This is a genomic window from Stieleria mannarensis, assembly GCF_014154935.1.
GTDB classification, from domain to species: Bacteria; Planctomycetota; Planctomycetia; order Pirellulales; family Pirellulaceae; genus Stieleria; species Stieleria mannarensis.
The window spans coordinates 57,672-231,348 of the sequence record NZ_JACEHH010000008.1; the positions used below are offsets into that span (position 1 = coordinate 57,672).

At 59.9% G+C, this 173,677-nt stretch carries 113 protein-coding genes; 67 read left to right on the top strand and 46 right to left on the bottom strand.

Annotation, left to right across the window (positions count from 1 at the left end; translation table 11 throughout):
* The first annotated feature begins 6 nt into the window (after nucleotides 1-6).
* Complete coding sequence (locus tag H1B37_RS07485) at nucleotides 7-819, top strand: hypothetical protein (RefSeq protein ID WP_182866018.1); 813 nt, start codon at nucleotides 7-9, stop codon at nucleotides 817-819.
* A gap of 105 nt (nucleotides 820-924) precedes the next feature.
* Here H1B37_RS07485 and H1B37_RS07490 read toward each other — a convergent pair whose 3' ends face one another.
* Together H1B37_RS07490 and H1B37_RS07495 are read right to left on the bottom strand one after the other, a co-directional pair.
* Nucleotides 925-2,517 (bottom strand): sulfatase family protein, encoded by a 1,593-nt coding sequence (locus H1B37_RS07490; RefSeq protein ID WP_182866019.1) that lies wholly within the window; start codon nucleotides 2,515-2,517, stop codon nucleotides 925-927.
* Nucleotide 2,518: 1 nt separating this feature from the next.
* On the bottom strand, nucleotides 2,519-3,073 hold the full coding sequence (locus tag H1B37_RS07495) for a Uma2 family endonuclease (protein WP_182866020.1): 555 nt from the start codon (nucleotides 3,071-3,073) through the stop codon (nucleotides 2,519-2,521).
* A gap of 134 nt (nucleotides 3,074-3,207) precedes the next feature.
* On the opposite strand from H1B37_RS07495, the gene H1B37_RS07500 reads away from it, so the two are divergent.
* The gene (locus H1B37_RS07500; RefSeq protein ID WP_182866021.1) at nucleotides 3,208-3,840 is read left to right on the top strand and encodes a hypothetical protein; all 633 of its coding nucleotides are present in this window, start codon (nucleotides 3,208-3,210) and stop codon (nucleotides 3,838-3,840) included.
* A gap of 94 nt (nucleotides 3,841-3,934) precedes the next feature.
* A complete protein-coding gene (locus H1B37_RS07505; protein ID WP_182866022.1) occupies nucleotides 3,935-4,276 on the top strand; it encodes a hypothetical protein in 342 nt (113 codons plus the stop codon).
* Nucleotides 4,277-4,342: 66 nt separating this feature from the next.
* Here H1B37_RS07505 and H1B37_RS33695 read toward each other — a convergent pair whose 3' ends face one another.
* The 3 genes from H1B37_RS33695 to H1B37_RS07515 all read right to left on the bottom strand — a co-directional run bounded on the left by H1B37_RS33695 (nucleotide 4,343) and on the right by H1B37_RS07515 (nucleotide 7,294).
* Complete coding sequence (locus H1B37_RS33695; RefSeq protein ID WP_286177509.1) at nucleotides 4,343-4,471, bottom strand: hypothetical protein; 129 nt, start codon at nucleotides 4,469-4,471, stop codon at nucleotides 4,343-4,345.
* Nucleotides 4,472-5,075: 604 nt separating this feature from the next.
* The gene (locus H1B37_RS07510) at nucleotides 5,076-6,797 is read right to left on the bottom strand and encodes a hypothetical protein (RefSeq protein ID WP_182866023.1); all 1,722 of its coding nucleotides are present in this window, start codon (nucleotides 6,795-6,797) and stop codon (nucleotides 5,076-5,078) included.
* 83 nt (nucleotides 6,798-6,880) lie between these two features.
* Nucleotides 6,881-7,294: a hypothetical protein gene (locus tag H1B37_RS07515; protein ID WP_182866024.1), complete on the bottom strand. Its 414-nt coding sequence runs from the start codon at nucleotides 7,292-7,294 to the stop codon at nucleotides 6,881-6,883.
* Between the two features lie 501 nt (nucleotides 7,295-7,795).
* On the opposite strand from H1B37_RS07515, the gene H1B37_RS07520 reads away from it, so the two are divergent.
* Together H1B37_RS07520 and H1B37_RS07525 are read left to right on the top strand one after the other, a co-directional pair.
* On the top strand, nucleotides 7,796-10,321 hold the full coding sequence (locus tag H1B37_RS07520) for a U32 family peptidase (protein WP_220498093.1): 2,526 nt from the start codon (nucleotides 7,796-7,798) through the stop codon (nucleotides 10,319-10,321).
* A gap of 246 nt (nucleotides 10,322-10,567) precedes the next feature.
* Nucleotides 10,568-11,590 (top strand): potassium channel family protein, encoded by a 1,023-nt coding sequence (locus H1B37_RS07525; protein ID WP_182866026.1) that lies wholly within the window; start codon nucleotides 10,568-10,570, stop codon nucleotides 11,588-11,590.
* A gap of 181 nt (nucleotides 11,591-11,771) precedes the next feature.
* On the opposite strand, the gene H1B37_RS07530 is transcribed toward H1B37_RS07525, so the two are convergent.
* Nucleotides 11,772-12,281 (bottom strand): response regulator, encoded by a 510-nt coding sequence (locus tag H1B37_RS07530; protein ID WP_220498094.1) that lies wholly within the window; start codon nucleotides 12,279-12,281, stop codon nucleotides 11,772-11,774.
* Nucleotides 12,282-12,525: 244 nt separating this feature from the next.
* Between H1B37_RS07530 and H1B37_RS07535 the strand changes: the two genes are divergently transcribed.
* Nucleotides 12,526-13,815 (top strand): OmpP1/FadL family transporter, encoded by a 1,290-nt coding sequence (locus tag H1B37_RS07535; protein ID WP_182866028.1) that lies wholly within the window; start codon nucleotides 12,526-12,528, stop codon nucleotides 13,813-13,815.
* 39 nt (nucleotides 13,816-13,854) lie between these two features.
* On the opposite strand, the gene H1B37_RS07540 is transcribed toward H1B37_RS07535, so the two are convergent.
* Nucleotides 13,855-19,764: an ATP-binding protein gene (locus tag H1B37_RS07540; RefSeq protein WP_182866029.1), complete on the bottom strand. Its 5,910-nt coding sequence runs from the start codon at nucleotides 19,762-19,764 to the stop codon at nucleotides 13,855-13,857.
* 194 nt (nucleotides 19,765-19,958) lie between these two features.
* Here H1B37_RS07540 and H1B37_RS07545 point away from each other — a divergent pair, with 194 nt between their 5' ends.
* The gene (locus H1B37_RS07545; protein ID WP_220498095.1) at nucleotides 19,959-21,410 is read left to right on the top strand and encodes an SAM-dependent methyltransferase; all 1,452 of its coding nucleotides are present in this window, start codon (nucleotides 19,959-19,961) and stop codon (nucleotides 21,408-21,410) included.
* Nucleotides 21,411-21,443: 33 nt separating this feature from the next.
* On the opposite strand, the gene H1B37_RS07550 is transcribed toward H1B37_RS07545, so the two are convergent.
* Both H1B37_RS07550 and H1B37_RS07555 read right to left on the bottom strand, forming a co-directional pair.
* On the bottom strand, nucleotides 21,444-23,024 hold the full coding sequence (locus H1B37_RS07550; protein WP_286177510.1) for an NfeD family protein: 1,581 nt from the start codon (nucleotides 23,022-23,024) through the stop codon (nucleotides 21,444-21,446).
* Between the two features lie 112 nt (nucleotides 23,025-23,136).
* Nucleotides 23,137-23,694 carry a hypothetical protein gene (locus tag H1B37_RS07555; RefSeq protein ID WP_182866030.1) on the bottom strand — a complete coding sequence of 186 codons (558 nt, stop codon included), beginning with the start codon at nucleotides 23,692-23,694 and terminating at the stop codon, nucleotides 23,137-23,139.
* 869 nt (nucleotides 23,695-24,563) lie between these two features.
* Between H1B37_RS07555 and H1B37_RS07560 the strand changes: the two genes are divergently transcribed.
* The 12 genes from H1B37_RS07560 to H1B37_RS07615 all read left to right on the top strand — a co-directional run bounded on the left by H1B37_RS07560 (nucleotide 24,564) and on the right by H1B37_RS07615 (nucleotide 54,670).
* A complete protein-coding gene (locus H1B37_RS07560) occupies nucleotides 24,564-25,583 on the top strand; it encodes a glutamine synthetase beta-grasp domain-containing protein (protein WP_182866031.1) in 1,020 nt (339 codons plus the stop codon).
* A 374-nt stretch (nucleotides 25,584-25,957) separates the two neighbouring features.
* Nucleotides 25,958-30,292 carry a PVC-type heme-binding CxxCH protein gene (locus H1B37_RS07565; RefSeq protein WP_182866032.1) on the top strand — a complete coding sequence of 1,445 codons (4,335 nt, stop codon included), beginning with the start codon at nucleotides 25,958-25,960 and terminating at the stop codon, nucleotides 30,290-30,292.
* A gap of 553 nt (nucleotides 30,293-30,845) precedes the next feature.
* On the top strand, nucleotides 30,846-31,433 hold the full coding sequence (locus tag H1B37_RS07570) for a peptide chain release factor family protein (RefSeq protein ID WP_286177511.1): 588 nt from the start codon (nucleotides 30,846-30,848) through the stop codon (nucleotides 31,431-31,433).
* The gene (locus H1B37_RS07575; protein ID WP_182866033.1) at nucleotides 31,433-33,193 is read left to right on the top strand and encodes an FMN-binding protein; all 1,761 of its coding nucleotides are present in this window, start codon (nucleotides 31,433-31,435) and stop codon (nucleotides 33,191-33,193) included. Before H1B37_RS07570 ends, H1B37_RS07575 begins: the two co-directional genes overlap by 1 nt.
* Nucleotides 33,194-33,306: 113 nt before the next feature.
* Nucleotides 33,307-34,236: a hypothetical protein gene (locus H1B37_RS07580; protein WP_182866034.1), complete on the top strand. Its 930-nt coding sequence runs from the start codon at nucleotides 33,307-33,309 to the stop codon at nucleotides 34,234-34,236.
* Nucleotides 34,237-34,507: 271 nt separating this feature from the next.
* Nucleotides 34,508-34,930 (top strand): GntR family transcriptional regulator, encoded by a 423-nt coding sequence (locus H1B37_RS07585; RefSeq protein WP_182866035.1) that lies wholly within the window; start codon nucleotides 34,508-34,510, stop codon nucleotides 34,928-34,930.
* A 38-nt stretch (nucleotides 34,931-34,968) separates the two neighbouring features.
* Nucleotides 34,969-35,913, top strand: coding sequence for an ABC transporter ATP-binding protein (locus H1B37_RS07590; RefSeq protein ID WP_182866036.1), 945 nt, complete (start codon nucleotides 34,969-34,971; stop codon nucleotides 35,911-35,913).
* A gap of 146 nt (nucleotides 35,914-36,059) precedes the next feature.
* Nucleotides 36,060-38,444 (top strand): hypothetical protein, encoded by a 2,385-nt coding sequence (locus tag H1B37_RS07595; RefSeq protein WP_182866037.1) that lies wholly within the window; start codon nucleotides 36,060-36,062, stop codon nucleotides 38,442-38,444.
* Nucleotides 38,445-38,457: 13 nt separating this feature from the next.
* Nucleotides 38,458-40,920, top strand: coding sequence for an ABC transporter permease (locus H1B37_RS07600; protein ID WP_182866038.1), 2,463 nt, complete (start codon nucleotides 38,458-38,460; stop codon nucleotides 40,918-40,920).
* 239 nt (nucleotides 40,921-41,159) lie between these two features.
* A complete protein-coding gene (locus H1B37_RS07605; RefSeq protein ID WP_182866039.1) occupies nucleotides 41,160-41,882 on the top strand; it encodes a peroxiredoxin family protein in 723 nt (240 codons plus the stop codon).
* Nucleotides 41,883-42,270: 388 nt separating this feature from the next.
* On the top strand, nucleotides 42,271-51,975 hold the full coding sequence (locus H1B37_RS07610) for a tetratricopeptide repeat protein (RefSeq protein WP_182866040.1): 9,705 nt from the start codon (nucleotides 42,271-42,273) through the stop codon (nucleotides 51,973-51,975).
* Nucleotides 51,976-52,213: 238 nt separating this feature from the next.
* Nucleotides 52,214-54,670 (top strand): PVC-type heme-binding CxxCH protein, encoded by a 2,457-nt coding sequence (locus H1B37_RS07615; protein WP_182866041.1) that lies wholly within the window; start codon nucleotides 52,214-52,216, stop codon nucleotides 54,668-54,670.
* A 458-nt stretch (nucleotides 54,671-55,128) separates the two neighbouring features.
* Here H1B37_RS07615 and H1B37_RS07620 read toward each other — a convergent pair whose 3' ends face one another.
* Nucleotides 55,129-61,518 (bottom strand): hypothetical protein, encoded by a 6,390-nt coding sequence (locus H1B37_RS07620; RefSeq protein ID WP_182866042.1) that lies wholly within the window; start codon nucleotides 61,516-61,518, stop codon nucleotides 55,129-55,131.
* Nucleotides 61,519-62,049: 531 nt separating this feature from the next.
* Nucleotides 62,050-62,502 carry a ferritin-like domain-containing protein gene (locus tag H1B37_RS07625; protein ID WP_182866043.1) on the bottom strand — a complete coding sequence of 151 codons (453 nt, stop codon included), beginning with the start codon at nucleotides 62,500-62,502 and terminating at the stop codon, nucleotides 62,050-62,052.
* 478 nt (nucleotides 62,503-62,980) lie between these two features.
* Here H1B37_RS07625 and cutA point away from each other — a divergent pair, with 478 nt between their 5' ends.
* Entirely contained in the window at nucleotides 62,981-63,307 is a 327-nt protein-coding gene (cutA, locus tag H1B37_RS07630) for a divalent-cation tolerance protein CutA (protein ID WP_182866044.1), read from the top strand.
* Between the two features lie 113 nt (nucleotides 63,308-63,420).
* Here the strand turns inward: cutA and H1B37_RS07635 are convergent, their stop codons facing one another.
* Entirely contained in the window at nucleotides 63,421-66,549 is a 3,129-nt protein-coding gene (locus H1B37_RS07635) for an LPS-assembly protein LptD (RefSeq protein WP_182866045.1), read from the bottom strand.
* Nucleotides 66,550-67,283: 734 nt separating this feature from the next.
* Between H1B37_RS07635 and H1B37_RS07640 the strand changes: the two genes are divergently transcribed.
* From H1B37_RS07640 to H1B37_RS07650, 3 genes are all read left to right on the top strand, one after another.
* Nucleotides 67,284-67,610, top strand: a complete 327-nt coding sequence (locus H1B37_RS07640; RefSeq protein WP_182866046.1) for a hypothetical protein — start codon at nucleotides 67,284-67,286, stop codon at nucleotides 67,608-67,610.
* A gap of 315 nt (nucleotides 67,611-67,925) precedes the next feature.
* Nucleotides 67,926-68,735, top strand: a complete 810-nt coding sequence (locus H1B37_RS07645) for a Hint domain-containing protein (protein WP_182866122.1) — start codon at nucleotides 67,926-67,928, stop codon at nucleotides 68,733-68,735.
* Between the two features lie 68 nt (nucleotides 68,736-68,803).
* Nucleotides 68,804-69,133, top strand: a complete 330-nt coding sequence (locus H1B37_RS07650; protein WP_182866047.1) for a hypothetical protein — start codon at nucleotides 68,804-68,806, stop codon at nucleotides 69,131-69,133.
* Nucleotides 69,134-69,549: 416 nt separating this feature from the next.
* Here H1B37_RS07650 and H1B37_RS07655 read toward each other — a convergent pair whose 3' ends face one another.
* Nucleotides 69,550-71,076 (bottom strand): BON domain-containing protein, encoded by a 1,527-nt coding sequence (locus H1B37_RS07655; RefSeq protein WP_182866048.1) that lies wholly within the window; start codon nucleotides 71,074-71,076, stop codon nucleotides 69,550-69,552.
* Between the two features lie 184 nt (nucleotides 71,077-71,260).
* The gene (locus H1B37_RS07660) at nucleotides 71,261-71,434 is read right to left on the bottom strand and encodes a hypothetical protein (protein ID WP_182866129.1); all 174 of its coding nucleotides are present in this window, start codon (nucleotides 71,432-71,434) and stop codon (nucleotides 71,261-71,263) included.
* Between the two features lie 436 nt (nucleotides 71,435-71,870).
* Here H1B37_RS07660 and H1B37_RS07665 point away from each other — a divergent pair, with 436 nt between their 5' ends.
* Complete coding sequence (locus tag H1B37_RS07665) at nucleotides 71,871-72,623, top strand: PRC-barrel domain-containing protein (RefSeq protein ID WP_182866049.1); 753 nt, start codon at nucleotides 71,871-71,873, stop codon at nucleotides 72,621-72,623.
* A 174-nt stretch (nucleotides 72,624-72,797) separates the two neighbouring features.
* On the opposite strand, the gene H1B37_RS07670 is transcribed toward H1B37_RS07665, so the two are convergent.
* Complete coding sequence (locus tag H1B37_RS07670) at nucleotides 72,798-73,790, bottom strand: MDR family oxidoreductase (RefSeq protein WP_182866050.1); 993 nt, start codon at nucleotides 73,788-73,790, stop codon at nucleotides 72,798-72,800.
* Nucleotides 73,791-73,841: 51 nt separating this feature from the next.
* Nucleotides 73,842-74,249, bottom strand: a complete 408-nt coding sequence (gene mntR / locus H1B37_RS07675; protein ID WP_182866051.1) for a manganese-binding transcriptional regulator MntR — start codon at nucleotides 74,247-74,249, stop codon at nucleotides 73,842-73,844.
* A gap of 389 nt (nucleotides 74,250-74,638) precedes the next feature.
* On the opposite strand from mntR, the gene H1B37_RS07680 reads away from it, so the two are divergent.
* Nucleotides 74,639-75,685 carry a DUF1559 family PulG-like putative transporter gene (locus H1B37_RS07680; protein ID WP_436298243.1) on the top strand — a complete coding sequence of 349 codons (1,047 nt, stop codon included), beginning with the start codon at nucleotides 74,639-74,641 and terminating at the stop codon, nucleotides 75,683-75,685.
* A complete protein-coding gene (locus H1B37_RS07685; RefSeq protein WP_182866052.1) occupies nucleotides 75,685-76,023 on the top strand; it encodes a hypothetical protein in 339 nt (112 codons plus the stop codon). The genes H1B37_RS07680 and H1B37_RS07685 overlap by 1 nt, the downstream gene beginning before the upstream one ends.
* A gap of 93 nt (nucleotides 76,024-76,116) precedes the next feature.
* Here the strand turns inward: H1B37_RS07685 and H1B37_RS07690 are convergent, their stop codons facing one another.
* Entirely contained in the window at nucleotides 76,117-78,117 is a 2,001-nt protein-coding gene (locus H1B37_RS07690) for a hypothetical protein (RefSeq protein ID WP_182866053.1), read from the bottom strand.
* A 551-nt stretch (nucleotides 78,118-78,668) separates the two neighbouring features.
* Between H1B37_RS07690 and H1B37_RS07695 the strand changes: the two genes are divergently transcribed.
* The gene (locus H1B37_RS07695) at nucleotides 78,669-80,063 is read left to right on the top strand and encodes an ammonium transporter (RefSeq protein WP_353620801.1); all 1,395 of its coding nucleotides are present in this window, start codon (nucleotides 78,669-78,671) and stop codon (nucleotides 80,061-80,063) included.
* Here the strand turns inward: H1B37_RS07695 and H1B37_RS07700 are convergent.
* Complete coding sequence (locus H1B37_RS07700; protein ID WP_286177513.1) at nucleotides 80,026-81,435, bottom strand: MFS transporter; 1,410 nt, start codon at nucleotides 81,433-81,435, stop codon at nucleotides 80,026-80,028. The two genes, H1B37_RS07695 and H1B37_RS07700, sit on opposite strands and share 38 nt — an antisense overlap.
* A gap of 297 nt (nucleotides 81,436-81,732) precedes the next feature.
* Between H1B37_RS07700 and H1B37_RS07705 the strand changes: the two genes are divergently transcribed.
* Entirely contained in the window at nucleotides 81,733-82,410 is a 678-nt protein-coding gene (locus H1B37_RS07705) for an HAD family hydrolase (RefSeq protein ID WP_182866055.1), read from the top strand.
* A gap of 87 nt (nucleotides 82,411-82,497) precedes the next feature.
* On the opposite strand, the gene H1B37_RS07710 is transcribed toward H1B37_RS07705, so the two are convergent.
* A complete protein-coding gene (locus tag H1B37_RS07710; RefSeq protein ID WP_182866056.1) occupies nucleotides 82,498-83,253 on the bottom strand; it encodes a class I SAM-dependent methyltransferase in 756 nt (251 codons plus the stop codon).
* 109 nt (nucleotides 83,254-83,362) lie between these two features.
* Between H1B37_RS07710 and H1B37_RS07715 the strand changes: the two genes are divergently transcribed.
* On the top strand, nucleotides 83,363-84,808 hold the full coding sequence (locus H1B37_RS07715; protein WP_182866057.1) for a sodium:calcium antiporter: 1,446 nt from the start codon (nucleotides 83,363-83,365) through the stop codon (nucleotides 84,806-84,808).
* 144 nt (nucleotides 84,809-84,952) lie between these two features.
* Here the strand turns inward: H1B37_RS07715 and H1B37_RS07720 are convergent, their stop codons facing one another.
* The 6 genes from H1B37_RS07720 to H1B37_RS07745 form a co-directional block, all read right to left on the bottom strand.
* Nucleotides 84,953-85,273 carry a DciA family protein gene (locus H1B37_RS07720; RefSeq protein ID WP_182866058.1) on the bottom strand — a complete coding sequence of 107 codons (321 nt, stop codon included), beginning with the start codon at nucleotides 85,271-85,273 and terminating at the stop codon, nucleotides 84,953-84,955.
* A 45-nt stretch (nucleotides 85,274-85,318) separates the two neighbouring features.
* On the bottom strand, nucleotides 85,319-86,305 hold the full coding sequence (gene tal, locus H1B37_RS07725; RefSeq protein ID WP_182866059.1) for a transaldolase: 987 nt from the start codon (nucleotides 86,303-86,305) through the stop codon (nucleotides 85,319-85,321).
* A gap of 113 nt (nucleotides 86,306-86,418) precedes the next feature.
* Complete coding sequence (dnaN, locus tag H1B37_RS07730) at nucleotides 86,419-87,537, bottom strand: DNA polymerase III subunit beta (RefSeq protein WP_182866060.1); 1,119 nt, start codon at nucleotides 87,535-87,537, stop codon at nucleotides 86,419-86,421.
* Between the two features lie 1,378 nt (nucleotides 87,538-88,915).
* Nucleotides 88,916-90,025: a helix-turn-helix domain-containing protein gene (locus H1B37_RS07735; RefSeq protein ID WP_182866061.1), complete on the bottom strand. Its 1,110-nt coding sequence runs from the start codon at nucleotides 90,023-90,025 to the stop codon at nucleotides 88,916-88,918.
* A gap of 100 nt (nucleotides 90,026-90,125) precedes the next feature.
* Nucleotides 90,126-91,271, bottom strand: coding sequence for a cysteine desulfurase family protein (locus H1B37_RS07740; RefSeq protein ID WP_182866062.1), 1,146 nt, complete (start codon nucleotides 91,269-91,271; stop codon nucleotides 90,126-90,128).
* Nucleotides 91,272-91,919, bottom strand: coding sequence for a hypothetical protein (locus H1B37_RS07745; RefSeq protein WP_182866063.1), 648 nt, complete (start codon nucleotides 91,917-91,919; stop codon nucleotides 91,272-91,274). It abuts the gene before it with no gap.
* A 392-nt stretch (nucleotides 91,920-92,311) separates the two neighbouring features.
* Here H1B37_RS07745 and scpB point away from each other — a divergent pair, with 392 nt between their 5' ends.
* Together scpB and H1B37_RS07755 are read left to right on the top strand one after the other, a co-directional pair.
* Nucleotides 92,312-92,863, top strand: a complete 552-nt coding sequence (scpB, locus tag H1B37_RS07750; RefSeq protein ID WP_182866125.1) for an SMC-Scp complex subunit ScpB — start codon at nucleotides 92,312-92,314, stop codon at nucleotides 92,861-92,863.
* A gap of 30 nt (nucleotides 92,864-92,893) precedes the next feature.
* Nucleotides 92,894-93,319 carry a hypothetical protein gene (locus H1B37_RS07755; RefSeq protein ID WP_182866064.1) on the top strand — a complete coding sequence of 142 codons (426 nt, stop codon included), beginning with the start codon at nucleotides 92,894-92,896 and terminating at the stop codon, nucleotides 93,317-93,319.
* A gap of 6 nt (nucleotides 93,320-93,325) precedes the next feature.
* Here H1B37_RS07755 and hemA read toward each other — a convergent pair whose 3' ends face one another.
* The 3 genes from hemA to H1B37_RS07770 form a co-directional block, all read right to left on the bottom strand.
* Nucleotides 93,326-94,603 (bottom strand): glutamyl-tRNA reductase, encoded by a 1,278-nt coding sequence (gene hemA / locus H1B37_RS07760; RefSeq protein WP_182866065.1) that lies wholly within the window; start codon nucleotides 94,601-94,603, stop codon nucleotides 93,326-93,328.
* On the bottom strand, nucleotides 94,603-95,439 hold the full coding sequence (locus tag H1B37_RS07765) for a cytochrome C assembly protein (RefSeq protein WP_182866066.1): 837 nt from the start codon (nucleotides 95,437-95,439) through the stop codon (nucleotides 94,603-94,605). Before H1B37_RS07765 ends, hemA begins: the two co-directional genes overlap by 1 nt.
* Nucleotides 95,440-95,540: 101 nt before the next feature.
* A complete protein-coding gene (locus H1B37_RS07770) occupies nucleotides 95,541-98,195 on the bottom strand; it encodes a ComEC/Rec2 family competence protein (protein WP_182866067.1) in 2,655 nt (884 codons plus the stop codon).
* Between the two features lie 251 nt (nucleotides 98,196-98,446).
* Here H1B37_RS07770 and H1B37_RS07775 point away from each other — a divergent pair, with 251 nt between their 5' ends.
* Nucleotides 98,447-100,585, top strand: a complete 2,139-nt coding sequence (locus tag H1B37_RS07775) for a prolyl oligopeptidase family serine peptidase (protein WP_182866068.1) — start codon at nucleotides 98,447-98,449, stop codon at nucleotides 100,583-100,585.
* A 211-nt stretch (nucleotides 100,586-100,796) separates the two neighbouring features.
* The gene (locus H1B37_RS07780) at nucleotides 100,797-102,482 is read left to right on the top strand and encodes a glycosyltransferase family 8 protein (RefSeq protein ID WP_182866069.1); all 1,686 of its coding nucleotides are present in this window, start codon (nucleotides 100,797-100,799) and stop codon (nucleotides 102,480-102,482) included.
* Between the two features lie 171 nt (nucleotides 102,483-102,653).
* Here the strand turns inward: H1B37_RS07780 and H1B37_RS07785 are convergent, their stop codons facing one another.
* The 3 genes from H1B37_RS07785 to H1B37_RS07795 all read right to left on the bottom strand — a co-directional run bounded on the left by H1B37_RS07785 (nucleotide 102,654) and on the right by H1B37_RS07795 (nucleotide 107,111).
* The gene (locus tag H1B37_RS07785) at nucleotides 102,654-103,619 is read right to left on the bottom strand and encodes a hypothetical protein (RefSeq protein WP_182866070.1); all 966 of its coding nucleotides are present in this window, start codon (nucleotides 103,617-103,619) and stop codon (nucleotides 102,654-102,656) included.
* Nucleotides 103,620-103,701: 82 nt separating this feature from the next.
* Nucleotides 103,702-106,494: a serine/threonine-protein kinase gene (locus H1B37_RS07790; RefSeq protein ID WP_182866071.1), complete on the bottom strand. Its 2,793-nt coding sequence runs from the start codon at nucleotides 106,492-106,494 to the stop codon at nucleotides 103,702-103,704.
* Entirely contained in the window at nucleotides 106,491-107,111 is a 621-nt protein-coding gene (locus tag H1B37_RS07795; protein ID WP_182866072.1) for an RNA polymerase sigma factor, read from the bottom strand. Before H1B37_RS07795 ends, H1B37_RS07790 begins: the two co-directional genes overlap by 4 nt.
* Before the next feature lie 175 nt (nucleotides 107,112-107,286).
* Here H1B37_RS07795 and H1B37_RS07800 point away from each other — a divergent pair, with 175 nt between their 5' ends.
* The 3 genes from H1B37_RS07800 to H1B37_RS07810 all read left to right on the top strand — a co-directional run bounded on the left by H1B37_RS07800 (nucleotide 107,287) and on the right by H1B37_RS07810 (nucleotide 111,222).
* Nucleotides 107,287-108,198, top strand: a complete 912-nt coding sequence (locus tag H1B37_RS07800) for a hypothetical protein (protein WP_182866073.1) — start codon at nucleotides 107,287-107,289, stop codon at nucleotides 108,196-108,198.
* Between the two features lie 211 nt (nucleotides 108,199-108,409).
* The gene (locus H1B37_RS07805; RefSeq protein WP_353620802.1) at nucleotides 108,410-109,852 is read left to right on the top strand and encodes a sulfatase family protein; all 1,443 of its coding nucleotides are present in this window, start codon (nucleotides 108,410-108,412) and stop codon (nucleotides 109,850-109,852) included.
* A gap of 29 nt (nucleotides 109,853-109,881) precedes the next feature.
* Nucleotides 109,882-111,222, top strand: coding sequence for an enolase C-terminal domain-like protein (locus H1B37_RS07810; RefSeq protein ID WP_182866075.1), 1,341 nt, complete (start codon nucleotides 109,882-109,884; stop codon nucleotides 111,220-111,222).
* 262 nt (nucleotides 111,223-111,484) lie between these two features.
* Here the strand turns inward: H1B37_RS07810 and H1B37_RS07815 are convergent, their stop codons facing one another.
* From H1B37_RS07815 to H1B37_RS07845, 7 genes are all read right to left on the bottom strand, one after another.
* Nucleotides 111,485-112,453: an exopolyphosphatase gene (locus tag H1B37_RS07815; protein ID WP_182866076.1), complete on the bottom strand. Its 969-nt coding sequence runs from the start codon at nucleotides 112,451-112,453 to the stop codon at nucleotides 111,485-111,487.
* Nucleotides 112,454-112,915: 462 nt separating this feature from the next.
* Nucleotides 112,916-118,144 carry a PAS domain S-box protein gene (locus H1B37_RS07820; RefSeq protein WP_182866077.1) on the bottom strand — a complete coding sequence of 1,743 codons (5,229 nt, stop codon included), beginning with the start codon at nucleotides 118,142-118,144 and terminating at the stop codon, nucleotides 112,916-112,918.
* A gap of 314 nt (nucleotides 118,145-118,458) precedes the next feature.
* Entirely contained in the window at nucleotides 118,459-120,315 is a 1,857-nt protein-coding gene (locus tag H1B37_RS07825) for a heavy metal translocating P-type ATPase (protein ID WP_286177521.1), read from the bottom strand.
* 230 nt (nucleotides 120,316-120,545) lie between these two features.
* A complete protein-coding gene (gene corA / locus H1B37_RS07830; RefSeq protein ID WP_182866079.1) occupies nucleotides 120,546-121,646 on the bottom strand; it encodes a magnesium/cobalt transporter CorA in 1,101 nt (366 codons plus the stop codon).
* Nucleotides 121,647-121,670: 24 nt separating this feature from the next.
* Nucleotides 121,671-123,902 (bottom strand): ABC transporter permease, encoded by a 2,232-nt coding sequence (locus H1B37_RS07835; RefSeq protein WP_182866080.1) that lies wholly within the window; start codon nucleotides 123,900-123,902, stop codon nucleotides 121,671-121,673.
* Nucleotides 123,899-125,050: an HlyD family secretion protein gene (locus H1B37_RS07840; RefSeq protein ID WP_182866081.1), complete on the bottom strand. Its 1,152-nt coding sequence runs from the start codon at nucleotides 125,048-125,050 to the stop codon at nucleotides 123,899-123,901. Before H1B37_RS07840 ends, H1B37_RS07835 begins: the two co-directional genes overlap by 4 nt.
* Nucleotides 125,051-125,206: 156 nt before the next feature.
* Nucleotides 125,207-125,992, bottom strand: a complete 786-nt coding sequence (locus H1B37_RS07845; RefSeq protein WP_286177514.1) for a hypothetical protein — start codon at nucleotides 125,990-125,992, stop codon at nucleotides 125,207-125,209.
* A gap of 156 nt (nucleotides 125,993-126,148) precedes the next feature.
* On the opposite strand from H1B37_RS07845, the gene H1B37_RS07850 reads away from it, so the two are divergent.
* The 5 genes from H1B37_RS07850 (at nucleotide 126,149) to H1B37_RS07875 (ending at nucleotide 133,220) form a co-directional block, all read left to right on the top strand.
* Nucleotides 126,149-127,555 (top strand): sulfatase, encoded by a 1,407-nt coding sequence (locus H1B37_RS07850; RefSeq protein ID WP_182866082.1) that lies wholly within the window; start codon nucleotides 126,149-126,151, stop codon nucleotides 127,553-127,555.
* Nucleotides 127,556-127,677: 122 nt separating this feature from the next.
* Complete coding sequence (locus tag H1B37_RS07855; protein WP_182866083.1) at nucleotides 127,678-128,424, top strand: SGNH/GDSL hydrolase family protein; 747 nt, start codon at nucleotides 127,678-127,680, stop codon at nucleotides 128,422-128,424.
* 179 nt (nucleotides 128,425-128,603) lie between these two features.
* The gene (locus H1B37_RS07860; protein WP_182866084.1) at nucleotides 128,604-129,215 is read left to right on the top strand and encodes an FG-GAP repeat domain-containing protein; all 612 of its coding nucleotides are present in this window, start codon (nucleotides 128,604-128,606) and stop codon (nucleotides 129,213-129,215) included.
* A complete protein-coding gene (locus H1B37_RS33700; protein WP_353620800.1) occupies nucleotides 129,212-131,785 on the top strand; it encodes a sulfatase-like hydrolase/transferase in 2,574 nt (857 codons plus the stop codon). Before H1B37_RS07860 ends, H1B37_RS33700 begins: the two co-directional genes overlap by 4 nt.
* A gap of 34 nt (nucleotides 131,786-131,819) precedes the next feature.
* Complete coding sequence (locus tag H1B37_RS07875; RefSeq protein WP_182866085.1) at nucleotides 131,820-133,220, top strand: exo-alpha-sialidase; 1,401 nt, start codon at nucleotides 131,820-131,822, stop codon at nucleotides 133,218-133,220.
* 1,124 nt (nucleotides 133,221-134,344) lie between these two features.
* Here H1B37_RS07875 and H1B37_RS07880 read toward each other — a convergent pair.
* Nucleotides 134,345-136,885, bottom strand: coding sequence for a sodium-translocating pyrophosphatase (locus H1B37_RS07880; RefSeq protein ID WP_220498097.1), 2,541 nt, complete (start codon nucleotides 136,883-136,885; stop codon nucleotides 134,345-134,347).
* Nucleotides 136,886-137,312: 427 nt separating this feature from the next.
* A complete protein-coding gene (locus H1B37_RS07885) occupies nucleotides 137,313-138,434 on the bottom strand; it encodes an App1 family protein (RefSeq protein ID WP_182866086.1) in 1,122 nt (373 codons plus the stop codon).
* Between the two features lie 301 nt (nucleotides 138,435-138,735).
* Between H1B37_RS07885 and H1B37_RS07890 the strand changes: the two genes are divergently transcribed.
* The gene (locus H1B37_RS07890; RefSeq protein ID WP_436298244.1) at nucleotides 138,736-140,058 is read left to right on the top strand and encodes an outer membrane protein assembly factor BamB family protein; all 1,323 of its coding nucleotides are present in this window, start codon (nucleotides 138,736-138,738) and stop codon (nucleotides 140,056-140,058) included.
* A 102-nt stretch (nucleotides 140,059-140,160) separates the two neighbouring features.
* On the opposite strand, the gene H1B37_RS07895 is transcribed toward H1B37_RS07890, so the two are convergent.
* The 3 genes from H1B37_RS07895 to H1B37_RS07905 form a co-directional block, all read right to left on the bottom strand.
* Nucleotides 140,161-140,646 carry a CBS domain-containing protein gene (locus tag H1B37_RS07895; RefSeq protein WP_182866088.1) on the bottom strand — a complete coding sequence of 162 codons (486 nt, stop codon included), beginning with the start codon at nucleotides 140,644-140,646 and terminating at the stop codon, nucleotides 140,161-140,163.
* 4 nt (nucleotides 140,647-140,650) lie between these two features.
* Nucleotides 140,651-141,121 (bottom strand): CBS domain-containing protein, encoded by a 471-nt coding sequence (locus tag H1B37_RS07900; protein ID WP_182866089.1) that lies wholly within the window; start codon nucleotides 141,119-141,121, stop codon nucleotides 140,651-140,653.
* A gap of 128 nt (nucleotides 141,122-141,249) precedes the next feature.
* On the bottom strand, nucleotides 141,250-142,557 hold the full coding sequence (locus H1B37_RS07905) for an NAD(P)/FAD-dependent oxidoreductase (protein ID WP_182866090.1): 1,308 nt from the start codon (nucleotides 142,555-142,557) through the stop codon (nucleotides 141,250-141,252).
* 413 nt (nucleotides 142,558-142,970) lie between these two features.
* On the opposite strand from H1B37_RS07905, the gene H1B37_RS07910 reads away from it, so the two are divergent.
* Together H1B37_RS07910 and H1B37_RS07915 are read left to right on the top strand one after the other, a co-directional pair.
* Entirely contained in the window at nucleotides 142,971-143,243 is a 273-nt protein-coding gene (locus tag H1B37_RS07910; protein WP_182866091.1) for a hypothetical protein, read from the top strand.
* A complete protein-coding gene (locus H1B37_RS07915; RefSeq protein ID WP_182866092.1) occupies nucleotides 143,243-143,590 on the top strand; it encodes a cupin domain-containing protein in 348 nt (115 codons plus the stop codon). Before H1B37_RS07910 ends, H1B37_RS07915 begins: the two co-directional genes overlap by 1 nt.
* A gap of 178 nt (nucleotides 143,591-143,768) precedes the next feature.
* Here the strand turns inward: H1B37_RS07915 and H1B37_RS07920 are convergent, their stop codons facing one another.
* Both H1B37_RS07920 and H1B37_RS07925 read right to left on the bottom strand, forming a co-directional pair.
* Nucleotides 143,769-144,788, bottom strand: coding sequence for an agmatine deiminase family protein (locus H1B37_RS07920; RefSeq protein ID WP_182866093.1), 1,020 nt, complete (start codon nucleotides 144,786-144,788; stop codon nucleotides 143,769-143,771).
* Nucleotides 144,789-144,797: 9 nt separating this feature from the next.
* A complete protein-coding gene (locus H1B37_RS07925) occupies nucleotides 144,798-145,079 on the bottom strand; it encodes a hypothetical protein (protein ID WP_095742342.1) in 282 nt (93 codons plus the stop codon).
* Between the two features lie 775 nt (nucleotides 145,080-145,854).
* Here H1B37_RS07925 and hpf point away from each other — a divergent pair.
* From hpf to H1B37_RS07960, 7 genes are all read left to right on the top strand, one after another.
* Complete coding sequence (gene hpf, locus H1B37_RS07930) at nucleotides 145,855-146,193, top strand: ribosome hibernation-promoting factor, HPF/YfiA family (protein WP_182866094.1); 339 nt, start codon at nucleotides 145,855-145,857, stop codon at nucleotides 146,191-146,193.
* Nucleotides 146,194-146,257: 64 nt separating this feature from the next.
* Nucleotides 146,258-146,737: a PTS sugar transporter subunit IIA gene (locus H1B37_RS07935; RefSeq protein ID WP_147871733.1), complete on the top strand. Its 480-nt coding sequence runs from the start codon at nucleotides 146,258-146,260 to the stop codon at nucleotides 146,735-146,737.
* An 81-nt stretch (nucleotides 146,738-146,818) separates the two neighbouring features.
* A complete protein-coding gene (locus tag H1B37_RS07940) occupies nucleotides 146,819-147,166 on the top strand; it encodes an HPr family phosphocarrier protein (protein WP_182866095.1) in 348 nt (115 codons plus the stop codon).
* A 353-nt stretch (nucleotides 147,167-147,519) separates the two neighbouring features.
* Complete coding sequence (gene ptsP, locus H1B37_RS07945; protein WP_182866096.1) at nucleotides 147,520-149,265, top strand: phosphoenolpyruvate--protein phosphotransferase; 1,746 nt, start codon at nucleotides 147,520-147,522, stop codon at nucleotides 149,263-149,265.
* Nucleotides 149,266-149,278: 13 nt separating this feature from the next.
* Nucleotides 149,279-150,085, top strand: a complete 807-nt coding sequence (locus H1B37_RS07950; RefSeq protein ID WP_182866097.1) for a TIGR03936 family radical SAM-associated protein — start codon at nucleotides 149,279-149,281, stop codon at nucleotides 150,083-150,085.
* Nucleotides 150,086-151,690: an Rne/Rng family ribonuclease gene (locus H1B37_RS07955; RefSeq protein ID WP_182866098.1), complete on the top strand. Its 1,605-nt coding sequence runs from the start codon at nucleotides 150,086-150,088 to the stop codon at nucleotides 151,688-151,690.
* Nucleotides 151,691-152,169: 479 nt separating this feature from the next.
* A complete protein-coding gene (locus H1B37_RS07960; RefSeq protein ID WP_182866099.1) occupies nucleotides 152,170-153,141 on the top strand; it encodes a DUF6807 domain-containing protein in 972 nt (323 codons plus the stop codon).
* Between the two features lie 330 nt (nucleotides 153,142-153,471).
* On the opposite strand, the gene metG is transcribed toward H1B37_RS07960, so the two are convergent.
* A complete protein-coding gene (gene metG / locus H1B37_RS07965; RefSeq protein ID WP_182866100.1) occupies nucleotides 153,472-155,517 on the bottom strand; it encodes a methionine--tRNA ligase in 2,046 nt (681 codons plus the stop codon).
* Between the two features lie 264 nt (nucleotides 155,518-155,781).
* Here metG and H1B37_RS07970 point away from each other — a divergent pair, with 264 nt between their 5' ends.
* The 16 genes from H1B37_RS07970 (at nucleotide 155,782) to H1B37_RS08045 (ending at nucleotide 173,274) form a co-directional block, all read left to right on the top strand.
* A complete protein-coding gene (locus H1B37_RS07970; protein WP_182866101.1) occupies nucleotides 155,782-157,110 on the top strand; it encodes a trypsin-like peptidase domain-containing protein in 1,329 nt (442 codons plus the stop codon).
* 565 nt (nucleotides 157,111-157,675) lie between these two features.
* Nucleotides 157,676-158,650: a DUF1573 domain-containing protein gene (locus H1B37_RS07975; RefSeq protein ID WP_182866102.1), complete on the top strand. Its 975-nt coding sequence runs from the start codon at nucleotides 157,676-157,678 to the stop codon at nucleotides 158,648-158,650.
* Between the two features lie 97 nt (nucleotides 158,651-158,747).
* A complete protein-coding gene (locus H1B37_RS07980) occupies nucleotides 158,748-159,578 on the top strand; it encodes a hypothetical protein (protein WP_182866103.1) in 831 nt (276 codons plus the stop codon).
* 877 nt (nucleotides 159,579-160,455) lie between these two features.
* On the top strand, nucleotides 160,456-162,996 hold the full coding sequence (locus H1B37_RS07985; RefSeq protein ID WP_182866104.1) for a secretin N-terminal domain-containing protein: 2,541 nt from the start codon (nucleotides 160,456-160,458) through the stop codon (nucleotides 162,994-162,996).
* Nucleotides 162,997-163,171: 175 nt separating this feature from the next.
* Nucleotides 163,172-163,444: a hypothetical protein gene (locus H1B37_RS07990; protein ID WP_182866105.1), complete on the top strand. Its 273-nt coding sequence runs from the start codon at nucleotides 163,172-163,174 to the stop codon at nucleotides 163,442-163,444.
* Nucleotides 163,441-165,093 carry a GspE/PulE family protein gene (locus tag H1B37_RS07995; protein WP_182866106.1) on the top strand — a complete coding sequence of 551 codons (1,653 nt, stop codon included), beginning with the start codon at nucleotides 163,441-163,443 and terminating at the stop codon, nucleotides 165,091-165,093. The genes H1B37_RS07990 and H1B37_RS07995 overlap by 4 nt, the downstream gene beginning before the upstream one ends.
* 5 nt (nucleotides 165,094-165,098) lie before the next feature.
* Nucleotides 165,099-166,304, top strand: coding sequence for a type II secretion system F family protein (locus H1B37_RS08000; protein WP_182866107.1), 1,206 nt, complete (start codon nucleotides 165,099-165,101; stop codon nucleotides 166,302-166,304).
* A 37-nt stretch (nucleotides 166,305-166,341) separates the two neighbouring features.
* A complete protein-coding gene (gspG, locus tag H1B37_RS33705; protein WP_182866108.1) occupies nucleotides 166,342-166,914 on the top strand; it encodes a type II secretion system major pseudopilin GspG in 573 nt (190 codons plus the stop codon).
* Nucleotides 166,915-166,925: 11 nt separating this feature from the next.
* The gene (locus H1B37_RS08010; protein WP_286177523.1) at nucleotides 166,926-167,549 is read left to right on the top strand and encodes a type II secretion system protein; all 624 of its coding nucleotides are present in this window, start codon (nucleotides 166,926-166,928) and stop codon (nucleotides 167,547-167,549) included.
* Nucleotides 167,546-167,923: a type II secretion system protein gene (locus H1B37_RS08015; protein WP_182866110.1), complete on the top strand. Its 378-nt coding sequence runs from the start codon at nucleotides 167,546-167,548 to the stop codon at nucleotides 167,921-167,923. Before H1B37_RS08010 ends, H1B37_RS08015 begins: the two co-directional genes overlap by 4 nt.
* On the top strand, nucleotides 167,923-168,528 hold the full coding sequence (locus tag H1B37_RS08020; RefSeq protein WP_286177524.1) for a PulJ/GspJ family protein: 606 nt from the start codon (nucleotides 167,923-167,925) through the stop codon (nucleotides 168,526-168,528). Before H1B37_RS08015 ends, H1B37_RS08020 begins: the two co-directional genes overlap by 1 nt.
* Nucleotides 168,518-169,474 carry a hypothetical protein gene (locus tag H1B37_RS08025; protein ID WP_182866112.1) on the top strand — a complete coding sequence of 319 codons (957 nt, stop codon included), beginning with the start codon at nucleotides 168,518-168,520 and terminating at the stop codon, nucleotides 169,472-169,474. Before H1B37_RS08020 ends, H1B37_RS08025 begins: the two co-directional genes overlap by 11 nt.
* Before the next feature lie 52 nt (nucleotides 169,475-169,526).
* The gene (locus H1B37_RS08030; protein ID WP_182866113.1) at nucleotides 169,527-170,126 is read left to right on the top strand and encodes a hypothetical protein; all 600 of its coding nucleotides are present in this window, start codon (nucleotides 169,527-169,529) and stop codon (nucleotides 170,124-170,126) included.
* The gene (gene gspL, locus H1B37_RS08035) at nucleotides 170,123-171,592 is read left to right on the top strand and encodes a type II secretion system protein GspL (RefSeq protein WP_182866114.1); all 1,470 of its coding nucleotides are present in this window, start codon (nucleotides 170,123-170,125) and stop codon (nucleotides 171,590-171,592) included. The genes H1B37_RS08030 and gspL overlap by 4 nt, the downstream gene beginning before the upstream one ends.
* On the top strand, nucleotides 171,589-172,110 hold the full coding sequence (locus tag H1B37_RS08040; protein ID WP_182866115.1) for a hypothetical protein: 522 nt from the start codon (nucleotides 171,589-171,591) through the stop codon (nucleotides 172,108-172,110). Before gspL ends, H1B37_RS08040 begins: the two co-directional genes overlap by 4 nt.
* 198 nt (nucleotides 172,111-172,308) lie before the next feature.
* Complete coding sequence (locus H1B37_RS08045; protein ID WP_182866116.1) at nucleotides 172,309-173,274, top strand: tetratricopeptide repeat protein; 966 nt, start codon at nucleotides 172,309-172,311, stop codon at nucleotides 173,272-173,274.
* The last annotated feature ends 403 nt before the right edge of the window (nucleotides 173,275-173,677 follow it).

Consider the following 173,677-nt stretch of genomic DNA (forward strand, 5'->3'; position numbering starts at 1 on the left):
ACTCGCTTGAACGACAAGACGAAAGCGCGGCCGGTTTCGGTCGACGATCTGCAAGATCTGTACGGCGAATTGCGCGGCAGTCGATCGGCGCCGGCGATCATGGACGCGCGGGCGCATTTCCTGGAACGCCAATGGGCGGATTCGCACACCAAGCTCAACGAGGCGTACGAAAAGTACCGTGAGAGCCGTCAACGGATCCTGCGTCAGGATCCGGAGAAGGAAGTCGACGCCAAAGCCAAGGATCGTGAGCGGCAGGTCCGACGGCTGAAGCGCAAACAGGACAAGGCGCGCGAGATCATCGAGAAGTTCGAACTTTACCTGCCACAGATTGAGCGGTTGGCGGAAAAGGAACGCGAAAAACAGGAACGAAAAGCGGCCGAGGTGGACGCGGACGCCGGCAAATCTGGCACCGCCGAATCGGATACCGAAAAAGACCAGTTGGGTCCCCGTGCGGCAGACAATCGCCAGACGATCACCAAAGACTCCATCGAAGAAGCGTTCCTGAAACAGTTTTCCGAACTGATCGGTGACCGCCAACTTGACTTTATCAGCAGCCGCTACGATTTTCGACCACTCGAGGCGCCCGAGGATGTCCAAGCCGACGCCGTTTATCTGCTCCGCAAGGGCGATCGATGCTTGATGGTGCATGCCGAGGTGGTTGCCGGCAGCACCGACCCCGACAGCGCTGATTCGGACGAAGGGATCAAGCTGTTGTGCATCGACATCGCCAAGGCCACCAATCGCGTCGAACTCTCACCCAAGGCCATGGTCCGCTTGAGTCAAAAACGAAAGCTGGTGTTGCTGTTGGCCAAGGGTTAACCGGTTCGGGCACAAGCGTTGGTGTCTAGCCTTGAGGCGATTTTCCGTCGCTGCAAAGCAGCGAGGACAGGCGGCTAAAACCCAATACCAGCGTTCACCGCCCGATCAGTCGGTAAACGGCGATCGTTCAAACACCACATCGTCGCCAACCCGCGGGTCGCCGGTCCGTTCCAGTTCCGTCATCAGCCGGGTGTGTAACGCTTGGCGGACCGCGTCGTGTTTGACATCGGACGCCAAATTCTGCATGCAATGCGGATCGGCCTGGATGTCGTACAGTTCAAACCGTGGACGCCGACCGACCGCATAGTCAAACGATTGGGGATCTTCGTCGCGGTGCAGCACCACCCAGGCCTTCGTCGGGCTCGCATCCAGGTCGCCAAAGGCACTGAAAGTGTTTTCACGCAATTTTTCCAGTGAGGGCATCGGGCCGTCTGACCTGCCGAATCCCGCTGCGTCGCCCATCGGCCACCGATCGGGCGTGAAATTGATGATGTACAAGTACTGATCGGTGCGGATCGCGCGTTGCGGGTAGGGCTTGTTGCCGGCACGTGCTTTGGCGACGTGCCGCTCGCGACCGGTGAAGACGGCGTCGCGGGCGGGATCGACTTGGCCGTCTTGTTCACTTTCCAGGATGCTCAATAACGATCTCGCGGTCATGACGTCTGGGATCGATTCTCCGGCGGCTTGCAAGAACGTCGGCGCCAGGTCGGGCAGCGAGACGAAATCGTCGACGACGCGTCCGGGCGTTTTAATTCCGCCGGGCCAATGGATCGCCAGCGGAACACTGGTTCCCAAATCGTACAGGTTGCATTTGCCACGCGTGACGCCAGGGATTCCATGGTCGCCGCTGACCACCAAGATCGTGTTGTCGAGTTGTCCGACGCGGCGCAATTCTTCAACGATCACGCCCAACGACGCGTCAAATGCTTGAGCTTCGCCCAGGTAATCGGCAACGTCTTGGCGAACCACGTCGACGTCCGGCAGGTAGGGCGGCAGCTTGCCTTTCAGGTCGTCCGGATCGATTCCCCACAACGCGTTCCCACTGCCAGCGATCCATTTGCGGTGACAATTGGTCGGCCCGAACCAATAACAAAACGGCGCCTCGCCATCGACCGCTTGGTCACCATCGGCGTCCAAAAACGAACGCACGTTCTGACGGACCTCTTCTAGCAGCCGCGCCTTGCCGGCTTGGTGGTCTTCGGCTTTCATCGCGTTTTGCGAGAACCCATTGAATCGGCGACCGTGACGATTGAACGAGGTCCGCTTGCCACCATGCGGTGCATCGGCGGGGGAACCCGGGGACCAGACTTTATAGGTGTGACCGATCCGGTAGCCGGCTCGTTCCAGGATCAGCGGGTAGGCGGGATTGGAAAAGTCCCAGATCGCACCCTGCAGGATCGACGCCCGGCCGCAACGCCAAAAGTGCTGGCCCGATAGCAACGAACTGCGGCACGGGGTGCACGACGGTGCGCTGACATAGGCCCGAGTGAACAGCACCCCGTCGGCGGCCAGTCGATCAAAGTTGGGCGTGGAGATCACGTCGCTCGGGCCGCCGGGCTCAAGTGTCGCGTAGACGCTGGCGTATTTGCCCCAATCATCGGCAAACGCCATCACGATGTTCGGTCGATCGGCCGCGAAACAGGACAGCGCGAAACACTGGACGGCCACCGCTAGTGCGAAACTCAAAATTCGATCCATGTCAGTCCTTAAGAAACAGTTCTGAAAGCGAGAGCGCGAGCGACGGAAAGAACGCTGGGGTCACGGTGGAATGTTCGTCGTACCGGTCGACACTTTGATAGCTGCCGTTAACTGGATCAGTATGTCGATGGAGCGTTCGGCCAGCGACATCAATGACCCAGTATTCCCGGATTCCGCTTCGGGCGTACAGCTGAGACTTTTCACCGAGGTCGTACGTTAAACTGGAGTCTGCGACTTCGACCAATAGAAAGACATCGTCAGCTGTCGGCCGACTGCGACCGTAACGCTTGGGAGCGAGCAGCGTAAAGTCTGGCTCCGGCACGCTGTTGCCGACCAGCAACCCGGACTGACAGCGAATTCGACATTCATCTTTCGCTGCAAGACTGGCCGCCCAGCCGAGCAAGAATTCAATGTAATCATCATGCACCGGCCCGGCGGGACTCATTTCTCGCAGCTCTCCTCCGATGAATTCGATCTTGCGCTTCAGGCAGGTAAACGCACCTCGAGCAATCATCTGCTCGTATTCGGGGACGGTGAGTTTCAACGTGGTGCTCATTTTGGATTCCTTGACGACGGTGCCCATTGTAACATCGGTAGAGTCGTCCGTATCGATCCGATCTTACGATTAACCCTCCGCAATTCGTGTGGAGATCGACCGCGAGTCAATGTTAGTGGAGCGAGTGATTCACCATGCCATGGCCAACCACCGCTGGACTGCGAAATCTGACGGGCGCCGAAGCGGACTTGGTCCGGGGGGCGATCGGGATGATGGTCGATGCCCATGTCGCCCAGCTTCGCGGCGAGGCGCCGCAGCACGAATACGGTGTGGACTGGTTTGACCAATGGGACGCCGGTCAGAGGCTGTGGTTGATCGAGCGGGTCACCGCGGCGCTGCTCGGCGATGAAACCATCGCCCCGTCGGCGGCGATGTTTGACGCCACGGCCGATGCCATCTTTTATGAAATCATTGACCTGGTGCAGATGGAAATCAATGAAGGCGGCGTCGGCGATTCGGAGCGATCGTGGCGTCAAAGCGTGATCGACGCATACACCAGCCAAGCCAACCGCCCAGCGACGATCGATCCGGCCAGCGTGGATCATGACCGCTGGCAAACCCTGATCACCCAAATCGCCGACGCGATCCTAGGCATTCGGCTCTATCAGCGTGCCGAAGCCTTCCGCGACGCGGACTACAAGGCGACGCAAACCTTCCTCCGCGAGCGAGGTTTACCCGAAGACTATCTGACCCGCCTGCCACCCTTGCGGACAACCACCCAAACCCAACGCTCCATCGATCGCATCCAGACCTACGTGTTCGTCTAAAATGGCGCCCGCGCGCCCTAAAGGGGACGGGGGTTGTTTTTCGCACTTGGAACCGATTGATTGCCGTTCAAGAGATGATGGGAGAACATGTCTGATGAAATTCCTACCGATCGCAGTGTTATTCGCATTGCTCGGCTCATGCTCGCCGCAAGCCAGCAATGACTATGATGCAGCCTACCAAAAGCAGCTCGATGATTACGATCGCCAGACCGAACAAACACAGCAGCAACTGGATCAAACGCAGGACATGCAAGATGAGACAGAGCGTCAATTAGCGCGTTCGAAAACTCAAGCCGATCGTTACGATGCCCTGCTGGACCGCTGGGAGCAACAGGCTGACCGACACGACAAGCTTCTCGATCTCCTCGAAAGCATTTCGTCCCAGAACAACTCTGGTGACGCGGCCGGCAAAGGAGAGCCTTCGGATGAGGAGTAAATCGTTCCTGGAGAGAAACGCTTCGGATTCTCTAATTTTCGCGCCACGACGTTCTGAAGATCTATCCTAGTAGTCTACCGCGGCTTCATTTTCGCTTGGGCTGGACAGTTGCTGTTCGGCGTACGCCAAGCTGGGAGGGCAGATCGACCCTTGGAGCGCATCGGCAACCCGAAAACTGAGTTGCGGCCGACTCATCGTGTTTTTCTTCTACAGTGAATCTCGTGTGGAACACTCATGCGCTCGCACTCGTTTTGAGCACTGCGACACTGATACTTATTGCCTCATTGGCACTGGCTCGTCGCGATACGTTTGATGAGCTACGGGCAGTTTTCGATCAGCGGCTTTTGCGAGGCGTCGGATCCAAACGCCCTTTCAAATTCCGACTCGGCACTCTGTTATGGGTTGCCACGTATGTTGCTGTTGTAGGTACTGCTGTTTTTGCTATCGATCACAAACCTCAACTCTTATTGATCGTTCCAGTGCTCACCGTTGGATTTCTTTTGGCGCCATTGGCAGCAACGACCTTTTCTGAACCGAATCGACGGAGAATTCAACCTCCGCGTCACTTTCCTGCTCCATCGAACCAGAAACCGACTGGTGACGTGGAATCGCGGGACGAACCGATGTAGCGGATGGTCGGTTCGATGAGAGAATCGCAGACGGTATGGCGCCGACGGGACAATAATCGGAGGGGAAACGCAACTCCTGCTGATGCCCCGACCCTGCTCGGGTGGCGAAAGCCTTGGCGGCTTCCGCTACGATGATGCCCCGCCACCAAAGACCGAATTGCGGCGGGGTATTAACCCGTTTCAAGTCGCTCGGCTTCGTAACGTTCGACTTGATCGCGAACTCGTTTTGAATGCCGCTGGAGGTCTGATGGAGTTTTCACCCAGCTGCCGTAGGGCAATTCCTCGGCGGGCACGCCCATTCGATGGAGGGCCACGAGCCATTGGAGACGATCCTTGGACGAATTGGTCAGTGGCGACCGCAGCTCGGTCATTAAGGTTGTGATGCGCGGAATGGCCTCCGACGCGTCCGGGCCCAATCGCTTGAAGGCTTCACGAACGCCGCGAACGACCCGCCGTCGTTCATGCCACGGTTTTTCTAACACGCCATCGAGAGTCGCCATCAGGATGGGAACGACGATGGTTCCTTGATCGGCCAGGCGTTCCAAAAAGGGCGCCGCTTCGGGGACGGAATCGGCTCGTTCCCAGATCGCTCGCTCGTTGTTGCTCGGCTGGGCGAACGTCCCATCGGGCATGTCGACCAATGCGGCCACATACCATGTTCGGGCTTTCGGGTCATCGGCCGCCAAAAAACGTTTGGTCAAACCGTGGCGTAATGCGGTCAGGTCGGTCTTGCTCCGCAGCGCCGTTTGCAGCAGCTCGTAGGGATCAGCAATTCGTTCCTCCAGCAATATCTTCGCGATCGTGTCGACTTGCGCTTTGTCTGCGTCGTATCGAAACAGGCTCAACCACATCGGGGCCATCAACAGTTGTGCTGCGGTCGCGTTCGGGTCGTCCAGCGTTTGAATCAGTGATCGTTCCATCCGAGCGACCGCGTCCGGCGCCGGATCCGGTTTCGGAATCCCGGTGCTGCGTAGCAGTTCAACATCGGGATCGAAGTCAAAGTACCGTGTCTGGTTGGAATAGGTGGAACCGCCGATGGTGAATCTGGCATTCGTGAATGCACCTTCGAACCCAAAGTAGAAGAAGGGTGATGGCACACGGTGTTTCACCAGTGAGCGTCGGGCCTTGACCGTTCCATGGCTGTCGCAGATCTCCAAACGTTTGATGCGAGGCTCGCCAGGTTGTCGAACGTCCTGGTAAACCACTCGCCAATCGATCCGATCGGTCCCCAGCGGCGTGTCCTCTCGCAAGGTCTCTCCTTGTGCGATGCGCAACGCCCAATCGGCTTGCAACGCCCGCCCCAAACGCTTGCGTGCTTCAAAGGCCCCAGCCCCATGTGGCCGAGACAATTTGCCGAATGCGTCAAGGATCTTTTGCGGTTGATCCGGCCGAACCAGCGTTCCAAATTCGTCGGCACCGCATCGGTATGTTTTCGCGTTGTCACCGCTGATTTTGGTGACGCTTTGGACGCCCGGCAGATCCAGTAAGATCGTGCAACGATGATCACACGACATTTCTTTACTCGCTGGACCACGCTCGGGAGGAAAATCGACGAGCACGTTTCCCGACAGTCGGATCGCCGGTGTTGCGACGATGTCGGGGATCGCGGCCTGTTGAAAACGACGAAGTTCCGTCATTCGCCAGGGCAACATCACCAGAAAACCGAGGGCGATCGCCAAGCCGAACGCGATCGCCGTTGATCCGATCCGAGACGACATCGGCACAAAGGGCCGAATCAAAAACGTGGCGAGCAGATAGACGAACACCGTCGGTATGACCGTCAGAATCAGCCCCGGAAGGATCAAGAAGAAATAGCCCAGGACGACCAGGTCGGGAGCCGCCAAGACGATCGCCGAGAGAACGCCGAGTGGGATCAACAGGTATTTCAACATCGCTGTCGTTTCGTTTTCGCGTTCTCGAAGGGTTGGTGGCACGTCGAAACGATAGCTCGCGTTGCCGGATCGGAACGCGAAAATCAGCGGCAGCGGCGGTGCAACCCGAACAGCAGGATGCCGCCGATGACGCTGCTGATCGATTCTGCGGCGGTCCACCAGATCGGCATCCCGGATTGCAAATCGATCAGCCCTTGCAACAGACCGAACGCGACGATGCCGACGGCCAGATATCCGATGAATTCGCGGAATCGTGAAATCCGATAGGAAACCACGATCAGGGCGATCCCGACGGCCCCGTACAGCAGCGACAGGTGGCGGGCCAAGTAGAACGCCAACGGTGTTTCGGGGAAGGGTTCCAGTTGCAATCGCGCGGTGATGTCGACGATCCAGGACTGGGGCATCACAGCGGCGACGAACGCCAATTGCGAGACGACGCCGACGAGCCACAGGTACCAGGTCAGCCAGGAGGTGGGGTACTTTGCGGATTGGGACATGGCGGAACGGGTGGCGTGTGACTGGGGAGGGAGATCAGGGGGAATCGAAAAAGCCCACCGATGGCAGCGCGAACCCACGGATGTTATCGCAGTCGGGGATCCGCGGGTTCGCGCATGCAAGTCACCCTCCCTGCCGAGGTCGTGCGGTTTTTCAAATTAACCCTCCTGGCAGGAGGGTCGAGCGCAGCGAGGGGAGGTCGAAAGGTGTATCGCTAGACAAGCTTTTGACCGCCGGTCGTGTCAAATCGCGGATCAACCCTCCCCGCGTCGTCGCTTACTCCTCCGCGACCCTCCCAAGGGGAGGGTGAAGTCGTAAACGCCTGTTAAATCAGAGGTTAAAAACCGCACGACCTCTGCCACGGAGGGTGAATTTGAAGAACCGCGGGAAGGGGCGGTCGGCTCGCATCCCCGGTGATTTGGCCGCCCAACTGCCGCACTTGCCCCTACGCTTTCGCGGCGGCCTGCGCCATACTTTGGTTTATGGATCCAACGTCTCCCCCGATGTCTTCCCAATTACTCGCCCCTCCCGAACTACTCGCCCCGGCGGGGGACTGGGACTGCGCGCGGGCGGCGATCGAAAACGGTGCCGACGCGATTTATTTTGGCTTGGATTGCGGGTTCAACGCCCGCCACCGGGCCAAAAATTTTCACCTGGACGATCTGCCCGAATTGATGAAGCTGCTCCGCAGCCGGGGTGTGCGGGGCTACACGACGATGAACACGCTGGTGTTTCCGTCGGAATTGCCGCGGCTGGTGCGGGTGATCGAGCGGATCGCCGAAAGCGGTGTCGACGCGGTGCTGGTCCAGGATTTCGGCGTCGCCCGATTGGTCCGCGAGATCTGCGGCGAACTGGAGATCCACGCCAGCACGCAGATGAGTCTGACCAGTGCCGAGACGATTGCGGTGGCGTCGGAGTTGGGGATCACGCGGGCGGTGCTGGCTCGCGAATTGTCGGTCGCCGAAATCAGCAAGATCGCCGCGGCGACCGAGATGCCGCTGGAAGTCTTCATCCACGGGGCGTTGTGCGTGGCCTATTCCGGCCAGTGTTTGACCAGCGAGTCGCTCGGCGGGCGAAGTGCCAATCGCGGGCAATGTGCCCAAGCGTGCCGGTTGCCCTACGAAGTGATCTGTGACGGCAAGGACGTCGATCTGGATGACGTGCGTTACTTGCTAAGCCCCCAGGATTTGGCCGGGTACGAATCGATCGTCGCGTTGATGCAAGCCGGCGTCGCGTCGCTGAAGATCGAAGGCCGTTTGAAGACGCCCGAATACGTCGCCAATCTGACGAACCACTATCGGCGGTCGATCGACCAGGCCGCCGCCGAGGGGCGGGTCACCGTCAGCGAACAGGCGAAGCAGGAGATGGAGCTGTCGTTTTCGCGCGGCTTCACGCCGGGATGGTTGGAAGGAAACGACCACAAACGGTTGGTCCCCGGACGTCACAGCGCCAAACGCGGGATCTTGTTGGGGCAGGTGGGGCGAATCGATGGCGACCGGATCCGCACACGATTGGCGGCCGACGTTTCGCTGGGTGACGGTCTGGGCATCGAGTCGACCCAAACCGACGGCAGCGACCAAGCGATGCTGGGTGGGCGAGTCTATTCGTTGCACACCGACGACGGCGAAAAACGGAAAACGGTTCGCGCCGGAAAGACGGCGTGGATCGGATTCGGACGGGGTGAGATCGATTGGTCGATCATCGCCGAAGGGGCTTCGGTATTCAAGAACGACGACCCCAAATTGAATCGGCGATTGCGGGCGTCGTTCAATGTTGCCGATCCGGTGACGCGGCGCGACCTCGACTTCTCCGTCGTCGCAGCGACCGGCAAGCCGTTGCAAGTCACCGCAACACTCATCGGGGCGGCCGCGTTGTCCGAAACGGCTCAATCCGACGTTCCACTGGAACGGGCGAACAAGCATCCCGCAAGCGAATCCATGCTTGCCGAAAAACTGTCGCGCCTGGGCGCGACGGCCTTCCGGATGCGAACGCTCAATGCCGTGATCGAGGGGGACCCGATGGTGCCGGCCAGCATGATCAACGAGCTGCGACGGCGGGTGACCGAGCGACTGGCGCGGCGGATGGAAGAACCTCCCGCGCGGTCGATCCGCGTGGCCGATGGCGAAGCGCTGCTGGCACCGATTCGTGCCGACGAATCACTTGCGTCATCGCCCAAGATCTCCATCCTGTGCCGGACGCTGGAACAGGTCACCGCGGCCACTCGGGCGGCTGTCGATTTGATTTACGTCGACTTTCACGACGTCCGGCAATACGCGGCGGTGAAGGAGATCGTCGCGGCGGAGTCGATCCCGTTCGGCATCGCGTCGGTGCGGATGCAGAAGCCCGCCGAGATGGGATTGTTGCGGGTGTTGTCACGTCACAAACCCGACTTCATTCTGGCGCGGAATCTGGCGGCACTCGAGTACTTTCGGGAGACGCCGATCCCGACGATCGCCGATTTTTCGTTGAACGTTGCCAATCATCGATCGGCCGAGTGGGTCCGCTCCTTGGGGGCGTGCCGGGTGACAGCGTCGTATGATTTGAATTGTGATCAACTGGCCGACCTGATCGAATCGGTGCCGTCGCAGTGGATGGAGGTGGTGCTGCATCAACACATTCCGATGTTCCACATGGAGCATTGTGTGTTCTGTTCGGTGCTTTCGCCGGGGACGAACAAGACCAACTGTGGCCGGCCCTGTGACGACCACGTGGTGCAATTGCGTGACCGGGTCGGGGCCGAGCACACGCTACAGGCCGACGTCGCGTGTCGCAACACGCTTTACAATGCGACACCGCAAAGCGGCGCGGAAACGGCCGCCAAGTTGCTCGACCACGGGGTTCGTTGGTTCCGATTGGAGATGCTGGAGGAATCGCCGCGGCAGCTGATCAAGACGGTTTCGCTGTACCGTGACCTGTTGCGTGGCGACTTGACCGCCGAGCAGGTGTGGAAGACGCTCGGCGCGACCAACCGGATGGGGGTGACACGTGGGACCCTGGAATCCAAGCGGAATCCGCTGGCGGTTTTGTGAGCGGCAAGTTAAGTGGGTCGCGGCGGCGGAGAGTGTGTATCCTAATGGTCTACCGCAGCTTCGTTTTCGTTTGGTCTGGACAGTCGCCGTCCTCTCCGAGGTCGGCGCGGGGCAAAGCTTCGCTTTCTCGATCCGCCGAGTTCGGAGAACACGGCGACCCTCGGAACGCATCGTCAACCCGCAGATCGAGTGGCGATCGTCGCCGATGGCTGGAAAGTCCCGCATCGACCGATTGTCAATTTGCCCATGAACTCGCCCTTCACCAAGATTCGTCGCGGCGCTTCGGCGCTTGTCGTGATCGTCTTCTTGGCCGTGGTGGGCTATCGTCTGGTCGCCGGATACGATTGGCTGGAAGCCTGTTGGATGGTGGTGATCACGATTTCGACGGTCGGTTACAGCGAACAAAGTGGTCAAGACTGGACGACGCAGCTGTTGTCCATCGCCGTCATTTTGCTGGGCACGACGGCGGCGGCATACACTTTTACCGGAATGATCCAGTTGACCCTTCAAGGCGAATTAGATCACGCGTTCGGACGTCGACGAATGGAAAAAGAACTTTCACGTTTGAAGAACCACACGATCATTTGTGGATTTGGCAAGACCGGGCCGGTGTTGGCAAAGGATCTGCAACAGCGACGGTACAAGTTTGTGATTTTGGAGATCGACCCGGTTCATTATCAGCTTGCGATCGATCAGGGTTATTTGGCGATCAACGCCGACGCGACCGACGAAGAAACGTTGAAGGAGGCCCGGATCACCGAGGCCAGTGCGATCGTCGTCGCGTTACCGACCGATGCGCAGAACGTGTTCATCACGCTGTCGGCGCGGAATCTGTGTCCGGGGATCCGCATCGTCGCCCAAGCCGACCAGGAAAGCAGTTCCCGAAAGCTCCGCCAGGCCGGCGCGAACGAAGTCGTGATGGGACACCAGATGGTCGCCGAGTACCTGTCGCGTCTGGTCACGCGGCCGACGGCGGCACAGTTCTTTTCGTCGCTGAACGAGCCCGAGTTCAAGGAGTTGATCCTGGACGAGTTGTTCATCCCCAACGGCAGCTCGATTGAAAATCAGTCGATCGCCCAGTTGCGTGTCCGCGACCGGCACCAATTGCTGGTCGTGGCGGTCAAAACCCGAGACGAATCGTTAGATTTCAATCCCGCCGGCGATCGCGTGTTTCAGTGCGGCGAGACGATTCTGGTGATGGGAAAACAGGACGCCGTCGTGGCGTTTCAAAAGAGTTACGCCCTGGTCGACCACAACGTGGGGCTGTAGGTCCTCGGCGTGCTTCGTCGAAACCAAGCGATTAACTGGACAGTGCCACGTTGATGTCGCTACGCTCGATGCGAGCGTGGAAAGCGCCGGGGAGCCACCTTCTGGCGAAGGTAGCGACGTTGGTAAGAGAGTTTCACGGAATCGAAACCTGATGCGTGCGCCTTCGGCAGCAGAACCGAGATCAAAGGATGCGGCCGCCCAGACCGCGGAGCTCGTTGTATTTTTCGTTGGCCGGCTTGCAGCGCTGCTGCCGTTGGTTCAGCGAGGAAACGTCGGATTCCAGTTTGCGGCCGAGCGCGTGTTCGACGCGTTTGACCAGCACGCCCGGTTGCAGGGGCTTGGTCAGCACTTCGTCGGCGCCCAATTCCAGCGCGCGACGATGGATGTCTTCTGAATCGCTTGCCGTCACCACGATCAACGGCACCGTGTTTAGATTCGGATCGGCGCGGGCGATTTGAATCAGGTAATTCCCGCTGACGTCTGGCATCGAGATGTCCAACAGGACCAGGTCGGGGTTTTCCTGCTTCATCCGTTGGACGGCATCGATCGAATCACTGATCCCGACGACGTTCCAAAACCCGGCCACATTCAGGTGGGCCGTGATCACGTCGATGATGATCTGTTCATCGTCGATGACCAGAATTTTGCTGTTTACGATTTGTTGTCGGCCGTCGAACATCAGATTGTCCACTGATCGGGGTTCAGTGCATCCCATCGCATCGGGATGCCACTGAGATTCTTTGGGGCATGTTGTCGCGATCGTTGCCACGACGCTGTAGCTAAAATTACGTCAGGGCAATGCGGAGACACCCCGTGACGCGCGAGGGAATTCCCTCCATCACGACCTTTGTTCACGTCCGGCCGAGCGACAGCCCGAATAACCCCTACTATGGGATCTGAGATAGGCCATTGCGCAGGATGACGCAGGACGCACGATGAAGAAGCGATTAAAACGGACAGCGACGATGACGGCGGCGATGACGACGCTCGCCAGCTGGGTCATGTGTTCGGTCGCGTTGGCCGACGGAACGATTCGAGATGGCATCTCGGCCCGCAGCATCGGACGCGGCGGGGCCAACATCGCGATGAGCGACAACGCACACGTGATGCTGGACAACCCGGCGGGCCTGGTGCGAAACGATGCCGATTGCTTGTTTGAGATCGGCGGTCACTTGTTGCTGACCGATTTGGAATACGACGACGGTGACAATCCGCGTGTCGGCGACATCGACAACCCGTTTCCGATCGGCGAGGTCGCGATCGCCAAGAAGATGGATGATTACGTCACGATCGGATTCGGCGCGTTTTCTCACGCCGGTTTCTCCGCCGAATACATGATGAACGGCCCGGCTCCGTTCTCCGGCCGTCAGCACTACAAGTCCATCGGGGCGCTGGCGCGGTTGCTGCCCACACTGTCGCTGAAACTGACCGATCGGCTTTCGGTCGGCACCACGCTGGGGGCGGCGATCAATCACATCGAGTTGGAAGGACCGTACACGCTGCAAGGCCCCAACGCGTTTGCCGGGACCCCGACCCGGATGGATTTGCAGGGCACCGGCGCGGGGCTGAGTTGGTCGGTCGGGATGCAATACGATTTGAACCCGTCGACCACCGTCGGGGTCAGCTATCAACACGAAACCACGATGGAGCTGGACGGCACGACGGTGGTCGAGATCCCGGGGATGGGGGCCGCCAGATACGATTCGATGTTGGATGTCAAATGGCCGCGTTCGCTGGGAGTCGGGTTGGCCCACCGCCGCAGCGAGCGTTGCACGTTGTTGTTTGACGCGATCTGGTACGACTGGTCGAGCGCCTACAACCAGTTTGATCTTTCGCTGCAAGACCCCGACAACGCGGTGTTCCAGTTTGTCGCCCCGACGCTGTTGGAATCGTTTCCGCTGGATTGGCGTGACACGGTGTCGTTGCGATTCGGGATCGAGCGAAAATTTGCCGCCGATAAAGTGTTTCGCGTCGGATACGCGTTCCACCGCAATCCGATCCCCGATTCCACGGTGACGCCCTACATTCAGACGATCTTGGAACACGCCCTTTCGTTCGGCTACGGATGCCAGTGGCGCGGCATGGCGATCGACGCGGCGTATCAGTGGTCGTTCGGGCCCAGCCAATCAGTGGACCAGAGCGGTTTCATGGGCGGCGATTTTGATGACAGTTGGAATTCCGTCAACGCGCACCAATTTTCGCTCAGTCTGCAGCGGGCGCGATAGGGCTCTGTCAGCGTTCTATTTTCGGGTTGCGATTGTTGGCTAGGAAGCGCCGTCGACCGATTGCGACTGGGGCAACTCGTCGCCGCATTCGTCGACCAGCATGCCGACGTAGGACTCGATCGCGTCCAATCGCTCGGTCAAGGCGTCGGTATCGGATGCTTTGGCAGCTTGCTCACAGGATTTGGCCAGGTCGGTCAAGGTGTTCAAGCCCACGGTGCCGCCGGAGCCTTTGATCCAATGCAGCTTTCGCGCCACTTCGCCGTAATCGGCACACTCATAGGCGTTCTTGATGGCCGGCATTTGAAAGTGGACTTTGGCGACCAGATCGATGGCGAATTGTCGTAACCAATCGCTAGGCAGGTGTGACGGACGGGATTCGTTGTCGGACAATGCGGCGGGCGTGGGTTGGGTGGAAACGGGTTGATCGGAAGTCGATTGTGGAGCGGTCGCCGGTTCGGATTTGGCGTCGTGCGCGGCGATCGAATCGGCACACCAACGGCGAACCGTTTCCAACAACGCGTCCAAGTCGATGGGTTTGGAAACGTAGTCTCGGCAGCCGACTTGACGGCATTTGTTGTCGTCGCCGACCATCGAATTGGCGGTCATGGCGACGATCGGGATTTGTAATCCGGCGCTGCACAGTTGTTGCGTCGCGGAGTAACCGTCCAGCACGGGCATCTGCATGTCCATCAAAACCAAATCGATCTGGTGATGGTCGATGTGTCCGTCGGCATCGACGAAGAAATCGACCGCTTGCTGGCCATCGGCGACGCTTTGGACCTCGGCTCCGGCACTGGTCAGCAAACGGCGGATCAAGTCACGGTTGGTCTCGGCATCATCGACCACCAAGACCCGTGCGCCGCTCAAATCCACTCGCTGCCACTGGGCTTCATTGCGGCCGGTTGCCAGCTCGATCACTTCGGAATCGCCCAACAGCCGATCGCCGGGCCGGGTATCCGCGGCGATCCGCACGGTGAAGGTGCTGCCGACGCCCGGAATGCTTTCCACGTCCAGTCCGCCGCCGAGTGATTCGGCCAGGCGTTTACTGATCGACAGTCCCAAACCGGTCCCGCCATACTTCCGCGTGGTGGAGGTGTCGGCTTGGGCAAACGGGTCAAAAATCTTTTGCAGTTGTTCGGCGTCCATCCCGATCCCGCTATCGCGAATCGCAATATGCAGTTGGTCGGGCAATCCGGTCGTGTCATTGATGTGGGACGACAATCGCACGGTGACGCCGCCGCGGTCGGTGAACTTGATGGCGTTGCCGATCAAGTTGGTCACGATTTGCCGCAGCCGAGTCGGGTCGCTGGTGATCGTTTCGGGGATCTCGGATTCCGAATCGATCCCCAGCGTGATGTTTTTCTGGGCCGCCTTGCCTTGCAGTGACTTGATGACTTCGCCGATGACTTTCGCCGGCACGCAGCTGATCTGTTCGACTTCGATCTTGTCGGCTTCGATTTTCGACAGATCCAGAATGTCGTTGAGCAGATGCAGCAAGTGGCTACCGTTGCCGTGGATGGTTTCCAGGTGTTGGCGTTGTTCGTCGGGATCCGAGGCGATGCCGCGAAGCATCAATTCGGTATAGCCCAACACGGCGGTGATGGGGGTGCGGATTTCGTGACTCATCCGCGCCAGGAAATCACTTTTGGCACGATTGGCCTGCTCGGCAACGTCTTTCGCCTCGCGGAGGTGGACTTGGGTTGCCCGCAATCGGTCGGCGGCCCGCTCGATTTCTTCGTTCCGCAGTTGCAACGTTTCGGTTCGCTGGGCGACCTTGCGTTCGAGGGTTTGGTTCAGCTCTTGCAGTTGGGTGAAGCCGTCGGCTTTTTCGAACGCGGCCCCGGCGGCGGAGGACAGGTAGGTTGCGATTCGCAATTCGTCGTCGCCGAACATGCCCATCATGTAGGAGTTGGCGATGTACAGGTAGGAATTGATTTTGCCGTGAACGTAGATCGGGCAACACAGGAACGTCCCATAGTTGTGATGGGGGTCGCTATGGTTGGCCCGGATGTCACAGACATCGCTTCGTTCGTATTCACAGACGATCGCCGATTCGGCCTGTTCCGCCTGGCTGACGATGTCGGGGTCGTACACGGTGTTGGGCGGAATGGTGGTCGCTTCGCCGCCGTCGTCGCCGGCCGGTTGGATCAGCAGGACCCGGTCGCCGCGGAGCAGTTTGGAGGCGGCGGCGATGATCTCGTTGCGGATGGCATCGATTTCGGTACCCACGGCGATGCGGCGTCCGGCATCGAGCAGCGAATCGAATCGATCGACCAGGGAAAGCGAACTGCCTTCGTCGACCGCGCCGACGGAGGTTTTCAGTTGCAGCAGGTCTTCGGATGCTTCGCGGACCAGCACCTCGTCCACTTCCCAACCGGCCTCTTCGGCAAGCTGGGCGTGCAGCAGCGTGGTCTGGATCGCTTCCAGCCGAGCGCCCTGTTGGTCGGCGATCCGCAATGAGGCTTGAAAATGCCGCAGGGCACGGCGTGTTTGGCCTTTGAGCGCGCAGACCGCGGCGTATTCACGCAGCGCGTGGGGCAATTCGTTGGTGTAGCGTTTGGCCAGCCGGACGGCCGTTTTGGCGGCCGATTCGAGCTCGCGAATTTTTTTCCGCCGCATCGCCTTGGTGCGTGCCGGTTCGGTTTCCAGCAGGCGTCGCAGGGCGGTCGTGCGCCAGGCATAGCAGGGGCTGATGTAGGCGTTGACGACCGACGCGTCCTCGGCGATCTGGACCGCTTCGTTGAAAGCGTTGACGGCTTCGGCGAACCCGTGTTGGTAATAGTGATAGACGCCGTAGGCGAGTTTGACTTCGCAGATTCGTTGGGCGTCGTCGACGTTCCGCTTGAGTTCGATCTGCAGCACGTCCAGGGGAATGTTCCCCAGTGCGGCCCGTGCCCAGACTTCGACGATGTTTCCGGTGGCTTGGAAATCGCTGCGGCGAACCGCCGATCGGTAGTTGATTCGCGTTTGGTCGAGCGCTTCGCGCAGGTTGCCTTGGCGATACAGCGACGCGGCATACTGGTAACGCGCGATGTGGACTTCCCAAAAATCGCCGGTGCGTTCGAGGATCGAGACGGCTTGGCTGGCTTCGCTGATGCAGCGCTCGTAATTGCTGAACGAGTAATGCAGGATGCTGATAAAGTTGCGCGATTGGCCCTGTCCCCAAACGTCCTGCAGTTCTTTGCGAATGTCCAGCGACCGCATGGCGTAGGCGATTCCGCGTCGATACCATCCCAGCAGCGTCATCGCCGGGGCGTGTTCGCTGTAGGCGTGGGCCAGTGCGGCCGAGGGTCGATAACGTTCGCCGCGATTCATGCCGCTCAGGTGCGCCCAAAGCGTGTAGTACTTGTCGCGTGTGTACCAGTAGCCACGGGCGATGTTGCTGTACAACCGCAACCGCAGTTGTTCGGTGGGATCGGGTGAAGCGGATCGACGACGGACCCAAAACGGCATCGCCGTGTGGGCGGCTTGCACCGCGATTTCCCGCAACAGGTTGACCCACAGTTGCAAACGGTTTCGGCAAACGGGTTGTCCCAAACGCGCGAGTGCCGATTCGAAGAATTCCACCGCCTGGACCTTGTCACCGCGTTTGAAGGCCAATTCGCCTTGGCGTGTTGCCACGACGGCAACGTCCATTTCCGTGGTCGCACTCTCCGATGCCGCGGCCAGCCATCGTTCGGCTTCGTCGTACTCGCCTTGCAGCATCAACACTTCGCTCATCATCGACTCGACCTGATGCCGGGTCGCATCGTCGGTGACGTGAAAGGCCCGGGTGGCGATCTGCAACTGCCGCCGCGCGCTGGCGAGCGAAAATTCTTGGCGAGCTTTGGCGGCGGCGGTGAGCGCGTAGGGCAGCGCCTCGCGGTGCATGCCGGCGGCATCAAAGTGATAAGCCAGGTCGTAGATTCGATCCGGCCGGGTCTTGGCAAAGTACTGGCCGATCTGACCATGCATTTGCCGTTTGACGTCGCTTTGCAGGTGCTCCAGAACGGTCTCGCGGATCTTGTCGTGGGCGAACGCGTAGCTGCCGTCGGGCTTGCTCCACAACATCCGATGGCGGCGGATGTCGGCCAGCAGCGAGAAACTTTCCGAAAGCTCGATTTGCGACAGTTCGACGACGGCATCGAGCGTGAATTCGCTGCCGATCACGGCGGCGGCGTCCAAGAAGTGGCGTGCCTTGGGCGGCAGGTTGTCCAGTCGGCCCGCCAAGACTTCGCCCGCCGCGGCGGTGGTTTGGAAGTGTTCCAGCCGATCGTGGTCGAGCACCCAATGGTCTTTTTCAGAAACCAGCACGTCGGATTCGACCATCCCACGCAAGATGGCCGCCGCCATGAAGGGGCTGCCCTCGGCAAAGTCCTGGACGACCTTGATCGCTTCGTCGGGGAGCGCGCCGGCCATCGATTCACTCAACCGACGAATGCTGTCGACATCCAGCGGCCCCAGATCCAATTGGTGGTCCAGTTGGGTGGCTTCGCGGACGCGTGTCGACTGGCCTTCGTCGGTGCGGGTGGACAGCAACAGCAGTTGGAAGGGCGCGGTGGATCGTGAGACGCGTTGCAGGATGCGAACGGATTGGTCATCCATCCACTGACAATCGTCCAACGAAATCATCACCGGGCAGTCGCCCGAACCGAGTTGGGTCAGCAGCGCGGCAAACGCTGCGATCACCCGGCCTTGGCCGAGTTCGTCGGGACCCGACAGCGTGCGGCCGGTCCATCCGAACACGTCTGCCAGGGAAGGCATGGCCGTGGTCACTTCTTCGCGATAGTCCGAGATCGCGTCTTGAAGTCGTTCGCACGTGGCGGGATTGGATCGACAGAACTGGGCGACCTGATTGACGACCTGGACCCATGGCGCGTTGGGCTCTGCGGCGGCCAGATGGACCGATTCGCCTTGGAAAACGAGAAAGCCGTGGCGTGTGGCCAGACGCGTGATCTCTTGGTTCAGCCGGCTTTTTCCCATCCCCGAAACGCAGGAAATCAATACCTGACGCCAACTGCCCGCGGCGACCTCGGTCAGGTTTTGTTGCAAGGTCTGCAGTTGCGGTTCCCGTCCGACAAAGGCGGCGTCGACCAGATCGGTGCGGGCGTCGCTGCGGCCGATCACCACCGGCGATGCCGAATCGCCGTCAAGGATCATTTGCAAAATCGCCGAGGCGTCGGCCAGTGCGGCGGCGGCGGATTGGTAACGCTCACGCGGCTCCTTTTGTGTCAATCGCTCGATCATCGAGACCAATTGGGGCGGCGTATCACCGGGGAAGCGATCGACATCCAGGTTCAGCGTCGAGTGCTGCAACAAGATTTCGCCGACCGTTGACGCGTCGCACATCGGTTTGCCGGCGAGGGCCGAATAAAGGATCAAACCGAGCGAGTACAGGTCCGATGCGGGGCCGATGTCATGTCGAACGATTCCCGCCAACTCGGGCGAGGCGTAACGCACAGTTTCGATCCCGATCGGGCTGTCGACGGCGGCCAAGTTGGCCCGCCACACCGGCCCGTATCCCGCCAGGACCGCTTCGCCTGAGGGGCTGAGGATCACGTGCGAGGGTCGCCAGTCGCGATGGACGCAACCCTGTTCGTGAATCTTCGTCAGTGCCTTCAACAGGTCACACGCCAACCGCAACGTCGACTTGGGTGACATCGCCGACTGTGCGATCAACCGCGACAAACTGATCCCATCACGGTAGCGATAAACCAACCGGATGCGGTCGTCATCGATGTCATAGGAGACCATCGAGTGATAGGTCTGGCAGTCGATTTCGCTCAGCAATCGGGCTTCATTCTGAAAACGTATCCGCAAGCCTTCTTTGAACATCGCCGTCGGAAGATCGCGAATCACGAGACGATCATCGCTTTGCTGGTCCTGGACCAGCCAACAGTTCACACCGGCCACATCCGGCAACTCACGCAGAGTGCGGTAGCGGTATTGGGTGGACTGGGAGGCCTGCATTAGAGTCGCTCAATCAGGTGCATGGACAGAATGATCTATCCAACAGTAGGTCTGCACTGGTTTACCGAAGCGCCATCTTCCGAGAGGGTTTACCCTCGCCGCGTGCCCGAAAAGTGGCCTTTGTCTTGAGCGTTAAATTCAAACCTCCATAGTGGGTGCTTCATCTCTCTTTACACGCCACCCAGGGGCTACTAATGGCTGTGATTGAAACTGAACATGAAGTCAGTTGGGAAAAAGACTATGCCGAACGCATCAATCCCGAACTGATGAACAAATTGCTGCACCGCGCCGTTCCGGTGCTCGAGTGGACGGGTTGGAAGATCACCCGGGTCGGTCCGGGGTTCTGCGAATCGATGCTGCCACTGGTCGTCGAGACGACCAATCAACACGGCACCCACCAGGCGGCCCTGATTTCGCTTTCGGCCGATTATACCGGTGGCATGGCGTTGACGACGCTGTTGACCGGAACGCCGTTGACGGGGATTCATCGCGGACGTCCGGACGAGTCCGCGTCGTTGTGGTTGGTCGGGATGGACGTGAAGTACGAAAACCCGAGCACGAGCCACTTGCGCGCCGTCAGCCGTGTCGATCCGAAAACCGCGCGGCGAATCCAATCACGCTACTTCTCCGGTCGCGTCGTGTTGGCCACCATCGAGGTCGAATTTTGGTCCGAAGACGATGAACGCGTCGCCGTCGCGGTGATGCGCTACTTCGCCCAAGCGACGCAAAAGTTGCTGGAACATCGAAGCGGCGGCGAGCAGTCGCCGATGACCAAATTGAATCTGAAAACCTCCGCGCGAATCATCGCCGGTTTGAGAGCGATGGGGGGGCCGGCCGCATCGCAGACGACGACCGACGCACAAGGACGGCAATTGCGAATCGACGGCCCGCACGATCATGATCGGGTCGCCGCGGGGACGCACGGGTTGTTGCAGGCCAAGCGACTGCAAAAGGTGCTGCCGCAACTCGGCGCGATGGTCGGGGCACGCACCCGGCATTGCGATCAGGTGCTGCGATCGATCGACGGCATCGAACAGATCGTGATGGTCGGAGCAGGGTTGGACATGCGGCCGATCCGCCGCGCCGCAGAGCTTCGAGGTGCAACGGTGTTCGAATTGGATCTGCCCGTGATGTTGGCCGAGCGGCAGCGCGTGATCGAGCAACTGGAACACCAGTCCGACGCCGTCGCCGACGCACCGGAACGCCACCAGATCGCCGCGGACTTCCTGCAGGACGACGTGGGGGAGTTGCTGCAACAACACTTCGCGTTCTCCGAAACCGCGCTGACGTTGTTCATCTATGAAGGCTGTTCGATGTACTTCGACGAACAGCAGAACCAACGTTTGCTGCGATCGATCCGCAGACGCATCAAGCACCCCCAGAGCGTGCTGTGGATGGACTGCGTCACACCGGCGGTCATCAACGAAGGCACCGACGACCCGAACATCCACGAATTCGTCGATCGGATGGAGATGATCGGAGAGCGATTCGTGTACGGGCCGGCCGAACCGAGGGCGTTTCTGCGCAGTTGTGGATTCGTTTGCAGCAGCGACGTCACGGCACAGCAATTCTTGGACAGCGACGATCCGACGCTCGGCGAGTATCGCTTCGTGACGGCGCGCCAGGACGTGGTGGATCTGGACTGACCGGGTCGAATCGGACGATCCTACGTGGCGACTTTAAACGGGGCGCACGACAATTCGTGTGCCCTGTTTGGCGATCACTTTTACGCTCGTCCCGCCGTCGACAAAGTCGCCTTCGGTGACCACGTCGACGGTGTAGTCCTCGATGTTCATTTTCCCGCCCGGGCGGAGCGGGCCTGCGGCGATTCCGACATCACCCAGCGAAACGCGTTGCCAGCCCGGCAGCAGGGCGGCGGTGTCGGCGTCGGCCGGTCCGGCCGGTCCGGCCTGGGCACCCACGACGGCCACTTGGGGTTTGAGCGTCAACCGCCCCAGCCCCGGGATGTCGCCGATGTAGTTGGCCAACACGAGCATGGCCACCATGAAGCCGGCAAAGGCGCCCAGGACCGTGGCGATGTCCCAGCCCAGACCGGCCAGTTCGTCGGCGCTGCCGGGGACGACGAAACGACGCGACGCCATCACCAGCGACCCCAGCATCAATCCCAGCCCGCCCACGCCGGCGACGCCGAAACCGGGAATCACAAAGATCTCCATGCCGATGAAGATCAACCCCAGCACAAACAGGGTCACTTCCAACCAGCCGGCGGTCCCGCCAAGGAATCGGCTCCAGAAAAACAGCCCGAAGCACAGCACCGAGGTCAATCCGCCGATGCCGACGCCGGGGGCGCCCAGCTCGATCACCAGCGCGACCATGCCGATCACCAACAACAGGAACGTCACGAAGCCGGAGTTGAGGATCATGATGGCGGTGTCGGTGCCGGTCCGCTCCATCACCGGGATCGGGGTTTTCACACCCAACACTTCGGCCAGTTCGGCTTCATTTTCGACCGTCCGATCGGCCATGCCCAACTCGACCGCGCGGGCACCGTTGACGGTAAAAAACATTTCCTTGCCGGCTTCGCGGATCGGTTTTCCCAGCTCCCACTCGTCGGCGTTTTCCATCGACTCCCATTCCTTGTCGCTGATGTAACGCACCGTTGCGTCGGTCTTGTGGACGGCGCGAAAGACGACCATGTCCTTGTCGGTCATCTTCTCGGCCAGCGCCAACGGGCGGCCGGTCGCACGGGCGGTGTCGCGGACTTTCTGGGCCAGCACGCTGCGGCTTTTGGCTTCGGTGTAGCGGAATGCCCCATCGGCCCCCATCACGATCTCACCGGCGTCGCCCATCCGCGCGCCCGGCAACATGATGATTTTGTCACAGGCCAACGAAATCAGGGCGGCACCGCTGATCGCGTCCTTTTGAATGAACGCAACCGTTTCGACGTCTTTGGCGTCGGAGATCATGTCCATCAATTCGAACGTCACGTAGACCAGCCCGCCGGGGCTGTGAATATCCAAGATGATTACGTCCACGTCCGAATCGACCGCCTCGGCGAACTTGCGCTTCAGCAAGGCGCCGCTGAGCGGATTGATGTCTTCGTGCAGCGGGATGATGACCGCGGTTCGGTCGGCCGGTTTCGCCACGTTTTCCGCGGCGTCCGTGTCGGTGACGGCGTCCGTGTCGGCAACGGCATCGGGGCCGCTGCGGACCCATGGGGCCGGCACCAAGCACAGGACCATTGCGATCCAGAGTGGAAGAATCGAACGTGGAGCGGAAGTCGGGCTGGGACGAACCATGGCAGAAATCAGACCATCGGGAAACGGAGCGGAGCCGGGATTCTATTGTAGGCTCAAAACAGCCCGTCCAGTGGCGATGGATTTCGGCCGTGATCGGCTCCCGACTGGCCCGTCACTCCTGAGACGATTCGGCGCCTTGCTCAGCACCGACTTCGACACTTGGGACTTCCCCGTTGACCGATTCCAGCTCTTCCAGGCCCTCCAGTTCGGCATCAAAGCCGTCCAAGGTTTCGGCGAACGCGTCCAATTCGAACTCTTCGCCGCTGTCCATCACCAGCGTCACGGTGACTTCCTGGGTTTGATTGTTGGTGCGATGGATGATTTTGCCGTTTCCTTTGTCGCCCTGGACCTCGAACACCATCGCCGTGATCGTTTCATCCTTGGTCGATTCCTTCATCGCGTCGCGCAAGTTCATCTGGCTGCTTTGGATCGTGCCGATGTTTTCCATCACGACCGGATCATCGGCGTATTCCTCCACCGCCACTTCGGCCAGCACGCCCGCGGCCTGGTCCCAGGCGAAATACATCACGCCACAGCAGAGGATGGTTCCGAACAGAAAAACGCCGCCGATGATCCCCAGCACCCACAGCCAGGTGTTGCTGCTCTTGCGGGCAGGTTGACCGAATTGATCGGGGGCGGTTTCGAAAGGATTGCGTGGAGCTTGTGACATGTGAAAAACCGTCGCGACGGGGTGGGGGTGAATCTGAACCGTTGCCAATGACCCGATCGTGTCATTTCGGCATGGAGATATCGGTGTCGCGAACCATTAGAACGGCACCCCGCGCGGACCGGTAGTGCGTTCGACCGGCAGCACCTGTCGGCACGCGGGCCGTGCATCCAGGGCCGTGCACCCGGGACCGTGTCGCCGCAGTGCATCGGTGCACGAGTCGGCGAAAAGGATCAAAAAGCATCCCCCATCGACCGCATCAAACTTTCTTCACCGCTTCGCCACATCTAGGGGGCCGGTCTGAAGGGGGGGGCTATCGAGCGGGAAATATGGCGGTGCACAGGGGTCAGCGCAGGTTCAGCCGCCACTGGGAACGATCGGCGGCGGAATCGTCACCTTCGCACGGCTGGTGGCCTGCTCAATCAACCCTCGTCGCGAGCGTTCGAGGCGGGAAATCGGCTTCGGATCCCCGCGAAAGTATGACTTACGGGGTGACGACTTGACTCTTTCGTGGTAGAAGAATCTGGTTATCGTATGTCTCTGTGGGTCGGCGGTCGTGTCAACGAGGTTGCATCGCCGCTGATTAGTCCAGGAGGACACCGGAGAACACCAGGAGCACGGTTCTTGCGGTAATCCGATCGAAAGATCGGGGCTGGTCGTTGCTCAGAGGCGGTTGACACCACACTTGCAACTGGGCTGGCCGGATGGCCGAGTGTGTGGGCGGCGGATCCAGCGGATCCGGCCCCATGCGTGAATCCATCTCGGATGCGTTAGGTAGACGTAGACATTGTTGTAACATGAAGACACCCCGCCCCGGCGGCGCGTGTCTTCCCAGGTCCACTCGTTTGATTCACCTAGGGAGAATCTCATTTATGACCAAGTGCAAGTTGGAATACATCTGGCTGGATGGCTATCAGCCGACGCAAAGCCTGAGAAGCAAGACCAAGATCATCACCGATTTCAGCGGAAACGTCGAAGACGCGCCGATGTGGTCCTTTGACGGTTCGTCTACCGAACAGGCTCCCGGTGGTGCATCGGATTGTCTGCTCAAACCCGTCAAAGTCGTTCCCGATCCGGGCCGCATGGGCACCGGGTATCTGGTGATGTGCGAAGTGCTCAACGCCGACGGCACGCCGCACCGCACCAATGGCCGTGCGACCATCGACGATGACGACAACGATTTCTGGTTCGGTTTCGAACAGGAATACACGCTCTGGGATCCCGGCACCAACCGACCGCTCGGTTTCCCCGCCGAAGGCTATCCCGGACCGCAAGGCCCGTACTACTGCAGCGTCGGAAACGGCAAAGCCGTCGGCCGCGAAATCATCGAAGAGCATCTCGAAATGTGCTTGGAAGCCGGCTTGAACGTCGAAGGCATCAACGCCGAAGTGATGATGGGCCAGTGGGAATTCCAAGTCTTCTCCAAGGGTGCCAAGGACGCCGGCGACCAAGTTTGGTTGGGCCGCTACATCCTGGATCGCGTCGCGGAAAACCACGGCGTCGGCATCAACTACCACTGCAAACCCGTCCCCGGTGACTGGAACGGCAGCGGGATGCACGCAAACTTCTCCAACAGCACGCTGCGAACCTGCGGCAGCCAAGAAGTTTACGAAGCGATCTGCCAAGCCTTTGAACCGCGGATCAAAGAGCACATCGACGTCTACGGTGCCGACAACGAACAACGTTTGACCGGTCTGCACGAAACGCAGTCGATCGACAAGTTCAGCTATGGTGTTTCCGACCGCGGTGCGTCGATTCGAATCCCGATCGGCACGGTCGAAAACGGTTGGAAAGGTTGGTTGGAAGACCGACGTCCGGCCTCCAACGCCGACCCGTACATGGTCGCCAGCGCGATCATCGCAACGGTCAAAACGGCCGCGGTTCCCGCCTAGTTTGACGCCCCCTGCGGGTCATCGATCCGCGTTTGAAACGAAACCCGAGCCCGGTTGCGGTTGATCCGCGATCGGGTTTTTTGTTGGAGTTGGGGATCGCTGTGCGACGTCCGTTTCTGGAGCGTCGTCGCGCTAAAGCCCCACGTTCGACAGCCCGGAAGCGCCATCGCACTTCCAGAAAGCTGCGTCGCCGCGAACGGGAATCGCCGAAAGGCGAGACACCAGCGCTAGAGACCAACCTGCGGCGGAAAAAGGGTGTCGGACGATCCGACCGATCGACTGATGGTTCGGCCCCGCTGGCCAGCTACAATGTCCGTCCCCGCCTTTCCTTGGTCTTGCCCGTTTTCCGCTCCATCCCACCACGGACCGACTTGATGAATTCGTCTGGCACTCGCCTGCTGCCCCTCTCCGCGCTCCGATTTCTGTTCCTGTCACTCGCTGTGATCATGGCCGACGGCACGGCCCGTGCCGCCGATCCGCTGCAACTCCGCGACGGCGACCGAGTCGTCCTGATCGGCGACGGGCTGATCGAGCAAGAACAGTATTTCGGCTGGATCGAGGTGATGATGACCACCGCGTTTCCCGAGGCCGACGTCACCTACCGAAACCTCGGTTGGAACGGTGACACGCCGGCGGGTGACTCGCGCTACGGGCTCAGTCTGGTCCAAGCCGGTCACGAGCCCGCCGGGGAAGGATGGCGGCAACTGGAAAAGCAACTCGAACTGACCCGCCCCACCGTCGCCGTGTTGGGCTACGGGATGGCAAACGCATTGGAGACGTCGACGCAGACCACCGATGCGGCCAAAGTCCAATCGATGGTCAAGTTCACCGAAGATCTTCAGCGACTGGCCGAGCGGATCCGGCAAATCGATCCCAAGTGCCGGTTGGTGTTCCTGTCACCGATTTCACCGGTCGGCCCCTCCGTCGTCACCTCCGAAATGGTCAACTCCTACGGAAAGCTGATCGCGCAAGTTTGCGACAAGACCGGTGGTCACGATGTCGATTTGACCGGTGTCGCTGCCAGCGCTCACTTGCGGAAGGATCCCGTGCACCTGAACAGTGACGGCTACAAAGCCGCCGCGGTTGCCATCGGGGAATCGCTTGGAATCGATCGCGGGGCTTGGCAAGACAGCCCGCAAACGGAGGCCTTGCGGCATGTGGTCTTGGAAAAGAATCGGCTGTGGTTCCACCGTTCGCGGCCGGCCAACATGGCGTACGTGTTCGGATTCCGCAAACACGAACAGGGGCAAAACGCCGTCGAAATTCCACAGTTCGACCCGCTGATCGAACAGGAAGAAGCCAAAATCGCGTCGCTAAGACAATTGACGGCCGAGGGCGGTCAAGAGCCCGCGCCGCGATTGGAATCCAAGTACGCGGAATTCACGCCCCAACCGACGCCCGACTTTGTCGTCGCCGACGGCCTGGAGGTTTCATTGTGGGCCGAAAACCCGATGTTGAACAAACCGATCCACATGAACTTTGACCCGCAAGGTCGGCTGTGGATCGCCAGCAGCGAAGCCTATCCGATGATCGAAGTCGGACAGGCGATGCCCGACAAGGTTTTGGTGTTGGAAGATTCCAACCACGATGGCACCGCGGACAAGTCGACCGTGTTCGCCGACGGGTTGTTGATTCCCACCGGGATCGCTCCGGGCGACGGAGGGGTCTACGTGGCTCAAAGCACCGATTTGTTGTTTCTGGAAGATACCGACGGGGACGGCAAAGCCGATCGCCGCGAACGCGTGCTCAGCGGATTCGGTACCGAGGACACGCACCATAACTTGCACACGTTGTTGTTCGGCCCCGACGGGCGTTTGTACATGAACCAGTCGGTGTACACCCGCACGGACGCCGAGACGCCGCACGGCGTGGTTCGATTGAAAGCCGGCGGCGGATTTCGATTCGACACCCGGCACCGGCGGATGGACGTCTTCTTTCGCGGCCTGTGGAACCCCTGGGGACACCAGTTCGACGCCCTGGGCAACTCGTTCATGAGCGATGGAGCAGGCTTTGCCGGCATCGCGTACGTGTTTCCCGGCGCAAGGTTCAATCCCACACCGGGCACGCGACAGAAACTGGATTTGATCAGCCCCGGCAACTACCCCAAGTTCTGTGGCGGTGAAATCGTCTACGGTGAAAGCTTCCCCGAGGACTGGCAGGGATCGTTGGTGACCTGTGACTTTCGGGCCAATCGCGTGACACGGTTCTCGCTGTCGGAGACTGAATCGGGTTTTGTGACGACCCAGGAAGCGGACCTGATCCGCACCAGCGCCAGCACGTTCCGCCCGATCGATATCAAACAAGGTCCCGACGGGGCGCTGTACATCGCCGACTGGTCCAACCCGATCATCAACCACGGCGAAGTCGATTTCCGCGATCCGCGGCGCGACCGCTGGCACGGCCGCATTTGGCGAGTCACAGCCAAGGGGCATCCGCTGCGTAAGCCGGTCGATCTGACCGAACAGAAAACCGAAACGCTGATCGAGAATCTGTATTCAGGTGATCGCTACCTGACCGATCAGTCCCGCCGCGTCTTGATCGAACGCGGTGAGGAGACGGCGACCAAGCTGGATCGGGTTTGGAGTTCGGCGAAGGCACGCACGGACCGGTTGGCCGCGGCGCGTCTGGCGGCCGCGGTCGGCGAGCCGAATTCGAAATGGTTGCAAACCCTGTTGGACGATCCCAATGGCGGTGTTCGTGCCGCCGCCACTCGGATTCTGGCCGACTGGTCCGATCCGACCGACCCGCGGGCGAGCGTCCCTCGCGATCAAGCGATGGCGTGGTTTGCCGACCGCATCGCCGATCCGCACCCGCGCGCTCGTCTGGAGGCGATCCGGGGCTTGGCAAAACTTGGCGGCGTCGATGCGATTCGGCTCTCCCTGCGGGCGCTCGACCAGCCCACCGATCGCTTCATCCAACACGCCCTGTTCTTGAACGTCGATGAAAACACCGCAGCGCTGATCAAGGACCTACGCGATCCGGTCTGGAGTGCGGCAGAGTATCAAAAGCAACTCGAATTCGTGCTGACCAGCGTCCAGCCGGCCCAAGCGACCGAGTTCTTGGCGGGCTACCTGGCCGACAACAACCTGCCACGCGATGGTTCGGGACCCTGGATCGGTCTGATCGCCAAAGCGGGCAGCGCTAAAGAACTCACAATCCTGTACCAACACGCGATCGGGGACAAACTGAACGACGCCACGACCGCCGAAGCACTCACGGCACTCCAAAATGCGAAACGGCTTCGACGTCTGACACCGAAGTTCCAGGGTCAACCGGCCGATGACCTGAAGCCGCTGGTGTCCAGTTCCGACGCGGCGGTCCAAGCGGCGGCGATCGAACTGTGCGGCACCTGGCAACTCCGCAAACTGATCCCCACGTTGACAGAGCTTGCCGCCGACGAGCAACTGGACCTGTCGACCCGCAGCAAAGCCGTTGGCGCCCTGCGATCCTGTGGCGGCGAGGCGGCAATCCGAGCGCTTGTGTCACTGCTGAGCGACGATGCGACGTTCGAATTCAAGGCGGCGTTGGTCGCGGCGCTCGCCGGGACTGACGGCAAACGAGCCGTCCAGCCGTTCTATGACACGCTGGCTGGCGTTGAAGACGAGGCATCGGCGCTCACCTTGTGGCGGGCGATGCTGTCGGCCAAAGACGGTGAAGCGTTACTGGTCGGTACGCTACCTGCCGACGGAGTTTCCGAAGTCGCCGCCCGCGCCGGTGTTCGTGCCGCCCGAGAAGGCGGACGCAACGCCCAAGCGCTGATCGATGCATTGATGCCGATGAGCGGGTTGACGATGACCGCCGACAAGTGGACGCCCGAGCGGAGTGCCCAACTGCGCAAGCTGGTGGCGACCAAGGGCGACCCGGCACGCGGCGAGATGATTTATCGCCGCAGCAGTCTGCAGTGCGCCAGCTGTCATGCGATCGGCGGTGTGGGCGGAAAGGTCGGTCCCGACATGACCAGCTTGGGTGCCAGCGCCCCGGTCGACTACATCATCGAGTCGATGTTTGATCCCAATGCCAAGATCAAAGAGAACTACCATGCGGTGACCGTGCTGACCGAAGACGGTCAGGTTTATTCCGGGATCGAATCGGGCAGCACGGACGAGGAAATGGTGCTGCGAGACGCGACCAACAAACAGGTCCGGATTCCCGAAGCGGAAATCCTGCAGGTCAAACCCGGCAAGTCGCTGATGCCCGCCGGGTTGCTCGATCGCGTGTCGCTACAAGATCAACTGGATTTGATCCGTTTTCTGACCATGCTTGGAAAACCGGGCGAGTACGACGCCAGCCGACAAACGGTCGCGCGGGTGTTGGAGGTGTTCGCCGGGTCACACCGGATCGAACAGCAGGGCAACCAGGGGATCGTGTCCGGAGAACGGACCGAGGGTTGGAAACCGCTGCAGGCGCGGGTCAGCGGGAAGATCGAAAAGGCGACGCTGGAAGCCTTGACCGCCCAGCCCCGGCACACGTCGCTGGTCAACATCTATCTGCGGACGCAAGTCGAAGTCGGCTCGGACACGGCCGCCGAATTCTCGATCGACAACATCGACCGGGCCAACGTCTGGGTGGACGGGCAAGCGGCCGGGACGATCGACGATCCGATCAAACTGTCCCCCGGCAAACACACCGTGTTGTTTCAGATCGACGGTCGAGGCCTACCCGAATCGATCACGATCCGCAGCGAACAAGTGACGTTCATCAGCGAATGATGTGCATGGCCGTTGGCCAATTTCGCTCCGTTTGAATCCACCTCGATCCGCCCGGATCGTCTCGGCCAACGGCCGTCAACATCCATAGCCTAGGGCAACGCCCTAGGAATCGGAAACGCAACCGGTCGGTTTGGCCAACGGCCATAGACAATCCGCCGCCGACCGACGGTGTTGTGTATGGCCGTTGGCCAATGTGTCCGCGTGTGCGCCGGGGTCCTGGGGCGGTGCCCCAGGCTATGGGTATGCATGGCCGTTGGCCAATTCCGCCTCATTTGAATCAACCTCGATCCTCCCGGATCGTCTCGGCCAACGGCCGTCAACATCCGTAGCCTAGGGCAACGCCCTAGGAACCTGGAACGCAACGAACCGGTTTGGCCAACGGCCATGGACAATCGGCCGCCGACACACGGTGTTGTGTTTGGCCGTTGGTGTGCGCGCCTCTCTCTCGCTGCGTCGCAGCGAATGGGAATCGCCTAAAGGCTAGACACCAACGGGCGCGTAAATTCTCTATACTGTTCGGGCTCTTGTTTTTACCTCCTTCATCGACCTTGTGATGTCATCCAAACCCACCGCGATCGTTCCCGATGCAACATCGCGGATGGAGTGTCGGGTGATCGATCCGCCGCATCCGGCGGTGATCGACGGCGGTCGGTTGCTGGAGGCCTGTGAGCTGCGGACGCAGCGGCGGAGCGGTCCGGGCGGTCAGCACCGCAACAAAACCAGCTCCGGCGCGTTCCTGACCCACCGGGCGACGGGAATCGTTGGCGAAGCGACCGAGCGGCGCAGCCAGGCACAAAACCGTGACGTGGCACTGCTGCGATTGCGTTACCTGTTGGCGATTGAGATTCGCACGCCCAGCCCGCTCGATCCGAGCGCTTGGAATGCCGAACGACATGAGGACACGATCCGCCGCCGCTATGCAAACCATTCGCTGCGGCTGAACGACGCCAATGACGACAAGCCGGCCGTGTTGGCGTTGGTGCTGAATGACCTGTGGGTGGCCGGGGGACAGCCCAGTTTGCTCGCGCCGGAGTGGTCGGTGTCGACCAGCAAGATCGTTTCGTTGATTCGGTCCTACGGCCCGGCGCTTGCTTGGACCAATCGGGTCCGCAGCCATCACGAACGGTTACCGCTGCACTGATGAAACGCTCCGGGTCCTTTCGCGCCATCGTTGTGCACAGTGTTCGCGCCGGTGTCGTCGCCGCGCTATTGCTGATGATTCCCTCGCCGCGCCGCGACATGCCGGAACCAACCGACGCAACGTCACCGCCAGGCCTGGAGGCGATCCGTCCGTTTTTACCGGCGGCAAGCGTGATCGATGATGCCAAGGATACCAACGGATTCTGGACCGTCCACGACGCCGATGGGACCGCGATTGGACGCGTCGCCAGGACCTTGCCCGCGGCATCCAAAATCATCGGCTACCGTGGGCCCAGCGAAGCGATGATCGTGGTCGATGGGGAACTGAACATCGTCGCTGTCGATCTGATCGACAGCGCGGACACCGAAGAACATGTCGCCGCGGTCGAGAACGACGCCGCGTTTTTCAAACAGTTTTCCGACTGGACCTGGGCCGGCCCACCGCCGGGGAAAAACGTCGATGCCGTCTCCGGCGCAACGCTGACTTCACTGGCCCTGGCCAAGGGAGTGCTCCGCCGGATCGGCGGCGAGGTGTCTTCGTTGGTGTTCCCCGATGAATTGACGATCGAAGAATTGCAAGACTGGTTTCCGGAAACGTCATCGCTTCACAGCGAAGCGGACGTCGTGGTTGTCCTGGATGCAAACGGCAACCAGCTCGGCCGACTGATTCGCACCGGTCCGCTTTCCGATTCGATCATCGGATACCAAGGGCCGACGGAATTGTTGATCAATGTCGATCCGACCGATCCGACCGAGGGCACCGAGACGCGACCATTGATCGTGACCGACATCAAGCTCCGGTCCTCGTTCGACAACCAGCCCTACGTCCGCTACTGCAAGACCGAATTCGGTTTCTGGGCGCTGTTCAAGGGCAAGACGGTCGCCGAACTGGCGGCGATGGATTTGCAAGAAGAACGGGTCGAAGGAGTGTCCGGTGCGACGATGACCAGCATGGCAATCGCCGAAACCCTGGTCGCCTCGGCCGATCGATTCCTGGTGAACCAACAACGGCGGGCCGAATCGGATGCAACAAGGCGATCGACTTGGAATCGCTGGGCCGCGTGGCTCTCCGGCGGCGGCGAGATTCGAATCACGCCGGCGGAGATCGGATGCGTGATCGTGTTGTGCTTGATCCCGCTGTTTCGTATGCGTGGCTGGTTTCGCGGGTCGCGGATTCGGAACGCTTGGCTGATTGCCGTGATCGCGGTGATCGGACTGTGGTCGGGAAATCTGATTTCGTTGGCCTTGATCAGCGGTTGGAGCGGCGGCGGGATCGCTTGGCGATTGGCACCGGCACTAGCCGCAATCGCGGTCGTGGCATTTGTCGCGCCGGTCGGTTGGAAGTCCAACCCCTATTGCAACCACCTCTGTCCGCACGGGGCGTTTCAGCAATTGATTCGGCCGCATCACAAAAGCAAGCGATTTTGGAAACCGCCGGCCAAGCTGATCGCGGTGCTGAAGTACATTCCGGGGACGATGCTGGTTGTGGCGTACCTCACGCTGCTGCGTTTCCCCGCGGTCGATTTGTCGTCGTGGGAGCCCTTCCATGCGTATCTTTTCTCCATCGCGCCCTGGACGGCACTGGCCTTGGCCGGTTTGACACTGGTGTTGTCGGCGCTGGTGCCGATGGGATATTGCCGACTGGGTTGCCCCACCGGGCGATTGCTCGATTACCTGCGCCGCAGTGCCGGCAGCGATCGCGCGCAGTTCGCCGACGGCGTCGCGATCGGGTTGTTGATCGTCGCGATCCTCGTCAGATAAGAATCCAGCAATCGCCAGAGAGGGCCCGCGGCGTGCGAAAGTCTTGGCGACATCCGCTACGATCAAATCCGTCACTTAAACAATCGACACCCGCCCGATGTTAGACTGCGGCGATGAGTTCGTTCCAACAAACCTGTCCGTCATGCAACGCGTCGCTGGAGTTGCCGATCGAAGCCGATGGCAAGGCGGCGGTCTGTCCGGCCTGCCAAACCCAGTTCACCGCTGCGGCGCCGTCGATGGCCGAGTCGGTGCCAAAGCCGTCTCCCGAACACCGCTATCAAAGCATCACGATCGAACGCATCTGGACCGACACCCAGTCGGTGCTTTCGGAACGACGTCGTCCGCTATTCGTGCCGTTTCTAATCCCATCGGTCCTGGTGTTGTTGGGATTGATCGTTCCGCTGGCGCACCTGAATGATCTGGCGAACACGAACCGACCGCTGGCGTTGATGTGGATCGCCATCGGATCGCCCTGGTTTTTGCTGTTGATCGTGTATTCGGTCTGGTTTGCAATGAATCTGGCAGCGGACGTTTGCGACGCCCAGCCTGACGAGAACGGTGACGTGCCCCCAAGGCATCGGTCGTGGCTCGTTCCGAGCATTGCGGTGTTGGCGGCACTGTTGGTCACATTGGCGATCGGCATGCTGTTCGGTGCAGTGATCATCGGCTTGGCGGTCGTGATGATCAATGCGGCCAGCGGCGTTCAGGCGACCGAGATCCGTCTGTTGACGACGATCGGGGTTTTCCTGGCAAGTGTTCTGGCGCTGACCTTCACGGCGATGCGACTGTGGCCGGTGGTGCCGCTGGCGATGCAGGGTCGTTGCGGGGGAGCGGTCATTCGCGAGTCGCTCGAGATGACCAAGGTGAATCCGATGACGTCGTTCTTCCTGGTCGTGGTGATGTTTGTGGTGATGGGTGTCGGGTTCAGCCTGTTCGGGATCGGGTTGCCGCTAGTAATGCCGTTTGCCGCCTTGATTTGTGTCGTCGCGTTTCGATCGATCGCCGGACGCCGGATCCCGGCGCTGGATGGGGAACAGGCGTAGCGGAAGTGGGATCGGCTTCCAGCCTGTCGATACGCCGGCCTGACTGGCTAGCATCCCGTCTGGCCTTTAGATTCGGGTGAACGGTAGTGGACGACGCGAGGAGTCCCCGCAGCTGGCAATCCGCAAGGACTCGTCGCCTCGTCCAGCACCCGACAACCGTGCAACGGGGACAACCAGCAGCCTCTCCCACGAATTCCCTTGACACCCCTCCCGAGCCGCTGTACCATGACACAGGTACACCGAAGGCCGCTTTCAGATGGGGATGGCTTGGATGTTCTTTTCGATTGACGCCGATGGCGATATTCCGATCTACGAACAAATCGTTCGTCAGGTCAAACTGGCCGTCGCCGACGGGATTTTGGTCGGCGGCCAGATGGTCCCCAGCGTCCGCCAGCTGGCCAGTGACTTGGCGATCAATTCCAACACGATCGCGCGTGCCTATCAGGAGCTGCAGTCCGATCACGTGTTGGAACCGTTGCGGGGCCGCGGCATGGTGGTCCGTCGCGATGCGATCAAGCGTTGCACCAAGGCACGAAACTCTTTGGTCGCCGAAAGTGTCCGGCGAGCTCTGGCCGACGCTCTGGCCGGTGGCATGACGACCGCGGAACTGCGTGAATTGTTCGAAGCGGAATTGGATCGACAATCCGCGAGAATTGAAAAAGCGAAACACGTCTCCGGCAACGGCAACGCCTGATCCTCCTCCACTTGTCTTCTATCGGGAAGCATTTTGACATGAACGCCGTCATCTCGTTACAAAACATCAGCAAATCGTTCGGCCGCAATCGGGCGCTCGTCGACGTCAGTTTGGAGATTCCCAAGGGCGTCGTCTTTGCATTGCTCGGTGAAAACGGCGCCGGAAAGACGACGATGATTCGGATCTTGACCGGATCGTTGAAGCCCGACAGCGGATCGGCGTCGGTGTTGGGATTGTCGTGTTTAAAGGACGGCCAAAAGATCCGCCAACAAACCGGTTATGTCTCCGACGCTCCGGCGATGTACGAATGGATGACGGCCGATGAGATCGGTTGGTTCACGTCGGCGTTTTACGACGATGAGTTTCCGACGCGATATGCGGAAACGTTGATGGGATTCGATGTGCCGCCGGGCATCAAGTTGAAAAACATGAGCAAGGGCCAGCGGGCAAAGGTCGCACTCGCGCTGGCGACGTCTCACGATCCGGAGTTATTGATCCTCGATGAACCGACCAGCGGACTTGACCCGATGGTTCGTCGTCAATTCTTGGAATCGATGGTCGATCGGGCTTCGTTGGGCCGCACGGTGTTGCTTTCCAGTCACCAGATCAACGAGGTCGAGCGGGTGGCGGACTGGATCGGCATCCTGCATCAAGGTGATTTGAAACTCGTTCAGCCCCTGGATGCTCTTCGCGATGCGACGCGGGTCGTCACCGCGACGATGGAACACGGTGATGCCGCCGTCGTGATGCCGCGTGGCGAAGTGTTGACCGAAGCGAGAAACGGGCGGCAGATGCGTTGGATCGTCCGAGACTTGGCCGAGGACTGGCGCAGCGATTACGGCGACGATTCCGGCGTGATCAAAGTCGACGAGCAGACGCCGACGTTGGAAGAAATTTTTGTGGCGGTCTGCGACACCAACGCGGTCCGGCCGACCCAGCAGCGAGAAATGACCCAACCAGAGCCGGGTGTGCCGGCGGTGTGAAGGGGGAGACATGATTCAGCAACCGTTGGTGTCCAGCCTTTAGGCGATTCTCGATCGCTGCGACGCAGGGACAGTGAGCGGCTTAAACCTGTACACCAACACTTCTGGCCGAGCCATTCGAACCATCGCCAACTTGGAACCAACCGATGAACCAGAAAGTGATGCAGCGATTGATGTGGAAAGACGCGCGAACGCTGGCGCCGTTGGCGATCGCGACGGTGATGGCGATCATCGGATTCAACGCGCTGTGGTGGTTGATCGCCGACGCAGTGATGGATCTGCACCATGAAACGCGACTGGGCCTGTCGCGAATGATTTGGATCGTGCTGCCGAATCTGCTGGCCTTCGGTGCACCGGCACTGTTGGTCGGCAGCGAAGAGGAGAGTGGATCGCTGGCGTGGCTGCGGACGTTGCCGGCCAGTTGGCGTGGGGTTGCGACCAGCAAGTTGCTGGTCGCCTTGGCGGCACTGATGGCCGTCTGGGTGCTGGGCAGTTTTCTGTATTGGATGCAATGGGTGATTCTTCCCGAGCACGTGATCACATGGGCCGAGAACACACGCAACGTGCCGGATTGGTCTGCCGTCGGTGTCGTTCCCAATTTGGTGTTCAGTCTGGCATTGCTGCTGACCGGTTTTATAATGGCGTATTGGTTTCGTTCACCGATCAACGCACTGTTGGCGGTGTTGCCGGCGATGGTGGTGTTTGCGTTCGCGTTTGTCGGCGTCCAGGAATACCTGCTGGAAACGACAGGGCAGGGGCGTCCGCGAGGGCAAGCGATTTCGACGCTGCAGTTTTGGTCAGTGCTGACGCTGCCGATCGTTGTGGCGATCGGTTTGCTCGTTGCACTTCATCAGCGGATGGCCAAGCGGCGGCTGGCCGGTCCCGATGAATCGTTCGGCCGGCGGATCAAGCAGCGTGTTTCCGGCGACGCCTTTCGACCACCCAGCACCGTGCCGACCTCGTGGTACGGGGTCTCGTTGATTCATCGGCGGCCGACCAAAACGCGGGCGCTGTTGTGGCAGGCATCGCGGCAGAACGTTTGGATTCTTTCGATCATGACGCTGGTCGGTGCACTCGGCATTGCGGCCGCCGTCTGGGGTCGAAGCGCCGGACAAGAACTGGCCAGCCTGGTGGCCGCGGTGGCCTTGTTCGGGATCGCCGGTTCGACGTTTTACGGCGATTCGGTCCGCCGCCGCTGTGTGTTTCTGGCCGACCGGGGTGTTTCCCACACTTTAGTCTGGCGGACGCGTTTGATGCCGACGTCGATCGCGACCGGATTGGTTTTCCTGGCGATGCTGGCAAGCCAGTCGTTGTGCCATTTGCTGTACAACGACGGGCTGCGATTCGAAGAGTTTTTTTTGTGCACGACGCTGATGTTGGTCGGCTACGCGCTGTGCCAATTGGTTTCACAGTGGGCGCCGCGACCGGTGTTCGCCTTTCTGGCCGCGCCCGTTTTCGCGGTGTTGGCGTTCCTGCTGTTTTACCCACTCTTTGACGGCTACCGCGAAGGCGCTTTGTGGGCCGCGCTGGTGTCGATCCCGGTGTTTTTGTTCGCCTCGTGGCGGCTGACACCGCGTTGGTTGTCTGGATCATTGGGGCAAGACTACACCGCGCGATTCGTCGGTTACTTCGCGCTGTCATTGGTCTTGCCCTACCTGCTGGTTCTGGGGACGCGAATTGCGACGATCCCGGCCGAACAAACGCAGTGGCGGACGCGGATGTTGGCCTACCAATTCCCGCCACGACCGGCGGGCGATGAACCCGTCGAGATCCTTCCCGCAGCCGATCCGAATGAGGACGTGTTTTGGAACAGTCACCTTCGCGTCGAATTGCTGCAGTCGCCCAAGAGTGATCGGTTCGACGAACGAATGACGCAGGAATTGGAATCGGAGAGGGCGGTCGGAGAATTCGTTTCGTTCGACGAATTGGTCGCCCGTGTTCCTTATTGGCCCGCACCGTACACCGCCGGAGCAGACGCGGGTTCACTTGGCCGTTACGGCGCCGATCAACTTGACGTCGAATTGCGTGTCGCCCGGGTGTTGTTGAAGTGGTCACGGATGGTGCGTGAGGAGGCCCGCTACCGCCAAGTTGCATTCGAGCGGATGAGTGAAATCACAGAATATGCCGAATGGTGTGCCGCTGACATTCTAAACCGGCATCTCGACGAACGCGGCATGACGCCAGAAATCAAGGAACTGGCCGGATTGTTTCCGGATGATGCGTTGGTGTTGGAATCGCGCCGGAACTGTCTGATTCGGGCTTGGCAAGACATCGCAACCGACGGCAACAATTCAGCGCTACCGCGAACCGCGTTGATTCGATCGATCGAAAAGTTACGCCGCGAACGCTTTGTCGACCAAATCGTCAGGCTTGCCGAACAGCATTGGAAATCCGGATCGATGGCCGCAGTTTGGGAGATTCCAAACTTTACGTATTCGGCGCAGCAAGCGTCTTTGTACAAAGAGATGCGTCCGCTGTACTGGTGGCAAACCCGCGAGTCGATCAACCGTTTGAAGAATCGCGTCCGATGAGTGGAGCACGACGATGAACCAAAGAATCCTGCAGCGAATGATTTGGAAGGACGCGCGAGCGGTGCGGACGTTGGCGATCGCCACGCCGGCGATGATCGTGGGCTTTTTCCTAATGTTGGGGTTGTTCACCGGATTCGCGCATGTCGGAACCGAGCGGATGGGGTTGGCCTATGCGATCTGGATGCTGCTGCCGATGTTGATCGCCTGTGGCGCCCCGGCGGTGTTGATCGGTGGGGAAGAAGAGAGCGGCTCGCTGGCTTGGTTGCAAACCCTTCCCGCCAGTTGGAAGACGATTGCGGCGAGCAAGTTGTTGGTCACAAGCGTTTGTTTGTTGCTGGCGTGGATCGTCGCGACGGGTTGTTTTTTGACCTATTGGTCTGCGCTCAGCGACCATTGGATCAACCGGATTCGCCTGCAGGGCGGCCTGCCCGAACCGTTTTGGATTCACTGCGCCTGCGCGGTGGCTCTGAGCATCGCGGTGATGTTGTCCAGCTTTACGACGGCCTATTGGTTTCGCTCTCCGATCACCGCGTTGGTGGTGTTGGTGCCGCTGGTGATGGCAGCGATTTGGGCGGTCGTCTACGCATCGATCATCCTCCTGCCCGCGGCACAGTTTCGCGGTCCACCGCAGCGTGTGATCGAGGAGAACGCCGGGACGTTTGCCCTGTTGGTTGTGGTGGCGTTGCTGGTGCTCGCCGGGCTCAGTCTGCTGGCCGCATGGCGACGATTGACTTGGCCGGAATCTCGCCGTGCAGGGCGAGCGCTCGCAGAATCGCCGACGGGCGCGTTTCGGCCTCCCCCGGATGTAACGTCGTCAAAACTTGCTGGGGCGATGGTGTTCGGCCGGCCACGGCCACTGTTCGCGCTGTTGTGGTTGCAGGTGCGACCGATCCGTTGGCAGCTCGTCGTGCTGACGATGGTGGCGATCACCGGTGCTTTATTCACCGCGTTGCCGAATAACGAGTTCGTGGTGGTCGGCTATTCGATTTCCATCCTGCCGTTGTTCATGATCGCCGCGCTGACGTTCTACAGCGATTCGGTTCGCCAACGATGTGTGTTTTTGTATGACCGCGGAATCTCCCCGACGAAGGTCTGGTTGACGCGCGTCTGGCCGACACTGTGTGCCACGATGATTGTCTTGGCGATCATGGTGGCGGCGGGGATTTATCACGATGCGACGGACGTCGACCGCGCGCTGGCGAGGAGTTGGGACAATCGGTTGGTGATCACCGCGATGGTCGTCATTGCGGGGTTTGCCCTGACGCAATTGGTTTCACAGTGGTCGCCACGTCCGACGTTGGCGTTTTTTGCCGGCCCCGTGTTTGTCCAGCTGGCGGCGTTCGTGCTGGCCGGTTTGCTGATGTTTTACACGCGAGCTTCTGCCGTGTTGCTTTTGTCGTCGGCAATTCTGATGCTGGCATCATGGCGACTGACGTCGAAATGGATGGCCGGAGAGAAAGGGAAGGCGTACGTGGTGCCGATGATCGGATTTATCGCCGCCGCGTTGTTTTTGCCCTACGTGGTGGTGCTGGGGGCACGGCACGTGACGACCCCGGCCCCACGCGTCGCGTGGCGACAACAGATGGTTTCCATCGAACTGCCTACGATGGACTCGACCGCCGAAAAGGTTGCGATTCTGGACCCGGCCTTCGTGCGCCGGCTTCAAACCTTGGCCCTGAAGCCGACCGTGAGTCCCGAGGGGCGCGAAGATCGGATCGCAAAGGAATTGTCAGCGGCGAGCATCGGGCAACACCTTTCGTTCAAGGAAATCCTGCAGATCGTCAAGGTGGAACCCGATCACCCACTTCATCGACATCACGACTTCGTTCGAGTGGAACCCGCGGCCTATTTGAAGCCTCAAGTGTATCCGGCTGCGCCGCGGTTTGCTGACGCCCGCGAGAAACAGTTTGCTGCGGTCCGGGTGTTGTTGAAGTGGTCGCGTTTGACGCGGGAACAAGCCGTCGGCGGGGGAGCGAATTTCAATGTCTTGATGGGTGTCGCTGAGATGGCCGACCTGATTGCGGCGCGGGTGATCAAGGCTTACGTCGATCGGGACGGCGCGACGCCGGAACTGATGGAATTAATTCAATTCGTTCCGGAGCAGGAGCTTATCAAACAGTCACGCCGCAACAGTCTGATCCGCAGTTGGCGTCAGTATCAGTCGAAATCGCTGGGTGAAAAGTTTGCCGGCGAGTACAGTCACAAGCCGACGCAGTGGTGGTTGGCGGTCGAACGGGCACGGGCCGACCGATACGTCGACGAGCTATGCAAGTACATGTTGGATCAATGGGACCGTGGCGAGAGTTTTCGGTACGACGGGTTGGCCGAGATCCAGAGACTGGAACGTGAGGCGTATCTGGTCAGCGGCCAAGCGGTGTCCAACTATTTCCGAGACCCGAGATTGAGTGAACGGATCAAGATCGCCGTTGATGTCGATGCGTCGATAGATCAATTGCGTCGGCTAGCGGTCGATTGACAACTCGCTCGGCGTCGCCGGTCCGCAACGATCGTCATGGCCAAAGGGCGTGGCCATCCATCGCCTATGAACCATGCCCGAAATGACTAGAAAATCGCGTCCTCTCCGAGGTCGGCTTCGGGCTAAGCTTCGCTGTCTCGATCCGCCGAGTTCGGAGAACACGGCGACCCACGGCGAATTAACCGTGACGTACGCTTGACGAACCTTCTTGTACGCTCACCTGAATGGAAACTCGATCGATGGTTCGTTTGATCAAATCGGTTTTGACGATTGTCGTTGGCACAGTTCTGTTGATCCCGATCGGCTTGGCAGCGCTCAAGGCGACCGGCAACTTGCCCCGACCGCTCGTCGACCGCGCGATCAATCAATTGCCGGTCGAATTGACGTCGGCTGTCGGTTTGCGGTCGGCCGATCCGGTGGTCGTCGGCGATTGGCCTCCGGTGCGTGGCAACAAATTCCCCGATTTGATCCTGGCCGACCAGACCGGCCAAACCGTGCAGCTGTCCGATTTCTCGGGCAAAGTCATCTTGGTCGAATACGTGGCGATTCCATGCGAGGGTTGTCAGGCGTTTTCCGGCGGTAAACAACACGGCGCGTTCGGCAGCTTTCGGGTTCAACCGGGACTGGAGTCGATCGAACATTACGCGCAAGAATACGCCGGGGTCACCCTCGGCAGCGAGGACGTGGTGTTCGTGCAAGTCTTGCTGTACGGAAAATCCGTCTCGGCCCCGACCCAGTCCGAAGTCGCCGACTGGGCCGTACACTTTCATCTCGATCGCGATGCCAACCAGATCGTGCTCCGAGGCGATCCGTCGATGCTCAGCCAAAAGACGTATGAGATGATCCCCGGGTTTCATCTGATCGATCGCGACTTTGTCCTGCGATCCGATTCCTGCGGTCACCATCCCCAAGACGATCTGTACAAAGATCTCTTGCCGATGCTGCGGACGCTGGCCAGATAAGATGAAGCGTTCATCGATAGCGGCAATCATGGCGCCGCATTCTAGACATTGCATCTGGTTTTTTGAAGCAATCGCGGTTTGAGTCTTCGAAATCGCTTGCGGAGCGCACCTCGAGCCCAGCATACTAGTGCTTCGTCAATCCTACGGAATTGGGATTGCGCAACCGTTGGTGTCTTGCCTTGAGGCGATTTCCCCTCGCTGCTCCGCAGCGACAGGGGCGGCTAAAGCCTGGACACCAGCGCTGATTGTTGACGAAACACTCGTTCCGACTCGTCTGCTGTTTCCATTCATGGAGATCTTCGTGACACGTCCATTGTCCATGACCGCGCGTTCGAATCGTTTCCTCCGCCCCCACATGTTGTGCTGGCTCGTCGCCCTTTTGACTGCGATGCCTTCGATCCAAGATCCATCGACTCGGGCGTTGTACGCCCAAGAGGCGGACCCGATCAGTGATCGCGAGCGGGTCAACGCGGAACGCTACCTGCAAGTCTTGCTGCGCCGGCCACGCCCCGGTGTCGCGCTGGATCGTGTCTACGGGTACCACGTTCAAAACGATTCCTTGGACGACCTGGAACAACAGCTGTCCGATCCCCAGGCGGACGATGCTGGTCAGCGGCAAATGGTTTGGGGGCTGGTTCAATTGCAACGCGGTCGGTCGGCCGAGGCGGCACAGATTCTGGCGGCAGCGGAATCAAAACTCCCCGACGATGCCGCCTGCAGTTTCTATCTCGGACGCGCCCTTCTGGCGGTCGGCCAAACCGAGCAGGCCGCCGCCGCGATGGAGCGGGCGATCGATCGCGGGCCGTCACGTACCGAAGCGTTGCCGATGTTCACCGAGCTGGGCCGGATCTACAGTCGCGCCGGAGAACGTGAAAAGTCACTCGCCGTTTGGACTCGGCTGGAACAGCTGTTTCCCGGCGATACCCGAGTCGGTGGCCAGATCGCGCGGACACTTGCCGAAGAAGGCAATCATGAAGAAGCCCTGCGACGCTATGAACAACTTGCAAAGGCATCGCGAAAACCCGACGAACAGATCGCGATGGCGGTTCAGGCGGCCGAAATGCGACGGCACCTCGGCAAACCGGACGAGGCGACGGCGCTCTTGGAAAAAATCCTGTCGCGATTGAACCCCGGCAGTTGGCTGCACACCGATGTTCGCAACCGGATCGAAGCCGGCTTTCTGAAGTCGGGTGACTACGACGCGCTGGCAAACTACTACAAACAACAACTCGCCGAGCGGCCCGATGATTTGGCCCTGCAAACCCGACTGGCACGGATCCTGATCACGGCGGGCCGTCTGTCCGAAGCGAAAACGTTGTTGGTTGCGGCAATCGAGCGGGCACCGGAGGACACCGATGCCCGCACGACGCTGATCGACGTCTTGATCAATCAGAACGAGGTTGCCGAAGCGGCCGAGCAGTTCGCCGAACTTGCCAAACGCGACGCGGACAACCCCGACCATCTGGTCCGTTGGGGACAAGTGTTGTTGGAGGACACCGAGACGCCGCTTCAGCAGCGGCGCGACGCGGCCGCCGAGGTCTGGTCGCGATTGGCCGCCGCCCGCAGCGACGACGCCGTGACGCTGTCGCAAGTCGCCGACCTGATGCGCGGCATCGACCGCAGCGAAGACGCGATCGCGCTGTATCGCCAATCCATCGAAGTGGATCCCACGTCTCCCCAATACCGAGAGTACTTGGGCGAATACCTGCATTCGCTGGACCGGAAAGACGAAGCCATCGAGGTCTGGAATTCGATCGCCAGTGATGACCGCCGCGGACGCGAGTCGTTGGTCCGATTGGCCGAAGTGCTGGGGACATTCAAGCTGTCCGACCTGGCACTGGACGCTTGGGACCAAGCCGCACAGTTCGACCTGACCTTTGCCCAAGAGCTGCGCTACGCGGCAAAGCTGGCCGATGCCAAACAATACGACAAAGCCCTGAAGAGACTGGATGCGGCCGAAACGATCGCTGAATCGCCGGACGAGCAAGAGCAGTTGCTGAAAGACCGGATCGCCGTGTACCAATCCTCGGGAACGTTGGAACAGCAAATCCGAGAACTAACCGATCAACCCGAATCGGTCGATTCGTTGCGGACGTTGGCGTTGATGCACGGCGCGGCCGGCAATCTGGTCAACGCGGAACGTTCGATTCAACGAGCCCTGGAGATGGAACCGGACAACACCGACGTGTTGCTGGTCGCCGCCGACTTGGCCGAGCGTCAGAACCGTCTGGGCGATGCCGCGGATCTGTTCGAACAACTGGCCACCGCGGACAGCCGGTTCCGCACCAATTACTTGCAACGCGTCGCCGGATTGCAAGTCCGTCTGGGCCAGACGGACGAAGCGATTCACACCTGTGAGGCCGTCATCGACGCCAATCCGGCCAGCCCCGAATCGTATCAGTTCTATGCCCGAACCGCGTTCGGCATCAACCGCGATGAAGAAGCGATCACCGCCCTCCGCCGCGCGATGACGGTCGCACCGCGAGACAACGCACCGCGACGAATGTTGGCCGCCCATTTCGCCGACCAATATCGCACCGACGAAGCGATCGAGTTGTTTTGGCAGGCGTTCAACTATGAACCCAAGATCGACGACAAGATCAACGTGATCCGCTCCCTCGCCCCGCTGTACGATCGCAAAACCGACCTGCAGACGTTGATCGGGCGGATCGAGGAGATCAATCGCAAGGATGGAAACACTCGAACGACCAGCTTGATGATCGCGGCGGCCCACGAATCGGTCCAAGACTTTGGTGCGGCGATCAGCGCGATCGATCAATTACTGGCCGTCCAGCCGCGCGACGTGACCTTATTGGAAACGATGGTCCGCTTGGCCGATGCGGCCGATGAAGTGGAACAGGCGGCGGAATACCAGCGGCGAATCACCGAACTGGCCGGCACACCCGAGAATCGATTCAAACTGATCCAGTATCAACTGGAAACCGGCATGATCGATGTGGCCCAGGCCCTGTCCCAACGGCTGTCGTTCCTGTCCGATCCGTCGCGCCTGGGTGCCATGATCCGTTCGGCAGCCCGACGCGGAGATACCAAAACGGCACGCGCGATCTGTGAAGAAGCGCTTCGATCCGACGACAGCTTGTGGGACATCAAACTTGTCCTCGCACAGTTGTTGTTGATGGATGGGAGCGACGACGAGACGGATGCGAACCGGACCCGTGCGGTCGAACTGGCCCAGCAGATTCGAACATCCGATTTCCCCATCGACGCTCCGGCACCGACACGACGCAAGCAACCCACCCGACCGTCGACGACGAATCGACGACCGCCGGGTTATCAATCCAACCCGATGTATTGGAGCCAATCGTCTTACCAGTTGGCTCGGACGCTGCGGATCGGCCGATACGCCAATGCGTCCTACTCCTATTCCACCACGACGACAACGATCGAGCCGACGTCGTTCGGACATGCCCGCGTGATCGCCGCGTCGTTGATCTTGATGAACGAAGCGATCGACAAACTCGGTGACGACGCAACCGAGGCGGTGCAGGCGAAGCTGGACTCCGAGTTTGCGGTCGCCGATTGGGACAGTGTCACCGACCCGCTGGAGATCTGGGAGCGGTTCGCGCTGACCAATGTGATGTCGCTGGTCAGCAATCAGCCATCAGCAAGTCCGTTCGGCCCCACACCGTCCAATTTGTCCGGAGCGGCCAAAGCAAAAGCAGAGGCCAGGCGCGAACAACAGATGAAGATGATGTGGCGGCTGGCAGAACTCGATCCCACCTATGGAATGACGCCGCTGTTGCAGTTCCTTTCCCAGCGAATGATGGCCGAAGCGATGCCGGCCCAACAGCAACCCGACATGACGCCGTTGACCGAGGAAGAACTTGAGATTCTGGCGTCGATCAACCAGCGCGTGCAAGCGTCGGGACTGTCATCTGCCCTGTTGATGGGAATGCCACCCGGCGCCGCGGAAATGATGTTCCAGGCGATTCTGGGTCACGAGTTCCGTTTAGCCGGCCAAGAAGAGAAAGCGGCACAATTCGCGCCCGAGCCGCCGGGTGAGGATGCCAGCTACGACGAGGTTGTCGCCGCGATTCAATTCTATCTGCGTCTGGGAAAACCGGAGCAGGCCGACGGATTGGTCAAGCAACTGTTGCCGGCCGCACGACGCGAAAAAGCCAAGGCACCGGTCCAGGGATTCAGCCCCATCACCCAGGTCATGATGGGAGGCGGCCAAGATGCCAAAGCGTTTGCCGAGCGGCACGAAAAGGCGATGGTCGACGCCGTGATCGCAAGCTGGTCCAAGTCGACACTCAATACATCCGGTCGTTCGACGTCACTCGGCGATGGCTACGTCAACACCTACACCCAGATCGGTGGCGGGTTTCGCTCGGTCCGTGTTCGCGGCCCGTTGTCGCCTCGCTTGCTGGATTCCAACTTGGCGCAGCAGGTTTTGGCATATTCCTCTCAGGATGCCGCAGCGACAACCGTCAGTCCCCAGCCCGCCTCGCCGACGCTGTCCACGGACCTGATCCAACATCTTCAAACACCACTCAGCGACGCACCACCGGAAGAACAGAAGACGCGCGGGGTCGTCGCCGCGTACGCCCATTGGTGGGCCGATCGCCCGGAAAAGTGTTACGAGGTGTTGGTCGAACTGTGCAAGCAGTTTCCCAGCGACGTCGACTTGCAGATCGAGCGTGCCCGACTGGCCAGCGAACTGAAGCAACCTCGATTGGCACTCGAAACGCTAGATTCCTTCAGCCCGTTGGACAGTCGAATGTTGGTCCGCAAGGAAATGGCGGCGATGAATTTGGCCGCCGAGATCGGGGACACCGAACGGGCCAAAGTCGCCGCCGAGCGTCTGTTCGGTATGCGGCTGGATGTGCAGATGCAACTCGCCCTGGCCGATCAGCTGAAACGATTGGGCCTGAACGACCAGGCCGCCGCGATGCTCGCTCGCACACGAAGCGGCCGCGTCCGTGATGAGAACACCGAACTGCAAATTGCACGTGCGTTTCTCTCGGCCGGGGACAAAGAGGCGGCGGCCGAGGTCGCTTACTCGCTGATGCGACGTCTCGCTTCGGGCCGCTCCCAAAACAGCAACCAATCGTACTATCAACAACAAGCGGTTTCGGTGTTGCAGTCCGCGGGCCGCTTGGAACCGCTGATCGAGCGCGCGAAGCGGCGCGTCGAATCCTCCCCCAAGGCGATTCGTCCCAAGCAGGAATTGGCCGAATTGTACACCGCCGCGGGGCGGGCCGACGAAGCGAACCAAGTCTGGGAAAACCTGTCCGAGGATGTGCCAGTCAGCGCGCCTCAAATGATCGCCCGCGCCGACGCCTTGGTCAAAGCCAAAAAGAACAAGGAAGCCGTCGAGTTGTACTTGGACGCGTTCGAGAAAGACCCCAGTCGGTTCAGCAACGACTATTACAAGATGACCAACGCGGTGCGCTCGGCGGGTGAAGAAGTGATCGACCAAATGTACCGTCGGTTGATGAAGTTCCCGGTGCAAAGCATCCCGACGTACCGCATGGATGAATTGGCCAGGTTGGGATCCCGCGACGAGCTGAGTGATGCCAAACGGGACTTCATCGCGCACCTGTTGAAATCTCCCGCCGCCCAGACCCAGGTCTACAACATCGTCCGCAATTTGCCGGAGGAACAACGCAAGCAGATTCCGGAATATCGCGAGGCAATTTTAAATGCCGTTTGCAGCAACGACGCGTTTTCGGCCAACTCGCAACTGTGGGCCGTCAACAGTCGCAGCAGTGGCGGCTTTGCGATCGGACCGCTCGCCGACACCTTGGCGACGATCCAGAGTGACGCCGACGCAAACCAACAATTCCGCCAAGCGGCTACCGAGGCGCTCGAGAACGAGTCGCTTAAAAAAGGCGCGACGTTCCTGTTGGCATTGGTCGACACCGGCAAACCGGAACGCGTCTCTGAAAGCCTGGCGACGATGCGGGAATGCATCCGGCGCGACGAGGACGATCAATCCAAGACGCCGACGGTCTGTTCCGGGCTGTTGTGGCAAGCCGGACAGGTCTTGGAAAACGTCGACGGTGTGCCGGCCGACTTCCTGGTCGACGTTTACCAAGAGGCCAAGCAATCGAGCAATTCCTCGAGCAGCAGTCCGCAGTACACACTGGATTCTCGATTGATCGAAACCTTCAAGAAAGCCGAGCGATTCGACGAGGCCCGCGAGCTGCTACTGAAACTTTTCCGAGTCACCGATTTTTCAAGCCAAAATCAATACAACCCGGGCTACGGAGACTATCAGCAGTTGGAATGGTATCAGTGGGTTGCCGAGCAATTGGTCGCGTGTCAGGCGCCGATCGATGCATTGACCGTCTATCATGCCGGATTGTCCAAGCCGGAGCGTTTTGAAAGTGCAAAGCGGTGGGGCGGCAGCCGCAACCGAAAGGAAGCGTTTGAAAATGGGGCGGGTTTGGCGGCCGAAAAGATCACCCCCGAAGTCGCGGCGAACCATCTGATCCTTCAGATCGACGCCTGGGAAAAGGATCTGGATTCGAACCCCGTCGAGTTGATGGAAGCCTCATCCGACGCGATCGCGGGCTCGGAGGCACCGTCGAGTTTGGCCCTTGCGATTCGCGTCGCCGTTTCGAGTGACGATTCGCGAGACGCCGCCCGTTCGTTTGCCGAGCGCGTAGGCAAGCTGGCGGAACATCACGCCGATTCATGGCAATTCGCGGCGCTACAATTGATGACGGCGTGTTACCTGGGCGATAAATCCACTGCGGAATTTGCCAAAACCATGTTCGAACGATTGCCGGCCGAATCCGAACTCGTCGGCAAGGGCAACCAGGCCATCGACCGCGTCAAGGCCACCGCGTTGTTCGATTTGTATCCGGTCGCCCGGGCGGCCAGCCGATCAAAACGGGATACGGATCACGCGATCGGCGAACGATTGGTCCGTTACATCGGCAAGGTGGCTGAATCGGCCAACGATTCGTCGATCACCCTGGCACTCGCGGAAATCAGCGGCGACGCGTCTGAATCGCTCTCCCGGATCTTGGATTTGATCGCCGCCCAATCGGACGCGAACGCGCCGCTGTCGCAATCGTTGGCGGAACACTGTTTGCAGGTCGCCAAGGACGCGGCCAAAGCGGGCGAGATCGACACCTCGCTGCGGGCGTTGCGATTGGCGCTGCAGAACGGGCCGCCGCTGAGACAACTTTCCGGCGGCGGCGGCGATGCGTTCGCGATCACGTCGTCACGTAACCAACCGGCTTACACCGGTCGCGAGCAACAGACCGAAATGGATCTGTTGGCCCAACGCGTCTCCACGGTGACCGACGCATTGTCACACGCGATCAGCATTTCATTGGAGTTCAAAAAAGGTTCGTACCGGAATGACCGCGAGGCAAAGATCGATCGCCAGGCGATCGGCAAAATCGCCGACGCCTATTTGGCCATCCTCGTCCCCACCAGCCGAGCCGAGGCGGTGTTTGACTATTCCCAACGGATCGCGTCGACGTCCTATGATCCCTTCCGATCCGACGGCGACATCGTCGTCAGCTCGGCGTCGATGGCGCTGGCGACCGCGGCGGCGCTGTCCGGCCGCACCGACGACGTCGCCGCGACACTTGAGAAACGGTTGGAATCGGACCAGAAAAACGTCGAACTGTCGATCGCGATGGTTCAACTCGCGTTTGCCGCCGAGCAACCGAAACGGCTTGCCGCGTCGCTGGACCGTTTGATCGCGGCCCTCGACGAACCCTTGCCGCCACTGGGGCAACGCTCCGCAAACGCCGGACCGGTCACCTCGATCACCAGCCAGATGGCCAATGCATCACGAGAAAAATCCGATGTGATCGATCGGGTGATGCAAGCGGTCTGGCCGATCATGGCGTCGGAGTTCCTCCAATTGGACGCACCTTCCGACGACGCCGATTTCGCGACGGTCGTGACAAAGCTCGGTGAGCTGATCAGCCGCACCGATGCGTTGATCAATTCGGACAGCTACACCGCCAACCGCCACCGCTTCATCCGCCGACAGCTTGCCCTAGGACATGTCGCGATCGCCAAGGCCAGCGGTGACGGTGAAGTCATCGACGACTACATCCGATCCGAACTGGAGACGATTGAGACACAGAACTACCCGAGTGGTGCCGACATCCAGGACTACAAACGCCGCAGCCTGGAACGATTGACCGTCCAGTTGATCGATGACGGGTTGATCGAACACCTCGCCCCCGTCTTCCGACAGGCCATCACGGACCATCTGAACACGCAGCGAAAATATTCCAATCGATTCGAATCCCACGTCTGTCTGGCGATTTCACAACTGCCCGTCGATAAACGCATCCAACTGCTGAAGAAGCTGACGTTCGGTGCCGACGATGAAGATTCCATCGTGTCTTTCGACGCCTTGGTCAGCTATGAGATCCCGCCGCCGATCGTCCGCCGACAACACCCGATGCTCGATGCGGTCTTGAATCTGCAAACGAGCACGGACAGTTTTCCGGTCGTCAATTCGTTGGTGATGTTGATCGATGCCGCGGTGGCAACGCAAAATGCCACGTCGCTGCTGGAACAATTCCAGCGAAATCGAAAAGCCGCCGGCGATGAAGCGGATATGGCGGCGGCGCTGTTGACACTGGCGATCGCCAAAGCCAACCGTGGCGACTCGGCATCGGTCATTGCCGAGATCACGCCGACGTTGCAAGCGGTCGGCGATCGCTTGGCCAAGAATCTGCCGAAACAGAACGACAAAACGCTTCGGTTTCCGGCGTTGGAAACACACTTGGTCGTCCGTGCATTCGAAGCCGGATTGCCCGTCGCGATCGCCGAACCGATGCTCCGCCACATCAAGACCTACGCGATCCGCGGACAACGCAATTTCATCACTTCCGCGGTCGCTTCCGCAAGGGCGGCGATGGGCGTCGGACGAGCCGCCCATGCAGCGACCGAATCACCGCTGGAACATTTTATTGTCGTTCCGATCTCCGCACGCTATCGCGGTGACAACGTGTTGTTGCCGCCGATGTACACGATCAAACCCGACGGCTGGATCAGCGGGACCAGCGGGTACGAGCAAACGTACCTGATGTTCAAGTATCCGCTCAGTGGTTCGTTCACCTTCTCCGCGGAAATTCAAGACGGCGGCTGGGGCGAAGCGGACCTTGCCTACGGCGGCGTGATTTACCAAGCCAATGGGTGGCAACAAACCGCGAAGGTCTATGGAATGGGCAACCGCGGCAATGTTGAATTCAAGGTCGACTCGATTCGCCAAGGCAAGCTGAACGTCGAATCCGTTTCGGTTTCCCCCGACGCCGTTGAAGGGCTGTGCAACGGCCAGTCCTACGTCAACGATACCGTGACGACGTCGTATCCGTTTGTTTCGGTCCATCACCACAAGTACCGCACGACCCAATTCCGTAACGTTCGCTTTTCTGGTTCTCCCACGATCCCCGACGAAGTCAACTTGATCGATCCGACCATGCGGGGCTGGGGCGTTCTGACGCGCGGGAAATCGATCCCCAAGATGTTGCTGCCGATCGGACCGAAACAAAAACGTGAGGGCATCCTAAAATTCCGCGAAAAGATGGAAGCAGATTTGGCCAAGGGTCCTTTGGTCGGCGGTTGGAGTGTCCGCGAAGGGAAACTGCATTACCGCGGCGAACCGGCGAGCAGTCGCAACTATGACCCCGCCAGCCACATCGAGTACTTGCGTCCGATCCAAGATCGTGAATCGATCGAAATTGAGTTCTTTTGGAAGTCGGGTCAAACCGAGTTTTGGCCGACGATCGGTCGCACCGTGTTGCAACTGTCGCCGGAAGGAACCACGCCCGACTGGATCATCGCCAACGGCGATTTGGCATCGGTCGGGTTCATCAGCGCGACGGACCTGGATCCGCCCTACGAACCGATCGCCGCTGAAAACGTGCCCGAGGAGGATGCCTGGAACAGCTTGCGGATGTCACGTGACGGTGACCACTTGGCTCTGACCCTGAACGACAAACCGTTGACATCGATTCCCGTCCAAGGGCACGAGCGACCGGGCGTGTATCGTCCCGAAAGCCGCGACCTGGACGTCCGCAAGATTCGGTTGACCGGCGACTGGCCCGATGCAGTTCCGAAGGCGTTGATGGCGAGTCCCGAATGACGCAGCTTCGTTTTCGGGTTCGTGTGGAGAGTCGCCGTCCTCTCCGAGGTCGGCGCGGGGCAAAGCTTCGCTTTTTGGGTTGCCGAGTTCGGAGAACACGGCGACCCTCGGAACACATCGTCAAGCACGAACGCTGAACTTCGGTTGACTAAGCGTGTCATCCCATGCACCGTCATTGCGGGCTGGTAGAATGTGCGCTGGCTGACCACGCCCCCGTTCGACCACCCCCGGCTCTCCGATGACTCGCTTCCTGGCATTGCTTTTGTTCGCGTCGACGGCGGTTGCCGTCGAGCCGCCGCGTCTGCTGGATTCCGACCTGCAAATCGAATTGATCGCCTCGGAACCGGAACTCGTGACGCCGACCGGTTGCTGTTTCGATGACGACGGTAGCTTGCTGGTGATCGAGTGCCACACACACTTTCCGCCGGAGGACTACGCGGGGCCGAAAACCGATCGGATTTATCGGTTCGATGATCGCGACGGCGATGGGGTGCTGGATCGGCAATCGTTGTTCTACGAAGGCGGCACGGCGTCGATGAACATCGTCAATCTCGGCGACGGGTCGTTCGCCGTCGCCACACGTAGCGATGTCGTCCGTTTGCGAGACAGCGACGGCGATGGCGTTGCCGACCAACGCGACGTGCTGCTGTCGCACAACACCGCGGCGAACTATCCCCACAACGGACTTTCCGGTCTCGCGCTCGCCGCGGACGGTTGGCTGTATGTCGGCCAAGGCGAAAACTTTGGCGAACCCTATGAACTGGTCGGCACCGACGGGTCCAAACAAATCGGGGGCGGGGAAGGCGGAAACGTCTTTCGTTGCCGCGTCGACGGCAGCGACGTCCAGCGCGTCGCGACCGGATTCTGGAATCCCTTCGGATTGTGCTTCGATTCCTCGCATCGGTTGTGGGGCGTCGGCAATGATCCCGATGCGATGCCGCCGAACCGTTTGATGCACATCGTCCCCGGCGGTGATTACGGGTTCCAATTCCGCTTCGGCCGGGCCGGCGTTCATCCGCTGCAAGCCTGGGATGGCGAGTTTCCTGGAACGTTGCCGATGACGGCGGGCACCGGCGAAGCGGCCTGCGCGGTCGTCCCCCACGGAGCCGACCTGTGGGTGACCAGTTGGGGCGACAACCGGATCGAACGCCACCGGCCGGTCGAGCGTGGGGCGACGTGGGGGACGACCGCTGACGTCGTGGTCCAAGGCGACGCCAGTTTTCGTCCCGTCGCCATGGCGGTCGCCGGTGATGATTCCCTCTACGTCACCGATTGGGTCGATCGCAGCTATCCGGTGCACGGCAAAGGGCGTTTGTGGCGAGTGTCGCGCAAGTCCGACACGGCGAACACCGACGCCGATCTACCGAAATTGACGGCCACGGAAAAACAAGCCGAGCGGCTTCGCAGCGATGATACCCCGGCGGTCGATGCCAGAATCCAGACGCTCGATAGCCCCGATCCGTTTCTCAGCCAAGCCGCGATGTTCGGACTGGTGCAAACGAATCAGTTGTCGTCCATCGAACGCGCACGGGCCGCGACGGCGGAGCAACGTGTGGGATTGTTGACCGCATGGCGTTGGCAGGAATTGGTCGCCCCGGAAAATCTGTCCGCCGACGAGCGTCGCGGCTGGATCCAATGGGGTTTGCAAGACGATTCCGAATCGGTCCGATTGGCGGCGATCCGCTGGGCGACCGAACGCGATTGCAAGGACCAACTTGCGGCGATCCGAAGCCAGCTGCAACGCCCCGACGTGTCGCCGCGATTGTTTTCCGCCGTGATCGCTTCGATCGCTTATCTGGAAACCGGTTCTACGTCGGGCCGAAGCCGCGATCCGGCGATCGAAAAACTGATGGTCCAGTTCGCGGGGAATCCCGATCACGCCCCGGCCCTGCGCGCGATGGCCATCCGACGGATCCCCGCCGATGCCAAGGTCCCCACCGACCAGCAGCTTCGCCAGTGGGTCGATGACCAACGCGAGCGTGACTTTGCGATGGAAGTCGTTCGATTGTTGGCTGCTCGTGGCGGCAAGACCGCCCTGGATCAACTCGCCGGGATCGCCGGTGAGGAACGATTCGATTTGGAAACCCGCGCCGATGCGTTGGCGGCACTCTCGCGCAACGCCGGTTCCTATGCCGCGTTGATCAATCGGTCCTCATTACCGAAACAGCCGGCGACGTTACGCACCGAGGCGAGACGCATGTTGAAACGAAATTGGGCGACCGACCCGAGTCGCCCGCACAAAGACGATCTTGAGGCCTGGATGCGATTGGTTGGCGAAGGAGGCAACGTCGATGCGGGGCGGCGGGTGTTTTTTCGCACGACTTGTGTGAACTGTCACCGACACAGCGGGCGCGGCGCCCAGACCGGTCCCGACTTGAGCACGCTATCGGGCAACATGACCCGGCAACGCGTGCTCGATTCGATCCTGCATCCCGGCAAGGAGGTCGGGCCGCTGTATGTGCCTTGGCAAGTCCTGACGACCGATGGAAACGTGTTGACGGGATTGAAATTGGATCGCGCCGGTGCGGGCAACAGCATGCGGTTCCAAGGCGCCGACGGCGAGATCTTTGAGGTCCCTTTGGCCGACGTCGAACAACAGGAACCGATCGATCAATCGATCATGCCGACCGGTTTGGAAAGCACGATGGGCATCGACGAACTCCGCGACCTGATCGCGTTTTTGACGCAGGAGTGAGGTTGTTTTCCGCCCGATGAGCGTGGAAGAAGAGTCGGCCAAAGGCCGTTTTCCAATGTACGATGGCCCTTCCGGGCCGTCGTCCGCTGGACTCCCCGCGACGACCCGGGAGGATCGGCCCGAACAGCCCGGCCCAGCAAAGCGGTGCCAACGGCACGCGCATTGGCCAACGGCCATGCATACCCATAGCCTGGGGCAACGCCCCAGGAACCCGACGCATACGTCAACGCATTGGCCAACGGCCATGCACAACACCGTTGGACGACGACACGGTTGTCCATGGCCGTTGGCCAAACCGATTCGTTGCGTTCCCCATTCCTAGGGCGTTGCCCTAGGCTACGGATGTTGGCGGCCGTTGGCGAAACGGTCTGGCGGGACCGTCAAGCTTCGGAGCCTCCTTTCTCGCACGCAGGATGGTCCTTCCGGAACGTCGTACTTGGATCCGAGGGGACACCAACCTAAGGCGCCGCGACGTCGTGCAGGGTAGCGCCCTTGTCGTCGCTGAGCACCAGGATGGCGTAGCGCTTTGCGCCTTTGGCGTCGGCAGCGCTGATGCTGGTGTAATCGAACCGCCCGCGGCCGTCGGTGTATCCGTCTTTGTAGAAGCGAACGCTACCGTCACCGTAGCGGGCGTAGACCTTCACGTACGCTCCGACGACCGGACGATGGGAAGTCGCGTCGGTGGTTTGCAACTGTCCGAAGGCGTCGCTGACATAAGTCGTCAGCTCGCCGCCGTAGTACAGCGTCGTGTTGCGTGAGGCTCCGACGTTGGCTTCGACCAACAGCGTCTTGCTGCGCAAATCAGCGGGGATCGGGTAGCGTGTCGTGCCGGTCTTGGACTGCATTGTCAGCGTGTCCGCCCGGGTCGGTCGAACCATCGCGATGCGTTGCAAATCGTTACGGGCAAATGGGGCGTTGCTGAACAACAACTCCAGATCGACGCCGTACAAGTTGATGTCGATCTGATCGGCATTGCGATGGTCGATCCGGATCGTGTCGTCTTCCACACGCACGATGACTTCGGGGACTGCCGCGGACGCTTGGCTGTTGGCACGTTCTCGATCGGCGATCGCCAGGTCGGCAGCCTTGGGCGAAACCCCGGTATCATCGATCGCCTTGGCGGGGCCGGCGGAGACGAGTTGTCCGGAATCCATCAGCTCGTATCGCTGCAGAACGTGCAGCGCCATTTGGGCGAAGCGATCGTTCCAACGCGGCACCGGATGGGTTTCATGGCGACCGGCAATTTCCAGGGCTCGCTCATAGTCGCCCTGGTGCAGCGCCAGATAACCCGCCAAGTAATCGTACTGCAACTGGCTGGCGACCCGCTCGCGGTCGAGCGTGTTGAACGACTTCATCGCTTCCTCGATCCGATTCTGCAGCAACAGGAAATAGGTCAGCGGCATCTTTTCGACGTCCGCGATTTCAGCTTGGAACCCCAACCGTCGCACGAATTGTTGGTAGTGGCTCAGGAATTTCGGGTTCAAAATCTCGTCGACTTCGCCCAGTCGATGAATTCGGGCGCGAACCAACGGGGCGTATTCCAAGTGTTCATAGGCGCCCTGTTGGATCGAATCGACCGACAACAGCGTCGACTCCAGCGACGGGCCGACACGTGAGATCAGATCTTGTCGCAGTGACAGGAATCGTCGCATGGCGTCCCGGTCGTCGTGCTGGAACCCATAGGCCCAGACGGCGGCCTCGGGTAGCCGGGCGTCCTTCATCACACCGACGACGGTTTCATAGACATCGCGGTCTCGCATCCGGTGCAACACGTGGGTCCAATCCAATTCGTGCAGGTTGGCTTCGTCGAGAAACGATTTGATTTCAGCGGCCGAACCGTCCCGCGCGAGCGATTGCCAGGTCACGGTGTCGTCGTTCCACTCTTCGGCGACGCGGAATGTTTTCTCCGATCCACGGGCCAGCAACGTCTCGCCTTGCGACACGGTGGCCGGATAGTGGACGAACTCGCCCGGGGCGGGAAAGTAGAACTTGTAGTCGATCGACGAGACGGCAAACGGAGCCAGTTTGATCGTCTTGCTGTCGGTCACTTGGCTGCCGGCCAGCGGGATGCTGCCGGCAGGGATTTGCCAGAACAGTTCCACGATCTTTTCGGTCGCCGTCGGGTTGGAGACGACCACCTGTCCCTGATAGGCCTCGCCGCTGACAAACTGATCGGGTTCGTGGAACGGTTCGTCGGAGCGGCGATCTTGATCGACTCGTTGGAACAATTGACCGATCAAGACACCCGCGCCGTCTTCCTGTGGTTTCAAACTTCGCAATCGTTTGGTGACCAACGCCACCGCGTGTTCCGGTCGATAAACCGTCTCGGGCTTGGAGGGCAATGAGATCTCACCGGACTCCAGTGGCAAGCCGCACATCGCCAACGCGATCAACGCGGAATGTCGATTTGTCGCGCACTCGAGCAGGTGTTTTGAAACATTGGGAACAGATGTTTCATCCTCCCACTCGCTGTGGGCCAGTTCGTTCCAAAATGCGTTGATCGGGATCAAATCGATCGGCAACGGGCCGTCGACGACGCGGACTCGGTCGAAATGGCTTTCGGCCCACTGCTTGGTGCTGTCGAGTTCCTGGTAGAGCGCGAAATCCGCACTGAGTCCAAGTGCGCGTCCCCGAAACATCTCGGCCCGCTGCGGTGCAGCCTTTTGCATCCGTCCGAGTTGTCGCGCCACAGTGGCGCGATCCCCCATTTCGAGCTTCTTTCCCGCGGAGCCTCCGTATCCACCCATGCCACCACCCATCCCGCCGGCCATGTCCATGTCCATGTACAGACCATCGTCGGCTGCTCCGAAGGGATCGGCCTTCGCTTCCATCACGACCGCCCCTTCGGCAAACTCCGCCGCGCCGGTCACAGACATTCGGCTCGATCGCAGGGCACTTTCGATCAACCGGCGGCTCGCCCCGTGGTCTTCCTCCAACAAGGCGACCGATTCAAACAAATCGCGGCGAATCGACGACCGCAGCGCCGGGACTCGGATGGCCAACAACGCTCGTTCGGCGGCGCTTAGACGTTGGTATCTCCAAAGTGTCGCGTAATCGGACAGATCGTCGCCGAGCAGCCAGTGATCGATGAACTGTTTCTCTTTCTTGTTGCTCAAGTAGGGCTTGATCACAGCATTGAAGAACTCACGATCATGCATCCGCAAGAACAGGTGCAGTTCGTGGCAGGCCAGTTCGCTGTAGTGTTTTAGTTTTTCTTCGGTGCTGAGCGTGTGCCAACGACCGAGCACTTGGAACTCGTCCAGACGTTCGTCGCCGACCAGGGTTCGATACAGCGTCATCAAGGATTCGACGTTGCCGTAGACCTGGACCTGGGCCGATCCGAGTTGGGCCAAGTCCAGCGGGTCGTCGGCCGAGACGATCGAAACGGTACGTTGGAAGGAAAGGGATTGGTCCAATGGCAACGAATCGGCCAACCGAAGGTCTTCGGTTTCGGCGTCCGGCAACGGTGCCGTGAGGGTTCGACGCAAAACGGTCGCCGGATCGGCAACGATGACTTGCACGATCGGCATCCCGTCGATCAGCTCGGCCGGGACGGTGACGCGGCCATCGGCATCGGGGATCAAGTTTGCGGCGACGACGCCGCTGTCGGACAAAAAGTCGTAATCGGGAGCGGCATCGGCGCCGGTTTGACGACTCATTTCACTTTCGGGCGCACGCATCATGCTGTCCGTTGGCGGCGCCGCCGATGCCGTTGGGGCCTGTCCCCCGCGGGCACGTTGGCTTTCGTTGGCCGTCGTTTCGGTTTCCCAAGGATTCAGCAACACACTGGGCTGGGGCAGCATCACGCCGGGGTATTTTGCCGCGTATTGGCGACGCAACACATACTCATATTCGTCACCCAACCGCAGGTCGCTGACGTAGCCACAGCGACCGAGCGACAATTGTCGCCCCCGCAGCGAGGGCATCCCCAAATGCAGATCATCCAGCGGCGAATGACGATCGAAGTAGCGTGACGCCACGACGTGCACGCGGGCCAGGTTCGTGTTCCCGGCCAAGGAAACGCTCACACTGCCGTCGTCGTTTCGTTTGACGTCGTCGATGGAGATCGGCACGGCGACACTCCGTTCGCGATGACGGATTTGACCGACCAACACGTGATCGATGGTTTTCCCGTCGACAACGGCGATCTGTGTTTCGTTGCCACTGCGACGGTCGATCAGCCGCAAGTCTCCCGCCGGCAATTTCGACGCGACCAGAAACCCATTTTCAATTCGCAATTGATCGGAATGGTCGGCGTGATTCTGGCCGTCTCGGGTGGCCAGCAACCGGAATTGATCAACCGCGGCACCATCGACCAAGGGCAATCGCAGGTCGTCTTCGGTGGACAGGTGCAGCGCAGCCGGCCAAATCTGTTGATCGAGCGACAAATCGAATCGATGTTGGGTTTGGCCCGCGATTCCGTACTGCAATTGCCGGACACCGGCCAAGCGCCCCAATTGAATCTGGCCACGATCGTCGCTTTGCAGGTAACGACTGGGTCGGACGTCGCCGATGTCGACGGCAAATTCCAACTGCACCGTGGCACCGGCGACCGCTTCTCCGCTGCGGCCACGCGTTTCAATCACGTAGTTGTCGCCGTTGCGAGTCAGGAAGGCATCAACCGTGTGGATCGTCCGGCGGATCCCCGCGATTTGGACCGAGTGACTGGTGCGGAGCTCTCGGTGTCGGCGGTCGGACAGACCGACGACATGGCCGGACAATTCAAAATCGATCTGCGCGACCCGAGACGGGACGCGAAAATCCAGCTGCAACTCCTTCGCTTGATCCAATTCCAGGCCGTTGAACTGTTTGCTCGTTTCGATGCCGTCCAGATCGGTGGCCACGATCCGTAGCGTTGCCTCCTTCAAGATCGCCGGGTCGACCGGCGCCGTGCCCAACTGCAACCGGGGTCGGACCAGCAGCGTCGCGGTGCGGCCGGACTGAAGCAGCGTCTGGTCGACAAAGAAGCCGGCCGCCAAGGAATAGCTTTCTTCCTGCTGTTGAAACTTGATCGCTTTGGCGATCTTACCGTCGCTGACGATCGCCTTGCGCGGTTTTGCTTGATTGACCATCGGCAACAACACACGACCGGATTGGTCGGCGGCAAACTCTTGGTTCCCCAGGAAAATCTTTGCCGTGGGGATCGGGGTGCGGTTTTCATCCAGCACCGTGATCTGGATCCCGTTGGCGTCCTCGGCGCGAACCGTTTGCAGGTCACCGCGGCGAATCAGCGTTCGGGCGCGAAGCCCTTTGCCGACCAGGTCGACGATCCAGACGCCACGGCCGCTGGCTTCGGCGATGGGAATCGTTTCACGATGTCGCTCGATCGCCGGTCGGTCGTACTGGATCGTCTTTTCATGCGTCGCGATCAACCCATCCAGTTCGACGTCGGTGTCCAAACGGCCTTCGTTGGTGCGGTGGAACGCCAACGAATTCATTTCGTAGATGCGGACGACCAGCTTGTCGATATTCTTGACGTCGACGATCAACTCGGTGGGTTGTTGCGAGTCGTAATAGATGGGATTGGTCGGCGCGAAGCTGAGCTGGATCTTGTCTCGCAGCTCGCGACGCTCACCGGCCGAAAGCATGTCGTAATAGGGTTGCGGATTGGCCACGCCGGCCATCAATTTCGTGCGGGCAAACACACGTCGCAGAAAATCGGGTTGGAGGTAGCGTTCGTACGCGCGGGTGTGTTTTGCGTCACGCAGAAAATGTTCCAGGTAGGTTTCGACCAACAGTTGTTCGTTGCCGATCGGCGGCAGGATCGCGATCTGGGAAAAGTCTTCGTTCAGGTTAGCACGTGATCCCGACCGGGCGAGCAAAGGGCTGATCAACGGACTTTGACGCGGCAGTTGCAGGTAACGCTGAAACAGTTCGGTGTCCCAAACGCCGGCCGCCAGATTGGATTCCAGAAGTCGATAGGCGGCCGATGCCTTGAGCGAGTTGTACGACGCGGGAAGCGTTTGCACGTAGGCTTCCAAACGTACCAGGTACGCGCGCCGCAGGTCCGGTTGTTGGCTGATGTCGACGTCCGCATCCGGTCGCAGCATCCGCAGCTTGGCATGGACGAAGGCGTTGTCGTCGGCGACCGACGGCACCGATCGCCCGACGTTGTCCAGCTCACCTTGGGTGAGGAATCGGTGGGCCGAGAGATCGCCGAAGCGTTGGTCGCGGGCCGAGCGGGATTTCAGTTCCGCGATCACCAACTGGTCCAGCCCCTTCAAGTACGATCCGTCGACACGTTTCAAAAAATCATGCAGCGAAACCTGGGTCTGGTTCGCGTTGCCGGCCAGATACCAGTCCGCGGCGATCTGCATGCCGATCGGAGACAGCCGGACGTTGTCGCGAAGCGAATCTTTGACCAACTGCGGTGAATCAATAAAGTTGTCACCCAACTCGCTGGGGTAGCGGCGGCTGCCCTTTTTCGCCGGCGGGGCGTGGTAAAGTTGAATGCCCAGGCGTTTGACGAAGTAATCGATCGTTTGCTGGGGCGTGCGATCATACGTCAATAAACGTTGACGATCGGTCATCGAATGCATCAGTGCCGTCATCGCTCCATTGCGACTGGCCGACCACTGGTTCAGCATCACTTCGGCACGATCCAGCTGGGACGTGTTTTGGTAGTGCAAACAGTGATAGAAGAAGTAATCGTCGCTGCCGGGAATCAATTCTGCCAGAATCGCCTCGCGGTCCTCGGCCAGGGCAAAACGTTCCATCAATCCGATCGGTGCGGCCATGACAGTTGTGGGGATTAGCCCGGCCAGAACCACGCTGGTGGCCACCCACAGGGTGAGGGAACGCATGACGGCGGGGCGAGGCGAAAACTGGATTTGATCGTTCAGCATCATGACAGATCACCGGTGGGTGACGAAGAGGGACCGAATGCTCGATTCGTAGCACAAAAAAGCAGACGAGCGACGACGAGGCCGCCTGACGGTTTAACGTAGCCGCTGAGAAGGACGAAGGGCGTGCGGATTTCTTAGGAGAATCAGAGAATTTTCGGTCAAATAAAGCGATTCGACCGGTCCGGCGACGCCTGGCCGGCGGCCCTTGTTTGATGAGCCGACTGCGGAAAATGGCAGAATGATCCGGGGCAGAATGATCCGGGGCAGAATGATGAGGTGCGTGTGGGCGAATGCCAAAACGGCTGCTCCCGAATGTAAATCACGGCCCACGTGATCCATGGCATGACGAACATGCCCTACCCGTCAGGGGTCGGGCATAAGCGTTGGTGTCTAGCCTTTAGGCGATTCCCGGACGCTGCTTCGCAGCGAGAGTCGGCGGCTAAAGCCTGCGCACCAGCGCTTAGGCCCGTGCTATTAACCCCCGACCCTTTTTCGCGCCGAATCGCCACGGCCTCATGGTTTTCAGACGGACGACTAGGCCGTTTTGCTGTCGACGCTGGCGGCGACGCTGGTGTCGCTGTTTCGCAGCAATTTGGTGAACTCGTCGACACCCTCTTGTTCTTCTTCCAAGATGTTTTCCAGGAAGATCACCAGCGGGCGATTGCCCTCGGCCATTTCCAACGCCTTGGTGTACATCTCCACGGCTTTCGATTCGAATTCCAAGCTGTTCTGCAGGATCTCCTGCAAGTCACGCGTCTGCTTGATCTCGTTGCGCGTCGCGGCGGGCACGCCGCCGAGTGCGACGATCTTGTCGCCGACCAGTTTGGCGTGGCCGAACGATTCTTCGGCATTGTCCATGAACGTCTTGGCATACACTTCGCGCCACACCCCTTCCACGATGAAACTCGCTTGAGAGTACTGGGCGACACCCGTCCATTCGTGCTTGAGACATTCATTCAGTTGGGCGATGACGGCTTCGTTGTCCATTTGTATTTCTCCAGTTGGGGATTGTTGTCCGTTGAATCATTCACCATAGCGCTCCAGTCGGCTCGCAGGCAACCGATATTTGAGGCAACGTGAGCTGATTTTTCGAAACTCGTTCCCCGCCGACGCCTTGTTGAGAACCGTTCGAGACAGCTTGCCGACCAGCCGGCATTCTGTTGAAATCCTTTCTCAAAAAGCCGCCCCAAAATCCCCGCGGCAAGCGTCGCGGCCTGTTGATTTAATCAGCCGCACGGCACTAGCCGCGGTTCTTGGCGTCACAAAACCGGGGCTAGCGCCCATCGGCTGATCGTTTGCATGTTCATTTCGATTCAATCAACAGGCCGGTGAGCGAGCGGCCATGCACCATGCCGAAACGAACACGCGCCACTGGCTCACGCCACGTGCTGGCATCACCATCCCGGCGGGAAGCATGAGCGACCGCCCCATGACCTCCCCAACCCCATCCGCAAGTGACATAGCAATGCCTCAACCCTCCGAACTCCGGGTGTGTTTGACCACCGTTGCCGATCAGCAACAAGCGCGCACGATCGCCCAAGCACTGCTGGAACGTCGCGTCGCCGCCTGCGTGCAAATCGATGGCCCGATCGAAAGTCATTACTGTTGGGACGGACGCGTGTGTTGCGAACCGGAATACCGTTTGGTGATCAAGACCGCCGCCGGACAACAGGAGCGACTCAAACAGACACTGCGCGAGCTGCACCCCTACGACGTCCCCCAAATCGTGATCCTTCAAAGCATCGACGTCGACCCAGACTACGCATCGTGGGTCAACGACCAGACCTCGTAAGTCGGCCGGGGATAGGCATCCAGCGGTGTCACTGGGGTTGTCAATTGGATCAGTGACGGATTGGACCGTAGCGGCAGTCGCCAAGACTTTCGCAAGCCGCGGGCCCGCTCTACTTACTCCAACCCTTCGATCCCCGGCGGTGGGATCAGACCGCCGCCGATGTTGCCCAGGTTGCGGGCAAAGAAGCGGGGTTCGATCAGGAATCCGACGCCCACGTTGTCTCGTCCCGTGTCGACGTTGACATTGACCCGCAACAACATCGATTCGCCGATGCGTGTCAACCCGTACGATTGCCCGACCGAACCGGTGTTGCCGAAGTCATAGGTCATGCCGCCGGAGAAGATCCATTTTTCGTTCATGCGGTAATCGTACGTCGTGCGGAGCACCGTGCTGCTGATCGGGCCTTCCAGTGACAGCAGCCCGATGTAGGTGTCACTGACACCCGGCCGGCTGGTCCGCAAGCCCGCGCTGATCGATCGCAATCCGCCGTCGAAAAAGTCGATGTAGCCGTCGCTTAAGATCGAATAACGGTCGCCGAGGTGATAGCGAAAATCATACGTCGTCGGACCGACCGATTCTCCAAAGTTGTCTCGATCGGACTTGGGGAACAAGATCGTGTCAAAGTCCAACTGCATCACATCGACGATTCGTTCGCGACCCGGCAATCCCCGTTTGGTTTGGAAACGTTGGTGCAGCCCCAGACGCAATTGTTGCAGGTCGTCGGCGATCACGTCGCTGGGGCTGGCCACGCCGCGTTGGATCCCATGACGAAAGGCGTAGGTTCTGGGATCAAACTGACTGGGCAAACTGCCGCCGAAGGTCGTGCCGATAAAGCGCCGGCGAAACTGTTCCTGGGCGTTATCGTCCAGGCGATCGTAAAGCGGCAATTCGTCCAGATCGGTATTGCTGTCGGCGTACCAGTATTCGGCCGTCCAATCCAGCTTGTGGGCCAGCCCGCGCATGTTCAGCAAGCTGCTTTGGATGGTCGGATCGATGCGGACCATCGGCAAATTGAATTGCAGTCCCGCTTGGCCGAGCAATCGCGTCAGCGACTCGCCGTCGGCCGCTTCCCCGTAGTGGGCGGCTTCGAAGGAGGCGACAGGGCGGAAATGGAACGGACCCAGCGGCACACCGATCGAAAGTTCTTGCCGCGTCGATGCGACCAACCCGTCCGCGGCGACTTCACCGGGCAACGGAAAGTAGTTGGCCGCTTCGGCCGGATCGGTCGGTGCGTCGGCAACATTCAACTTTGAGTACGACGCGTGATTGTGCATCTGCCACGTCAACCGCTCCTGCAAAAACGTGCCGCCGAACAGGTAATGATTCAGCGCCGGCAGCCGTTCGGTTTCCTGAAAGAAATCGTTCACCTGGGCATTGGCGGACAAATCGAACAGCTGATTGTGGTGGTACTTGCGAAGCCGCAACCCGGTGACATGGTCGGGGTCATTGTCCCATTCATTCTCCAGGTACTGTTCCAGAAAGTTGCGATCGCTCAACCAACCCGATTGCGCGATGAATTCATAGTCGTTGGCCAATTGTTGGCGATGCCGCAGCAACGCCCGACCTCGGTTTTTCGTTTCCGGCTGCAACGACAACCGGTCTCGTCCCAGGCGGTCTTCCCCGCTGTCGTAAATGCCCCAAACGTCCAACACACCGCGGGTGCGGCCGGGAATGCTGAACAACCCCGGAAGATCGTATTCCAGATGGGTGCCAAACGCGGGTCCACGATCGCTCAAGTAATCCGTGGAGATTTCCCAGTCGACGCCCTTGGGCACGTTGTCGATCCCGAACAGCTGGAACACGTCCCAGTCCAACATGACCTGGGCGCCGAAGTTGCTGTCGTTATTGATCTTGATGTCGGTGACATAAAACACCGGGCGTTCCAGGCTGGTCGAAAACTGTGGCCAGTAAAAAATAGGAATGCCGCCCAGGAACACAAAGCTATTGTTGCTGCGAACAAACGGGTCTTTGTCGGCGACCAACATCCCGGTGCGCGGATCGATCAGCGTGCGGGTCCGTTCAAAGAACTCCAATTGCTCACTCTGCAACCAGTACCGCGGCACGCCCATCCGGCTGCTGGTCACGGCGGCATCGAAGGCGCGGTAGTTTCCGCGTGCGACCTGCTGCAAGACTTCGGCTTTCAAACGCACCACGCCCTGGTATTCCGGCACCGTGGTGATCGCTTCGGCATCCAACACCATCCCGGTTTCACGGGTGACGTTGTAAAACATCGAATCGGCGTAAATCACATTGTCGCCCTGGCGGAACACAATGTCGCCTTCGAGATACAGTTCGCCCTCGGCGGCCGAGAGGTCGGCGGTTCCATCGAAAACGTGTGACAGGTTCGGCAGCCAGCCCACGACGCGGTCGGCGGAAATGGTCACCGTACCGAAATTCATGAACCGGCCGTCGTCGAATTGGGCCGACACATCGCGAACGCGGATCGTCACGCCGCCCCGCGCCAGGATGACTTGTTCGTTCGTTTCAGGACGCAGGACACTGTCGATGATCGGCGGATGCGACGCGCCTCGGGCATCGATTTCGACACTCTTGCTGCCACCGCCAAAAAAGAACTGAGTTCCACCGGTGGTCGCTCCGTCCTCGAAAACCGTCGGCGGCGGCGAGTCGGTCGCCAACGGTAGCCCGCCCGATGGAGCCATGGGCTGTAGGGGAGCCAGATTGTTGGTCGGCGGTGCCAGGGTGGGGGCGAGCGATGGCGAGGGGATCGACGAAGGTCCATCGGTCACGCTCGCGTCGGGGACCGGCTGGGTGAATTGAACCTGGCCCACCCCATCGGCTGTTTGCGATGCCGCGGAGGAAGTTGGCGTCGGCCCGACCGCCTCGATCGAATCGGACGGCAGAAACTCCAGCAGGAAGGGACGTTGATCCGGTTTGCCGCGGTAGTGGGGAGCCTGGACCGAGGGGTCGTCGGTGGTCGTCCACGTCGCCGTCCGCGGTGTCGGGTCGACGCTGCCATCGCTGCGACGACGGCCCTCGATGACCAGCCGATTTCGGACGCGGCCGTGCGGACCATCGGACACGATCAACACGCGATCGGCCCGAAACTCCTGAGACTGGTGACGCAGGACACAGTCACCTTCCAACAGCGACGCCTCCGCGCCGTCGATCTGCCAACGGTAAATCGTATTTCCGCTGGCCGAAATCGAAGCGGCCGGCTGTTGGGCGGCTGACGGTTCGATGCAGGAACAGGTTGCGATCAGCCAGATCGCCGCCAAATGCAAGCAAAACTTTGGTCCACGCGCAGGCCCCCCGGGTGATCGCCCGGAGTGTTTCCGGGCGGTCGTTGGAGGCGAATCGGCGATGGCTTCCGTGCCGGCCAAATTGCGTGTCGGGATCGGGTGCGATGAAGGGTTTTTCAGACCGGCGCGTACGTTCACCGGTCGTCGATCGCGCGATCCTACGAAGTCACGGGGATCCGTCACAAGCGGAACCTGGGGAAACCGCCCTGCCAGCGGGAAGCGTCAGCGAGCGGCCCTTGCCAGCGGGACGCGTCAGCGAGCGCCCCCTGCCAGCGGGACGCATCACGGCCTGTCGATTTACTCCGATCCCACGTGGGATTAGCCGTTTCGCGCGAGCGTACGGGCATTGAAACAGCAATCGTTTGCACCGGCGTCCGGAGGCTCGCGCCATACGGCTGATTCATTCAACACGCCGGTCAGCGAGCGCCCCCTGCCAGCGGGACGCATCACGGCCTGTTGATTGTCTGCGGTTTCGGCGGTGGGGTCCGGGGTATTGCCGGGGGAACGGAGCCCGATTCTCGAGGCCGGCTTTGCTACACCACCGCTGGGGCAAGACCAGCTGAATCTTTTTCCTGAAAATCTTGACGCGGTGTTCCCGCATGACGATCGAGCCCGATTGTTCGATGACCTTCTGCGACCCCTCGACTGGACCGATTGGGAGACCGCTCCCGATCTCACTTAAGGGCAACCGCCATTTCATCCCCGAGCGATCGCCGGTGCCTTGCTGTCTTCCCGATCCGGATCGTAACTCCTGGTCCAAGATTGACCTGACGATCACCCGCGACGACGGCGTGGTGGTCGACGTCCAGCTGCTGCGGCCTGACCAGTGGATCCTGGAGAACAACGTCTTCGTCGGATCGGCCATCCCGATCCACGTCCAAGAACTCGACGTCCACGGCACAGCCACCGTCAACGCCCTCTCGGCCTGTCCCGAGCTGGCCTTGGGACGTCTCGATTGTATTACTGATGGATTCAGTTGCTTTTGTTCCGTGCGTCATCAAAGAACACGACGCTCGGTTCGCCAACGGCGATGGACAGCTTAGCCTGGGGTGAGACCGGATGAGCCCCAGCGAATCCGGACGTAACCCCAGGTCCACGCACACCAAGAAACCTCCCCCTTTCGGTCGGCCGGCGGCTTTGCCGCCGGCCGACCGATAGGGGGAACGGGTGGGCTCTCTTTCTTTCCTGGGGTTGCGGTCACTCCGCTGCGCTCGTTCCCTGACCCCAGGCTATGGATGTGTATGCCCTTTGGGCAAGTGCTGCGGAATGAATTCCGCAGCATCGTAAACCAGCCTTCCGGCGAACAAAGAAGATCGATGATTACCACCGATCGGTACTAACCCAAAAGTCGCTCAGGAATTCAATCGACGTCCTTCGGCGACGGTGAATGCGTCACCGGCCGCTTCGTCACCCGGCAGGTCGCCGAGACTGTCCGCATCACTTTAGCCGATGGCACGCAGCTCGAAGGCACCCCGGTCCACCCGATCTGGAGTGTCGACCGCGGCGACTTCATCGCGCTGAGCGAACTGGCTGTTGGCGAACGTCTGCAAACCGCTGGCGGCCCGCTGGCGATCGCGTCGATCGAAACCCGATGCGTTCCGGTTCCAGTCTACAACTTCGAAGTCCGCGGCCAACACGTGTACCAGGTCACCGATGTTGGTATCCTGGTGCGCAATGCCGCGAATTGCATATATGGCGCGGTGAGAAGATTGTCGTCCGCTCTTGACTCTACGAATAAAACCGTCAAAGAATTTCAGATGATCAAGACACTGGCCTACGAAGACCGCAGTGTGGGGCGACCGAAGCAACTTGTTGTCGAATCTCCGAACTCAGACGCGATCGCAAGCGCGATTGAGTCACTTGATGGCGTCAGGAACACAATGGTGGTCCTCCAATCGACCAGCGAAGAGACATTGACGATCGGCGGCGGCAACGGCGGGCTTTGTGTCATCGATTTTTCTACCGCAAATGAGCAGTTTTTGACATTGCGTCATCAGCGGGCGAGTGACCGAGAACGAGAAATCGTTTCGGGCGGACAGTTGGCACCCTTTCGAGAAACCTATCTCATGCCCTTATCCGTAGCCATCGAAGTCGCGTCGAATTGGTCTGGTGGAACACCCGTCGAACCCGAGGGGTGTCAATGGGCAAACTCAAGTGAAGTCTGTTGACGGGAAACTTGGATTGTGTGTTGGAGCCCATGATGAGCTTCGCCAACAAAGAAGTGAGGTGATTGAGCATGCATTGGTTTTGCCACGATGTTGGTACCGGGTATTTGGTCGATCCCGCGGAACCCGCCGAGGGAGACAAAGTAGAGATTCTTGAAACTTGGGAGCGATTGACGTTTCTTCCAAAATCGTTTTTCGGTTTGGTCAACGATGACGGACAGACATTTCAATTCCGGCGAGAGCTTGACGGCAGAATGCTTTTCGACATCCCGGACGAGTCGATGGGCGGTTCATGGCAATCGTTCGGAACGCTTGAGGAAGCACGTGATTCGATGCTCCAGTTCCTCGACTCTGGACAGCTTCCAGACCGGGAAGGGATGACGTTTCAAAGCTGGCACTAGACCACAAGGTCGGAGTAGTTTCTTGCGCCGGGAAGTGTCACGGCCCGTTGATTTAATTCGATCGCACGTGGGATCAGCCGTTTCGCGCAAGCGTACGGGCGATCAATACCAAGAAAATACACCGTCGCCCGTAGGCTCGCGCCACACGGCTGATTAAATCCACAGACCGACCCGGCCACTCGCATACGCGTCGTGATGGCATCACCACTCGACCAGTGACTCCCGGCACCTGCTGGCATCGTAACCCGGCCACTGGCTTACGCCACGTGCTGGCATCACCCGGCCACTGGCTTACGCGACGTGCTGGCGTCACCGGGCCGCTGGCTTACGCGACGTGCTGGCGTCACCGGGCCACTCGCTTACGCGTCGTGCTGGCAGTGCTAACCGCCGCTGGTTTTTTCCAGGTGCTGGCAACATCAGCGGGGCACGTAGATCCGCGATGCACCGTGCGGCGGGTGCATGCGAACGTTTAGCAGGTTGTGTGGATCGCGTGCGCCGGCTTCGATCGCCAAATTCATCGCGGTTTGCCATTGCCGCCACGTGTCCACTTCACCGGTCAAAATGGCGACCCCGTCGGCGACTTCTACCTCGATTTCGTTGGAGGTGTCAAAGAGTGCGAACTTGAGTTTCCGTTCCAAATCCTTCCGGATTTCCTTGTCGGCCTTCGGTTTCCATTGGTCGTCGATCGCCAGGGCGTTGTTCACGTGAACCACCCCCGGAACGCCGTCGACGATCCATTCGGCCAACTCTTTCTCGAACCGACTTTCCACCAATCCGTACAAACTGACGTGGGCCGCCTGAGAGTGGATGCGGAAATCCCGTCGATCCAGATTCGGACTCCGCGCCAAAGCAGCTTGGCTTAGTCGGATGATTTCGGCATCGGAGGGCACGTCACCGTCAAATCGCACCTCCAACTCATTGGTCACCCGCATCACACCGACGATCCCCATCGCCAGCCGCTCCGCCTTCTCCTTGACCCTCAGTCGTCCGACCGCACCTTGCAATGTGACCACCCCCGATTCGACTTTGGGGGTGATTTTGTCGGCATAGGGGAACACGATCGGATCATTCGAAAACGCACGGGTCAACGATCCCTGGATGGTTTGGTCGGTCACGGTGGCGTAGCGATCGGCACGCCGCGTCGGGTCCAGTCGATCCGGATCGATCGCGACCTGATCGGCACTGACTCCTTTGACGCCCCAGATCTCCGCGGCTTCGATCAAATTGGCTTTTTGTGCCGCCGATCCGACGGTGCCGGTAAGCTTGACCATGGCGTCTTCGACGTCGACGCGGATTTGCACGTCGTCGAAATACACCGAGTTGACGATCAGGGCTTGAATCTCGTCGCGCAATTCATCATCGGTCCGCGGTTTGGTCAGAGCGACGGTCAGTTGATTCTGGACGTCCACCACTCCGCGCACCCCCGCGGCCGCAGTCTCCGCGAGTCGTTTCTCGGCAAGCGAATCAACTTTCCCGGTCATCGCGACACGCCCGTTTTCGACATTCACGACGATCTCGGGACGATCCAGACTGTCGTTGACCCGCAATCGCATCAACACGTCCTCGCGGATTTCATCATCACTGCGGGAGGTTGGCTCAACATAAATTTGGTTGATCACGCCTTGAACCGATCGCGTGCGTTTGGCGATCTCGCCCGCACGGCGTTTCTCCATCAAACTGGACACCGTTCCGCTGAGCGTCACCATCGAGTCGTCCACTTCGACGGTGATGCGGTCGGCCGCCAGCGACTCCGCATCGTCAAGATCCGCCTTGATCGCGGATTCTAACTCCCCGGGATCAAACACCGGCCGCTCGTTCGCTGACGCGCCGCGTTCGGCAGCTGACAGCGATGGCGGGCCGAAAAAGGGAGGACCGGACATCCACGTCATGGACGCAGCGGCCGAAAACGAGAGAGTGATAAACGCGAGCGATCGACAATTCATGGCGAATACATTGTTGGAACGAGTTGGGTCGGACAGTCGTCGACCATTTCAAGGTCGGCGTGGGGCTAAGCTTCGCTTGTCTTGAGCGCCGAGTTCGGAGAACACGGCGACTCTCCGAACGCATCGTCAGGCCGAAAATGAAATTGCGTTCGGTGGAGCGGTTGGTCTTGTGTGGAACTCCAAGTCAGGAGGGCATTCCGGCCGGCAACGCCGTCACCTTCTTCAGCGGCTGGTTACAACATGTGAATTCGACGGTCGGTGTTTCGCAGTTGCACGGCTGGGTGATATGAATCTCCAAATCACATGTTTGACATCGATACATGTCACCGGTTTTCGGCGGTTCTTCTTTGATGGGCATCTTGGATCTCCACAGAAACAATCTTGGATGGTGAGGCCCGTGACGTTCACCACGAACCGCCACAGACGGCTATCGAGTGACGCACTTCTCGTACCGTAACGGCTTCCCCCTACCGCATCAGGGCTTGGATTCAGGCGTTCGGCACCAACAAGCATCAGCGAGGACGGCGTGTTGACCGATTGAATCAACGTCCTACTTCACTGGCATTTCCACGTGAAGCCGACGACCTGTCAGTTCATCCGTCCAACTGGTCCCTCAGCGACCATGCTGGCGAAACTTAGCGCAAACATTGCTCGCCGCGTGAGGTGTCTGTCGCGGTCAAACGCTGATCGGACAGGTCGGAATGCGAATTGCGACAGACTTTCTCTGCCGCTCGCATGCCCGACCTGGATGTGTCGGCGAGCCTTTTTAGAGTTTGTTTGACAGGAGACCCAACATGTTGATCGCATTTGATTCAATTCGCGGAACGAAACTCGCCGGGACCGACGATGAAGTCGGCACGATCCAGGACCTCTTGATCGACACCGATGATTGGCTGACCCGGCACATCGTCGTCGATACTGGAAAATGGCTGCCCGATCGTCGCGTGCTGTTGCCGCCGAGCATCCTGGGCCGGTGTGATTGGCAGCAACGGGCGATCGCCATCGACCTTTCGCAGCAGCAAGTCAAAGACAGCCCTCACGTCGACTCGCGAAAACCGGTGTCACGTCAAATGGAAGCCGAACTGTTCAAGCACTACGACGTGCCGGCCTACTGGGGACCGGCGGGAGTCTCGTTGGCTACCGGGACGGCAATGAGCATGCCACTCTCGGCGCACGTGCCCGTTGGGGAACAACAGGCAATCGAAGAGGAACTACCGCCACTACGCAGCGGCAAAGAAATCCTCAACTACTCCATCGAAGCATCCGACGGGGACCTGGGTCACGTCGAAGATTTGATCGTCGACGATGCGACTTGGGCGATCCGCTACGTCGTGATCGACACCAAAAATTGGTTGCCGTCGCGCAAGGTGCTGATCGCGCCGCAATGGGTCGACTCGGTGTCCTGGTCCGAGACCACGGTGCATGTCGACCTGACACGTGACCAGATCAAGAACTCGCCGGAATACGATCCGTTGACGCCGATCAATCGCGGCTATGAAGAACACCTCTACGACTATTACGGCAAAGAACGTTACTGGTTGCCGTGATGCGATCGATGAGATTGTTCGACGACGGTTCGGTTGAATGACTGGGCGGTACGACGTCCTTTTCAGGACGTCGCTCGGGAATGCTTTAGACGACCGAGCGGACCGGCCATCGAACCGCACATTAAAGCGACCGCCCCGGAAGGGCCGTCGTACAGGTGTAATCGTAAACGTCCGTCAGGCGTTGACGTCGACCACGATGCGACCCTTGACTTGGCCGGCCAGGATTTGTGCTCCCAGCGAGGGCACGACGGCGAGGTTGGCTTGCTGAACCATGGCATCGAGCTTGTCCAGTGGCAGATCGGTGGCGAGTCGTTTCCAGGCGGTCACGCGTCGCTCGTACGGCTGCATCACGCTATCGATTCCCAACAAGTTGACTCCCCGCAACAGAAACGGAATCACGCTGGCGGGGACTTTCGCACCGCCGGCCAGTCCGACCGCGGCGACCGAGCCGCCGTAGTTGAGTTGGCCGAGCACTCGTGCCAACATCTCGCCGCCGACGGCATCGACACAGCCCGCCCAGGTTTCCGATTCCAAGGGCCGCTTCGTCACGCTGTCGATGTCTTCGCGCGGGACAATTCGCGATGCCCCGAGCGACTTCAAATAGTCCGCCGCGGCCGGTCGCCCCGTCACCGCGGCGACCTCATAACCCAAGTTCCCCAAAACCGCGGTTGCGATCGAACCGACGCCCCCGGCGGCTCCGGTGATCAGCACTTCGCCCTGGTCGGGCTGCAGTCCGTGGTCTTCCAACGCCAACACGGCCAGGATTGCGGCAAAGCCGGCCGTCCCGATCGCCATCGCCTGACGTGTGGTCAGTCCCTCAGGCAATGGCACCAACCAATCCGCGTTGACGCGTGCTTTTTGGGCGTAGCCGCCCCAATGCGTTTCCCCGACGCGCCAACCGGTCAGCACCACCTGATCACCGGGCTTGTAGCGCGGGTCGCTGGATGATTCGACCGTTCCGGCAAAATCGATTCCCGGCACGTGGGGATAGGTGCGGACCAAACCACCGTCGGCACGCATGCACAACCCATCTTTGTAATTGACGGTGCTGTACTCGACCGCGACGGTCACGTTGCCCTCGGGCAATTGGTCTTCGGACAGCGTTTGTACCGCGGCGGAGACCTCCGACGGGCCTGTTTTTTCGACGACAAGAGCTCTAAATGTCATGGGGTGTTCATTGGGTCAGTGATGAGGATGAAAACGTCGCTAGACGGAGAACTATTCCGGCCAGCCCTGCTCCAGCACTCGCTTCATCGCGCCGAGCGTCTCCTTGCTGACGTGGTGCTCGATGCCTTCGCTATCGATGGCGGCCGTCTGGTCGCTGACGCCCAGCTTCTTGAGGAACGCCTCGACGACCTCGTGCCGGCGACGTGATTGCGATGCCAGCCGACTGCCAGCGGCCGTCAGTTCGACCGGTTGGTAGGGCGCCGTCGTCACCAAACCGTCCCGCTCCAAACGCTTGATCGTATTGTTGACCGTCGCGTGCGTCACCGCAAAGTGCTTGACCAAATCGACCGCGCGGCAGACGCCGTGCTGGTCGATCGCATCGGCGATCGCCTCCACGTAATCCTCGGCGACTTCGCTGGCGTGATCCGATCGGGTTCGTTGGTGAATTTTACTGGGCAATTTGCGACCGTCCGACGGTAATGAAGGTGGGGGTTCGTCCCCTAACTTGAATTGCAATCGCAATAGGATACCCCCTGCCATCGGAATTCTTACCGCAGCCCTTGCGTCGTTTGCAAAGAAACTTTATTTTGTCGACTCACTGAAACTTAGCCCCGGCTAACTTAAGACCGGAAAGGGCGGAGTTTGTTCAGCAAACGCGGACTGTCCAGCGCGACGCCGGGCCCCCTCGCACAACACCTGAACATCAACCGACCCCAAAACTTAGCCGAAGCTAAGTCCTTTTCATCACCCACAACCGGGAGTCAGAATTGAATACCCCGCCTGCTGCGGACCGCCAGGGTCCCGAGTCGCCCGCCGGATGCCGCACCAACCACCCCCGCGGTTTCACCTTGATCGAACTTCTGGTCGCGATCTCGATCATCGGTGTGATGGTGTCGCTACTGTTGCCGGCCGTGCAAGCGTCTCGCGAGGCGGCGCGACGGATGTCCTGCAGCAACAACTTGCGGCAAGTCGGGCTGGCGACCCAGAATTACCATTCGGCGTTTCGCCAATTTCCGCCCGGTTATGTTTCACACCCCACGACCAACGGCACCGCGCCAACGGTGGTCCACATGGATCCGTTGACCTGGGACGCCGGACCGGGTTGGGGATGGGCCTCGGCACTGCTGCCGTTTGCCGAAGGCAATTCGGTGTTCGAGAGTTTGCGGATGGAGCAACCGATTTGGTCGAGTGACAATGCCGACGCGATCTCGTCGACAATTCCGATGTTTCTGTGCCCGAGCACGACCGGCGGTGACGAGCCGTTTGTCGTTCGCAACGAGCAGGGCGATCCGCTGGTGGTGCACGGGCGTGAAATCACACTCGGCCGCAGCCACTACGTCGCCAGCCACGGCCAGGAGAGTTGCTGGGGTGAGTGCGGATCCGCGGCGACCGGTGAAGTGTTCACGAACATCTACACCGGCCAGACGACCATCGTTGCGATCAACGGCGATGCCGGACAGGTCGCCGACGGGCCGTTCTTTCGCAACTCCAAGACCAAGTTTCGAGACGTGTTGGACGGGCTGAGCAGCACGATCTTTTTCGGCGAGCACAGTTCGGCGCTGAGTGAAAAAACGTGGGTCGGCGTGGTCCCCGGCGCGTTCACGCACCCCCAGTTTTCGTCTCCGGAAAACGGCCCGGACGCCGCCGCGACGCTCACACTGGTTCACGCCGGTCCCTCCGGCGGCGAATTGGATATCACCGGCAATCCGATCATCCACCCGATCAATTTCCCCACCTATCACGTCGGCCAAATGTATTCGCAGCATCCCGGAGGCGGCTATGTGGTGATGGGCGACGGGTCGGTCCAGTTCATCACGAACTTCATCGATCTGTTGATCTGGGCCGAGCTCTCGAGCATGCGTGAAAACGAAGTCATCGACTGGGATCAACTGTGATGAAATCCAATCGCGAGAAAAACAATTCGTCGTCGGGTGGACGCTACCTGGGTCTGATGATGGCGGTGATCGCCTGCGCCGTGTCGATCTGGTATTTCAGCCGCTCACCGGTTGCGCTCGATGGCGACGGCTACGATCTGACGATCGCACTGTATCGCGTTTGCAACCAGCGTGACACCGAAGGGTTGAACCAGATCGCGGGCCGGTTGAAAGAGATGAATCCGTCGCAACCACAACAGGATGCGTTAAGGGGCATCCTGGACGACGCCCGGCAAGGCGATTGGCGGGCCGCGATGACCGCCTGCCGCAGCCTGCTGGACGATCAAGTGCGGCGCTGATCCGCTGGACGGCGCCACAGCGACGTAGCTACGCTCGATGCGAGCGTGGAAAACCCCGGGGATCCACCTTCTGGCGAAGGTAGCTACGTTTGATTAGACCCTGCGGATAAACTCTTCGGCATACGAGCGGACTTCGCGACCGTTGAGCACGTGGACCATCCGCAATTGCTGGACCTGTTCGTCGCTGAAGGAGCTGAGCGGGACGTGCACGAGTGTTTTTTTGTAGTGGCGGGCCAGTTTTCGCCAGCCGCCGCCGGGCGGCAGCGCGCTCAACAGCGCGACTTGGCGACCGCGGGCGTGCAAACACGCCGCGGCGATCAACCGTTCCTCAAGCGTGCCGGTGAAATCGATCCGCGGGTCGGTCCAAATGTCGGGGATCATCACCGGCGGGTACAAGAACATCGCCCCGCCATAGCGGCTGAGCCCGATGCCGGGGCCGACCAGTTCATCGGCAAAGCTCGTGGCATAAAACGCCAGCGTCGACTCATCCTTGTGTTCGGCAAACCACGTCGTCCGCCAGGGGTAATCGCGTGGATCCGAAGGTGAATCGAACAACATCACACAGGCATCCAAGGTGCCACGGCTGGGCGGGATGACTTTCACGTAGATCTGGCGATCGTACCAATGGCGCAGCGTGTCGCGGATGTCGATCCCGTCCTTGACGCTGGTGGTGAATTTTTCGGTGCGTGCCAGGTCGTTGCCGACGATCGCCTTGGCCCGATCAAAGACGCGGGTTCGAAAGTTCTCGATCCGTTCGTCTTCGGGCGGATAACTGCACTGCGTGTAAGGATTCCACTGGTACTTCCAACGGCTTTTTTCCGGCGACGACGGTTTGCGTTTCAGCTGGAGGGTGCGCCAACAGATCGGCGGGCCGGGCAAACGGTTGACCATCGAGATCAATTCGCCGTCGGGCAGACGGGCCTGGTCGATTCCCAATTTGACCTCCTCCAGATCGCTAAGCCGGGCCGATTCGTCTTCGGGTCGATTGGCATAGGAATACTGGTTGGCCAACTGGGCCACATGCAGCGCGTATTGGTCGCCCATGATCTGCTGTGCGGCGGTGACGATCGTGATCAGATCGGGAGTCATCCGCCGGGACATCAGCGAAAGATTGCGGATGTATTGCAGGCACTTTGACAGGTGCAACGGAGTGATCCGCCGGGCGAATTGTTTCAACTCGCCGCGGTAGCTGGTCCGGGCCGCGATCAACAATTCTTTCACACCATCGATTTGCAGATCCTCGTCCTCCTCCAGTTCACGGCGAGCGCGTTCGTACAGCCCGGTGATGTAGGGCAGTTCGCCGAACAGAAACATCAACGTCCGTGGGTCGATCGCGTACCGCTGGGGTTCCCGGACCGGATCGTGCTCGGGGAAATCGAAAGGTTTGGATGATTCGCTTTTGCTGGCCGCCTGGGACGAAAACGATTCGGTGTAGGCTTCGCGAATCCAAGGCCAATTCAACACGCTGGTTACGAACAGGATTCGGTCATAGCGTTTTTCCAGCTCCGCCAGCCGGTAAGCCATGTGCACGATCCGCGACCGAGTCTGTCGATCCGGCGGCCGCGGCAGACTGGGTAACACCGCCGCGGCGAACCGCTCGGCGGTGACGTGGCGGACGGCATAGGGATCGGGCATGACCGAAGAAAACGGCAAGAACGGATCGGTTTCCAGATCCACGTAGGCCCGCGGGATGTGTTCACCCATCGCCGCGCGGATCGCCATGATCACCGGTTGGCAAGGATCGATCGGAACGTAACTGGCGGGATCCGAATCACCATCCCCACCCGAGTCGTCTTCATCCGCTTCGGCATCGTAGGGGGTAAAGCCGGATTCGAAATCGGGCCGAGTGAAATCGGACCCCGGTTTCTGAATCACGATCGACGGCCGCGGCAAGTCCAAGATCGCCGCCTCGGTGCTTTCACGAAACGACTCGGGAAGCGGAACGGCGACACAGTCGAAGTCCTGTTCCAGCATCCAGCGACGGACAGTCAAGGCGAACTGACCGCTGCCGTGGATCACCGGCAAGACGGCGATCGATTCCCCCAGCCGAAGGAGGGCGGGCGGGTGGAATTGGGGTTCAGTTTCTCGGTTCATAGAAACAGGGCTTGCGGACTCACAAGGTGACGAATATCATCCCCGCTCCGGTGTTGCGAGCGAATTATCACCGCAATGGTGCACGGATTCGTGCCGCGGTGCACGCGACCTGGCGCATTTGGCCTGCGATTGCCGGCCAGTCTAACAGTTATTTTTGGAAACGCAGGTGTTCATTCCCACCTGCGTTTTCTTTTTTGACGGGCCTGTCCTCATTCTGCCCCGAATCATTCTGCGATCGCTCTGTTGATTTCCGCTGCCGGCATCTGTCCGCCCGCCAGACCGCGATAGCGGCACCGGCCCGTTCGACGTATTCTATCCGCTGCGCGACTGTCACGGAGCCAAGCAAATTCCCCCCGTTCGCTCGCGGATTGACGTTTCGGTTTTCGCTTCACGAAAGCCCCTTGTCGATGGACAACGGATTTTCAGCGAATCGAAAAAGGCGGCCGATGGGTTCAATCCGACGACGACTGCTGCCCCTGCGTTTCAGTCACCTGACAAGTCCTTTTCGAAACGAGGTGATAGCTGTGAATAGGTGGAGACTTGGTTTGGCGATCGCGATCTTGGCGTCGCTGTTCGCGGTGGCGCCCTCGGGCGCCGCGGTGGCTCAAGAGGCGACGGACGCCGCCGCGTCGCCGGCGGGCCTGACCGACGGACAAATCGCTGACGGCACACTGGCCGCCCACAATGCCTGGATGCTGGTTTGTTGCGCCCTGGTCCTGTTCATGACCGCGCCCGGATTGGCGATGTTTTACGGCGGTCTGGTGCGTCGCAAAAACGTGCTCAGCGTGATGATGCAGTGCATCTTTTTGATGGGACTGATGACGGTGATCTGGGCCACCTATGGGTACTCGCTGGCCTTCGGCGGCAGCGGCGGCTGGATCGGCAACGGCGACTACCTGTTCATGAACGGCGTGCAACGGGAATGGAGCGAGATCGCCGGTCAGCCGGTCACGCCGATGGAAGATAAGATTCCCCGGCTGACGCACATGCTGTTTCAAGGCATGTTCTTCATCATCACCCCGGCACTGATCTGCGGGGCCTTTGCCGAACGGATGAAGTTCAGCGCGATGGTGGTCTATTCGATCCTGTGGGGCACGTTGATCTACTGCCCGCTTTGTCATTGGGTCTGGGACAGCGGACCGTTGTCCTATGGCGAAGACAGCATCATGGGAGGCGCCCTCGATTTCGCCGGCGGTACGGTGGTTCACATTTCCAGCGGCGTCTCGGCGTTGGTCGCGGCGATCCTGATCGGGCCACGGATGGGATTCCCCAACGAACCCTTCCAGCCCCACAACTTGACCTACACCGCCCTCGGTGCGGCGATGCTGTGGGTGGGCTGGTTCGGCTTCAACGCCGGTAGCGAATTGATGAGCGATGGCATCACCAGCAGCGCGTTCGCCGTGACACACTTTTCGGCCGCCGCCGGCGCGGTCGCCTGGGCGATGACCGAATGGATCGTGTTGGGCAAACCGACCGTGCTGGGCGCCAGCAGTGGTGCGGTGGCCGGATTGGTGTGCATCACCCCGGCCGCCGGATTCGTCCAGCCGATGCCGGCCCTGATCATGGGGCTTGCCGCCGGCGTCGTGTGCTATCTGGCGTGCAGCAAACTCAAGCACACGCTGAAGTACGACGACGCGTTGGATGCGTTCGGCGTTCACGGTGTCGGCGGAACACTCGGCGCCGTCTTGACCGGCGTGTTCGCCAGCCGAGCGTGCTGGGACGTGACCGGCAACGGGACCAAGATCGGGCTGCTGGAATCGGGCAGCCCGGCGCTCGTGATCGGCCAGATCGTCGCCGTGCTGATCACGTTTGTGTTTGCAGGCCTGGGAAGCTTGATCCTGTTCAAATTGATCGACGTCGCCATCGGGCTGCGAGTTCCCGCCGAGAGCGAACAACGCGGGTTGGACATCACCGATCACGGTGAAGAGGGTTACATGTTCGCATAGCGTGGACGACCGGAAAGAGCATGCCGATCGCGGCGGTGACCAACAGGGTGGCCGCCGCGATTTGCTGCGCCGACCCCACGCCGTCGTAACGTCCGCCCGCGCTGATCGATTCGGCCACGCTGCCCCACAAGAACGACCCCGTGGACATCGACAGCGCCATCGCCGTCAGGTAGCAACTCATGCCGCGGGCCCGCATCCGACCGGGCAAGGTGATTTGCGCGGCCGTATTGAGCGTCGTCAACGTCACCATCCAGCCGCACCCCATCACCAACGTCGCCGCGACCACGACGCCTCGATGGGTCGACGACGCCATCAACGCCAGCCCGCCGGCGAACACCAGCATGGCCAGGGCGATCGTCGCATCGCCTCCCAATCGACGCTGCAACAGCGGCAAGAAACGCGCCGCGATCAGCGCCCCGCCGCCGACGCTGGTGACCAAGATCCCGAATCCGTCGGCACCCCAATCGAGTCGCTGCCGGGCCACCAGCGGCAACAGCCCCCACAGCGCGCTGCCCGGCACGATGAACAGACACAATCGGATCAGCACATGCCGCATCGCATGATTGCGGTACACGTAGCGGAGTCCTTGATACAGCGACAACCGATAGGACAACCCGCGCGTCGATTCACGCCGCTCCCGTCGCCACAGCAACAACACCACGATCACGCCGGCAAACGAAACGGCATTGAAGGAGAACGCGATCCAGGCGCCCGCGATGGCGACCAACGCCCCGGCGATCGCCGGCCCCGCCGACCGCGCCAGATTGAAATTGATGCTGCCCAGTGCAATCGCCCGCGACAATTGCGCTCGCGGGACAAGCTCGGGAATCGACGCCTGCCAAGTCGGGACGTGCAAGGTCAGCCCCAGCCCGATCAAGAACGTCAGCCCCAACAGCAACCAACTTGTCATCACGCCGGCGGCGGTCAGCGCCGCCAGGCTCGCCGCGGTCAGCAGCATCAACACCTGCGTCGCCAGCAACAGCCCGCGACGGTCCACGCGATCGGCCAGCACTCCGGCGGGGATCGCCAACAACACGATCGGCGTCGCCATCGCCGTTCGCACCGCCGAAACCATTTGCGGTGATGCATCCAAGTCGGTCATCAACCAGCCCGCCCCGATCTCATGCATCCATGTGCCCAGATTGGAAACGAACGACGCGATCCAGAACGATCGATACACCGGATTGCGCAGCGGCATCCACGGCGAACCCTGGTCTGCAGATTGTTCGTCCCCGCCTCTTTCGAGCGTGGCGGACGCATCCCCCCGACCGCTCTCGGGCAACACACCGGTCGCCGGCGAAGACGTTTCACTACCGGCGATCGCCGGGTAAGCTCCCGAAGAGTTGCTCGTTTCGTTTTGCACGTTTTCCATCACTACACCATCGCAGCAGATCAAATCTCGCAACAGGGGCCCGCGGCGAACGCGCCAAACCACCGTCTCCGTCCCCTTCCGAAGGTCGTGCGGTTTGAAACCTCTGATTCAACAGGCGTTTACGCTCTTCACCCTCCCTTTCAGGGAGAGTCGCGGAGGAGTGAGCGTTCGGAGCGGGGAGGGTTCGTTGTGGCTCGGAAGCACTCAAACACCACCAATCGACCCTCCCCTCGCTACGCTCGACCCTCCCTGCCAGGGAGGGTGAGATCCGAAAACCGCACGACCTGGGAAAAAGCCATGCCCCGCTATGACTGGATCCTCTTTGACTTCACCGGCACGCTGATGACCCCGGATCCCGAACCGGCTCAAGCGTATTACTCGGCCGCCAAGGCGTCGGGAAGTGAACATTCGCTTCCCCAGATTCGCGACCAATTGAAAGCCGCGATGAAACGCCATTTTTTTCAAGCGGACATCGACCTACCGACCGACGAAGCGGGGGAGTATCGACGTTGGCGACGGATCGTTGCCGACGCCATCCCGGACTTGCCCGACGAGTCGGCCGACAACGTTTTCGATTCGCTTTGGAACCACTTCGCTTCGGCGGAAACCTGGCGGTTGTACGACGACGTGCTGCCCACGATCGGTCGGCTCAGGTCGAAAGGCTATGCGATCGCCGTGGCGTCGAACTTTGACCGTCGTCTGCCGATCATCCTCCACGACATGGGCCTGATCGACCAGTTCAACGACGTGTTGATCAGCAGCCGGCTCGGTTGGTCCAAACCCAGCACCCGGTTTTACGATGCCGCCGTCGCTCGGCTGGGTGCCACTTTACGGGGCACCGAGCGGTCGCGATTGCTGATGATCGGCGACACCAAGCGAGGCGATGTGGACGCCGCCCGTGAAGCGGGATTGGACGCCCGACTGCTGGTTCGTGGCGGCGAGAACGCCTTGGCGGAACTCACCGCTGACCTTTGACACCGCGACGACTCACCGTCTGGCGTACACTGCCTGGCGTACACTGTCTGGCGTACGAAGTCCTTTCGAGACGCGTCTTTCTTAGGATTATCCGAGGACTCGCCGCAGCTCCATCACTCGGATCGGGTGTTCGGGGTCGTCTTTCATCTCGATCTTGTGCTCGGTGTACGACCAAGGCCGTTTGCCGATCCACTCGCGGAACTCGTTGGCGATGATCCGGAACGGATCACTTAGCAACACCACACCGCCGGGGGCCAAGTGATCGATCAAGCACTGTTCCAGCTCGGGCCACAATTGCCTGAGGTAGGTGACATCGCTGCCCAGGATGACCGGGAATTTCTGGTCCAGTCGATCGATTCCGAACCGCAACCGACGGATCTGGCAGCGATCGGCGATCGCGTGGCTGCTCATCCGCACCAGATGCAGGGGGTCTTCCACTCCGTCGGTCAGGATCACCCGGGCTCCTCGCAGGGCCGCGGAGATGCCGGCGTGCCCGGTGCCGCAGCCGAGTTCCAAGACCGATTGACCGTCAAGTTGTTGAGTCTCTAAAAACTGGTCCAACCCGGAAGCCGCCCGCCAAGTGGCCGCCCAAAACGGGTCGATGACGCCGGTTTCCCCGTCATCCTGGCGTTTGCAAGCATCAATCAGCATTGCATCGGGATCTGCCGCGACCGCCAGCGGCCAGGTTTGACCGGCGATCGCCGTCTGCTCCCACCGCCAATCCAGCACCGCGTCGGCTTTGGCGATCAATGCCGGCGGGATTTCGCCATGGCTGTCCGTCGCGGCGTTATTTTCGGTGGCGGTCGGTTCGCTGGCGGTCGGTGTGGCGTCGTCGTGTGTCATGTCGGCAATGTAACATGCCGTCGAATTGTTGCGCCCCGTCCGCAAACGTTTCCGTCCCTACTACACTTCGTTTCGTCCCCGCCCGCCTTCCAATCCCAGCGAGAGCCGTTTGTCTGATTCCGCCCCGCCCGATTCTCGCCCCCCCGATTCCCCCCCGGAATCGACTCCGCTGGCCCCGTCTGACCAAGCCCCCTCCAGCCCAGACCGCTCGCGTCTGGGGCCGGCCGTTTGGGTCACCGCTGCCTGCTTCATCGGCCTGTGTGCCAGCTATGGGTGGGCGAGTGTCGCTGCGTCGTCGGTCGCCGCGAATTTGACGCTGGCCGTGTTCCAGATTTCGATGATCTCGATCGTGATTTGGCAGGCCTGTGAACCGTTTGCCGACGCCGCCCAATACTTGGGCGAACAGTGGCGGATTCCCAGCAGCGTGCGCGGAGCGACACTCGATGCGATTGCCAGTTCGCTGCCAGAGTTGTTCACCGGGTTATTCTTCATTCTGTATGCGATGAGCACATCGGTGTTGGAACCGGGGGACCGATCCGATCTGCACGCCGGTGAAGGATTCGGGGCGACGATCGCGACCTGTGCCGGATCGGCGGTCTACAACATGATTTTGATCCCGGCGTTTTGCGGCATCGCGATCGCACTGACGCGGCATCGAAAACCGGTCATCGAGATCCATCGCACCGTGATCACCCGCGACGGGTTTTGGTTTCTCGTCTGCGAAGTCGTCTTGGTCGCGTTTCTGTTCAGCAAACAACTCTCCTGGCACCTGGCCGCGATCCTATTGGGGTTGTACCTGGTCTACCTGGTCTGGTTGTGGGTTGATGCCCGCAAGTACCGATTAGCCCGGACGGTGGCGGTCCAAACGCTGCAATCGATCGACCAGCCCTGTGAACAGCAAATCGGTGAAGCGTTAAGCAACGGCGGAATCAACCCGACGCCCAGTCTGGTCGACTACGTCGGCCGCGAACTGCGAAACAACGGCGATGGCGAAGAGGAAGAAGGGGATGACGAAGTCGACTCGGCCGGCATGCTGTTCGGCCGGATTCAAATCCCGCTGCGACCATCGATCTCCTACAGCTTGCTGGTCGGTTCGACCGCGATCACCGCGATCGCTTGCTACTGGCTGGTGGAAGTCACCGTTTCGATTGCCAGCTCGCTGGACATCCCCGTGTTCTTCGTCGCCGTGATCGTTGCCGCGGCGGCCAGCAGTGTTCCCGATACGCTGCTGTCGATCGGGGCGGCCAAACGCGGTGACGACGACGGTGCGGTCAGCAACGCGTTCGGTTCCAACATCTTTGACATCTGCATTTGTTTGTCGGTTCCGCTGATCGCCGGCATCGCGCTCAACGGCGGCCAACCGATCGATTTGTTGGTCGACGGCCGGCCGATGCCGGGGTTGTTCGGACTGCAAGTGCTGTTGTTGACCTTGACCGCGATCACCCTGGGAATTCTCTCGCACCGGCTGCAATTGACGATGCGAAAATCGTTGGTGCTGGTCGCCCTGTACTTGGTGTTCATCGGCTACGCGGTGTTGGGATCGCTGGGCTTTTAGGACATGATCCCAGCTCGCCGCGTCAGCGAACCGCTTGCGTCTACGAGCCAACCATCGCTTTGACGTCGCCACACTCGCCAAAGCGTGGACGTCGCCGGGGGATCCACCTTCTGGCGAAGGTAGCTACCTTCAAGCGGCGATCGATCACTTGGTCAGCACGGCGAAGCGGATGTCGCTGACCTTGGCATCGGGCAGTTGCTTGGTGATGTGTTTGATGATCGAGCGTTTTTGAAAGGTCAATTCCTGGATCGTCACCGAGTCTCTGGCAAACACCTTTAACACGCCGCGGTTGAGTTTTCCGACGGTGACCTCAGCCGCCAGTTCCTTGCCGACCGCCGCGGCGATCGCTTCGTGGAACTGGTCCGTCGCGGCGATTTGGGCGTACCCGCGTCGCGAGATCAGCTGGCTGACCAGTGAACCGATCGATTGCACGCGGGGTTTGGGCGGATCGGTCGGTCGGTTCATCGTCGGCGTTTAATCAGTGGCAGCGGCTAGTGCTATGACAGTCGCCTAGACGGTGGCTTCGGCTTTTTCGCCGATCATCGTTTCCAGCTTGCGGATGTCGGCGGCAAAGCGGCGGATCCCTTCGGCCGTTTTCTCGGTCGCCATCGCATCTTCGTTCAGCTGGAACCGGAACGTGTTCTCGTCCATCGTCACCTTTTCGACGTCGCTCTGCTTGGCGGCCGCTTCGTCCAGTTTCTTTTCGATCGGGTCGGTCGACGCTTGCAATTCCGCCAACAGATTGGGGCTGATCGTCAACAAGTCACTGCCGGCCAATTCGATAATCTGGCCGACGTTGCGGAAGCTCGCCCCCATGACTTCCGTCTTGTAATCGAACTTCTTGTAGTACTGGTAGATCTGGCGGACCGATTGGACGCCGGGATCGTCCGCACCGCTGTATTCCTGGCCCGTCGACTTCTTGTACCAGTCATAGATCCGGCCGACGAAGGGCGAGATCAATTGCACCTTGGCATCGGCACAGGCGATCGCTTGGGGCAGCGAGAACAATAACGTCAAATTGCAGTGAATGCCTTCCTTTTCCAGCACTTCGGCCGCCCGGATGCCTTCCCACGTCGACGCGATCTTGATCAGCACGCGATCGCGGTCGATGCCTTCGGCGGCGTACTGATCGATCAGCCGCTTAGCCAGCTCGATGGTGCCTTGGGTGTCAAACGACAGACGGGCGTCGACTTCGGTCGAGACCCGGCCTGGGACGATTTGCAAAATTTCTTTGCCGAACAGGATCAGCACGCGATTGAGGATGCTGTCGATTCGTTCCTGGCCGGATAGTGTTCCGCCGGCGTGTTCATCGATCGCCTGTTCGATCAGGTGGGCGTATTGCGGTTGGCTGGACGCGGCCAAGATCAACGAGGGGTTGGTCGTGGCGTCTTGCGGCGCGAATTCTCGCATCGATTCGAAATCACCGGTGTCCGCGACCACTTTGGTGAACTGTTTGAGTTGGTCGAGCTGGCTGGCGGAGGCGGAGGCGTCGTTCACGTGTCGGGTTCCCTGGAAAGCGGTGTGAGATGATTTCGAAGCGGTGACCTGATTCTACTGCCAACGGGCCGGCTGGGACATTCCACCCGCGGCCGCTCGTACCGAATCGCCCGTTACCGATCGCGCGACATCGGCATGATCACGTACGAATAACCGTCCTCGGTGGTCATCAACGCCGGTGAGGATCCGGATTCGATTTCGATTTGAAAGCTTTGTTCACGATCGAGCACCTTGCAGAAATCCGCCAGATAGCGGTGGTCCATCGTCAACGTGATCGGTTCACCGTCATAGGCGATCGGCAGCTCGATCTGCGATTGCCCGACGTCTTTGGTGCTGGCTTCCAATTTCAAGGTTCCATCGCCGAAGGTGAAATCGATGCCGCGGCTTTCTTGGTCGGTCACGATCGCCGCCTGACGCAGTGCGGCAAAGACGGGACCGACGGTCAGATCCAGCTGGACGGCATCGTCGCGTTTGGGCAACACCTGACGCCAATTCGGATAGCGGCCTTCGACCAGCCGCGAGTAGATGACGGCCGACTTGGTTCGTAGCAGCAAATCGCTTTGGCGGGCCGCGACGTCCACCGTGTCTTCGCTCTCGTCGACCGCCCGTTCCATCAGTTGGATCGCCCGCGTCGGCACGATCGTACTGGTGCCGACCGTTTCATGACCGCCGATCGATTCCCCTTCGCCCTCCATACAGGCCAGACGCCGGCCGTCGGTGCCGACCGCGGTGACCGAATTGCCGACCAATTCCATCAGCACGCCGCCAAGGGCGAATCGGCTGTTGTCGGTGTCGGTGGCAAACACCGTCCGCCGCACCATCGAACGGAAGAACCGCGTCGAGATCACGTGGTACTTGTCTTCTTCGAACGAAACCACCGGCGGAAACTCGTCGGGGTTGCTGCCGGGCAGCCGGAACTTGCTCCGCGCCCCGCTGACCTGAATCCCCGAGTCGTCGGTCTGCAACGTCAGCGTCTCGTCATTGCTTTCCCGCAAGATCGCCATCGTCCGCTGGACCGGCAACAACGCCGTGCCCTCGGTTTCGATCTCCACGCCCTCTTCGACCTCCAACCGGATCCCGACTTCCATATCGGTGGCGGTCAGCGTCAGTTTTCCGCCCGACGCGGTGATTTTGACGTTTTGCAAGATCTCCTTGGGAGACCGAGCCGGGGCCACACTGGCGGCCAGTGAGAACGCGTTGGTCAGGGGTTCACGGGAACAAGAAATCTTCATGGATGGTAAGCAATCGGCGGAAGGTGCGATTTTTCGGTTCCATGTTGTACCGCAATCCGTCGATTGCGGCACGGTGGCTGGAACCGACGTCAGGGTTTGGCCCGGTGGGTTTTTATTCTCATGAGAGATTTTTATTTATCGTCGTTATCGTAACCTTTCGGCCGATGCGGTCAGTGGACGCCCTCTGACGGAGGTAACTTGGTAACCAACCGCGACTTAGGTGATTCATTGGGGTGTGGAAAAGCGGTCATTGTGGTGTCGGCCGGATGTTGTCCTACGGTCGGTTTTCTAACAGTGACGAACAGCCTGACGGGCCAGGCAGCAATCGACCGACGCGCCGCTCGTCAGAACACCGACCGGGCAGTGACGGGTTTTCCACGTGAAAAAACCGAGAAAAAAGTCATCCCCAAGCTGCCAGAGCGATGCGTAGCGGATCCACTCGCTCGCGCTTCGGGCTCGCATCACAAGGTGAGAAGAGACCAAGCTGAGAAGGGACAGACCCCGCCGGCGGAATGGAGTCAGACCACGGATGGCAAAGCGTACCCACGGATGGAGAGCGTTCAGGGACCGCGAGAGGAGGGACCCGGAGAGGAACCGGGGACAGACCCCGCCCATCCACCTGATACCCGAGGGACAGACCCCCGGCAGGATCCAGCGGGGACAGACCCCGCGCAATCGAGCGAGGTCCGAGGGACCGGGGACAGACCCCGGATGCAGTCAGGAATCCGTGGGTACGCCTTGCCATCCGTGGGTTCCATATCATTGGGGACAGACCCCGCACGTCCACCTGATACTCGAGGGACAGACCCCCGGCAGGATCCACCGGGGACAGACCCCGTGCAATCGAGTGAGGTCCGAGGAACCGGGGACAGACCCCGCGCCGGCAAGACTTGAAATTCAGGGGACAGACCCCGGGGGGCAGTCAGTGTGGCGTCAGTAGGATGTTGTTCCAGGGTCGATTTCCCGACAGCGACGAACAGGCGGGTGGGACGAGGACGAATCGACCGACGCGCCGGTCGTCAGTCCACCGACCGGTCAGCAACAGGTTTTCCACATCCAAAAAAGCTCAAAAAAAGCTCCGCCACCGGAAGGCTCCGCCGGGGACAGGCTCCGCCGGGGACAGACCCGGACCACCGGAATGGATTTTGACCACGGATGGCAAAGTGTACCCACGGATGGAGAGCGGTCTGAAATCCGTGGGTACGCCTTGCCATCCGTGGGTCTCCCTCAGAATGGTTCCGCTGGGGACAGACCCCAGGGACATTGCCCCTCGCTCACGCGTCGGGCTGGCATTGCTCACGCGTCGGGCTGGCATTGCCACCTTGCATTGGAATAAATCAACACGCCGGGAAGAGTTTTGCTTGCGAGCGGGCGTCGGCTAGGCGGCCAGTTTTTCGGTGGCTTCGACCATCATTCGACTCAGGTCCGCGTCCTGCTCGAGTAGCGTTTCGGTCTTGCGGATCGCGTGCAGGACCGTCGAATGATCGCGGCCGCCGAAGTAGGCACCGATCTTGTCCAGACTGGACGAAGTGAATTTGCGGGCCAGCAGCATCGCCAGTGAACGGGCGCGGACGACCGATTGTTTTCGCGATCCGCTGCGAAGATCCTTCGTCCGATGACCCCAGATCCGGGCCACGATGCGAGTGATTTGGCCCAGATCGATCTCCGAGCGTTGACCGGCAGCGTTGATCGCCGATTGCACCGCCGCGACGTCCGGCGGCGACTGGTTCATCCGGCAAAACAAGTCGACTTGCTTGATCGCCGAGTCCAACGCCAACACCGAGATGTCGCTCCGCAAGCCGGCATCGAGCAATCCGATCAAATCCTCTGACAACTCCAAACCGCGGAGCAACGCCAGTTCCCGAAGGATCGTCAATCGGGATTCAGCGGTGGGGTAAGCGATCGGGATGGTCAACCCGATCACGCAGCGGCTGGCCAATTGGGGGCGGATCGAACGGATTTCCGAAGGCAGCCGTTTGCTTGCAATCAGCGTCGGCTTGCCCGCGGCGATGCGTCGTTCGATGCGATTGGACAATTCGTCTTGGGCGGCTTTCTTGCCCGCGATCGAATCCAAGTCATCGATCACCAAGACCGCCGCGTCGTCGATCGTTTCCCGCAACGGCGGCAAGTCGTCCGCCGCCACCGCTTCGGCATACTCGCGGGCGAAGTCCGATGCCAGCAAGTACTTCACCGCCCTGGCGTCACCGCCGAGTGAAAGCGACGCCGCGATGCGGGCCGCCAAATGCAACACCAACGTCGTTTTGCCGCATCCGGTCGGACCGATCATCAGGATCGGTTGCGACATCGCGATCGACGGATCGGACTGGGCTACAAACGATGCCAGCCGGTTTTCATCGCCGCTGATGAAGAACGGGAGCGATGCCGCGGCGCGTTGCCGGGCAAGCTTCGCGTCGCGAGACCGCTGGCGCAACAACGGTCGCTCCAGCGGAAACGTCTCGGTCTTCGGTGCGGCGGGTGAGGGATTCACGGAAACAAATCGGTTGACGATGGATGATTCACGCCCGCTGACATTTTACCCCAAAACCAACATTTTCAAGTCAGTTTTCCACTTAGTTTTCCACAAAGTCTTAGGATCTTAACCTATTGTAAACACGGCAGATACGGCGAGCCGATTCGACGATTTCTTCCTCCGTGGAAAACCGACTCAGACTGAACCGGATCGCACTGCCGACCGCCCATTCGGGGCAGCCCATCGCCAGCAAAACATGGCTCGGAGGGCTGCTGCCACTGCTGCACGCCGATCCGCTGCTGCAGGCCACCCCGGCGAAGTCCAACGCCATCAACATCGACTGCCGATCGGTGCCCGCAAACGAAACGCAACTCGTTCCCGGCAAACGGGTTTCGTTCTCGCCGTGGATCAACAACCCGGCACATTCGCGGCGTAGCGTCGTTTCGAATTGATCCCGTTGGCTGACCATCTGCTGACAGCTGGCCGACTGGTTTTCCACAGCGATTTCGAGCGCTTTGGCCATCCCGATGACGAGCGCGACCGGCTCGGTTCCCGGGCGGGTGACCAGCTGTTGCTCCCCACCAAACAGCAGGGGGCGAAGTTTGATTCCGGCGTCGATCCACAGCGCCCCCACACCGGCCGGCCCGTGAAATTTGTGCGGGGTGAGGGTGATCGCCGCGGCGGGGAGGTCGGCGATGGTGGCGGGGAGTTTGCCGATCGATTGGGTCGCGTCGACGTGCAACAATGCACCCGCGGCGTGACAAACCTCAGCGACGTCGACGATCGGCTGGACCACACCGGTTTCATTGTTGGCCGACATGACCGAGACGACCGCTTGTTGGCCGGCCAGATCGGTAAGCGTTTCCCGGAGCGCGTCGACACGGACCACGCCGCCGGCGGTAACGGGCAGAAAATGGACGCGTCGGCCTTGCTTTTGAGCCTGCTGGGCGAATCCGATCACGCTGGCGTGTTCGATGCTGCTGACCACTAGCGGCGCGTCGGGTTTGCCTAAACCGGCCAACGCCAGATTGTTTGATTCGGTGCCGCCGCTGGTCGTGATCAAACGGGCGCCGCCGGGCACGGACAGGTCGCTGCCGATGCAGGCCCCGATCCGCTGGATGGCTTCGTCCAGTCGATCGCTGCAGCCGCGGCCGATGGCGTGCTGGCTGGACGGATTGGCCGGCCCGCGGAGCATCTCGGCGTGGATCACGTCGGCGACTTGCGGGTCGATCGCGGTGGTGGCGTTGTTGTCCAGATAAATCATTCACCCGCCACGGCTGTCGAGATCCGCGAGTTGTTGCGAGGCGGGGTAGTCACGTCGCGCTTCGGCTAGCAAGTCGTCGGCCAAATCGGCGCGGTCGGCGTCCCGCAGATCGTTGACCAACATCACATATTGGTCGACCAGCCAGCGATCGACCGCGGCGGTCAATTCGGCGGCGTTGTCCTGGCCGGGTAAGGTTCGAGCCAATTGAAACAGCTCGGGCAGCATCACATACAACTCCCGTTCGGCCAACCGTTGGACGGTCGGCCACAAGACGGACGCCCGGTTGGGATGATCGTTGTTCCAGCTGACCCAGAACGGGCTGCCGGAATCTTGCAACTGCATCGTGTCGGTCAACAAACCGGCCACTGCGGGGGTGCTGGTCGGTCCTCGGCGGAGCGAGACCAAATGCCAACCGCTGGGCTTTTTTCCCCGCACCACGGTGATCCAACCCTTGGCCCGAATCTGACGCGCCAGCGGCCCGGTCGAGTCCCGACGTGTGATCGGGGTGATTTGAAGGTGCAAAAAAGGGATCTCGTAAAACGAGAATTGGCGGGTCTGGAAATGGCTGGGGGCAAACTCGGTCCCCGACACATTGCCCTTGATCGCCACGACGGTCGCGACCAAAAATAGGCTCAGAACCGTGCACACGATGATCAGTGAGCGGCGCGACCCTTTGCGGGAGCGACGCGGCGGATGGGGTGAGCGGGTGGAAGAGACCGACGTGGACACGATGCCATCCATTGGGGATGTTTGGGCGAACCATCAAAGTTACAGCCAAAGTACAGCATCCACCAGTTTATGCCATGTATCGATCGACGTCGCTTCGCAAATCGCCGGGAATGCACGCTGTGATGTCGACCGGCGGCAGACGCCCCTGGCCGAGGCGGGCGGCAGTCGGCCGGGCAGCGACCGGCCCGGCGAAATCCAAACGGCGACCCTACGATGTTCTTTTTCCCGGCGTTACGGTCGACCGGGCAGTGCAAGGTGAGGGGCCATCGCCGGCCGAAGCGGCCGAGGATGAAGATCCGACGATTCGCCGGATGCGATTGGAAGCGGTCTTGTTGCTCGCAAAAACGCCGTTGACCACGCGAAAACTGGCCCAATTGGCTCACTTGGCGGATGGTACCGAGACCCGTACACTTGTCCGCCGCTTGAATCAGATTTACGACAACCAGGGTCGATCGATCCGGATCGAGCAGGTCGCCGGGGGTTTTCGAATGTTAACCCGCGCCGCTTATGCCCCTTGGTTGGCCCGACTGGGACATTTACCTTCAGCTGTTCGGTTATCATCGCCGATGATGGAGACGCTGGCCGTTGTCGCGTATCGCGGTCCGGTTTCACGCGCCGACGTCGAGGCAATTCGCGGTGTGGCTTGCGGGGAGTTGTTGCGGCAGCTGATGGAACGCGATTTAATTCGAATTTCCGGGCGGAGCGAAGAGCTCGGTCGACCCTATCTCTACGATACGACAAAGCAATTTTTACAACTTTTTGGACTTCCCTCCGGCGACGCCCTGCCGCCGATCAATTGGGAACCGTTGCAAGAAGATGAAGAAATAGACCCAGAACCATTTGATCCAGAACACTCGAGCTAAGCAGTTTCGACATCTACGAAGGAGTCAGTCGTGAGCCTTGTTGCTTTCGCATCGGTCACCCCAACCCACCCGTTCGCATCCTCTCCCGCGCCGACGACAGATCATCTGGTCGATGATTCGTTGCCGTGGTTCCCCGTCGATCCGGTGCTCGACACGCCGCTGGCGGTGATCGAAGACGAAGAAGATGATCTGTATGAAGGCGATCATGACTTCGACGACGAAGACGATGACTGGGACGACATCGACGACGACGACGACGAGGATGAAGATGACGACGACGATGAAGGGGACGATGAAGAGGACGACGACTGGGAAGAAGTCGACGACGAGGATGACGACGACTTCGGCGATGACGACGAAGAATCAGACGACTTCGACGACGATGAAGCCGATGACTGGGACGACGATGACGATGACGACTGGGACGACGAGGGCGACGACGAAGAATGGGATTGAATTCGATCAATCCCCCAACCGGAATAGCTCCCGCAACGCCTTGACCAGCCCCTTTTGATGCCCCTCGGCCGCATCTTCTTTTAATGACGACAGCGGCGGGTGCAACAACTTGTTGATCAACCGGTCAAGCGATTTCTCGATCTCTTTCTGCATCGCCGGTTCGCCGCCCAAGGCGTGCAACTTGGGCAGCAACCGCTCCAGTTCGTCCTGTTTGATCTGCTGGGCATGTTGCCGCAATCGTTTGATCACCGGACCGGTCGCGCGATGATTCAAATCGGTCAATAAACGCTGCGTTTCCTCGGTGATGATCCGCTGCGCTTTGGGCCATTCCTTTTCCCGCTCGTGCCGATTCCGCTGGCACGCCGCCTGTAAGTCATCGATCTGGTACAGGTACAGGTTGGGGAAATCGTCCAGCCGGGCGTCGAAGTCTCGCGGCACGGCCAGATCCAACACCAACAGCACTCGGTCGCGTCGCTGTGGCCGCAGTTTGGCGTACTGCTCGTACGTCAAAATCGGTTCGGTCGCCGCCGTCGTGCCGACCATCAAGTCCGCTTGCACGACTTGATCCAACAAACTCTCCCAAGGGGCGTATCGGATCGAAAACGCATCGGCCAGCCCCTTGGCTCGTTCCAACGATCGGTTCAAAACCACGATGTCATCCGCACCGGCCTGGATCAGATAGCGGAGCGTTTCTTCGCCCATCTCTCCGGCGCCGCAGATCAACACCCGTTTGCCGACCAGCGAATCGAACACCTCGGGGACGACTTCGCCCACCGCCACGCTGGGAACGCTGACCCGGCGGCGATGAATCTCCGTCTCGTTTTGAACCCGTTTGGCGGCATGGTTGGCGGCTTGAAAGACCGCGTGCGTCAGCGGACCGGCCGATCCGGATTGACACGCCAAATCGTATGCCTGTTTGACTTGCGACAGGATTTGTGATTCGCCGATCACCATGCTGTCCAGACTTGATGCGACCGTGAACAGGTGTTCGACGGCATCATGCCCGCTGCGATAGATCATCTGCTCGACGACTTCATCGGCCGGCAGCTGATGCTGTTCGGCCAGGAACCGGATCACGGCATCCCGGTCCAGCGAGAACTCTTCGTCGGTCGTCGTGTACAGCTCGGTGCGGTTACAGGTGCTCAGCAGCACCAGTTCGCCTTTGGGAAACCGTCGTCGAAACTCGTCCAAGGCCGAATCGATTTGGTCGCCCGAAAACGCAACCCGTTCGCGGAATTCGACGGCCGAGTCGTGGTGACTGCAGCCGATCATTTGCAGTTTCATCAGCCCACCCCGTGTGAACTGAAGATGACGCCGACGAGCGCCAGGACCAGAAAGCCCAGGCTGGCCAACGTCATGTAGAACGCCTTTCGACCTCGGCTGGCCGGCGAATACAGAAACTCGATCGCCGTGGCCGCCAACAGCCACAGAAACAGAACCAGGGACAACAGAATTCCGCCGTCGGACCATTCAAAGTGCTCGTTTTGATTCAAATTCATGATCGCCCCGGCAACCACGCCGATGCCCACCGCCGCGGTGCTGATCACGAGTGTTCGTCGGTTGGCCCAGTCGAGCGTTTCCAGCGTCGGCAGACGGAATCCGCGCATCCCGGCACGTTTGTGTTTCAGCCGCCAGGATTGCACCAGGTACATCACCCCGGCCAGAAAACCGACCAACACCGCGCCGGTCCCGACCATCATTGCCAACCCGTGAATCGATCGCCACGCGTTGGCGGTTTCGGTGCGAGAGAACCGCTCCCAGCCGCCGATCCAAATCCCCAGGCCGATGGTCAGCAAGATCAGCGGCAGAAAAAAGAAACTGATGATCGTGTCGCTGCGGCGGACATAGGCGATCAAAAAACAGATCGCCAACCCCAGCGCCAACAATAGCGACCACTCCGCCCAGCTGGACAACAGCCCCCGGCCGTCATCGTCGGGCAGATCCACGGCCCGCAAAAACAGGTAGCTGATGTGGGTGAACAGGCCCACGCCCATCATCGCCAACACGGCCGGGGTGCGAAAACGGAATTGGCCGACAAGCCGCGTCAGTTCCAGCAGCAACGCCACCAGATAACTGGTGAAAAAACAGGTGATAGAAATCTGGTGAAGGATTCCCAACACGGGCGATTTGGCTCCAAAAGCGGTCCCGAAACAAACACGTTGCAGCCTGTCATGGTACACATCGGCGTGAAAATGGCCAGAGTCGACCGGCCGACGGGGGCTCACCAAGGACGCTTCCGCCATGTTCGGATGCCGATTTTTCCGGTGTCATCCAGTCGCACCCGAATGGCACCGACGCGGGCGGTGATGTGCACGCCGCTGCCGGTCACCGACAACATCGTTTCGACTTCCGTCCGCGCCGCCCGACGGCTGCCGCTGACGATCGTCTGCCGCGGACGTGCCCAAGCCAACACCACGTCGGCGTCCATCGACAAACTGCCATGGTGGGGTGCCATCAACACGCCGCCGGCCGGCGGCCGAGTCCGTGAGGCAAGCATTCCGGTCCCCGGCGGCTCCAGATCCCCCGGCAACAACAGCGTCCCGCCGCGATGGTCGATTCGCAACACCAAACTGTTCGCGTTGTCGCTGCCTCTGATCCGGCCTCGCGGCGGATGCAACACCGTCATGCCCGCCGGCATCACCATCAACCCGAGATCATCCGCACAAACCTCGCGCACCGGAACCTGGTGCCGCTCGATCGCCGCTCGAACCGGTGCAAGGGCGGCGTCATCGCCGCGGAGCATCGCCGGCGGAGTGATGATCTGGTCGACCGAAAACCGATCCAAGATCGCCGGCAACGCGTTGTAGTGATCCGCGTCGGCGTGCGAAAGAAACACCCCGTCCAGGTGTGTCACCCCCAGTGACCACAACGCGGTGTCGATGTCGCGACTGGTGCCGAAGTGGTTGCCCATCCGACCGCAATCATACAACCACACCTTTCGGTCGGGCGTCCGCACGATCACGCTGGTCCCGTGGCCGACGTCAATGAAGGTGGCTTCAAGCGAGCCCGGCGGCAGCGGACTGACACGCGTCGACACCACAAAAACCGTCAATCCCCACGCCACCACCCAGCCACAGCGAAACCAACCCGCTGGCCGCGACCGCCAAATCAACGACCCCGCCATCACCGCATAAAACAGTCCCACCGCGGCGGTCGGTGGTGCCGGCAGCCACAGGTGCCCGCCCGGCCAACTCGCCGTCCATTGGATGATCCACCACATGGATCGCAAGGCCAGGTGACAGACCGTTCCGGGGATCATGCCCAACCAACTGTGAACGGGATCCAAGATCACCGTCAACACGCCGGCCGGCAACGCCAACATCAATCCGGCCCACACCAACACGTTGGTCAACACGCTGACCAGCGACACCAGATGAAAGTTCGACCACACCAACGGCAAACTGACGGCCGTCACGCAGGCACTCAGCCAGGCCATCTGGCCGAAGAACCGGGTGACCGTCTTGACGTTGCGGACCCAGCGGCTCTGCGACGCTTCGACCAGCGTTTGGAAACCGGTTTCACGTTGCAATTCCATTTCCGACCGCATCGAACCCGGGGCGATCGGTCGCCCGGCCAACATCAACGTGATCACGGCCAAGAACGACAGATGAACCCCGACCGAAAACACGTTCATGGGGTTCAACAAGATCAGCAGCAACGCCGCGACGCCCAATGTATTGATCGGCTGGGACGTCCGCCGAACACAGGTCGACAACAACAGCATCGAAATCAAGATCGCCGCCCGCATCACCGGCGGACGACCACCTGTCACCGCGACGTACAACGCACTGATCGCCACGATCACCACAAACCGGCTGAGCGGCTGGAGCCCCAGTGCGGAAACGATCCAGGTCACCACCAGCACCAGAATCGCCAAGTGCATCCCGCTGACCGACAGCAGATGTGCCGTGCCGGTCGCCAACAACGCATCGCGTGTCTTCGGGTCCACAAATTCACGCTGGCCGACGACCAACGCGACCGCCAACGGACCGGTCACGTCATCGGTGTGACGCAGCAACGATTCACGCCCCCGAGTGGCGATCGCCGCGACCGCCGATGCGATCGGGTGGGGCGATGGATCCAGCAACGTGATCGCACCGGCGTGCTTCGTCTCGATTCGCCCGTGCAGCCCGCGGCGTCGATACGAAGGACGCAAGTCGCTTTCGCCAGGATTGGTCGGACCGTCAAAGGGACGCAGCCAACCGTAGATCTCCAACCGATCCCCGGGGCGAAATCTGCTCAAGTCCCCGTCAACGTAAACCAACACCTTGCCGTCGATCGCTTCATAACCGTCCGCCCCACGGCGTTGATCCAGCTCAACCGTCAATTGGCTTTGCCATGGCGATTGATCATCACCCCAGCGGCCGTAAGAAACCGGATTGCGGCGCAGCGAAACCGTGCGATCGAGTCGACCGCGGACCACGATCGGCTGGTCAGATTGATCGACCAACGCCATGATCGATGCGCCGCGATAGGATGTTTCGCTCCACGCGTGCAACGCCCCAAAGCAACACATCCACAAGACCGCGGTGCACGTCCAACGGACCGCGCGAACCAATCGGAACGCTCCCGAGCGGGAGGGACGCAGCACGTGATCGATCACCAGGGGCAACAAGCCCGCCACCGCGGCGATCGACAACCAGCGCGTCACGCTGGTCCAAAACGAGGCGTACCACCACGCATCACAAACCACTCCCAGCGCCGCGAAGCAGCTGGCGATGAGAAATGGAAACCGGTGCAGCATCGACACCAATCGTCCGCCGGGCTGGAGCAAGTCCAGATGCAACCAGTCCCGCTGCATCCATTGCCGCAGCCGCGATCGTCGCCTCCAAGCCGCGTTCACCCCGGTCGCTCCCATTAGCGTGCTGGCAATCAACAGGATTCGCCGCCCCAACGTAGCTACCTTCGCCAGAAGCTGGTCCCCCCGGGATTGTCCACACTCCCCGGTCGCAAACGATCAAAAGTTCTGACCGAATGATCCGCACGACCTTCTGCGGCAAAAGTGGCGACGTCAAAGTTGCCCTCTGCCGTTAGAATAGACCAGTCGCGACTGGCAATGAAGTAGTCCGGCACCCCCTGAAGAGAACTTTCCATCGCAACGCCATTCCAATCGTGAAACCCACCGTCATGAATCAACCCACGCGAGCGATCACGTCCCTCCTTTTTCTGCTATCGGCCGTTTCCGTTTTGAACGCACAAGTCACCGCAACCAAGTTGAAGTATCCCGTCACTGAAACGACGGACGTCCAAGATTCGTACCACGGCATCGAAGTCGCCGACCCCTATCGTTGGCTGGAAGACACCGAGAGTGCGGAGACCGAACAATGGGTCACGGCACAAAACGAAGTCACCCAGGCTTACTTACAATCGCTTCCCCAGCGCGAACCGATGCGACAGCGGTTGGAAAAACTGTGGAACTATGAACGCTATGGCATCCCACGTCGTCGCGGCGAGCGTTACTTTTATTCTCACAACGACGGCCTGCAAAACCAAAGCGTCTTGTACATGGCCGATTCGCTGTCGGCTGAGCGCCAGGTGTTGATCGACCCGAACAAGTTGAGCGAAGACGGCACGGTCGCGCTGGCCGGAACGGTGTTGACCCGTGATGGTTCGTTGATCGCATACGCCTTGGCCGACGGCGGTAGCGATTGGCGGACCTGGAAAGTCCGTGACGTGGCCACCGGCAAGGACCTGGAGGATGTCGTCCACTGGGTCAAATTCAGCTCGGTCGCCTGGTTGCCCGACAACAGCGGGTTCTTTTACGCCCGCTACGATGAACCCGAAGCCGGATCCGAATTGACCGGCACGAACGAAAACCAACGCTTGCATTTTCATGCCCTGGGAACCGACCAGACCCAGGACCCGTTGATCCTGAAACGTCCCGATCATCCCAAATGGGGATTTTCACCGGTCGTTACCGACGACGGACGCTACCTGGTGATCCAAAATTGGAAAGGCAGCGAGCCGAAGTCACAGGTTTTCGTCAAAGACCTCCGCGATGCCGATTCGGAAGTCAAACCGCTGATCACCGGATTCGATTTCGAATACGACTTCATCGGTTCGATCGACGATACGATGTACTTCCTGACCGATCACCAGGCTCCGCGGCGACGTGTGATCGCCGTCGACGTAAGCGCGCCCGAGCGTGATCATTGGAAAGAAGTGATCGGCCAGTCCGAAGATGTGATCGAATCGGTCAGCCTGTTCGGCGAAACGTTCTACGTCGACGCCCTCCGCGATGCCCGCAGCCACGTCAGCCGATACGCGATCGACGGATCACCGATCGGTGATTTCGACTTACCCGGTGTCGGAACGGTCAGCGGGTTCGGTGGTCACCAGGATGCGACCGAGACGTTCTTCAGTTTCACCAACTACGTCACACCCGGAGCGATCTATCGAGTCGACTTGACCGAGGACTCTCCGGCCGAAGCGACGTCACTGTGGCGACAAAGCGAGATCGACTTGGATTTGGACGCCTTCGTCACCGAACAGATCTTTTGCAACAGTAAAGACGGCACAAAGATCCCGATCATCGTCACGCGTCGCAAAGACAGCAAGCTGGACGGCAGCAATCAAACCTTGCTGTATGCCTATGGCGGGTTCAACGTTTCGCTGACCCCCGTGTTCTCACCGGCCAACGCCGCCTGGGTCGACGCCGGCGGGATTTACGCGGTCGCCAACTTGCGTGGCGGCGGAGAGTACGGACGCGAGTGGCATGAATCGGGCATGCGGCTGAAAAAACAAAACGTCTTCGACGACTTCATCGCCGCGGCGGAACACCTGATCGATGCCGGATACACCACGTCAGGCCGACTGGGCATTCGCGGCGGCAGCAACGGTGGGTTGTTGGTCGGTGCCGTCATGACCCAGCGGCCCGATCTGTTCGGCGCCTGTTTGCCCGCGGTCGGCGTGATGGACATGCTCCGCTACCACAAATTCACGATCGGATGGGCCTGGGTCACCGAGTACGGCAGCAGCGATGAAGCGGACCAGATCGAGAACTTGTTGTCGTATTCGCCGCTTCACAACCTGAAGCCCGGGACGTGTTATCCGCCGACCCTGATCACGACGGCCGACCGCGACGACCGCGTCGTTCCCGGTCACAGTTTCAAATTTGCCGCGGCCCTGCAAGCGGCCCAGTCCTGTGACAACCCGACGTTGATCCGCATCGAAACCCGAGCCGGACACGGCGCGGGAACCCCGGTCAGCAAACAGATCGACCAATACGCCGACCTTTGGGCATTCTTGAAGGCAAACCTGAACTGACATTGCCGGCAATCCCGGCGATTTGCTATCGGCACGAGTGGGATCGGCTTCCAGCCTGTCAGTTCTCGTTCGGGGTAGCGGAACTCGCCAAGAGTTTCGGTTTCCTCGGCGAATCGCCGAAAGTCTTGGCGACTTCCGCTACTGAATTCTCCGGTTGATAAAGTACGAGAAGCCTACCCCACCACTACCCCTGCCACCAAAAAACGCGCCAATGGATTGCCCGCGGACACCCAGCGAATCGTTCCGGTTCGTCTACACGATCAACCGAGACTTCATCCCGTTCGCGCTGGTCAGCATCCTGTCGGTGATCCGGTCCCAGACCCGGCGTTGTGAATTCCACATCGTCCACGACGGCGACCTCCACGACGCCGATCAATCCGACATCGGCAAGTTAATCGACGCCAACGGCGCCTCGGTCGCCTTCCACCGCGTCGGTGACCAGTTCCCACGCCAGTTCGCCCAGCATTCCGATTGGGACGTTTCGGTTTTGTACCGACTGGCCCTGCCGCAGATCTTGCCGGCGGAAATCGAGCGCGTGGTCTACCTGGACGGCGACACGTTGGTCCGTGGACCGTTGGACGAATTGTTCAACCTGGACCTGGGTGATTCCGGCTTGGCGGCCGTTCCGGAAGCTCATCCGGCGGTCGAACGACTGGGGTTGCCGCCCGAATCGGCGTACCTGAACAGCGGCGTGCTTGCGATCGACCTGGCCACCTGGCGCTCGAAGCGGACCAGCGAAGCGATGTTGGACAAGGTGATGCAGGATCCCGATCGATGGGTCTATCCCGATCAAGACATCTTGGCGGTCCAGTTCGCCGGCGGTTGGACGCGTCTGGCGCCCGAGTACAACGTGACGCACCGTTTCTTTTCCGGTCCCGATGCGTTGCCGTTGCCGACACCCGATCCACCTGTCATTCACTTCAGCGGCCAGGGATCCAAGCCCTGGCAAACCTGGCGTCCGCATCCGTTCGCCGATGAATTCTGGCAGCTGGCCGAGGTGGTTCGCGATGCCGGATTCGAACTCCCGAACCGTCCGCAAAAGAAACGTCGTTGGTACCAACGCGGAATCGCCGCGGCGTATCGCAACCGCCGTCGTCGGATTCGCCAGCAGCGACGTGACAAGGCTGCGGCCGAACGTCAGATGCGACGAAAAATGCTACAGGCCCGTGATCGAGAAATGGTGTTGCAGTTTGCCGGCGAGATGACGGTCCGGCGCGGTCCGTTTACCGGGCTGTGTTACCCCGAAGCCTACTCGCACGGCAGCACGTTGGCGGCGAAGTTGTTGGGCACGTACGAAGCCGAATTGCAACCGGTGTTGGAACGTTTGCTTGCCAAAGACTATCCGGTGATCATCGACGTCGGCGGCGCGGAAGGTTATTACGCGATCGGATGCGCGATGCGTTGGCCGGATGCGCAGGTGTTGGCGTACGAACTGCAGCGCGAAGCCCGGGCGGCGATCGCCGAGATGGCGGCGGCCAACGGCGTGGCGGACCGCCTGGTCGTTCAAGCCGAATGCATGTTTGGCGACTTGTTTGGCCGCCGTGGTTTGGTGATTTGTGACATCGAAGGCGGCGAGGCGGAGTTGTTGGTCAACGAGCGCGCCGCCGAAGCGTTTGCCGAAAGCGACTTCCTGATCGAGACACACGACCTGTTCCGCCCCGGAATTTGCGAGCGGCTGCACGAACAATTCGCCGCCACGCATGACGTCACCGTGATCGACGCGATCCTGGACGAGGAACGCCCGAACCACTGGTCGCTTCCCGAACTCGCCAATCTCAGCCAGCCCCGCCAAGCCCAAGTGCTCGGCGAGCGTCGCGCCGGCCCGATGCAGTGGCTGCTCTGCGAGTCCAAACACCCTTTCCCCCACCGCCCCGACACCGCCAAACACGCCGCCTAGCCAGTGTCCCCAATAGCTCCGCCAGTGTAGAGCCATTGTCCCCAATTGCTCCCGACGATCGCCCCGATCGTCCCCCGGCATCCCAAAATCAGCACCGCCAACGACACCCACGGATGGCAAAGCGTCCCCACGGATCCCCGATTACGATCCACGCACGCATCCGCCTTCCATTCAAAAAGACCGTCGCAGCTCAAACCGAACGATGTCGCTGTACCAATTGCTGTCGGTCAGCACGGTTCCGTAACCGACATACAAACTTGTGGGGGATTGGCTGGTGGCAGACCGGCTGCCGCAGCGGTTTGACTTGATCGAAAACCGCGCGCCCAGCTTGAAGTTCACGATGGCGTCGTTGACCGCAGAATTTCGTTGACCGGTCGAATCACTACGCAGTCCATTGAACACGTGCCAACCGACGACTTCCGCAACCGGGGAAACATGCAAACGCGAATCGTCGTAGGCCTTGTAGCTGGCACCGAGTCCATACCGCAGTACCTCGCCGGCAAAGTCTCGCCGCTGGCCGTTTGAGTCGAGCGGGGGAGCCGTTGAGCCATCGATCGGGATCCAATACCGCAACTCCGACTCGACCGTCACATTGCGGCTGGGCCGAAGCAGGCTTAACAACCCCGGCTCAAGGCTGACGTGATCGGTGCTCAGACTCTTCCTTGCGTCCCCGGTTGGAAAGTACCCTCGCAGCTGCGCCGTAAGAAGCGTGGTTTCAGTCTCCAGCAACGAGGCTTTGCATCCAGCTTGGATGTCATACAAGCCTCCCGTGTTGTCATTGACCACCGGATCAATCCATCGAAACGGGAGTTCGGCGAACAGGGAAACGTAGTCCCAGCGATGCCATTCAAGGTACGTGGCGAGTTCTTGGTGATTGTCGATGCCGCGTTCCAGTTCGGGTGCACCGGCGACACCATACTGGGCATAGAAGAATTCGGCTCGGTCGGCAAAGCGACTGGAGAATGCGGCGTCAAAGCGAAGCCGGACTTGATTTCCCAGTACGGCGGAATCGATGTAGCCGACTCCGCTGTCACCGACCACAATTTGAGCGTCCGCGGTCGGAAGCGCCGCCAGCGACCACACAAGTGTGCTGGCAAACAGAAGGTTGCCAACGTTTCGGTTGCCCCGGTGGCGCATTTCCAAGGGATCTTAAGCGAGAGTCAATGGATGGCCTTCGCGACCGGTGACCGAACACATCGTTGATATCGGCATCCTGGGATCAATCGTTCAATCTTTCCGAGACGGACTTTTCAAAGGCGAGGTGTTGGTCCAGGAAGTCTTGAATCTCGGGATTTCGTGGTTGCCGACGGAGTGCGGCGCGCTGGCTGACGATGGCTTGATCGACGAATTGTTTGGCGGTGTCCCAGTCGCCGTTTTGTGAATGCAAGTATCCGATGCCGCCCAACAGGCGTCCCCGCAAGCTGTGGAAACGGGCTTCGGTCTCGGCAAACTCGGGAAACTTGTCCGTCATCCTTTCCAGCCGCCCGACGGCATTTTGAAACTCGCTCATCGACTCTTGCCGGCGACCGAGCATTGCGAGCGACCCGGCCACGCTATTGCCCGCGTTGGCTGATTCATACAAGTAATTTGGAACCCCGGGAAACTCATCGAACAACTCCCTGAACCGCTGTGCCGCATCGGTGGCATACTCGAGTGCCGCCTCGTTTTCACCGTCGGTTTCCGTCAGCAGCAAGTTCCCCAAGTCGACTTCGGCCACCGCCAAACGAAATTGATGATCCCGGTGGTCGCTCTCCAACGCGAGCGATTGCTTGAGGTTTTCGATCGCCCGCTCGTAGGATTCCCGTGCACCGACGACTCGGCCTGGAATCTTTCGCAGCAGCACGCCCAAGTTGATTTGGGATCGGGCCAGGTCCGCCAGAATGCGCGATCGGTCCTCTGACGGAACAGACGGGGCATCGACCAACTGTTGCAGCAACCCGATCGCGCGATGGAAGTCGTCTTCTGCGCGTGGAAACTCCCCTGTCTGTGTCAACAACAGTCCCAGGTTGTTCAACGTTCGACTGCGTTCAAGCTTGTACTCGGTGTTTTCCGGGAACCGCTGATGGAGTTTCGTTTGCAGGGAGAGCCCACGATCGAGATGCATGCGGGCCGATTCGGGATCGGTGATGCGAAGCGTCTCACCGAGCATCGCGTGCGACCGAGCCCATTGGACCTTCAAGTCGATGTCCAGCGGCGATGCTTCGATCAGTGAATCGAGCACCGCGATCGCGTCACGGAACGCGAGTTGGGCTTGCTGAGTTTCGCCCAGCAAGCTGTGCAGAAGCGCGATCCGATAGCGTGTCCGAGCGTACTGGTTCCAGAGCTGCGGATTCGTCGGCCGCGACAGCGACAAGCGTTCATAAAACGACAAGGCACGATGCAGCAATTCGCGTCGCGCCGTCTGCATTTGCGGAACATGTTCCAGCGAATCACTGGCATAGCTTGTGACCATCTCGTGGATCACGTCGAGTGAAATCGAAAAGAATTCTTCGGCTTCTTTCCGAGCTTGGATTTCACGTTGAACATGTTGACGTAGCCGGATCGACGAGAGCAGTGAAATCGTCGCGACCAAGAACAGCAACATCGCGATGCCGCTCGCCAACGCCGCGACGACGGGATTCCGGCGACACCAGCGAATCGATCGTTCCACGCGGCTGACCGGGCGGGCCAGGATCGGTTCACCGCGCAGGTAGCGGTTCAAATCGTCGGCCATGTCGGCGGCGGACGCGTAGCGTTTGGCAGGCTCCTTGGAGAGTGACTTCAGCGTGATGGTTTGCAAATCTGCATCGATCGCCCGGTTCAGTTCACGAGGTTCGACCGGCTCTTCGTCGATGACTTGCCGCAACGTTTCGATCGCCGACGCGGATCGAAAGGGAGGCCGTCCGGTGAGGCAGAAATAGAGCGTCGCGCCCAAGCTGTAAATGTCGCTGGATTGGGTGCAGCGCGAGGCATCCTGGGCCTGTTCGGGCGACATGAACGAAGGCGACCCCATCACCTCGCCCGTCTGCGTGCTGTCGGCAATGTCCTGGTCGGTCGCCTTGGCCAAACCAAAGTCCGCCACGTAGGGGCGTTCGGAGGGTTTGGCGGTCGGTTCAACATTTCGACTCTCGGACGCATCTCCTGCGGCGACATCAGGTTTGGACGTGGCACCGGACGAGAGCGTGGCCGCGGATGACGACGACGACACCCGGCTTTCGCGAAGCAAGATGTTTTGTGGCTTGAGGTCGCGGTGCAAAATACCGTGTCGGTGCGCGTGATCGACCGCACCGGCGACGTTGGCCATCAACGCAGCGACGCGTCGGTTCTCCAGCGGACTGTCCTGCACCACCGATGCCAGACTGGGACCGTCGATGAATTGCATCGAATAGAAAAGCGTGCCGTCGACTTCGCCGACATCATAAATCGTCACGACATGGTCATGGTCAAGCCGCGCTGCCGCTTGGGCTTCGCCGCGGAAACGCTTTTTCCAGGTCTCCGCGCGTTCCGAAGTCAACAGGGAAAGTTGGTCGGGCCGGATCAGCTTCACCGCCACGATGCGGTTGGCACTTTTTTGACGCGCCTTAAAGACCACGCCCATGCCGCCGGCACCGATTTGTCGCAACAATTCATAATCGCCGAACTCGCCAACGAAAGCGTGTTGGTCGGATTTGTTGCCGGCGGTGACCGCTTTCGCTCCCAACTGGTTGTCGAGGGTCAGGGCCAAGGTCGGTTCGTCGGCGGGATCCGTCGGGGAGCGATCCGATCGGGTGTGTTCTGTTCGGCCAGTGGCGTCAGCATTCAGCTCGGTGCTGACACCGGTGGTTGGCCAAGCGAGGTGCTGATCGCCCAACAGGGTTTCCAGCTGGTGGTCGATCGACACGTCAGCGCTCGCCAATTTTTCCAATCGCTGCTGACACGACCGGCACTGGCCGACGTGGTCGATCAGTCCGTCGCCCACGTCATCACGGAGCGAATCGATGCCCTCGCTCAATAGCATCCGCAGCGATGTTTCGGTGGGGCAGTCGATCATCATGGACCCGGCCGAAGCAGGTCGGCTTGCTCCAAGATCGCGACCTCTTCCTGCAGCATCTTTTTGACCTTACTTTTGGCAACCCAGACGGCACCGACCTTCATGTCCAACGACTCCGCCACCTGTTCGCCGGAACGCCCGTGTCGCGTCAGTTGCTCGAACGCTTGCCAGGTTTTCGGCTGCACTCGATCGCGGACCCGCAGCATGGCTTTCTCAAGCAATTCGCGTTTCCATTCGGCCTCCAACTGTTCGGCGAATTGATCGCCGTCGCCGTGCTGCTCGAGCAACTGATGAACAACCGTATCGCCGGTCGCGATCGCCTGACGCTGTTTTTTGGTCAACAGGTCGGCCCAGGCGCGACGGGCAATGGTTCGCAGAAAGCCACGAAAGCGGAGTTGGCCGTCGTACTCGAACGAAGCAGCTTGTCGCGAGAAAGCCATCAAGACTTCCTGCACCACGTCATCGGCATCGGAACGTTGCATCCCCCAACGGCGACACCAGGCGGAAACCAACGGGGCGTAGCGGGATTCGAAACGGCGCCATGCCGCGGAATCGTCGGGTCTAGATCGCAGCTGCCCGAGTAGCGTTGCACTGGTGGAAAGGTCAGATGGTTCGCTCACGACAGCCGCAGGGAAACAATTTTTCGAAAAACGAGAGAATCGCCATTAGGTTTGCGAAATCTCACGGAAGTACCTGCCAAGACGACCGCCGGCACCGGGCCTAAGTATAGGAACTGGGCCCGCAAAGTCGAACTGAATCACCGTACCGCATCCGCGTCTTGCGAGGAACCTTTCCGTGTTATCACATGATCAATTCATCCGACAGTTTACCGATGGGCTCAAACGCGACTATCGCCGCCATAATGCGTGGTACGCGAGGTTTGTCGAAGATTGGACGCAAGAGGACATTCTGACCAAATTGATCAACGCCGCGTACAAGCTGTACACCGCGACGGCCACCAACGCTCTCCAGTTGACCTTGCTGGGCGGCACCGAGATCCGCACCGAATCACCGCTGGTCCGCGCGTTCGGCGTCACCGCCGCCAACGGCATCCAGGACGAAGCGACGCGAAAGATCGTTCGGGCTGAATTCCTTCGTCGTGATTTTGAGGCCAAATCGAACTATTTGAAGAATCCCCACTGCACGAATCGACCGCAAAAGCCTCGTCGTGTCACGAAGATCGGTAGCATCCTGAGCGAGAAGTGCTGGAGCCCGATTCTGAACGACACACTGATTATCGGTGCCACGACGGCCGGTCAGCATTTTAAACTCGCGCTCACCGAAGAGGAGCGAGACGACTGGGAAAGGACCCACGGAATGAAAGTGAACCGGGTCGCGGTGCTCAGGTCCAATTTCGACAAGAACGAATGCAAGGATGCGTGGAAGGAGTTCTTTCGAGCAAACGTCCACATGTTCTTTGATGACGAAAAACGAAACCCGCGCGTTTTCGCCCGAGAGCTGATCGGTCTGTGCGCCTTCGGTTACCAGCCGGAATTCACCTGGCATCAACTCGGATTCAGCCGCTCGAAAGCCGGAAAAAGCATCACGCCGACGTTTCGGAAGTACCTTGACGCTCTGGTGGACGTCAATTTTCAAAGAAACGACCGGCAGGTGATTCTGGAAAAGTTGGGCGAGTTTCTGTTCAACGATCGACGGGCGTTGTTTTACGCCCCTCGCATGGTGGCGGCCCGCGATTTGGTGGGGTGACATGCAGCTGAAATCCGGTCCCAAATGAAAAAACCACGGATGGCAAGGCGTACCCACGGATGTCATCGAGACGGCGGCGGAGGGTTATACTCTGCTGGTGGATCGGCCGTTCAATGGGGGTAGCCGCCAGAATGGGAAGTGTCTCCGGACAAAACATACTTGAATGAAATTCGAATCCATGAACCGTCTTGTTTGTCTGCTTTGCTGCGTCATGGTTGTTCTCGGTGTTGTGTCGTCCGATCGCGGTGCGGTTGCCGATGATCGACCGAACATTATCCTGCTTTTGGCCGACGATCTGGGCTATGGGGATCTGTCCTGCTTTGGGTCTCCCGCGGTCAAGACGCCGTATCTGGACGGACTCGCCGAGCAAGGGATGAAGTTCACCCGGTTCTATGCCGGTTCGGCCGTCTGCTCGCCCACGCGAGCTTCGGTGTTGACCGGTCGCTATCCGCTGCGGTTCGGGATCACCAAACATTTCAATGACGTCAATCGATGGCTGCCCGAGGCGGCGACGACTGTCGCCGAACTGTTACGCGGTGCCGGCTACAACACCGCCCATGTCGGCAAGTGGCATCTGGGCGGATTGCACGTGAATGACCACGGGAAACGGTTGAATGATCAGCCGGGACCGCGTCAGCACGGGTTCGATTTCTATCAGACTCAGATCGAACAACAGCCCGTGCGCGGACGCATGGGCCGCGAGCGAACGCTCTTCCGCAAAGGTGGAACCGTGTTGCTGCGCAACGACCAACGCGTCGGCGAAGATGACCCGTACTTCTCGAAACACCTGACCGACGCCAACGGGGACTTCGCGATCGAGATGATCGAGTCGTTCGCTGCCGAGGAGCAGCCGTTCTTCATCAACCTGTGGTGGTTGGTGCCCCACAAGCCCTATGAACCGGCGCCGGAACCGCACTGGTCCGGCACCGCGGCCAAGCAGATCAGTGATGACCAGCATCGCTTCCGTTCGATGGTCCAACACATGGACGCCAAGGTCGGGCAGATTCTCAAAAAGCTTGACGAACTTGGCATCGCCGAGAACACGCTGGTCTTGTTCACCAGCGACAACGGAGCGGCCTATGAAGGTTTCATCGGCGAGTTGAAAGGCGGCAAAACAGACTTGCACGAGGGCGGAATCCGCGTGCCGATGGTCGTCCGCTGGCCCGCGGCGATTCCGGCCGGCAAGACCACCGATGCGTTCGGACACACGAACGATTTGCTGCCGACCTTCTGCGCGGCGGCCGGCGTCGAACTGCCGGATGACTTGTCGATCGACGGACTCAGCTTGTTGGATCACGTCAAGGGTGGTCGTCCGCCGAGCGCGGAGGAACGCGGCACGGTGTTCTGGCAAATGGATTTGTATCGCGGACTTCAACGGCATTACCCGAAACCGAAACCGTATGCGACCGAAGTTGCGAAGCGGGGCAAGTGGAAATTGCTCGCGCTTCGCGGAAAGCCGGTGGAGTTGTTCGACGTCGAAGCGGATCCCTATGAGCGGCTCAATGTCCTGGACGAGCATCCGGATTTGGTCGCGTCGTTGACGGTGGAGTTGGACGAATGGTTGAATGCGCCGCGGACGAGCGATTCATCGGGGACGACCTCCCGTCCGGACCGTCGTCGGTGGGACAGCGCCCGCGAGTCGCCTGACGGCTAGACACCAACTTGTTACTTTTAAATGACTCTATGAATCATCCCTCGATCACCATCACGTCGGCCGAAGTCATCGATCTTCGGGTTCCGACGTCGGACCAAATGCTCGGTTCGGACCCGTTTCACAAGGCGCCGGATTACTCCTCGGCCGTGCTGCATTTAGAAACCGACGCGGGGCTGCGGGGCGTGTCGGTCGTGTTCACCGTCGGCGCGGGTACGGATTGGATTTGCTACGGCATCCGAGACCTGTGCCGGCTGATCGTCGGCACCAGCTTGGACGATTTTTCATCCGCTCCGATCAAGCTGTATCGGCGGCTGATCGATCACCATCAACTGCGTTGGTTGCACGACGGCGTGTTTCGGATGGCCGCCGGCGCGGTGCTCAACGCGATGTGGGACTTGTGGGCCAAGTCGCTCGACAAACCGCTTTGGAAATTGCTGGTCGATCTGGAACCGGAGTTCGTCGCCGATTGCATCGATTGGCGCAACATCGGTGATGCGCTGACGCGCGACGAAGCGCTCGCGCTGCTGCAAAAGACGCGGCCCCACGTGACGGGGCGCGAGGCGGAGATGGCCGAGCGGGGACCCCGAGCCTATTGCACCGCCGGCTGGCTGGGGCTGAGCGATGACGAAATCCTGGCGACGATCCAGAAGCTTCAGGATCAGGGATTCGATGCGTTCAAGCTGAAGGTCGGACGCGATTCCGATCAAGACATTCGCCGGATCGGATTCATGCGCGATGCCATCGGTCCGGCGTCTGATTTGATGGTCGATGCGAATCAGTACTGGGGATTGGACCAGGCTAAGCGTCACATCGAGCGGTATCGGCCGTTCGATTTGAAGTGGATCGAAGAGCCGATCGCCCGCGACGATGTGCTCGGTTACGTCGAATTGGCCGAAACCTTCGCCGACGCCTCGTTTGATTTGGCCTGCGGCGAACAGGCGGCTTCACCAGTGATTTTCAAACAATTGCTCAAAAGCGGGGCGATCGGGTACTGCCAGATCGACGCGGTGCGCGTGGCCGGCGTGAACGACGTGATGGCGATCCTCCTGATGGCGGCCAAGTTCAACGTGCCGGTTTGTCCCCACGGCGGCGGCATCGCGCTGTGCAACATGATCCAGCATTACGGCATGTGGGATCAGATCGCGGTGTCGGGCCACTGTCAGACGCAATTGGTCGAGTACATCGATTTCCTGCAAGACGCGGTCGAGCAACCGGTGCGAGTCCGCGACGGATGCTACGTGACGCCCACGGCACCGGGCTGGGGATTGGAGTTTCGATCCGCGTTCATCGAGCAACACCGGTTCCCGGACGGGGAGGTCTGGAAGAATCGCAGTGCGGCGAAGAAAGGCGTGGCGTTTGAGATGGATTGAATGGTGGGATGAACGGTCGGGGAGGATGACAGAAAAATGGGGGGCAGAAAAATGTGGCCTGGGGCTTGATAGAAATGCCCACGGATGGCAGCGCGAACCCGCGGATGTCATTCGGATCGGTGGGCATGAATAACCACTCGCATCGTGAGTTTTCCTGGGGCGGCGCCGCCTCGCTACGCTTGGGCGGCGGCTTGCCCCAGGCTACGGATTTGTATGCCCTTCAGGCAACAAGATTTGTGTCGCCGTTGACGTCGCCGTCCGCTTAGACCTCGACCGGAGTAACACCGGCGTGTTGGTCGGCGTTGATGCGGGTGACCAACTCTTGCAGAACCTGCTCGGCCTGGTCGTGCGAGACCTGGCAGGTGCCGGCCGCTTCGTGTCCGCCGCCGCCATATTGATAACACAGCTCGCCGACATCGGTGCGGCAGGATCGATCCAGGATCGATTTGCCGATCGTGAACACCGTGTTCTGCTTTTGCTTGCCCCACAACACGTGGATCGAAATGTTGCACTGTGGAAAGACCGAATAGATCACGAACCGGTTGGTTGCATAGATCGTTTCTTCCTCGCGCAAATCCAACACGACCAGGTTGTCGTGAACGGTGCCACACCGTTTCAGTTGGTCCTGGGCCAGCTCACGATGCAGCTGGTACATTTCAACACGCTCGCGGACGTCCGGCAACAGCAGGATGTCTTCGATATCCAGATCGCGGCAGCAATCGATCAGATCCATCATCAATTGGTAGTTGGAAACGCGGAAGCTGCGGAAGCGTCCCAATCCGGTCCGGGCGTCCATCAGGAAGGAGAGCAGCGCCCAACCTTGAGGATTTAGTATCTCGTCGGCGGCGAATTTTGCTGCGTCGGCTTTGTCCACCGCCTCCATCATCGCCTGGCTGATTTTCGGGAACCGTTCACGTCCGCCGAAGTGGTCGTACACGACGCGTGCGGCAGAGTCGGCGCTGGTCGACAGCACATAGTTTTCGGCTTGTTCGCCTTCGTTACGAATCTCTTCGCTGCTGTGGTGATCGAAGCACAGGTGACAGCCTGGGACGTAGGGCAGGTTGGTCAGGATATCGTTCTCGGTCACCTCGATCTCGCCGTCCTGCATGTCCTTGGGATGGACAAATTTGATCTCGCCGAGGATGTCCAACTCTTTCAGCAGCAACGCGCAGACGAGTCCGTCAAAGTCACTTCGGGTCAGCAAGCGGTATCGTTGTTGTGTGTTGGTCATGTGCCCACATTCGATAGGTTTTGATGAAAGAATGCCCGCTGCGTGACAGTCTTCGCACCTCGACAGGTGCCACAGCGACGGGGAAGTTTAGGCCGCGAAATGGCCCCAAAACCGTGAAAAGCGAACGTGAAGCGAACGAAGCAATTGTCGGGTTTATCGCGGAGGGTAAACCCCAATGCCGCGAAGTACGCTGGCCCTTCCGCGCCGTCGCCCGTGGGGCTCAGCGCGACGACCTAGAAAGGACGTCGTACACCCTTCTACCGAGTACCTTTTACTCAATCTAAAGATAGGGATGGTCGCGATTTGCCTCTGCCTTAAGCTCGACAGTCTCTTAGGACCGTCGAAAGAATAAATGGCGGGGATTGATTGTGGGATAGGCTTCCAGCCTGTCGTTTTCGCCATGACAGGCTGGAAGCCTATCCCACATATTTTTCCGACGGTCCCTTCGCCCGACGTTCGCGTTCATCGTGGACGACGGGTCAACTCGGCGACGCGGCGGATCAGCCCGGCGGCATCGACGGGTTTGGCCATGAACTCGGTGCACCCGGCCGACAGGGCGTCGTTGATTTCATCGTTGGTTGCTCCGGCGGTCAGTGCGATCACCGGCACGGTGAAGCCCTCGTCGCGAATCTGTTGCGTCGCTTCGCGGCCGTCCAGTTCGGGCATCTGCATGTCCATCAGCACACATCCGAAGGGATTGTCGTCGGCTTCAGCGTCACGGATCGCTTGAACTGCTTCGGCGCCGTTGACGACTTCGACGACGTCCGCGCCGGCACGCGACAGGAACCGAGTGGTGACCAACCGCACGTCGCGGGAATCGTCGGCGACCAACACGCGGGCGTTGATTTGTTGCAATTGGTCTACGGCGGCACGGCGCGGCTTCAAATCGTCCGACCTCGCTTCGATCCGCTCGGCCGACGCCTCGACCGGCAATTGCAACACAAACTCGCTGCCTTCGCCTTCGACGCTGGTCGCGGTGATGTCGCCGCCCAACAGGTTCGCCAGCCGTTTGCTGATCACCAACCCCAGCCCTGTCCCTTCGACGCCGACCCGCTTGCGATCGTGGACTTGGCTGAAGGTTTGGAACAGCCGATGCAAGTTGGCTTTGGAGATTCCGATCCCGGTGTCGATGACGCGAAACTGGATCACGTTTTCATCGGCGTCATCGACCGTCACGACGACCCGCACGCTGCCTTCGGGGGTGAACTTCAACGCATTGCCGATCAAATTGACCAAGATCTGTTCGACCCGCGATCGATCACTGCGCAGGCTACTGGGGATCGGACCCTGGAATTCGATTGTCAGCGGCACGCCGGACGATTCGCTGCGGTGACGCATCAGTTCGTTGATGTCGGCCAGCATGGGCAGCAGTTTGAACCGCGATCGACGGACTTCCAACTTGCCGGCTTCGACTTTGGAAAGGTCCAGGATGTCGTTGATGATCCGCAGCAAGAACCGGCCGTTGCGGATCACGGTTTCCAGGTTGTCCGGATCGATCTCGTTGCCTTCGCGGATGTCTCGCAGCGTCAGATCGGCGAAACCCAAAATGGCGGACATCGGCGAGCGGATTTCGTGACTCATGTTGGTCAAGAATTGGCTCTTCGCCTGACTGGCTTCTTCGGCCGCGATGCGTGCGGCTTCCAAATAGGCTTCGGTCTCTTTCCGCCCGGTCACGTCGGTCATGTAGATCGCCGCGCCGTTGTCGACCGGAAACACGCGGGCGTCGTACCAACGGTTCAATCGCGGCGAGTAATATTCGGTCGTTTCCGCCGTTTGAGATTGCCGGACGCGATCGACCGCCGCCAACAAGGGCGGTTCGGCGTGGTTGCCGAACAAGTCGTGGACGGTGCGATCGACCAGACCAGATTCCTGGTCGGAAAAGTTCTGTGCCGCTTGATTGGCGACCTGGATCACACCATGTTCGTCGAAGCTGATGAACGGGTCTTGGCTTTTTGCGATCACCTCGGTGATGATCGCCCGCGATGCAGCCAGCTTTTGTTCGGTCAGCTTGCGTTCGGTGATGTCTTCGATCAACGAGATACAACACTCGGCCGTGTCGTCGACGTCCCGGCGAATCGACGTGGTCAGGTTGGCCCAAACGAGATGCCCATCCTTGTGGATGTATCGTTTCTCCATCGAGTAGCCGGGAATTTCGCCCCGCTTCATTTGCATGAACAACAGCAAGTCTGAGTCCAAGTCATCGGGATGCGTCAGATCTTGGAAGGACAGCGATTGCAGTTCCTCGCGACTGTAGCCGAGGATCTGTGCCAGCTTTTCGTTGGCCCTCACCCACTGGCCTTCCAGCCCGACGTGGGCGATCCCGATGGCGGCGTTTTCGAACGTGCTGCGGTATTCCAACTCGCTGCGTTTGAGCGACAGGTTGGCTTGGACGACATCGGTGACGTCGCTTTGCACACCGACGTAGTGGGTCAATCGGTCCTGGGCGTCAAAGATCGGCGTGATCACCAGTTCGTTGTAAAACTGGGCGTTGTCGCGGCGATAATTCAACAGCGTGACGCGGCAACTTTCCTGGTTCTTGATCGCGTCGCGGATCCGTTGAACGTCAGCCGGATCGGTTTCGGGGCCTTGCAGAAACCTGCAATTGCGGCCCTTGACGTCTTCGGGGGCAAATCCGGTCAGCTGTTGAAAGCCTTGGTTGGCGTACACGATCGGCATGTCGTCCTTCTGTGCGTCGACGATCAGGATGCCGTTGCTGGCCGCGTCGATGGCGCGGGTCCGCAGACGCAATTGTTGTTCGGCCCTGCGCATGCTGGTGATGTCATACAGCGTGATCGCGGCCGACGAAACACGTTCGAACTCATCCAGAACCGGCGTGACGCGGATCAGCAGCGTGCGTTGTTTGTCCAGGATTTCCGTCACGATCTCTTTCGCGGCGACTTCGCCCTTGCGGACCAGTTGACGCACCAGCGTTTCGCAGACCTCACAGATCGCCTGGGGCAGGACATCGCACAATTCGACGTTTCGTGACACGTCCAACTCATGGCCGAACAAGCGTGTCGCGCCGCGATTCCAACTGGTGACCCGCAAGTCGAGTTCGACGCCGATGATCGCATCGGTGCTGTCCTGGACGATCGACGTCAGTTTACGAAGCTTGTCGGAGGTTTCTTTGACGCTGCGCAGATTCGTCATCGTTAAAACGACCCCGTCGCGCTGGCGGTAGGGCGCGACCCGCAACAAAATCGGGTCCTCGCGGCGATCCGCGGTCTCAAGTTCAACGGGTTCGTGGTCGCGATGAACCTGACCGACCAAATCCACCAGATCGACGCCTTCGAGTGCGTGGGCATAATCGACCAACCGTTCGCCTTCGGCGTTCTTGCGGCGGATCAGCAACATGTCGGCCGCCGCCGGGGTGACGCGGCGGATGTTCAGATCGTTGTCGACCAGCACAATGCCGACGTCGCTTTCCTGCATGACCGTTTCCAGGTCACGCGTGGTTTCGGTCAACAACTGCAATCGCCGGCTGCTTTCGGCATTGGTCGTGTGCAATTCTTCGTTGACGCTGTGCAGTTCTTCGTTCGTGCTCTGCAGTTCCTCGTTGCTGCTGGTCAACTCCTCGTTGCTGGACTGCAGTTCTTCGTTGGTCGTTTCAACCTCTTCGATCGTCGATTGCAGGTTCTCGCGCGTGAATTCCAACTCCATTTCCAGCATCCGGATGCGTTCGGCGTTGAGTGCCAAGGCCGACGCGTCCGACGCATCCGCTTCGGCCGACGCCTGATCGCGTGACACCGCGTCGGCGGCCGGCATCGGCTGTGATTCAATGCGAGCGGTCGGTTGCCGGTGCGCCGGTGCGGCCGGGGTGAAGTTGATCAGATAGTGTGTTTCCGAATGGCGGGCGTGGTGAAAGGCGCTGATGCGGATGTCGATCCGCTGCGCCTGGACCGTGGCGTGTTCGGAGATCACCGACACCTGATCGGCCTTCAGCCGTTCGATCGCCAGGGTGACGGGAAGCCGCAACGATTCGACCAGCAGGTCATCGACGGTGCCGGTCAAGCGGCCCGGACGGGCGGTGACGAAGGGTGACACGTCGCCAAAGATTTGCAGCGGGCGCAAGGCGTCGTCGACCAGGATCCCTGGCGGTGCGAATTGTTCCAAGATGCGATCGTAGGACGCCACCAACGCCGGTGTGGGTGCTCGTGACGAACGTGGCCGCAGCGGAATCGAAAGCTCAGTCGGCGGTCGTTTGCGGAGTTTCAGATCCAGCGGCAAGCGAGAGTCACGGTGCTTTTGAAAGATCCGCCAGTGTTTGTCCAGAATCGAAAAATCATCGACCAGATCGCCGGGCGTTTCGCTCGGACCCAGCCACAGCACGCCGCGTGGCTGGAGCGCGTGGGCGAACATGTTCAACACGCGGCGCTGGGCGTCGTCGACCAGATAGATCAACAGGTTGCGACAGGTGACCAGGTCCATCCCGGTGAACGGTGCGTCTTGCAGCACGTCGTGGCGGGCAAACACGATCGAGCTGCGGATGTCTTTGCAGATTTCGAACCCGTCGTCGGTTCGGACCAGGTACTTTTCGCGAAACGCCTGCGGGATTTCCGCCAGCGATTCGGCCGGATAGACGCCTCGTTGGGCGAACCGGATCGCATCGGGATGCAGGTCGGTGGCAAAGATTTTGATGCCCAGATCCAGACCCGATTTTTCACACTCGTGATGAATCAACATCGCGACGCTGTAAGCTTCTTGGCCGGTCGCACAGCCGGCGATCCAGGAGCGGAACTCGTCCCCCACCGACTTGGCCGCAACCGCCGGGCGAATGCAGCGGTTGGCCAGCCGTTGATAGCCGTCGGGATCGCGGAAGAAACGCGTGACCCCGATCATCAGGTCATCGGCCAGACGTGACAATTCGGCGGGATCGCTGTCCAGCCGCTGGATGTAGCGGTCCAGTTGATCGATTTTGGACAACAACATCCGCCGCGACAAACGCCGGGTGAACGTACCGATCTTGTACTGTTGGAAATCGACGCCGCAGATTCGCTCCAGGCGGCTGTAGACCGATTCGAGTTCGTTGCGTTCCAGCTCGGGCGAACAATGGGCGACGACGTCGTCGATGGAACTGCCCGCGAGGAAGGCGACCAGCGATTCGGCCAACTCGACGACCGGGGCGACCACGTGCACCGCGGAGGTCTTGATCGCGTTGAGCGGCATGCTGTTGAATTGAGCGCTGTCTTCGTCTTGGGACAGCACCAGTCCGCCGACGCGATGCACGTCCACGATGCCTTCGCTGCCATCGCTGCCGGTGCCCGACAGGATCACAACCGCGACCCGACGATCGTTCTGGTCGGCCAGCGATTGAAAGAATTTGTCGATCGGCAAATTCAATTCGCCGTCGCCGCCACGCTCACGTAGCTGAAACTGGCCGTCGCAAAGGACGACGTGCTTGCCCGGCGGCAGCAGGTACACCGTGTCGCCCTGGGGATCGACCGCATCGGTCAATTGCACCGTCGGCATCTTGGTGCGGCGACCGAGCAGTTCGACCATATGACTTTGGTAGTCCGGCGACAAGTGCTGGACGACTACAAAGGCCGCCCCGGTGTCGATCGGTAATTGCTCGAACAGCGTTTCCAGGGCCGTCAATCCACCGGCCGAAGCCCCCAGACCGACGATCGGAACCGACCGTTCGGTATGGTCTTGCGGAAGCTCCAATTCTTGGGGGGCCTGGCTGGATTCCATCTGGCGGCTTGATCGAGGTCGCAACCGAGTCCCTACGTCGTGACCAACATCCAACGGAAACCGGATGTGGGGGGCTCTGCAGCGGAGAAAAAGTGTCGGGCATCTGAACGAACACGACACAGCCGCCATCGGTATGCGTGCCCGTTCCTGAGAGGCAATGAATGCTGCGACCTTGCAGACGCTGGATTTTATGGCGATCGACCATGCCTGTCAATTTGACCGGCCGCGTCGACGCGTGCCTAACGCCGATAGGATCTGGATCGACACGCACCTCATCATTCTGCCCCGGATCATTCTGCCGTCCTTCCCCTGATTCACACCGACCTGACAGGGGACGACCTGACAGGGGACGGAGGCGGGGTTGCCTCGCCGGGTTCAAAGTCGATCATCGACTTCGGCGGCAGCGCGACACGCAAGGCGTTCAGTACGGCGGCGACATCGATGATTTCCTGGCAGATCGCGCCGGCGACCGGGGTCAGGTACCCCGCCGCGGCCAACATCATCCCGACGATGCTGAGTGCCATCCCGCCGATCGCACTCTGCAAGGCGATTCGCCGCATCCGCCGGCTGATGTGCAGAAATTCGTCGATCTTTTGCAGCGAGCTATCCAGCACCACCACGTCGGCCGCTTCGGTGGTGACGTCGCTGTTTTGGCCGAACGCGATGCCCACCGTGGCGGCCATCAACGCCGGGGCGTCGTTGATTCCGTCGCCGACAAAAATCGAATTCGCCTTGGCCGTTTCCGCATTGACGATCTCCAGTTTCTGTTCGGGACTTTGGCTGAAAGAGACGTCTTCAATGCCGACTTGTTCGGCCAGGTAGCGGACTTCCGATTCACGATCGCCGGACACCATCATGGTCTGACGGATCGCATGCCGGGGCCCCAGGTGTTTAATGAACGAGGCCCCGTCGCGGCGCGGGGTATCGCGAAATCGATATGTCGCCACGTAGTCGCCGTCGATCAGGATCACACATTCCAGTCCCCCGGCCTGTGCTGGCAACTGCGACGCCAATTCGGGTTGCTGGGCGAGCAGTTTCTTGCGGTTGGTGACTTCGACACTTCGATTCGCGACGATGCCACGCAATCCCTTGCCCGGCGGTTCGCTGATTTCCGAAACGCTTTGCACCGGGCAACCGGCATCGCCGGCCGCGGTCACGATCGCCAGGGCCAACGGGTGCTTGGAAAAGCGTTCCAACGAACCGACGACGCCCAAAATCTCCCGGTCGCGTGACGGGTCGGCACACACCCGATCGACCAATTTCGGTTCGCCGTAGGTCAGCGTGCCGGTTTTGTCAAAGATCAACGTCCGGCAGGTGTCGGCCATTTCCAGTGACGAGGGGTCGCGCACGATGATCGCACGCCGCGCGGCCAACGAAATCGATCCGATGATCGCCACCGGAATCGCGATCAGCAATGGGCACGGCGTGGCGACCACCATCACCGCCAAGAAACGCACCGGATTGCCGGTGGCAACCCATGCCGCCAACCCGATCGCCACGGCCAGCGGGGTGTACCAGGCTCCCAATTTGTCGGCCAGACGCCGCATCTTGGGCTTTTGCGTTTCGGACGCCTCCATCACCTCCATGATCTTGGCATAACGCGAATCGACGGCCAACTTGTCGGCCCGGATGATCAGCGCCGACTCGCCGTTGATCGCCCCCGACAACACCGACGAACCCGGCGTTTTGGACATCATGTACGGTTCACCGGTCAAGTACGACTCGTCCATCACGCCGTGCCCTTCGATCACCGTCCCGTCGATCGGACAGATCTCGTGGGGAAACACCGCGACGATGTCGTCAACCGCCAATTCGTTCAGATCGATGTCTTCGATCTCCGAGCCCTGTTTGCGGTGGGCGACCGAGGGCATTCGTTTGCTCAGGGCGCGCAAGACCGACGAGGCATTCCGCACCGCATACGCCTCCAATGCCTCCCCGCCGGAAAGCATCAGCACGACCAGCGAGCCCGCCAGGTACTCTTGCAACAGCACCGAGGTGACGATCGAGATCCCGGCTAACAGGTCCGAACCGAACTCCCCACGAAACAACTTTTTCAACAGATCCCAGACCAGCGGGATGCCGCCCAAGACCAGCACGGCCAACAGCGGCGCGTCGACCATCGCCGGCGAACGGCCCATCGCGAAACGCAGCACCAGATGCAACGCGATCATGATAATCGCAAAAATCGCGATCAACGTTTCGAGCGACTTCCACGTCGGCGTCGCCTGCTTCGCGTTCGTCTCAGATGCCACGACATTTCCTTGGGGTGCGACGTGAGTGCCCAAAACAACTTCAACCGGAGCAACTGGCATACCAAGGGAGCCAACTTTCGGCCGAACCATGAAAACAGTTCCCCGGAGAACGCTGCCCCTTCCGGGCCGTCGCGCGATTTGTCCCCTCTTCAGCTCAGCCAACCTTTGCGCCAAAAAAACAGCACCAACGTCGTCGCCGTCGCGGCCATCAGGGCCAACGCGAACGGGTAGCCGAAGGTCCAGTTCAGTTCGGGCATATTCCAGGTCGATACCGCCGAGTTGAAGTTCATCCCGTACAATCCGGCGATAAACCCCAGTGGCATAAACAGGGTGGCGATGATGGTCAGAAACTTCATCACCTGATTCATCCGGTTGCTGACCACCGTCAGATAAAAGTCGCGTAAATCGGAACAGAGTTCGCGATCGGTTTCAATCACATCCATGATTTGAATGATGTGATCGTAGCAATCACGTAAGTACAAATCCGTTTCATCGGAGATCAAATCACCAGAATCACGAATCAACGCGTTGATCGCGTCACGCAGCGGCCATATGGCTCGGCGAACGGAAAGCAAATCGGTGCGCACTTGATGCACTTGGCTGATCAGATTTCGCTCGGCACCGGCGGAAATCAAACTGTCCAATCGATCCAGGTTTTCTCCATGTTTTTCAAGCGCGGGAAAGTAGTCGTCGATCACCGCGTCCAGGAGTGCGTAGAGCAGATAGTCCGCTCCGTAGGTCCGGATCTTGCCTTTGCCTGCGAGGATCCGCTGGTGCACCGCGTCAAGACACACGGCGTCACGCTCGCGAAAGGAAACGACAAAATCGCGTCCCATAAACATCGCCACTTGCACGCTGCCATCAGTATGGCCGTGCGGCAGGGCACGGGCGATCATAAACAGATGGTCGCCGTACAGTTCGACTTTGGGCCGCTGGTGGACGTTGACCACATCCTCCAGGGCCAGATGGTGCAGCCCAAACAGCTCACCCACCCGCATCACCACGTCCGCGTCTCCGAGACCATTGACGTCGACCCAAGTTACCGCGGCCCCCTTGATCTGCGCAGTGATGGTCTCCAAGTCACCCACCTCTCGGTCCGAGCAATCGTTCGAACCGTACGTGACCAGCCGCATCAGGGGCGGGGGCGCATCGGGATGGGGCACCACCGCCCCCGGCGGAGTGCCCGGACGCGTCTGACGCCGAAAACGCTTCCTGGACCGTTTCGCAGTGTGAGAGTGACGGGTTGCCATGATCGGGCTTGTTTGTGAAGGATGTCAGGCGCCGAGCCGTTTTTGGAATCGTAACACGCTGAGGATCAACACGATCGCGCCGCAAATCGTCAATCCGGCCACCCAGGGGACCAGATCGATAAAGTCGGCACCGCGAAGGACAACGCCGCGGAGGATTTCGATGTAGTACGTCGCCGGGATCGCGAAGGTGACCAAGTAGATCGGCAGCGGCATTTCGCTGCGCGGGAACACGAATCCGGAAAGCAACACCGACGGCAACATGATCACAAAGGCAAACTGAACCGCTTCCAGTTGCGTCTTGGCCAGTGTGGAAACGAGCAACCCCAGCCCCAGCGAGCACACCATGAACAACATCGACAACGCCAATAACAAGGGGATGCTGCCGCGGATGTCGACCCCGAACACTTCGATCATGACGGCCAGCACCGTCAACAAGGCGACAAACCCGACCAGGGCATAGGGCAACAGTTTACCCAACAGCAGCCCGGTTCGGCCGACCGGCGTGACGAACAATTGTTCCAATGTTCCCAACTCCCGCTCGCGAACGACGGCGAACGAGGTCAGAAACAGCGTCACCAACTGCAGGATGATGCCTACCAAGCCGGGGACGAAGAAATGGGAACTCTCCAAATCGGGGTTGTACAGCATCCGAGTCCGCACATCGATCGGCAGCACACCCCGTCCCGAGGCATCCCGGGCCGGAGCGATTTGCAGGGCCTCGCCTTTGGTCTTCGCCATCTGGATCGACAGATTCAACCCCAACAACTTTACTGTACTTTGCGCCGTCGTCGCCACTTGAGAATCACTGCCGTCGATCAAGACTTGCAGACTCGCTTGTTCGCCTCGCAGGATCTGGTCCACGTAGTCCGGCGGGATTCGCACTCCGACTTTGGCCCGCCCCGATGACATCGCGCGCTGAAACGCAACTTCGCTTTGCACGTGTCCGACCAATTGAAAACGTCGGGTGTTGACCAGCGCATCGACAAGCTCACGAGACTCCTGGCGACCATCCATATTAAACACCACCGTGGGGATGTTCTCGATCTGTGTGTCAATCGCGTAGCCGAAAATGATCGTCTGCATCACCGGAACGACCAACATGAAAAACAGCGTCGTCGGTTGACGGCGGATGTGAACGAACTCCTTGATCAACACGGCTGCCAGACCGGTCCACGTGCTGTGTTTTCCTGGACGCGTAAGGCGTGTTTCCGGCATGGGCGGAGCGCCGGAAGATTCCTCGGCCGATTCATCGCGGGGTAACGATTCCTGTTCCGATGACTCACTTTCAACGCGGTCCTCTCGGTCCGGATCGACGCGGCCGACTTTTTGTGCGTTGCTGGTCAGCGTCACAAAGACGTCTTCTAAACTGGCGGGAACCTGCCGCGCTTCGGCCGACGCGGTGATGCCCAGTTGCCGCAACACGTCCTCGGGTTCGCGCGTCTGCTGCAGCAGCAAGTGGATCGTTTCGCCGAACAAGGTCGCGTCGCGGACCTCCGGAAGCCGGCGCAGCGCCGCAAGGTGCTGCGCCGGCGAGGGCACTCGCAACTCATAGCGACGCGAATCGGCTGGGTTGACCTCCGGAAGTTGCTTTAATTGTTCGGGTTTTCCCAGCACCAATAATTCGGACTGAAAGATGTACCCCACATCCGTGCATCGTTCGGCTTCGTCCATGTAGTGTGTCGTGACCAGCAGCGTGACGCCTTGGCCTGACAATTCGAACAACAGGTCCCACAGGTGCCGCCTGGCCACCGGATCAATGCCGGCGGTGGGTTCGTCCAAGAACAACACGTCGGGCTGGTGAATCAAAGAACAGGCTAGCGCCAAACGCTGTTTCCAGCCGCCGGAAAGCGTGGCGGCGGGTTGCGGCAATCGGTCCGACAGCCCTGTCAAATCGAGCACGGCCCCGCGACGCTCGACCAGTTGTCGCCGATCGAGCCCATAGATGCGAGCGTAGAAGTCGAGGTTCTCTTGAACAGACAAATCGCCATAAAGACTGAACTGCTGCGACATATATCCGACCCGCGGCTTGATTTGTTCCGCGTCGCTTCGTACGTCCAACCCCAGCACACTCGCATCGCCGCTGCTCGGCGGCAGAATGCCCAACAACATGCGAATGATGGTCGATTTGCCACTGCCGTTGGGGCCGAGCAGCCCAAAGATCGATCCTTGGTGAACTTGGAAACTGACATCGCGAACGGCCACCAACGGGCCGAACGAACGCGACAGCGATCGCACGTCAATGATCGGCCCGGTCATGGCGCGATCCCGTGTTCATCCGAATCGTGTTCGTCCAACCACACGTCGGCCATCATTCCCGGCCGCAACGAGCCGTCTTCGTTTTCGATGGCCACCTTGATGCGAAAAACTTGTTTCGATCGTTCCTCGGGCGTCTGGACGTTGCTGGGTGTGAACTCGGCTTGCCGGGCGATGAAGGTCACGACGCCCTGAAAGGTCCGGTCGCCGTAACTGTCGACATTCAATTGAAGCCGTTGACCGAGTTGCATCCCGACGCGGTTTTGTGGAATGTAGCTCCGTACCCACAGCTTGCGGCGGTCCAACATCGACAGTACCGGTGCCCCCGGCGCGACCATGTCGCCGGGCTGCAAATCGAGTGCTTCGATCGTGCCGTCGATGGGGCTTTTGACGCGGAGTTCTTCTTTCTGACGCCGGATTGCCTGCAGAGCCGCTTTGGCGGCATCGCGTGACGCCTCGGCTTGATCGATTTCCTCTTGGCGGTAACCCCGCTGCATCAGCTGCCACGCCTGGCGGGCTTCCTCGACCCGTGCGGCAGCCTCGCGCAATTCCTCTTCGCGCGTTCCCGCCAACAACAGGTCCAGTTCTTGTTGGCGGACATCAAGATTGGCCGTGGCTGCTTCCAGTGCCTCGCGGGCGGCGTCCAATTCCTGCTCGGACGTGGCATTGGATCCGGCCAATTTGGACAGACGTTCAAAACCCTGGTCGGCGAGCCGCTTTTCGGCCTGGGCCTGTGCGAGTCGCCCCCGCGCAGCCTGGATCTCCTGCTTTCGCGGCCCCGCCACCAGTAGATCCGATCGGGCCTGTAGCTGGTCCAGTTTGGCTTTCGCTTGAGCGATCTCTTCGTCACGAAATCCTGCCAGGAATCGGCGGTACTCCGACTCACGGGCCGCCAGGGTCAGTTCCATTTCCTGTTCGCGTTCCAACAGGTCATAGGGCTCGAACTCGACCAACACTTCACCGGCGACCACTTCCTGGCCTTCTTCTACATGCACGACCGACACCCTGCCACCCACCCGCGATCCGAGACGAATCTCGTCGGCCTCGATGATGCCCGAGACGCGTGGTGGTTCCCGGTTCCACTGGCTGTAAAAAACCAGCGCCAGCAAACCGATGACCGCGGCAGTGAGGGGGATGAATCGAGCTATCATGTTGTAAGCGTCAACTTGAGAAAACAGCCGAGTGTGGAACGCGCCACGTCGAGGTAGCTACGTTCGCCAGAGCGTGGAAAACGCTGGCGATCCACCTTCTGGCGAAGGCAGCTACGTTTCAGGGGGATTGTGGCCTCTCCCGCTCGGGAGCGGTTGCTAGGTCTTGGGTTCGTCGTCGGAGTTTGCCAGCAGCACCCACACCCCCGTTTGAATCAGTTTCGCCAGTTCGCCTGCCGGGATCGTCAACTCTTTATCCTGCTGAACGTCGATCGCGGTGATCGCTTTCTTGTCGAGTGACTTGAGGCGAACCACACGCGGCGGATCGAGTCCCTTGATGAAGTAGCAGGCCTGCTTCCTGAGCGCTGGCGTGAGTCGTGTTTTCTGGTCCTCACCTTGTCGCAATTGGATTTTCGCCCCACACCGGTAGGTTTCGGCGACGTCCTCGGGCAAGTCAATCTCGGGCGTATCGTCGCCCGACACGTCGTCGGCGTCATCGTCCCGGCGGCCTTCCATCGCCACTTCATGTTCCAGCGCCGTGACCAGATCGCGAAACGCTTTCTCGGCCGGCCGGATCAATTGTTGCATCCGCGTTTGCGCGTTCTTGACCTCGTTCAGCTTGGCTAGCGGAACCGCCTGGCGTCCTTGCTTGGCCGACGAGATCACCGACATCACGTTCGAATTCCAGCGACCGGTGATCCCGTTGAAACTGGTCTCCAACTGCCGGACGCGCTCCAGCGCGCTGTGCACCCGTCCCAGCTGGAACTCTTTCTGAGCGTCCGAAATCGACGAAGCGAACGACGCAACTCCAGGTAACCCGCCGATCACGACGCCGCCGGGCAAGCCACGAACGGCGCCCCCGGTCAGACTGGCCGTTCGCTGGATCGCACCGATCACGTTGGAAAAATGCGCGGGTTCGATCTGAACCAATCCATGCTTTGACATCGCTTGCTCTCATCAGTTTGCCAAACGCGGAAATCATACTTTTTGCCGCCCTCAGCGGCCAAAACACGAGCGTCAGTCAATAGAATCTAAAATCCAAGGACATTCCAAGGGTTGACCATGCGATTGTACGCCGATCGACTGAATAGGAACTTTTTGATGATCCGACATACCGGGATTGTTTTTGCCCTGATGCTGCTATCCGCTTCGTTCTCGGCGGCGGAACGGCCCAACGTGCTGTTTATCGCCGTCGACGATCTGCGGCCGCAATTAGCTTGCTATGGCAAAACCACGATGCAGACGCCCAATATCGACGCGTTAGCAAATCGGGGCGTCTTGTTCGAGCGGGCATATTGCATGGTTCCCACCTGTGGTGCGTCACGGGCATCGCTGTTTACCAGTATCCGTCCGGCACCCCAACGGTTCGTGACGCATCTGGCCTGGGCCGAAAAAGATGCACCGGGTGTGTTGCCGCTCCACACCCATTTCAAAAACAACGGCTACACCACGATCAGTTTGGGAAAAATCCTTCATCAGATCAATGATCACGCCGACGGCTGGAGCGAGCCGGCGTGGCGATCGAAGAAGTCCGGCTATCAGAACGTCGACGACATGCGGGACGCGATCGCGGAGAACAAACGCCGCTGGCCGCGGAAAAGCAAACATCGCGGCCCGGCGTTTGAAGCGTCCGACTCCGACGATCAAGATCACCCCGACGGCGACTGCGTCAATCGAGCGGTCGAGTACTTAGAAACTTTCGCCCGCTCCCCCGATCAGCCATTTTTTTTGGCTGTCGGGTTAACCAAGCCCCACCTGCCCTTCAATGCACCGCAGAAGTACTTTGACCTGTACGACTTCGACTCGATCGACGTCCCCGACAACTATTCACTGCCGAGTGATCTGCCGCCACGGGCAGTACACAATTCGGGTGAACTGAGGGCTTATGCGGGAATCCATCCGTCCGATCCACTCGATCGCGAATCGGCGCGAAAGCTGATCCACGGCTACTACGCTTGCGTAAGTTTCGCCGACGCAAATGTCGGTATGTTGTTGCGCAGTCTCGATCGGTTGGAACTGGCTGACAGCACCATCGTCGTGCTCTGGGGCGATCACGGCTGGCAGCTCGGCGAACATGGGATGTGGAATAAACACTCGTGTTTCGAAACGTCGATGCATGCCCCTTTGATCGTCGCCGCGCCCGGACAATCCGACGTGAAGCCCGGTACACGCACCGATGCCTTGACAGAGTTCATCGACATCTACCCGTCATTGTGTGACTTGGCAGGGTTGCCGACGCCCGGTCACGTGCAAGGCACCAGTTTCCTCCCCTTGATGAAGGACTCTACCCTGCCCGGAAAACCCTACGCCATCGGACGCTTCGGGACCGGTGACACGATCCGCACCGACAGGCTCCGGTACAGCGAGTATTTCGACAAGAATAAGTTCGTCGGAAGCATGCTCTACGATCACACGACCGACCCGAGTGAAGATCATGACATCCGTTCCCAGCGGCCGAAAAAGTCGGCAGAACTCTCGGAAATGCTTCGGGAACATAAGGGCAAGTGATCGTCCGAAATTATGGCAATCCGACCGTCGCCGGCTCCGTGATTGCCGCATGATCCTCCCAGGGCAAATATGATGGAGCGATCCCATCATTCACTTCCCCTTTCAATCGAAGCCCAGCCACCATGATCCGACTCGGACTTTGCGTCGTCGTCGCCCTCGCGCACGTCATCTCCGCCGCCGCCCAAGACACTGCCCAAGACAGCGCCAAGAAGCCGGCCGCGAAAAAGAAGCCAGCTGCCAAGAGAGTGAACCCGGCTTTCCAACCGCCGGAGATCATCCCCAAGCTTCCCAATGTTCTGCTGATCGGCGATTCGATCTCCATCGGTTACATGGTGCCCGCACGCGAGGCGATGGCCGGCATGGCCAACGTGTTCCGGCCGGCGACCAATTGTGGGCCGACGACCCGCGGTTTGGAACAGATCGATCAATGGCTGGGCGATCGAATGTGGGACGTCGTGCATTGGAATTTCGGACTCCATGATCTGAAGTACATGGGCCCCAAGGGCCAAAACCTGGCCGATCCCCAGGCCGCCGACTCGCATCCACAGGTACCGATCGACGAGTACAAAGCGAACATCGAAAAACTCGCCCGCCGCATCAAGCAACAGGCCAAGATTGTGATTTGGCGTGAGACGACGCCGGTGCCCGAGGGAGCCGCGGGCCGCGTCGTCGGTGATTCGGCCAAGTACAACGCGGCGGCGGCCGAAGCGATCGCCAAGGTCGGCGGGATCCAGACCGACCCATTCTTCGACTACGCCAACTCCGTCAAAGAACACCAGCGACCGGCCAACGTCCACTACACGGCCGAAGGTTCCAAACGGCTCGGCGAGCACGTTGCCGAAGTGATTCAATCCGCCCTGGCGGACTAAATCGCGGACGCTGTGGTCGCAGCCGACATTCGGGCAAGATCGCAGCTTCGTTTCCGGATCCCGGCTGTTGCTCGGAACGCAAACGAATCGTTCGGCATCGGTGCGTGCCGGTGATGTCGATGGGGATCACAATGTCGATCTGGTGGTGGCCAACGGACGGCACTGGCCGCAGCAGAATTTTGTTTTTTTTAAATCAGTCGCAAGCACGCTTCAATGTCGCGCGGCCGTTGGGCCACGATCACTGCACAAGCTACGCGTGCGAACTCGCTGATCTGGATGGCGACGGCGACCTCGATATCGCAGTCGGCAATGACAACGCCCCATCGCGTGTATTTTTGAACGACGGCAAGGCCGGTTTTCAACAGGCGATCACGTTCGGCACCCAGGCCGACTCCACCATTGACGTCGCGGTGGTCGACCTGAATGATGACGGCCGGTCCGACTTGATCTTGGCCAATCGAGATGATCAACCCAACACGATCCTGCTTGCCGAAGCCCCGCCGGCGGGTTCCGATCCGATGGTCCGCTTTCGTCCACCGGTCAGCTTCGGTTCGGCCCATTCCAGCCGGGCCATCGCAACGGCGGACTTTGACAGAGACGGCCACGTGGACTGGGGCATCGGCAACATCGGCGTTCCAAACCGAGTGTTCTTCGGCGATGGCAACGGTGGCGTGAAGAGCGAAACCGCGTTTGGCCGCAGCGACGGACAGACGTTTTGCATCGCCGTCGCAAATACAGACCAGCAAAACCGCATCTTCGTGAATCAAGCGTCAAGGAAAGCAAATCAGTGATCACAAAAACGATTCAACGAACCACATGCGTCCTGCTGTTGGCGGCGCTGTCCAGTCTGGTCGCGGCAGGCAACGACGATACCGATTGGCCCTGTTTTCGCGGGGCGGGGGGCAAGGGGATCACGCACGGTTTCGAGACCGCCGTTCATTGGGACGCGACGGATCCGGACGACGATTCGATCTTGTGGAAGGCACCTGTCCCGGGGCTGGGGCACTCCTGTCCGGTGATCGTGGGAGAGCGCATTTTTGTCGCGACCGCCGTGGCGGAGGATGGCGAAATGCAACTGCAGATCGGTCGCGGAGGCAACACGGATGCGGCCGACGACAACGGCAAACAGTCTTGGATGGTGCTGTGTTTCGACAAATCCACCGGCGATGAATTGTGGCGCCGGACGGCCCACCAAGGAATCCCTCGGGCGACACGCCACACCAAGGCAAGTCACGCCAATACAACGGTCGCCGTCAGCGGTGAGAACGTCGTTGCATTCTTCGGCTCGGAAGGTCTGTTCTGCTATGGTCTGGACGGCGAACTGAAGTGGAAGAAAGATCTTGGCGTCGTCGATGTCAGCAAGTACGGCGTCGGCTGGGGATACGGCAGTTCGCCTGCGATCCATGATGGCCACATCGTGCTGGTTTGTGACGACCCCGACAATCCATATCTCATTGCGCTACGATTGGATGACGGCCGGGAAATCTGGCGCAAAGAACGCACGGGAATCTGTGAGCGCAGTTGGGGCACGCCGCTGATTCACGAAATTGACAACACGGCGCACGTCGTCGTGAACGGTTGGCCGTGGGTCGTCGCCTACGATCTGCAAACCGGCGACGAAGTCTGGCGCACCGACAAGGGCGGTTCTTACATGTCCACGCCGGTCGTCGTCGATGACTACCTGTATCTGGGCAACTCCAATGGCGTGCTGCGTTGTTTTCATGCGGTGACAGGTGAAAAGGTCTATGAAAAACGACTTGGCAGTGGCGCCTACATGGTTTCGTCCCTGGTCGCAGCGAACGACAAAATCTATTGCCCATCCGAAGACGGAACCGTCTATGTCATCCAAGCAGGCCCCGAATACGACGTCTTGGCAAAGAACCGACTGGGAGATTCCTGCCTTGCCACACCAGCGATTTCCGCCGGGACGCTCTACTTTCGCACAGCGACTGAGTTGATCGCCATCGGGCCCAATGATGAACCCGCGGCCACATCGCCGGCCGTGTCCGAGGCCCGAAAACCCAACGTGTTGTTTATCGCCGTCGATGATCTGCGTCCGACGATGGGGTGCTACGGAGACAAGACCGCGATCACACCGCAGATGGATGGCTTGGCCGACCGCGGCATGCGGTTCAATCGAGCGTACTGTCAGGTCGCAGTTTGCAATCCTTCGCGAGCCAGTTTGATGACCGGTTTGCGACCGGACACGTTGGGCGTCTGGACGCTGCCGATTCACTTTCGCGAGGCGAAACCCGACGCGGTGACGTTGCCGCAGTGGCTGCGCAAACACGGGTACTTCGCCGTCAGCCACGGCAAGATTTATCACAACCCCACACCGGACCCCCAATCCTGGAGCGAACCGATTCGCAATCTGCCGCGGTTGCCCGCCTTCTATCCCGATGGCACTCGGGACGTGATTCGAGATGCCATGAGCAAGTTACCGGCGAACGATTGGCGAAAGAACAATCTCCGTGGCCCTGCGACCGCCGCACCGGATCTGCCGGATCACCAAGTGCTCGACGGAGCCCGCACGGACCTGTGCATCGAAGACCTGCGCCGACTCGCCAAATCGCAGCAACCGTTCTTCCTGGCGATGGGTTACATCCGCCCCCATCTGTCCTTTGTCGCGCCAAAGAAATACTGGGACCTGTACGACCCGGAGGAGTTGCCCGTGTTGTCGGGCCAGAAGATCCCCGCAGACGCACCGCCCTATGCGATGCACAACAACAGTGAACTGTCGCACTACGTTGACTTGATCAACATGCCAAAACCGTGGGACGAAGAGGAACTGTCGGCCGATCAAGCGCGACGTCTACTTCACGGTTACCACGCTTGTGTCAGTTACGTTGACGCACAAATCGGTCGTCTGTTGAAGGCGCTCGACGAAGTAGGTTTAACCGACGACACGATCGTCGTCCTGTGGAGCGATCACGGTTGGAAGCTCGGCGAGTATCGCGGCTGGGGCAAGATGACCAACTACGAAATCGATGCCCGCGTCCCGTTGATCATCTCCGCACCAATGGTGAAGACCAGGGGGCAGAGCACCGAGTCGCTTGCGGCGCTGCTGGACCTGTATCCGACGCTCTGCGAGCTGACCGGTTTGGAAACACCGGATTTCGTCGAAGGCAAGAGCCTGGTTCCGATCCTCCGCGATCCCCTCGCCAAGGTGCATCAATCCGTGACCAGCCAGTATTACCGCACGCACGAAGGCAGCGAGTACATGGGCTATTCGATGCGCACCGACCGCTATCGCTATATCGAGTGGCGTGATTTCGGCAGCGGAGAAATCAAGTTTCAAGAACTGTACGATCACAGCACCGATGACGGCGAGTCCGGTTTACAATCACCCCGAGTCATTTAAATGTCCGGGTCAATGTAAAGGAAGAAGTCACCTGATGCCCAACCAAGTTCGATTAATCCGTCATGTCGCCCAATCCCTCACTGCATGCGGTCTCCTTGTCAGCCTGCTCTCTGGTTTCGGTGCGACGGTGTGTGCCCAAACCGTGGATCCGGTTTCCGTCTTGGGCGACACGAGGATGCCGCCGTCGGATCACGTTTCGCAAGCCTTCCCCTATGGCATCACGGGCAAGACGCCGCCGTCGTTGACCAAGATAAATTTCCAAGGACAGAAACCCTACCACAAGCACCGCATCAATTTGAGGCTCTTTCAAGGCTGCCCACAGGTTGAAATCTCCGAGGGCGGCCGACTTTGGGCGACCTGGTTCGGCTCCAACGTCCAAGCCGAACGCGCGCCCTTCCACAACGATCAATTCTCGGTCATCTCGACCTCGGCCGACGACGGGAAAACCTGGAAGGAGGTCTTCGTCTTTGACCCCAGTGAGTTGCTCGGCGCGGGAGCGTCCGATCCGATGCTGTGGAAAGACCCCGAAGGAAAGATTCGCTTCATCGGCCTGCGGAACATCGATTTCAAAGGCCAGGACGAATTCGCTTCCTCGGCGTGGGAGTTCACGATGTTGGACGCGGAAAACGAATACACCGACTGGACCGCGCCGCGGTTGCTGGGAAACAAAAACATCTCGGTGATGAAGCCGCTGATTTTTCCCGACGGCACGATCCTACGCTCGATGGACGATTTCAAGCTGGTCGGTAAACGCGACAAGGTTCGAATTCGTTTTCTGAAAGAAGCCGTCAACGGCACGCCGATCTTTGTTTCTGAATTTCCCGTCGACAACGACGCGGTGTTTGCCGAGCAGATGCCGATCATCCGAAAAGACGGCAGCCTGTTCACGTTCTATCGGGCGAAGAAGGGACAGAAGTTTGCCGAATCGTTCGACGGCGGACGAACCTGGAAACTGGGCGGTTACTACCCGATGCAGTTTTCGATCAACACCAAGTGTATCCTCAAAACATTGCCTTCGGGCCGCGTCCTGCTGGTCGCCAACGACGTCCAGATGGACGAACAGGGCGGCAAGCGGGTTTACCACTACACCGACGAAAACGGTCAACGACGTGAGCTGACGAAACACAAGACGGCGCGGACGCGGATGACGGCCTATTTGAGTGAAGATGACGGCAAGACGTTTCCGCACAAGCTGCTTTTGTGCGACGACGGTCAGATCAGTTATCCCTCGGCGACGCTCGGCAAAGACGGAGCGATCTACATCGTTTATGACCAGGGGCGTGGCACGATCGGCCAGCACACCATCTTTTTGTCCAAGATCAGCGAAGCGGACGTCCTGGCTGGCGAAATCGTCGACGGGGATAGTTTCTCAAACCGCATCGTCAGCCGCCCCAGCGACCACGGCGGCGGACGCCGCAAAGGCGATTCGATCTGAAGAATGATCGTAGCGGAACTCGCGTAGAATTTCGCTTTCCGCGGCTTTGCCGCCGTGAGCGCCGGGGAGGCGAAAGCCTTGGCGGCTTCCGCTACGGTTGATTTGATAGGTCCAATCGTAGCGGAACTCGCGTAGAGTTTCGCTTTCCGCGGCTTCGCCGCCGGGAGCGCGGGGTGCCGAAATCCTTGGCGGCTTCCGCTACGGTTGATTTGATAGGTCCGATCGTAGCGGAATTCGCGGAGAATTTCGCTTTCCACGGCTTTGCCGCCGTGAGCGCGGGGTGCCGAAAGCCTTGGCGGCTTCCGCTACGGTTGATTGGATAGGTCCGATCGTAGCGGAACTCGCGTAGAGTTTCGCTTTCCGCGGCTTCGCCGCCGTGAGCGCGGGGTGCCGAAAGCCTTGGCGGCTTCCGCTACGGTTGATTGGATAGGTCACGATCGTAGCGGAACTCGCGTAGAATTTCGCTTTCCGCGGCTTTGCCGCCGTGAGCGCCGGGGAGGCGAAAGCCTTGGCGGCTTCCGCTACGGTTGATTGGATAGGTCCAATCGTAGCGGAACTCGCGTAGAGTTTCGCTTTCCGCGGCTTCGCCGCCGTGAGCGCGGGGAGGCGAAAGCCTTGGCGGCTTCCGCTACGGTTGATTGGATAGGTCCAATCGTAGCGGAACTCGCGAAGAGTTTCGCTTTCCGCGGCTTGCCGCCGGGAGCGCGGGGTGCCGAAATCCTTGGCGGCTTCCGCTACGGTTGATTGGATAGGTCCAATCGTAGCGGAACCCGCGTAGAGTTTCGCTTTCCACGGCTTCGCCGCCGTGAGCGCGGGGAGGCGAAAGCCTTGGCGGCTTCCGCTACGGTTGATTTGATAGGTCCGATCGTAGCGGAACTCGCGTAGAGTTTCGCTTTCCACGGCTTCGCCGCCGTGAGCGCGGGGAGGCGAAATCCTTGGCGGCTTCCGCTACGGTTGATTGGATAGGTCCAATCGTAGCGGAACTCGCGAAGAGTTTCGCTTTCCGCGGCTTTGCCGCCGGGAGCGCGGGGAGGCGAAAGCCTTGGCGGCTTCCGCTACGGTTGATTGGATAGGTCCGATCGTAGCGGAACTCGCGGAGAGTTTCGCTTTCCGCGGCGTGACTTTCAGATCAGCGAGGCGATCACGAGGGCGACGACGCTCATCAGTTTTAGCAGGATATTCAGCGACGGGCCCGAGGTGTCTTTGAAGGGGTCGCCGACGGTGTCACCGACGACGGCGGCCTTGTGGGCCTCGCTGCCCTTGACCAACATCTGCCCGTTCACGTCGTAGCCTTCCTCGATCATCTTCTTGGCGTTGTCCCAGGCACCGCCGGCGTTGGATTGGAACAACGCCATCAAGACGCCGCTGACCGTCACCCCGGCGAGCAACCCGCCCAACATCAGCGCGTTGGTGTTGCCCGGCAACCCGACCAACTTGGGCAAGAAACCGAAGCCGACCGGAACCAGCACCGCGACCAAACCGGGAACGATCATCTCGCGGATCGAAGCGCGGGTGGAGATCGCGACGCACTTGCCATACTCGGCCTTTCCGTCGGCGGCTTGGAAGGTCGCTTGATCCGCCTGGGACCATTCTTCGAGCGGTTTTCCTTCGTTGTCATTCATCGCCTTCAGCCCCGCCTTGAGTTCGGGGATGTCTTTGAATTGTCGACGGACCTCTTCGATCATCCGCATCGCGGCGCGGCCGACGGCGTTCATCGACAACGCCGAGAACAGGAACGGCAACATCGCACCGACAAACAGCGACGCCATCACGTAGGGATTGGTGATGCTGATCGCCTGGATCGGCGTGTCGACATGGGTCGCGTTGTAGGCGGTGATGAAGGCGGCGAACAGGGCGAGCGCGGTCAGCGCGGCCGACCCGATGGCAAAGCCCTTTCCGATCGCCGCGGTGGTGTTGCCGACGGCATCGAGTTTGTCGGTGCGCTCGCGCACCTCCGCCGGCAACTCGGACATCTCGGCGATCCCACCGGCGTTGTCCGAAATCGGGCCATAAGCATCGACGGCCAACTGGATGCCGGTGTTGGATAGCATTCCGACCGCGGCGATCGCGATCCCGTACAGACCGGCCATGGCGTAGGCGCCGATGATGGCCGCGGCGATGATCAGGATCGGAATCGCGGTCGACATCATGCCGACACCCAGACCGGAAATGATGGTCGTGGCCGGACCGGTGACCGACTGACGGACGATCGACGTGACCGGCCGCGTGCCCGTTCCGGTGTAGTATTCGGTGATCTTGCCGATCCCCAGCCCGGCCGCCAGCCCGAACAGAATGGCGAAGAACACGCCGCTGCTGGTGTAGACAAACGCGGCGTCGCCTTCACCAACGGTCCAGGTCGCCGGCAGCATGAACTTGATGATCACGTAGGTCAGGATCAACAGGATGGCCGCCGATCCGAATTCGCCGATGTTCAGTGCGTGGTGCGGATTGCCGCCTTCCTTGACTTTGACAAAGAACGTGCCGGCGATCGAGGTGAGAATCCCGACACCGGCCAGGACCAGCGGTAACAGGACGGCCGACAAGCCGCCGAAGTGATCCAGGCCGGCTTCGTTGAAAACGGTGAAAAATGCGGCACCCAACACCATCGTGCCGATGATCGATCCGACGTAGGACTCAAACAGGTCGGCCCCCATGCCGGCGACGTCACCGACGTTGTCGCCGACGTTGTCGGCGATCGTGGCCGGGTTGAGCGGGTGGTCTTCGGGGATCCCCGCTTCGACCTTGCCGACCAAGTCCGCTCCGACATCGGCGGCCTTCGTATAAATCCCGCCGCCGACCCGGGCGAACAATGCGATCGAGGAGGCACCGAAGGAGAATCCCGTCAGCACTCGGATCACCCGGGTCAGGTTGCTTTGCGTTTCCAGGCCGAACATGCCCGCGTAAACGACGAACAAGACGCTCAAACCGAGCACGCCCAAGCCGACGACGCCCATGCCCATCACGCTGCCGCCGGCAAACGCGACTTCTAATGCTTTTCCCAGACTGGTCTTGGCCGCGTTGGTCGTCCGCACGTTGGCTTTGGTGGCCACCGTCATGCCGATGAACCCCGCCAACGCCGAACAGATCGCCCCGGAGGCAAACGACAGCGCGACCAGCGGGGACGACGATTCGCCTTGCGTGCTGCCGGCGTAACCGAGCAAACACGCCACGCCGATGACGAACACCGCCAGAATCGAATACTCCGCCTTCAAGAACGACATCGCGCCTTCGGAGATGTTGGCCGCGATCCGCGCCATCTTTTCTCCACCGACCTCCTGTTGTGCGACCCAACTGGTTTTCCAAAACGTGAACGCCAATCCGGCGACTCCCAGCAGCGGGATCAGGTAAGCGATCCAGGGCACGCCGCCTTCGGACGGCGCATCGACGTCGGCGGCCGGTGTGGGGGACGCTGATTCGGTCTGCCCGTCATCAACCGGTGGCGGTTCGCTGGACGGTTCGTCGCCGGCCGACGCCGCGGTCACTTCGGCAGTGCTCGCTTCTGTATCTTCTTGCGCCAATGCCGTCATCGGGCAGCAAGCCAACGAGACCGCAAGGACGATCAAGAGTGTGCGGAAATGCGTGCGGAACGGTGTGTCGCAGGAGCACGCCCGGATCAAAGCAGCGGTCAAAACAGTACCTGCGAACAGAACAGTGATTTCCAGCATGGTGTGTGTTCCTTCTTGACACGCTCGGAAGTGCGAACGTGTGCGTACAACGACGAGTGATGGACTGAAAGCGGCACAGTTTTCAGTGTTAAGATTAAGCGAGAATCTAACACAAACGGAAGATCGACTCGGGTGGCAAACGGCACCCGGTGACAAAAAGAATTTGTCCTAACCGAGGCGTGAACCGTGTAGCGGCGATGCAAGAACTGTGCCACATCATCAGCGGCCACCGACGTCGCGTTGGCCGGAAAATGCGAACGGAGGGTGTTGGTTGCAGCCGAATGATGGTTCAACCAAGATGTCGCCACAAGCTGGCTAGAAAGCCGCGTTGAAGAGGTGCTTGCTTTTCCTGAGTCTGGGCCCTGGGCCAGCTGAAGTCTATCACGACCGCGGCCCGTACGGCGAGTCGATGATACCAGGACAGTGACTACCTTGCGGTCTGGTCGACGCGTTCTCGGATCTCCGCAACGTCATCAAACAGCATCCAGCGTTCTTTCGGAACACCGTCTAATGCGTCCTGAAAACGCCGGTCGGTCGATTCGGCCGACGTCACGTTGCGGAGCAAGACCATCACGATCTGGTCGGGAAAGTCGCGCGCCAGTTGGCCATAGATCTCCGGGTCTTGCTCTCCCGTGTCGCCGAACAAAACGAAGCGACGCTCGGGAAACGACTTCAAGATCGGGGTGATCGCAGCGAGTTTCGTCGACTGTTGAGACGACAGCAGCCCCAGTCCGCTCGAATCGGTCAAGCGAAAGTACTTCAGGTGCATCGTGCCTTTGGGAAACCCCGCCTCGGACAGAAAGCCTTCCAAGGGTTGATACAATTGCCAGGGGCTTCCGGAGACGTAATGAAACGCCGCCCCGCGGTCGTGCAAACCGGCGTACAGCGGCGCCATCCCTGCGACCGCCTGGAAGTCTCGTAGAAACGTATGCTTCAACAATTCGGATTTGTCCGTCACCTCGGAGTGCTTGATCGTGTCGTCGATGTCGGAGATCACCGACAGTCCTTGCGGGGCAATCAGATGCACGCGGCCGCGGAACGATCTGGAATCCCCGCTCGGCAGGACGGCTTGCAAACGCGCAATCTGGTTTTCCGAGTGACCGCCGGGCCACGGATTGGCAGCGGAAGACAGGGAGCTGAGAAAGTGTCCGTTGGGCTGCGAGGTCCCCGCGGCGTACCGTTTGCCGGCGAAGTCGACGGTGACCGATTTTCCTCGTTCGTTATCGACCAGGAACGGTCGAATGCGGTCCTCGCGAAAGGCGTCCGGGTCGATGTCGTTGTTCAGGCCGGCCGAGGATTTCAGCGCCGCGATCAGCGCCGCCCGTTTGAACGAACTGTCTTCGGGCTCAAAGACCTTTCCGTGCACGTCAAACCGCCACGACCGGGTCTGTTTGTCGAAATGCCCGTACGTCGGGTAGAACAAGATCGATTCGTCGGATTTCAACGTCGACGGTGCGAGCGCGTCGGGCCCCGGTTCGTGACCGATCGCCCAAGTGATCGCAACCGCCGCGGGGATGAGGAACAAGAGGGTCTTGGCAGGATTTGGCATGGAGGTTCTCCTTGGGAGACATGATAACGTTTGGGCGGCACTCATGACCGAAAGAGCCCGAATCGTGTGCTTCGCCAACACGTGATTTTGGAGTCGGACAGTCATTTTGGATCAATCACCAATGGTGCGAGCATACGTGTTGGTGTCTCGCCTTCTGGCGATTCCCTCTCGCTGCGGAGCAGCGAAACTGGTCGGTCGTCTACACTGAAACCAGCGTGAATCAGAACTCCCATTGCCATGGAATCTCGGAATGTCCACAAAGATGACGACACCAACAATCAAACTCGTGATCGGCTGTTTGATGGGTTTCACCGCGACTAGCCTGTGTCACTTCGCCGCCGCCGACCAGTGGTCTCAGTTTCGCGGCAACCGCATGGACGGGATCGCCCCGACCGAGCATCCGCAACGTTGGTCGCAGACTGACAACGTTCGCTGGTCGATCGAGGTGTCCGGCGAGGGTTGGTCATGCCCCGTGGTCTGGGAAGATCGTGTGTTCCTGACCGCGGCCGTCCCGCTGACCGAATCCGATTCCACCGGCCCGGAAGAATACAGCGGCGGCGGGGGCAGCCGTCGCGACGACCTGACGCGGGTGACCTATCGCTGGCAGGTGATGTGTCTGGACGCCAACACCGGCGATCTGATTTGGCGCCAAACCGCTCGTGAGGGCCGTCCGAGAATGGAACGGCACAGTTCCAATACCTACGCGACCGAAACCCCGGTGACCGATGGCAAACACGTCTACGCCTACTTCGGGATGACGGGGCTGTATTGTTTTGACATGGAGGGCAACAAGGTTTGGGAAAAAGACCTCGGCAGCTACAAGATGCGTGCCGGTTGGGGCACCTCCAGCTCGCCCGTGTTGTTTGATGGCCGACTGTTCGTGCAGGTGGACAATGAGGAACAATCGTTCCTGGTCGCGATCGATGCCACAACAGGTGAAGAACTCTGGCGGGTGCTTCGTGAGGAACGGTCCCAGTACAGTTCACCGATCGTTTGGAGCAACAGCGAGCGTGACGAACTGATCGTCGGCGGCATGGTGTATCGTTCCTACGATCCGCAAACCGGAACGCTGCTCTGGGAATTGGACATGGACAAGGGCCGCAGTTCGGCGACCCCGCTGGCCGTCGGTGATCGGTTGTACGTCGGAACAGAATACCGCAACCGTGGTGGAGCCGATGACGGCGGCGGATTCTTGTTCGCGATCACGCCTGGGGGCAGTGGCGACATCACACCGTCGGCTGGTCAATCAACAACCGAGCACATCGCGTGGAAAATCGAGCGCTCCGGGATTCAAATGGCGTCGCCGGCATACTGCGACGGCAAACTATATCTGCTGGAACGGCGCAGCGGCGTGGTCCACTGCGTCGATGCCGACACGGGAAGCACCGTCTATCGCAGCCGTCTTCCGCGGGCGCGTGCGTTTTGGAGTTCGCCTTGGACCAGCGGCGATCGGGTGTACTGCGTCGACACCAGCGGAACGACCTATGTTCTCGACTCCGGTGACGAGTTGGACGTGATCGCAACCAACGACATCGACGAGCTGACTTGGTCGACACCCGCGGTCGCCGATGGCGCCGTCTACTTCCGGACGGCGTCGAAGCTGTATTGCATCGCAACTCGATAGGATCAACACCGTCCGATGACAGACCCGACTTCTAAAAAAAACTGCCGATCAATGGGTTTGAGCTGGAGGCGGCGTTCTGTTCAGGACTTCACGTGTGGTTGGCTAATCGAGATTCGGACTGAGATGCCGTAGCACACGTTTGGGGCTGACGATGCCCAACACCGTGCCGTCCATCTTCAGGACCGGGACGTGACGGTGTCCGGCTACCGCGATTCCCGCCAGCGCCATCCCCACCGGGTCGGTTTCATAAACCACCGTCGGGTCGGCCGACATCACTTCGGACACCGGATGATCCACTAATTCCTGGTAATTTTCGGCGACCTTTTCCAACACATCTCGCTCGGTAAAGATTCCCACCAGCTTTTCGTCATCGATGACCAGCAGACTGGAGACTTTTAATTCGCTCAGCTTCTTCGTCGCGTCGCGGATCGTTGTGTCGGCGGTGACTTCCGCGATCGGCGTCGATCGCATCGAATCGATCGACTCCTCGGCCAGGACGCGATGCAACTCGCTGGCGTACTGCGTCGGCTCGTAATTGCTAAGCGGATCGTCGAAGTCGTCGGGATCGGATTGCGGTGTCCCACTCATGCTCTCATGCTCCTTCGCGTTGTTGCATCCAAGGTGTGTTGCCGAGTCGTTGCACCAGGACCTGCTGCGGAAAACGTTCGGCCAGATATTCCGCGATCCCGCGTTGCCCGGTCACACCTTTCGATCGTCCGTCGTTGTCGGTCACGCAGACAAACCGCAGCCCGTCACGCTCCACCGCATCCCAAACCCGCGAAACGGGGTCGCCGGACTTGACCACCAAAAAACCGGGGTCGACACAATCGCCGACCACACACGCATCGAGTGACTGATCGCGGGCGAGCAAATCGACCAGCGACTGCTCGGTGAACAGTCCGATCGGCGCGTCGCCGGGGCCAATGATGATCGCGCAACCGAGCGACGTTTCACGCATCAACCTGACCGCTTCGCTGGCGGTCGTGTCCGGTCGGACGACCGCCGCGTCACGCAGCGGAAGACTGTCGATGGTGTCCTGTTCTAATTCGTTGCGGAATCCCATGCGCTGCTCCTGCGGTGGAAACGAATGCCCGACGTTGCATGATCAGCATACCAGATTCGGGGAATCTTCCGAACATGAATCGAATCATGCTTCGGTGTGTGCGATAGTGTCACGATTGCAGGGGCGGATCAAGCCTGCGGTTGTTGGGACGGTTTCTTGATCCGCCAATTCTTCGGCACGATCAACCGAGCCCCGCAGGCGAAGGTCAGGTAGGACCAAGCCCAGGAAAGGAAGACGAACATTCGGTTGCGAAATCCGTTCAAGTAAGCGATGTGGATCAACAACCAGGCCAGCCACGCCAACCGTCCGGTCAGTTTGAATCGACCGCTCTGTGCGACCGCGCGGCGTCGACCGATCGTCGCCATCTGGCCCTTGTCCAGGTAGTTGAATCGAGGTCGTTCGGGGGCAGGACGATCGATCATGTAGCATTGGGCTTCGCGGCTGATCAATTCGCCGAGATAGCGTCCTTGTTGAATCGCGACCGGCGCCAATCCGGGCAATCCGTTGCCGTCTTTGTCTTTGGCCGCGGCCATGTCGCCGGCGACGAAGACGTTCCGGTGGCCTGGGACGGACAAGTCGCCTTCGACCAGGACGCGGCCGCTGCAATCGGTCGGCACCCCGAGCGAGTTGCCCAGCGGACTCGCCTCGACCCCGGCTGCCCATATCACCGTCCTGGCGTTCAAGAACTGATCTCCGATTTGCACACCGCGATCGGTCACGTCCGTCACCAGATCTCCCAAACGCACCTCCACGCCGATGCTTTCGAGGGCCCGCTTGCTGTACTCGGACAGATCGTCGGGGAACTGCTCCAAGATCCTGTCGCCGCCTTGGATCAAGATCACACGTGCGGAACTCGAATCGATCCTCCGAAAGTCACGCTTGAGTGTGTAACGAGCCATCTCGGCAATCGCGCCGGAAAGTTCGACTCCGGTCGGTCCGCCGCCGACAACGACGAAGGTCATCCAGTGGGCTTGTTCGATCGGGTCATCGGTTCGCTCGGCCTGTTCAAAGGCGAACAACACGCGGCGGCGGATTTCGGTCGCTTGCGGCAGCGACTTCAAACCCGGTGCGTGCTGTTCCCATTGGTCGTTGCCAAAATAGCTGTGCACCGCGCCGCAAGCGATGACCAGATAATCAAATTCGAACTTCCCCGCGTCGCTGTAGACCAGTTGCTGCTCGACGTCTACATCGGTCACCTTTGCCAGCAAGGTTCGCACATTGCGGTAGGGCGACAACATCGATCGGATCGGTGAGGCGATGTCGGACGGATCCAGCCCCGCCATCGCGACCTGGTACAGCAATGGCTGAAAGACGTGGTGGTTGCTCTTGTCGATGATCGTGACATCCACGCAATCACAGCGGCCCAACCGCTTGGCGGCCTCGATCCCGGCGAACCCGCCCCCGACAAGGACCACTTTTTGATTGGGATGTGTCATCTTGGCTGGCCCGTGTGGGAATCGGCAACGGTGTCGACAATGCTCAGCGGTATTGTCGGTTCCCGTCCAGTTTCCGGTCCAGGGGACGGGCTTGAAAGGCCACTTGGTTTTCGGTTGGGCTGGACAGTCGCCGTCCTCCCCGAGGTCGGCGCGCCGCGAAGCTTCGCTTTTTCGCGCAACGCCGAGTTCGGAGAACACGGCGACTCTCGGGACGCATCGGTAATCGCGCGAACGGGATAAACCGCTCGAAAAGAAGGTCGTGCAGCGATCTGATCACCGCGTCTAAACCCCGGCGGCGAGACCGCCGGTGTCCTTTGCCCAAAAAGATCGAGAACTTTTTTCAGAATCCGCCAAATAAATTCGCCGCCGCGGCGTCTCTTCATTTGGGGTCGGGTGATGCATCAGGGGTTTGAATGCATCGAGATGACGATTTGTTTAGCGAGAATCTTGCGATGGACGAAAAAGACAAACGAATGCTGTGCCAATGCCCCAACGGCCACCGACTGCGGGGTGACGTGGCGTTGATCGGTGCAATGATTCGTTGTCCCAAGTGCGACGCCACGTTCGTTTTTGGGTATGCCATCCGCGAGAAACTTTCCGACACCGCCGTCGTCAGGATCCTGGAGGAAGGCCCCGGCCCGACGCGCAACCGGCGAACGATCTCATCGGAGTGGAGTGTGACTTGATGACGGCGAACGAGACGACGCCCAAAAACCTATTCAGCGAGGTGCCGGGATCGACCACGAAGGAATGGGTCGAAGTGCTCGCGTCGTCGCCACACGTCCGGGTCGAGCGTATCGTGTCGACGGGGCAATCCAGCCCCGACGGGTTTTGGTACGACCAAGACGAACACGAATGGGTCGCCGTGATCGCCGGTGAAGCCCAACTGTCTTTTGAAGACGATCCCGAACCGTTGACGCTCCGGGCCGGCGACCATCTGTTGATCCCGGCCCATCGCAAACACCGCGTCGATTGGACGTCGGACTCCGAACCGACGGTCTGGTTGGCGGTGTTCTACAACGCCGACGATTGATGGCAGAACGATTCCGGGCAGAATGATGAGGCAAGCATGCCGAACGCGAATGCGATTCGCTAGGTGATGGGTCAAAAGATTTGATGGTCAAAAAATGGTGTTGCCGCGACAGAGCAGCACTTGGCTCGTCGACCGGCCAGATTTTTTGACCATCCCATTTTTTGACCCTACTTCCGTGTCACGCCAACTCCATCGCCGGTTGGTTGCAACTGGCGCAGTGCAGGGCGCCGAGTCCCCAGATCAGATCGTGGCAATCGACGCCGATCACTTCGACCGTCGGTGATTGTTGTCGGGCGAGTCGGCCGAGCAACTCGATCGCATCCGAATCGTGGGGTTCACTTCGGAACGTCGGCACCAGCAATCGCGCGGGGCCCAACCGCAGGAAATTGCAGTAGCTTTCCGGGACGCGTTGGCCGTTGATGAAGCGTGCCGGCGGGATCGGCAAGCGGTGGACGGTCACTCGAGGAGACGTCGATTGGGCCCACTGGCGGAGTTGTCGTTCGTTGCATTGGAGTCCCGCGTGATTCGGATCGTCGGGATCATCGGTGACGGCGACGACGACCGTTTCGGGGTCAATGAAGCGGGCCAGTTGGTCGATGTGTCCATCGGTGTCGTCACCGATCAACCCGCCGCCGTCGACCCACACGATTTCGCGCGCCCCGGCCAGTGACTTCAACCGTGATTCGACTTGCGGCTTGGTCCAGCCCAGGTTGCGTGTTTCGGTGACCAAGCAATCGGTCGTCGTCAGCAGGCGTCCTGTCCCGTCCCATTCCAGCGCGCCGCCTTCGAGCGTCAAACCGCCTTCGACGCGTCTCCAGCCGGCAGAACGGATGATTTGGGCCGTTGCGGCGTTGTCAGCCTCCCACGGCGGGTACTTTCCGCCCCAGCTGTTGTAGCCCCAATCGATCGCAAGACTTTCGGTGCCGTCGACGACAAAGGTCGGACCGTAATCGCGAATCCAACTGTCATTGGTCGGGATGTCGACCCAAGTGACGTCGGCCAGGTTTTCCAGTCCGGCCGACGGGCGCAGGTCTGCGGCGCCGATCACGTGCACGGGGACGGCCGGGGCGATCGATTCGATCATCCGCCGAAAACAGCCCGGGACCGGCGCAAACCGACCCGGCCAGGTGTCGCGATTGTGGGGCCATGCGATCCAAACGGCGGCTTGCCGTTCCCACTCGGCGGGAACCCGTTTCACGTCGTTGGACTACTCGACTTTGATTTCTTCTTTGACCTTTTGGACAAAGTGCGGTGATTTTCCGCCCTTGCTCAATTCCTTGGCGCGTTTGTCCGCTTCGCCCTTTTTGTCGAAATCGAAGACGGCGACCCGTTTCAGGTTCTGGCTGAACACGCCCCAATAAAGACGCATCCTGACATTCTCAGCCGCCTTGGTTCGCTTGCTGGACTTCTTCTTTTTCGAGGCGAGTGCCTTTTCGGCAGCTTCCGCTTCGGCAGCTTTTTCGGCTCGGCTGACGACCTTACGGGCCATGGATGGTCAGGGGCTGGAGGGGACGAATTGAGTTTCGGCGGAGCGCCGAGGTGGATTTTGGCCACGTAAGTTAGCAATAACCGCAGGAAGTCGCCACTCCCGTCCGGGGAGCTCGGTCGGTTTTCCGCCCCAGCATGACGGAAAAGGGGAGCTGGTTTCGCTCAGCACAGCCGAGCGGGGCAGATTTGTCGGTGCCCAGCCCACTGCCGATCGTCTTCCCCCCCCTCCTGGTGAGTCTGCTCGCGGCCGAGCGTCGTGCGATTTTTGGGAATTCACCCTCCCTGGAAGGGAGGGTCGAGCGTAGCGAGGGGAGGGTCGATTCGCCGCATTTGGGTGAATCCGAGCCACAGCGAACCCTCCTCGCTCCGAGCGCTCACTCGCTCCACTCATAGGGGGGCGAATCCCCAAGGCCCGCTCGACCCGAGCCCTGAACGGCGGAACGACTAGTGAACAAAACGATCCAAGGCGTCTTTTTGGGTGGGTTTTGGTAGCTCTCTTTGGTGGGGTGTCGCGAGGAAACTGATCCGCAGATTCGGCCTTGGGTCACCACCCAAACGGACTATCTGGAAAAATGATCGCTACCCGTAGACGGTTCTGTCGCGTATGCTTGCGGTTTAACAGGAGCACTCTGTCGTCACGGCGTGCCGGGTTTCTGATGATCCGGCGGTCGCGAACCGCCCTGTCTGCAGGCGTAACGTAACTCGGACCTGGGCAGGGAGCCGCGTCCAGTCGGGCGGTGACGGAGTCGGATTTCATCGATCGGAGAGTAGCAACGATGCAGGTAAGTGTTTCAGCTCGCCATGGCAGTCTTCAGCCGGGTGACCAGGAGTTGATTCAAGAGAAGGCCGTGAAACTGAGGCGTCTCTATGACCGAATCAATGCGATTGAAGTCACCGTTGATCTGGAAAATACCGATAAGCCTGCGGTTGAAATCCAAGTTTCCATCGAGCATGCCGGAGAATGTGTCGCCACCGCGGAAGCCACCACGGTGATCGCAGCTTTGGACATGTCGATCCCGAAAGTGGAGCAGCAGCTTCGCCGGATCAAACAGAAGAAAACGGGCCACCGGGCCACCGGACACAAACACATTGAAACCCCGGCAAACGACGAGTAAATCGGCTCTTAAACCAGTCGAGCGCCTCGTGGTTGTCGATACACTCAACGAAAATTCACACCCCATGAAGTTTGCAGATTTCATCAGTACGCAGTCGATCAAGGCCGAACTCAAGGCCCGAACAAAAGAGCAAGCGATCGAAGAGCTCGTTCAATGTTTGCTTGAGTCGGGCGAGATCGATGCGGAGCAGCGCGACGACATCATCGCCGCCATCATGAAACGTGAGGAACTCGGTTCGACCGGCATCGGTCGCGGCGTCGCGGTTCCGCACACCAAGCATCCCAGCGTGCAAAAGCTGGTCGGAACCGTCGGAGTCAGCGAGGAGGGGGTTGATTTTGATTCACTGGACGGAGAACGCGTTCAGCTGTTCTTCCTGTTGATCAGCCCCCCGGAACGCCCCGGTGATCACCTGCGGGCGTTGGAAAACATTTCGCGTCAGCTGCGCGACGAAACCTTCTGTCGATTTCTCAAGCAGAGCAAGTCAGCCGAGGACATCACCCAGTTACTTCAAGAAGCCGACGACAACCAGTTTGCCACCGGCTGATGGTTCGATCGGGCCGCCTTTGCAGTGGCCCCGCCCGGATCCTAAACCCCTTTCGACACCCGATACAGACCCGCTTTTTGCATGTCAAAGGCGCTTTGCCGCACCGTCGTTGTTTCCAATCCGCAAGGGCTGCACGCACGCCCGGCAGATCTTCTGGTGCGGATGGCCAATCAGTTCGAGTCCGTGATCCAGATCGGGCGTGGCGGTGAAATGGTTGACTGCAAAAGCATCTTATCACTCCTGACGCTCGGTGCCGCACTCGGCACCGAGCTGACCCTGTCCGCCGAAGGCAACGACGCGGAAACCGCAATCGAATCGATCGAGCAGTTTTTTCAACGCGGATTCGACGAAGCTGACGACACCCAGTCCGCCCCCGCCAGAGCCGGGTCGGATGAAGTCAGAGAAACCGATCCGACCTCGCCTGCTTGAACCGAAACGAACGCACCCCGGCTCTGGCGACCCACCGACCGGCTCGATTGTTGATCGATTGTTGATCGATGCCCGGCGGCGATGGCGTCGTTCCCAGACCGACACACACCCCTACATTCACGCTGGAAGATCAATGCCCACCCGCGTTGATCTTCGAACCCCCGTACACATTACACCTCGATGGATCGGATTGAATTGACCGAGCCTCGCTGCAAGGTGCGCACGATCACGACCAACCGCTTGCCGATGTCACCGCCCCAGGGCGCCGTGGATGTCGATGGTGCCGGTTTGTCGGCTCAGGATCGCGTGACCCGCAACCGCTCGGCAGATCAGCACCGCCCCGTCGAACCACGATGGTCGAACTCCAAGGCATCCCTGTTTCACCCGGGGTCGCGATCGGCCCAGCGCTAGTGCTGGATGCGGCCGGTTATCGAATCCCGCGCTCTCTGCTCGCCGCTGATGAAGTGGACGCAGAGTTCGCTCGGTTGCGCGATGCCGTCGACCGCGTGTCCAACCGATTGGAATCCAATCGCCTGGAAACCTCGGCCGTCGCCGGCGAACACACCGGCGACATCTTTGCCGCCCAACTGCAGATGTTGCACGACCCCCGACTGCAGGCCGAACTGCGGCGGCGGATCCAAGAAGAGCATCAGTCGGCCGCTTACGCCGTCAGCCGCGTCCTGCACAACTATGCCGAAGCGCTGCGCAAGCTGGACAACCCGCTGCTGGCCGATCGTGCCGAAGACGTCTTGGACATCGAAAAGCAGTTGCTGTTCTGCCTGGGCGCCGTCTCGGAAAGCCGCCTGCTGGATCTGGATGAAGCGGTGATCATCCTCTCTCACGTCCTGACCCCCAGCGAAACGGCCAACCTGGACCGCCGCTATGTCCGCGGGTTCTGCACCGAAACCGGCGGCCCCGGCGGCCACACCGCGATCGTCGCCAAAGGCTTGGAGCTTCCCGCCGTCGTCGGCATCGGCAACTTCCTGGACCAAGTCGGCAACCGAATCAAGGTGATCGTCGACGGTGATCGAGGTCGGGTCATTCTGGATCCCGACGCCGAAACCCTGGCCAGTTACAAGAAACGGCTTAAAGCGCGGCGGTCGTTGACGGCCAAACTGTCCGAGCTCCGCGACCTGCCCGCCGAAACCATCGACGGCACGCCGCTGCGGTTGAGCGCCAACATCGAATTCCCGCACGAAACGACCACCTGCCTGGAACGCGGTGCCGATGGGATCGGACTCTACCGCACCGAGTTCTTGTACCTGTCCAGCGCCGAAGAGCCCAGCGAAGAAGACCACTACCAGGCCTACAGTCAGGTGGTCCGCGAGATGGATGGCCGCCCCGTCGTCATCCGCACCCTGGACCTCGGCGCCGACAAGATGGGCCACCGGCCGCTGGCCGAACACGAACACAATCCCTTCCTGGGACTGCGCAGTATTCGACTCTCGCTGCGGAACCTGGACCTGTTCCGACCCCAGTTGCGGGCCATCTTGCGAGCGGCCGTCCACGGCGACATCCGCGTGATGTTCCCGTTGATCACGACGCTGGCCGAATTCCGGCAAGCGCGAATGTTGCTGAACGTCGTCGCCGAAGACCTGGAAGAATCCGGCACGCCCCACCGCAGCAACATCCCCGTCGGCATGATGGTCGAAGTTCCCGCGGCGGTGATGATGCTGGATCGGTTCGTCGAAGAGGTCGATTTTCTGTCGATCGGGACCAACGATTTGGCCCAGTACACGCTGGCCGTCGACCGCAGCAACGAATACGTCGCCGACCTGTATCAATCCAGCGACCCGGCCGTGTTGCGATTGATCGCCCGCTGCGTCGAAGTCGCCAAAGAACATGATCGTCCGCTTTCGATCTGCGGTGAAATGAGCAGCAACCCGGCTCGCGCGTTGTTGTTAATGGGCATGGGCGTTCGCCACTTGAGCGTCCCGCCGTCGTCGCTGCTGCGAGTCAAAAAGGCGATTCGTTCCGTCTCCATCGGCCAATGCGAACAGATGGCCCAGCGCGTCATGCAGCTCGAAGCAGCGCGTGACGTCGACCTGTATTTACTCGACCGGCTCGGCGAATACGTCCCCGAACTGATCGTGACCTGATCACCCACCATCCATGTCTTCTCCCCCAAGTTCCATCCCTCCGACTGACGACACGACCGACGACGCGACGGATCGAGTGACCGCCGCCGAGCCGTTGCGGTTGCGCTACCGCATCCGGTTCGCCAAAACAGGCTTGCTGCGTTGGACCAGCCACCGCGATCTGGCACGGCTGTGGGAACGTTTGGTGCGCCGCGCCCAGTTGCAACTGTCGATGACCGAGGGCTTTCACCCCAAGCCACGAATCGGATTCCCGTCGGCACTCGCGCTCGGCATCAGCGGCCACAACGAAGTCGTCGAACTGGACTTGGCCGAACGATTGTCCGCACCCGAATTGTTCCGCCGACTCGATCACGACGACCAGCCGGGGCTGACGATCAAAAGCGTTCAATTGCTGCCCGCCGATAGCGGCAAAGCCAAGCTGGAACGCACCGAGTATGTGATCACTCGCCCCGATCCGGAGCTGGGCGCCGCGGCGATCGATGAGGACCAAGTCCGGTCTGACATGCAGGCGTTCCTGACGCGCGAGAGCGTCACGGTGACTCGAAAAAACAAGCCGGTGACCTTCAACGTCGCCGAGCAAATTCTGTCGCTGGCCTTTGGCGACAACATCGAACTGTCGATGGCCGCCAGCGACGCGGCAACCCTCAAGCCGACCGACGTGTTGGATCTGATCGGATGCTCCGATTGGATCGCCCACGGGTCGCAAATCACTCGTACAGAAGTGGTTTTGAAACGCGAGTTTCCGACCACGGATCCCGAATTTTTAGCAATCGCAAACCAATCGCCGCACCACGGCGAACACACCGACGAGGTGAATTAAATGAAACGCGAAATGTTGATGAACGTGCTCCAACCCGAAGAGAGCCGCATCGCCATCCTGGACGACGGAAAACTGGAAGAGTTGTACGTCGAACGCAAGAGTGTCGAAGCCTTTGCCGGAAACATCTACCGAGGAAAAATCGTCAACCTGGAACCCAGCATCCAAGCCGCGTTTGTCGACTTCGGTGTCGGGCGCAACGGATTCCTGCACATCAGCGACGTCGAACCCCAGTACTTTCGCCAAGGCGGCTATGACCCCGAGGAGATCAAACGGGAATCCGACGAGATGGCCGAAGCGGCTGCCAAACGAGCCCGTGAATCCGGCCGCGGATCCAAGCGGGCTTTCAAAGGCGGACGGCCGCGCATCAAACCTCCGATCCAAGAGATCTTTAAACGCGGCGACGAAGTCCTGGTCCAAGTCATCAAGGAAGGGATCGGCACCAAAGGACCCACGCTCAGCACGTACATCTCCATCCCGGGACGCTACCTGGTGCTGATGCCCGCACTCGAACGCGTCGGAGTGAGCCGCAAGATCGAAGACGACGACGACCGCAAACGGCTGCGTCGCTGCCTGCTGTCGCTCGGCCCGCCGAAGGGACTCGGGTTCATCGTCCGCACCGCCGGTGCCGGTCGCAGCGAGAAAGAACTCGGCCGCGACATGGACTATCTGATCCGGTTGTGGAAAACGATCGTCCGCCGCGTCAAAAGCGGCAACCAGCCGGGCGTGTTGTACGAAGAAAGCGACCTGATCATCAAAACGATTCGTGACATCTACAACGATGACATCGACCAGATCGTGATCGACGAGAAAGAGGCTTTCGAGAACGCCCGCGACTTCTTGAAAATGGTCATGCCCCGCGTCGTCGATCGGCTGAAGCTGTACGACGGTTCCTCGCCGCTGTTCCACAAGTACAAACTGGAACGCGAAATCGTCAAAATTCACCAACGCCAGGTCAAACTGCCCAACGGCGGTTCGATCGTGATCGATCCGACCGAAGCGCTGGTCGCGATCGACGTCAACAGCGGCAACTTCCGCGGCGAAAAGTCTGCCGAAGACAACGCGTTCAAATTGAACCTGGCCGCGGCGAAAGAGATCGCCCGTCAGCTGCGGCTGCGCGACCTGGGCGGCGTGATCGTCAACGACTTCATCGACATGCGCAAAGAGAGCCACCGGCGGAAAGTCGAACGGGCGCTGCGTGATGCGATGGCCGGTGACCGCGCCCGCACCAAGATCTTGCGAACCAGTCCGTTCGGATTGATCGAGATGACGCGGCAACGGATCCGTCCGAGTTTGAAGCGCAGCATCTATCAAGATTGCCCGTGTTGCGAAGGCCGCGGATTGGTCAAGACCGCCGAAAGCATGTCGATCGAAGTCGTCCGGATGCTCGCACTGGCCGTCAAGAACGAACACATCCAACGCGTCACCGTACGCGTCAACGATGCCGTCGCGGCCCACTTGAACAACCAAAAACGGCGCAGCGTGATGGAGATGGAAGACACCGGCAACATGACCGTCCAGATCCTCGGCAGCGAAGGTCTGTACCCCGAACACCTGGAAATGGACTGCCGCGACGCCCAAGGCGAACGCGTCGAAATCGACTCCTAAGCACGCCATCCCCGTGGGATAGGCTTCCAGCCTGTCGTCCTCCACCCGTTCCCGGGCTCCTGCCCGGGAACGAGATGCACGGCGTCCTTTCCAGGTCGTCGCGCACCACTCGCCGTCTGCCGCAGCTCAGTTTTCGGATCCAAATCGTAGCGGAAGCCGCCAAGGCTTTCGGTCCCCCGGTGCGACATCGACGTGCCCGTGCGAAACTCGTGGGCGGTTCCGCTACCTGAAGACCAAGCTGCTGCGGAGGACTAAAATTCTTTCGCAGCGTCGTTTTCGATTGGGCTCGGCAGTCGCCGTCCTCTCCGAGGTCGGCTTCCGGCAAAGCTTCGCTTTGTCGCGTGCGCCGAGTTCGGAGAACACGGCGACTCTCGGAAGGGCCATCGTGCCCGGAGAGGTCGCTGCCACAGCCCGCCGGATCTTCTACTAAACTATGGGGGCTGTACCTTCACCTCCCACCCTCGATCCCCACCCGCAACATGCTCGCTCGAATCCTGTTTGCCTGCTTGGCTTTGATTCCGTCCCTCTGTCTGGTCGCCCCGACCGCCGCTGCTGACATCGAGATCACCGACGACGGCAGCAAAGCGGTCGTCACGATCGACGGACAGCCGTTTACCGAATACCGATACAGCGGTTATGCCAAGCCGATCCTGTATCCGGTGTACGGTCCCGGGCAAAAACCGATGACCCGCAACTACCCGATGGTCAAGGACGTCGACAACGAAGCCAGCGACCATCCCCACCATAAATCGATCTGGTACACGCACGACGAAGTCGGCGGGATCCGATTCTGGATGGAAGACGCCGAAGGCAAGAAATCCAAAGAGGTTGGCACCCAGGTGCAAACCTCGCTGAAGATCGACGGCAACAAGATCATCGCTCAAAACGATTGGAAGAGCGCCGACGGGGAAACGGTTTGCAGCGACCAACGCACGCTGACCTTTGGCAGCGAAGGCGACGCCCGCACCATCGATTACGAAGTCACCTGGATCGCGTCGTCCGGCGACCTGATCATCGGTGACACCAAAGAAGGCACGATGGGCATGCGGACCCACCCGCGGCTACGTTTGAAAGCCGATCCGAAGCGCGGCAATCACACCGCCGGCGGTCACGCGATCAACAGCGAAGGCGTCGAAGGGAAAGCGATGTGGGGCAAACGCGCCGCCTGGGTCGATTACTGGGGAGAGATCGACGGCCAGTTGACCGGCATTGCGATGTTCGACCATCCCAGCAACCCGCGCCACCCGACGTGGTGGCATGCTCGCGATTACGGGCTGGTCGCAGCCAATCCCTTCGGCGTCAATCACTTCGAAAACAAACCCGACGGCACCGGCGACATGACGCTCAAGGCCGGCGAGACAATGACGTTCCGCTATCGGTTCCTGTTCCACCGCGGCGACGCCAAATCGGCAAACGTTGCCCAAGCGTACAAGGCGTACGCGAAGGAGTGATTGGCGGGTGGGTTGGTCCCGCGCTAAACCGCTGATCTTCGTTTGAGATCGGTCGGGTTGCCGGTAAGTCGATTTAACCCTCCCCCTGGGAGGGTCGCGGAGGAGTATACGACGACGCGGGGAGGGTTCGCTGTGGCTCGGAGTCACTCAAACACCACGAATCAACCCTCCCCTCGCTGCGCTCGACCCTCCCTGCCAGGGAGGGTGAATCCCCAAAAACCGCACGTCTTCGGAAGGTCCGTCGTACTTTGAGAAGCGATCGTCCTAGGCTGGACCGTCCAGCCTGTCGTCCCCTGACTTGACAGGCTGGAAGCCTATCCCACCGCACCCTCAGTGCACGCGTTGTCCGGGCAGGGCGCCTTCGTCGGGGGAGAGCAGGAACACGTCTTCGCCGCCGGGGCCGCTGGCACACACCATGCCTTCGCTCAATCCGAACCGCATCTTACGCGGCTTCAAATTGGCCACCATCACGACCAGTCGGCCGACCAGACTCTCCGGTTCGTAAGCCGCTTTGATGCCGGCAAACACCTGACGCGTCTCGTCACCGCCCAGCCCCAACGTCAGCTTGAGCAACTTGTTGGCTTCGGGAACGTGTTCGGCCGTCAGCACGCGGGCGACGCGGAAGTCGACTTTGACAAAATCGTCGATCGTGATTTCATCGGCGATCGGTTCGTCTTTGAGCGGTTGATCCGAATCATCAAACGTCGGTCGGTTCTCCGCGGCGGCTTCGGCGTCGGCGGCTTCTTTGCTCTCTTCAATCATCTTTTGCAAATCCTCGGGTTGAATGCGTTCCATCATGCGTTGGAATTTCGCCACCGCTGTGCCCAACAATGGCGTTTTACTTTGTTCCCACGACGTGATCGGCTCGCCCAGCAGCGCGTTGCATTTCTCAGCCAGCGTCGGCAACACGGGAGCCAGGTAGATCGCCAGTTGCCGAAACAGGTTCAGCGCCACGGTGACCACGTCGCGTAGTTCGTCTTGTCGTTCGGGGTCCTTCTTCATCTCCCACGGCTTGGCGTGTTCGACGAACGGGTTGGCGGCGTCGGCCAGTTCCATAATCAACCGCATCGCACGGCTGTAATCACCGACTTCGTAGGCCTGGGCGATCGAATCACCGACCTTGGCGGCGTTTTCGAACAATCCACCGTCCTCGGGATAGGTTTCCGCCAGACCAGTGTTCTTAGCAAACTTGCCGACGCGGCTGGCCAGGTTGACGACCTTGCCGACCAGATCGCTGTTGACCTTTTCGACAAACTCGTCGATCCCCAAATCAAGGTCCTCCACGCGCTGGGTCAGCTTGGTCGCATAGAAGTAACGCAAGTAATCCGGATCGGAATGCTTGCGATAGGTTTCCGCGCTGATCAACGTCCCGGTCGACTTGCTCATTTTTTCGCCGCCGACGTTCAAGAATCCGTGGATGTGGACCTTGGTCGGCAGCTGCAAGCCCGCGGTGTGCAACATGCCGGGCCAGAACAGCGTGTGGAAATAGGTGATGTCCTTGCCGATGAAGTGGTGGATTTCGGTCGATTCGCTGCGCCACCAATCGTCGAACGACTCTCCGTTGGCCTCGCACCATTCCTTGGTGCTGGACACGTAACCGATCGGGGCGTCGAACCAGACGTACCAGTAATTTCCGGTCGAATCGGGGATCTCGAATCCGAAGTAGGGGCCCGGCCGGCTGATGTCCCAATCCTTCAGCTCTTTGTCCTCGGCCAGGAAAAAGCCTTTCAAATAGTTCGCGGTTTCTTTTTGCAGCGCGTCGCCGTTGTCGATCCACTCGGTCAGGAACGAACGCAGTTTTTCCAGGGTGACGAACAAGTGCACCGCCGAGCGGACTTCGGGGGTGGCGCCGCTGAGCGTGCTTTTGGGATCGATCAATTCGGTCGGCGAGTACGTCGCACCGCATTGGCAGTGGTCGCCCGGTTGGTTGGTACGGCCGCAAACCGGACAGGTGCCGCGGACGAAGCGGTCCGCCAAAAACGTCTCCGCTTCGGGGTCATACAGCTGGTCGATGCTTTTTTCGGTGACCAGATCCGCCTCGCGGAGGGCTTTCCAGAACAGGTGGCACAGCTCCCGGTTGGCCTCGCTGTTGGTGCTGCCGTAGTGGTCAAAATCGACGTGGAAATCGGCGAAATCGCGTTGATGTTCCGCACTCATCGCGGCAATCAGCTCTTCTTCGCTGCGGCCTTCCTTTTTCGCGCGGATCATGATCGCGGTGCCGTGCGTGTCGTCGGCACAGATGTAAACGCAGCGGTTGCCGATCAGCCGCTGAAAACGCACCCAAATGTCCGTTTGAATGTATTCCACCAGGTGACCGATGTGGATCGGCCCGTTGGCGTAGGGCAGTGCGCTGGTGACCAGGATGCGTCGGGGCATGGTTGGACTAATTCTTCTTCGGCGTGTCGAGAGAAAGGGAATCTGGGCCGGATTGTACAGATCGTCGTGAAACACGTAATCCCGAATGTTTCCCGAGGTTTCCCAGGGGGAAGGGTGCGGTTTGGGGTTGTCGCCCCGACGACCGATTGCGGAAAGTCCTTTTGTCGTCGTTTTGTCTCAAGTGAGAACTCCGTTGTGACGGGGGACGACAACCATTCGGCCGATGGATCGGCTGATCAGGGCACTTGTCTAGGGAGAGACACATTGAACACGCACTTGTTCGGCCGGGGCTACCGGGCCATCGTTTCGGCGTTTGTAATTCTGACGGCCGCGATCACCGCCGGCCAGGCAACCGCCGCGAACGTGTTGGTGGCGTTCTCTTCGGATCATTGCGGCCATTGCCAGGCGATGGTGCCGACGCTGCGCCAGCTGGAACAGGGCGGAACGCCGATCCGGCACGTCAACATCAACGCGGAACCCGATTTGGCGCGTCGTCACGGCGTCCGCCAAGTCCCCACCTATGTCGTCCTGTCAGCCGGCCGCGAATTGACGCGATTGGTCGGAGCCCAGAGCGGTGAAAAGCTACGTCAGGCCCTGGCGATCGATCCGGCTCGCCCGCGGTTTCAAACCGGTGCCAACCTGCCCGGCGATTCGATACTCAGCGTCCCGCAAACCCGGCTCGTCAACCGGGGCGCCGTTGCGAACGATGATTCCCGCAGCGAAGCGATGCCCAGCCTTTCGATGGCCCACGCGGTCGAGCGTGCCCGGGCCGCGACGGTACGGCTGAAGGTCCACGACGGCAATGGGTTCGGTGTCGGGACTGGCACCATTATCGACCGCCACGGCGACGAAGCCTTGGTGCTGACCTGTGGTCACCTGTTCCGTGAAACCAAACTGCAATCCAAAGTCGAAGTCGAGCTGTTCGTCGGTGGACAAATCAAAAAGGTTCCCGGACAAGTCATCGACTATGACGCCGACAACCGCGACATCGCACTGGTCGTGATGCGGCCGGGGTTCGACGTCCAACCCGTCCAGATCGCCAATCCGAACAGCCCGCTACAGACCGGGCAAACCGCGTTCAGTTTCGGTTGTGACCACGGTGCCGATCCCTCGCGCCGCGACACCGCCATCACAGGAATCAATAAGTACAACCAACACGTCAACGCCTCGAACATCGAAATCGCCGGGGCTCCGGTCGACGGACGCAGCGGCGGCGGCTTGTTCGACGCCATGGGCCAACTGATCGGTGTCTGCAACGCGGCCGACTACGAAGGCGACGTGGGAATCTACACCGGACCGGGCAGCGTCAAATGGCAACTCGATCGCGTCCAATTGGCCCACCTCTATCAAACGCAACCGCCGGCTCAACAACCCTCGCACCTCGGCCAACCCCAATCACGTTTGGCATCGCTCAACGGCCCGCAACAAGCCTCGCCCGACCACGCCGCCCCGGCCCAGTCGATGACACAGTCAAGCGCGAGTGAAATGATCATCATCATCCGCGACCCCAACGCCCCCGGCGGGCAACGCGTGATGAACATCCGCCAGCCGACGCATGAGTTGATGGAAGTGATCAGCCGCCACGCACGGTAGCGGAGAGCACGCGTCGACTTCGGCAAGCAAACGAACTCTGTCGCCCTGCTGAGGCTCCGTTGGGGTGGCGAGACACGTTGATATTGCAGCACCGTGGTACTCCTACGTTCTACTCTCGCTCAGCATGCCGCTTATAAATCGCTGATCAACTACGGCCAACAGATTCTCGAAGCCCGCGATAGCTCTGCCTGTCAAAGCGTCTGCCACTTGGGCCGCACAAAAGGCGGGGAGTCGATCCGAGTCACCATAGGATGTCAAGTCTGCCGTCGCGCCACCTCGGCCGCACAACGACGCGGTCGACGTTGCTCGGTCGTCAGTCGTCGGTCAACATGGGCAGATAGACCGCTTACGTGCCTTTTGCAGGAGGGGCTCATCGCGCTGCCGGCAGGCATACATGGGAATACAAGAAGTCCTAGATGGAATCGAAAACTACCGCAACGTTTTTTAAAAAAAAGAGTATTGACAGACACTAGACGATCCATAGTATTTACCCTAGAGGCCAAGCGGGGGGGGGGTGCGTAGCACGCGCCATGTTTTCCTTTGGCGTAAACACTACAGGGGCATCATGCGAAGAATCTATTCGTTTTGGTTTGTAGTTCTCTTTTCAATCAGTGCTGTCGCGCAGCAAAATTCTGATGAGAAAGTCCGCCTACGCCGGGCTGATTTGGCAAAGTTACCTACACATGGAACGGCATCTTTAGTCGTTAGAGACGAACTAGTCTTCGTGGACTTGGGGGAGCGTTTTCTGGGTAGCGCCATACGTGGCAAACTTGTGGTGACAAACAAGACGAGGCGGCCCTTCGAGATCCTCGATATTCGATCAAGCTGTGGATGCACTACCGCTTATGCCGCAGACAGAAATGTAGATCATGGCGAATCAACCGAGATTTTAGTAAACGCAGCAATATCGAAACCTGGAAAATCTGGAGTCAGGATCACTCTAGATACCGATATGGGGAGATTCCCAATCGCTCTCGTTGTATTAATGAAGCCACGCGTTACCCTTTCGCCTAGCGTTTTTAACCTGAAGCAGGGAGAGGAGAAGCTGACCGGAAGTTTCGTTTGTCACGATTCGGAAATCTTGGTGAAGAACGTATCGGTTGTTTTCAACGGGGACGCGCTTGAGCCGGTCCGCCGCGGTAACGAGCTTCATTTTGTAACGAAAGCGCCAAGCAGCGACAACAAGAGCGAGGTGCTTAATTTTTCGTTGTGGGAAGGCAGGACTGAGATTGCAACTGTCACTGCGATTTTAAATCGCGTGGTCGAGTTTGAGTTGGTAAATACCACTGTCTACGCTCAGAGGAAAGGTAGCCAAGATGTGTTCCGACTAATAGCTCGCGGGGAAGTTCTAAAGTCGTTTGAACCCTCTGCTGCTTTGATATCAATTGATGGCAGCCAGGTGGCGGCCAAGGTCGAATCGGCGATGAAGACCCAGTTCTGCATTTTTACGGTACGGATTCCATCTCGTGAGTTGCAAGACACGCCTGCTGAGATCGCGATTGGCAGTCATTCTTGCAAATTTACTCTTAACCACAGGTAATAGCATGCGTGTTGGAATCTTTTTCGTTGTCGCAATTGCCTGTGGTTGTCTTCACGCAGCGGACTCCCTGCTAAGCACTAATGAGCGAGCGATTGAGATGCTCATTGACTTTGACGAGCGGTGCGAGGCCATTGAAAAGGAAGCGTACGCGTTTGTAGGCTTCGGTCGTAAGGTTATCTTAGCGAGGGGCAATGCACACGACTTACCGGTCATCTATGTTGGTGCTCAAGATCGCCCCGGAAAACGCCTCGATTGCTTTGCCGTTCAACCGGAAGGCAGCTATGCGATAGAACTCTGGAGGCAGCGAATTGCCAGCGAGCATGGTGTCAAGCATCGCGTTGGTTCGACAAACGCAGTCTCCCCAAGGACAATTGTGGAGGATGGCAAGCAGGAGAAGTCGAAGATTGCCAAGCACTTTACCAAGCCCTTCTATCCGGTCAAGCAAACGATCTGCATGCCGCACTCATTTAATGCGGGCGGAACAAAAACGGACATCGTTGAACGGCTTTTCCAAGGAAATATTACAAAGTGCAGCTACGACGATAACGGGGATCTTGTTTGCAGTTGGGAATTGCCAGGGAAGGTGGTATTGGTTGTGACCATGACATTTGGGAAGAAGTCGAATTTCCTGCCCACCGATGTCAAGTGGTCGAGAAAAATTCCGAGTGGCACTCGACTGCTTTCCCGAACCAAAACCGTTTGGAAGCATAAAGGTGATCTGGCTATTCCGGAAAGAATTGAGGCAGTGACTCTTTCGAATATCGAACTTCATTACACCGTCGATTTTGATTGGAAGATCGGACGTGAGCTTGCTGGCAAGTCAATGGTCGATCCTGCATTAGCAGATTGGCGCGAACCTGTGCGTGTTTTGTTTGATGTGGATTGGCAGCGACGCGAGAATTTTCCTTCGCTGCGCGATTCTAACTAAAAGAGGCGTTTCATGATTAGGCAAGTATTGATGGTTTGTCTCCTGGCGGTGTTGTTGCCGTGCTCGGCCCAAGCGGATATGGAGGATTGGTGCTATTTCTACACCGGTGGGTCCGGTTGCGACCTTTCGAACCTCGATCCGTGTCCAGCTGGATGCAACGCAGCTGGTTCCAACTGTGACCCTCCCAACTATTCCGCGGTCGAGGAAGGGGCGGATTCAGATTCTACGTACTCGCATGTTGCTGATGCGCTGTATGAGGCGATCACAACTGGCGAGGACGTGTCGGGATATGAGTTTAACGACGCTGTTGGGTTTCAAAGTCACGATTGCACGGATGAAGGGTATTGCTACTGCGATGTTGACGAGAACGGCAACGAGAAATGTATATTCGAGGTTTCTCATACCAACACGGAATTGGAGATCCCACTCGAAACAGGGCTCCCGTGTACGATCGACGGCGACGATCCATTCGGATATGGGTCTTGAGAGAGGAGTCTTGTTCGCAGGCAAAGATTTAACCGGGAAGGGGGTAGCCCCACTTCCCGGAACGATTTGCATTGCTCTAATTCCAATGCGACTTGCGAGCGATCACCACGCTACGGTTCGGTCTCCCGCGGAATTCTTTGCGGATGGCGACGTTATCTCACCGGACGAAAAAATCCAAAAGCATGAGAAGCGAGACAGACGTAGATGTGGTTCATCGCCGATTCCCGGCTTCGAAATGCCCTCGTGTCGGGCTCGTGTGCTCGTGTGGATAATCGGATGATCTGAATTGACGCCCGAGGCCCATTTTGCGTACTGCACATGATGACATTCGTTCGGCGCCCTCGCTTCACCGACCCGTATGATTGCTAGCAATAGATTTCGACGCCGCTCTTTGCCGCTCGCCGTCGCGACGGCGATGTTGCTGGCGTGCAGCGGAAGCGTGCCTGCGCAGATCGCCGGCGGTGACGAGATTGTTGAGCTGAATTTGTCGGGGACGGTTCGGGTCACCACGCTGCTGGATTTGATGAGCAAGCAGTTGGGGATCCGGTTTCTGCATGGGGCGGACATCGCTCGCCGTGATGTGACCGTGTACACGCCGGCCAAATTGCCCAAGAACGTGTTGCCGACGTTGTTGGGCAGCTTGCTGCGCGAAGCAAACTTGGCGGTCGTCGATTCCGAAGTCCCGGGTTGGAAACGCGTCGTCGACATCGCGGACATCGTCAGCAGCGCGCCGGCCGGCGACGCTGCGGAAATCTCACGCCGCAACGGCCCCGCCGCCGCGGTGACGCAGGTGTTGCCAATTAAACACATCGACGTCACGACGGCGTCGACCTCGCTGAAACCGTTTCTCAGCAAAACGGGATCCAACATCGTCGCACTCGGCGATCAAGGCATCTTGATTGTGACCGGTTATGCCGCGGACGTGCGACTGGTGGCCGAATTGTTGGCGATGATCGACCGCCCGGACGCCGAGGGCACGATCGAGTTCTATTTGACGCGTCGCCGTCCGCCATCGATGTTGATCGAACAATTTCAATCGATCCGGCAAGCCGACGGCACTCAAAAAGCGGGCTCGGACAAAGAACCCAAGTTGTTGGTCGATCCGACAGGTCGCCGTGTTGTCGTCGCGGGCCGTACCGACTTAGTCAACGCGGCGATCGCGTTATTGGAACGATTGGATTCTGGCACGGAGTACCTGACGCGCATCTACCGTTTGGAATACGTCGGCGCATCGCGGTTGGACAATCTGATCCGCGGATTCGCCGAGTCGCCGAACCAGGACACACGTCAGAGCCCGTCAAAGACGATCGAAACGACGATCGACGAAGAAGGCAACCTGCTGGTCGTCCGTGCCGGCGCGGACGTGCACCATCAGATCGAAACGTTACTCAAGGAATTGGACCAACCGGTCGATTCCGACGAGAGTCCGATTCGGTTTTATAAACTGAAAAACGCCACGGCGATGGAGGTGCTGTATTCACTGTTGGCGCTTCAAGAAGCTGCAGGCAGCGGCGTCGCCCAGGCGGGCGGTTTGGGTGCCGGTGCGTTCGGCACGCTCGGCGGGATGAACATGGGCGGTGTCAGCCCGGCGATGGGGATGGGCGCCAATCCGATGAACATGATGCAAGGCGGACGTTCGCGAGCGCAGCAGCGGTTGGACGAGCTCGGTGGCGGATCGTTCGGGGTGGCCGGGCAAAACTTGAGCAACAATCTGACGTCCAGCCGAGTCCCCAACCAGAACGCCGCCCTCGGTTCGGTCGCCGGGTTCGGTGCTTCCGGGATTGGCGCGCCCGGATTCGGTGGCAGCGGTATGGGAATGGGCGGCTATGGCATGGGCGCCGGAGCCGCGGTGGCTACCCTGCCGGGCAACGCCCGCGTGTCCGCCGACGTCGCGACGAACAGTTTGATCGTGTTCGCACCGTCCAACGTCCAGTCGCTGTATGAAAAACTGATCCGGTCGCTGGACCAGCGACGGCCACAAGTCTTGATTCAAGCGGACATCATCGCCATCGACACCAGTGATAACTTTTCGCTGGGGGTCGAAATCAGCGGCGGCGATCGCGAGGGTTCCAAACGGCTGTTCGAATTCACCTCGTTCGGACTCAGCGAAGTCGACCCGATCGATGGCTCGTTGACGATCAACCCCTCACTGGGATTCAACGGTGTTTTGGTGGACCCGGAAGTCGCCGACGTGATCGTCCAAGCCCTCAGCCGCCACACCCGCGGTCGCGTGTTATCATCGCCCAAGGTGTTGGTCAACGACAACCAAACCGGAACGCTGAACAGCATTTCCAGTATCCCGTTCCAGGCGTTCAGCCAAGGGGAGACGACGACGTTGACGGGACTGGGCGGCAACCAGGAAGCCGGGACGACGATCCAGGTCACGCCGCACATCAACGAAGACGACCATCTGCAGTTGGAGTTTGACGTCGAATTCAGCACCTTCATCGGCTCGGCCAGCGACAACCTGCCCCCGCCGCGGCAGATCGATCGGGTCGGCAGCGTCGTCACGATTCCCGACGGCAAAACCATCGTCGTCGGGGGACTGAAGCGAACCCTCGACGGGACCTCCTTCACCGGCGTCCCCTGGCTGGAAAAGATCCCCGTGATCCGCGAGCTGACCAGTTTGCGTAGCGAAGAAAAGACGACGACATCGTTTTTTCTGTTCATTCGGCCGCGGATCCTGCGTGATTCCCAATTCCGCGACTTGCAGTTCCTCTCCGACCTGGAAACGCAAGACGCTCAGCTGCCGGCCGACTATCCTGTAAGCAAGCCGCTGCTGGTTCCCTGCCCGGCCCCGGCAGGATTTGATCCGGTGGAATCCGAGCACCTGTTGCCGCCGATGCAAGACAGCGATCCGATGGGAACGTACGAGTCAATGGACGGCTACGAGGTGATCGGCGAGCCACAGGTGGTGTATCCGTCGCCCTAAAATACGGTAACCGTTGATGCTAGCCCGACGCGTAAGCGAGGGGCAACGTTGCGCCCCTCGCTTACGCGTCGGGCTGGCATATCGGTTCGAGGTTTGCGGGTTGGATCCATCAACAAGCCGCCAACAAGTTCCGCTACCTGAGAACCGAACTGACCCGCAGCACTATTTGAATCCCATGTCCGACCACGAATCTGCCGCCGAAGCCTATCGCCGCAAGCTGGCGTGGCGGCGGACGCCGGAAGAAAACATGCGTTTGTTCGTCCAGCTGCAGCAGCAAGCTTTCGACGTCCTGCAGGCGTCACCGGAAGCCATGGATCACTTCATCCGTCGCAATCACCGCAAACGCAGGCAATCGGAAGTGTTGCGGCTATTGTACAAGACCCTTCTCGCTTCCCGACGCAGCAAGGATTTGCTGGATCTTGAGAACCTGCCAGCGGACGAGACATGACTGAGACGCTGCACGAAGACCATCACAAATCTGCCACCACGCATCACGCGGCACAGGCGACCGAGCAACTTGCTGCGCGGCTCGGGATCCCGGTTTCCGAAGACCTTACGCCGTTCCAGCCCTCCGACCTGTTTTTGACACGCATCCCGATCGCACACGCTCGCCAGCATTGTGTGATGGGCTTTCGCGGCGAGCGGGACGACGAGGTGTGGTTGGCGATCGAATCGATGGCCGGCTACAAGCACTCCGACATCATCGCCCGCGCTCTGGCTCAGCGCGCCGACGGCAGTCTGCAACCGCTGCGTGTCCGTCCGTTACCGGCAACCGCGACGGCCATCGAGCGGGCGATCAATGCAGCCTACTCGGACCAATCCAGTCAAACGCAAGCCGTGATCGATTCGCTCGATCAAGAAGCGTTGTTGGGCGAGTTGGCGGCGCTCAGCCCCCGAGAAGATTTGTTGGACACCGAAGGCCGCGCGCCGATCATTCGGTTGGTCAACCACATCTTGTTTGATGCCGTCAAATCCGGTGCCTCCGACGTCCACATTCAACCCTACGAAGACCGGTTGATGGTGCGGCAGAGAATCGACGGCGTCTTGTTCGACACCTTTGAAATCCCCAAAGCCGTTCAAGAAGAAGTGCTGTCGCGGGTGAAGGTTCTGGGCAAGATGAACATCGCCGAAAAACGCTTGCCCCAGGACGGGCGGGCGACGGTTCAACTGGGCGATCGAACGGTCGACCTGCGGATCGCGTCGCTGCCGACCAGCCACAACGAACGCATCGTGGTTCGCTTGTTGGACAAAAGCGCGCGGCTGTACACGCTGGCCGAACTCGGCATGCCGACGCATGACTTTCGACGATTTCGATCCCTGATCGCCCGCGACCACGGGATGATCCTGGTCACGGGCCCGACCGGCAGCGGCAAGAGCACGACGCTGTACGGTGCGCTGCAAGAACTCGACAGCGAAGAACTGAATATCCTGACGCTGGAAGATCCGATCGAGTACCAGTTGGATGGGATCAGCCAAACGCAGATCAATGAGAAGAAGGGAATGACGTTCGCCTCGGGCATGCGGAGCGTGTTGCGTCAGGACCCCGACATCATCATGGTCGGCGAAATCCGCGACGCCGAAACCGCGATCATGGCCATTCAAGCGTCATTGACCGGTCACCTGGTCTTCAGCACGCTGCACACCAACGATGCGGCCAGTGCGGTGACGCGGTTGTTGGATCTGGGCATCGAACCCTATCTGGTCAGCAGCTCCCTGGTCGCATCGCTGGCCCAGCGATTGGTCCGCAAGCTGTGCGAGGACTGTAAACGCCCTCGCGGCAGCGGTGAATCGTTGCCCGATGTTCCACAGTCGTTGTTACAGTCGCATGGTTTGGCGCCATCGGATTTGGTCGGCGTGTTTGAACCGGTCGGATGCCAGGCCTGTCGTGGGACCGGATTCCGAGGCCGAGTCGGGTTGTTCGAGTTGTTGGTCATTGATGACGCCTGTCGTGAACTGGTGCAGACGCGGGCCAATGCAGCGGCGATCCGCGACGTCGGACTACAATCGGGAATGCATTTGTTGTCGATGGATGGGTTGCTGAAAGTCCATCAAGGCATCACGACACTCGATGAAGTTCTCCGCGTAACGACGCTGTGACCCCGATGGCTGTCTTTTCCTATTCCGGCGTCGACCAAACGCGACAATCCGTTCAGGGAACGATCAGCGCCGACACCGCCCGCCAAGCCCGCGATTCGCTGCGTGGCCAAGGGATCCGTGTTCGCAAGATCACGGTCTGTCGACAGCGCGGGGCGAGGTTGCGATTGCCAAGGGTGTCCTTGCTCGGAGCGAAGAACCAGTGGGCAACAGCGGTCGCGGAACTGTCGATGCTGTTGCACGCCGGGATCCCGATGCTGGACGCCTTGGACACGATCACCCAACAGACGCGTGGGGCGTTTCAAGCGGCGTTGCTGGCGGTGCGCGACCGTGTGGCCGCGGGGGAGTCGTTCGCCCAGGCGCTGCGCAGCCGACCCGACTTGTTCGACGCGGCTTCGGTGCAGATGGTCGAAGTCGGTGAAAACGCCGGCACGTTGGAAGAAGTGCTGTCGCAACTGGCCGAATTCAAACAACGCCAATCCCAGTTCACCGACGCCGTCACGACCGCGCTGGTGTACCCGATCTTTCTGGTTTGTTTTGGAACGGCCGCCGGCGTTTTTTTGATGACCGGTGTCCTGCCGCCACTGTTGGAGAACCTGGAAGAGACGCTCGATGAATTGCCGTTTCCCACACGCGTGGCCAAATCACTCAGCCATCTGTTGATCGATTACAGTTGGTTTTGGATGGCGGGGTTGATTGCGGGCGCGGTCGCATTGGGAATCGCCTTTCGCAGCCGGCGCGGCAAAATGCTGATCGACCGACTGGTGCTGCGCGTTCCCATCCTGGGGCCGATGCTAGTCAAACAAGGCGTCTCTCGGATCGCGATGATCATCGCAACGCTTTCGCGGAGTGGCGTGGAATTGACGCGCGCGTTTGATTTGGCGGAGCGTTCGACCAGCAACTCTGTGTTTCGCTCGGCGCTGCATGAATGTGGCAGCCGCATTTCGGCCGGCGAAGAGTTATCCGAGGCGCTGGAGAAGAGTGGTGCCTTTCCCCCGCTGGCGGTCCGAGTGTTTTCGATCGGTCAGGAGTCGGGAAAGCTTGACGAGATGCTCTTTCGACTCGCCGACGACTATGATGAACAAGTCAAAACGGCGTCGGCGCGACTGACCTCGTTGATCGAACCGATCCTGATCCTTGTCTTGGCCGCCATGGTGGGATTCTTGTTGTTGGCCACGATCCTTCCGATCCTGGAGGCTGGAAATGTTTTGTGAGTGGGGCGAACGGAGCCAAACCTCCCGCATCGAGGTCATGCGGTTTTCCGAAATCACCCTCCCTCAGGGAGGGTCGCGGAGGAGTTTACGACGACGCGGGGAGGGTTCGTTGTGGCTCGGAAGCACTCAAACACCACGAATTGACCCTCCCCTCGCTACGCTCGACCCTCCCTACCAGGGAGGATTAAGTGGTGGAGCCAGGCGAGGTCGAACCGCCAATCGCGGTTTCTCCCTGGTCGAACTGATCGTCGTCATGGTCATCCTGGGCATGCTGGCCGGGCTGGTCGCGGTTCGAACCCGTGGCTATTTGATCAATTCGCGGAAGAACGCGGTCAAAGCTGAAATCGCCACCATCCTCGGCGCTCTAGAAACCTTCCGCATCGACCAGGGACGTTACCCGACCGAAGACGAGGGACTGGAAGTCTTGCGGGAAGAAACGGAGACCTGGCCGGAAGGATTTTTGACCAAGGTGCCCGTCGACCCGTGGAAAAACCCTTACCTGTACTTCGTGTCCGAGGAAGGCGTCGAAGTCATCAGTCTGGGCGCCGACGGACGCGAAGGCGGCGAGGGAGAGGACGCCGATTTCTCCAGCACGATGCTGGAAGAATGAGCGGGTTGCACATGCAGTCAGGCGATTCTCGCAAACGCACGATCCCCGATCAAAAGATCACCTGCCGGCGAACCGAATCAACCAGAAGACACCCTCCCGTGTGCGGGAGGGTCGAGCGCAGCGAGGGGAGGGCAATCAATGAGTTTGCAACCCAATGCAACCGCGGCTTTTCCCTGATCGAACTGATCGTCGTGTTGGTGTTAACGGCGATCCTCGCTTCCCTGACGACGTTCTCCCTGCGTGGCGTGATCGTCCGACAGCGACTCGGTCGGGCTGTCGAAGTGGTCAAACAGTTTGATACGGCGCTGCGCCGCGCGGCGCGTCACCAACGCCGCCAAGTCGCCGCCGTCATCGACCGCGGGCGCGGGCGATTGACGATTGATCCGTCGGGTGAATCGATGCGAACCTTCACATTGCCACGTCAAGTTTCCATCGATACGATCCGGTTCGGCCCCGTGCCGGCATCACGCTCCGGGGCGCAAGTCACCGCCGACCCTGACGGATCGACGTCCAGCTATGCACTGCGACTGACAACCGGCGACTCTGGGCATTGGATCTTCTTGGCCGGTGGCAGCGGACAGATCGTTGATGATTTTGATCCGACGGCGATCGAATTGGCGTTGGGGATGCGATGAGACGCCGACGTGCATTCACACTATTGGAGCTGATCGTCGCACTGGCACTGATGGGGTCGCTGCTGGTCGGGTCGATGCTCGCGTTCTCGCGTCATCGGAAACAACTTTCGATGGCAGACAAGCAACTCGAAGCGGCGCGGGTGGCGGATCGCTTGGTGCACCAATTCACCGCCCAGCAAGGCGGGTTTCCGATCGCAGCGCGGGGCGCGGTGGTGGGCAACAGTGGTTGGATCTGGCAGACGTCTCCGGTCGGAAGCACCTCATTGGCAACCGTTCCGATGCAGGTCGTGCGGTTTCAGATTATGGAAATCGATGGCAATTCGACGACTCCCTTGGTCGCCGTCGACCTGGTCAAACCGGCGAGGCTACCGTGATGCGTCCTGCCAGCGGGAAGCGTAAGCGAGCGGCCTGTCATGGCGTTCGCGTCACCGTCGGCCACTCGCTCACGCGTCGTGCTGGCATCGCTTCGGGCCACTCTCGCGCGTTCACCTTGATCGAGATGATCGTCGCACTGGTGTTGGCGTCGCTGATGATGGTCGGTTTGTTGGGAATCGTGTTGTCGGTCTCGAAACAGTCCGGCCAATTGCGACGTGACCAAACCGATCACGTCGCCGCGGGGTTGTTGGCCGATCGGTTGCGCAATGACTTGATCAATGCACGCGGCATCGCCGCTGGCTCCGACACCTTGATCCTATCAGGCTACGTCGTGCCACAGAACGTGCCCGGCATGATCCGTTACGAACGTGCCATGATCGGATCGCGGCGACTGTTGATTCGACGCGTCGGGCAAAATCGCGAAGTGTGTTGGGTCGATTTCGGTGCCTTTGAATTTGAAGCGTACGACGAGTTCGATCCCGAGGCTCCGGTTCCCGAGATGACCGGCGGGCTGCTGCCGATGCCTGCTCGCTTTCGGATCGCGGGCCGGGACTCTGAGGGGCGACTCTTGTTTGACGAGGTGATCGATCACCATGAACTCTAAGCGTCGACGTTCGGGATATGTGCTGCTGGCGGTGTTGGCCGTGATGGTGTTGATGGTCACGGTGCTGGCGGCGCTGTCAGATCACAGCTTGCGCCGGGCGCTCGCCGCCGCCGATGCACGCATTCGATTACAACAGCGACTCGGCGCCCAATCGATCGAAAGAGCACTGTTGCCCGAAGCGGCCAAGGTCTTTGATCGATTGGAAGCTCAAGCCGATGCGGCCAGCCAAATCAATGGTGTGGCGGTGCCGCCGGTGAAGCAGGTCCGCGGCGCCATCACGATCGGTGGCGTGACCTTCGACGTCGTCCTGGCCGATGAAGACGCCAAGCTGAATTTGAATCAGGTCTACCACATGACCGGTCAGCGACGGACCGAAGCGGTCTTGGCCAAAGTGCTCGGGCCGATCGCCGCTCGGGCGGTTCGGTTGCAGCCCGCCACCCGGCCGATGACCGCGGCGCTGGTCGATTCTGGAGAGGGAAACCGCGAGGGTAACTCGGAGCAGCCCGTGACGGAAATCCCCCGCGCGTTTCGAAGCTGGGGCGAAGTGTTTGACCTTTCCCGGCTTTCCTCCGGCTTGGGATCCGACGCCGCGTTGCCTGCCGCAACCGGCGACCTCAGCTGCTGGGGCGGTGATGGGTTGAATGTCCGCCGCGCCTCGGAGACCTCGATCCAGGCTGCTGTGGCGTGCGTGTTGTCCGACGCTGGCGCACGCCGGCTGGTGAGCCGATACAAAGACAATCCGAAGACCTCGCTGGCGATTTTGCTGCAGCAGGAAGCGAAAACGGAGACCGAGCGAATGCGGCTGGGTAGAATGTTGGCTGAAACCAGCACGCACTTTTCACTTTGGATCGACGCGTCGGCGGTCGCACGACGAAGCCTGCGGACGTTTTCGGTGACGCAAACCGACCAGGACGGCTTCACCCAAAACGAGCGGTTCTCGTTTTGAATGACACACCGACCGATGACCCCCACTGCCTGAGAGACACAGTCACCGATCGATGGATGTCACGGCCCAGCGACGATTGTTGAACACGTTGACCGCGGGCTTTGTGGCCTTGGCGGTCGCTGGCATTGTCTGGTCGTTCAGTGACATCGGTGTTCTCGATCCGCCATCGGCAACGGTGTTGTCACCACCGGGGGAGGTGTCCGATGCCGATCCAAATGCAGGCGATCAATCAGCCGATGGCCGGCCGGTCAGCGACGTCGCGACCCGGGATGACCTGTCGTTACGGTTACTCCGGCCACTCTACGATCCCCCCAAGCCGCCTCCGCCCAAACCGCAGCCCAAGCCCGAATCCGTCGTGGAGCGTAATCCGCCGCCCGCCAGAGCGCCGCGACTGGACTGGACGTTGACCGGGACGATCATCGACGCTGATCGCAGTGTCGCGATTCTGACCGACGCAACTGGCAAGACAGACATTCGGGCCGCCGGCGAGCTCGTCGAATTGTTGCCAGCGGGTGTGCTGGTGCGAACGATCGATTCCCAAAAAGTCACCTTGGAGCTGCGCGGTACCGAATCGACGTTGCGGTTGAAACCCTCGTTTCAGTCCGGCGGGGCAGCCAATCCCGATCGTCAAAACCGGAGACGCAACCGATGAGCGTTTCGGCCGAAGGCGATCAAACTCCACACGATGAAGCGCCGTCAGGCGAATCGAGAGCGACCGTCCGACAACAACCTCGTCGCGGCAGTGAATCCCCGGCCGATCGGTTTTGTATCGACGGCGGTGGACTGGTCGCACAGACCGAATCGGGGTGGTGCTTGCAAGTCGGATCGGAATCCGTCGAGCTTGATGCGGAGATGTCCCCCGAAGTTGTCGCCGCAAGGTTTGCCCGCTTGTGCGACGATGTGCGTGGGGCCGAAAAACGATGTGTGCTCGGATTGCCCGCCGGAGAATGCTTTTTCGTTTGCGATGAACTTCCCGCCGGACTCGATGCCAAGGATCGCGACGCCGTGAGCTTTGAATTGGAGCGTCACTTTCCGCTCGATGCCGAATCGACGGTCGCCGACTACTTTGTCCGACCCTCCGCCGGTCAGATCGCGGCGGTTGCAATCGAAACTCGACGACACCGAACGACCGTCGACGCTTTGGAAGCAGCGGGTGTAGATGTCGTTTCGATCCTGCCGACGACCTTGTTGGTCGCCCGAGCGGTCCAGCGCCATCAATCGCCCGCGTCTCCGTTCACCTTGTTGATGCTCAGCGAAGCGACTTGTCAATCGGTATCGGTCGACGGCGACGGGGTCTACCAGTGGCGACAGTTTTGTGGCGGGGAAGACGAACTGGCGCGGTATCACGCCGTTGTCGCCGAACCGAGCGGATCGTCGCAAACGATGATTGTTCTGGGGCGACGCGAGCTGACGTTTCGACCGGTCGGACAGATGGAGTGGTGTGATCGTGATGTCATTCAACTTGCGGCCGAAGGTGCCGGGCTGGTCTTGGGCGGCCGCTGGGGACGCTGGCCGGATCTGCGACGTGGGGACTTGGCACCGAGTGATCCATTGAAGGCCGTTGCCGCTCCGTTGCGACGATTGGCGCTGGCCGCCACGGGCTGCTTGGTGATCCTCGTGATCGCATCCTGGTATCGCGGCGGGCGGTTGGCTGAGCAATCCGGATCGGTTCGTCAGCAGCAACGGGCGCTGTTCGCCGAATCGTTTCCCCAGCGTCGCGTTCCCGTCATGTTGATGCGGACGGTGCGAAACGAGCATCGCAAGACGCTGGGTTCGCGCGGTCGTGGCGATGCGATCCGTTTGCCAGTGGCGGCGACGACGGTCCTGCGAGATCTGTATCGGGGGTTGCGTCAGGCTCAGCAACTCGGCGGTGCTCGGTTTCGCGTGATCGATGTCAAGATCGTCGACGGTGCGTGCTCGTTGACCGTCCGCGCCGTCGATGCCATTCAAATCGGGACGATCGCACAATCGCTGGAAACCGTCGGATTTCAAGTCGCACCGCCGGCGTCTGACCAGATCGATCCCGGCAAGGATGAACCGATACCGACATACCAATCGACTCTGTCGGCGGTTTGGAAGCAAACGCCGGTCGATGCCGCTGAAGGAGTTGATTCATGAACGCGATGACACATCGGATTCTGGTCGGTGTCGCGATCATTCTGGTCGGGTTGTTTGCCGCGTCGAGTGTTTTGAGTACCTGGGCGGCGGCGGAGCGATTGGAACTGGATCGACGCGACTTGAACGAGTTACGACAGAAGCTCGGAGAGATGGAGCAGGTTGCCGATGCGCCCCGTGTCGCGGCACTGGAGCTTGAAGAACCCAATCAAATCCTCGATCGAATCAACGCGGCGCTGCAACAAGCCGAGCTGTCAACCAATTTGCTAGCGAACCAGACTCCTAGCGAGCCGCAGCGGATCGGGCAGACGGATTTCAAGCTTCGCCGGGTGGAGATCAAGCTCAACGCGGCGACGGTGGAGCAGATCGTGTCGTTCTGTGATGCGCTCAAAGACGAATCGACCGGCAGTTTGGTGCGAGATTTACAGCTGTTTGATCCCCGGCAATCGGGATCGCGCGAGACGTGGAATTCTCAGCTGACCTTGACCCAAATCATCTTTTCACCGAAAAGCGAGTCGTGAAAGTGCCTCGGTGCCTTGTCAACTCTTGATGTCAAAGTAGCGGAACTCGCCAAGAGTTTCGGTTTTGTCGGCGAGTAGCCGAAAGTCATGGCGATTTCCGTTACCGCTGTGATCCTACGATCTAGGAATGACAAGTCACGTCGTGGAGTTGGAATGCGTCGAAATGGAATTCGTCACGATCGATCGCGGGATGGTTCGGTGTCTGCTGCGCTAAGGCTGGTGCGGTTTGGTGTTGTCCACTCATTCGCGTCCATCGCCGCCTTCTTCGTCTGTCTGCTGCCCATCGGATGCTCGTCGCTGCAAAGCAACAATCAATCGGTCATTTCGGTCCAGACGAAGCGTGACACCAAACGTGCCAATCGGCTGACATACGCGGGAATCCGCTCGCTCGGCAAGCAGCATTTTGATCAGGCCGCCAAGCACTTTCGCGAGGCGGTGGAGGCGGATGACACCTATGGCCCGGCCCACAACAATTTGGGGCTGTTGCATTACGAGCAAGGCAACTTGTACCAGGCCGTGTTGGCGTTTGAGCAGGCGCGGGAATTCCTGCCGAATGATCCCGCAGTGGTCTACAACCTGGCCTTGGCCCTCGAATCGGCTGGTCGGACCGGCGAAGCGATGGAGTTGTATTACACCGCCAACGCGATGGATCGTGCGAATCCTCATTATTTGGGCAATTTGGTGCGACTGCGAGTTCGGATGGGCGAGCACGACGAGTTGCTGGTTCAGCAATTGCGGGACTTGGCGCTGATCGAAACGCGGCCCGACTGGCGTCGTTGGGCGGACACGCAATTGGCCCTGTCCCACAACGATGCCTTGGATCGCGGACCGGGAACACCCGATTTGGAAGCGGCGGTCAACGAGGCGAATGAACCCGACCGGACGAAGCTGAGGACAAAAATCATCGATCTGACCCCCGTCATGCCCGCCTCAGCCGAGCAACCGATCCCCGAACCTCCGGGCAACGATCCACTCGACGACGAGCGTTCCGACGAGGACGATCTGCCCGATGTCCCACCACCGCTCGCCCCACCCCTCCAGGCCCCAATGGTCGATCCGATTCCCGATCAGCCGACAAGGCGTCATTCTCCGCCACCGCCAACCGCCGTCGAACCATCGCCACTCGAAGAAAGCGTCGTCGAAGACCTGACCGGAAATGACTGATCGGAAATGACTGATCGGGGACATGGCACAATCAAGGAAATGACTGATCGGGGACATGGCACAATCAAGGTGCCCGACCAGATCCTTGCTAGCAATGGTCCGATCGGGGTCTGTCCCCATCCGGCTTGCAAGCAAATAGTCCGATCGGGGTCTGTCCCCGGCTTGCAAGCAAATGACTTGACCGGGGTCTGTCCCCGAGTGGATCCCGACAGCGGATCCGGAATGAAACCCACGGATGGCAGCGCGTCCCCACGGATGTCATCCAGTCGGGGATCCGTGGGTACGCCTTGCCATCCGTGGGCTGCTTCATCTCTGATCCAGGGTCTGTCCCCGGCGATGACCTTTCGCCAGTCGCGGGCCCTCTCTGGCGTTTGCTTGCTGCGCAAACGCCGTCTCTCCCAGA

What these genes read in the sequence shown, in the direction of transcription:
- H1B37_RS07705 (WP_182866055.1), top strand. Translation starts at nt 81,733, where the DNA reads ATGCCCCGCTATGACTGGATCCTCTTTGACTTCACCGGCACGCTGATG.
- H1B37_RS07585 (WP_182866035.1), top strand. Translation starts at nt 34,508, where the DNA reads ATGTTCTTTTCGATTGACGCCGATGGCGATATTCCGATCTACGAACAA.
- H1B37_RS07935 (WP_147871733.1), top strand. Translation starts at nt 146,258, where the DNA reads ATGAAGTTTGCAGATTTCATCAGTACGCAGTCGATCAAGGCCGAACTC.
- H1B37_RS07590 (WP_182866036.1), top strand. Translation starts at nt 34,969, where the DNA reads ATGAACGCCGTCATCTCGTTACAAAACATCAGCAAATCGTTCGGCCGC.
- H1B37_RS07785 (WP_182866070.1), bottom strand. Translation starts at nt 103,619, where the DNA reads ATGCGCCACCGGGGCAACCGAAACGTTGGCAACCTTCTGTTTGCCAGC.
- H1B37_RS07545 (WP_220498095.1), top strand. Translation starts at nt 19,959, where the DNA reads ATGGCTGTGATTGAAACTGAACATGAAGTCAGTTGGGAAAAAGACTAT.
- H1B37_RS07685 (WP_182866052.1), top strand. Translation starts at nt 75,685, where the DNA reads ATGAAATCCAATCGCGAGAAAAACAATTCGTCGTCGGGTGGACGCTAC.
- H1B37_RS07515 (WP_182866024.1), bottom strand. Translation starts at nt 7,294, where the DNA reads ATGTCCCAATCCGCAAAGTACCCCACCTCCTGGCTGACCTGGTACCTG.
- H1B37_RS07905 (WP_182866090.1), bottom strand. Translation starts at nt 142,557, where the DNA reads ATGACACATCCCAATCAAAAAGTGGTCCTTGTCGGGGGCGGGTTCGCC.
- gspG (WP_182866108.1), top strand. Translation starts at nt 166,342, where the DNA reads ATGCGGTTTTCCGAAATCACCCTCCCTCAGGGAGGGTCGCGGAGGAGT.
- H1B37_RS07995 (WP_182866106.1), top strand. Translation starts at nt 163,441, where the DNA reads ATGACTGAGACGCTGCACGAAGACCATCACAAATCTGCCACCACGCAT.
- H1B37_RS07850 (WP_182866082.1), top strand. Translation starts at nt 126,149, where the DNA reads ATGATCCGACATACCGGGATTGTTTTTGCCCTGATGCTGCTATCCGCT.
- metG (WP_182866100.1), bottom strand. Translation starts at nt 155,517, where the DNA reads ATGCCCCGACGCATCCTGGTCACCAGCGCACTGCCCTACGCCAACGGG.
- H1B37_RS07955 (WP_182866098.1), top strand. Translation starts at nt 150,086, where the DNA reads ATGAAACGCGAAATGTTGATGAACGTGCTCCAACCCGAAGAGAGCCGC.
- H1B37_RS07790 (WP_182866071.1), bottom strand. Translation starts at nt 106,494, where the DNA reads ATGATGATCGACTGCCCCACCGAAACATCGCTGCGGATGCTATTGAGC.
- H1B37_RS07495 (WP_182866020.1), bottom strand. Translation starts at nt 3,073, where the DNA reads ATGAGCACCACGTTGAAACTCACCGTCCCCGAATACGAGCAGATGATT.
- H1B37_RS07810 (WP_182866075.1), top strand. Translation starts at nt 109,882, where the DNA reads ATGAATCATCCCTCGATCACCATCACGTCGGCCGAAGTCATCGATCTT.
- dnaN (WP_182866060.1), bottom strand. Translation starts at nt 87,537, where the DNA reads ATGAAGATTTCTTGTTCCCGTGAACCCCTGACCAACGCGTTCTCACTG.
- H1B37_RS07570 (WP_286177511.1), top strand. Translation starts at nt 30,846, where the DNA reads ATGTCATCCAAACCCACCGCGATCGTTCCCGATGCAACATCGCGGATG.
- H1B37_RS07565 (WP_182866032.1), top strand. Translation starts at nt 25,958, where the DNA reads ATGAATTCGTCTGGCACTCGCCTGCTGCCCCTCTCCGCGCTCCGATTT.
- H1B37_RS07815 (WP_182866076.1), bottom strand. Translation starts at nt 112,453, where the DNA reads ATGACCAACACACAACAACGATACCGCTTGCTGACCCGAAGTGACTTT.
- H1B37_RS08000 (WP_182866107.1), top strand. Translation starts at nt 165,099, where the DNA reads ATGGCTGTCTTTTCCTATTCCGGCGTCGACCAAACGCGACAATCCGTT.
- H1B37_RS07825 (WP_286177521.1), bottom strand. Translation starts at nt 120,315, where the DNA reads ATGATCGCGTTGCATCTGGTGCTGCGTTTCGCGATGGGCCGTTCGCCG.
- H1B37_RS07960 (WP_182866099.1), top strand. Translation starts at nt 152,170, where the DNA reads ATGCTCGCTCGAATCCTGTTTGCCTGCTTGGCTTTGATTCCGTCCCTC.
- H1B37_RS07625 (WP_182866043.1), bottom strand. Translation starts at nt 62,502, where the DNA reads ATGGACAACGAAGCCGTCATCGCCCAACTGAATGAATGTCTCAAGCAC.
- gspL (WP_182866114.1), top strand. Translation starts at nt 170,123, where the DNA reads ATGAGCGTTTCGGCCGAAGGCGATCAAACTCCACACGATGAAGCGCCG.
- H1B37_RS07670 (WP_182866050.1), bottom strand. Translation starts at nt 73,790, where the DNA reads ATGACATTTAGAGCTCTTGTCGTCGAAAAAACAGGCCCGTCGGAGGTC.
- H1B37_RS07950 (WP_182866097.1), top strand. Translation starts at nt 149,279, where the DNA reads ATGTCTTCTCCCCCAAGTTCCATCCCTCCGACTGACGACACGACCGAC.
- H1B37_RS07980 (WP_182866103.1), top strand. Translation starts at nt 158,748, where the DNA reads ATGCTCATTGACTTTGACGAGCGGTGCGAGGCCATTGAAAAGGAAGCG.
- H1B37_RS07855 (WP_182866083.1), top strand. Translation starts at nt 127,678, where the DNA reads ATGATCCGACTCGGACTTTGCGTCGTCGTCGCCCTCGCGCACGTCATC.
- H1B37_RS07490 (WP_182866019.1), bottom strand. Translation starts at nt 2,517, where the DNA reads ATGGATCGAATTTTGAGTTTCGCACTAGCGGTGGCCGTCCAGTGTTTC.
- H1B37_RS08015 (WP_182866110.1), top strand. Translation starts at nt 167,546, where the DNA reads ATGAGACGCCGACGTGCATTCACACTATTGGAGCTGATCGTCGCACTG.
- H1B37_RS07620 (WP_182866042.1), bottom strand. Translation starts at nt 61,518, where the DNA reads ATGATGCTGAACGATCAAATCCAGTTTTCGCCTCGCCCCGCCGTCATG.
- H1B37_RS07540 (WP_182866029.1), bottom strand. Translation starts at nt 19,764, where the DNA reads ATGCAGGCCTCCCAGTCCACCCAATACCGCTACCGCACTCTGCGTGAG.
- H1B37_RS07885 (WP_182866086.1), bottom strand. Translation starts at nt 138,434, where the DNA reads ATGCCAAATCCTGCCAAGACCCTCTTGTTCCTCATCCCCGCGGCGGTT.
- H1B37_RS07700 (WP_286177513.1), bottom strand. Translation starts at nt 81,435, where the DNA reads ATGGAAAACGTGCAAAACGAAACGAGCAACTCTTCGGGAGCTTACCCG.
- H1B37_RS07575 (WP_182866033.1), top strand. Translation starts at nt 31,433, where the DNA reads ATGAAACGCTCCGGGTCCTTTCGCGCCATCGTTGTGCACAGTGTTCGC.
- H1B37_RS07895 (WP_182866088.1), bottom strand. Translation starts at nt 140,646, where the DNA reads ATGAGTGGGACACCGCAATCCGATCCCGACGACTTCGACGATCCGCTT.
- H1B37_RS07550 (WP_286177510.1), bottom strand. Translation starts at nt 23,024, where the DNA reads ATGGTTCGTCCCAGCCCGACTTCCGCTCCACGTTCGATTCTTCCACTC.
- H1B37_RS07690 (WP_182866053.1), bottom strand. Translation starts at nt 78,117, where the DNA reads ATGAACCGAGAAACTGAACCCCAATTCCACCCGCCCGCCCTCCTTCGG.
- H1B37_RS07615 (WP_182866041.1), top strand. Translation starts at nt 52,214, where the DNA reads ATGACTCGCTTCCTGGCATTGCTTTTGTTCGCGTCGACGGCGGTTGCC.
- H1B37_RS07900 (WP_182866089.1), bottom strand. Translation starts at nt 141,121, where the DNA reads ATGGGATTCCGCAACGAATTAGAACAGGACACCATCGACAGTCTTCCG.
- H1B37_RS07505 (WP_182866022.1), top strand. Translation starts at nt 3,935, where the DNA reads ATGAAATTCCTACCGATCGCAGTGTTATTCGCATTGCTCGGCTCATGC.
- H1B37_RS07555 (WP_182866030.1), bottom strand. Translation starts at nt 23,694, where the DNA reads ATGTCACAAGCTCCACGCAATCCTTTCGAAACCGCCCCCGATCAATTC.
- H1B37_RS07510 (WP_182866023.1), bottom strand. Translation starts at nt 6,797, where the DNA reads ATGTTGAAATACCTGTTGATCCCACTCGGCGTTCTCTCGGCGATCGTC.
- H1B37_RS07775 (WP_182866068.1), top strand. Translation starts at nt 98,447, where the DNA reads ATGAATCAACCCACGCGAGCGATCACGTCCCTCCTTTTTCTGCTATCG.
- H1B37_RS08025 (WP_182866112.1), top strand. Translation starts at nt 168,518, where the DNA reads ATGAACTCTAAGCGTCGACGTTCGGGATATGTGCTGCTGGCGGTGTTG.
- H1B37_RS08010 (WP_286177523.1), top strand. Translation starts at nt 166,926, where the DNA reads ATGCAGTCAGGCGATTCTCGCAAACGCACGATCCCCGATCAAAAGATC.
- corA (WP_182866079.1), bottom strand. Translation starts at nt 121,646, where the DNA reads ATGGCAACCCGTCACTCTCACACTGCGAAACGGTCCAGGAAGCGTTTT.
- H1B37_RS07595 (WP_182866037.1), top strand. Translation starts at nt 36,060, where the DNA reads ATGAACCAGAAAGTGATGCAGCGATTGATGTGGAAAGACGCGCGAACG.
- H1B37_RS07710 (WP_182866056.1), bottom strand. Translation starts at nt 83,253, where the DNA reads ATGACACACGACGACGCCACACCGACCGCCAGCGAACCGACCGCCACC.
- hemA (WP_182866065.1), bottom strand. Translation starts at nt 94,603, where the DNA reads ATGAAACTGCAAATGATCGGCTGCAGTCACCACGACTCGGCCGTCGAA.
- H1B37_RS07650 (WP_182866047.1), top strand. Translation starts at nt 68,804, where the DNA reads ATGCATTGGTTTTGCCACGATGTTGGTACCGGGTATTTGGTCGATCCC.
- H1B37_RS07925 (WP_095742342.1), bottom strand. Translation starts at nt 145,079, where the DNA reads ATGGCCCGTAAGGTCGTCAGCCGAGCCGAAAAAGCTGCCGAAGCGGAA.
- H1B37_RS07840 (WP_182866081.1), bottom strand. Translation starts at nt 125,050, where the DNA reads ATGATAGCTCGATTCATCCCCCTCACTGCCGCGGTCATCGGTTTGCTG.
- H1B37_RS07525 (WP_182866026.1), top strand. Translation starts at nt 10,568, where the DNA reads ATGAACTCGCCCTTCACCAAGATTCGTCGCGGCGCTTCGGCGCTTGTC.
- H1B37_RS07975 (WP_182866102.1), top strand. Translation starts at nt 157,676, where the DNA reads ATGCGAAGAATCTATTCGTTTTGGTTTGTAGTTCTCTTTTCAATCAGT.
- H1B37_RS07740 (WP_182866062.1), bottom strand. Translation starts at nt 91,271, where the DNA reads ATGATTTATCTGGACAACAACGCCACCACCGCGATCGACCCGCAAGTC.
- H1B37_RS07720 (WP_182866058.1), bottom strand. Translation starts at nt 85,273, where the DNA reads ATGAACCGACCGACCGATCCGCCCAAACCCCGCGTGCAATCGATCGGT.
- H1B37_RS07890 (WP_436298244.1), top strand. Translation starts at nt 138,736, where the DNA reads ATGGGTTTCACCGCGACTAGCCTGTGTCACTTCGCCGCCGCCGACCAG.
- H1B37_RS07875 (WP_182866085.1), top strand. Translation starts at nt 131,820, where the DNA reads ATGCCCAACCAAGTTCGATTAATCCGTCATGTCGCCCAATCCCTCACT.
- H1B37_RS33695 (WP_286177509.1), bottom strand. Translation starts at nt 4,471, where the DNA reads ATGAGTCGGCCGCAACTCAGTTTTCGGGTTGCCGATGCGCTCCAAGGG.
- H1B37_RS07535 (WP_182866028.1), top strand. Translation starts at nt 12,526, where the DNA reads ATGAAGAAGCGATTAAAACGGACAGCGACGATGACGGCGGCGATGACG.
- H1B37_RS07910 (WP_182866091.1), top strand. Translation starts at nt 142,971, where the DNA reads ATGCATCGAGATGACGATTTGTTTAGCGAGAATCTTGCGATGGACGAA.
- ptsP (WP_182866096.1), top strand. Translation starts at nt 147,520, where the DNA reads ATGGTCGAACTCCAAGGCATCCCTGTTTCACCCGGGGTCGCGATCGGC.
- H1B37_RS07915 (WP_182866092.1), top strand. Translation starts at nt 143,243, where the DNA reads ATGACGGCGAACGAGACGACGCCCAAAAACCTATTCAGCGAGGTGCCG.
- H1B37_RS07660 (WP_182866129.1), bottom strand. Translation starts at nt 71,434, where the DNA reads ATGCCCATCAAAGAAGAACCGCCGAAAACCGGTGACATGTATCGATGT.
- H1B37_RS07805 (WP_353620802.1), top strand. Translation starts at nt 108,410, where the DNA reads ATGGTTGTTCTCGGTGTTGTGTCGTCCGATCGCGGTGCGGTTGCCGAT.
- H1B37_RS07600 (WP_182866038.1), top strand. Translation starts at nt 38,458, where the DNA reads ATGAACCAAAGAATCCTGCAGCGAATGATTTGGAAGGACGCGCGAGCG.
- H1B37_RS07835 (WP_182866080.1), bottom strand. Translation starts at nt 123,902, where the DNA reads ATGACCGGGCCGATCATTGACGTGCGATCGCTGTCGCGTTCGTTCGGC.
- H1B37_RS07610 (WP_182866040.1), top strand. Translation starts at nt 42,271, where the DNA reads ATGCCTTCGATCCAAGATCCATCGACTCGGGCGTTGTACGCCCAAGAG.
- H1B37_RS07990 (WP_182866105.1), top strand. Translation starts at nt 163,172, where the DNA reads ATGTCCGACCACGAATCTGCCGCCGAAGCCTATCGCCGCAAGCTGGCG.
- H1B37_RS08040 (WP_182866115.1), top strand. Translation starts at nt 171,589, where the DNA reads ATGAACGCGATGACACATCGGATTCTGGTCGGTGTCGCGATCATTCTG.
- H1B37_RS07580 (WP_182866034.1), top strand. Translation starts at nt 33,307, where the DNA reads ATGAGTTCGTTCCAACAAACCTGTCCGTCATGCAACGCGTCGCTGGAG.
- H1B37_RS07820 (WP_182866077.1), bottom strand. Translation starts at nt 118,144, where the DNA reads ATGGAATCCAGCCAGGCCCCCCAAGAATTGGAGCTTCCGCAAGACCAT.
- H1B37_RS08020 (WP_286177524.1), top strand. Translation starts at nt 167,923, where the DNA reads ATGCGTCCTGCCAGCGGGAAGCGTAAGCGAGCGGCCTGTCATGGCGTT.
- H1B37_RS07845 (WP_286177514.1), bottom strand. Translation starts at nt 125,992, where the DNA reads ATGTCAAAGCATGGATTGGTTCAGATCGAACCCGCGCATTTTTCCAAC.
- cutA (WP_182866044.1), top strand. Translation starts at nt 62,981, where the DNA reads ATGCCTCAACCCTCCGAACTCCGGGTGTGTTTGACCACCGTTGCCGAT.
- H1B37_RS07520 (WP_220498093.1), top strand. Translation starts at nt 7,796, where the DNA reads ATGTCTTCCCAATTACTCGCCCCTCCCGAACTACTCGCCCCGGCGGGG.
- H1B37_RS07780 (WP_182866069.1), top strand. Translation starts at nt 100,797, where the DNA reads ATGGATTGCCCGCGGACACCCAGCGAATCGTTCCGGTTCGTCTACACG.
- H1B37_RS07605 (WP_182866039.1), top strand. Translation starts at nt 41,160, where the DNA reads ATGGTTCGTTTGATCAAATCGGTTTTGACGATTGTCGTTGGCACAGTT.
- H1B37_RS07665 (WP_182866049.1), top strand. Translation starts at nt 71,871, where the DNA reads ATGTTGATCGCATTTGATTCAATTCGCGGAACGAAACTCGCCGGGACC.
- scpB (WP_182866125.1), top strand. Translation starts at nt 92,312, where the DNA reads ATGCGATTGGAAGCGGTCTTGTTGCTCGCAAAAACGCCGTTGACCACG.
- H1B37_RS07500 (WP_182866021.1), top strand. Translation starts at nt 3,208, where the DNA reads ATGCCATGGCCAACCACCGCTGGACTGCGAAATCTGACGGGCGCCGAA.
- H1B37_RS07880 (WP_220498097.1), bottom strand. Translation starts at nt 136,885, where the DNA reads ATGCTGGAAATCACTGTTCTGTTCGCAGGTACTGTTTTGACCGCTGCT.
- H1B37_RS07940 (WP_182866095.1), top strand. Translation starts at nt 146,819, where the DNA reads ATGTCAAAGGCGCTTTGCCGCACCGTCGTTGTTTCCAATCCGCAAGGG.
- hpf (WP_182866094.1), top strand. Translation starts at nt 145,855, where the DNA reads ATGCAGGTAAGTGTTTCAGCTCGCCATGGCAGTCTTCAGCCGGGTGAC.
- H1B37_RS08030 (WP_182866113.1), top strand. Translation starts at nt 169,527, where the DNA reads ATGGATGTCACGGCCCAGCGACGATTGTTGAACACGTTGACCGCGGGC.
- H1B37_RS07560 (WP_182866031.1), top strand. Translation starts at nt 24,564, where the DNA reads ATGACCAAGTGCAAGTTGGAATACATCTGGCTGGATGGCTATCAGCCG.
- H1B37_RS07655 (WP_182866048.1), bottom strand. Translation starts at nt 71,076, where the DNA reads ATGAATTGTCGATCGCTCGCGTTTATCACTCTCTCGTTTTCGGCCGCT.